Source organism: Herbihabitans rhizosphaerae (assembly GCF_004216555.1).
GTDB lineage: Bacteria > Actinomycetota > Actinomycetes > Mycobacteriales > Pseudonocardiaceae > Herbihabitans > Herbihabitans rhizosphaerae.
Genome location: NZ_SGWQ01000001.1, coordinates 277563 through 502257, shown reverse-complemented (window position 1 = coordinate 502257; position 224695 = coordinate 277563). Strand labels below are relative to the sequence as shown.

The 224695-nt window shown below is 69.6% G+C and carries 238 protein-coding genes and 1 pseudogene (2 of these 239 only partly in view); 141 read left to right on the top strand and 98 right to left on the bottom strand.

Annotated elements, in window-relative coordinates; translation table 11 throughout:
• On the bottom strand, positions 1 to 524 hold the 5' portion of the coding sequence (locus EV193_RS33055) for a hypothetical protein (protein ID WP_165401185.1). 352 nt of this gene lie to the left of the window's left edge; only the first 524 of its 876 coding nucleotides appear in the window; it begins with the start codon at positions 522 to 524; its stop codon lies off the left edge, out of view.
• Positions 525 to 763: 239 nt separating this feature from the next.
• Here EV193_RS33055 and EV193_RS02630 point away from each other — a divergent pair, with 239 nt between their 5' ends.
• The 4 genes from EV193_RS02630 (at position 764) to EV193_RS02615 (ending at position 5545) form a co-directional block, all read left to right on the top strand.
• A complete protein-coding gene (locus EV193_RS02630; protein WP_130342310.1) occupies positions 764 to 1957 on the top strand; it encodes a S8 family peptidase in 1194 nt (397 codons plus the stop codon).
• Positions 1958 to 2046: 89 nt separating this feature from the next.
• Positions 2047 to 2625: an RNA polymerase sigma factor gene (locus EV193_RS02625; RefSeq protein WP_130342309.1), complete on the top strand. Its 579-nt coding sequence runs from the start codon at positions 2047 to 2049 to the stop codon at positions 2623 to 2625.
• Entirely contained in the window at positions 2622 to 3065 is a 444-nt protein-coding gene (locus EV193_RS02620; protein WP_130342308.1) for a hypothetical protein, read from the top strand. The genes EV193_RS02625 and EV193_RS02620 overlap by 4 nt, the downstream gene beginning before the upstream one ends.
• Positions 3062 to 5545, top strand: coding sequence for a CHAT domain-containing protein (locus EV193_RS02615; RefSeq protein ID WP_130342307.1), 2484 nt, complete (start codon positions 3062 to 3064; stop codon positions 5543 to 5545). The genes EV193_RS02620 and EV193_RS02615 overlap by 4 nt, the downstream gene beginning before the upstream one ends.
• Before the next feature lie 205 nt (positions 5546 to 5750).
• Here EV193_RS02615 and EV193_RS02610 read toward each other — a convergent pair whose 3' ends face one another.
• Positions 5751 to 6923, bottom strand: coding sequence for a pyridoxal phosphate-dependent aminotransferase (locus EV193_RS02610; RefSeq protein WP_130342306.1), 1173 nt, complete (start codon positions 6921 to 6923; stop codon positions 5751 to 5753).
• Positions 6924 to 6952: 29 nt separating this feature from the next.
• On the opposite strand from EV193_RS02610, the gene EV193_RS02605 reads away from it, so the two are divergent.
• Positions 6953 to 8245, top strand: a complete 1293-nt coding sequence (locus EV193_RS02605; protein ID WP_423202126.1) for a DUF445 domain-containing protein — start codon at positions 6953 to 6955, stop codon at positions 8243 to 8245.
• Here the strand turns inward: EV193_RS02605 and EV193_RS02600 are convergent.
• On the bottom strand, positions 8238 to 8720 hold the full coding sequence (locus EV193_RS02600) for a CGNR zinc finger domain-containing protein (RefSeq protein WP_242613098.1): 483 nt from the start codon (positions 8718 to 8720) through the stop codon (positions 8238 to 8240). The genes EV193_RS02605 and EV193_RS02600 overlap by 8 nt on opposite strands.
• A gap of 86 nt (positions 8721 to 8806) precedes the next feature.
• On the opposite strand from EV193_RS02600, the gene EV193_RS02595 reads away from it, so the two are divergent.
• The 4 genes from EV193_RS02595 to EV193_RS02580 all read left to right on the top strand — a co-directional run bounded on the left by EV193_RS02595 (position 8807) and on the right by EV193_RS02580 (position 12801).
• The gene (locus EV193_RS02595) at positions 8807 to 9178 is read left to right on the top strand and encodes a VOC family protein (protein WP_130342304.1); all 372 of its coding nucleotides are present in this window, start codon (positions 8807 to 8809) and stop codon (positions 9176 to 9178) included.
• A gap of 79 nt (positions 9179 to 9257) precedes the next feature.
• A complete protein-coding gene (locus EV193_RS02590; RefSeq protein WP_130342303.1) occupies positions 9258 to 9782 on the top strand; it encodes a PadR family transcriptional regulator in 525 nt (174 codons plus the stop codon).
• Positions 9779 to 10474: an ABC transporter ATP-binding protein gene (locus tag EV193_RS02585; protein WP_207222458.1), complete on the top strand. Its 696-nt coding sequence runs from the start codon at positions 9779 to 9781 to the stop codon at positions 10472 to 10474. The genes EV193_RS02590 and EV193_RS02585 overlap by 4 nt, the downstream gene beginning before the upstream one ends.
• Positions 10471 to 12801: an FtsX-like permease family protein gene (locus tag EV193_RS02580; protein ID WP_130342302.1), complete on the top strand. Its 2331-nt coding sequence runs from the start codon at positions 10471 to 10473 to the stop codon at positions 12799 to 12801. Before EV193_RS02585 ends, EV193_RS02580 begins: the two co-directional genes overlap by 4 nt.
• 104 nt (positions 12802 to 12905) lie before the next feature.
• On the opposite strand, the gene EV193_RS02575 is transcribed toward EV193_RS02580, so the two are convergent.
• The gene (locus EV193_RS02575) at positions 12906 to 13694 is read right to left on the bottom strand and encodes an HAD-IIA family hydrolase (protein WP_130342301.1); all 789 of its coding nucleotides are present in this window, start codon (positions 13692 to 13694) and stop codon (positions 12906 to 12908) included.
• Positions 13695 to 13752: 58 nt separating this feature from the next.
• On the opposite strand from EV193_RS02575, the gene EV193_RS02570 reads away from it, so the two are divergent.
• Both EV193_RS02570 and EV193_RS02565 read left to right on the top strand, forming a co-directional pair.
• Positions 13753 to 14127, top strand: a complete 375-nt coding sequence (locus EV193_RS02570; RefSeq protein ID WP_130342300.1) for a TFIIB-type zinc ribbon-containing protein — start codon at positions 13753 to 13755, stop codon at positions 14125 to 14127.
• Between the two features lie 164 nt (positions 14128 to 14291).
• Entirely contained in the window at positions 14292 to 14936 is a 645-nt protein-coding gene (locus EV193_RS02565) for an AAA family ATPase (protein ID WP_423202125.1), read from the top strand.
• Positions 14937 to 15036: 100 nt separating this feature from the next.
• Here EV193_RS02565 and tgmC read toward each other — a convergent pair whose 3' ends face one another.
• Entirely contained in the window at positions 15037 to 16206 is a 1170-nt protein-coding gene (gene tgmC / locus EV193_RS02560; RefSeq protein ID WP_130342299.1) for an ATP-grasp peptide maturase system methyltransferase, read from the bottom strand.
• Between the two features lie 111 nt (positions 16207 to 16317).
• On the opposite strand from tgmC, the gene EV193_RS02555 reads away from it, so the two are divergent.
• From EV193_RS02555 to EV193_RS02540, 4 genes are all read left to right on the top strand, one after another.
• Entirely contained in the window at positions 16318 to 16767 is a 450-nt protein-coding gene (locus EV193_RS02555; RefSeq protein ID WP_130342298.1) for a helix-turn-helix domain-containing protein, read from the top strand.
• A 6-nt stretch (positions 16768 to 16773) separates the two neighbouring features.
• Positions 16774 to 17415, top strand: a complete 642-nt coding sequence (locus EV193_RS02550; RefSeq protein ID WP_130342297.1) for a hypothetical protein — start codon at positions 16774 to 16776, stop codon at positions 17413 to 17415.
• A 113-nt stretch (positions 17416 to 17528) separates the two neighbouring features.
• Positions 17529 to 17822, top strand: a complete 294-nt coding sequence (locus EV193_RS02545; RefSeq protein ID WP_130342296.1) for a DUF2516 family protein — start codon at positions 17529 to 17531, stop codon at positions 17820 to 17822.
• Positions 17816 to 18367 carry a YbaK/EbsC family protein gene (locus EV193_RS02540; protein WP_130342295.1) on the top strand — a complete coding sequence of 184 codons (552 nt, stop codon included), beginning with the start codon at positions 17816 to 17818 and terminating at the stop codon, positions 18365 to 18367. The genes EV193_RS02545 and EV193_RS02540 overlap by 7 nt, the downstream gene beginning before the upstream one ends.
• 287 nt (positions 18368 to 18654) lie before the next feature.
• Here EV193_RS02540 and EV193_RS02535 read toward each other — a convergent pair whose 3' ends face one another.
• From EV193_RS02535 to EV193_RS02520, 4 genes are all read right to left on the bottom strand, one after another.
• Positions 18655 to 19653 (bottom strand): twin-arginine translocation signal domain-containing protein, encoded by a 999-nt coding sequence (locus EV193_RS02535; RefSeq protein WP_130342294.1) that lies wholly within the window; start codon positions 19651 to 19653, stop codon positions 18655 to 18657.
• A gap of 48 nt (positions 19654 to 19701) precedes the next feature.
• A complete protein-coding gene (locus tag EV193_RS02530; protein WP_130342293.1) occupies positions 19702 to 20757 on the bottom strand; it encodes a LuxR C-terminal-related transcriptional regulator in 1056 nt (351 codons plus the stop codon).
• Between the two features lie 111 nt (positions 20758 to 20868).
• Entirely contained in the window at positions 20869 to 21828 is a 960-nt protein-coding gene (locus EV193_RS02525; protein WP_130342292.1) for an ATP-binding protein, read from the bottom strand.
• Between the two features lie 79 nt (positions 21829 to 21907).
• Positions 21908 to 23065 carry an LOG family protein gene (locus EV193_RS02520; RefSeq protein ID WP_130342864.1) on the bottom strand — a complete coding sequence of 386 codons (1158 nt, stop codon included), beginning with the start codon at positions 23063 to 23065 and terminating at the stop codon, positions 21908 to 21910.
• 133 nt (positions 23066 to 23198) lie between these two features.
• On the opposite strand from EV193_RS02520, the gene EV193_RS02515 reads away from it, so the two are divergent.
• The 3 genes from EV193_RS02515 (at position 23199) to EV193_RS02505 (ending at position 26460) form a co-directional block, all read left to right on the top strand.
• Positions 23199 to 24479, top strand: coding sequence for an SGNH/GDSL hydrolase family protein (locus EV193_RS02515; protein ID WP_130342291.1), 1281 nt, complete (start codon positions 23199 to 23201; stop codon positions 24477 to 24479).
• Between the two features lie 70 nt (positions 24480 to 24549).
• A complete protein-coding gene (locus EV193_RS02510) occupies positions 24550 to 25800 on the top strand; it encodes an SGNH/GDSL hydrolase family protein (protein ID WP_130342290.1) in 1251 nt (416 codons plus the stop codon).
• A 27-nt stretch (positions 25801 to 25827) separates the two neighbouring features.
• Positions 25828 to 26460 carry a LysE family translocator gene (locus tag EV193_RS02505; protein ID WP_130342289.1) on the top strand — a complete coding sequence of 211 codons (633 nt, stop codon included), beginning with the start codon at positions 25828 to 25830 and terminating at the stop codon, positions 26458 to 26460.
• Here EV193_RS02505 and purU read toward each other — a convergent pair.
• Positions 26457 to 27332, bottom strand: a complete 876-nt coding sequence (gene purU / locus EV193_RS02500) for a formyltetrahydrofolate deformylase (RefSeq protein WP_130342288.1) — start codon at positions 27330 to 27332, stop codon at positions 26457 to 26459. The genes EV193_RS02505 and purU overlap by 4 nt on opposite strands.
• Before the next feature lie 136 nt (positions 27333 to 27468).
• Here purU and EV193_RS02495 point away from each other — a divergent pair, with 136 nt between their 5' ends.
• Positions 27469 to 28977: an amidase gene (locus EV193_RS02495; protein WP_423202124.1), complete on the top strand. Its 1509-nt coding sequence runs from the start codon at positions 27469 to 27471 to the stop codon at positions 28975 to 28977.
• 4 nt (positions 28978 to 28981) lie between these two features.
• On the opposite strand, the gene EV193_RS02490 is transcribed toward EV193_RS02495, so the two are convergent.
• From EV193_RS02490 to EV193_RS02480, 3 genes are read right to left on the bottom strand one after another with little or no spacing between them, the layout of a single operon-like run.
• Positions 28982 to 29728 carry a maleylpyruvate isomerase N-terminal domain-containing protein gene (locus EV193_RS02490; RefSeq protein ID WP_242613096.1) on the bottom strand — a complete coding sequence of 249 codons (747 nt, stop codon included), beginning with the start codon at positions 29726 to 29728 and terminating at the stop codon, positions 28982 to 28984.
• Between the two features lie 9 nt (positions 29729 to 29737).
• Positions 29738 to 30559: a class I SAM-dependent methyltransferase gene (locus tag EV193_RS02485; RefSeq protein ID WP_130342286.1), complete on the bottom strand. Its 822-nt coding sequence runs from the start codon at positions 30557 to 30559 to the stop codon at positions 29738 to 29740.
• Complete coding sequence (locus tag EV193_RS02480; RefSeq protein ID WP_130342285.1) at positions 30535 to 31038, bottom strand: DUF2505 domain-containing protein; 504 nt, start codon at positions 31036 to 31038, stop codon at positions 30535 to 30537. The genes EV193_RS02485 and EV193_RS02480 overlap by 25 nt, the downstream gene beginning before the upstream one ends.
• A 25-nt stretch (positions 31039 to 31063) precedes the next feature.
• Here EV193_RS02480 and EV193_RS02475 point away from each other — a divergent pair, with 25 nt between their 5' ends.
• Both EV193_RS02475 and EV193_RS02470 read left to right on the top strand, forming a co-directional pair.
• Entirely contained in the window at positions 31064 to 32152 is a 1089-nt protein-coding gene (locus EV193_RS02475; protein ID WP_242613095.1) for a UDP-N-acetylmuramate dehydrogenase, read from the top strand.
• Between the two features lie 10 nt (positions 32153 to 32162).
• Entirely contained in the window at positions 32163 to 32816 is a 654-nt protein-coding gene (locus EV193_RS02470; protein ID WP_130342283.1) for a maleylpyruvate isomerase N-terminal domain-containing protein, read from the top strand.
• On the opposite strand, the gene EV193_RS02465 is transcribed toward EV193_RS02470, so the two are convergent.
• Together EV193_RS02465 and EV193_RS02460 are read right to left on the bottom strand one after the other, a co-directional pair.
• Complete coding sequence (locus EV193_RS02465) at positions 32813 to 32983, bottom strand: DUF397 domain-containing protein (RefSeq protein WP_130342282.1); 171 nt, start codon at positions 32981 to 32983, stop codon at positions 32813 to 32815. The genes EV193_RS02470 and EV193_RS02465 overlap by 4 nt on opposite strands.
• Positions 32980 to 33822: a helix-turn-helix domain-containing protein gene (locus EV193_RS02460; RefSeq protein WP_165401184.1), complete on the bottom strand. Its 843-nt coding sequence runs from the start codon at positions 33820 to 33822 to the stop codon at positions 32980 to 32982. The genes EV193_RS02465 and EV193_RS02460 overlap by 4 nt, the downstream gene beginning before the upstream one ends.
• Positions 33823 to 33960: 138 nt before the next feature.
• Between EV193_RS02460 and EV193_RS02455 the strand changes: the two genes are divergently transcribed.
• The 10 genes from EV193_RS02455 (at position 33961) to EV193_RS02410 (ending at position 41118) form a co-directional block, all read left to right on the top strand.
• Entirely contained in the window at positions 33961 to 34254 is a 294-nt protein-coding gene (locus tag EV193_RS02455; protein ID WP_130342280.1) for a hypothetical protein, read from the top strand.
• Complete coding sequence (locus EV193_RS02450; RefSeq protein ID WP_130342279.1) at positions 34251 to 34463, top strand: hypothetical protein; 213 nt, start codon at positions 34251 to 34253, stop codon at positions 34461 to 34463. Before EV193_RS02455 ends, EV193_RS02450 begins: the two co-directional genes overlap by 4 nt.
• Before the next feature lie 141 nt (positions 34464 to 34604).
• Positions 34605 to 35114: a hypothetical protein gene (locus tag EV193_RS02445; RefSeq protein WP_130342278.1), complete on the top strand. Its 510-nt coding sequence runs from the start codon at positions 34605 to 34607 to the stop codon at positions 35112 to 35114.
• Positions 35107 to 35727, top strand: coding sequence for a DUF3558 family protein (locus EV193_RS02440; protein ID WP_130342277.1), 621 nt, complete (start codon positions 35107 to 35109; stop codon positions 35725 to 35727). The genes EV193_RS02445 and EV193_RS02440 overlap by 8 nt, the downstream gene beginning before the upstream one ends.
• An 88-nt stretch (positions 35728 to 35815) precedes the next feature.
• Positions 35816 to 36997 carry a hypothetical protein gene (locus EV193_RS02435; protein WP_130342276.1) on the top strand — a complete coding sequence of 394 codons (1182 nt, stop codon included), beginning with the start codon at positions 35816 to 35818 and terminating at the stop codon, positions 36995 to 36997.
• A gap of 22 nt (positions 36998 to 37019) precedes the next feature.
• On the top strand, positions 37020 to 37802 hold the full coding sequence (locus EV193_RS02430) for an ESX secretion-associated protein EspG (protein ID WP_130342275.1): 783 nt from the start codon (positions 37020 to 37022) through the stop codon (positions 37800 to 37802).
• A complete protein-coding gene (locus EV193_RS02425) occupies positions 37799 to 38311 on the top strand; it encodes a YbaB/EbfC family nucleoid-associated protein (protein ID WP_130342274.1) in 513 nt (170 codons plus the stop codon). Before EV193_RS02430 ends, EV193_RS02425 begins: the two co-directional genes overlap by 4 nt.
• 8 nt (positions 38312 to 38319) lie before the next feature.
• Entirely contained in the window at positions 38320 to 39123 is an 804-nt protein-coding gene (locus EV193_RS02420; RefSeq protein WP_130342273.1) for a WXG100 family type VII secretion target, read from the top strand.
• A 143-nt stretch (positions 39124 to 39266) separates the two neighbouring features.
• On the top strand, positions 39267 to 40385 hold the full coding sequence (locus tag EV193_RS02415; RefSeq protein ID WP_130342272.1) for a protein kinase family protein: 1119 nt from the start codon (positions 39267 to 39269) through the stop codon (positions 40383 to 40385).
• A gap of 526 nt (positions 40386 to 40911) precedes the next feature.
• Positions 40912 to 41118 (top strand): hypothetical protein, encoded by a 207-nt coding sequence (locus EV193_RS02410; RefSeq protein ID WP_130342271.1) that lies wholly within the window; start codon positions 40912 to 40914, stop codon positions 41116 to 41118.
• A gap of 216 nt (positions 41119 to 41334) precedes the next feature.
• Here EV193_RS02410 and EV193_RS02405 read toward each other — a convergent pair whose 3' ends face one another.
• From EV193_RS02405 to EV193_RS02390, 4 genes are read right to left on the bottom strand one after another with little or no spacing between them, the layout of a single operon-like run.
• Positions 41335 to 42102: a heme ABC transporter ATP-binding protein gene (locus EV193_RS02405; RefSeq protein ID WP_130342270.1), complete on the bottom strand. Its 768-nt coding sequence runs from the start codon at positions 42100 to 42102 to the stop codon at positions 41335 to 41337.
• The gene (locus EV193_RS02400) at positions 42099 to 43154 is read right to left on the bottom strand and encodes a FecCD family ABC transporter permease (RefSeq protein ID WP_130342269.1); all 1056 of its coding nucleotides are present in this window, start codon (positions 43152 to 43154) and stop codon (positions 42099 to 42101) included. Before EV193_RS02400 ends, EV193_RS02405 begins: the two co-directional genes overlap by 4 nt.
• On the bottom strand, positions 43141 to 44160 hold the full coding sequence (locus EV193_RS02395) for a heme/hemin ABC transporter substrate-binding protein (RefSeq protein WP_130342268.1): 1020 nt from the start codon (positions 44158 to 44160) through the stop codon (positions 43141 to 43143). The genes EV193_RS02400 and EV193_RS02395 overlap by 14 nt, the downstream gene beginning before the upstream one ends.
• Positions 44154 to 44804, bottom strand: a complete 651-nt coding sequence (locus tag EV193_RS02390) for a biliverdin-producing heme oxygenase (protein ID WP_242613094.1) — start codon at positions 44802 to 44804, stop codon at positions 44154 to 44156. Before EV193_RS02390 ends, EV193_RS02395 begins: the two co-directional genes overlap by 7 nt.
• A gap of 67 nt (positions 44805 to 44871) precedes the next feature.
• Between EV193_RS02390 and EV193_RS02385 the strand changes: the two genes are divergently transcribed.
• Both EV193_RS02385 and EV193_RS02380 read left to right on the top strand, forming a co-directional pair.
• The gene (locus tag EV193_RS02385) at positions 44872 to 45573 is read left to right on the top strand and encodes a hypothetical protein (RefSeq protein WP_130342267.1); all 702 of its coding nucleotides are present in this window, start codon (positions 44872 to 44874) and stop codon (positions 45571 to 45573) included.
• Positions 45574 to 45613: 40 nt separating this feature from the next.
• A complete protein-coding gene (locus EV193_RS02380) occupies positions 45614 to 47440 on the top strand; it encodes an HtaA domain-containing protein (RefSeq protein ID WP_130342266.1) in 1827 nt (608 codons plus the stop codon).
• Positions 47441 to 47535: 95 nt separating this feature from the next.
• On the opposite strand, the gene EV193_RS02375 is transcribed toward EV193_RS02380, so the two are convergent.
• On the bottom strand, positions 47536 to 48273 hold the full coding sequence (locus tag EV193_RS02375) for an SDR family NAD(P)-dependent oxidoreductase (RefSeq protein ID WP_130342265.1): 738 nt from the start codon (positions 48271 to 48273) through the stop codon (positions 47536 to 47538).
• A gap of 131 nt (positions 48274 to 48404) precedes the next feature.
• Between EV193_RS02375 and EV193_RS02370 the strand changes: the two genes are divergently transcribed.
• The 10 genes from EV193_RS02370 to EV193_RS02330 all read left to right on the top strand — a co-directional run bounded on the left by EV193_RS02370 (position 48405) and on the right by EV193_RS02330 (position 57196).
• On the top strand, positions 48405 to 49607 hold the full coding sequence (locus EV193_RS02370; protein ID WP_242613093.1) for a L,D-transpeptidase: 1203 nt from the start codon (positions 48405 to 48407) through the stop codon (positions 49605 to 49607).
• Positions 49580 to 50437, top strand: a complete 858-nt coding sequence (locus tag EV193_RS02365) for an alpha/beta fold hydrolase (RefSeq protein ID WP_242613092.1) — start codon at positions 49580 to 49582, stop codon at positions 50435 to 50437. The genes EV193_RS02370 and EV193_RS02365 overlap by 28 nt, the downstream gene beginning before the upstream one ends.
• A 9-nt stretch (positions 50438 to 50446) precedes the next feature.
• Positions 50447 to 51739 (top strand): D-inositol-3-phosphate glycosyltransferase, encoded by a 1293-nt coding sequence (mshA, locus tag EV193_RS02360; protein WP_130342263.1) that lies wholly within the window; start codon positions 50447 to 50449, stop codon positions 51737 to 51739.
• Complete coding sequence (locus tag EV193_RS02355) at positions 51736 to 52224, top strand: type III secretion system chaperone family protein (protein WP_130342262.1); 489 nt, start codon at positions 51736 to 51738, stop codon at positions 52222 to 52224. Before mshA ends, EV193_RS02355 begins: the two co-directional genes overlap by 4 nt.
• A 382-nt stretch (positions 52225 to 52606) precedes the next feature.
• Positions 52607 to 53353, top strand: a complete 747-nt coding sequence (locus EV193_RS02350; protein WP_130342261.1) for a phosphoglyceromutase — start codon at positions 52607 to 52609, stop codon at positions 53351 to 53353.
• A gap of 141 nt (positions 53354 to 53494) precedes the next feature.
• Positions 53495 to 54043 (top strand): DUF6879 family protein, encoded by a 549-nt coding sequence (locus EV193_RS02345; RefSeq protein ID WP_130342260.1) that lies wholly within the window; start codon positions 53495 to 53497, stop codon positions 54041 to 54043.
• The gene (locus tag EV193_RS02340; protein WP_130342259.1) at positions 54040 to 54876 is read left to right on the top strand and encodes a helix-turn-helix domain-containing protein; all 837 of its coding nucleotides are present in this window, start codon (positions 54040 to 54042) and stop codon (positions 54874 to 54876) included. The genes EV193_RS02345 and EV193_RS02340 overlap by 4 nt, the downstream gene beginning before the upstream one ends.
• 90 nt (positions 54877 to 54966) lie before the next feature.
• The gene (locus tag EV193_RS33050; RefSeq protein ID WP_165401183.1) at positions 54967 to 55122 is read left to right on the top strand and encodes a hypothetical protein; all 156 of its coding nucleotides are present in this window, start codon (positions 54967 to 54969) and stop codon (positions 55120 to 55122) included.
• Positions 55123 to 55256: 134 nt separating this feature from the next.
• Entirely contained in the window at positions 55257 to 56510 is a 1254-nt protein-coding gene (locus EV193_RS02335; RefSeq protein WP_242613091.1) for a sensor histidine kinase, read from the top strand.
• Positions 56507 to 57196, top strand: a complete 690-nt coding sequence (locus tag EV193_RS02330) for a response regulator transcription factor (protein WP_130342258.1) — start codon at positions 56507 to 56509, stop codon at positions 57194 to 57196. The genes EV193_RS02335 and EV193_RS02330 overlap by 4 nt, the downstream gene beginning before the upstream one ends.
• Positions 57197 to 57424: 228 nt before the next feature.
• Here the strand turns inward: EV193_RS02330 and EV193_RS02325 are convergent, their stop codons facing one another.
• Complete coding sequence (locus EV193_RS02325; protein WP_130342257.1) at positions 57425 to 60406, bottom strand: AfsR/SARP family transcriptional regulator; 2982 nt, start codon at positions 60404 to 60406, stop codon at positions 57425 to 57427.
• A gap of 60 nt (positions 60407 to 60466) precedes the next feature.
• Here EV193_RS02325 and EV193_RS02320 point away from each other — a divergent pair, with 60 nt between their 5' ends.
• The 10 genes from EV193_RS02320 (at position 60467) to EV193_RS02275 (ending at position 69709) form a co-directional block, all read left to right on the top strand.
• Positions 60467 to 61429 carry a Ppx/GppA family phosphatase gene (locus tag EV193_RS02320; protein ID WP_130342256.1) on the top strand — a complete coding sequence of 321 codons (963 nt, stop codon included), beginning with the start codon at positions 60467 to 60469 and terminating at the stop codon, positions 61427 to 61429.
• 66 nt (positions 61430 to 61495) lie between these two features.
• Complete coding sequence (locus EV193_RS02315) at positions 61496 to 62896, top strand: hypothetical protein (RefSeq protein ID WP_130342255.1); 1401 nt, start codon at positions 61496 to 61498, stop codon at positions 62894 to 62896.
• Positions 62896 to 63699 (top strand): sugar phosphate isomerase/epimerase family protein, encoded by an 804-nt coding sequence (locus EV193_RS02310; protein ID WP_130342859.1) that lies wholly within the window; start codon positions 62896 to 62898, stop codon positions 63697 to 63699. The genes EV193_RS02315 and EV193_RS02310 overlap by 1 nt, the downstream gene beginning before the upstream one ends.
• A gap of 40 nt (positions 63700 to 63739) precedes the next feature.
• On the top strand, positions 63740 to 64666 hold the full coding sequence (locus EV193_RS02305; RefSeq protein ID WP_130342254.1) for a proline dehydrogenase family protein: 927 nt from the start codon (positions 63740 to 63742) through the stop codon (positions 64664 to 64666).
• On the top strand, positions 64663 to 65487 hold the full coding sequence (locus EV193_RS02300; protein ID WP_130342253.1) for a thioesterase family protein: 825 nt from the start codon (positions 64663 to 64665) through the stop codon (positions 65485 to 65487). Before EV193_RS02305 ends, EV193_RS02300 begins: the two co-directional genes overlap by 4 nt.
• Positions 65488 to 65659: 172 nt before the next feature.
• Entirely contained in the window at positions 65660 to 66469 is an 810-nt protein-coding gene (gene proC, locus EV193_RS02295; RefSeq protein WP_130342252.1) for a pyrroline-5-carboxylate reductase, read from the top strand.
• A 489-nt stretch (positions 66470 to 66958) separates the two neighbouring features.
• Entirely contained in the window at positions 66959 to 67186 is a 228-nt protein-coding gene (locus EV193_RS02290; RefSeq protein WP_130342858.1) for a helix-turn-helix domain-containing protein, read from the top strand.
• Between the two features lie 130 nt (positions 67187 to 67316).
• Positions 67317 to 67418 (top strand): 30S ribosomal protein bS22, encoded by a 102-nt coding sequence (locus EV193_RS02285; RefSeq protein WP_010241351.1) that lies wholly within the window; start codon positions 67317 to 67319, stop codon positions 67416 to 67418.
• Positions 67419 to 67645: 227 nt separating this feature from the next.
• A complete protein-coding gene (locus EV193_RS02280; protein WP_130342251.1) occupies positions 67646 to 68680 on the top strand; it encodes an NAD-dependent epimerase/dehydratase family protein in 1035 nt (344 codons plus the stop codon).
• Between the two features lie 48 nt (positions 68681 to 68728).
• Entirely contained in the window at positions 68729 to 69709 is a 981-nt protein-coding gene (locus EV193_RS02275) for a lysophospholipid acyltransferase family protein (protein ID WP_130342857.1), read from the top strand.
• 34 nt (positions 69710 to 69743) lie between these two features.
• On the opposite strand, the gene EV193_RS02270 is transcribed toward EV193_RS02275, so the two are convergent.
• Positions 69744 to 71114 (bottom strand): MFS transporter, encoded by a 1371-nt coding sequence (locus tag EV193_RS02270; protein ID WP_242613090.1) that lies wholly within the window; start codon positions 71112 to 71114, stop codon positions 69744 to 69746.
• A gap of 51 nt (positions 71115 to 71165) precedes the next feature.
• Between EV193_RS02270 and EV193_RS02265 the strand changes: the two genes are divergently transcribed.
• A complete protein-coding gene (locus tag EV193_RS02265) occupies positions 71166 to 71765 on the top strand; it encodes a TetR/AcrR family transcriptional regulator (RefSeq protein ID WP_130342249.1) in 600 nt (199 codons plus the stop codon).
• Positions 71766 to 71771: 6 nt separating this feature from the next.
• Here the strand turns inward: EV193_RS02265 and EV193_RS02260 are convergent, their stop codons facing one another.
• Positions 71772 to 72338 (bottom strand): TetR/AcrR family transcriptional regulator, encoded by a 567-nt coding sequence (locus EV193_RS02260; protein ID WP_130342248.1) that lies wholly within the window; start codon positions 72336 to 72338, stop codon positions 71772 to 71774.
• A gap of 94 nt (positions 72339 to 72432) precedes the next feature.
• Here EV193_RS02260 and EV193_RS02255 point away from each other — a divergent pair, with 94 nt between their 5' ends.
• Positions 72433 to 72843, top strand: coding sequence for a hypothetical protein (locus tag EV193_RS02255; RefSeq protein ID WP_130342247.1), 411 nt, complete (start codon positions 72433 to 72435; stop codon positions 72841 to 72843).
• A gap of 122 nt (positions 72844 to 72965) precedes the next feature.
• On the opposite strand, the gene EV193_RS02250 is transcribed toward EV193_RS02255, so the two are convergent.
• The 3 genes from EV193_RS02250 to EV193_RS02240 all read right to left on the bottom strand — a co-directional run bounded on the left by EV193_RS02250 (position 72966) and on the right by EV193_RS02240 (position 75976).
• A complete protein-coding gene (locus EV193_RS02250; RefSeq protein ID WP_130342856.1) occupies positions 72966 to 73916 on the bottom strand; it encodes an HAD family hydrolase in 951 nt (316 codons plus the stop codon).
• A gap of 75 nt (positions 73917 to 73991) precedes the next feature.
• Positions 73992 to 75164, bottom strand: a complete 1173-nt coding sequence (locus EV193_RS02245) for a DUF5667 domain-containing protein (protein WP_130342246.1) — start codon at positions 75162 to 75164, stop codon at positions 73992 to 73994.
• Between the two features lie 176 nt (positions 75165 to 75340).
• Complete coding sequence (locus EV193_RS02240) at positions 75341 to 75976, bottom strand: sigma-70 family RNA polymerase sigma factor (protein WP_130342245.1); 636 nt, start codon at positions 75974 to 75976, stop codon at positions 75341 to 75343.
• Positions 75977 to 76288: 312 nt separating this feature from the next.
• Here EV193_RS02240 and EV193_RS02235 point away from each other — a divergent pair, with 312 nt between their 5' ends.
• Positions 76289 to 77785, top strand: a complete 1497-nt coding sequence (locus tag EV193_RS02235; protein WP_130342244.1) for an AMP-binding protein — start codon at positions 76289 to 76291, stop codon at positions 77783 to 77785.
• Positions 77782 to 78033: a glutaredoxin family protein gene (locus EV193_RS02230; protein ID WP_130342243.1), complete on the top strand. Its 252-nt coding sequence runs from the start codon at positions 77782 to 77784 to the stop codon at positions 78031 to 78033. The genes EV193_RS02235 and EV193_RS02230 overlap by 4 nt, the downstream gene beginning before the upstream one ends.
• 172 nt (positions 78034 to 78205) lie before the next feature.
• Here the strand turns inward: EV193_RS02230 and EV193_RS02225 are convergent, their stop codons facing one another.
• The gene (locus EV193_RS02225) at positions 78206 to 78655 is read right to left on the bottom strand and encodes a hypothetical protein (protein WP_130342242.1); all 450 of its coding nucleotides are present in this window, start codon (positions 78653 to 78655) and stop codon (positions 78206 to 78208) included.
• A 139-nt stretch (positions 78656 to 78794) separates the two neighbouring features.
• Positions 78795 to 78962, bottom strand: coding sequence for a hypothetical protein (locus EV193_RS33045; RefSeq protein ID WP_165401182.1), 168 nt, complete (start codon positions 78960 to 78962; stop codon positions 78795 to 78797).
• A gap of 146 nt (positions 78963 to 79108) precedes the next feature.
• Between EV193_RS33045 and EV193_RS02220 the strand changes: the two genes are divergently transcribed.
• The 8 genes from EV193_RS02220 (at position 79109) to EV193_RS02185 (ending at position 87364) form a co-directional block, all read left to right on the top strand.
• Positions 79109 to 80587 carry a molybdopterin-dependent oxidoreductase gene (locus tag EV193_RS02220; protein WP_130342855.1) on the top strand — a complete coding sequence of 493 codons (1479 nt, stop codon included), beginning with the start codon at positions 79109 to 79111 and terminating at the stop codon, positions 80585 to 80587.
• Between the two features lie 410 nt (positions 80588 to 80997).
• The gene (locus EV193_RS02215; RefSeq protein WP_130342241.1) at positions 80998 to 81819 is read left to right on the top strand and encodes a redox-sensing transcriptional repressor Rex; all 822 of its coding nucleotides are present in this window, start codon (positions 80998 to 81000) and stop codon (positions 81817 to 81819) included.
• Complete coding sequence (locus EV193_RS02210; RefSeq protein ID WP_130342240.1) at positions 81816 to 83156, top strand: glutamyl-tRNA reductase; 1341 nt, start codon at positions 81816 to 81818, stop codon at positions 83154 to 83156. Before EV193_RS02215 ends, EV193_RS02210 begins: the two co-directional genes overlap by 4 nt.
• Positions 83157 to 83164: 8 nt before the next feature.
• Positions 83165 to 84088, top strand: coding sequence for a hydroxymethylbilane synthase (hemC, locus tag EV193_RS02205; RefSeq protein WP_423202123.1), 924 nt, complete (start codon positions 83165 to 83167; stop codon positions 84086 to 84088).
• A gap of 21 nt (positions 84089 to 84109) precedes the next feature.
• A complete protein-coding gene (locus tag EV193_RS02200; RefSeq protein ID WP_130342238.1) occupies positions 84110 to 85642 on the top strand; it encodes a bifunctional uroporphyrinogen-III C-methyltransferase/uroporphyrinogen-III synthase in 1533 nt (510 codons plus the stop codon).
• Positions 85643 to 85652: 10 nt separating this feature from the next.
• Positions 85653 to 86621 (top strand): porphobilinogen synthase, encoded by a 969-nt coding sequence (hemB, locus tag EV193_RS02195; protein ID WP_130342237.1) that lies wholly within the window; start codon positions 85653 to 85655, stop codon positions 86619 to 86621.
• A gap of 78 nt (positions 86622 to 86699) precedes the next feature.
• Entirely contained in the window at positions 86700 to 86900 is a 201-nt protein-coding gene (locus tag EV193_RS02190) for a type II toxin-antitoxin system VapB family antitoxin (protein WP_130342236.1), read from the top strand.
• Positions 86897 to 87364, top strand: coding sequence for a PIN domain-containing protein (locus tag EV193_RS02185; RefSeq protein ID WP_130342235.1), 468 nt, complete (start codon positions 86897 to 86899; stop codon positions 87362 to 87364). The genes EV193_RS02190 and EV193_RS02185 overlap by 4 nt, the downstream gene beginning before the upstream one ends.
• On the opposite strand, the gene EV193_RS02180 is transcribed toward EV193_RS02185, so the two are convergent.
• From EV193_RS02180 to EV193_RS02155, 7 genes and pseudogenes are all read right to left on the bottom strand, one after another.
• A complete protein-coding gene (locus EV193_RS02180) occupies positions 87315 to 87626 on the bottom strand; it encodes a hypothetical protein (protein ID WP_130342234.1) in 312 nt (103 codons plus the stop codon). The two genes, EV193_RS02185 and EV193_RS02180, sit on opposite strands and share 50 nt — an antisense overlap.
• Positions 87584 to 88012 carry an alpha/beta hydrolase family protein gene (locus EV193_RS33925; protein ID WP_242613167.1) on the bottom strand — a complete coding sequence of 143 codons (429 nt, stop codon included), beginning with the start codon at positions 88010 to 88012 and terminating at the stop codon, positions 87584 to 87586. The genes EV193_RS02180 and EV193_RS33925 overlap by 43 nt, the downstream gene beginning before the upstream one ends.
• Before the next feature lie 55 nt (positions 88013 to 88067).
• Positions 88068 to 88178: pseudogene (locus EV193_RS34680) on the bottom strand (helix-turn-helix domain-containing protein); the annotation flags it as partial.
• 54 nt (positions 88179 to 88232) lie between these two features.
• Positions 88233 to 89006 (bottom strand): ESX secretion-associated protein EspG, encoded by a 774-nt coding sequence (locus tag EV193_RS02170; protein WP_130342232.1) that lies wholly within the window; start codon positions 89004 to 89006, stop codon positions 88233 to 88235.
• 2 nt (positions 89007 to 89008) lie between these two features.
• The gene (locus EV193_RS02165) at positions 89009 to 90229 is read right to left on the bottom strand and encodes a PPE domain-containing protein (RefSeq protein ID WP_130342231.1); all 1221 of its coding nucleotides are present in this window, start codon (positions 90227 to 90229) and stop codon (positions 89009 to 89011) included.
• A gap of 9 nt (positions 90230 to 90238) precedes the next feature.
• Positions 90239 to 90898: a DUF3558 domain-containing protein gene (locus EV193_RS02160; RefSeq protein WP_165401181.1), complete on the bottom strand. Its 660-nt coding sequence runs from the start codon at positions 90896 to 90898 to the stop codon at positions 90239 to 90241.
• The gene (locus tag EV193_RS02155; protein WP_130342229.1) at positions 90891 to 91340 is read right to left on the bottom strand and encodes a PE domain-containing protein; all 450 of its coding nucleotides are present in this window, start codon (positions 91338 to 91340) and stop codon (positions 90891 to 90893) included. Before EV193_RS02155 ends, EV193_RS02160 begins: the two co-directional genes overlap by 8 nt.
• 198 nt (positions 91341 to 91538) lie before the next feature.
• Between EV193_RS02155 and EV193_RS02150 the strand changes: the two genes are divergently transcribed.
• The 8 genes from EV193_RS02150 to EV193_RS02115 are packed head-to-tail and all read left to right on the top strand — an operon-like array spanning position 91539 to position 96398.
• Complete coding sequence (locus tag EV193_RS02150; RefSeq protein WP_130342228.1) at positions 91539 to 92126, top strand: hypothetical protein; 588 nt, start codon at positions 91539 to 91541, stop codon at positions 92124 to 92126.
• Positions 92123 to 92572 carry a hypothetical protein gene (locus EV193_RS02145; RefSeq protein WP_130342227.1) on the top strand — a complete coding sequence of 150 codons (450 nt, stop codon included), beginning with the start codon at positions 92123 to 92125 and terminating at the stop codon, positions 92570 to 92572. Before EV193_RS02150 ends, EV193_RS02145 begins: the two co-directional genes overlap by 4 nt.
• Before the next feature lie 14 nt (positions 92573 to 92586).
• Positions 92587 to 93108, top strand: a complete 522-nt coding sequence (locus tag EV193_RS02140; protein WP_130342226.1) for a hypothetical protein — start codon at positions 92587 to 92589, stop codon at positions 93106 to 93108.
• Positions 93109 to 93121: 13 nt separating this feature from the next.
• Positions 93122 to 93460, top strand: coding sequence for a hypothetical protein (locus EV193_RS02135; protein WP_130342225.1), 339 nt, complete (start codon positions 93122 to 93124; stop codon positions 93458 to 93460).
• A 29-nt stretch (positions 93461 to 93489) separates the two neighbouring features.
• The gene (gene hemL, locus EV193_RS02130) at positions 93490 to 94812 is read left to right on the top strand and encodes a glutamate-1-semialdehyde 2,1-aminomutase (RefSeq protein WP_130342224.1); all 1323 of its coding nucleotides are present in this window, start codon (positions 93490 to 93492) and stop codon (positions 94810 to 94812) included.
• A complete protein-coding gene (locus EV193_RS02125) occupies positions 94809 to 95435 on the top strand; it encodes a histidine phosphatase family protein (protein WP_130342223.1) in 627 nt (208 codons plus the stop codon). The genes hemL and EV193_RS02125 overlap by 4 nt, the downstream gene beginning before the upstream one ends.
• Positions 95432 to 96007: a TlpA disulfide reductase family protein gene (locus tag EV193_RS02120; protein WP_130342222.1), complete on the top strand. Its 576-nt coding sequence runs from the start codon at positions 95432 to 95434 to the stop codon at positions 96005 to 96007. Before EV193_RS02125 ends, EV193_RS02120 begins: the two co-directional genes overlap by 4 nt.
• 10 nt (positions 96008 to 96017) lie before the next feature.
• The gene (locus EV193_RS02115) at positions 96018 to 96398 is read left to right on the top strand and encodes a VOC family protein (RefSeq protein WP_130342221.1); all 381 of its coding nucleotides are present in this window, start codon (positions 96018 to 96020) and stop codon (positions 96396 to 96398) included.
• A 2-nt stretch (positions 96399 to 96400) separates the two neighbouring features.
• On the opposite strand, the gene EV193_RS02110 is transcribed toward EV193_RS02115, so the two are convergent.
• From EV193_RS02110 to EV193_RS02100, 3 genes are read right to left on the bottom strand one after another with little or no spacing between them, the layout of a single operon-like run.
• A complete protein-coding gene (locus tag EV193_RS02110; RefSeq protein WP_130342220.1) occupies positions 96401 to 97096 on the bottom strand; it encodes a hypothetical protein in 696 nt (231 codons plus the stop codon).
• Positions 97083 to 98666 (bottom strand): substrate-binding and vWA domain-containing protein, encoded by a 1584-nt coding sequence (locus tag EV193_RS02105; RefSeq protein WP_242613089.1) that lies wholly within the window; start codon positions 98664 to 98666, stop codon positions 97083 to 97085. Before EV193_RS02105 ends, EV193_RS02110 begins: the two co-directional genes overlap by 14 nt.
• Before the next feature lie 5 nt (positions 98667 to 98671).
• Positions 98672 to 99862 (bottom strand): hypothetical protein, encoded by a 1191-nt coding sequence (locus EV193_RS02100; RefSeq protein WP_130342218.1) that lies wholly within the window; start codon positions 99860 to 99862, stop codon positions 98672 to 98674.
• A 157-nt stretch (positions 99863 to 100019) separates the two neighbouring features.
• Between EV193_RS02100 and EV193_RS02095 the strand changes: the two genes are divergently transcribed.
• The 4 genes from EV193_RS02095 to EV193_RS02080 all read left to right on the top strand — a co-directional run bounded on the left by EV193_RS02095 (position 100020) and on the right by EV193_RS02080 (position 104871).
• Positions 100020 to 100790: a cytochrome c biogenesis CcdA family protein gene (locus EV193_RS02095; RefSeq protein WP_130342217.1), complete on the top strand. Its 771-nt coding sequence runs from the start codon at positions 100020 to 100022 to the stop codon at positions 100788 to 100790.
• Entirely contained in the window at positions 100787 to 102403 is a 1617-nt protein-coding gene (resB, locus tag EV193_RS02090; protein WP_130342216.1) for a cytochrome c biogenesis protein ResB, read from the top strand. Before EV193_RS02095 ends, resB begins: the two co-directional genes overlap by 4 nt.
• A complete protein-coding gene (gene ccsB / locus EV193_RS02085) occupies positions 102403 to 103371 on the top strand; it encodes a c-type cytochrome biogenesis protein CcsB (protein ID WP_242613088.1) in 969 nt (322 codons plus the stop codon). The genes resB and ccsB overlap by 1 nt, the downstream gene beginning before the upstream one ends.
• A gap of 156 nt (positions 103372 to 103527) precedes the next feature.
• A complete protein-coding gene (locus EV193_RS02080; RefSeq protein WP_423202122.1) occupies positions 103528 to 104871 on the top strand; it encodes a MinD/ParA family ATP-binding protein in 1344 nt (447 codons plus the stop codon).
• A gap of 7 nt (positions 104872 to 104878) precedes the next feature.
• On the opposite strand, the gene bla is transcribed toward EV193_RS02080, so the two are convergent.
• The 3 genes from bla to EV193_RS02065 all read right to left on the bottom strand — a co-directional run bounded on the left by bla (position 104879) and on the right by EV193_RS02065 (position 106272).
• Positions 104879 to 105793 carry a class A beta-lactamase gene (bla, locus tag EV193_RS02075; protein WP_130342215.1) on the bottom strand — a complete coding sequence of 305 codons (915 nt, stop codon included), beginning with the start codon at positions 105791 to 105793 and terminating at the stop codon, positions 104879 to 104881.
• A 3-nt stretch (positions 105794 to 105796) separates the two neighbouring features.
• Positions 105797 to 105985 carry a hypothetical protein gene (locus EV193_RS02070; protein ID WP_130342214.1) on the bottom strand — a complete coding sequence of 63 codons (189 nt, stop codon included), beginning with the start codon at positions 105983 to 105985 and terminating at the stop codon, positions 105797 to 105799.
• An 80-nt stretch (positions 105986 to 106065) separates the two neighbouring features.
• Entirely contained in the window at positions 106066 to 106272 is a 207-nt protein-coding gene (locus EV193_RS02065; RefSeq protein ID WP_130342213.1) for a BldC family transcriptional regulator, read from the bottom strand.
• Between the two features lie 188 nt (positions 106273 to 106460).
• Between EV193_RS02065 and EV193_RS02060 the strand changes: the two genes are divergently transcribed.
• Genes EV193_RS02060 through EV193_RS02050 form a run of 3 tightly spaced genes read left to right on the top strand, consistent with a single transcriptional unit; the run spans position 106461 to position 108750 of the window.
• Positions 106461 to 106922, top strand: coding sequence for an Lrp/AsnC family transcriptional regulator (locus EV193_RS02060; protein ID WP_130342212.1), 462 nt, complete (start codon positions 106461 to 106463; stop codon positions 106920 to 106922).
• Positions 106919 to 107212, top strand: a complete 294-nt coding sequence (locus EV193_RS02055) for a DUF4229 domain-containing protein (protein ID WP_242613087.1) — start codon at positions 106919 to 106921, stop codon at positions 107210 to 107212. Before EV193_RS02060 ends, EV193_RS02055 begins: the two co-directional genes overlap by 4 nt.
• Positions 107209 to 108750 carry a phytoene desaturase family protein gene (locus tag EV193_RS02050; RefSeq protein ID WP_130342211.1) on the top strand — a complete coding sequence of 514 codons (1542 nt, stop codon included), beginning with the start codon at positions 107209 to 107211 and terminating at the stop codon, positions 108748 to 108750. The genes EV193_RS02055 and EV193_RS02050 overlap by 4 nt, the downstream gene beginning before the upstream one ends.
• Before the next feature lie 6 nt (positions 108751 to 108756).
• On the opposite strand, the gene EV193_RS02045 is transcribed toward EV193_RS02050, so the two are convergent.
• The 4 genes from EV193_RS02045 to EV193_RS02030 form a co-directional block, all read right to left on the bottom strand.
• Positions 108757 to 109251: a hypothetical protein gene (locus tag EV193_RS02045; protein ID WP_130342210.1), complete on the bottom strand. Its 495-nt coding sequence runs from the start codon at positions 109249 to 109251 to the stop codon at positions 108757 to 108759.
• Between the two features lie 42 nt (positions 109252 to 109293).
• Complete coding sequence (locus EV193_RS02040) at positions 109294 to 109545, bottom strand: mycoredoxin (protein WP_130342209.1); 252 nt, start codon at positions 109543 to 109545, stop codon at positions 109294 to 109296.
• Between the two features lie 35 nt (positions 109546 to 109580).
• On the bottom strand, positions 109581 to 111755 hold the full coding sequence (locus tag EV193_RS02035; RefSeq protein ID WP_165401180.1) for a helicase domain-containing protein: 2175 nt from the start codon (positions 111753 to 111755) through the stop codon (positions 109581 to 109583).
• Positions 111756 to 111891: 136 nt separating this feature from the next.
• On the bottom strand, positions 111892 to 112803 hold the full coding sequence (locus EV193_RS02030; protein WP_130342207.1) for an SDR family NAD(P)-dependent oxidoreductase: 912 nt from the start codon (positions 112801 to 112803) through the stop codon (positions 111892 to 111894).
• Positions 112804 to 112966: 163 nt separating this feature from the next.
• Between EV193_RS02030 and EV193_RS02025 the strand changes: the two genes are divergently transcribed.
• Positions 112967 to 114082 (top strand): sensor histidine kinase, encoded by a 1116-nt coding sequence (locus tag EV193_RS02025; RefSeq protein WP_165401179.1) that lies wholly within the window; start codon positions 112967 to 112969, stop codon positions 114080 to 114082.
• Positions 114079 to 114726 (top strand): response regulator, encoded by a 648-nt coding sequence (locus tag EV193_RS02020; RefSeq protein WP_130342205.1) that lies wholly within the window; start codon positions 114079 to 114081, stop codon positions 114724 to 114726. Before EV193_RS02025 ends, EV193_RS02020 begins: the two co-directional genes overlap by 4 nt.
• Before the next feature lie 189 nt (positions 114727 to 114915).
• Here EV193_RS02020 and EV193_RS02015 read toward each other — a convergent pair whose 3' ends face one another.
• The gene (locus EV193_RS02015; RefSeq protein WP_130342204.1) at positions 114916 to 116526 is read right to left on the bottom strand and encodes an alkaline phosphatase D family protein; all 1611 of its coding nucleotides are present in this window, start codon (positions 116524 to 116526) and stop codon (positions 114916 to 114918) included.
• A 98-nt stretch (positions 116527 to 116624) separates the two neighbouring features.
• On the opposite strand from EV193_RS02015, the gene cds1 reads away from it, so the two are divergent.
• Positions 116625 to 117740 carry an L-cysteine desulfhydrase Cds1 gene (cds1, locus tag EV193_RS02010; protein ID WP_130342203.1) on the top strand — a complete coding sequence of 372 codons (1116 nt, stop codon included), beginning with the start codon at positions 116625 to 116627 and terminating at the stop codon, positions 117738 to 117740.
• 66 nt (positions 117741 to 117806) lie between these two features.
• The gene (locus EV193_RS02005; RefSeq protein ID WP_130342202.1) at positions 117807 to 118106 is read left to right on the top strand and encodes a hypothetical protein; all 300 of its coding nucleotides are present in this window, start codon (positions 117807 to 117809) and stop codon (positions 118104 to 118106) included.
• On the opposite strand, the gene EV193_RS02000 is transcribed toward EV193_RS02005, so the two are convergent.
• From EV193_RS02000 to menE, 5 genes are all read right to left on the bottom strand, one after another.
• Complete coding sequence (locus EV193_RS02000; protein WP_130342201.1) at positions 118075 to 118950, bottom strand: 1,4-dihydroxy-2-naphthoate polyprenyltransferase; 876 nt, start codon at positions 118948 to 118950, stop codon at positions 118075 to 118077. The genes EV193_RS02005 and EV193_RS02000 overlap by 32 nt on opposite strands.
• 17 nt (positions 118951 to 118967) lie before the next feature.
• The gene (locus tag EV193_RS01995; RefSeq protein ID WP_130342200.1) at positions 118968 to 120146 is read right to left on the bottom strand and encodes an MFS transporter; all 1179 of its coding nucleotides are present in this window, start codon (positions 120144 to 120146) and stop codon (positions 118968 to 118970) included.
• Positions 120147 to 120167: 21 nt separating this feature from the next.
• Positions 120168 to 121361, bottom strand: coding sequence for an HNH endonuclease signature motif containing protein (locus EV193_RS01990; protein WP_130342199.1), 1194 nt, complete (start codon positions 121359 to 121361; stop codon positions 120168 to 120170).
• A 334-nt stretch (positions 121362 to 121695) separates the two neighbouring features.
• Positions 121696 to 122943 carry a hypothetical protein gene (locus EV193_RS01985; protein ID WP_130342198.1) on the bottom strand — a complete coding sequence of 416 codons (1248 nt, stop codon included), beginning with the start codon at positions 122941 to 122943 and terminating at the stop codon, positions 121696 to 121698.
• Positions 122944 to 123096: 153 nt separating this feature from the next.
• Positions 123097 to 124257: an o-succinylbenzoate--CoA ligase gene (gene menE, locus EV193_RS01980; RefSeq protein WP_130342197.1), complete on the bottom strand. Its 1161-nt coding sequence runs from the start codon at positions 124255 to 124257 to the stop codon at positions 123097 to 123099.
• Positions 124258 to 124530: 273 nt separating this feature from the next.
• On the opposite strand from menE, the gene EV193_RS01975 reads away from it, so the two are divergent.
• Entirely contained in the window at positions 124531 to 125412 is an 882-nt protein-coding gene (locus EV193_RS01975) for an arylamine N-acetyltransferase family protein (RefSeq protein WP_130342196.1), read from the top strand.
• Positions 125413 to 125437: 25 nt separating this feature from the next.
• Positions 125438 to 127009: a hypothetical protein gene (locus EV193_RS01970; RefSeq protein ID WP_130342195.1), complete on the top strand. Its 1572-nt coding sequence runs from the start codon at positions 125438 to 125440 to the stop codon at positions 127007 to 127009.
• 399 nt (positions 127010 to 127408) lie between these two features.
• Here EV193_RS01970 and EV193_RS01965 read toward each other — a convergent pair whose 3' ends face one another.
• A complete protein-coding gene (locus EV193_RS01965; RefSeq protein WP_130342194.1) occupies positions 127409 to 128320 on the bottom strand; it encodes a 1,4-dihydroxy-2-naphthoyl-CoA synthase in 912 nt (303 codons plus the stop codon).
• A 74-nt stretch (positions 128321 to 128394) separates the two neighbouring features.
• Here EV193_RS01965 and EV193_RS01960 point away from each other — a divergent pair, with 74 nt between their 5' ends.
• Complete coding sequence (locus tag EV193_RS01960; RefSeq protein ID WP_130342193.1) at positions 128395 to 129582, top strand: hypothetical protein; 1188 nt, start codon at positions 128395 to 128397, stop codon at positions 129580 to 129582.
• Positions 129579 to 131276 carry a 2-succinyl-5-enolpyruvyl-6-hydroxy-3-cyclohexene-1-carboxylic-acid synthase gene (gene menD, locus EV193_RS01955; protein WP_130342192.1) on the top strand — a complete coding sequence of 566 codons (1698 nt, stop codon included), beginning with the start codon at positions 129579 to 129581 and terminating at the stop codon, positions 131274 to 131276. Before EV193_RS01960 ends, menD begins: the two co-directional genes overlap by 4 nt.
• Here the strand turns inward: menD and EV193_RS01950 are convergent.
• A complete protein-coding gene (locus tag EV193_RS01950; protein WP_130342191.1) occupies positions 131273 to 131605 on the bottom strand; it encodes a hypothetical protein in 333 nt (110 codons plus the stop codon). The genes menD and EV193_RS01950 overlap by 4 nt on opposite strands.
• Positions 131606 to 131760: 155 nt before the next feature.
• On the opposite strand from EV193_RS01950, the gene EV193_RS01945 reads away from it, so the two are divergent.
• From EV193_RS01945 to EV193_RS01910, 8 genes are all read left to right on the top strand, one after another.
• Positions 131761 to 132240, top strand: coding sequence for a DUF3592 domain-containing protein (locus EV193_RS01945; RefSeq protein WP_242613086.1), 480 nt, complete (start codon positions 131761 to 131763; stop codon positions 132238 to 132240).
• 42 nt (positions 132241 to 132282) lie between these two features.
• A complete protein-coding gene (gene paaA / locus EV193_RS01940) occupies positions 132283 to 133221 on the top strand; it encodes a 1,2-phenylacetyl-CoA epoxidase subunit PaaA (RefSeq protein WP_242613085.1) in 939 nt (312 codons plus the stop codon).
• Positions 133218 to 133511, top strand: a complete 294-nt coding sequence (gene paaB / locus EV193_RS01935) for a 1,2-phenylacetyl-CoA epoxidase subunit PaaB (protein ID WP_130342189.1) — start codon at positions 133218 to 133220, stop codon at positions 133509 to 133511. Before paaA ends, paaB begins: the two co-directional genes overlap by 4 nt.
• On the top strand, positions 133508 to 134422 hold the full coding sequence (gene paaC / locus EV193_RS01930; RefSeq protein ID WP_130342188.1) for a 1,2-phenylacetyl-CoA epoxidase subunit PaaC: 915 nt from the start codon (positions 133508 to 133510) through the stop codon (positions 134420 to 134422). Before paaB ends, paaC begins: the two co-directional genes overlap by 4 nt.
• Positions 134416 to 134907 carry a 1,2-phenylacetyl-CoA epoxidase subunit PaaD gene (gene paaD / locus EV193_RS01925; protein ID WP_130342187.1) on the top strand — a complete coding sequence of 164 codons (492 nt, stop codon included), beginning with the start codon at positions 134416 to 134418 and terminating at the stop codon, positions 134905 to 134907. The genes paaC and paaD overlap by 7 nt, the downstream gene beginning before the upstream one ends.
• Positions 134907 to 135983, top strand: coding sequence for a 1,2-phenylacetyl-CoA epoxidase subunit PaaE (gene paaE / locus EV193_RS01920; protein ID WP_130342186.1), 1077 nt, complete (start codon positions 134907 to 134909; stop codon positions 135981 to 135983). Before paaD ends, paaE begins: the two co-directional genes overlap by 1 nt.
• Before the next feature lie 132 nt (positions 135984 to 136115).
• Complete coding sequence (locus EV193_RS01915) at positions 136116 to 136466, top strand: VOC family protein (protein WP_130342185.1); 351 nt, start codon at positions 136116 to 136118, stop codon at positions 136464 to 136466.
• Between the two features lie 70 nt (positions 136467 to 136536).
• The gene (locus EV193_RS01910) at positions 136537 to 137661 is read left to right on the top strand and encodes a hypothetical protein (protein WP_130342184.1); all 1125 of its coding nucleotides are present in this window, start codon (positions 136537 to 136539) and stop codon (positions 137659 to 137661) included.
• Positions 137662 to 137665: 4 nt separating this feature from the next.
• On the opposite strand, the gene EV193_RS01905 is transcribed toward EV193_RS01910, so the two are convergent.
• Complete coding sequence (locus tag EV193_RS01905) at positions 137666 to 138520, bottom strand: inositol monophosphatase family protein (protein ID WP_130342183.1); 855 nt, start codon at positions 138518 to 138520, stop codon at positions 137666 to 137668.
• A 198-nt stretch (positions 138521 to 138718) separates the two neighbouring features.
• Here EV193_RS01905 and EV193_RS01900 point away from each other — a divergent pair, with 198 nt between their 5' ends.
• Both EV193_RS01900 and EV193_RS01895 read left to right on the top strand, forming a co-directional pair.
• On the top strand, positions 138719 to 139840 hold the full coding sequence (locus EV193_RS01900; protein WP_207222456.1) for a glycosyltransferase family 4 protein: 1122 nt from the start codon (positions 138719 to 138721) through the stop codon (positions 139838 to 139840).
• 5 nt (positions 139841 to 139845) lie between these two features.
• On the top strand, positions 139846 to 140952 hold the full coding sequence (locus EV193_RS01895; RefSeq protein ID WP_130342850.1) for a glycosyltransferase: 1107 nt from the start codon (positions 139846 to 139848) through the stop codon (positions 140950 to 140952).
• Between the two features lie 107 nt (positions 140953 to 141059).
• Here EV193_RS01895 and EV193_RS01890 read toward each other — a convergent pair whose 3' ends face one another.
• Positions 141060 to 141524, bottom strand: a complete 465-nt coding sequence (locus EV193_RS01890) for an SRPBCC family protein (protein WP_130342181.1) — start codon at positions 141522 to 141524, stop codon at positions 141060 to 141062.
• Between the two features lie 22 nt (positions 141525 to 141546).
• Here EV193_RS01890 and EV193_RS01885 point away from each other — a divergent pair, with 22 nt between their 5' ends.
• Both EV193_RS01885 and EV193_RS01880 read left to right on the top strand, forming a co-directional pair.
• Positions 141547 to 142143 (top strand): TetR/AcrR family transcriptional regulator, encoded by a 597-nt coding sequence (locus EV193_RS01885; protein ID WP_130342180.1) that lies wholly within the window; start codon positions 141547 to 141549, stop codon positions 142141 to 142143.
• Between the two features lie 10 nt (positions 142144 to 142153).
• Complete coding sequence (locus tag EV193_RS01880) at positions 142154 to 142843, top strand: demethylmenaquinone methyltransferase (RefSeq protein WP_130342179.1); 690 nt, start codon at positions 142154 to 142156, stop codon at positions 142841 to 142843.
• A 7-nt stretch (positions 142844 to 142850) separates the two neighbouring features.
• Here EV193_RS01880 and EV193_RS01875 read toward each other — a convergent pair whose 3' ends face one another.
• The 4 genes from EV193_RS01875 to EV193_RS01860 all read right to left on the bottom strand — a co-directional run bounded on the left by EV193_RS01875 (position 142851) and on the right by EV193_RS01860 (position 145477).
• Positions 142851 to 143069, bottom strand: coding sequence for a ferredoxin (locus tag EV193_RS01875; RefSeq protein ID WP_130342178.1), 219 nt, complete (start codon positions 143067 to 143069; stop codon positions 142851 to 142853).
• A 4-nt stretch (positions 143070 to 143073) separates the two neighbouring features.
• A complete protein-coding gene (locus EV193_RS01870; protein WP_130342177.1) occupies positions 143074 to 144252 on the bottom strand; it encodes a cytochrome P450 in 1179 nt (392 codons plus the stop codon).
• A gap of 99 nt (positions 144253 to 144351) precedes the next feature.
• Complete coding sequence (locus EV193_RS01865; protein ID WP_130342176.1) at positions 144352 to 144915, bottom strand: TetR/AcrR family transcriptional regulator; 564 nt, start codon at positions 144913 to 144915, stop codon at positions 144352 to 144354.
• Between the two features lie 16 nt (positions 144916 to 144931).
• Positions 144932 to 145477, bottom strand: coding sequence for a DUF4328 domain-containing protein (locus EV193_RS01860; RefSeq protein WP_165401178.1), 546 nt, complete (start codon positions 145475 to 145477; stop codon positions 144932 to 144934).
• Between the two features lie 600 nt (positions 145478 to 146077).
• Between EV193_RS01860 and EV193_RS33915 the strand changes: the two genes are divergently transcribed.
• Positions 146078 to 146818, top strand: coding sequence for a CHAP domain-containing protein (locus tag EV193_RS33915; protein ID WP_130342174.1), 741 nt, complete (start codon positions 146078 to 146080; stop codon positions 146816 to 146818).
• A gap of 48 nt (positions 146819 to 146866) precedes the next feature.
• Here EV193_RS33915 and EV193_RS01850 read toward each other — a convergent pair whose 3' ends face one another.
• The 3 genes from EV193_RS01850 to EV193_RS01840 form a co-directional block, all read right to left on the bottom strand.
• Entirely contained in the window at positions 146867 to 148411 is a 1545-nt protein-coding gene (locus tag EV193_RS01850; RefSeq protein WP_130342173.1) for a hypothetical protein, read from the bottom strand.
• Positions 148404 to 150482, bottom strand: a complete 2079-nt coding sequence (locus EV193_RS01845; protein WP_130342172.1) for a hypothetical protein — start codon at positions 150480 to 150482, stop codon at positions 148404 to 148406. The genes EV193_RS01850 and EV193_RS01845 overlap by 8 nt, the downstream gene beginning before the upstream one ends.
• A 97-nt stretch (positions 150483 to 150579) precedes the next feature.
• A complete protein-coding gene (locus EV193_RS01840; protein WP_130342171.1) occupies positions 150580 to 151323 on the bottom strand; it encodes a DUF4328 domain-containing protein in 744 nt (247 codons plus the stop codon).
• A gap of 905 nt (positions 151324 to 152228) precedes the next feature.
• Between EV193_RS01840 and EV193_RS01835 the strand changes: the two genes are divergently transcribed.
• Entirely contained in the window at positions 152229 to 152831 is a 603-nt protein-coding gene (locus tag EV193_RS01835) for a hypothetical protein (RefSeq protein ID WP_130342170.1), read from the top strand.
• Between the two features lie 40 nt (positions 152832 to 152871).
• Here EV193_RS01835 and EV193_RS01830 read toward each other — a convergent pair whose 3' ends face one another.
• On the bottom strand, positions 152872 to 153315 hold the full coding sequence (locus tag EV193_RS01830; RefSeq protein WP_130342169.1) for a GNAT family N-acetyltransferase: 444 nt from the start codon (positions 153313 to 153315) through the stop codon (positions 152872 to 152874).
• A 141-nt stretch (positions 153316 to 153456) separates the two neighbouring features.
• Here EV193_RS01830 and EV193_RS01825 point away from each other — a divergent pair, with 141 nt between their 5' ends.
• Positions 153457 to 154752, top strand: coding sequence for a geranylgeranyl reductase family protein (locus EV193_RS01825; protein ID WP_130342168.1), 1296 nt, complete (start codon positions 153457 to 153459; stop codon positions 154750 to 154752).
• Here the strand turns inward: EV193_RS01825 and EV193_RS01820 are convergent.
• The 6 genes from EV193_RS01820 to EV193_RS01795 all read right to left on the bottom strand — a co-directional run bounded on the left by EV193_RS01820 (position 154718) and on the right by EV193_RS01795 (position 160327).
• Complete coding sequence (locus EV193_RS01820) at positions 154718 to 155731, bottom strand: LLM class flavin-dependent oxidoreductase (RefSeq protein ID WP_242613084.1); 1014 nt, start codon at positions 155729 to 155731, stop codon at positions 154718 to 154720. The two genes, EV193_RS01825 and EV193_RS01820, sit on opposite strands and share 35 nt — an antisense overlap.
• Entirely contained in the window at positions 155715 to 156890 is a 1176-nt protein-coding gene (locus tag EV193_RS01815; RefSeq protein WP_130342167.1) for an MAB_1171c family putative transporter, read from the bottom strand. Before EV193_RS01815 ends, EV193_RS01820 begins: the two co-directional genes overlap by 17 nt.
• A 3-nt stretch (positions 156891 to 156893) precedes the next feature.
• Positions 156894 to 157895 (bottom strand): ImmA/IrrE family metallo-endopeptidase, encoded by a 1002-nt coding sequence (locus EV193_RS01810; protein ID WP_130342166.1) that lies wholly within the window; start codon positions 157893 to 157895, stop codon positions 156894 to 156896.
• Positions 157888 to 158424, bottom strand: a complete 537-nt coding sequence (locus EV193_RS01805) for a helix-turn-helix domain-containing protein (protein ID WP_130342165.1) — start codon at positions 158422 to 158424, stop codon at positions 157888 to 157890. The genes EV193_RS01810 and EV193_RS01805 overlap by 8 nt, the downstream gene beginning before the upstream one ends.
• A gap of 292 nt (positions 158425 to 158716) precedes the next feature.
• Positions 158717 to 159871 (bottom strand): FAD-dependent oxidoreductase, encoded by a 1155-nt coding sequence (locus EV193_RS01800; protein ID WP_130342164.1) that lies wholly within the window; start codon positions 159869 to 159871, stop codon positions 158717 to 158719.
• Between the two features lie 18 nt (positions 159872 to 159889).
• Positions 159890 to 160327 carry a nitroreductase family deazaflavin-dependent oxidoreductase gene (locus EV193_RS01795; RefSeq protein ID WP_130342163.1) on the bottom strand — a complete coding sequence of 146 codons (438 nt, stop codon included), beginning with the start codon at positions 160325 to 160327 and terminating at the stop codon, positions 159890 to 159892.
• A 141-nt stretch (positions 160328 to 160468) separates the two neighbouring features.
• On the opposite strand from EV193_RS01795, the gene EV193_RS01790 reads away from it, so the two are divergent.
• Genes EV193_RS01790 through EV193_RS01780 form a run of 3 tightly spaced genes read left to right on the top strand, consistent with a single transcriptional unit; the run spans position 160469 to position 165845 of the window.
• The gene (locus tag EV193_RS01790; RefSeq protein ID WP_130342162.1) at positions 160469 to 163654 is read left to right on the top strand and encodes an NHL domain-containing protein; all 3186 of its coding nucleotides are present in this window, start codon (positions 160469 to 160471) and stop codon (positions 163652 to 163654) included.
• A 1-nt stretch (position 163655) separates the two neighbouring features.
• Positions 163656 to 164111: a GNAT family N-acetyltransferase gene (locus EV193_RS01785; protein ID WP_130342161.1), complete on the top strand. Its 456-nt coding sequence runs from the start codon at positions 163656 to 163658 to the stop codon at positions 164109 to 164111.
• 57 nt (positions 164112 to 164168) lie between these two features.
• Positions 164169 to 165845, top strand: a complete 1677-nt coding sequence (locus tag EV193_RS01780; RefSeq protein ID WP_130342160.1) for a glycoside hydrolase family 99-like domain-containing protein — start codon at positions 164169 to 164171, stop codon at positions 165843 to 165845.
• Positions 165846 to 166031: 186 nt separating this feature from the next.
• Here EV193_RS01780 and EV193_RS01775 read toward each other — a convergent pair whose 3' ends face one another.
• The 9 genes from EV193_RS01775 to EV193_RS01740 all read right to left on the bottom strand — a co-directional run bounded on the left by EV193_RS01775 (position 166032) and on the right by EV193_RS01740 (position 171881).
• On the bottom strand, positions 166032 to 166355 hold the full coding sequence (locus tag EV193_RS01775) for a hypothetical protein (protein WP_130342159.1): 324 nt from the start codon (positions 166353 to 166355) through the stop codon (positions 166032 to 166034).
• 3 nt (positions 166356 to 166358) lie between these two features.
• Positions 166359 to 166763, bottom strand: a complete 405-nt coding sequence (locus tag EV193_RS01770) for a hypothetical protein (RefSeq protein ID WP_165401177.1) — start codon at positions 166761 to 166763, stop codon at positions 166359 to 166361.
• Positions 166764 to 166765: 2 nt separating this feature from the next.
• A complete protein-coding gene (locus EV193_RS01765) occupies positions 166766 to 167848 on the bottom strand; it encodes a WXG100 family type VII secretion target (RefSeq protein ID WP_130342157.1) in 1083 nt (360 codons plus the stop codon).
• Between the two features lie 23 nt (positions 167849 to 167871).
• A complete protein-coding gene (locus EV193_RS01760) occupies positions 167872 to 168669 on the bottom strand; it encodes an ESX secretion-associated protein EspG (protein WP_165401176.1) in 798 nt (265 codons plus the stop codon).
• A gap of 36 nt (positions 168670 to 168705) precedes the next feature.
• Positions 168706 to 169989 carry a hypothetical protein gene (locus EV193_RS01755; RefSeq protein ID WP_130342155.1) on the bottom strand — a complete coding sequence of 428 codons (1284 nt, stop codon included), beginning with the start codon at positions 169987 to 169989 and terminating at the stop codon, positions 168706 to 168708.
• A complete protein-coding gene (locus tag EV193_RS34675) occupies positions 169990 to 170613 on the bottom strand; it encodes a DUF3558 family protein (protein ID WP_423202121.1) in 624 nt (207 codons plus the stop codon).
• Positions 170606 to 171064, bottom strand: coding sequence for a hypothetical protein (locus EV193_RS33040; RefSeq protein ID WP_165401174.1), 459 nt, complete (start codon positions 171062 to 171064; stop codon positions 170606 to 170608). The genes EV193_RS34675 and EV193_RS33040 overlap by 8 nt, the downstream gene beginning before the upstream one ends.
• A 172-nt stretch (positions 171065 to 171236) precedes the next feature.
• The gene (locus tag EV193_RS01745; RefSeq protein WP_130342153.1) at positions 171237 to 171503 is read right to left on the bottom strand and encodes a hypothetical protein; all 267 of its coding nucleotides are present in this window, start codon (positions 171501 to 171503) and stop codon (positions 171237 to 171239) included.
• A gap of 33 nt (positions 171504 to 171536) precedes the next feature.
• Positions 171537 to 171881: a hypothetical protein gene (locus EV193_RS01740; protein ID WP_130342152.1), complete on the bottom strand. Its 345-nt coding sequence runs from the start codon at positions 171879 to 171881 to the stop codon at positions 171537 to 171539.
• A gap of 336 nt (positions 171882 to 172217) precedes the next feature.
• On the opposite strand from EV193_RS01740, the gene EV193_RS01735 reads away from it, so the two are divergent.
• From EV193_RS01735 to nuoN, 17 genes are all read left to right on the top strand, one after another.
• The gene (locus EV193_RS01735; protein ID WP_165401173.1) at positions 172218 to 173030 is read left to right on the top strand and encodes a helix-turn-helix domain-containing protein; all 813 of its coding nucleotides are present in this window, start codon (positions 172218 to 172220) and stop codon (positions 173028 to 173030) included.
• Positions 173027 to 173227 carry a DUF397 domain-containing protein gene (locus tag EV193_RS01730; protein WP_130342150.1) on the top strand — a complete coding sequence of 67 codons (201 nt, stop codon included), beginning with the start codon at positions 173027 to 173029 and terminating at the stop codon, positions 173225 to 173227. Before EV193_RS01735 ends, EV193_RS01730 begins: the two co-directional genes overlap by 4 nt.
• A gap of 201 nt (positions 173228 to 173428) precedes the next feature.
• Positions 173429 to 173692 (top strand): nucleotidyltransferase domain-containing protein, encoded by a 264-nt coding sequence (locus EV193_RS01725; protein ID WP_130342149.1) that lies wholly within the window; start codon positions 173429 to 173431, stop codon positions 173690 to 173692.
• A 253-nt stretch (positions 173693 to 173945) separates the two neighbouring features.
• Positions 173946 to 174401 (top strand): NADH-quinone oxidoreductase subunit A, encoded by a 456-nt coding sequence (locus EV193_RS01720; protein ID WP_130342148.1) that lies wholly within the window; start codon positions 173946 to 173948, stop codon positions 174399 to 174401.
• Positions 174402 to 174408: 7 nt separating this feature from the next.
• Positions 174409 to 174957, top strand: coding sequence for a NuoB/complex I 20 kDa subunit family protein (locus tag EV193_RS01715; RefSeq protein WP_130342147.1), 549 nt, complete (start codon positions 174409 to 174411; stop codon positions 174955 to 174957).
• A 5-nt stretch (positions 174958 to 174962) separates the two neighbouring features.
• Positions 174963 to 175736: an NADH-quinone oxidoreductase subunit C gene (locus EV193_RS01710; RefSeq protein WP_130342146.1), complete on the top strand. Its 774-nt coding sequence runs from the start codon at positions 174963 to 174965 to the stop codon at positions 175734 to 175736.
• Positions 175733 to 177061: an NADH-quinone oxidoreductase subunit D gene (locus EV193_RS01705; RefSeq protein WP_130342145.1), complete on the top strand. Its 1329-nt coding sequence runs from the start codon at positions 175733 to 175735 to the stop codon at positions 177059 to 177061. The genes EV193_RS01710 and EV193_RS01705 overlap by 4 nt, the downstream gene beginning before the upstream one ends.
• Positions 177049 to 177795, top strand: coding sequence for an NADH-quinone oxidoreductase subunit NuoE (nuoE, locus tag EV193_RS01700; RefSeq protein WP_130342144.1), 747 nt, complete (start codon positions 177049 to 177051; stop codon positions 177793 to 177795). Before EV193_RS01705 ends, nuoE begins: the two co-directional genes overlap by 13 nt.
• The gene (gene nuoF, locus EV193_RS01695; RefSeq protein ID WP_130342143.1) at positions 177792 to 179093 is read left to right on the top strand and encodes an NADH-quinone oxidoreductase subunit NuoF; all 1302 of its coding nucleotides are present in this window, start codon (positions 177792 to 177794) and stop codon (positions 179091 to 179093) included. Before nuoE ends, nuoF begins: the two co-directional genes overlap by 4 nt.
• Positions 179090 to 181594: an NADH-quinone oxidoreductase subunit G gene (locus EV193_RS01690; protein ID WP_130342142.1), complete on the top strand. Its 2505-nt coding sequence runs from the start codon at positions 179090 to 179092 to the stop codon at positions 181592 to 181594. The genes nuoF and EV193_RS01690 overlap by 4 nt, the downstream gene beginning before the upstream one ends.
• Positions 181591 to 182910, top strand: coding sequence for an NADH-quinone oxidoreductase subunit NuoH (gene nuoH / locus EV193_RS01685; protein ID WP_130342141.1), 1320 nt, complete (start codon positions 181591 to 181593; stop codon positions 182908 to 182910). The genes EV193_RS01690 and nuoH overlap by 4 nt, the downstream gene beginning before the upstream one ends.
• A complete protein-coding gene (gene nuoI, locus EV193_RS01680) occupies positions 182910 to 183458 on the top strand; it encodes an NADH-quinone oxidoreductase subunit NuoI (protein ID WP_130342140.1) in 549 nt (182 codons plus the stop codon). The genes nuoH and nuoI overlap by 1 nt, the downstream gene beginning before the upstream one ends.
• 91 nt (positions 183459 to 183549) lie before the next feature.
• The gene (locus EV193_RS01675) at positions 183550 to 184422 is read left to right on the top strand and encodes an NADH-quinone oxidoreductase subunit J (protein WP_130342139.1); all 873 of its coding nucleotides are present in this window, start codon (positions 183550 to 183552) and stop codon (positions 184420 to 184422) included.
• Positions 184419 to 184718 (top strand): NADH-quinone oxidoreductase subunit NuoK, encoded by a 300-nt coding sequence (gene nuoK / locus EV193_RS01670; protein WP_130342138.1) that lies wholly within the window; start codon positions 184419 to 184421, stop codon positions 184716 to 184718. Before EV193_RS01675 ends, nuoK begins: the two co-directional genes overlap by 4 nt.
• Before the next feature lie 55 nt (positions 184719 to 184773).
• The gene (gene nuoL / locus EV193_RS01665; protein ID WP_130342848.1) at positions 184774 to 186702 is read left to right on the top strand and encodes an NADH-quinone oxidoreductase subunit L; all 1929 of its coding nucleotides are present in this window, start codon (positions 184774 to 184776) and stop codon (positions 186700 to 186702) included.
• Entirely contained in the window at positions 186699 to 188297 is a 1599-nt protein-coding gene (locus EV193_RS01660; protein WP_423202118.1) for an NADH-quinone oxidoreductase subunit M, read from the top strand. The genes nuoL and EV193_RS01660 overlap by 4 nt, the downstream gene beginning before the upstream one ends.
• Before the next feature lie 16 nt (positions 188298 to 188313).
• Entirely contained in the window at positions 188314 to 189903 is a 1590-nt protein-coding gene (gene nuoN, locus EV193_RS01655) for an NADH-quinone oxidoreductase subunit NuoN (RefSeq protein WP_130342137.1), read from the top strand.
• Here nuoN and EV193_RS01650 read toward each other — a convergent pair whose 3' ends face one another.
• A complete protein-coding gene (locus EV193_RS01650) occupies positions 189904 to 191634 on the bottom strand; it encodes a toll/interleukin-1 receptor domain-containing protein (protein ID WP_165401172.1) in 1731 nt (576 codons plus the stop codon).
• 55 nt (positions 191635 to 191689) lie between these two features.
• Here EV193_RS01650 and EV193_RS01645 point away from each other — a divergent pair, with 55 nt between their 5' ends.
• Complete coding sequence (locus tag EV193_RS01645; RefSeq protein ID WP_130342135.1) at positions 191690 to 192157, top strand: hypothetical protein; 468 nt, start codon at positions 191690 to 191692, stop codon at positions 192155 to 192157.
• Between the two features lie 598 nt (positions 192158 to 192755).
• Here the strand turns inward: EV193_RS01645 and EV193_RS01635 are convergent.
• The gene (locus EV193_RS01635) at positions 192756 to 193040 is read right to left on the bottom strand and encodes a cupin domain-containing protein (RefSeq protein WP_341273138.1); all 285 of its coding nucleotides are present in this window, start codon (positions 193038 to 193040) and stop codon (positions 192756 to 192758) included.
• A gap of 226 nt (positions 193041 to 193266) precedes the next feature.
• On the opposite strand from EV193_RS01635, the gene EV193_RS01630 reads away from it, so the two are divergent.
• The 3 genes from EV193_RS01630 to EV193_RS01620 all read left to right on the top strand — a co-directional run bounded on the left by EV193_RS01630 (position 193267) and on the right by EV193_RS01620 (position 196772).
• Positions 193267 to 195282 (top strand): thioredoxin domain-containing protein, encoded by a 2016-nt coding sequence (locus tag EV193_RS01630; RefSeq protein WP_130342133.1) that lies wholly within the window; start codon positions 193267 to 193269, stop codon positions 195280 to 195282.
• Between the two features lie 89 nt (positions 195283 to 195371).
• Positions 195372 to 195944, top strand: a complete 573-nt coding sequence (locus EV193_RS01625; RefSeq protein WP_130342132.1) for a hypothetical protein — start codon at positions 195372 to 195374, stop codon at positions 195942 to 195944.
• Positions 195945 to 196175: 231 nt separating this feature from the next.
• Positions 196176 to 196772, top strand: a complete 597-nt coding sequence (locus tag EV193_RS01620; protein WP_207222454.1) for a response regulator transcription factor — start codon at positions 196176 to 196178, stop codon at positions 196770 to 196772.
• A gap of 230 nt (positions 196773 to 197002) precedes the next feature.
• Here EV193_RS01620 and EV193_RS01615 read toward each other — a convergent pair whose 3' ends face one another.
• Positions 197003 to 197602, bottom strand: coding sequence for a TetR/AcrR family transcriptional regulator (locus tag EV193_RS01615; RefSeq protein WP_130342130.1), 600 nt, complete (start codon positions 197600 to 197602; stop codon positions 197003 to 197005).
• 149 nt (positions 197603 to 197751) lie between these two features.
• On the opposite strand from EV193_RS01615, the gene EV193_RS01610 reads away from it, so the two are divergent.
• From EV193_RS01610 to EV193_RS01575, 7 genes are all read left to right on the top strand, one after another.
• Positions 197752 to 198900: an MFS transporter gene (locus EV193_RS01610; protein ID WP_130342129.1), complete on the top strand. Its 1149-nt coding sequence runs from the start codon at positions 197752 to 197754 to the stop codon at positions 198898 to 198900.
• Between the two features lie 43 nt (positions 198901 to 198943).
• Positions 198944 to 200638: a vanadium-dependent haloperoxidase gene (locus tag EV193_RS01605; RefSeq protein ID WP_242613083.1), complete on the top strand. Its 1695-nt coding sequence runs from the start codon at positions 198944 to 198946 to the stop codon at positions 200636 to 200638.
• A gap of 329 nt (positions 200639 to 200967) precedes the next feature.
• Complete coding sequence (locus tag EV193_RS01595; RefSeq protein WP_207222453.1) at positions 200968 to 202311, top strand: class I adenylate-forming enzyme family protein; 1344 nt, start codon at positions 200968 to 200970, stop codon at positions 202309 to 202311.
• Complete coding sequence (locus EV193_RS01590; protein ID WP_207222452.1) at positions 202308 to 203048, top strand: SDR family NAD(P)-dependent oxidoreductase; 741 nt, start codon at positions 202308 to 202310, stop codon at positions 203046 to 203048. The genes EV193_RS01595 and EV193_RS01590 overlap by 4 nt, the downstream gene beginning before the upstream one ends.
• Positions 203042 to 203311, top strand: coding sequence for a phosphopantetheine-binding protein (locus EV193_RS01585; RefSeq protein ID WP_130342126.1), 270 nt, complete (start codon positions 203042 to 203044; stop codon positions 203309 to 203311). Before EV193_RS01590 ends, EV193_RS01585 begins: the two co-directional genes overlap by 7 nt.
• A complete protein-coding gene (locus EV193_RS01580; RefSeq protein WP_130342125.1) occupies positions 203308 to 204306 on the top strand; it encodes an AvrD family protein in 999 nt (332 codons plus the stop codon). Before EV193_RS01585 ends, EV193_RS01580 begins: the two co-directional genes overlap by 4 nt.
• Positions 204306 to 205013: an AAA family ATPase gene (locus EV193_RS01575; RefSeq protein ID WP_130342124.1), complete on the top strand. Its 708-nt coding sequence runs from the start codon at positions 204306 to 204308 to the stop codon at positions 205011 to 205013. Before EV193_RS01580 ends, EV193_RS01575 begins: the two co-directional genes overlap by 1 nt.
• On the opposite strand, the gene EV193_RS01570 is transcribed toward EV193_RS01575, so the two are convergent.
• The 4 genes from EV193_RS01570 to EV193_RS01555 form a co-directional block, all read right to left on the bottom strand.
• Positions 205003 to 205704, bottom strand: coding sequence for a helix-turn-helix domain-containing protein (locus EV193_RS01570; protein ID WP_130342123.1), 702 nt, complete (start codon positions 205702 to 205704; stop codon positions 205003 to 205005). The two genes, EV193_RS01575 and EV193_RS01570, sit on opposite strands and share 11 nt — an antisense overlap.
• A gap of 47 nt (positions 205705 to 205751) precedes the next feature.
• Positions 205752 to 206378, bottom strand: coding sequence for a PAQR family membrane homeostasis protein TrhA (gene trhA, locus EV193_RS01565; RefSeq protein ID WP_130342844.1), 627 nt, complete (start codon positions 206376 to 206378; stop codon positions 205752 to 205754).
• A gap of 107 nt (positions 206379 to 206485) precedes the next feature.
• Positions 206486 to 206923, bottom strand: a complete 438-nt coding sequence (locus tag EV193_RS01560) for a CoA-binding protein (protein ID WP_130342122.1) — start codon at positions 206921 to 206923, stop codon at positions 206486 to 206488.
• A 15-nt stretch (positions 206924 to 206938) separates the two neighbouring features.
• On the bottom strand, positions 206939 to 208876 hold the full coding sequence (locus tag EV193_RS01555; RefSeq protein ID WP_130342121.1) for a galactose oxidase family protein: 1938 nt from the start codon (positions 208874 to 208876) through the stop codon (positions 206939 to 206941).
• Positions 208877 to 208944: 68 nt separating this feature from the next.
• Here EV193_RS01555 and EV193_RS01550 point away from each other — a divergent pair, with 68 nt between their 5' ends.
• Positions 208945 to 209724 (top strand): isoprenyl transferase, encoded by a 780-nt coding sequence (locus tag EV193_RS01550; RefSeq protein ID WP_130342120.1) that lies wholly within the window; start codon positions 208945 to 208947, stop codon positions 209722 to 209724.
• Positions 209725 to 209802: 78 nt separating this feature from the next.
• Here EV193_RS01550 and EV193_RS01545 read toward each other — a convergent pair whose 3' ends face one another.
• Positions 209803 to 210042, bottom strand: coding sequence for a hypothetical protein (locus tag EV193_RS01545; RefSeq protein ID WP_207222451.1), 240 nt, complete (start codon positions 210040 to 210042; stop codon positions 209803 to 209805).
• 580 nt (positions 210043 to 210622) lie between these two features.
• Here EV193_RS01545 and EV193_RS01540 point away from each other — a divergent pair.
• Positions 210623 to 211909, top strand: coding sequence for an RNA 5'-3' helicase PhoH2 (locus tag EV193_RS01540; RefSeq protein ID WP_130342842.1), 1287 nt, complete (start codon positions 210623 to 210625; stop codon positions 211907 to 211909).
• 91 nt (positions 211910 to 212000) lie between these two features.
• Here the strand turns inward: EV193_RS01540 and EV193_RS01535 are convergent, their stop codons facing one another.
• Positions 212001 to 212723 carry a TetR/AcrR family transcriptional regulator gene (locus EV193_RS01535; RefSeq protein ID WP_242613082.1) on the bottom strand — a complete coding sequence of 241 codons (723 nt, stop codon included), beginning with the start codon at positions 212721 to 212723 and terminating at the stop codon, positions 212001 to 212003.
• A 73-nt stretch (positions 212724 to 212796) separates the two neighbouring features.
• On the opposite strand from EV193_RS01535, the gene EV193_RS01530 reads away from it, so the two are divergent.
• Both EV193_RS01530 and EV193_RS01525 read left to right on the top strand, forming a co-directional pair.
• Positions 212797 to 213747 (top strand): ATP-binding cassette domain-containing protein, encoded by a 951-nt coding sequence (locus tag EV193_RS01530; RefSeq protein ID WP_130342118.1) that lies wholly within the window; start codon positions 212797 to 212799, stop codon positions 213745 to 213747.
• Positions 213744 to 214541: an ABC transporter permease gene (locus tag EV193_RS01525; RefSeq protein ID WP_130342117.1), complete on the top strand. Its 798-nt coding sequence runs from the start codon at positions 213744 to 213746 to the stop codon at positions 214539 to 214541. The genes EV193_RS01530 and EV193_RS01525 overlap by 4 nt, the downstream gene beginning before the upstream one ends.
• Here EV193_RS01525 and EV193_RS01520 read toward each other — a convergent pair.
• Genes EV193_RS01520 through EV193_RS01505 form a run of 4 tightly spaced genes read right to left on the bottom strand, consistent with a single transcriptional unit; the run spans position 214538 to position 218570 of the window.
• On the bottom strand, positions 214538 to 215314 hold the full coding sequence (locus EV193_RS01520) for an ABC transporter permease (RefSeq protein WP_130342116.1): 777 nt from the start codon (positions 215312 to 215314) through the stop codon (positions 214538 to 214540). The two genes, EV193_RS01525 and EV193_RS01520, sit on opposite strands and share 4 nt — an antisense overlap.
• Positions 215311 to 216288 carry an ABC transporter ATP-binding protein gene (locus EV193_RS01515; RefSeq protein WP_130342115.1) on the bottom strand — a complete coding sequence of 326 codons (978 nt, stop codon included), beginning with the start codon at positions 216286 to 216288 and terminating at the stop codon, positions 215311 to 215313. Before EV193_RS01515 ends, EV193_RS01520 begins: the two co-directional genes overlap by 4 nt.
• Positions 216289 to 216346: 58 nt before the next feature.
• Positions 216347 to 217009 (bottom strand): maleylpyruvate isomerase family mycothiol-dependent enzyme, encoded by a 663-nt coding sequence (locus EV193_RS01510; RefSeq protein ID WP_130342114.1) that lies wholly within the window; start codon positions 217007 to 217009, stop codon positions 216347 to 216349.
• Between the two features lie 40 nt (positions 217010 to 217049).
• Positions 217050 to 218570, bottom strand: coding sequence for an ATP-dependent DNA ligase (locus tag EV193_RS01505; RefSeq protein ID WP_130342841.1), 1521 nt, complete (start codon positions 218568 to 218570; stop codon positions 217050 to 217052).
• Between the two features lie 122 nt (positions 218571 to 218692).
• Between EV193_RS01505 and EV193_RS01500 the strand changes: the two genes are divergently transcribed.
• Positions 218693 to 219190 carry a pyridoxamine 5'-phosphate oxidase family protein gene (locus EV193_RS01500; protein ID WP_130342840.1) on the top strand — a complete coding sequence of 166 codons (498 nt, stop codon included), beginning with the start codon at positions 218693 to 218695 and terminating at the stop codon, positions 219188 to 219190.
• On the opposite strand, the gene EV193_RS01495 is transcribed toward EV193_RS01500, so the two are convergent.
• Positions 219178 to 219654 (bottom strand): Lrp/AsnC family transcriptional regulator, encoded by a 477-nt coding sequence (locus tag EV193_RS01495; protein ID WP_130342839.1) that lies wholly within the window; start codon positions 219652 to 219654, stop codon positions 219178 to 219180. The two genes, EV193_RS01500 and EV193_RS01495, sit on opposite strands and share 13 nt — an antisense overlap.
• A gap of 104 nt (positions 219655 to 219758) precedes the next feature.
• Between EV193_RS01495 and EV193_RS01490 the strand changes: the two genes are divergently transcribed.
• Positions 219759 to 220175 carry a DUF2000 domain-containing protein gene (locus EV193_RS01490; RefSeq protein WP_130342113.1) on the top strand — a complete coding sequence of 139 codons (417 nt, stop codon included), beginning with the start codon at positions 219759 to 219761 and terminating at the stop codon, positions 220173 to 220175.
• An 11-nt stretch (positions 220176 to 220186) separates the two neighbouring features.
• On the opposite strand, the gene EV193_RS01485 is transcribed toward EV193_RS01490, so the two are convergent.
• The 5 genes from EV193_RS01485 to EV193_RS01465 all read right to left on the bottom strand — a co-directional run bounded on the left by EV193_RS01485 (position 220187) and on the right by EV193_RS01465 (position 223408).
• Positions 220187 to 221053: a helix-turn-helix domain-containing protein gene (locus EV193_RS01485; RefSeq protein WP_130342112.1), complete on the bottom strand. Its 867-nt coding sequence runs from the start codon at positions 221051 to 221053 to the stop codon at positions 220187 to 220189.
• A gap of 119 nt (positions 221054 to 221172) precedes the next feature.
• Positions 221173 to 221928 carry a tRNA(His) guanylyltransferase Thg1 family protein gene (locus EV193_RS01480; protein WP_130342111.1) on the bottom strand — a complete coding sequence of 252 codons (756 nt, stop codon included), beginning with the start codon at positions 221926 to 221928 and terminating at the stop codon, positions 221173 to 221175.
• Positions 221929 to 221938: 10 nt separating this feature from the next.
• The gene (locus EV193_RS01475; RefSeq protein WP_242613081.1) at positions 221939 to 222397 is read right to left on the bottom strand and encodes an ATP-binding protein; all 459 of its coding nucleotides are present in this window, start codon (positions 222395 to 222397) and stop codon (positions 221939 to 221941) included.
• Positions 222398 to 222407: 10 nt separating this feature from the next.
• A complete protein-coding gene (locus EV193_RS33910; protein WP_130342109.1) occupies positions 222408 to 223058 on the bottom strand; it encodes a class I SAM-dependent methyltransferase in 651 nt (216 codons plus the stop codon).
• Entirely contained in the window at positions 223058 to 223408 is a 351-nt protein-coding gene (locus EV193_RS01465) for a VOC family protein (RefSeq protein WP_130342108.1), read from the bottom strand. Before EV193_RS01465 ends, EV193_RS33910 begins: the two co-directional genes overlap by 1 nt.
• A 325-nt stretch (positions 223409 to 223733) precedes the next feature.
• On the opposite strand from EV193_RS01465, the gene EV193_RS01460 reads away from it, so the two are divergent.
• Positions 223734 to 224093: a hypothetical protein gene (locus EV193_RS01460; RefSeq protein WP_130342107.1), complete on the top strand. Its 360-nt coding sequence runs from the start codon at positions 223734 to 223736 to the stop codon at positions 224091 to 224093.
• Between the two features lie 3 nt (positions 224094 to 224096).
• Here EV193_RS01460 and EV193_RS01455 read toward each other — a convergent pair whose 3' ends face one another.
• On the bottom strand, positions 224097 to 224695 hold the 3' portion of the coding sequence (locus EV193_RS01455) for a radical SAM protein (RefSeq protein ID WP_130342106.1). Its footprint extends 325 nt past the window's final position; only the last 599 of its 924 coding nucleotides appear in the window; its start codon lies beyond the right edge, outside the window; the stop codon is at positions 224097 to 224099.

Below are 224695 nucleotides of genomic sequence, written 5' to 3'. Positions count from 1 at the left end.
GGCGCGGGAGCGGGTGCGGGTGCGGTCGGCGCGACCGTCTGGACCTGGCCCGCCGTTGTGCTGGCCGGGGCCGGAGTGGTGACCACCGGCTTGGGCCTTGGCTTGAGCAGACCGGGCTTGGTGAGGCCGGGCTTGGTGAGGCCGGGTTTGGTGATCAGCCCGGGCAGGCCGATTTGCCCGGGCGGCGGCTGCAGGATCGGCGCGGTCACCGGGCCGGTGTTGCCGGTGACCGTGTTCACGACGGCGTCTACGGTGTGCACCACCGTGCTGACCGTGTTGGTCACCGTGTTCAGCAGGCCACCGATCAGCCCGCCGCCGGAGTCGTCCTGCTCGGCGGTCGAGTGCTGCGAGTCGTCGGGGAGCGGGCGCGGTTTCACGTCGGCCGACGCGCCGCTCGCGAACAGCGCGCCGACCAGGCAGCCGAGCGCGGTAAAGCCGAGGGTCACCAGGACGCGGGCGAGTGCGCGCGACAGCGTGCGACCACCGGCGGGAGCCGGCTCGCCACCACCACTCGCAGTCGTCACCACAGTCTCCCAAAAGGCCGTTCGTGCGAAGCCCCGTCATCGCGGCCGATGCCCTATGTGTAGCACCGACCCGGCAGTTTGCACCCTAGCTCGCCACGATCGTCCCGGAAAGACGGAGTTTGCCCACCTTGGCGGGTGTCCAAGCGCGACGATGATCACCGAGCGTGCGGCTCACCGACACGGGTGACAGCCCGTGTTCTGCCGAGCGGGTGGGGCATTGCGCCGACACGGTGTCCTCTATGGACACCAAGCGCACTGGCGACGGTCGTGTCGCCCTCGCCGAATTGGCCGAACGGTGGATCTCCCGGGAGCCCGATCTGCTCCTGCACGATCAGGACGGGCCGCGCGAGTGTCTGGTGCGCGCGGGGCAGCTCGTCGTCGCGCACGACTCGGTCGAGCCGGCGGTGGACGGGCTGCGGCGGTGGGTGGACGCGGTGGAGCCGGCCGAGTCGTCGAAGCTGGCCAGGATCCGGCTGCGCGCGGGCGCGCGGGACCGGTGCGTGCAGCTCGCCGCCGATCTCGCGGACCGGGTGCCGGTCGCGGCCAACCACGTGCACCTCGCGTGTCCGGTGCTGTCCGGCGCGCCGGTGATGCACGGGTCGCCCGTGATGCACGGATCGCCCGCGACGAACGGCCAGGTGGGGCCGCTGGTGCCAGCCCCGCGCGAGGAGGTGTGGTCACCGCCGGTGACGGTGGCCGTGTTGGACACCGGGCTCGAGCCGCACCCGTGGTTCACCGGCCGGCCGTGGCTGTCGGAGTGGGGACTGCAGCCCGAGGTGCTGGACGCGGACGGGGACGCGGAGTTGGACCGGCAGGCCGGGCACGGCACGTTCGTCACCGGAGTGCTGGTGCGGCACGCGCCGGGTGTCACCGTGCGTCATCATCGGGTGCTGTCGTCGCTGGGGCTCGCCGACGATGTCGCGGTCGCCACCGCGTTGCGTTCGGTCCGGCAGCGCGCCGCCGGCAGGGGAGAGCACATCGATGTGGTGCTGCTCGGCGCCGGCTGCCGCACGGCCGACGACCGGTGCCCGCCGCTGCTGGCGCGGGAGGTCGGGCGGTTCACCGACGCGGTGGTCGTGGCGCCCGCCGGGAACTTCGGGGACACCCGACCGTTCTGGCCAGCGGCGCTGCCGCCGGTGGTCGCCGTGGGCGCGACCGACGCGAACGGCGTGCCGGCCGGCTTCTCCAATCGCGGATCGTGGGTGGACGCCGGTGCGGTCGGCGTGGACGTGGCGAGCAGCTTCGTGCGGCTGTCCCGCGAGCCCGGTGTCGCCCTCGGCACCGAGCCGCGCCAGTACGGCACCGCGACGTGGAGCGGCACCTCGTTCGCGGCACCCTGGATTGCCGCGAAGGTGGCGACGCTGCTCCATTCGGGACTCTCCGTCACCAGCGCCGTCGCGAACGCGTGCGGTGCGTACCCGTTCGAGGGATAGCGGGTACGGCGCGGAGCGCGAGTGCAGGTCAACCCGTCCGAGTGACACCGATTCAGCCCAAGACCCGCTCGTGAAGGAGGACCCTCGCCGTGTCCACCCATCTCTCCGTCGTCGAGTTGCTCGAGCTCGCCGGGAACGGCGATCGCGGCGCGTGGCGCGAACTGGTCGAGCGTCACCACCGACTGGTGTGGAAGGTCGCGCTGTCGCACCGGCTGAACGACGCGGACGCCGCCGACGTGTCACAGGCAACCTGGCTCATCCTCGCCGAGAAGCTCGGCACGATCCGCCGGCCCGACCGGCTGGCCGCCTGGCTCACCACGACCGCGCGCCGCGAGTCGCTGCGGGTGCTGGCGATGCGCCGCCGCGAGGTCCAGCCATCGTGGGACGACGTCGAGCCGGGTGAGAGCGACCCGACCGTGCCCGCTCCGGAGGATTCCGCCGTCCGCGGCGACCGGGACCGGCTGCTCTGGACGGCGTTCGCCACGCTGCCCGAACAGTGCCGCAAGGTCCTCGGGCTGCTGGCCTACGAGCCGGACCTGACGCTGGTCGAGATCGGCCGGGCGGTCGGTCTCAGCCCCGCCAGCATCACCAAGACGAGAACCCGTTGCCTCACGACGTTGCACCGTCGCGTGCTGTCGCTGGGCATCGGCAGGGAGGCGGCGGGATGACGTACTTCTCCGACGCGGACCGGGCGCTGCTCGCCGAACTCGGCGACCTGCTCGACCGCGGAGACCCGGTGCCCGAGCACGTGACCGCCGCCGCGGTGGCGGCAGGGGAGTTGATCGACGCCCACTGGGACTGGGAATGGCTCGATCGGCTGGCCGACGTGCGGCCGGTCAGGGCATCCGGCGCGCGGGCGCACAGCTTCACCGGGCGCGCCTCGATCGACGTCGAGGCCACCGGCATCGCGAAGGTGCGGTTGGCCGGGCTCGTGACGTCGGCGGAGCGGTTCTCCTCGGTAGAGGTCTGCTGGCCGGCCGGCTCGACGAGCGTGGCGGTCGACTCCTGCGGCCGGTTCGACGTGGCCGACCTTCCGAACGGGCCGGTTCGGCTACTGCTGCGCCGCCCCGGCCTGCCGGTCGCGACGACGGGTTGGTTCGTGCCGTGACCGCTCTGGCGGCGGAGAACTTCGCCACCGCCGCCGTTCGCGATCCCGTCGACACCGTGCGGGCCCTGGTCGTGCTGCTGCACGGTCGGGGGATCGATCGCCGTTCGCGTGCGCTGGCGTGGCACGCGGTCGCGCGCGCCAGAATCGAGTGCGGCCAACAGGATCTGGCCTACGCGGCGGCCCGGCGCGCGTTCCGTGCGGCCGAACGAGCCGGGCTCACCGAGCTGGCCGGTGAGGGGTTGCTGCTGCTCGCGTGGATCCAGCAGGACCGCGGCCACCGGGAGTCGAGCCGCCGGTATCTGTCGCTCGCCTGGCCTCGGGTCGGCGGTGGCTTGCTGGCCCGCGCGCGGTGCCTGCGCGGGTTGGACCTGTGCGTCGCCGGCGAGCACACCGACGCGGTTCGCGAGCTGTCCACCTCGATCATGGGACTCCGCCGTGCGGGTGACACCCATTGGTTGGCCAATGCGCTGAACGGCCGTGGAATCGCGCGGGCATGTCAGCGCCGGCTCGCCGCGGCCGATGCCGATTTCGCCGTCGCACGCGATCTGTTCGTCGTGATCGGTGAGGGTGAACGGGCGGCCACCTGCACGCACAACCGTGGCTGGGTGGCGGCACTCGGCGGCGACCTGCCGACCGCGCTGGCCCGCTACGACGAGGCGGTGCGGGCCGGCATGACCGGAGCGCGGCGACCCGAGACGCTGGTGGATCGCGCGCTGGCGCTGCTGAGTGCGGGCCTTGCCGACGATGCGGCCGTGGTGCTGGCCGACGCCGAGCGTCTGTTCGACGGTTCCGGTCGCGGCACGATGCTCGCGGAGGCGCTGCTCGCGCTCGGCCAGTGCGCGTCACGGGCCAGTGATCATCGCCGCGCGCTGGACGCGGTGCGGCGGGCTCGCGCGTTGTTCCGTCGTCAGCGCAGGGTGCCACTGGTCGCCGCGGCGACCGCGGTGGAATTGCGGGTTCTGTTGCGGGACAACGATTCTCTGCTGCCCGTCGCCGTCGCGGCCGCCCGGCGCTGCGATCGGTTGGGCCGACCGATGGAGGCGGCCGAACTGCGGCTGGCCGCCGCCGCGTCCGCCGGGCCTGCCGAAGCGCGAAGGCTGCTGCGTGCGGTCGAGCGCGAACGGCAGGCCGGCCCGGTGCGGCAGCGGGTGCTCGGCTGGCTCGCCAGAGCGCGACGAGCGGCACTGGACGGTGATCGGCGTGCGGTGTTCGCCGCGTGCCGGGCCGGACTTCGGGTGGTGGACGAGCACGTGGCCGCCATGGGTGCGGTGGAGTTGCAGGCGTCGGCGGCCGAGCTGGGTGGCGAACTCGCGGCGGTCGGGCTGGCCGCCGCGATGGACGGCGGCCGGCCGCGCACGGTGTTGCGCTGGATCGAGCGGTACCGGGGCGCGGTGTCGCGACGGCGGCCGGTGCGCCCACCCGCCGACCCGGCGCTGGCGGCGGAGTTGGTACGCCTGCGTGCCGAGTCCGACGGCCCACGTCTGTCCACAGTGGAGGGCCGGGTGCGCAGGCTGTCGCTCGCCTCGTCCGCGGCGGTGGTGGAGGCGATCGCGCTGCCGAGCCTCGACGAGGTGGCTGCCCGGCTCGGCTCGTCGGTGCTCGTGAGTCTGGCCGTCCACAATGGACGGTTGGTGGCGTGCACGGTGGCCGGTGGACGAGTCCGGCTGCACCGGCTGGGTGCGGTGGCCGAGATCGGTGCGCGGGTGGACGGCTTGCGATTCGCGCTCGGCGTGCACGCGCGGACCGGGCGGGAATCGGCTCGGGTGGCGGCGCGTGCGGCTGCCGACGAGCTGGACCGGGCGATTCTGTCGCCGCTCGACGACGTTCTCGGCGACCGGCCGCTGGTGATCGTGCCGGTCGGCGAGTTGCGCGCGCTGCCGTGGGCGGCGTTGCGGAGTTGTGCCGGGCGGCCGGTCACGGTGACACCGTCGGTGGCGAGTTGGCTCACCGCGCCGCGGGTGGACGCGACCGGTGGGCACTTGTGGATCGCCGGGCCCGGGTTGCCGCACGCCGCGGTGGAGGTGGCCGGCCTGCACCGGCGCTGGGGTGGAATCCTGTTGCGCGCCAACGAATCCAGGGTGGCCGATGTGCTCGCCGCGGTGGATGGCGCCGACGTGGTGCACGTGGCCGCGCACGGCCGCTTTCGCGAGGACGCGCCGATGTTCTCCTGCCTCGACCTCGCCGACGGCCCGCTGTACGGCTACGACCTCGACTCGCTGCCCCGTGCGCCGAAGCTGGTGGTGTTGTCCGCGTGCGAGGCCGGCCGGTCGGCGACCGGCGGCTTGATCGGGCTCGCCACGGTGCTGCTGCGGCGCGGCGCCGGCACGGTGATCGCCAGTACCCTTCCGGTGCCCGACGCCGAGGCGACTCCGCTCGTGACGGCTCTCCATGACGAACTCGGCCGAGGCGCCACCCCCGCCGAGGCTCTCGCCGCCGCCCAGACCCGCCACGGCCACCTCGGCTTCGCCTGCTTCACCTGAACCGCTTGCGCCCCAACGCTTTTCGCGGTATCTGGGGTGCCCACTGCACCCCCCGCCCACCCCACCTTCGGGGGGCGGTCCGGCGGCCAGTGTATCGGCGGGTGGGCGGATTGACGGGTAGCAAGATCGACATGTGGACAAGTCGAGGCTGTGGATAACTGACGCTGGTGGATAGTCGCGCCCGAGGAGGGGCGGGCTTGAACGGTTATGCCGCGCGGAGTTTGTGCAGGCGTTGGATCGCCTCGTCCAGAATCTCGTCGCGCTTGCAGAACGCGAACCGCACCACGTGCCGCCACTGATCGGGATTGTCGGTGAACACCTGGACCGGCACCGCCGCGACGCCGATCTTCTCCGGCAGCGCCCGGCACAGCTCCGCACCGTCGGCGAATCCCAGCGGGCGCACGTCCGCGCACACGAAGTACGTCCCGGACGACCGGTACACCCCGAAGCCCGCCTCCGACAGACCCGCGACGAGCCGATTCCTCTTGTCCTGCAACGAGTTTCGCAGCTCGTCGACCCACGCCCGCTCGTGCCGCAACGCGTGTGCCACCGCCGGCTGGAACGGCGCCCCGCCCACGAACGTGATGAACTGCTTCGCCGCGCGAACGGCAGCCACCAGCGGAGCCGGCCCGCACACCCAGCCGATCTTCCACCCGGTGCAGTTGAACATCTTGCCCGCGGACCCGATCGTCACCGTCCGCGACGCCATCCCGGGCAGCGACGCCAGCGGCACGTGCGCCACCCCGTCGAAGGTCAGGTGCTCGTACACCTCGTCGCTGATCGCCAGCAGATCGTGTTCCACACACAGCGCCGCCACCGCCTCCAACTCCGCGCGGGACAGCACCGTCCCGGTCGGGTTGTGCGGCGAGTTCAACAGGATCGCCCGCGTCGCCGGGGTGATCGCGGCGCGCAGCGCGTCCAGGTCCAGCGCGAACCGGCCCGAGTCGTCCGGCACCAGCGACACCGTGCGGCGCGTCGCCCCGGCCATCGCCACCGCCGCGGCGTAGGAGTCGTAGTACGGCTCGACCAGCACCACCTCGTCGCCCGCCTGCACCAGCGCCAGCAGCGACGCGGCGATCGCCTCGGTCGCGCCGACCGTGATCAATACCTCCGACGCCGGGTCGTACGCCGTGCCGTACCCGGCGCGCTGCTCCGCCACCGCCTCGCGCAACTCGAGCGTGCCCGGCCCCGGCGGGTACTGGTTCACCCCGCCGGCGATCGCCGCGCGCGCCGCCTCCAGCATCGACGGCGGGCCGTCGGTGTCCGGGAATCCCTGGCCGAGGTTGACCGATTCGGTGCGGACGGCCAGCGCGGTCATCTCCGCGAAGATCGTCGACGTGAAGGGCTGCAAGCGCGGAACGAGCGGGGGTACGGGCACAGCAGAGCATCCTCACGGACAATGGCGTCGTGGAGCAACTGACAGCGCGTGATCGTGGTGTGCCGCCAGCACCCGGCCCGAACGAGGAGGCCAAGCGCGTCGCCCTGGTGCGCATGAAGCTCGTCGCACTGGGCTTCCTGCTCGGCGCGACCGTGATCTTCGTGCTGACCACCATCTGGCAGTCCGCGGGCGCGCCGGGCTGGGTCGGCTACGTCAAGGCGGCCGCCGAGGCCGGCATGGTCGGCGCGCTGGCCGACTGGTTCGCGGTGACGGCCCTGTTCCGGCATCCGCTCGGGATCAAGATCCCGCACACCGCGATCATCCCGACCCGCAAGAGCCAGCTCGGCTCCAGCCTCGGCGAGTTCGTCGGGTCGAACTTCCTGTCCGAGCAGGTCGTGCGGGACAGGCTGCGCCGCGTCGGGATCGCCGGCCGGCTCGGCGAGTGGATCGCCAAGCCCGCCAACGCCGACCGGGTCACCGCCGAACTGTCGACCGTCGTGCGCGGCGCGATCACCGTGCTGCGCGACGAGGACGTGCAGGCGGTCATGGAGCAGGCCGTGGTGAGGCGGGTTGTCGGCGTGCCGTGGGGGCCGCCGCTGGGCAAGCTGCTCAGCTCGGTCCTGCAGGACGGGGCACACCGCCGGCTGGTGGACCTGTTGTGCGACCGGGCCTACGAGTGGGTCAAGGACAACCACCAGACCGTGCTCGGCGTGGTGTCCGACCGCGCGCCGACTTGGTCGCCGCGGTTCGTGGACGCGATGGTGGCCGACAAGGTCTACGGCGAGGTGCTGTCGTTCGCCTGGCTGGTCAAGACCGACGTCGAGCACCCGATGCGGCTGGCGATGGACAAGTTCCTGCTCGAGTTCGCGCACGACATGCAGACCGATCCCAAGACCATGGAGCGCGCCGAGCAGGTCAAACAGCAGGTGCTCGATCACCCGGACGTGCAGAACGTGATCGGCTCGGCGTGGACCACCGCCAAGCGGATGCTGCTCGACGCGGCCGAGGACCCGTCCAGCGAACTGCGCCGCCGGGTGCGCGACGGGCTGGTCGCGCTCGGCGGGCGGCTGGCCTCCGACGACTCGATGCGCGGCAAGGTGGACGACTGGCTGGAGAGTGCGGCCGCCTACATCGTGGTCAACTACCGCGACGAGATCACCACCTTGATCACCGACACGGTGGAGCGGTGGGACGCCGAGGAGACCTCGCGCAAGATCGAGCTCCAGGTCGGGCGGGACCTGCAGTTCATCCGCATCAACGGCACCGTGGTCGGCGCGCTGGCCGGGCTGGTGATCTACACGGTCGCCCAGCTGATCACCTAACGCGGGTGCGCTCGCGCCAGGTGCGGGCCTTCTCCCGGTTGCCGCACACCTGCATCGAGCACCAGGTGCGGGACCGGTTCCGCGAGCGGTCGAAGAACGCCCACCGGCAGTCGTGCGCCGGGCAGATCTTGATCCGGCTCCACTCGCCGAGCACCGCGAGCCGGTAGCCCGCGGCCAGCACGGCGGCCAGCACGTCCTCTCCGACCAGGCGGGGAGCGCCTTTGCTCAGGTCCATTCGGACCGCCATACCCGCCGCCACCGCGGTGGCGTGCTCGTCGCCGACGGCGTAGCGCAGCCCGTCGCGGAACGGGCGGGCGTCTCGCGCGGCGACCTCGTGGCCGAACCGGCGTTCGGCGAGCCAGGCCGCCCACCTCGACTCCTCGTCGAGCACATCGACTCCGGTCTCCGCGTCCACTGTGTTGATGAAGTCGAGCACGAGCTGCACGTCCTGTGCGTCGACCGCCGGATCGTTCACGACACCACTGTAGGCCCGTTGCCGGTTGCGAGCCTCTGTCGTAACTCGCATACTTGAATCGCTGGTTACTTCGTGAAGGAGATCACATGTCCACACCCACGGCGGCCATCCCTCGATTGGGGTCGATCGTGCTCGACTGTCCCGACACGCTCGCGCTCGCGCGCTTCTACGCGACGCTGCTCGACTGGCCGGAGCCGGAGGGCGACGAGCGGTGGGCGACCGTGCGCCCCGCGCAGGGCGGCACGCTGATCCAGTTCCAGCGCGTCGACGACTTCCGGGCGCCGACCTGGCCAGAGGGTGAGCGGCCGCAGATGCTGCACCTCGACCTGACCGTGGACGACATGGAGGCGAGTCACGAGCGGGCCTTGAAGCTCGGCGCGCGGCTGCTGGACGAGAAGCCCGAGCACTTCCGGGTGTACGCCGACCCGGCCGGCCATCCGTTCTGCCTCTGCGTCTGATGATGTGAAAACACCTGGTCAGATGACTATTCAAGGGGTGTATAGACCTCAGGTATAAACCATGTGTACAGTGCTCGGCATGTCAATCGGGCACGCATTGTTAGGGCTGTTGGAGAAGGAGCCACGTCACGGCTACGACCTCAAGCGGTCCTACGACGAGCGGTTCGGCAAAGACCGGCCGCTGCACTACGGGCAGGTGTACTCGACGCTGTCCCGGCTCCTGCGCAACGGGCTCATCGAAGAGCTCGGCGTGGAGTCGGGCGGCGGGCCCGACCGCAAGCGCTACACGATCACCGATGCCGGTGTCACCGACGTCGAGCAGTGGCTCGGCACGCCGGAGAAGCCGGATCTGTACCTGCAGAACACGCTCTACACCAAGGTGGTCCTCGCGCTGCTCTCCGGGCGGGACGCGGCCGACGTGCTGGACACCCAGCGCGCCGCGCACCTGCGCGCCATGCGCGAGCTGACCGAGCGCAAGCGCTCCGGCGATCTCGCCGACCAGCTCATCTGCGATCACGCACTCTTTCACCTCGAAGCCGATCTGCGGTGGCTTGAACTCACCGCCGCGCGGCTCGACGACCTCGCGGGAAAGGTTCGGCCATGACCACAGGCACGACCGGGGAACCCATCATGAGCGCACGCGCGGTGCGCAAGTCCTTCGGACCGACACAGGCCCTCGACGGCGCCGACCTCGACCTGCACCCAGGTCAGGTGGTCGCGGTCATGGGCCCGTCCGGCTCAGGGAAGTCGACCCTGCTGCACTGCATGGCCGGCATCATCCTGCCCGACGACGGCAGCGTCACCTATCAGGGGCGCGAGCTGTCCACAATGGACGATTCGGCGCGTAGTGCGTTGCGCCGCAACGAGTTCGGGTTCGTGTTCCAGTTCGGGCAGCTCGTTCCGGAGCTGACCTGTGTGGAGAACGTGGCGCTTCCGCTGCGGCTGGCCGGCATGGGCCGCAAGCCCGCCGAGGCGAAGGCGACCGACCAGCTCGCGCGCCTGGAGGTGGACGACGTGGCCGAGAAGCGGCCGGGTGACGTGTCCGGCGGGCAGGGCCAGCGTGTCGCTGTCGCCCGTTCGCTGGTGACCACGCCTAAGGTGATCTTCGCCGACGAGCCGACCGGTGCGCTGGACTCGCTCAACGGCGAGCGCGTGATGCGGCTGCTCGTCGACGCGGCGAAGGCGACCTCGGCCAGCGTCGTGCTGGTCACCCACGAGCCCAGGGTCGCTGCCTACTCCGACTACGAGGTCGTGGTGCGGGACGGCAAGACGCGCGCGGCGGTGGGTGCGGCATGAGCAAGCGCACCTCCCGGCGCACGTCACTGGGACAGTGGGGGCGCGACCTCGGCCTGGGGATCCGGCTGGCTGTCGGGGGCAGCCGGATCTCCGGGACGAGCATCGTGCGCCTGATCATGGGCACCGTCGGCATCGGGCTCGCCGTGGCGATCCTGTTCGGCGCGGCCTCGGTCGGCAACATGCTCTCCGCGCACGAGCAGCGCAACGCGGCCAACATCCCGAGCTGGCAGCCGCGACCGGGCGTGGATCCGTTGCTCATGTCCACGGCCAGCAGCACGATCGGCGACGAGCGGATCAGTGTCAGCTGGATACATCCGTCCGGCCCGAACGCGCCGCTGCCGCCCGGAGTCGAGCGGCTGCCCGGCAAGGGCGAGATGGTGGTGTCGCCCAGGCTCGCCGAGATGCGCGCCGCGGCCGACGGCGAGGCGCTGCGGCAACGCTTCCCGCAGCGGGAGATCGGGCAGATCGACAAGTATCAGATGACCGACGCCGGCGACCTGCTCGCCTATGTCGGCGTGGACGCCACCATCGGCGCGGAATCGAGCGCGATGCCGGTGTACGGCTTCGGCCGGCCCGAGATGTCCGGCAACGAGACCGCGATCCTGCTGACCCTGCTGTCCATCGTCGGCGGCATCGTGCTGCTGGTCCCGGTGTTGATCTTCGTGGCGACCAGCACCCGGATCGCCGGCGCGGAACGGGATCGAAGGCTGTCCGCGATGCGGCTGGTCGGCGCGGATGCGCGGCAGGTCCGGCGGATCACCGCCGGCGAGTCGCTGGTCTCCTCGGTCGCCGGGCTGGCGTTGGGTACGGGCCTGTTCCTCGTACTGCGGCCACTGCTGGACAACGTGCGGCTGTTCGACACGACGATCCTGGCAAGGGATCTGCAACCGTCGCCGCTGCTCGCGCTGATCACGGTCGTCGGTGTGCCGCTGCTGGCCATCGGCACCGCGCTGTTCGGTATGCGGCGGGTCGTCATCGAGCCGCTTTCCGTTGTGCGCAAGTCGAAACCGGTCAAGCGGCGGCTCGCCTGGCGGTTGGTCGTGGTCGGGCTCGGCGTGGCCAGCCTGCTGTCCGCGCCGGTGTTCGACGAGGGCGAGGAGATGTGGACCTTCGCGGTCGGCGTGGGCGCGACGCTCCTGCTGATCGGCGTCCCGGCGCTGCTGCCGTGGCTCGTCGAACGCGGCGCCGCACGGGTCAGCGGTGGCCGACCGTCGGTGCAGCTGGCCATCCGCAGGCTCCAGGTGGACAGCGGCACGCCGGCACGCGTCGTGGCCGGGGTGGCCGTGGTGCTCGCCGGCGGCATCGCACTGCAGACCGGGCTCGCCGCGGCGGAGGCCGACGACAAGTACCGCCCGGCGCGCGCCGCTCAGGAGACGATCAGCGGTCAGGTGACCGGAGCGGTGGCCGACCAGGTCGTCGCCGACGCTCGTGCGGTGCCCGGCGTGACCGACGTGCGGGCCGGCCGCTACCTGTCGGTGAAGGGTGCCGGCGAGAAGTCGGGTACCTCGGTCTACGTCATGGACTGCGCGGGGATCGCCCAGCGGTACCAGACCGACCAGTGCGTCGACGGTGACGCCTTCACGGTCGTGCCGCCGCCGGGGTCGCGCAACTACGGCCGCGACCTGCGGCCGGGCGAGCAGGTCAGGGTCGTGAAGTACGCCCGGGACAAGGAGGAGCAGATCGCCACCTGGACCTGGCCCCAGCCGAAGAGCACACTCGCGCAGCCGCCCGGCAGCCGGTCGGGCTACTTCGGGCCGGTCGCCACGCCGGGGGCGGTGCGCGGGATTCCGCTGTCCGAGGTGTCGGCGACGCTGGAGATCGCGCACGACAAGCGGCCAGGGGTGATCTCGGCGCTGCAGGCGGCGACGGCGAAATATGAGTGGCGCGCGTCGTTCTACGACCCGTCGTCCTACGTGAGCAAGGACGAGCGGATGTACACCACGCTGCGCAACGCGCTGCTCGCCGGCGCGGTGTTCACCCTGTCGCTCGCCGGGTTGAGCCTGCTCGTGCTCGCACTGGAACAGGTGCGGGAACGGCGTCGGGCGATCGCGGCGCTGTTCGCCTCCGGGGTGCCGCGCGGGGTGCTGTCCCGGTCGCTGGTGTGGCAGCTCGCCGTGCCGATGGCGCTCGGCGTGGTGGTCGCGATCGCCACCGGGATCGGATTGGCGTGGCTGTTCCTGAGGCTTGTGGACGAGCCGGTCGCTGTCGACTGGCCGGGGGTCGGTGTGCTCTCCGGGGCCGCGGTGATCCTCGTGCTGCTGAGCGCGCTGGCGGCGCTGCCCGCCCTGCGCTCGGCCACGAGGCTCGACGCGCTGCGCACCGAGTAGCTGACTGTCCACAGTGGACGTCCGTCGGGGGGCGTCCACTGTGGACGGTTGGCTTGTGCCGATCCGCTGTGGGCGCCCATCGGGGTGGCGCCCACAGCGGACGGTTATGCGTTGCCGAACGGATCGCTTGTGCGGCCGATGAGGTCGGCGATCGAGTCGATCACCACGGTCGGGCGGTACGGGTAGCGCTCGGCGGACTCCTTGGACGAGATCCCGGTGAGCACCAGGATCGTGCGCATGCCGGCCTCCAGGCCCGCGTGGATGTCGGTGTCCATCCGGTCGCCGATCATCAGCGTGGTCTCCGAGTGCGCGCCGAGTGCCCGCAGCGCCGAGCGCATCATCAGCGGGTTCGGCTTGCCGACGTAGTACGGCGAACGACCGGTGGCCCGCTCGATCAACGCGGCCACCGCGCCGGCTGCCGGCAGCGAACCCTCCAGGCTCGGGCCGGTGACGTCCGGGTTGGTGCAGATGAACTTGGCGCCACCCTCGATCAGGCGGATCGCCTTGGTGATCGTGGTGAAGCTGTACGTGCGGGTCTCGCCGAGCACCACGTAGTCCGGGTCGCGGTCGGTGAGCACGTAGCCGGCGTCGTGCAGCGCGGTGGTCAGCCCGGCCTCGCCGATCACGAACGCCGAGCCGCCCGGCCGCTGCGAGTCCAGGAACTTCGCGGTGGCCAGCGCCGAGGTCCAGATCGACTCCTCGGGCACGTCCAACCCGGTCCGGGTCAGGCGTGCGCGCAGGTCACGCCGAGTGTAGATCGAGTTGTTCGTGAGCACGAGGAACTTGATGCCGTTGTCGATCAACTCGGCGAGGAACCGGTCCGCGCCGGGGACCATGTGGTCCTCGTGCACCAGTACGCCGTCCATGTCGGTCAGGTAGCTCAACTCGCTCATCGGGGTCGAGCCTAACGGGTGCCGACATGCGTACGTGTTTCTCAGTAGGGTGGTCTGCGTGATCTGTCCGAAATGTCAAAACACCATGCAGACCGTGGATCGACTCGGCGTCCACATCGACCAGTGCACCGGGTGCCGGGGAATCTTCCTCGACCGGGGTGAGCTGGAGCAGATTTCCGCCGCCGAGCAGAACCACTACGGGCCGGCCGCCGCGCCGCCGCCGTACCAACCCGATGCCGGCCACCGCCCGCCGATGGGCGGTGTACCCCGAGGCGGTTATGCCGACTCGCCGGGCGGCTATCGCGGTGGTTACGGCGACTCGCCCAAGGGCTACCGCGGCGGCTACGCCGATTCGCCCAAGGGCTATGGCCATGGCGGCCACGGCGGCCACCGCAAGAAGCGCCGGTCCTTCCTGGAAGACCTGTTCGACTGAACGTCGAAGGTCTTGCTCACTCTGAATTGGTGGTCACCCAGGGCACGCCCAGGCGGCGATCTACGGCGTTGGCGTCCGCTCGAGTATGCCCAATACGAGTCGCGAACGCCGCCTTGTAGCTCATCCACCTGGGCGCGCCCGGGGGGTCGGTTTGCGGTGGTGGTGTGAACCTACAAATCTGCGCTCAGTGCGGCGTCTGGCTGAGCCGACCTGTTGTGTCCACTGTGGACGGTGGTTCGGCCGTGGTGTGCGACGACTGCGGGCACGCCCAGCCGTTCCTGCGGCTGCCGCTGTTCGCGCTGACCGGTCCGAGCGGCACGGGCAAGTCGACCGTGTGCCGGATGCTGCCCGAACTGCTCGGCGGTGACGTGGTCGTGCTGGAGCAGGACCTGCTGTGGGTCGGCGGGTTGCGCGAGGAGTACGACGAGCACGGCCCGTTCCGGCGCACCTGGCTGCGGATGGTCGCCACGTTGAACCAGAGCGGCCGACCGTCGGTCCTCTGCGGAACCGTGGCGCCACCGGAGCTGGAGCACCGTCCGGAACGGCCGCTGCTCGGCGAGATCCACTATCTCGCGCTGGTGTGCGACGACGACGTGCTGACCAAGCGGCTGCTGGCCCGGCCGGCGTGGCGGGAGTGGGACGAGCACCGGGTCGCCGAGATGCTCGAGTTCAATCACTGGGTACGCGACAACGCCGAGCACACGACCCCGCCGATGCGGTTGCTGGACACCACGTCCGGCACACCGCGGGACACCGCGCACCAGGTCGCCGACTGGGTGCGCGGCCACCTGAGCGGCAACACTCCGTAGCGCCCCCACGGGATTGAGCGGGCTCAATCCCGTGGGGTTGGGCCGGTCGAGCCGGCTGGATTCGTGAGGGTGGAGTCGGGTGCGCGTTCGATCACCTCGATCAGCGCAGCGGCCAGCGGTGACGGCTGTCCGCGTCGTCCAGCCATAACTCCTGGCGGTGCGGGCGCACGGTGATCCCGAACCGCGCGCGGCCGGGCTCGCCGAGCGCCAGCCACCGCGTGTAGGCCCGCTCGGCGATGTCCCACAGCCGGTGCGGTCCACCTTGGGACACGGTGTGCTCGTGGTGTCGGGTGACGTGTCGCGCCCACGAGCCGTCCGGGTGCACCAGCAGCGTGTCGCCGTCCCGCCGCACCGGCACCACGCGCGGCAGCGCCAGCCCGGCGAAGAACTCGAACCGGCTGGACGGGTCGATCACGGCGGACACCGGCAGGCCGGTGGCGCGTAACTCGCCGATCTCACCGGCCGTCCGGTCGGCCAGCCGTGCCGCGCCCGTCTGTCGGTGCGCGCGCAGCGGCATGAACCGGCCGTCGTCGGGGAGCACCCGGCCCTCGCCGTACTCGCCGGAGCCGACCGTGATCCGCACGAGTCCGGCGCCGATCGGGCGGTGCAGCGTGGTCACGATCAGCCCGCCGGACCGGGTCTGCGCGAGCCACGGCAGCGGCACGGTGGACACCGCGCAGGTGCACAACACCCGGTCGTACGGCGCGCCGTCGGGCAGTCCGAGCGTGCCGTCGGCCGTCTCGCACACCGGCTGGTACCCGCTCGCCGACAAGTGCTCGCGCGCGTCGGCCACCAGGTCGGCGTCGACGTCCACAGTGGACACTCGATCGTCGCCGAGCCGGTGGCACAGCAGGGCCGCGTTGTACCCGGTGCCGGTGCCCACCTCCAGCACCCGCTCGTCGCCGCGCAACTGCAGCGCGTGCAGCATCACCGCCATGATCGTCGGCATGCTGGACGAGCAGGTCGGCGTGCCCGCGACCGGTCCGTGCTCGCGCGCGTGGGCCCACCGGGTTGGATCGCCGTCCAACTGGGTAACCAGAACCTGGTCGGAGTAGACCTCCTGGAGCCATCCCTGGTCGGTCGCATCGACGGCCGCCCAGCGGTCATCGGGGCTCGGCAGGAAGTACCTCGGCACGAAGGGGTGTCGGGCGACCTCGCCGAACGCGGCCCGCCAGTGCGGGTCGGTCAGCAGGTTCCGCTCGGTGAGGGTACGGACGAGGTGGCCGCGCGGGCGCCGCGCCGCCCGTGCGACCTCGCCCTTTTTGTCCACATCACCACGGTAGCCCTCCGGTGACCGAGGACACGTGAGTAGTGCGAGCAGCGTGCTTGCAACTGCTAGCACTCACGCGTAGTGTCGAACTCGTCGCGAGGAGGTGGCCAGATGGCTGAGGACCAGGACGAGGGTCGGGCTATCGACAAGGTGACCGACCTCGGACGGGACATCGGCGAGTACATCAAGCAGCAACGGAGCAACGCGAAGATCTCGTTGCGCCAGCTGTCCAGGCTCGCCGGGGTTTCCAACCCGTACCTGAGCCAGATCGAGCGGGGTCTGCGCAAGCCGAGCGCGGAGATCCTGCAACAGATCGCGAAGGGCCTGCGCATATCGGCAGAGGCGCTGTACGTGCAGGCCGGGATCCTCGACCTCCCGGCGGGAGGGCCGGTGGTCGACGCGGTGCGCTCGGACGACGAGCTCACCGAGCGGCAGAAGCAGGTGCTGCTCGACATCTACGAGTCGTTCCGGCGGGAGAACTCGGCAAGCGGGAACCCGAAACCGTCAGCAGAGTCCACAGTGGACGGTCAACCGAAAAACGTGCCACACACCGAGGAGTGATCATCAATGGTCAAGACCGAAGAGGCGCGGGAGCAGGCCAGCAAGGCCGCCAACACCGCCATCGAGCAGATCCGTCAGCCGCTGCTGGCCGCGCTGGGCGCCGGAGACCTGGCCGCCAAGGCCGTCGCCGACTTCGTCAGCAAGGCCCGTGAGCAGGCCGAGGAGCGCTCCGGGTCCGTGAAGGGCGCGGTCGACGACCTGCCCAAGGACTTCAAGGAGCTGCGCGGCAAGCTGGACCCGGCCGAGCTGCGCAAGCTGGTCGACGAGTACACCGACGCCGCGCTCAAGCTGTACCGCAAGCTGACCGACCAGGGCGAGGAGGCGCTGGAGGACCTGCGCACCCAGCCGCAGGTCAAGAAGGCCATCGACCAGCTCGAGGACGCGATCAAGAACGTGCAGTCGCGGGTCGAGGGCGCCACGGGTGACGCCCGCGGCCTGGCCGACGACCTGCTGTCGAAGGTGACCCGCAAGACCCGCTCGGTCGGCGAGAAGACGGCCAACGCGGTCGAGGAGGCCGGCGACGAGCTGGCCAGCGAGGTCCGCAGCACCAGCCGCAAGGTGGCCAACAAGACCGCTCCGGCCCGCAAGCCGGCGGCCAAGACCACCACGGCCAACGCGCGCAAGACCACCACGACCACCAAGAAGTAGTCTCGGTCGTACCGGTCCCCGGCGCCCTCCCGATGGGTGCCGGGGACCGTCGTATGTCCGGTTTGTGGTGGGCCGCTGGTGACCATCACCCGAACGCACGTAATCTTGGGGTTGTGCCGGTTACCGCCGCGTGGATCGTGACGATCATCGATTGGGCCGCGACGCCCGTCGGTGTGTTCGCGTTCATCCACGCCCTGCTGCAGCGCCCGGACGCGTTCACCGCGATCAACAAGATGACGAAGCCGGCATGGCTCGGCATCACCGCCGGTGGCACCGCGGCGCTGCTGCTGTTCCGGTTCTACGACTTCGGCATGATGTTCTGGATCGCCGGGTTGGTCGCCGTGCTGGTGTACATCGTGGATGTGCGACCAGGGCTGATCGAGGTGCAGCGCGGGCAGAAGTGGTGAACTGGACGATCGCCGGGACGCTGTCGGTCTCGCCCGCGTCCGAGCGCTCCGAGCTGCTGGGTGAGCCGGTCGCCAAGGCACTCGCCGCGCTGCCGGCCGAGGATCGCGATCGCGTCGGTGTGGCGCCGATCGACCCGGAGCTGGCCGATACGGCGGAGTTCTGCCAGGCGTACGGCTCGCCGCTGACCGCGTCGGCGAACTGCGTGGTGGTGTCCGGCAAGCGCTCCGGTGAGGTGCGCTACGCGGCGTGCATGGTGCTGGCCACCACGCGGGCCGATGTCAACGGCGTGGTGCGCAAGCGGCTGGACGTGCGCAAGGCGTCGTTCGCGCCGATGGACATCGCGGTGGAGCTGACCGGCATGGCCTACGGCGGGATCACGCCGCTCGGCCTGCCGTCCGACTGGCCGATCTTGATCGACCCCGCCGTCGCCGACGCTCCCGAGCTGGTGATCGGCAGCGGAATCCGCGGCTCCAAGCTGCTGATCCCCGGCGACGTGCTCACCCGGCTCTCGGGTGCCGACGTCCTGGCTGATCTCGGCCGCTGAGTTTCGCGAGGCTCGACCGCCTCCCCGGCATTTCCCAGTAATGGGTGCCTTCCAGCGCATGGTGCCATGCCGTCGTCACCGGGGCTGGGTCGCGTCCCGTTCCCCTAAGGTGCGGCTGCTTGACACCGCGAGTCCCGCGCCCTGCACCGGCGAGTCCCGCGCCCTGCACCCGCGAGTCCCGCGCCCTGCACCCGCGAGTCCCGCGCTCTGCATCGGTGAGTCCCGCGCTCAGACACCGCAGGTGGCCGGCAGGTCGGTCAGCGTTGTGCGACAACGGTTCCCGACGGTCAGAACCCGACGCCGATGTAGTTGCCGAAGTCGACCGGCGGCGTCACGTCCACGTGCTCGCACCGCTTCTCCCGCGTCCATGGCCACTGCAGCGCGTAGAACACCTGCCGCCCGGTCTCGGTGATCGCGCGGGACAGCTGCTCGGCGGCGACCGGGTCGTCGTAGTGCATCTCGCCGATCGTCCAGCCCTGCGAGGTGTAGCCCATCTCGTTCATCAGCCGGTGCGTCTCGGTGAACTTGCCGTGCTCGTCGAGCTGATCGTTGAAGTAGAAGTGGAAGTCGAACAGGTGCGGCGGGTTGTCGCCGTACACCTCCGGGATGCGGCGCACCCGGTCCGGATCGGCGATCGTGGAGAAGCCGATCGTGTCGTCCTTGCCGAACTCGCGGGTGTAGTCGCCCCACAGCCGGCGCGCGTACTGGAGCAGAACCTCTTGTCCCACAGTGGGAATCGCCTCGTTGTACAGGTCCAGCCGGTAGTGCGCGCCGGCGCCGGCCACGATCGGCCGGATGTTGCGCACGACGTTCCAGTTCTCCAGGTACAGGTCCTCGTTCCAGGACGGCCACTCGTACGGCGTGTTGCCGCCGCTGGGGATGTAGGCGACCTGGATCTCCTCGAAGCCGGTCTCCTTGATCAGCCGCAGCAGGTCGGTCAGGTTCTGGCGCGCCTGCGCGGGCAAGTCGCCGCCGGTGGAGTCGATCAAGGTGCCGGACGGTGTGCCGCGCCGGTGGAACAGCGGGATGCGCAGCCGCCGCTGGCCCGCGTCGAACATCGTGCGCAGCTGCTGCGCGATCGTGTCCGGTGCGTTGTGGAAGCTCGCGACCACGCCGTACGGCTCGCGGTCGCACCCGTCGAGCTGATACCAGCCGTAGTTGGAGCCACCGCGCGCGACGGTGAGCTTGGCCGCTGTCGACTTGCTCGCCAGTGCCGGAATCGTTGTGGCCACGGCGGTTCCGGCTCCGACGGCCAGCGCGGACTTGAGCAGTGTTCGGCGTCGCATGTGTTTCCCCGACTGATCGACTTGTGGTCCGGTCCGGACCCTAGCGTTTCAGTCGGGCTCGGTGGGGTGGTGTTCGGCCATCCAGGTCACGACCTGTGTCCGGGAGTGCAGGCCGAGTTTGTTGAGAATGCGGTCGACGTGTGTCTCGGCGGTGCGCAGCGAGATGACCAGCTTGCTGGCGATCTCCCGGTTGCGCAGGCCCTTGGCGACCAGCTCGGCGATCTCGGTTTCCCGCGGCGTCAACGGGTTGGGGTCCGCTTCGCCAAGGGCCAGCGGCAGCCACCGGGCCCTCGGCATCGCTCGACCATCGGCGACCAGTGCCTGGGTCCGGGATGGCGACAGCGCCGCCTCGATGGCGTCGATGTAGCGGCGGCGGAGCACACCGAACTGGCCGGTGCGCACCGGATCCATGGCTACCCCGCCCCACAGCACGTCGGACACGCCGATCAACGTCGCGGCGCGGACGAAGTCCTGGTCGTGCAGCGCCGCGGCGATGAGCGCGCTCACGGCCACGGCTTCGCCGAAGCGATCCTCGACCTGCTGTTTGAGCCGCAACGCCGTTCTGGCGGGCTCGGTGGCGGCCCGAGCGTTGCCGTCCAGCGCTTCGATCATGGCCAGGAAGCACAGTCCGCTCGATCGCCAGAAGACCTCGCCGATGCTCTCGCTGGCGGCGATGGCTTCCCGCAGGAGCTTCCGGCCCGTCTCGTAGTCTCCGGCCATGCCGGTGGCCACGCCGTGCACGATCGCGGCGTAGTACGCCCCCGGCTGGTGAGAGATCTCGCGGAAGGAGGTCAGCGCCTGCGCGAACAGGTCACGCGCGCTCGCCTCGTCGCGGCTGAACTGGTCGGCCAAACCGCGGATCAGTGCGAAGTACGCGTCGAACAATGGCTGGGCCACCGTGGCCCGGAGCTCCTCGTGCGCGTCGAGTTGCCGGCGGACGAAGTCGATCTTGTCCTGGTACACCGCGCACAGGCCCTCGGCCACCACCGCGGACAGCCGCTCGGGAGCGTCGGGTGGCAGCTCGGCGAGTGCCCGTTCCGTCCAGAGCACGGCCTCGCTGAACCCGCCCCGGATACTCCAGTACACGTCGAGCCGGCTGACCATGTGCACGGCCTTCTCGGCCTCGCCCGCGGCGAAGCAGAATTCCAGCGCGACGCGGAGGTTGGCGTGCTCCCGGCGTGTCCGGGCCAGCAGGGTGATCTGGTCGGGGCCGATTCAGTTGGACAGGAAATCGAGGGTCAGCGCGTAGCACCAGTCCCGGTGCAGCCGGGCGACCCGGAGCCGGTCGCCGGAGTCGTCCAGCATGTCTTGGCCGTACTCGCGCAGCGCCTCCAGCATGCCGTACCGGGCCTCGTCGTCATGCTCCTCGCGGAACAGGATCGACTTGTCGATGAGACTGCCGATGACGTCCAGCACGTCGGACCGGTCGACCCCGTCCCCGCCGCAGACCTGCTCGGCGGCGGCCAGGTCGAACCCACCGGAGAACACCGACGCCCGCGTCCAGACCAACTGCTCCGGCTCGGAGCACAGCTCGTAACTCCAGTCGATCATGGTCCGCAGGGTTCGCTGGCGGCTCGGGAGGTTGCGGGTGCCGACCGTCAGCAGGGACAGCCGGCTGTCGAGCCGGTCGGCGATCTGGCTCAGCGACAACGCCCGCACCCGGACCGCGGCCAGCTCGATCGCCAGCGGCAGACCCTCCAGCTTGCGGCAGACCCGTGCCAGGTCTTGGCTGTTGTCGCTGGTGATCGTGAACGTCGGCAGTATGGCGTTCGCCCGGTCCACGAACAGCCGCACCGCGTCGTAACGAGTCAGGTCCTCGGGAAGGGTCACCTCCTCGCCGGGCACGTCGAACGGGGGCACGGGCAGCAACTGTTCGCCGGGGGTGGCCAGGGACTGCCGGCTGGTGGCCAGCACCACCACTCGCGGGCAGTGCTGCAGGACCTCGTTCAGGAAGGGCGTGACTCCCTCCAGCAGGTGCTCGCAGTTGTCGAGCACGAGCAGCAGTTCCCGGTCCCGCAGGTGATCGACCACGACCTGGGCGGGAGTGGGGGTCGACTGGTCGGTCAGGTCCAGCCGATAGGCCACCGCGCTGCCCAGCAGTCGCAGCGACGTCGCCAACTCCGTGGCGCGGCCGACATAGCTGGTGATCTCGGTCTGGTCGCGATCGGTGTCCACTGAACTTCCTGCCCGCCCCGTTACAGACGACAAGAGCCCACCGAGTGTATTAGCCACCGTCCACTATGGCCTGTCGTGATCAGGGGGCGGTGCGGGCGTAGTCCTCCAGGACGGCGACGGCTTCGTCGGCGTCGTCGGTCACGGTGATCCACTTCTCCACTTCGCGGCCGCGCGCGAGCTGCCGCACGAGGGTCGCCGCCGGCACCTCGTCGAGCCAGAACTCCTTGCCCAGGAACACCATCGGCGCCGCGGGCCCGACGCTGGAGTAGTGGTTCTGCGTGTAGTCCTGGAACACCTCCTGCACGGTGCCCGCACTGCCCGGCGTGTAGACGACCCCGCCGGTGGCCACGGTGAGCAGACCGTCCTCGCGCACCGAGTTCGCGAAGTACTTGGCGTGCAGCTCGCAGAACGGGTTCGGCGGCTCGTGCCCGTAGAACCAGGTCGGGATGCCGATCGTGTGCGGGTACCCGCCGTCGGACGGCAGCGGCACCCGCAGCCCCGCGGCCAGCCAGCGCCCGATCTCCTCGGTGTCCACAGTGGACCCGCCGCGGCCGAAGCGGGCGGCGCCGGCCAGTTCGGCGAGCACGTCGTCCACCGCTGGGCACCCGGGCGCGGCCAGGCGCACGCCGAGCGGCACCGCCTCCATCGCACCTGGCCCGCCACCGGTCAGCACGGTGAACCTCGCGTCGCTCGCGCCCAGCCGCCGGCCGAGCTCCACGGCGGCGCGGTACCCGTCGGAGTCGCGGGTGAGCGCGTGCCCGCCCATCACGGCGACCGGCGGACCGGCGCCGGCTCCGCGCACCTCGGCCAGCTTCTCGGTCAGCGCCTCGGTGATCGCGTGATCGTGCAGCCGCTCGGCCAGCGCGTACACCGGGTCCGGCTGGCGCCCCTGTTCCTTGCTGTGCACGTAGATCCGCGAGTCCGGAGTGTCCGAATAGGACAGTGGTACGGCCGGATCGAACCCCTCGAACAGCTCGCCGGGGCTGTACAGGCTGGTGCGGTAGATCCGGTACGGCAGCTCGGGGATCTCCGGGAACAGGAGTGCGCCGGCCGCCTCCGCCCGGCGGGTCACCACCGAGCTGAGCCGGCAGCCGAGCAGCACCGCGCGGTCCAGCGGGGTCCGCAGCAGCGCCTCGTCGTCCGGCCCGGTGAGGTCCAGACCGATGAGTACCGCGCCCCGCAGGTCACCACCGGCCGCCCGGTGTTCGCGAAGGCTTTCCAGGTCCCCGAACTCCATGCGCACGAGATCAGCGTAGTCATGGTCACATCGCCGCTGCCGCGTTCGTCAGGAGAATGTCAGGGGTGCGCCGTAATGTCGATGATCAGGGACAGGTCGGGCTGACCGTTGATACCGAAGAGATGGGATCCACATGCGTCACCTCCGTGTCGCGGCCGCGCTGGCCGCCGCTCTCGCGCTCACCAGTCCGGGCATCGCCGCCGCGGAGACGTCCTCCGCGCCGCCTTCCGTTGCCGCGCAACAGCAATCGCTGACGTGGGTGGGCTCGTGGGGCGCCCCCGTCCAGCACGCGACCACCGCGTTCGTGCCGGACTGGTCCGAAGTGGGCTTCGCCAATCACTCGGTGCGCCAGGTGGTGCGGCTGACCGAGGGCGGTGTGGCCGCCAGGATTCGGTTGTCCAATGCCTACGGCGCGACACCGCTGCGGGTCAGTGGTGCGACCGTGGCCAGGACCGCGTCCGGCGCGGACATCCGGCCAGGAACGGTGCGCCATCTCACCGTCGGTCACCAGCGCTCGTTCACCATCGCGCCGGGTGCGGAGGTCGCGACCGACGCGGTGCCGCTGCCGGTGGCTCCGCTGGAGTCGGTGACGGTCACGTTGTACTTCGCCGAGCCCACCGGACCCACGACGTACCACTGGTACGCCAACACGGACAGCTACCGGGCCACCGGCGATCACCGTGCTGACCCGGCCGGCACGGCGTTCACCGAGACCACTCAGGCGTGGTACTACCTGGCCGGCGTGGACGTGATCAAGGTGTTCCCGAGGCGCACCGGTGTCATCGCGTTCGGTGACTCGATCACCGACGGCTATGGCGCGACGCCGGGCGCGAACAACCGCTACCCGGACGAGTTGGCCGAGCGACTGCGTGCCGAGGGCCGGCCGCGAGCGGTGATCAACCAGGGCATTGGCGGCAACCGGGTGACCGCCGACTCGCCGATCTTCGGCGACAAGGGGACCGCTCGGTTCAAGCGTGACGTGCTCGATCAGCCCAACGTGGGCACGGTGATCGTTCTCGAGGGCATCAACGACATCGGGATGAGCGGACAGGCGTTCCCGCCCGGCACGCCGCCGCAGCCCGAGGTGTCCGTCGAGCAACTGATCGCCGGGCACCGCGAGCTGATCGCACAGGCGCGCGCGGCCGGCGTGCGGGTGATCGGCGCGACTCTGTTGCCCTACAAGGGAGCCGACTACTTCACCGCCGAGGGCGAGGCCAAGCGGGACGCGCTGAACCACTGGATCCGGACATCCGGCGAGTACGACGCGGTGGTCGACTTCGAGCGTGCGGTCGTCTCACCGACCGACCCCGATCTGATCAATCCGGCCTACCACATGGGTGACTATCTGCACCCCAACGACGCCGGCTACCGCGTGATGGCCGACGCCGTGGACCCCGCCGCCTTCGCCCGATAGGCGGTCATATCGGCGCCGGTGCGTTCGTCAGGGGAGTGAACGTTCACACCGGAGAGACGGGATCATCCACATGCGTCACCTTCGTGTCGCGGCCGCGCTGGCCGCCGCTCTCGCGCTCGCCAGTCCGGGCATCGCCGCCGCGGAGACACCCTCTGGGCCGCCTTCCGTTGGCGCACAACAGCAATCGCTGACCTGGGCGGGCGGTTGGGGCGCGTCCGTGCACCGGGCGAGCCGCACGTTCCAACCGAACTGGTCCGAACAGGGCTTCGCCGACCACACCGTGCGCCAGGTGGTGCGGCTGACCGACGGCGGGCCTGCCGCCAGGATCCGGCTGTCCAACGCCTACGGCGCCACGCCGCTGCGGGTCACCGGCGCGACCGTGGCCAGGACCGCCGGCGGGGCCGACGTCCGTCCTGGCACGGTGCGGCACCTCACCGTCGGCCACCACCGCTCGTTCACCATCGCGCCGGGTGCGGAGATCGCGACCGACGCGGTATTGCTGCCGGTCGCCGCGCTGGAGTCGGTGACGGTCACGCTGTACTTCGCGCAGCCCACCGGACCGTCGACGTTCCACTGGTACGCCAACACGGACAGCTACCGGGCCACCGGCGATCACCGCGGCGATCACAAGGGCACGGCGTTCACCGAGACCACCCAGGCCTGGTACTACCTGGCCGGTGTCGACGTGATCAAGGTGTTCCCGAGGCGCACCGGCGTGGCCGCGTTCGGCGATTCGATCACCGACGGCTACGGCGCGACGCCGGGCGCGTACAGCCGCTACCCCGATGAGCTGGCTGAGCGGCTGCGCGCCGTGGGCAGGCCGCGCGCGGTGATCAACCAGGGGATCGCCGGCAACCGGCTGACCGGCGACTCGCCGTTGTTCGGTGACAAGGGGATCTCGCGGTTCAAGCGTGACGTGATCGACCAGCCCAACGTCGGCACGGTGATCATTCTCGAAGGCATCAACGACATCGGGATGACCGGCGCCGACGTGTCGGCCGATGCACTGGTCGCCGGGCACCGCGAGTTGATCAGGCAGGCGCGCGCGGCCGGCGTGCGCGTGATCGGCGCGACCTTGTTGCCCTACAAGGGTTCCGGCTTCTTCACCGCCGGGGGCGAGGCCAAGCGGGACGCGCTGAACCACTGGATCCGGACATCCGGCGAATACGACGTGGTGGTCGACTTCGAGCGGGCGACCGCCTCGCCGACCGACCCCGACCAGATGAACCCGGCCTACCACATCGGCGACGGGCTGCACCCCAACGACGCCGGCTACCGCGTGATGGCAAACGCCGTGGACCCCGCCGCCTTCGCCAGGTAGCTTCGCCACCATCAGAAAGGGGCGGCGATGACCGGTGGCTTGTTGTGGGGATTCACGCTGGTGGCGGTGATCGGCGTGATGACGCCGGGCCTGGACACCATGATCGTGCTGCGGCACTCGGTGTCCGGTGCTCGGACCGGTCTCGCCGCCGTCGCCGGCATCAGCGTCGGCTGCCTGGTGTGGGGCACGGCGAGCGTCGTGGGCCTCACGGGATTGCTCACCGCGTCGGAAGTCGCGTTCAACGTGGTGCGTGTGCTCGGTGCCGCGTATCTGCTCTGGCTCGGCTCCACGATGTTGTGGAATTCCTTGCGCCGCAAGGGATCCGACGTCGATGATGTCGAGCCGGAGCCGCGCGAGCGGACCATCTGGTCGGCGTTGCGCGCGGGATTCCTCACCAACCTGCTGAACCCGAAGGTCGGCGTGTTCTACATGAGCCTGCTGCCGCAGTTCCTGCCGCCGGGCGGATCGTCGTTCGGCTGGGGCGCGCTGCTGGTCGCGATCCACGTGACGGCCGGCGCGGTGTGGCTGTCCTGCGTGGTGTGGGCCGCCGGCCGGATGCGGGTGGTGCTGGCCAGGCGGCGGGTGCGCCGTTGGTTGGACCGGGTGATGGCCACCGTGCTGATCTCGCTGGGCGTGAAGCTGGTCGCCGAAGCTGCCTAGAACACCACGGTCTTGTTGCCGTGCAACAGGATTCGGTTCTCCAGGTGCCACCGCAGGCCTCGGGCGAGCACGACCTTCTCGATGTCGCGGCCCTTGCGCACCATGTCCGCGATCGAGTCGCCGTGGTCCACCCTGATCACGTCCTGCTCGATGATCGGCCCGGCGTCCAGTTCCGCCGTCACGTAGTGGCAGGTCGCGCCGATCAGCTTCACCCCGCGCTGGTGCGCCTGGTGGTACGGCCGCGCGCCGACGAACGACGGCAGGAAGCTGTGGTGGATGTTGATCGCGCGATGTGTCCACGCCGCGCACAACTCGGCCGGCAGCACCTGCATGAACCGGGCGAGCACGATCGCCTGCGGGTCGTGCGTGTCGACGACCTGGCGAAGTTGGGCGAACGCGGCCGCCTTGCCGTCCGGATCACCGGCGGGGAACGGCACGTGGTGGAACGGAATCCCGTGCGCCCGGGTGATCTCCCCGAGGTCGGCGTGGTTGCCGATCACCGCGGACACCGTGACGTCCAACTCGCCGGACGCGACCCGGCCCAGCAGGTCGTACAGGCAGTGGCCCTCGCGCGACACCAGGATCACCACACGCTTGCGCTCGCCGGTGTCGGTGATGCGCCAGTCCGCCGCGCCGGCCAGCTGCCGCGCCACGGGGAGGAACCGCCTGCGCAACTCGTCGATGTCGTAGGGGAGCGAGTCCGCGCGCACTTCCTGGCGAGTGCAGAACCAATCGGTGTCCGGGTCGGTGTGGTAGGCCGCCTCGACGATCCAGCCGCCCTCCTCGGCGAGGAACGTGGAGATGCGCGCCACGATCCCGGTCCGGTCCGGGCAGGCGAAGGTGATCACATAGCGGCGGTCGTTCTGGGTCACGGCGGGTCAGTCTTCCACCGAGCCGTGATCACGGCTCGGGGAGCGGTTTCTTGACTCCGATCGGGTGCCGGGATTGACTGTGATCATGCGGCGGCTCTGCGTGATGCTTTCGGTTGTGCTGCTTGCGATCCTCGCGATGGCGAGCTCATCGGCACAGGCGGAATCCACGTCGGCGATCGGCTTCGACCTCGACCGCGCCACCATCCCCGAACTGCAACGGCGGATGGATCGGGGCACCCTCGGCTCCGTCACGCTGACCGCGGCCTACCTCGCCAGGATCGCGACCGTCGACCGTGCGGTGCGTGCCGTGTTGCGCACCGATCCGACCGCGCTGGACCAGGCGAAGGCCAGCGACCGGCGGCGGCAGGCCGGGATGTCGCGCGGTCCGCTCGACGGGATTCCGGTGCTGCTCAAGGACAATGTGGACACCGCGGGCCTGCCGACGACGGCGGGTTCGCGCGCGTTGCGGGGCACGCCGCCGGCTCGGGACGCGACGCTGGTGCGACGGCTGCGCGAGGCGGGAGCGGTGATCCTCGGCAAGGCCAACCTGTCCGAGTGGGCGAATTTCCGCTCAACCAAGCCGACTTCGGGCTGGTCCGCGATGGGCGGCCAGACCAACAACCCCTACGTACTGGACCGCAACCCGTGCGGCTCGTCCTCGGGTTCCGCGGCCGGTGTCGCCGCCGCGCTCGCCCAGGTCGCCATCGGCAGCGAGACCGACGGCTCGATCGTCTGCCCCGCGGGGATGACCGGAGTCGTCGGCCACAAGCCGAGCCTTGGCCTGATCAGCGGAGCCGGAGTGGTGCCGATCTCCGCCGAGCAGGACACCGCGGGCCCGATCGCGCGGAACGTGGTGGACGTGGCGTTGACGCTCTCGGTCCTGCAGGGCCGCGATCCCGCCGACCCGGCGACGTCGAGGTATCCCGCCGGCCAGCCGACCGACTACGCGGCGCTGCTGCGTCCGGACGGGCTACGCGGCGCGCGGATCGGGCTGTGGCGGCTGCCCGAACTCGGGCCGGACGTCGAGCGGCTGATGACCCGGACCGCGGCGGTGTTGCGCGCGCACGGTGCCGAGGTGGTCGACGTCGTACCGCCGTACCAGCAACGGATCCAGGAACTGGAGTTCCCCGCGCTGCTCACCGAGTTCCACCGCGACATCGACGCCTACCTGCGAACCCGCCAGGACGCGCCGCGCGACCTGGCCGCGTTGATCGAGTACAACCGCGGCGACCCGCTGGAGCGGACCTGCTTCCCCGGGCAGGAACTGTTCGAACAGGCTCTGGTCGCACCCGGCCCCGACGATCCCGGGTACCGTGCGCGCCGCGCGGAACTGACCGATCTGGCCCGACGGTCGATCGACGAGGTGCTCGCCGCGCACCGGCTCGACGCGATCGCCGCACCGACCAACCCGCCCGCGTGGAAGACGGATTGCGCCAAGGGCGACAACGACGTCATCCCGTCGTCGACCCCCGCCGCGGTCGCCGGGTACCCGGATGTCACCGTGCCGGCCGGTTTCGTGGGCCCGCTTCCGGTCGGCGTCTCGTTCATGGCCGGCCGGTGGGCGGATGCCCAGGTGCTCTCGCTCGCCGCGGCCTTCGAACGGGCGGCCAAGGCCCGCAAGCCCCCGCGCTACCTGCCGCACTGACGAGTCACGGCGCGGGGAACAGCTCCAGCAGCGACGTGTCGCCCTTGATCACCGCGGTGCTGGGCCGCCGCCAGACCGCCCGGTACACCGCGTCCGCCGTGCCGGCGATCGTCAGGTCGGCGTCCACACCGGAGTCCTCGACCGGTCCGATCTCCAGCGGGTGACCCTCGCGCAGCCGCGCCTCCCAGGTGCGCCCGCCGTCGGCCGCGTGCCACACGACCTTGCCGGACCTGGTGACCGGCTCGCGTTTCACGCCGACGATCATGCCGAGCAGCTCGTCCACGCCGTCCGCGGCGAACACCGGGTCGAACAGCAGCGTCGGCACGTCGGTCGGCGCGCCGCCGCCCTGCTTGGCGTGCTCGGCGTCGAGCCGGTGGATCGCCACCTCGTGCGCCTGCCGGCGCGCCCACCAGCCGGACGTCTGCGGCGCGCCCGGCACGAACACCGCCGCCGGCGCGTCCGGGCCGCGCTCGACCAGCTCGGCGACGAACGCGGCGCGCAGCTCGTCCCACCAGGTCAGCACGTCGTCCCAGGCCTCGGGCGGGGTCGGCGCCGGGTCCGGCTGCGTGCCCGGCTCGGTGCGCAGCGCGTTGTAGGTCCAACCGTGCACCCGGCCGACGTGCGCGATCAGCCGCTGGACCGTCCACTTCGGACACGTCGGGACTTGGGTATCCGGGCCGGCGGCGACGGCGGCCGCACGCAGCGCGTCACACTGCTCGCCGATCGCCCGCAGGTACTCCTCGAAGGTCACGTCGTCACACTAGTGAGCCGGCGCGACCACCGACCAGTCCACCGTGACCTCGCCGTGCCGCCACCGCCGGTGGTTGTCCCGGACCGGCACACCGGACTCGGCGAGCAGCCGCACCGCCTCGGCCCAGCGTGCCCGATTGCCGAACGGGACGAACGGCGCGGCCCGGTCCCAGCACTCGTCGAACGCATTGAGGAACGCGTGAACCCGTTCTCCGGCAACGTTTCTGTGGATGAGTGACTTCGGCAGCCGCTCGGCCAGATCCGACGGTCTGTCCACATCGGACGGACGGCAGGACAGCGTGAAGGTGAGTGGTCCGGCCGCCGACAGGGTGATCCAGCAGCAGCGCCGGCCGATCTCGTCGCAGGTGCCCTCGATCATCAGGCCACCGGGTGCGAGCGCGTCGAGCATGGTGGTCCAGGCGCGCTCGGCGGCGTCCTCGGGGTACTGGCGCAGCACGTTGAACGCGCGCAGCAGCACCGGCCGGGCGCCGGCCAGCTCGAACCCGCCGCGCCGGAAGGTCAGCCGGGGCGGGTCGGCCAACTCGCGGGCGGCGGCCACGCGTTCGGCGTCCAACTCGAGGCCGATCACCTCGACGTCGGCGCGCACGGCGGCGATCCGGCCGGCCAGCTCGATCGTGGTGATCGGGGAGGAGCCGTAGCCGAGGTCCACCACCAGCGGGTGCCCGGCGCGCGCCAGCACGCCGGAAACCATTGGTGTGCCGAGGATCCAGCGGTCCACGCGGCGCAGCCGGTTCGGGTTCGTGGTGCCGCGCGTCGGCAGGCCGAGCGCCCTGGCCCGGCCCGCGCTCAGCCGGACTGGGCGGCGAGCCACTTGGCGGTGAACTCCGCCTCGCGGGTGAGCAGCCGCTGCACCTGACTGGCGATCACCTGTTCGAGCTTGCCACCCACGAGCGGGATCCCGACCGTCACGTTCGCGTCGATGGCGAGCTCGCTGCCGTCGGCCACGTCCCGGACGCGCGCCGTGCCCTTGATCTCGCCCGGCGCGCCGGAGATCTTGGTGTGCAGCGACCCGGTGTAGCCGTCGCCCTGGGCGCGCCACTCCTCGAGGCGGTGCACCACCAGGTCGCCCTTCAGCAGCGTCCGTGCCGCCGACGGGAGGTTCTCCGCGTCCATGCCCTGCCGGAGCCGGTAGGAGACGCCATTCTCGGTCGCCGAGTAGTCGCTGAGCTGGGCATTCTTGCCGCCGAGCGCCTCGAGGCGGTCGGTCAGGAACGCCTCACTGGTGATCTTGGAATAGAGGTCATGCGCGGGTGTCGCGAAGCTCGCGCGGTGCTCGATACGGCCGGCCATGCACCGGAGGTTACCGTTAGCCATTGTGACGAGCCTCCCGATCGGCGCGGTGCCGCGGCTCGCGGTACCACTGGCCGACTACACGACGCTGCGCCTTGGCGGCCCGGCCGCGCGGTTCGTGTCGGCGACCGTGGCGACCGAGTTGGTGGACGCCGTGCGGGCAGCCGACCGGTCCGCGCAGCCGCTGCTCGTGCTCGGCGGCGGGTCGAACCTGGTGGTCGCGGACTCCGGATTCGCGGGCTCGGTGGTGCACATCGCGACCACCGGACGGCGGTTCGACAGCTGCGGCGGCGGCAAGGTGCAGTTGACCGTCGAGGCCGGTGAGGACTGGGACGCCGTCGTGCGGACGACGGTGGACAGCGAGCTGGGCGGGTTGGAGTGCCTGTCCGGCATCCCGGGGCTGGTCGGTGCGACACCGGTGCAGAACGTCGGCGCGTACGGCGTCGAGGTGTCGCAGATGCTGGTGTCGGTGGACCTGCTGGACCGGGCCAGCGGCGAGGTGCGCACGCTCGACACCGTCGACCTGGAGCTCGGGTACCGCACCAGCATGCTCAAGGGGACCGACTCGGCCGTGGTGCTGCGCGCCCGGTACGAGCTGACCGACGACGGGTTGTCCGCGCCGATCCGGTACGCCGAGCTGGCGCGCGCGCTCGGGGTGGAGATCGGCGACCGGGTGCCGGTGCGCGAGGCACGGTCGGCGGTGCTGAACCTGCGGCGGGGCAAGGGAATGGTGCTCGACACGGACGACAACGACACGTGGAGTGCCGGGTCGTTCTTCACCAACCCGGTGCTCGACGATGCTGGGCTGGAAGCGGCGCTGGAGCGGATCGCCGCGAAGATCGGCGACGACGTGCGGGTGCCGCGGTATCCGGCGGCGAACGGCCACAAGCTGTCGGCCGCGTGGCTGATCGAGCGCGCCGGTTTCGGCAAGGGTTACTCGGGGCCGGGCGGGCGGGTCGCCCTGTCCGGCAAGCACACCCTGGCGCTGACCAATCGAGGCGCCGCGACGACGGCCGATCTGGTCGCGCTCGCGCGCGAGGTGCGCGACGGCGTGCACGAGGAGTTCGGCGTGTGGCTGCATCCCGAGCCGGTGTTCGTGTCCTGCTCGCTCTAGCGTTGCCGGAGTGGATCACTTCGCACGCTCGTGGACCGCGTTGCGCGCCGCCGTCGACGAGCTGTCCGACGAGGACTGGGAACGGCCGTCGGGTTGTGCCGGCTGGCTCGTGCGGGACCTGGTGTGCCACCTGATCATCGACGCGCAGGACGTCCTGATCACGCTCGTCACGCCCACCGACGCGCCGCCGACTGTCGACTCGGTGTCGTACTGGAAGCTGGTCGAGCCGCCGGCCGGTGACGATCCGCTGGACGCGCTGATCCCACGATTGGCCGCCGCGTACGGCGAGCCGAGGTGGCTCAAGTTCCACTTCGACGATGTTGGTGCGGCTGCCGGCCGCGCCGCGTCGCTGGCGGATCGGGCCGTTCGGGTCAGCACCCAGGACATGGTGCTGACGGCCGGGGACTATTTGTCGGCGTACCTGATGGAGTGGACGCTGCACCATCTCGACCTGATCGCGCACCTGCCCTCGGCCGCCGACCCGTCCGCCGAGACGTTGGCGGCCGCGCGGGCGTCACTGGAGAAGATCGCCGGCACGCACTTTCCGGAGTCCTTCGCTGATAAAGAAGTACTCCTGATCGGCACCGGCCGCCGCGCACCGACCGCCGCCGAGACGGCCGCCCTGGGTGAACTGGCTGCAAGGCTGCCGTTCGTTCTCGGCTAACTGTTCTTCACATGCCGCACGAGTGCCGCGACGGCCGTCCTGTGCACGGAGAGCTGGATCTTGCGATGTTTACTGTCCCGAACACCGTCCAGCGTGCTCGGCAACTCGACGCAGTTGCCGTTTTCGCCGGTGAAGCTGCTTTTCTTCCAGTGGAGATCCGTATTCATTCCTGCTTCTCCAGCTCCTCTATCCTCTTCTTGATGAGGTCGACTGATTGGTCCGGATTCAATGCGACCTGATCCAAGTTGACGCAGGCCTCGCTGTAGATCTGAATGACGTCTGGGTCGTAAAGAAATGCTCCAGCTCTCAGGTGCTCCACGTGCACAATGGGAGGGGTCTTCGAGAACTCGTAGAACACGAAGGGGCCGTGGAGGCCGCGATGCCATCCAATGCCCTGGCGCACGACCCGCAAGCGGATGTTGTCGTGGTCGGTCAGGGCAAGCATCGCGCGTAGCTGGTCGGCCATGACCTCCTTGTCGCCAATGACATCTGTGATGGCTGCTTCACCGACCAGTGCGTCGAACCTCGTCGGATTCCGTCGAGTCAAAATGTCGCGTCGGCCAAGTCGAATGCGGACCTGCGTATCAGCTACGCCGGATTGGCCACCAATGATCACGCGTGCGTAGTCGCCGGTCTGCAGGAGTCCTGGGATGAGATGCGGCGACCATTCGGTGATCGTGGCCGCCGTCGACTCGCATTCGAGCACTCCGGCCAATTGTTGAGAGATCCCCAGCGCCCCTGCTGGTAGCCAGTTCGTGTCACCGGCGCGGCGGGCGATGTCCATGATTCGGTCGCATTCCTCGGCACTGACACCCAGATGTGCCAGCAGTGTTGCGACCTGTTCGGGTGACGGCACCCGTTTTCCATTGATCCAGAATGAGATCGTGGTGTGCGAGACGCCGCACTTCTTGGCCAGGTCCCTGATCCTGATTCCGGCCTGCTCGAACGCCTTGCGCAACTCGTGCGCGAGCGCCCGCGTGCGGGGCGTCTGCGTGGTTACCTCCACGAACCGAGGATACGACTCACGTTCAGACATGGCGGCACCGTCCATTCGAGTGAACTAGTTCTGGTTACAAACCAAAACCAATCTCACTAAACCTACCGTGGTCAAGTACACGAATGGGTGCTGTCAGGGAGGTCCACGATGAGTTCGCAGGTCATCAGTCACGCCGACGCCGTGGCCAGATATCCGGCCCTGGAAGCGTTGCCGACGGATGTCCACTGGCGCTGGGAGGTGCGGCCGTTGGGCGGTCGTTGGGGCGCTGAACTGTGGGGCAGCGTGACCATCGACCACGGCGCGGCCGGCGTTGGGATCTTCATCTACCGCGATTACGCGAAAGCCCTGCGCGTCGAGCAGTGCGATTTCCCCGAGCAGGTCACCGGAACGCTGGGCGCCGCCGTCGACGCCGCCGCGAAGTTCCTGTCCGGACACCGGTGAGCGCCTCGCCGTCCGGCCTGTGGGCGCTGGGGCTGATCGGCTCCAAGTGTCACCTTCGCCAGGGTGCCGCCGATCGCCTCGGCTGGGCGGTCTGCGGCGCACTCGTCGACGCCGCCGCGCCCGATCCGCGCAGCGCCGACGAAGATCACGTCTGCGGCCGCTGTCACGGGTGGGTGATCAGTCACTGCATCTTCTACCTGCGCGAATGACCACCACGATCACTGTTGGTGGCGGCAGTGGGCCATTCGTGTGAACTGAGTCCAAGCGGCCCCCGACGGCGGCAGCGGCCCTTGTAACGTCTCCCCCGACGAAATCCCACGTGGGGACGTGGTGATCAACGAGGGGGAAACATGGCCGCAGACTGGGAGACCTCGGACTTTCAGAAGCTCGGGTTGCCCGGCTCACCGGAGTGGAACGGCAAGCGGGCTGAGGCAGAGCACCGGATCGTCGAGGCCGCCGAGGCGCGCAAGCGGCAATTGGCCGAAGCCGCCGCCCGTGGCGAACCGCCGCCGCCCTACCCGGCGCCCGGCAAGGGCAAGCATGTCTTCGCCGACCTCAACCACCTCGACGCCGTCGTCAAAATGGGCGACCAAATCCTCGCCAGGTACGCATGGCAGGTGGAGACGCTTCGTAAGGCGGCCGTCCATGCGGTGGCGCCGGCGCCGGACTATTCGGGGAGCAAGATGCAGGCCAAGGAGCAGCGCGCTTATGCCGAGGCCGAACTCGCTCGCGTCGTCGCGGAGAGGGCGCGTGCGGAGCAGCTTCAGAACGAGTTGCGGGCGGCGTTGACACAGATGCGGCAGACCGAGGAAGCCAACCAGCGGAAGTTTCGCGGTAAGGGTGGTTCTCGCGATGCGTGACACCGTTCTCACGATGGTTGCGGGTGCCGCGCTGCTGGCTGTTGTTCTCGCGGGATGTTCGAGTGGCAGTGCTCAACCGCCGCCGACCTCGCCGGGCAGTTCGACGACAAGTGTCGCGGCGCCGACCACGACTCCGGTGCGAACCACACCGTCGCTGCCGAGTGCCGGTGCGCCGAAGGTGGAGCGGCCGTTGGATGCATCCGCGGCGGTTGCTGATCCGTGTGCGGCGGCGATCTCTCCGCGTCTGGTGCAGCAGTTGGGGCTGCCGACTCCAGGGAAGCGGGAAGGCAGGATCGTGGACTGCAGGTGGGCCTCCACCCAGGCGGGACGGACGGGGGTCGATTTTTTGGTGGACATGCGTGGGTTGACGGACATCTACCGGAAGCAGCAGGCGGGGCATTTTCGGCGGTGGGAGCCGACCACTGTGCTCGGGTATCCGGCTGTGTTCGCTGATCCCCTGCCGACGCCAGGGGATTGTGAATTGATTGTGGGGGTATCGGATTCACTAGCGTTTGCGTCTGTCGCGGTCAGCCATCCGGTGAAAGAGCAGGCGTGCGCTCATGTGGTTCGGGTCGCTGAAGCTGTGATCAAGACTTTGCAGGGGGTGGGGTGACATGCGTGAGGGTGGCAACCCCGGAATGACGGGGGATCAGATTTATCGGAATTTCAATGAGGATGCGTTCGGTCCGCAGGAATTGCAGATGTCGTCGGACGCGTTGAGGGAGTACGCGGACGCGGCTGCTGGGGACGCGGCTCTGGTGCGCCGGTGGGTGCGGGAGATCGACGCGGGGTGGCAGGGCGACGCGGCCTCTGCTGCCGGGTCGGCGATCGTTCCGCTGGCCGTGGAGCAGGATGCGGCGGCTGGGCGTGCCGGCGAGTCGCAGAACTTGGGGTACGGCCAGGTCACCGGGTTCGGCGACTCGAAGACCAGGGTGGTGCCGGTTCCGCCGCTGCCGGACAAGCCGGGTGATCCGAGTTCGTGGCCAGCGCCGGAGCAGAAGTCGTTCCGCGATGGCGTCGCCGCGCACAACGACGCCGCGCAGCAGAACAGGCTCGTCATGAGCGGCTACGAGCGAACCAGTGCGGCCAATGCGACGTTCCCGCCCACCGCGCCGCCGACTCCGCTGCCCGGCGGCGACGTGGGGATCACCACCGCGTCGAGCGGGCAAGGGATCGGCGACACCACGCCGGTTCCCGTGCGCGGTGGCGGATCGACGCGTTCTTCCCGGAGTGGCAGCGGTTCTTCGGTGGCGCCGCCACCAGCGATCACCGGCACCGGTCAGCCTCCGCCTGTTGGTGGTGCGCCGCAGCCGATTCCCGGTCCGCCGGTTACCCGGCCGGGCCCGGGTGGTCAGCCTGTGCCTCCCGACAGCCTCGATGGCCGCCAGCCTGACGGCCGGACCGGAATCTCGGACTGGCAGCCTCCCGAACGCACGCCGGGCGAGCTGGCAAACCGGCTCACCGGTGAGGACGGAACGCGGCGAGGCGGGGGTGGCCCGGGTACCGGCCTGTTGCCCGGTGGTCCTGGGATCGGCGGCACCTTTGGTGACAGTGAGCGCGGAGGTGGCGGCCGAGGCGGTGCGGGCGGAGTGCCCGGCGGCAGAGGCGGCATCGCGCCTGGACCGGGTGTCGGTGCCCATGCTCCCGAGCACGGTCCGGCTGGACGGGCCACCGGTGCGGGCGCGGCCGGGATGCGTGGCGGCGGTGCCGGCGCGATGGGTGGCATGCCCATGGGTGGCGCGGGCGCCCGAGGTGACGAGGACAAGGAGCACGAGCGGCCGTCGTTCCTGGTCGAGCCCGACCCAGATTCGATCTTCGACTCTGACGAGGTGACCGCGCCGGCCACGATCGGCGTGGACGAGGACGAGCCGCCGCAGCGGTGAACTGACGTCAACTGGGGGTTCAATGGTGTTGCCCGCCGCGGCGCGGGTCGACGCGCGGCTGCTGGCCGATATCGCGGAGCTGCACAACCTCGGCGAGTTGCACTTGACGCTCGCCGAAGTGGTGTGGCGCCCGAATGAGGCTCGCGCGGAACGGGAACGCGAGGTCCGGGACGAATGCGACAGGCTCGGGTGGCTGGACCGCCGAGGGCGTCTCGACGTCGAGGTGGAGACCACTCTTCGCGTGCTGTGCCGCGCCGCCACCGAGTTCTATGGCTGGGTGAGCCACCGGGACGACGATGCCGAGCTGATCACCGGCGTGGTCGCCGCGGCCATCGGACGGGAAGCCGTGCTGGCGATGCGGCAGCAGGACACGGTGTGGTTGAGCCAGATTCCGAACGCGAACGAGCTGGCCGAGACCCTCGTGTACCAGTTGCCCGACGTCCGGCCGGCTGATGTCTCGCCGCTGCGAGTGTCGACGAAGGAACTCGCCGCCACGTCGGCGTCAGGCCGTACGCGAGCGCCCGGTGGTGTGGCGATTCGGCGTGCCAGTCCCGAGGCGCGGCAGATCCGGCAGATCATGGATCTTCCCGTGCGGGGCAGCGGCGAACTGTACGCGGGCGTGCGCGATTCCCGGGATCGCTACCTGACGTCCGAGTACCCGCTGCGCTATGCGGACACGGATCGCGGTCGGTACCGCGCCAGGCACACGCCTGCCGACGGGGTGATCTATCTCGATGTCGGGCCGGGCACCGACGTCGACCTGATCAGGCAACTCCGCGAGCTGCACGAGATGCTGACGCGATGACGCCTGAGGAGTGGCTGGCCGGGTTCGAGTCGACCGTGGCCGACGTGCGGCGCAAGGCCGCGGAGTTCGAGCAGAACCTGGAGCAGGCCGGGGCGACCGAGGTGTCCAAGGACGGCTCGCTCCGGGTGACCGTGGCACCGAACGGCGCGCTGACCGGTCTCGAGATCGGTGACGCGGCGGCGCGCCGACCCGGTGGTGAATTGGCAGCGCAGATCATGGCGCTGGCGCGCAAGGCACAACGCTCGGCCGCTGTTCGTGTCGCCGAGGCGTTCGCACCACTGGCGGGCGAGGACTCCGAGGCACTGCGGATGGTCACCAGCTATGTGCCGCCGGAGGAACCCGAAGAACCGGAGGCACCGAGCGTCGGCCGCCGGATCGTGGTCGGCAGCGAAGAGCCGGTCGAGGAGAGCCCGCCCCGGCCGGCGCCGCGTCCGAAGCGCTCCCGACCGGCCGAGGACGACGAGGACTTCAGCGAGCGGGACACGTTCCTGCGGCGGAAGAAGCCATAGGAGGCGCGATGCTGGACTCGTACGCGGGCCTGATCTCCTCGCTCACCAGCGATGCCGAGTCCGAGGGTGAGCAGGTGCTCGACGTGTCGATCTCCGCCGCCGGAGCGGTGACCGACACCGTCGGCGCGGCAATCGACCCGGTCGGCGCGGTGTTGTCGGCGGGCGTGGGATGGCTGCTGGAGCACGTGAAGTTCCTGCGTGAACCGCTGGACGCGCTGCTGGGCAACCCGGACGAGATCAACGCCAACATCGACGCGCTGAAGACCGCGGCCGCCGAGATCCGCACGATCGCGGACGAGCATCGCCAGGACCTGACGACCGTGGCCGACTGGAGCGGTGACGCGGGCGAGGCGTACCACGGCACGATGAAGCGGATGGCCGAGGAGTTGGACGGCCTCGGGCTGACCGTCGACGGCACGGCGGCCGTGGTCGGGGTGTCCGGCACGCTGGTGACCGTTCTGCGCGGGATCGTCTTCGATCTGGTCTCCTCGGTGGTCGCCGAACTGATCAAGGGCGCGTTGATCGCCGCGGCGTCCGCGATGATCACCTTCGGTGGTTCGATCGCCGCGTTCGTCGGCTACGCCGTGACGAGGGCGGCCGCCACCGCCGCGAAGATCGCCGCCAAGATCGGCAAGCTGCTCGGCGGGCTGGCCAGGCAGGGCGGCCGGCTGGCGAAGCTGTCCGAGGCGATGGGCAAGCTGACCAAGGGCCTGGAGCGGTTCGCCGACGTCGGTGACATCGGAATGGCCGTGTACCAGGGCGCCAAGCCGTACGCCGCGCCCCAGCAGCCGGGCACCGGAGCCCAGCCGTGACCCCGCGTCGCAGGACGGATGCTGGCTCAACCTCCCGCCGCGACACCGGCGACAGCGGGCGGCCGCCCGACGCGGGGACTCCCCGTCCTGACGCGCGACCGCCAGGCGAAGGCACCGGTGTCACACCGGACAACATCGACGCCGTGGCTCGCCGAATGGCGGCGACGAGCGGAAAGGTCCAGGGCGTGTTGCGGTCGCTGGCGGGTGTCAGCGTCGGCCGGGAAAGCTACGGACTGGTCGGCTCCACCTTCGCCGACAGCGCCCAGACCCACCTGGACACCACTCGCGACAACCTCGACAAAGGCGCCACTGCCGTCGACGCCGCGCACGCCAAGACCGCCCAGGCCGCCAAGACCTACCGTGAGACCGAGCATCGGAACACAGAAAGATTTACCTCCACGAACCAACGCCTGGCCAAATCTGGCATTCGGGGTGAAGTGGTCTCTGATGTGGATCGTCGCGCAGACCAACCGAATGCAGAAACGAGAATTGGAGATCGTCTTAACGCGAATTCACCGAAGGTGTCTCGGCACATCCTGAGTGAAGTCGAGCAGTCTCTACATGAAAGGAGTAAGCAAGTTGTCCAGGTTCGCGAGCTTAAGCCTGGTGAGCATGTGAACGAAGCATTCGATGTCACGTTCAGTGACGGGTCTCATGGGGTCTACAAGCCCATTGCTGGTGCGGATGCAAGTATACGTGAGAGTATTCCTGCCGATGGGATGGCGGCGCGCGAGGTTGCCGTATCTCGGTTAGATGAGAAGCTCGGTTTTGGTCTCGTTCCTACAACCGCCTTTGCGGATGGGCATCGGGGCCTGGGCTCCGTGCAGCAGTGGCAGGATTCGACGGATGGGCGGCCGCCTGAAGATTATCCGCGCTACCAGCAGGAGCAGGTAGCAGTTCTAGACTACATAACCGCCAATACCGACAGACATCCGGGAAATAACCTCACTAGCCCCGAAGGAAACTTTGTGGCGATCGACCATGGATACTGTTTTCCGGAGACGGCGGCGGACAAGCTACGCTCCTCGTATGTTGCACACAACTTGAATGTCCCTCTTTCCGAGGAACTTCTCGCCAAGGTAAGGTCGATTGACCTTGGCGAGGTGGCCGATCTGCTTGCAGCAACCGGGCTTCGCGGTAGTGCGGCTTCTGACGGGATCGCTCGATTAGGTGAAATACAGGAGAGCGGTATGATCACTGGAGATGCATGGCCAGGTGTGATCACGGACGCCTACTGGCGTACTGTGAGAGGGGCAAAATGACGGGAGATGATGCGTCACCGACGTGTGTCGCGCTCTATACATGGGGTGCGGACCATGAGCCGCTGCGTGCTGCAGAGTTTCGATGGAATCGGAGCGGTGGGGTCGAACTGGTTGTGCATAATACTGAGCGGGGCGGTCGATTTGCGCGCGAACTCTATGACAACGGTGTCTCTGACGAACGTGCCAAGAGAATGGTTGTCCGTGATGAGGGAGCTCATTTTATGAGGGCGCTGCTGCGCCTGTCACATCTGAGCCGCTATCGATTTGTGGACGAAAGCGGATGATATAAGCTCTGTCAGTCTTGCTAACGTGTCGACGGCGAGTGTGACGGTGTATTTGATTGGTGCCGTAATGATGTCGATGTTATGGCATTATTGGCGGTCTGGTCTAGCTAGGCAAGATTAAATACTAAGTATGTGGCCGAGAAATTGAGGTGAGGGTGACCTTGGTACCGAATGGAGTGTCACGTCTTGTCTCTCTTTATGTATGAGTCGGCGATAAAAAGAAGCGTGTTGCGGAGTTCCGCTTGCGAGACGAAGAGGTGACGCTCACAGTGCTCGATTCTCGGCGTAAGGCGCTGGCGGAGGATATGTACGACAACGGCATTGTTCTTGAGCGGGAGGGGCGTGTTGTACCCCATTCGGCGGGGCCAGAATTCATGCGCGCCCTTTTGCGGCCGTGGAGCATGAGCTACTACGCATTTGTGGACGAGAGCGACACGCTTGCCGACTGAACCTCGCCTCGCGGGTAGCGGGTGTGTGACCCGCGCGTGCCCCTTTTACAATAATGGTATATCTGACGAGATTGCGGATGGTCACCCGTGAAGGCGGGATCAATTTCGTAAAATTCGCTGCTGAGCCTGGCGCATTTGAACCGCTATCGTTTAGTAGAAGAAAGCGGCTGACCTGACGACTTCTACCACGAATTCGGTCCACGGGAGCCGTTGAGGTCAGCGGACGGGGAGGACGAGGGGGGTGCCTGAGCGCGGGTGCGCCATGACCTCCACCTCGCGGTGGTAAACCTCCGTGAGCAACTCGCTGGTGAGCACCGTCGACGGTGGCCCGCACGCGCGCACCCGGCCGTCGGCTACCACGGCCACCTGGTCCGCGTAGGCGGCGGCCAGGTTCAGGTCGTGCAGCACGGCCAGCACGGCACAGCCGGTCGCCGCTCGATTCGCCGCCGCGGTGAGCACCAGGTCCTGGTGGCGCAGGTCGAGCGCGGCGGTCGGCTCGTCGAGCAGCAGGATCGGCGTCCGCTGGGCGAGCACTCGGGCGAGGGCCGCGCGTGCTCGTTCGCCGCCGGAGAGGGTGCTGAACGTGCGGCCGGCGAAGTCGGTCATCTCGGTGAGAGCCATCGCTTCGGCGACGGCTTGCTCGTCTTCGGCGGCGAGTGGCGTTCTGGCCCAAGGGGCGCGGCCCATTTCGATGACTTGCTCGACGGTGAAGGGAAAGGCCACTGCGGTGTGTTGGGGGAGTACTGATCGGCGTAGGGCCAGCTCTCGGGGGCGCCACTGGTCCACGGGGCGGCCGTCCACCGTCACAGTGCCGGCTGTTACTGGTAGATCGCCGGCGAAGGCGCCCACAAGTGTTGATTTGCCGGCGCCGTTCGGGCCGACGACGGCGAGGATTTCGCCGGCGGGCAGGGACAGCGAGACATCACGCAGGATGGGGCGGCCGCCGCGGGATACCGACACGTCCGAGAGTGATGCGAGCGTCATGCCCAGCCGCCCTGCCGGCTCCGCGTGCGCCGCAGCAGCCAGAAGAAGAACGGGCCGCCGACCAACGAGGTGAGCATGCCCAGCGGCAGGTCGGCGTTCTCCACGGCGGTGCGCGCCAAGAGATCCGCGCTCACCAGGACAAGTGCGCCGCCGAGGGCACTCGCGGCGACCAGCAGCCGGTGCGCCGGGCCGGCGATCATCCTGATCACGTGTGGCACGACGAGCCCGACGAATCCGATGATCCCCGCGAACGCCACGCCCGCGCCGACCAGCAGCGCCACGGCCACCACGACCACGATCCGCAGGCGTTCCACGTGCACGCCGAGGTGGCGCGCGGGCCCGTCGCCGAGTGCGAGCAGGTCGAGTTTGCCGGTGACCACGGCGGCGAGTGCGAGGCCGGCGACGGCCAGCGGCAGGGCCGCCACGACGGCTGTGCCGGTCGCGCCGTTGAGGCTGCCGAGTTGCCAGAAGATGATCTGCTCACGCGCCTGCGGGTCCGCGACGAAGGTCAGGAACGCGATCACCCCGAATCCGAACGCGTTGACCGCGATCCCGGTGAGCACCAGCGTCACGACCTCGGTCCGCCCGCCGGACCTGGCCAGCGCGTACACCAGCAGCGTGGTCACCAGCCCGCCGGCGAATCCGGCGACCGGCACGGTCACGCTGCCGAGCGCGCTCACCCCCGACACGATCACGCCGCACGCGCCGACGGCGGCCCCGGAGGACACGCCGATGATGGCCGGCTCGGCGAGCGGGTTGCCGAACACGCCCTGCAGCAGCGCACCGGCCACCGCCAGGCACGCGCCGACGATCACCGCCATCGCCACGCGCGGGAATCGCACCGCCCACAGCGCGTTGTCGCCCTGCGGGTGCGACGGCAGCGGACCGAGATCGATCCCGATGCCGTGCAGGAACGACCCGAGCACCTCCAGCGGCGGGATCGCGACCTGCCCGCTGCCTACGGCGACCACGATCATCACCAGCAGCGCGGCGGCCAGCCCGGCGAGCAGCAGCGGCGCGGCCACCCGCCGTCGTGCCTCAACGACCGCCATACAGCACCGTCGCCAGCGCGGTGATCGTCCGGCCGACGCGCGGCCCGAAGCTCAACAGGTCCGTGTCGTCGATGTCGACGATCCGCCGCGCCTGGCCGGCCGGGGTCTGCGCGACACCGGGCACGCGCAGCAGGCCGTCGATGCCGCCGACCGACGCCAGCCCGGCGCTCATCACCAGGATCACGTCCGGCGCCGCGTTGAGCAGACCCTCGCTGGTGATCGACACGAACGGCTTGCCGAGCTTGATGTCGGTGCCCACGTCCACCGCGCCGACCGCCTTGATCATCTCGTCCGCGCCGGACCCGGGCCCGGCCATCAGATACACGCCGGCCGAGCCGCGCACGTACAGAAAGGTCAGCCTCGGCGGGCGAGTGCCGGGCGTGGCGAGCGCACGGGCCGCGGCGATCTCGCCGTTCACCGACGCGATCAGTTTCTCGCCGACGTCCGGCACGCCGAGTGCGGCGGCGACCGAGCGAATGTGATCGGGCACCGCGGCGAGTGTCCGCCGCGGGTTGAAGTACACGACCGGGATTCCGGAGGCGCGCAACTGCTGCTGCACCTCGGGCGGCCCGATGCTGGTGTCGGTCAGCACGACCGTGGGGTTGAGGTCCAGGATCGCCTCGGCGTTCAGGTCATGGCCGCCGGAGGTGACCACCGGCACGTGCGCCGCGCTGGGAAACCCGGTTGCCGAGTCGCGCCCGACCAGGTGCCGGCCGAGGCCGAGGCTGAACACGATCTCGCCGAGCGTGCCGTAGAGGTCCACCGCGACGATCCGGTCCACGCTGGTGATCCGCACCTCGGCGCCGTCGTGCGAGCGCACGGTCACCGGCAACCGTGGCTGGACGCCGGTGGCGATCGGACGCACGTCCTCGTCGGCGATCCGCGCGGTCGCCGGTCCGGTCAACGTCAGCGCGGACGGCTGGCCCTGGTTGCCCGAGGCGCCGGCGCCGCCGCACCCGGCGAGTAGCACCAGCGCGATGAGGACACTGCCGAGACGAGTCAACATCCGGCACTGAGATCGTCGAACACGCCACGGTTGAGCCGGAACGCCTCGTTGGCCTCGCCGAGCAGGGTGGTCCGCTCACCGGCGGCCCACGGAGTCGAGTCGAGCAGCTCGCGGTAGCCGTCCTTGAACACCTTCGGCTTCGGGATCTCGTCGAACAGGTAGAACCGCACGCCGTCACGGGTGAGCCCGTAGATCGAGCGCAGCTTGGACCGGATGATCTGCCCGCCGGACAGGTCGCCGAGGTAGCGCGTGTAGTGGTGCGCGACGAACGCGCCGCGCGAGGTGAAGCAGACCTCGCGGAGGCGGTCGATGTACCGCTGGGTCGCGGGCAGTGTGACCAGGCCGTCGCGCCAGCGGGAGCCGGACAGCCACGACAGGTCGGCCTCCAGTGCGCCGCGGCGCAGCAGCGCGTCGGAGACGAACGGGCCGACGATCTCGTCGCCGCGCCACCGGTCGCCGGCTTCTTCGAGCACGGAGTAGAAGAGGTAGCTCTGCTCCAGCAGCGCGACGTAGGCGCGACGGTCGAGCTTGCCGTCGAGCAACTCGGCCACGAATCGGGACGACTCGGTGCGCTCGTGCTCCTCCCTGGTGGCCTCGCGCAGGACGACCGAGAAGCGGTCGGTTGCCAGATCGGCCGTTGTCACGCGCGACCTCCGAAGGTTAGGCTCGCCTTAGTTAACTGAGCCTAACCTAGCGATTGGCGAACCTCCAGTGCCAAGTAGACGAATCGTCGGCGTACTGGGCGCGGTGGCCGCCTCGATGCTCGTGCTGGCGCAGCCGGCGTGGGCCGCCCCGGGCATCACCGTCTCGCGATCGACCGGCCTGAACCCGGCCGGCGACAAGGTCACCGTCAGCGGCACCGGCTTCGACGTCACCAAGGGGATCTACGTCGCGGTGTGCGTCGACAAGGGGCCGGGCCAGGTGCCGAGCCCGTGCCTCGGCGGTGTCGACACGAGTGGCGCGGGCGGCGGCTCGGCGTGGATCTCGTCCAATCCGCCGCCCTACGGCGCGGGGCTCGCCAAGCCGTACGGGCCGGGCGGCAGCTTCTCGGTCACCCTGTCGGTGGCCTCCCGCGACCCGGTGACCGGCACGGACTGCACCAAGGTCGCCTGCGCGGTGGTGACCCGTACCGATCACACTCGCGCCGCGGACCGCTCCCAGGACGCCAGGGTGCGCCTCACCTTCGGTCAGCCCGCGCCGCCGCCACTCCCGACGACGGTGAGCACGCCGTCCGCCCCGCCCCCGCCGGTCACCACGACCGTGTCCAGCGTGGCCGTCCAGAACACCGCCTCGCCCGAGACCGAAAGCCGGCCCGACCGGACCGGCTGGTGGATCGGGGCGGGCGCGGCCGTCCTGCTCGCCGCCATCGCCGTGCTCGTGATCCGCGCACGCGGGAATCGCCGAACCGACTGATCGCCCCCCCACCCGATCACCCGAAGGAGCAGCAGCTCGCATGACAACTCGAAACGACCGGCGCAGACCGGTCGCCCGCGTCCTGGCCGCGGCACTCGTCGCCGCGGTGGGCACGCTGGGCCTGTTCACCGGCACGGCCACCGCCGAGCCGTCGCCCGTCACCGGCGGGCACCTGGACTGGGGCGTGAAGGAGTCCTTCCGCAAGTACATCACCGGCCCGATCGCGCACGGCACGATCACGACCAGCGACGGCGCCACGGCGAACGCCGACGGCACGTTCCGCTTTCCGTCCGCCAGCGGTGACGCCGACGCGGGTGCCGACACCGCGAAGCTCGCCTTTGCCGGGAAGATCGAGTTCTCCGGCCACGACACGCAGCTCTACATCACCATGACCGACATCCGGGTCACCCTTACCGGCAGCGGCGGCACGCTGGTCGCCGACGTGGTCAGCAAGTCGCGCTCCACCGGTGAGCTGGTGACCTACGACGACGTCGCGTTCGCCACGCTCGCCGACACCGACCTGATCGCCACGGACGGGACGATCACCGCGACGGATGTGGGCGCCACACTCACCGAGGCGGGCGTGCCCGCGTTCGCCGACTTCTACCCGGCGGGCACCGCGTTGGACCCGTTGACCTTCTCGGTCACCACCGCGCCCAAGCCGGTGTGGCAGCCGGTGGTGAAGGCGAGCAAGACGTCGGGCATCGACCCGGCCGGCGAGACGATCACGGTCACCGGCAGCGGGTTCGACCCGGCGGCCAACGTCGGCACCCGGCCGCCGCTGGCCGGCAAGCCGACCGGCGTCTACCTCGTGTTCGCGAAGATCACGCAGCCGTGGCGGCCGTCGGAGGGCGCGCCGTCGTCGTCGCGGACCGTGCTCGACCAGAAGTGGGTGCTGCCCGCCGCGTCACGGGCGATCGTCGATCCGGCCGGCACCAACCCGGACTACGTCGAGCTGAAACCGGACGGCACGTTCACCGGCACGCTCGACGTCGCCGCGGTGAGCCAGGGCGTCGACTGCAGGACCGACACCTGTGGCGTGATCACCTACGCGGCGGGTGGCGCGGTGAACGCCGCGCACGAGCTGTTCACCCCACTGGCATTCGCGACCACACCGACCACGCCGTCCAGCCCGAGTCAGCCGAGCGTGGCGCCCAGTCCCGGGCCGGCTCAGCCCGCGCCGCCGCCCGCCGGCGCGGTCACCTCGGCACGCCTGGAGTGGGGCGTGAAGGAGTCGTTCCGCAACTACATCAAGGGATCCATCGCGCACGGCTCGTGGACCTTGGACGGCGTCACCGGTGGCGGCCCGTTCGTGTGGACCAACCTCACGTCCGGCACCGACGACGAGGTCGTGTTCGGCGGCGGGGTGCGGTTCACCGGCCACAACGGGCTGCTGGACCTGACGATCTCCCAGCCGAGGATGCGGTTCGCCGGCTCGACCGCCGAACTGCTGCTCGACGTGCGCAGCAAGGGTCTGCAGAACCCGAACGAGTTCGTCGAGCTGAACGACGTCGTGTTCGCCACGCTGACCCTGGGCACGCCGACCGTCCAGAACGGGATCGCCACCTACTCGGCGATGCGTGCGGTGCTGACCCCGCAGGGCTCGTCCGGTTTCGCCGGCTTCTACCAGGCCGGCGCCGAGTTGGACCCGGTCACGGTCAGCATCGCCAAGGACGGCGCGTCCCTGCCGCCACCCGGCGCGGGCGGTTCCGGCAACACCGGCGACTACTCCGGCTCGTCGGCGAGCACGACCAAGCTCGCCAGCACCGGCGTGGACACGGGCCCGCTCACCGGGCTCGGCGCCGCGCTGATCGTGGGCGGCACCGGGCTGCTGGTGCTGTCGCGGCGCAGGCGCGTCACAGCGTGACTCGTTCGCCAAGCTAACGGGTCGAGCCCGCTGAACCCGTTCGCCAAGCTAACGGGTTCAGCGGGCTCGACCCGTCGAGAGGCGTTGCGGCCGGCTCACTCCCGGTGCGCGCGGGACGCCGACGCCTGCGCGCGCGGCTTCATGACGATCTGGTCCAGGTTCACATGCCACGGCCGGCCGACCGCGAAACCGATCACCTCGGCCACGTCCTCGGCGGTCAGCGGCGTCAGACCCTCGTACACCTTCGCCGCGCGATCGGCGTCGCCGCCGAAGCGGGTGACCGAGAAGTCCGTCTCCACCATTCCGGGCAGGATCTCGGTGAACCGCACCGGATCGCCGAGGTGCTCGCCGCGCAGCGTCCGGTGCAGCGCCGACTGGGCGTGCTTCGCGCTGGTGTAGCCCGCGCCGCCGTCGTAGATCTCGGTGGCGGCCACCGACGTCACCGTCACCACGTGCCCGTCGCCGGACGCGATCAGCCGAGGCAGCAGCGCCTTGGTCAGCCGCAGCGTGCCGAGCACGTTGGCCTCCCACATCCACCGCCAGTCGTCCTCGTCGGCGGCGTCCACCCGCTCCAGCCCGCGCGCGCCGCCCGCGTTGTTCACCAGCACCCGGCACTCGGGCACCCGTGTGACAAAAGCCTCCACCGACTCGGCGTCGGTCACGTCCAGCGATATCGGCGTACCGTCGATCTCGTCGGCCAGCGCGGTGAGGCGGTCCAGCCGCCGCGCTCCGAGCACTACGTGGAATCCGTCCTCGGCCAGCACGCGGGCGGTCGCGGCGCCGATCCCCGCGCTCGCCCCGGTCACCACGGCGGTCGGTCGTGTCGTGTTCACGGTCCGATGGTGCCGGTCGGTGTGACCGGGTCGCCTGGTCGGGGGTTATGACGAGTGTCACACTCGGAGTGTGGCCACCGACTGGGGGTTGGAGCGTCTTCACAGGTAGGGGCGATTTGCGGGAGGTTCATGTGAGGGGTACACGCGTGCAGGTGCGGTTCAGAGTTCTCGGGGCATTGATCGCACTGCTCGGAGTGTTCGTGCTCGCCGGGTGTACGGGTGACGGTGACGGTGGTGGGGGCGGCACCAGCGGCAGCGGGGACAAGACGCCGGACGCGCCGCCCAAGGCGAAGATCCTGGCCGAGCCTCTGCTGGACGCGAAGGAAGTTCCGGTCACCGCGCCGGTGAAGCTCACCGTCGTCGAGGGCACGCTCACCGAGGCGACGCTGGCCAACAGCGAGGGCAAGCCGGTCGCCGGTGCGATCGCGCCCGACAAGCTGAGCTGGACCAACACCGAGGTGCTCGGGTTCGGCAAGACCTACACCTACACCGCGAAGGCCACCGGCACCGACAACAAGACCGTCGAGCTGCGGGGCTCGTTCACCACGATGAACCCGGCCAAGCAGATCCGCGCCACGCTCAACCCGGGCGACAACGCCACGGTGGGCGTCGGCATGCCGGTCAGCGTCAAGTTCGACACCCCGGTCGCCAGCAAGGCCGCCAAGGCCGCCGTCGAGCGCGCGCTCCTGGTGCAGACCTCGGTGCCGGTCGAGGGCTCCTGGGGCTGGCTGCACGACCGGCAGGTCGACTGGCGGCCCAAGGACTACTGGCCGGCGAACACCAAGGTCACGGTGAACGCCAAGCTGTACGGCCTGGACTACGGCAACGGCGCCTACGGCCGGGCCGACGTGTCCACCAAGTTCACCATCGGCCGCAACCAGGTCGTGAAGCTGCACACGCCGTCGCACCAGATGGTCGTGCAGCGCGGCGGCGCCACCGTGGCGACCTACCCGGCGAGCTTCGGCAAGGACCACGACCCGAACCTGAACACGCCGAACGGCACCATGATCGTGATGGCGAAGGCGCCGACCGAGCGGTTCGACAACGCCCGCTACGGCTACGTCAATGTGTGGAAGAAGTGGGCTGTGCGGTTCTCCAACCACGGCGAGTTCATCCACGAGAACGAGGAGAACCGGGGCAACATCGGCAAGGTCAACACCTCGCACGGCTGCGCCAACCTGCTGGAGCCGGACGCCAAGGCGTACTTCGACAGCGCGATGGTCGGCGATCCGGTCGAGGTGACCGGCTCGCAGGCCACCATGCCGAGGAGTTCCGACGTCAACGACTGGCTGTTCCCCTGGCCGCAGTGGCAGTCGATGTCCGCTCTGCGGTGATCACCAGCGCGTACCTGGCCGGCGCCGGTGGAGTGCGTCTGGCCGTGCACTCCGCCGGTGACCCGGCCGCGCCGCCGATCGTGTTCGTGCACGGCTGGTGTGCCTCGGCGCGCGCCTGGCACCTCCAGATGCGGCCCGGTGAGCTGGACGGATTCCGGCGGATCGCCGTGGACCTGCGCGGACACGGCGGGTCGAGCGACCCCGGTGACGCGAACGGCGGCTACGGCGAGCCGGAGGTCTGGGCAGACGATCTCGCCGCGGTGCTCGCGCACGCCGGCGCGCCCGCGGTCGTGGTCGGCTGGTCCTACGGCGGCCTGGTGATCGCCGACTACCTCGCGCGGCACGGGTGCGCGGGCCTCGCCGGGATCGCGCTGGTCGGCGCGATCACAGAGATCGGGCGGGACCGTCCCGGCGGCGTGACCGGCCCGGCGATGCGAGAGCTGATCGGCCGGCTGCGCACACCCAACACTCGCGAACTGGTTGACGCGTTCCAGGCGTTCACCGCGTCCTCGTTCACCGGGCCGGTGCCCGAGGGACACGATCAGACGGCACTCGCCGACTTCCTGCGAGTGCGCCCCGGCGACCGGATGGTGATGTTCCGCCGCGACGCGGACCGGGCCGAGGCGCTCGCGTCGGTCACCGTTCCGTCCCTGGTCATGCACGGTATGGCGGACGCCGTGGTAGATCCCAGGTCCGGCGAGTACGCGCTCGGGAAGATTCCGGGTGCCGAAAAGCGTTGGTTCGATGCGGTTGGCCATTTGCCGTTCGTCGAACAAGTGGGGGCATTCGATGCCGAACTCGCTTCCTTCGCCGGACGGTGTGCGCGCTGAGGAAGGACCGTGACGGTGGACTCGCTTGTCCATTTGCACCGCCCCCGACGAGTGGCCGTGCTGTCCGTGCACACGTCTCCGCTGGAGCAGCCCGGCACCGGTGACGCCGGCGGCATGAACGTCTACATCACCCAGACGGCGCGCCGGATGGCCCAGCGCGGCACCGCCGTGGAGGTGTTCACCAGAGCCACCTCGTCCGATCTGCCGCCGGTCGCCGAACTCGCGCCCGGCGTGCTCGTGCGGCACGTGCACGCCGGCCCGTTCGAGGGGCTGGACCGGTCCGAGCTGCCGTCGCAGTTGTGCGCGTTCACCGCCGGTGTGCTGCGCGCCGAGGCCCGCCACGAGCCCGGCCACTACGACCTCGTGCACTCGCACTACTGGCTGTCCGGGCAGGTTGGCTGGCTGGCGCGGGAGCGCTGGGGCGTGCCGCTCGTGCACACCGCGCACACGCTCGCCAAGGTGAAGAACGCGGCGCTGGCCGAGGGTGACACCCCGGAGCCGCGGGTGCGGGAGATCGGCGAGCAGCAGGTGGTGGACGCGGCCGACCAGTTGATCGCGAACACCGGCGTCGAGGCGGTCCAGTTGGCCGGCCTGTACGGCGCCGAGCCGGACCGGGTGCGCACCGTGTCGCCCGGCGTGGACCTGGACGTGTTCACCCCTGGTGACACCGCCGCCGCGCGGGCGCTGCTGGACGTGCCGCGCGACGCCGTGGTGCTCGCGTTCGTCGGGCGGATCCAGCCGTTGAAGGCGCCGGACGTGCTGCTGCGCGCGGCCGCCCGGCTGATCGCCGACGGGGCGGTGCCGCGCGAGCGGCTCGTGGTCCTGGTCGCCGGCGGACCGTCCGGCACCGGGCTGGAGGAGCCGGCGTCGCTGCAGAAGCTGGCCGCCGATCTGGGTATCGCGGACGTGGTGCGGTTCGTCCCGCCGCAGGCCGGCGAGCGGCTGGTGGCCGTGTACCGGGCGGCCGACGTGGTCGCGGTGCCGAGTCACAACGAGTCGTTCGGGCTGGTCGCGCTGGAGGCGCAGGCGTGCGGCACACCGGTCGTGGCGGCGCGGGTGGGCGGCCTGCCGGTGGCGGTGGCCGACGGCGTGTCCGGGCTGCTCGTGGACGGGCACGAGCCGGGTCCGTGGGCCGACGCGCTGGCCTCGGCGGTGCGACCGGCCACGCGCGTGCGGCTGGCCGCCGGCGCGGTCGCGCACGCGGCCAGGTTCTCCTGGGAGCGCACCACCGACGCGTTGCTGGCCGGGTACGCGGGTGCCAGGCTGGCCTTTCACCGTGAGCTGGAGGAGGTCGCTTCGTGACGTCGGTCGAGGAGCTGGATCGCACCATCGCGTCCGCGTTGGACGAGCGGGAGCTGAGCTACCAGCGGCCCGAGCCCGGCCGGTTCTTCGTGACGCTCCCCGGTACCAAGAAGTTGCAGACGAACTGCTGGCTGCTGGTCGGCGAGCACGCACTCGTGGTGGAGGCGTTCGTGTGCCGGCGGCCGGACGAGGCGCACGAGGACGTGTACCGCTTTCTGTTGCGCCGCAACGCGAAGCTCTACGGCGTGCACTACACGATCGACTCGGTCGGCGACATCTATCTGGTCGGGCGGGTCGGTCTGCACGCGGTCACGGCCGACGAGCTGGACCGGCTGCTCGGGCAGGTGCTGGAGGCGGCCGACGGCGATTTCAACCCGCTGCTGGAGATCGGCTTCGCGAGTTCGATCCGGCGCGAGTGGGAGTGGCGCACGTCCCGAGGTGAGTCGCTGGCCAACCTGCAGGCGTTCAAGCACATGGTGGAGTGAGGTCCCCCCGCGGAGCGGCTCGGGCGAGGGGGAGTCGCGATTCCCGAGCCGCCCCGCGTGTGTCCCGCCGCTCTCGGAGTCCGGTCGGGGGGCTTCCGGCTCTCCAGGGCGGGGCGTGGCTCGGCAGGGGAGACGAGCCACGCTGCACTCCACCGGACCGGGGAGTGCGTGGGAGCCGGTCCGGCTGAGCGTTGCCAAATTGGCAGAACCGGACGGGGATCACAAGACGAATGGTTAACCCAATCGAGGTATATCGCTCTCTGTAGGTAACTATTTGGTCACGACATCGGCCGAACGGTCTACTCTGAGTCCGTCTCACGTTTGATCACGTGCTCGACCGGGTGGTTGGTGCTGGCCGGAGCGCGTTTGGCAGGCTGTCGGCATGGCAGTCGGAACCCTGGTGTTGCTCCGTCACGGCGAGAGCGTGTGGAACGCGCAGAACCTGTTCACCGGATGGGTGGACGTCGCGCTGTCCGAGAAGGGCGAACGCGAGGCCGTGCGTGGCGGCGAGCTGCTCGCCGACGCGGGCCTGCTGCCCGACATCCTGCACACCTCGCTGATGCGGCGGGCGATCTCCACCGCGAACCTCGCGCTGGACGCCGCCGACCGGCACTGGATCCCGGTCAAGCGCGACTGGCGGCTCAACGAGCGGCACTACGGCGCGCTGCAGGGCAAGAACAAGAAGCAGACGCTGGAGGAGTTCGGCGAGGAGCAGTTCATGCTCTGGCGCCGGTCCTACGACACGCCGCCGCCGAAGATCGAACCGGGCACCGAGTTCAGCCAGGACGCCGACCCGCGCTACGCCGATCTGGGTGCGGACGCGCCGCTCACCGAGTGCCTCAAGGACGTGGTGGCACGGCTGCTGCCGTACTGGGACTCGGCGATCGTGCCGGACCTGCGCACCGGGCAGACCGTCCTCGTGGCCGCGCACGGGAACTCGCTGCGCGCGCTGGTGAAGCACCTGGACGGGGTGTCCGACGAGGACATCGCCGGGCTCAACATCCCGACCGGCATTCCGCTGCGCTACGACCTCGACGAGGAGCTTCGCCCGCTCAACCCCGGCGGCACCTACCTCGACCCCGATGCCGCCGCGACGGCCGCCGCCGCCGTGGCCAACCAGGGCCGCTGACCCGGAAGCAATCCCGAGCAACTTCCTCCCTGCCGCGCCCGGCCGCCGATACGCTCTGAGCGACGGCTGATCGACACAGGGTGAGGAGAAGTTCATCGTGAGGTTGGATCGCGGCACATTCGTCTTGGTGGAGCAAGTCTGATGGGGCGCACTCTGACGGACGGCGAAGTCAACGATCTGTTCGAGAGCTACCGGTACACCGCCCGCCGGCTTGAGCCGCGTGACACCTACAACACGAAGCCGGAGGACGAGTCGCGACGGCAGCTCTACGCCGCCGGTCAACTGACCGACTTCTCGTATCTCGATCCCTGGGTGGACAAGGTGAGCGGCTGGCGTTCGCGGGGGAAACGGATACAGCGCGTCCGCGTTGTGACCGAACCGCTTTCGCTCGACGCCAGGTATCTCCTGGGTCTGGCCAAAGTCAATGTGCGGGCGGGCGACGAGATTCGTTATCTCCCACGTCGCCGGGCCGAGGAACTCGACCTCGACTTGCCGGACCAGGATTATTGGATCTTCGACGCGACTACTGCCGCGATCATCCATTTCGACGACGATGATTGGTTCACCGCGTGGGAACTCGTTGATGACCCAGCGGAGATCGTGTCGAAGCTGCACCATTTCGATGCCGCGTGGCACTACTCGGTGTCGCGTGACGAGTTCGCCGCCATGCACGGCGTCGTGGATGAGTGAGCAGCTTCCAGAAAGCCCGTGAACTCCTGGCGCAGCGCCTGCGGGTGCTGCGCCAGGACGCCGGGCTGACCGGACGCGAACTGGCGGGAACTACCGGCTGGCCGTCCAGCAAGATCTCCAAGATCGAGGGCGGCCGCCAGACCCCGGCCGACGACGACCTCCGCGCCTGGGCGCGGGCGTGTGGCGTGCCGGAGGCGGTCGACGACCTGATCGCGGCCGCACGCAACCTGGACGGCCACTACGTCGAGAATCGCCGCAAGTACCGCGCGGGCATGGCGGGGCCGCAGCGGCGCCTTGCCGAGCAGGAGTCCACCCTCACGACGATCCGGGGATTCGAGGACACGGTGATTCCCGGTCTGCTGCAGACACCCGAATACGCGCGCTACATGTTCGCGACGGGCCGTGGTCATGGCGGCGGGCGCGACGACCTCGATCAGGCGGTCGCCGCTCGAATGGCGAGGCAGCATGTTCTGTACGACCCGACCGTGCGGGTGCACATGGTGGCTACCGAAGCGGTCCTGCGGTACCGGTTCTGCCCGCCCGGCGTCATGGCTGGGCAGCTCGACCGGCTGGTCGGCGCGGTCAGCTCCGGAGTGATCCGGTTCGGCGTCATCCCGTTCGTCCGCCCTGGGCTTGATCCACCCATGCACGGGTTCTGGAGCAAGGACGACGACGAGGTGCACGTCGAGACGATGTCGGCGGCGCTGACGTTGTCGGAGCCGTCGGAGATCAGCACCTACCTGGATCTGTTCTCGCACTACGCGAAGGCCGCCGTGTACGGCGCGGAGGCGCGGGCGATCATCGAACGTGCGGCGGAGGACACGTTCGGGTGATTCCCGCTCCCTGTGCGTGAGGCGTAACCTTGAGTCACTGGGGGCGCCGCTGGGGAGCGGTGGAAAGTCACGGGGGAATGGGGAATCGTCATGCGCAAGTACTCGAAATCCACGGTCGTCGCCGTGTGGGTCGCGGCGATCGTCACGGCCGGCCTTTCCGGCGCGGTGGAAAAGCAGGCGGAACCGCCCGCCACGGAGGCGCCCGCGATCGATCAGGCGCCGGCGGTCAACGCTCAACGCACGTAGGCGCACGGGATGGACACGTTCGAGTGAACACAGGTTGACGGAGCGGCGAATTACCGCCGTCATCGCTGTCAGCAGCGTCACGGATCGGCATTCGGACTGGTGGTAATCGCCTGTGAGGCGCTTACGATGCGGCCGTGAGCACTACGGCGATCCTCGCGACGGTCGCGGTCGCGGCGTTGCTGGGCGTGCTCGTCGGGTTCCTCATCGGACGCGCACGGCGCGCGGCGATCGACCGCCGCCCCGCCGGCCCCACCGTCGCCGCCCTGGTTCAGCGGCTCGTCCACTCCTCGCACAGCGGCGTCGTGGTGCTCAACCACTTCGGCGACGTCGTGCTGCACAACCCGCGCGCCGCGGCACTCGGCGTGGTGCGCAACAACCGGGTGGACGAGCGCGCCAGCAAGGCGGCCGAGGCCGTCCGGGAGACCGGCGACGCGATGGAGATCGACCTGTCTCCGCTCGGCTCGCGCGGCGGGCGGCAGCCGGAGGCGGTGCTCGGCGAGGTCAGATCGCTCGGCGACGGGTTCACCGTGGTGGACGCGGCCGACCAGTCCGACGCGGTGCGCCTCGAGGCGACCCGGCGCGACTTCGTGGCCAACGTCAGCCACGAGCTCAAGACCCCGGTCGGCGCGATGGCGCTGCTCGCCGAAGCGGTGCTGGACGCGGCGGACGACCCGGAAGAGGTCCGCCGGTTCACCAACAAGATCCTGCACGAGTCCACCCGCCTCGGGACGCTGGTCACCGAGCTGATCGCGCTGTCGCGGCTGCAGGGCGCCGAGCGGCTGCCGGACATGAACACCGTCGAGGTGGACGCGGTCGTGCGCGAGGCGCTCGGGCGGGCCCGGCTGGCCGCCGAGTCCACCGGCATCGAGATCGCCAGCGACACGGCCAGCGGGCTGCTCGTCGAGGGTGACCGCACGCTGCTGGTCACCGCGCTGAGCAACCTGCTGGAGAACGCGGTCGCCTACTCCTCGCCGGGCAGTCCGGTGTCGATCAGCCGCCGGCTCGCCGAGGGCTTCGTGGAGATCGCGGTGACCGACCGGGGAATCGGCATCGCCGAGGACGAGCAGCAGCGCGTCTTCGAGCGGTTCTACCGGGTGGACAAGGCGCGCTCGCGGGCCACCGGCGGCACCGGGCTCGGGCTGGCCATCGTCAAGCACGTCGCGGCCAACCACGGCGGCGAGGTGCGGCTGTGGAGCAAGCCGGGTACCGGGTCGACGTTCACGCTGCGCATCCCGGCGCACCGGCGCAAGGATGGCGAACAGTCCACTCAGGACACCAATGGCGCGGCGGTTCCGTTGCCGCGCACCAAGAGTCGGGGCGTCCCGGTCGCCAGTGCGACGTCGGACAGGACCGATGACGGCGGTGCCGATCACGAAGGAGTGTCATGACCCGCGTGTTGATCGTCGAGGACGAGGAGTCGTTCGCCGACCCGCTCGCGTTCCTGCTCCGGAAGGAGGGGTTCACCGCCGCGGTGGCCGCCACCGGCCAGCAGGCGCTCGAGGAGTTCGACCGCAACGGCGCGGACATCGTGCTGCTCGACCTGATGCTGCCCGGCATGAGCGGCACCGACGTGTGCAAGGCGCTGCGGCAGCGCTCCGCCGTGCCGGTGATCATGGTGACCGCACGGGACAGCGAGATCGACAAGGTCGTCGGGCTGGAGCTCGGCGCGGACGACTACGTGACCAAGCCGTACTCGGCGCGCGAGCTGATCGCGCGGGTGCGGGCGGTGCTGCGGCGCGGCGGCGAGGCCGGCGCGGACGGCGAACTGCTGCCGCAGGTGCTGGCCGCCGGCCCGGTGCGGATGGACGTCGAACGGCACGTGGTGACCGTGGACGGGCTGGAGATCTCCTTGCCGCTCAAGGAGTTCGACCTGTTGGAGTACCTGCTGCGCAACGTCGGCCGGGTGCTCACCCGCGGGCAGTTGATCGACCGCGTGTGGGGTGCCGATTACGTCGGTGACACCAAGACGCTGGACGTGCACGTGAAGCGGCTGCGCTCCAAGATCGAGCCCGATCCCGGCTCGCCGCGCCACCTGGTCACCGTCCGCGGCCTCGGCTACAAGTTCGAGTCCTGACGTTCCGCGAGTCCCGCGCTCAGACACCCCGAGTCCCGCGTTCAGGCAGCACGAACGCGGGACTCGCCGGTGCACGGTGCGGAACTCGCGGGTGCACAGCGCGGAACTCGCCGGTGCACGGCGCGGGACTCGCCGGTGCACGGCGCGGGACTCGCCGGTGCACGGCGCGGGACTCGCGGGTGCACAGCGCGGGACTCGCCGGTGCAGGGCGCGGGACTCGCGGGTTGGCTAGGCGGTGTCACGAGTGGAGTGGGTGCCCGGGCGGGTGAGGAACGGCGGCACGCGCAGGCATGACTCGTCCAGGTCGAGGTCGGCCAGGATCGCCCGGTACTCGTCGCGGCACTCAGCGGCGGCCATCGTGCGGCCCGTCATGATGTGCAGGCACTCCAGCCGGGCCAGCATCGCCGCCACGTCGATCACCGAGCCCATCCGGTCCCACGCCTCCAGCGCGCCGTAGGCCGCCTCCGTGGCGTCCCGCCACCGGCGCTGCACCGCCGCGAGATCAGCCCTGGCGCGCAGTACCTCGGCGGTTCCGTCCCGGTTGCCGAGCCGGCAGTGCGTACGCGCCGCCCTGGTGAGCCGCTCGGCCGCACGCTCCAGCCGGCCGGCCCGGATGTCCACGTCCGCGAGCGCCAGCTCCACGTAGGCGACACCGACGTCGTTGCCCACCTCGGTATTTGCCCGAAGCGCCGCGCCGAGCACCGCCTCCGCCTCGGCCGGCCGTCCGCGGTCGATCAGCGCGAGCCCCAGGCTGTGCCGCACGCCGGGGTGCGCGGCAGCGTAGCCGTCGGCCTCCTCCAGCAGCGGGATCGCCCGCTCCGGACGGCCGGCCCGGCGATGCGTGTTCGCCAGCCCGCGCAGCGCGTCGGCGACCAGGCCGCCCGCGTCGTCGTGCCCGCGCCCGGTCGCCACCGCCCGGTCCAACAACTCGCGCGCCCGCGCGAACCGCCCGACCGCGCGCGCCGCCCGGCCCGCGTGGGTGAGCGCCCGCACCAGCAGCCGCCAGTCGTCCTGCCGGTTCGCCGCGGCCAGCTCCTCCTCGGCGATCGCGCCGATCTCGGTGATCCGGTCGGTGCGCACGTACGCCTCGTACAGCTCGCCGAGCAGCAGCGCCAGCAACTCGTGCTCGCCGGTCCCGCGCAGGTGGCCGAGCACCCGCCGCAACACCCGCACCCAGTCGTCGTCGTGCGCGCGCAGCGCCAGGAACGCCGACATCCGCAGCGCCAGCCGACCGCCGGTGACCGGCTCGCCGGCGACGCAGGCCTGCCCGACCGTCGCGGCCAGCCCCACCCGCTCGGCCTCGAACCAGTCCAGCGGCCGGGTCCGCACGAGCTTGTCGGCCCCGCGCGGCGGCACCGCGTCCGACGCCGTGTCGGGCGGGCCGCCGGGCACCAGCCGGTCCGCCACGGTCGCCAGGCTCAGCCAGCCGGTGCACAGCCGGGACAGCGCCGCGGCCCGCTCGCCCGCCGGCTCCTCGGCCAGCGCGCGCTCCACGGCGTACTCGCGGACCAGATCGTGCATCCGGAACCGGGGCTGCCCGACGGAGTCCGGCCCGAGCGGCTCCACCAGGTGCACGTCGACCAGCGCGTCCAGGGCCACCCGCCCGCGCCGGCCGTCCAGCAGCGTGTCGGCCACCCACGCCGGCCAGTCCGGCGCGGCGACCATGCCCAGCCGCCGGAACACCGCACGCGCCTCGCCGTCCAGCGCGCGGTAGCTCAGCGAGATCGTGGCGCGCACGTCCAGGTCGCCGACGGCCAGCTCGTCGAGCCGCCCGTGTTCCTCCGACAGCGACTCCAGCAGCCCGTCGACCGTCCACCGGGGGTGCACCGCCAGCCGGGCCGCCGCGATCGACACCGCCAGCGGCAGCCGCCCGCACAGCCCCAGGATCCGCTCCACCGCGGCCGGCTCGAGTTCGGCGCCCACCACGGCGGCGAACAGCGACCGCGCCTCGTCCGGCGCGAGTACCGGAATCGTCCAGCGCGCCGCCCCCATCAGGGCGGCCAGCCGGCGCCGGGAAGTCACCAGCGCGGCCGACGCGCCGCCGGCCGGCAGCAGCGGTCGCACCTGCTCCTCGCTCGCCGCGTCGTCCAGCACCACCAGGCAACGGCTGTCGGCGAGCTGGCTGCGGTACAGCGCGATCCGCTCGTCGCGGTCCTCCGGCACGGCGGCACCCGCCACCCCGAGCGCGCGCAGGAACCGGCCGGCCACCACGTACGGGTCGCACGGCTGCTCGTGGCTGCCGCGCAGGTCGGCGTAGAGCTGCCCGCGCGGGAACCGGTCGGCCAGCGCGTCCGCGACCGCCACCGCGAGCGTCGTCTTGCCGACCCCGCCCTGGCCGACCAGCGCAGCCACCGGCGGCGTGCCGGGGGCCTGCAGCGCGGTGGTGATCTCGTCAAGGAGCGTGTCCCGGCCGGTCATGGTGGCGGTCACGGGTGGGAGCTGGCGCGGGATCGGCGGCGGGGCCTTGCGTGCCGGCAGCCCCTCGCCATGCAGGATCCGCAGCGCCAGCTCGCGCAACTGCCGGCCCGGCTCGACGCCGAGATCTTCCTTGTACCGGCGATGGGTGCGCTGGTAGATCGCCAGCGCGTCGGCCCGCCGCCCGGCACCGACCAGGGCGAGCAGCCGCCGCTCGTGCAGCCGGTCGCGGTACGGGTGGTCCACGACCAGCGCGTCCGCCTCGCGCACCGCCTCGTGATAGCGGCCGAGCGCGAGCTGTGCGTCCAGCCGCGCCTCGGCGACGGCCAGCTTCTCCTCCTGCAGCGCCTGCCGCGCGGTCACCGCCAGCCCGTCCGGCAGATCGGCCAGCGCCGGACCCCGCCACAGCGCCAGCGCCTCGGCGAACGCCGCCGTCGCGCGCAGGTGCTCACCCGCGTCGGCCGCCCGCCGCCCGAGCGCGCCCAGCCGGCGAAACTCGTGCAGGTCCAGCCCGTGCTCGCCGAGGTCCAGCCGATAGCCGAGCGGACGGGTGCTGATCAGGTCGCCGCCCGCGCCGCGCAGCCGCCTGCGCACGCCGCTGATCAGGTTGTGCAACTGCGCCTTGGCCGAGGCCGGCGGCTCGTCCCACAGCTCGTCGATCAGGCCGCCGGCCGCGACCGTCCGACCCGCGTTGAGCAGCAGGGTGGCCAGCACGAACCGTTCGCGGGCGCTGCCCGTCGACAGCTCCCGCCCCTGGTGCCGCAGCTCGACCGGCCCGAGCACGCCGAAGTCCACGCCACTAAGACGCCCCCTCGGCGCGATCCGTTGCGGTCGATCCCAGGTACGGTCGAGCGTGTGCGACTTGGGGTGCTAGACGTCGGTTCGAACACCGTGCACCTGCTCGTGGTGGACGCCCATCGCGGCGCCCACCCGATGCCGACCCGGTCGGAGAAGACCGTGCTGCGGCTGGCCGAGCGGATCACACCGGACGGACGGCTGTCCAAGATCGGTGCCGAAGAGCTGGTGGAGACGGTTAACGCGGCGAAGCGGTCGGCCGAGGCGCTCGGCTGCGAGGAGATGATGGCGTTCGCCACGTCCGCCGTGCGCGAGGCCAACAACGCCGGCGACGTGCTCGACTTCGTGGCCGACAAGACCGGCGTCGAGTTGCGCGTGCTGTCCGGCGAGGACGAGGCGCGGTTCACCTTCCTGGCCGCGCGCCGGTGGTACGGCTGGTCGGCGGGCCGGCTGCTGGTGCTGGACATCGGCGGCGGCTCGCTGGAGATCGCCACCGGTTTCGACGAGGACCCGACGCTGGCCGTGTCGCTGCCGCTGGGCGCCGGGCGGCTCACCCGCAAGCGCTTCTCCAGCGACCCGCCGCAGCGCAAGGACATCGAGGAGACCACCGAGTGGCTGGCCGACGAGCTGGCCCCGGTGGCGAAGAAGATCCACAAGTTGGGCGAGCCGGACCGCGCGGTGGCCACCTCCAAGACGTTCCGCTCGCTGGCCCGGCTGACCGGCGCGGCGCCGTCGTCGGCCGGATCGCGGGTGCGCCGGGCGCTCACCGACACCGGATTGCGGCAGTTGCTGGCGTTCGTGTCCCGCATGTCGGCGGCGGATCTGGCCGAGTTGGAGGGCGTCAGCCCGAGCCGTGCGCACCAGCTCTTGGCCGGTGCGCTGGTGGCCCAGGCCACGATGAAGGCGCTGTCGCTGACCGAGTTGGAGATCTGTCCGTGGGCCCTGCGCGAAGGTGTGATCCTGCGCCGTTTGGACCACACCGACGGAGCAGGCCAGACTGGTACAGCTCAGAATGGTGGTTGATGTCCGGACCCGCCGTGTTCTGGTGGACACTGGACGGGTTAACCGGTGCAGGGCACGGTGGAGTTGATGAGTCGAGAGAGCGGATCGGAGCGCACCCAGCGCACCGTTGCGGAGTTGCTGGCTCAGCACGGTGGCGACTCGGCGCGTACCCCCCGTCGCCGACGCCGCCGTGCCGAGGAGGCCGGTGACACCGCGCCGCAGGCGATCATCGAGCGCATCCAGAGCGGTGACGAGCACCCGCACGCCGCCGAGCCGCGCGAGCCGGAGCCGGAGCCCGAGACAACCCGATCCGTCGATCCACCACCGCGCGCCGCCGAACCACCCCGGGTGGTCGAGCCGCCGAAGCGCCGCGAACCGCCGAGGGCCGCCCCGCCGCCTCCGCCACCGGCCGCGACGGCTCCCGCGATGGAGCCGGTCGAGCCGCCCCCGACGCGCCGAGAGCGCCGCGAACCGCCGAAGCGCACGCCGCGCAACTCGCTGGCCGGCCGTCTCGGCGGGGACCCGCCGCCGGTCGAGGAGCCGTCCACCCAGCAGTTGCCGAGGGTGCCGGCCGAGGAGCCGAGGCGGCGCAAGCCCGACGCGGAGCCGCCCGCCGGTCTGCGCGGTCGCCCCGGCCGCGGCCCCACGCTGCCGCGCCGGGTGCCCGGCACCGCGCGCCGCCCGCTCGAACCGGTCGCCGACGAGCCGGAGCCGACCACCCCGCAGCCGCCGCCACGCCCGCCGGACCGGGCACCCGACGCGCTCGGTGGTCCGGGCAAGCGCGAGCCGTTCATCGGTACCGCCGCGCCGACCAGCGACATGCCGAACTGGTTCGGCGGGATGGGTGAGGAACCCGCGGACAGCGAGGCGCCCACTCAGCACGGCCCGCCGCCGACTCGTCCAGGCGTGCCGCCCGTACAGCGCAAGTCCGCCGCCGCGGCTGCGTTCGTCAGCCGGCCGAATCCCACCGCCGGCGGCTTCGGCTCCGAACCGCCGCCCGCGCCACCCGAGCCCGCCGAGGAGACCTACGCCGACGGGTATGCCGAGGACTACACCCGCGACGACCGGTACGGCGAGGACTACCGCGACGACCAGTACTCGGAGGACTACCAGGCCCTCCCCGAGGAGTTCGCCGCCACCGACGAGGAATCGGGCTACACCGCCTACGAGCCCGAACTCGACGACGACTACGACGAGGACGCCGACGAGCAGCGGGAGACCTCGTCTCCTGGCCGCGAGTGGGCGGGTGTGGCGATGCAGGTCGGCGTCGGCCTGGTCGTCGGCGCGGCCGTCTGGCTCGGCTTCAGCTGGCTGTGGGGCGCGCTGCCGGCCGCCGCGCTCGTCGTCGCCCTGGTGGTCACCGTGGGGCTGGTCTGGGTGGTGCGGAAGATCCGCAGGGCCGACGACCTGCAGACCACGGTGCTCGCCGTCCTGGTCGGGCTGGTGGTGACGGTGTCTCCGGCCGCGTTGTTGCTACTGCACCACTGATGGTTGCGGGCATCCCGATCGGACTGTCCACCGCGTCGGTGTGGCCGCAGACCGCGTCCAGCGGGTTCAGCCTGGCCGCCGAGCTCGGCTACGACGGCGTCGAGGTGATGGTCTGGGCCGACCCGCTCAGCCAGAACGTCGGCGCGCTGCGCAGGCAGTCCCGCCGGCACAACGTGCCGATCATGGCGATCCACGCGCCCTGCCTGCTGATCACTCAGCGGATCTGGTCGCCGGACCCGGAGGTGCGGCTGCGCAAGTCGGTCGAGGCCGCGCAGGAGCTGGACGCGCGCACGGTCGTGGTGCACCCGCCGTTTCGCTGGCAGCGCCGCTACGCCGACTCGTTCGCCGACCTGGTGGCCGAGCTGGAGGAGCACTCCGGGGTGGCGGTCGCGGTGGAGAACATGTTCCCGGTGCAGCGGCTGGGCCAGACCGTCTCGGCGTTCCGCCCGTCGATCGACCCGACCGATGTGGGCCACGCCAATTACACCCTGGACCTGTCGCACACCGCCGCCGCCCGCGCCGACGCGCTGGAGCTGGCCAAGCGCATGGGCGAGGGCCTGCGGCACCTGCACCTGGCCGACGGCACCGGCCTGCCGCGCGACGAGCACTTGGTGCCGGGACGCGGCGACCAGCCGTGCGCCGAGGTGTGCGAGGCGCTGGTGCGTGACGGGTTCACCGGTCAGGTCGTGCTCGAGATCAACACGAGGCGTGCTCGAACATCGGCTGAGCGGGTTCGCGATCTCGCCGAGGCGCTGCTGTTCGCGAGGCTGCACCTCGATCAGGAAGGACATGTGGGCCGGTAGCGGGTGTTCACGCGGAAACCGCTGGTCGTACAGTCTGCGCGTGAACCCGTTGCGCTCTCTGATCCTCGCCGCCGCTGGGAACGACGCCATCCGCAAGCTCGTCGCCACCACCCCGATCAGCCGGGACGTGGTGCGGCGGTTCGTCGCGGGGGAGACCACGGCCGAGGCGATCACGGTGACCAGGACGCTGGTCGACTCCGGCCTCACCGTCACCCTCGACTACCTCGGCGAGGACACCACCGACGCCGAGCTCGCCGAGCAGACCGTGCAGGCATACCTGAAACTGCTCGACCGGCTGCACGCCGAGAACCTCGCCGAACGCGCCGAGGTGAGCGTGAAGCTGTCCGCCGTCGGGCAGCTGCTGGACGAGACGCTGGCGCTGAACAACGCCTCGCGGATCTGTGCGGCCGCCGAACAGGCCGGCACGACGGTCACCCTCGACATGGAGGACCACACCACCACCGATTCGACCCTGCGCATCCTGGACGAGCTGCGCAGGACCTGGCCGTGGACCGGCGCGGTGCTGCAGTCCTACCTGCACCGCACCCTGGACGACTGCGCGCGGCTGGCCGGGTCCGGATCGCGGGTGCGGCTGTGCAAGGGCGCCTACGCCGAGCCGGAGCAGGTGGCGTTCGCCGACAAGCACGAGATCGACGTCGGTTACGTGCGCTGCGCCAACGCGCTGCTCGCCGGTGACGGCTATCCGATGTTCGCCACGCATGATCCACGTCTCGTGGAGATCCTTTCGGAGCGGGCGAAGTGGCACGATCGTAAGCCGGGCAGCTTCGAGTTCCAGATGCTGTACGGGATCAGGCCGGACGAACAGCTGCGGCTCGCTGGGGAGGGACACACGGTGCGGGTGTACGTCCCCTATGGCGAGCAGTGGTACGGCTATCTGATGCGCCGGCTCGCCGAGCGCCCGGCCAACATGGCCTTCTTCCTCCGCGCGCTGGCAAGCCGTTCGTGAGTGCCGCACGGGAGACCGCGCCACCCTTCGGCGCCGCGCTCGCCGTCCGCGCGTTGGGGGACGGCACCTACACCGTGGAGTTACCCGGGGAGTGGACGGTCGGCGGCAAGCCGCACGGCGGGTTCCTGTCCGCGCTGCTGGCCAAGGCCGCGGTGGACGTGCGGCCCGGCGACGGCCCCCGGCCGCTGGAGCCGCTGGCGGTGAGCGCGCAGTTCCTGCGTCCGCCGGGGATCGGGCCGGCGCTGCTGCGCACCGAGGTCCGCAAGACCGGCCGGCGGGTCACCGTGGTCTCGGTGCACCTGGAGCAGCGCGGGCGCACGTGCGTGGAGGCGATGGTCACCACCGGGCACCTGCCGCGCGACCGGGCCGCCTGGACGGACCTGCCCAACCAGCCGCCAGAGCCGCCGGGCAACGCGGTGGAGCTGGCCACGCTGCCGTCGGCGAACGTGGTGCGCATCGCCACGGCGTGCGACGTGCGGCTGGACCCGCACGGCGCCGGGTTCCTGCACGGTCAGATCGGCGATCCGCTGCGGCTGCGGCTGTGGGTTCGTCCGCACGGCGAGCAGCCCGAGCCGCTGTTCGCGCTGGTCGCGGGGGACATCGCGATGCCGGTGACGTTCAACCTCGGCCGGCTGGGCTGGTCGCCGACCGTGCAGATGACCTCGCTGGTGCGCTCTCGCCCGTCGCCGGGGTGGCTGCGGGTGCAGGTGGACTGCCGGGCGGTGCACGGCATGTGGTTCGACGCGGACGCCACGGTCGTCGACTCCACCGGTCGGCTGGTCTGCCAGGCGCGCCAGCTCGCCCTCTCCACGGTGACCTGACGTACTTTAGCGGGCTTAAGTACGCACGCATGAGCCGTCCGCTGTGTCAACTACGGCATCCACAGGCCACTGAGCTGGTCAACTGAGAGTTGACGCCCGTGAAAGCGGCGATTTCCCGGGGACTTTAGCCCGCTAAAGTACGCAACCGGGCCGCCATGGCAGGCTTGGCCGCATGAGCACGATCGCGGTTCTCGGCGCCGGCAAGATCGGCGAGGCGTTGCTGTCCGGCCTGTTGCACGGCGGGCGCGCGCCGACTGACCTGCTGTTCACCGAGCGGCACCCGGAGCGGTCCGTCGAGCTGACCAAGCGCTACGGCGTGCGCGCGGTGGACGTCCCGACCGCGGCGAAGCAGGCCGACGTGCTGGTGGTCGCGGTCAAGCCGCAGGACATCGAGCCGCTGCTGGACGAACTGGCCCCGGCGATCACCAACGACACGCTCGTGGTGTCGCTGTGCGCGGGCCTGCCCACGGCGCTGTACGACCGGCGGCTGCCGGACGGCGTGCCGGTCGTGCGGGTCATGCCGAACACGCCGATGGTGGTCGGGGAGGCGATGAGCGCGATCTCCGCCGGCCGGCACGCCACGCCTGCGCACCTGTCCACGGTCGAGGAGCTGCTGTCCGTCGTGGGCCAGGTGGTCCGGGTGCCGGAGTCGCAGCAGGACGCGGTGACGGCGCTGTCCGGCTCCGGGCCGGCGTACTTCTTCTACCTGGTCGAGGCGATGATCGACGCCGGCATCCTGCTCGGCCTGCCGCGCGCGGTCGCGGAGAAGCTGATCATCCAGTCGGCGGTCGGCGCGGCGGCGATGCTCGCCGAGACCGGCGAGCACCCGGTGACCCTGCGCGAGGCGGTCACCTCGCCGGCCGGCACCACGATCATGGCGATCAGGGAGCTGGAGCGGCACGGCGTGCGGGCTGCGCTGCTGGCTGCGATCGAGGCGGCCCGGGATCGCTCCGAGGAGCTGGGCAAAGCCCACGAGGAGTAACGAGAAGTAACGGGCAGCGCCCACCTACCTGCGGCCCACCTACCCCTCGGCCCACCTACCCACCTACCGACTTCACGCAGCCGGGTGTGTTGACCGCACCGAGCGCAAACCACGCTGAGGTCGCCCTCATTGTCGAGGGCGGTCGCCCCTACGACGCCGGAGGGACAGCGGGCGAGGAACGAGCCCGCTGTCGTGGAGGTGGCGTGGCTGGACCACCAATCAACTCAGCCACCCACCTCGCGGCCCCCAACCACCCAAGCAAAACAACCACAGGCCGTCGGCGAAGCCGACTCGGCGACCTTGCCCTCGATAAAAAGGCCCGCATCCTAACGCCCTGTTAGCCCGATTCCGTGGATTTCGGCCCTGGATGCGGCTGTGGTGTCGCACGAGTCACTCCAGTCCCGCTACGCTCGGGAGTAGCACGTGCGTGTCGGTACCGCCCGGTGGGGAAGCCTGGCGGCGCGACATGTGCCGAAGGGCGCGTGGGAGATGCAGGCGAAGAAGAGCGAGACGAACAGCCCGACCACGGCGACGGTCGGCCAGGTGCAGTTCATGACCGTGGCCGAGGTGGCGAAGCTGATGCGGGTGTCCAAGATGACGGTGTACCGGCTGGTGCACTCCGGAGAGCTGCCGGCGGTGCGGGTCGGCAAGTCGTTCCGGGTGCCGGAGAAGGCCGCGCACGAGTACCTGCGCAACGCGTACTTCGACGCTGGCTGACCCCACTAGCTCGGGTGTCATCCGCCGTCAAGTACCCTGACAAGTCGTTCGTGCTCGTGTCGCGCCGCAGACCTTCGCGCGCGGCGCCACGCGAAAGCCGCATGATCATTACGAGTAGCTAGGGACACGCATGGGCTCGGTCATCAAGAAGCGTCGCAAGCGCATGTCGAAGAAGAAGCACCGCAAGCTTCTTCGCAAGACCAGGGTTCAGCGTCGCAAATTGGGCAAGTAAGCCCTCGCTCACGCTTCGCACACGCCCGCATCGATCGTCGATGCGGGCGTGTCGCTGTCTCGGTGTCCAGCATGTGAATGCAGGGTCCTATGTCCCGCCGCCAATCGGGTGATTGTCCAAACAACCCGTGTGACCTGCGTTAATACAATGTTTCTCCCCCTGTTCTTGGACGCCGGGACCGGTAGCCTTGGGCTCCTCAGCGCCAACCCCCACGCAGGATGTGTCGTATGACGCCCTCAGTCGTTCTGGTGACCGGTGTCGGTGGATACCTGGGCGGCAACCTCGCCGCCCGGCTCGCCCGAGATCCGAACGTCGAACGCGTGCTCGGCGTGGACACCGCGCCGCCGCCGAAGGACCTGCTGCGCCGGATGGGGCGCGCCGAGTTCGTGCGGGCCGACATCCGCAACCCGCTGATCGCCAAGGTGATCAGCTCGGCCAAGGTGGACACGGTGGTGCACGCGTCGACCACCGCGCACCCGGCCGGCCCGGCGCGCCGCACGTTGCTCAAAGAGATGAACGTGATCGGCACGATGCAGTTGCTGGCCGCGTGCCAGCGCTCGCCGCAGGTGCGCAAGCTCGTGGTCAAGTCCACGGCGGCGGTGTACGGCTCCAGCGCGCGGGCGCCCGCGGTGTTCACCGAGGACGGCGATCTGCGGCAGGAGAACGGGCACGGGTACGCGCGGGACGCGGTGGAGATCGAGGGCTACGTGCGCGGCTTCGCGCGGCGGCGGCCCGACGTGACCGTGTCCACGCTGCGCCTGACCAACCTCATCGGCCCGCACGTGGACACGGTGCTGACCAGGTATTTCGCGCTTCCGGCCGCGCCGACGGTGCTCGGCTACGACGCGCGGATCCAACTGCTGCACTCCGAGGACGCGCTGGCGATCATGGAGCGCGCGACGGTCGAGGACCTGCCGGGGGTGTTCAACGCCGGCGGTGACGGCGTGATCACCGTGTCGCAGGCGCTTCGGCGGGCGGGACGGCTTCCGGTGCCGTTCCCGAAGATGGCGATCCCCGCGGCGGCGGGGCTTTTCCGGGGAGCCAGGCTGGTCGATTTCTCACCCGACCAGATGCGGTTCCTCAATTACGGGCGGGTGGTGGACACCACGCGGCTGAAGACGAGTTTCGGCTTCACGCCGCGCTGGACGACCCGCTCGGCATTCGACGACTACGTGGCGGGGCGGGGCCTGCGACCGGTGGTCGACGGCGCGTGGCTGGCCGGTGTCGAGCGCAGGGTGCTCGATTCCGGGGCGCGCGGCTGAGAAACGGTGGTGCGGACGATTTCGACTTGGTGGCGGTAAAGCATGGCAATGCAAGAGGCACAGGTAATCCCGCTGCGTGCGGCGCGCCGACCGATCCCGGCCCAGGTGCGCCCGGACGAACACATCGCGGAGCCGACCCCGCTCCGCCCCGACGTTCCACCGTCCCAAGTGGACGGTCTGTCCCAGAGGCTGGCCGGCGCGGTCGGGTTCCTGCGCCGCCGGATCGCCGGCGACTACACGGTCGACGAGTTCGGTTTCGACCAGGACCTGACCGACGCGGTGCTCTATCCCGCACTGCGGCTGATGTACGAGCGGTGGTTCCGCGTCGAGGTGTCGGGTGTCGAGCACCTGCCGGCCGACGGTGCCGCGCTGGTGGTGTCCAACCACTCCGGCACGGTGCCGATCGACGCGCTGATGACCGCGATCGCGGTGCACGACAACCACCCCACGCAGCGACACCTGCGGATGCTCGGCGCGGATCTGGTGTTCCAGCTCCCGCTGATCGGCGAGCTGGCGCGCAAGAGCGGGCAGACCCTGGCGTGCAACCCGGACGCCGAGCGGCTGCTGTCCTCCGGCGAGCTGGTCGGCGTGTGGCCGGAGGGCTTCAAGGGCATCGGCAAGCCGTTCCGGGACCGGTACAAGCTGCAGCGCTTCGGGCGTGGCGGGTTCGTGTCGGCGGCGCTGCGCACCGGCGCGCCGATCGTGCCGTGCTCGGTGGTCGGCGCGGAGGAGATCTACCCGAAGCTCGCGGATCTCAAGCCGCTCGCGCGGTTGCTCGGGCTGCCGTACTTCCCGGTGACGCCACTGTTCCCGCTGCTCGGCCCGCTCGGCGCGATCCCGCTGCCGTCCAAGTGGCACATCGAGTTCGGCGAGCCGATCTCCACCGAGGGCCTCGCGCCGCTGGCGGAGGAGGACCCGATGCTGGTGTTCAACCTGACCGACCAGGTGCGGGAGAACATCCAGCAGTCGCTCTACCGCCTACTCGCCAAGCGCGGCAGCTCGTTCCGCCTCCCCGGAATTTCCCAGTAATGGGTGCCTTCCAGCGCATGGCGCGATGACGTCGTTACCGTGGCCGGGTTGCATCTCGTTCCCCTAAGGTGCGGCTGCTTGGCACGTCAGCTCTGGTGTGCACTGTGGACGGAAGTGCGGTGGCGACGACGGCCGTGCCGGCGAGTAGGGCCGCCATGATCAGGAACGCGGTGGTGTAGCTCGTCCCGCAGACGGCGATGAGGCCGGCGAGCCCCAGTGCGCCGCCGACCTGCTTGGTCGTGTTCATCAGGCCGGACGCGGCACCGGCGTCGGCGCGATCGACGCCGGCCGTGGCGGTCGCCGTGATCGGAGCGTTCAGCAGCCCGAGGCCGACGGCGAGCACGAGGACCGGCCCGAGGACGCCGGAGGCGTAGCCGTCCTGCGGCGTGACGGCCGACTGCCAGACGAATCCCGCGCACCCGGCAACGGCACCGGCGATGATCAACAGTCGGGAGTCGGCGCGCCGCATCAGCCACGGCGTGACCCGGGCGCCGACCACGGCGGACACGGCGGCGAGCGGGAGGAAGCCGAGTCCGGCCCGCAGCGGCCCGTAGTGCAGCACCTCCTGCAGGTAGAGCGTGAGGAAGTACCACATCGGGTTGAGGCACGCGCCGGTCAGGAACATCACGACGTTGCCGAGTGACACCGTGCGCGACCGCAGCAGCCGGGACGGGATCAGCGGTGCCCGCGCGAACCGGTTCTCGTAGACCGCGAACGCGGCGAGTGCGCCCACGCCCGCGATCAGGAGTGGTGTCGCCCACCCGTGCGTCCCGATCGTGGACACACCGTAGGTCGTCGCGGCCAGTCCGGCCGTCGCGAGCGCGGCGCCCGGCAGGTCCAGGTGCCGCCGGCGTTCGGTGCGCTCGTCGTCGGGCAGTACACGGGTGGCGGCGATCAGGCCGGCGATGCCGAGCGGCACGTTGACCAGCAGGATCCAGCGCCAGCTGAGGTAGTCGGTGAGCAGGCCGCCGACCACGCTGCCGGACGCGCCGGCCACCATCGCGACCGCCGCCCAGACGGCCAGCATCCTGGTGCGGCGCGGCCCTTCCTGGTGCGTCGCCGTGAGCAGGGTGAGTGTGGCCGGCGCGAGGGCGGCCGCGCCGAGTCCCTGTGCCGCGCGGGCCACGACGAGCACGGTGTCCGTGCCGGCCAGCCCGCCGGCGAGGCTGGCCGCGGTGAACAGCGCGAGCCCGGTGCGGAAGACCCGCTTGCGCCCGAACAGATCCGCGGCGCGCCCGCCGGCCAGCAGGAATCCGGCGAAGGTCAGCACGTAGGCGTTGACCACCCAGTGCAGCCCGCCGTCGGTGAAGCCGAGCGAGGCGCGCATCGACGGCAGCGCGACGTTCACCGCCGACACGTCGAGCACCACCATGAACTGCGCGGCGCAGGCGATGAACAGCAGCACGACGTTATGATACATCCATATCAGATACGCTTGTATCACGAAGGAGGTCAGGTGCCCAAGACGGTGGATCACGAGCAGCGCCGGGCGCTGATCGCCGACGCGCTGGTCCGGCTCGCCGCCCGGGAGGGGCTGCACGCGGTGACGATGCGCGCGGTGGCCGACGAGGCCGGAGTCTCGCTGCGGCTCGTGCAGTACTACTTCCACAGCAAGGCGGAGCTGCTGCGGGGAGCGCTCGCGCACCTGGAGCGGCAGAGCGTGCTGCGCTGGGAGGCGCGCCTGGCCCGGCTGCCCGGCCCGGTGTCCGCGCGGGCCTTCGTCGAGGCGTTCCTGGCCGAGGCGCTGCCGTCCGACGAGGCGAGCCGGGCGTTCCACCTGGTCGGAGCGTCCTACGCGGTACTCGCCATGACCGAACCCGATCTCGTGGCCGGGCTCTCCGGGATCACCGGCCTGGAGAAGCGGCTCGCCGGCGTGCTACGCCAGGCACGGACCGACGGCGAACTGGCCGTGGGGCTCGACCCGACGATCGAAGCCGCGCGGCTCGTGGCCCTCTGCCACGGCATCGGCACCACCGTCCTCATCGGACAGCGCGGCATCCGGCCAGCGCGCAAGATTCTGCGCCACCACGTCGACCAGTTGTTCGGAACGCGGTAGGTGCGGTCAGCTCCGCGGTGTGGGCTCCCGGGCCGGGAGGCCGCGCAGGAGTACGTCCAGGAACAGGTCGAATCGCGGCGCTTCTGGCCCGAGGTCATGGCCGGCCTGTTGGGCGCCGAGCCATTGCACGACTCCCAGGCCGAAGGCGAGCCAGCTCTGCTGAGCCATCTGTGGCGAGGCGCCGGTCAGGGTGAAGGCGTGGACGACCTTGTCGTGCAGGCGTGCGAAGGAGGCCGGGTTGTGCCGGTGCGGCGCGGCGACGTGCGCGGCATAACCGGGCACGGCGAGGAACTCGTCGTGCATTTTCCAAGCCAGGTCGGCCAGCCACTCGCGCCAGGTCTCCGGTGTCGGCTCCGTGGTGGGCAGGATCCGCTCGACCATGACCTCGCTGATCAGGTCGAACAACCCGTCACGGTCGGCGACCCATCGATAGAGCGCCGAGTGTGAGACGCCCAGTCGGGCGGCGAGATCGCGCATCGTCACGGTGCGCAGGTCGGACTCGAGCGCCGCGGCCACGATCGCGTCACGGCTCAGCTTGGCCGGCCGGCCCAACGGGCGAGCACTCCTTGGCATAGCACCGAATCCTAGGTGAGCCAGACTTAGTGACCAATGGTCATAAATAGGTTAGGCTCCCCTAAAGATGTCCGAGGACCTCAAGGAGGAACCAGTGCGCGAAGCCACCCCGACACCGCGGGAGCCGTTGGTGCGCATCGCCGCCGCCGACCTCACACCCACGGAGGCCGCCCGCGTCGTCAACGACGTGCTCACCGAGGCGAGCGGCCGTCACGCACGATTCGCCGCCGTGATCCAGATGCCCTCCACCGCCGACCAGCCGGCCGAACGGCGCAGAGTGATCGGTGGTGTCGGGGAGCGGATACGGATGCTCAAGCAGCTCCGCCCCCGGCTGAAGGAGACCTGTCGCGGCCTGGCGTTTGTGGTCTCCGCCGAGGCGAAGTCCGCGAATTCCAAGGCGATCAAAGCCGGGCCCACGATGTGGGGTTGCCCGACCTTCGCCACCGACGACGTGGCCGTCGCGACCGCGTGGGCCGAGGCCCGGCTCGCCGGCGGTGACGCCTGATGTGGGTCATCGCCACACTCGCGGCGGCCGTGACCGTCCTCGTCCGCAAGCTCCGTCGTCGCGAACGCGGGGACGGGCGCTCTCCGGACTGTCCACAGTAGACTGTCTACAGTGGACAGTACTCACGCTTCGCGTTTGCGGAAGGCGATGCCGGCGGCGACGGCTCCGGCGACCGCACCCGCGCCGAGCACCGACGGCACGCCGATCTTGGCGGCCTTGCGCCCGGTGCGGAAGTCGCGGATCTCCCAGTCGCGCTTGCGGGCCACCTCGCGCAGTCCACCGTCCGGGTTCACCGCCACCGCGGTGCCCACCACCGACAGCATCGGCACGTCGTTGACCGAGTCCGAGTACGCCGTGCACCGCCGCAGGTCCAGGCCCTCGCGCACGGCCAGCGCGCGCACCGCGTGCGCCTTCGCCCTGCCGTGCAGCATGTCGCCGACCAGCCGCCCGGTGTAGGAGCCGTCCTCGCTCTCCAGCACGGTGCCCAGCGCGCCGGTCAGCCCGAGCCGGCGCGCGATGATCGAGGCGAGCTCCACCGGCGTCGCGGTGACCAGCCACACCCGCTGCCCGGCGTCCAGGTGCATCTGCGCGAGCGCCCGCGTGCCGGCCCAGATCTTGTCGGCCATCAGCTCGTCGTAGATCTCCTCGCCGAGCGTGACCAGCTTGTCCACACTGTGCCCGGCCACGAACGACAGGCCCTGCTCGCGGCTGTTCTTGATGCCGTCCTTGGTCTCCTTGCCGCCGACCCGGAAGATGATCTGCTGCAGGGCGAACTTGGCCAGATCGGCGTTGGAGAAGAACTTCCTGGCCGCCAGCCCGCGGGCCAGGTGGAAGATCGACGCGCCCATCATCATCGTGTTGTCGACGTCGAAGAACGCGGCCGCGGTCAGGTCGGTGGGTGGCGGCGGGCGCGGCTCGTCGTGCTCGCCCGACAGCTCGTCCTCGGCCGCCGTCTCCAGCGCGACCGCGGCCTCGGCCGACGCCTCACCCGCGAGCGCGGCGAGGCGTTCGAGCTCGCGGCCCTTTCCACTGCCACGTCGTCGCGACACCGCGGCGCCTCCCGGTGCATGCATCGTCATCCCGCCTCCACCACAGTAGCGAGCATCTCCGACGCGCCGCGCACGGAACACGTCGAAACCACAGTGTCGCTAGCCGATCGTGATGGCGGGCAAGCCGGGAAGCGGTGGAGGCACGGTCAACTGGGGCAGAGGGAGGGGCACGTTAAGGGTCGGCGGCCGGCCGGGCGCCGTCGGCCCAGGCCCCGGCACCGGCCAGGGCTGGGGCAGGCCGGGGGCCGGGGTCATCGCGCCCGGCGGCGGTACGGGCACCGGCGGGAGCGGCCGCGTCGGTACCGGACCGCCCGGTGGCAGCGGCACGCCGGGCACGCCGGACGGGGTGTGCTGGCCGGTGGTCCCCGACGGGCGCTGGCGACCGGCCGGCGGGTTCACCGTGGTCGCGCTGGCCCGGGTGTGGCAGACGCCGGACGCGGGCAGCGCCCCGACGTCGTCGGCTGCGCCGGAGGTGATCTCGTAGCAGTGCGACCGGCCGAGCAGGGTGTCCGCGCGCTCGGTGATCCGGCCGAGCAGCGTCGACGTGCCGCCGAGCCGGTCCCGCGCGGCTCGCGGCAGCTTCGCGTCGACCGCGCCGAGTCGGTTGCTTTGCTGTACCGACCAGGTCCGCAGCGCCTCGAGTAGTCGCGGGTCGCTGCGCGTGCCGAGATCGACCAGCTGCCGCGCGCCGGCGCCGGCGTCGGTGTCCAGGTCGGTCAGCGCGGTCAGGTACCCGCCGACCGGGGCGTCCGCGGCGGCCGGGTACCGCTGGGTGAGCGTCTCGATCTCGGTCACCCGCGCCGCGGCGAACTCGAGGTGCTTGAGCGCCTTGGGCTCGTCGCCGAAGGTCAGCCCGAGTGACGCGGCCTCGGCCGTGCGCTTGATCCCGTACAGCGCGTCGCCGGGCAGCGCGTCCCGGCTGAGCAGCAGGCTCATGCCGGTCAGCGAGAACAGCAGGGCCAGTGCCGCGACCGCGGCGATCGCGAACCGGCCGCGCACGCTGGAGGACGGACGGGTCGCGTCCGCGCGGCGGCGGCGCGAGTGGGTGGGCGTGTGCTGACCCAGCCCCGCGACGATGCGGGACCGCATCCGCCCGCGCTCGCCCTCGTCCGGCCCGGTCGCCGAGGAGAGCGTGCCGAGCAGGTCGGCGATCGAGCGTTCGGTGATGGTGAATTCCTCGCGCGGAGACGGAACCGGGGAACGGGAATGCCCGGCGCGAGCCGATGGCTCGTGCTGCTCGTGTGGCCCTGAGGGCGTCGGTCCCCTGTCCACCGTCCCTGCTCCGCTTGCGCCCTACCTCGCCGGTGCGGTGGCGAGGTCCAGACGTCCAGTGGGATCCGCTGGGATCTCCACCTGGTGAAACGAGCGGCCGGGGGCCCGGTTACGCGTGACCGTGTCGCGTTCGCCCTGTTCGCCCAGGGCTTGTCACATCCATGAGCGTCGTCCGCTCATCGCAACTCGATCGGCAACAGCTGTGCCAGCCGCCGAACGGCCCGGTGTTGCAGGGCTTTCACCGCGCCGTCGTTGCGGTGCATGATCGCCGCGGTCTCGGCGACCGACAGGCCCTGCAGGAACCGCAGCACGATGCACTCGCGCTGGTCGTCACCGAGTTGCTCGACGCAACTCAGCAGCGCCTCGCGGGTCACGCCGGCCATCACCTGCTGCTCCGGCCCGGCGTCGTGCCGTTCGGAGTCGTCCACCTCGGCGGTGGCCACCTCCAGCCGGAACCGGCTGGACTTGACGTGGTCGAGCACCAGGTTGCGGGCGATCGTGACGAACCAGGCGCCCACGTCGCGGCCCTGGTAGGTGACCGTGGTGATGCGGCGCAGCGCGCGCAGGAAGGTCTCGCTGGTGACGTCCTCGGCCAGCTCGCGGTCGCCGACGCGGAACAGCACGTACCGGAACACGACGTCGACGTACCGGTCGTACAGCTCCCCGAAAGCGGCGGTGTCACCCGATTGGGCGGCTCTGACCAGGTCCCAGACGTCCCCGACGACGGTGCGGTCGGCGCGCTCGTCGGTCTCCGGTCCGGCTGTGACCGGATCGGGTGACGTCGGCGCATGTGGCGGGGCGTGTCGGTTCATCGGGCAGCCGGACCTCCGGCGGTACCCGAACCCGGGTCGATCGCGTGGCTCATCGCGCCGGACCAGGGCAGGCCGGCACGACACCAGCACGACGGCGAATGCATGTCACTCTCCGTCCTCCGGGTAACCGCACCAATCACCCGGATCGGTACGCAGCATAAACGTAGTTACTGCAAAGTAGGTAGTCGCCGTGGTCAATGCACATGAGACGTCGACGTCACGTCACCGTGACGGGGGACCTTAGGGGTGACGCGTGACACACTGCCACGAGATCATGATGGGGGCCATTCGTGCACACGGAATGTGAGAGACATGCAGAACATCGCCGACCTGGTGACCGCGGCGGCTCAGCGCTCCGGCGGGCACCTCGCTCTGGTGGACGCGACCGCCGGCACGTCGTGCACCTGGGCTGAGCTGGACGCGGCCGTCGACGCCCAGGCGCGGGCGCTCATCGAGGCGGGGGTGCGCCCCGGTGACCGCGTGGTGGTGCGGCTGCCGACGTCCACCCGATTCGCCGTCGGGCTGTTCGGCGCGCTGCGGGCCGGCGCGGTCGCCGTGCCGGCCAACCCGGACACCCCGGGGCCGGAGATCGCGCACGTGCTGGCCGACAGCGGGGTGGTGGCGCTGGTCGGCGAGCCGGTCGACGGCGTGACCGTGGTGCCGCCGGCCGAACCGGGAGTCGCGGGCGAGCCGGTGACACCGACCGGCGGCGGCGAGGACCTCGCCGTGCTCGCGTACACCTCCGGCACGTCCGGCGCCCCGCGCGGCGTGATGCTGTCGCACCGCGCGCTGCTGTCCAACGTGGACCAGTGCGCGGCGCTGCGCCCGCCGCCGGTCACGCATACCGACCGGGTGCTGCTGGTGATCCCGATGTACCACTCCTACGGCCTCGGGCCCGGCCTGCTGCAGACCGCCGCGGCCGCGGCCACCGCCGTGCTGCTGGAGCGGTTCGAGCTCGAGCGGGTGCTCGCCGTGTGCGCCGAGCAGCGGATCACCACGATCGTCGGCGTGCCGGCCATGTACGCGGCACTCGCGGCGGTCGATCCGGAGCGGCTGGCCGAGTCCCTGGCCAGCGCCCGGCTGCTCACCTCGGGTGCGGCGCCGCTGCCCGAGCCGGTGTGGACCGCGATCCGCGCGGCGACCGGCCTCGGCGTGCACGAGGGGTACGGGCTGACCGAGACCGGCCCGGTGCTCACCTCCTCGCTGGCGTCCGGTTTCCCCAAGCCGGGGTCGGTCGGCGGCCCGCTGCCCGGCGTTGAGCTGCGCCTGGTGGACAACGACGGGTCGGACATCGCCGAGCCGACCGACGATGAGGACGACTTCGGGGCCGACTACGGGCGCGGTGGCACCGGCCGGGTGTCCGCGCGCGGGGCGAACCTGTTCCGCGGGTACTGGCCGGACGGCGCGCACGGGCCGGACGCCGATGGCTGGTTCACCACCGGCGACGTCGGCTACCTGGACGACGACGGCGATCTACACCTGGTGGACCGGGCCAACGATCTGATCATCGTCAACGGCTTCAACGTGTACCCGCACGAGGTGGAGCGGGCGCTGGTCGAGTTGGACGGCGTTGCGGAGGCGGCCGCCGTCGGGGTGCCGGACGAGCGCACCGGCGAGCGGGTGAAGGCCGTCGTGGTCACCCGTCCGGGGGTGTCACTGGCCGAGAGTGTGGTGATCGAGCACTGCGCGGCCCGGCTGGCCCGGTTCAAGGTGCCCGCGGTGGTGGAGTTCGCCGACGCGCTGCCGCACACGGTCACCGGCAAGGTGCAACGGGTGCGGCTGCGCGGCGTGGATACCGTGGACTCGTGAACGCGAGGGTGACGGTGCTCGGCCGCGCGGACTGCCACGCGTGCGAGGCGGCGGAGGCCGACGTGCGGCGCATCTGCGGCGAGCTAGGCGTCTCGTGGGCGACCGTGGACGTGGACGGCGATCCGGAGCTGCGCGGCGAGTACGGCGACCGCGTGCCGGTGATCCTGATCGATGGCGTGGAGCACGGCTACTGGTCTGTCGAGGAGGATCGCCTACGCGCCGCCCTCGCCGGCAGCGGGCGTACTTGACCACCCGTGAGTGTGATCGCGCCGGCACATCTGCGACGAGCGCTCACGTTTTGACAACCCTCTGACCTGGGCGTTCACCTCTGGTGTCGGACTTTAGCGGGCTAAAGTACGCGAAACATGAACGGATCGATCGCTAAGTTTCGGACACCCGCGGCGTTGTGAAGCGGTGGGGCTAGCAGCCGCGCAGGATCTTGTTGGCGGCCTGTTCGATCTTGGCCTGCTGCTCGGGTGTCGGGCGGAACGTGGCGAGCTGCTCCGGCGTGAGGCCCTTGGCCAGGTCCTTGAGGAGCGCGGCGTACTCGCGGCCGTGCCCGGCGCACGCGGCGAGCTGGCCCTGGGCCCGCTCCAGCTCGGCGATCTTGCTCTGCGCGGCGGTGAGTTTCTCGGACGCGGCGGTCTGGTCCGCCTCGGTCATGGCCAGCTCGCGTTCGGTGGCCGCGAGCTTGCCGGCCGTGGCGTCGTCCCCGCTGTTCAGCCACAGTGTGGCGAAGGTGCCGGCGGCGATCGCGAACACCACGGCGGCCACCGCCAGCAGCCGCGCCCGTCTCTTGGCCGCCTTGGACGGCGGTGCGGTGGTGAACTCCGGCGGCAGCGGGCGCACCTTCTCGTCGACCTCGGTCATGATCCTTCTCCTCCGCGATCGGGCACCCAGTGCGGCCGCGAATGTAGCGAGAAGGTCACGGTGTGGCCGATGACGCATCACACATTCGGCCTAACATGCGCCCTCTCGGACGAACAGACTCAGCCGAACGTGTGAACGTTCACAGAAGAATCGTGATCACGGCGGCCAGCAGCAGCACCAGAACCGCGGCCACCGCGATCGCTCGCCCAGACGGCCGGCGCCGGACGGGTGTGGTGGTGAACGCCTCGGGCAGCGGACGTCGCATGTCGGACGGACGCGGCGGCAGCGCCGCTGATTGCTCGGTCACGTGCACTTGGTCGTCACCGGCTACGAATTCCTTACCGATCCGCCGCGCTACTGCCGATCTGCCCGAATTCGGCGTCGAATGGGACCGTGGACAACGAACAGGCCAAGCTCCCGCGCGGCATCGCGGTGTGGATCGGCGTGCTGGCGATGGGGGCCGCCGTCGCGGTCGGCCATCTGGTGGCGGGCATCGTCGAGCCGAACGCGTCACCCGTGGTCGCGGTCGGCAACGCGACGATCGAGGTGGCGCCGCCGTGGCTGGAGCGGTTCGCCGTGGACACCTTCGGCAAGTCGGACAAGCTGGTGCTCGCCATCGGCACCGGCATCGTGCTGCTGGCCGTCGCGGTGATCGCCGGCCTGCTGTCCCGGCGCGAGCCGTGGCCCGGCATGGTGTTCGCGCTGCTGCTCGGCGGCCTGGCCATGATCGCCGTGCTGACCAGGCCGGACCTCGGCCTGCTGGCGTTCATCGCGCCGCTGGCGAGCCTGGCCGCCGGAGTGCTCGGTTTCCGCTGGCTGCACGGCGCCGCGCTGCGCGGCACGGCCACACCGGCCGCCGACGGGCTGTCCCGCCGGAGGTTCCTGCGCACCAGCGGGGGCGTGGCGGCCGCCGTCGGGGCTGCCGGTGCCGGCGGCTGGCTGCTCGCCGACCGGGTGGACTCGGAGGGCTCGCGGGCCGCCGTCGGGTCGCTCACGCCGAGCGCGCCACCGCCGCCGACCCCGGCCGGCGTGGACTTCGCCGGCCGCGGCACCCCGACGTTCATCACGTCGAACAAGGACTTCTACCGGATCGACACGGCGTACTCGGTGCCCAGGCTGCTCGCCGAGGAGTGGCAACTGCGCATCCACGGCATGGTGGACCGCGAGCGCACGTACACCTTCGACGACATCCGCCGCCGCGTGCTCGTCGAGCGGCCGATCACCATGGCCTGCGTGTCCAACGAGGTGGGCGGCCCGTACATCTCCACGGCCAGGTTCCTCGGCGTGCCGATCCGTGAGTTGCTCAATGAGACCGGCGTCCGACCTGGGGCCGACCAGGTTCTGTCCACCAGTTCCGACGGGTTCACCGCCGGCAGCCCGACCGAGGCGCTGCTCGACCCGAGGCGCGACGCGCTGCTCGCGATCGGCATGAACGGCGAGCCGCTGCCGATCGAGCACGGCTTCCCGGCGCGCATCGTGGTGCCGGGCCTGTACGGCTACGTATCGGCCACCAAGTGGGTGGTGGACATCGAGCTGACCACGTTCGCGGCCAAGCAGGGCTACTGGATCCCGCGCGGGTGGTCGGTGCGCGCGCCGGTGAAGACGCAGTCGCGGATCGACGCGCCCCGCGACGGCGCGAGCGTGCCGGCCGGCGAGGTGACCGTCGCCGGCATCGCCTGGGCGCCCACGATCGGCATCGCCAAAGTGGAGGTGCGGCTGGACGGCGGCGCGTGGCAGCCCGCCGAACTGGCCGCCGAGGTGAACGACCAGACCTGGCGCATGTGGCTGGCCCGCGTCCCGGTGCCGCGCGGCGGCCACAAGGTCGAGGTGCGGGCCACCGACCGGTCCGGCTACACCCAGACCGAAACACGCACCGAAGTCGCACCGGACGGCGCGACAGGCTGGCACGCCATCAATTTCAGCGCCAGATGAGTGCGCCTGATCAGTGACTTTCCCCACTTCGCGCAGCCGTCCAGCTTGGCCGCACCGAGCGCAAACCACGCTGAGGTCGCAATCTTTGGCGAGGGCGGTCGCCCTTACGACGCCGGAGGGACAGCGGGCGAGGAACGAGCCCGCTGTCGTGGAGGTGGCGTGGCTGGACCACCCAATCAACTCAGCCACCCACCTCGCGGCCCGCAACCACCCACTCAAAAAGACCACAGGCCGTCGGCGAAGCCGACTCGGCGACCCTGCCCTCGATAGAAGACGCAGCGACCTTGCCCGAGCTGTCTACCTCAGACTTTGTGCCTGCGTTCACAAGCGGCTACCGTAGGTCCGCCCCAGGACGATCCCGAAGGTCGATCGCCGGGTATCGCAGATCCGTGTCCGTGAGGAGATCGAGCGTGGCGTCGCAGCGTGGCCAGCGCGACGGGTCCCGTCGTCCGGGAGCCCGGCCCAAGCCGCCGACCGAGGACGCGGCGGAGGTCACCACGCCGATGCCGGCCGTGACGGCGGAGGTCCCGGTGGCGCGGGCGCGGTCGATCCCCGAGGCCGCGGTCGCCAGGCTCGCCGTCTACCTGCGCGTGCTGTCCGGAATGTCCGAGCAGGGCGTGGCCAGCGTCTCCAGCGAGGAACTGTCCGCGGCGGCCGGCGTGAACTCCGCGAAGCTGCGCAAGGACCTGTCCTACATCGGCTCGTACGGCACCCGCGGCGTCGGCTACGAGGTGGCCGTCCTGATCGACCAGATCGAGCGGATCCTGGGCCTGACCCGCAAGCACAGCGTCGCGGTCGTCGGAATCGGTAACCTCGGACATGCGCTCGCCAACTACGGCGGCTTCCCAGGCAGAGGATTTCCGGTGACCGCGCTGTTCGATGTCGACGCCGATCTCATCGGCGTGCCCGTCGGTGGCCTCCCGGTGGACCACATCGAGGACATTCCCCGCGTGTGCGCCGAGCGGGAGATCTCCATCGGTGTGATCGCCACCCCGCCGCCGGCCGCGCAGGCCGTGTGCGACCGGCTGGTGTCCGCCGGCGTGCAGTGCATCCTGAACTTCGCTCCGGTCGTGCTGCAGGTGCCCGACCACGTCGAGGTTCGCAAGGTCGACCTCGCCGTCGAGCTGCAGATCCTCTCCTTCCATGTGGCGCGGCGGGCCGACGGGCGCGACGCCGAGGAGACCAACGGCACGGTGCTGCCCTCGGTCGACGGGGTGGTGATCGGCAGATGAGCGTGCTCGCGGTCGGGCTCTCACACCGCACGGCGGACCTGCGCGTGCTGGAGCGCGCCACGGTGCCGGCCGAGGACACCGCGAAGATCCTCACCGAGCTGCAGCAGTGCGCCAACGTGGCCGAGGCGCTCGTGGTCTCGACGTGCAACCGGGTCGACGTGTACGCGGTGGTCACCGCGTTCCACGGTGGCCTCGCCGACGTGGTGAACGTGCTGGCCCGCTACTCCGGGCTGGATGCCGGCACGCTGTATGAGCACCTGTACGTGCACTACGCGGCCGCCGCGGTGGAGCACCTGTTCACCGTCGCCGCCGGGCTGGACTCGATGGTGGTCGGGGAGTCGCAGATCCTCGGCCAGGTGCGCACCTCCTACGGCATCGCCCGGGAGACCGGCACGGTGGGTCGCACGCTGCACGAGCTGACCCAGCAGGCGCTGCGGGTCGGCAAGCGGGCGCACGCGGAGACCGCGCTGGACCAGGCCGGCCGCTCGGTGGTGTCCGAGGCGCTGGCCGACGCGGAGGCGCTGCTCGGCGGGCTGGCCGGCCGGCGCGCGCTGGTCGTCGGTGCCGGCTCGATGGGTGGGCTGGCCGCCGCGGCGCTGCGCCGGGCGGAGATCGGCGACGTGGTGATCGCCAACCGCACCCGCGAGCGGGGTTCACGGCTGGCCGATTCCCTTGCCGAGAACGGTATTCCGGCTCGCGCGGTCGGGCTGGACGACCTCGGCACGCACCTCGCGGACGCCGATGTGCTGGTGTCCTGCACGGGCGCGGTCGGCACGGTGGTGACCGCCGACGCGGTGGCCGCGCGCACGAGTGGCCGTCCGCTCGCGGTGTGCGACCTCGGCCTGCCGCGCGACGTCGACCCGGCCGTCGCCGCACTGCCCGGCGTGACCGTGATCGACCTGGAGACGTTGCGGCGCAGGCTGGAGAGCTCGCCGCAGGGGCTGGACACCACGCGTGCCGGCGAGATCGTCGCCGAGGAGGTGCGCGCGTACCTTGCCGGTCAGCGGTCGGCCGAGGTGACCCCGACGGTGACCGCGCTGCGCCGCCAGGCCGCCGACGTGGTGAAGGCCGAGCTGCTGCGGCTGGACACGAAGCTGCCCGACCTGGACCCGTCGGTGCGCGAGGAACTGGGCCGCACGGTGCACCGGGTGGTCGACAAGCTGCTGCACACCCCGACCGTGCGGGTGAAGGAGCTGGCCGCCGGGCCGGCCGGCGAGAGTTACGCCGACGCGCTGCGGGAGCTGTTCGGGCTGGACCCGGAGCTGCCCCGCGCGGTCGCCTCGCCCGACCATGGCGTCCACAATGGACAGTCCACTTTGGACGGTGAGGTGCGGTGAACCGCCGGATGAAGATCGGCACGAGGGGCAGCAAGCTGGCCCTCGCACAGACCCAGACGATCGCGGACGCGCTGATCGCGGCCGGCGCCGACGTGGAGATCGTCACGATCAAAACCCCTGGCGACCTGTCGATGAAGCCGATCGCCGAGATCGGCATCGGAGTGTTCACCTCCGCACTGCGCGACGCGCTCGCGGGCGGCGAGATCGACGTCGCGGTGCACTCGTACAAGGACCTGCCGACCGCGCCGGACGAGCGGTTGGCGATGGCCGGCGTGCCGGTCCGGGAGGATCCGCGCGACGTCCTGATCGCCCGTGACGGGCTCACGCTGGGGGAGCTGCCGCAGGGGGCGAAGGTGGGCACCGGCTCGCCTCGCCGGGCGGCCCAACTCGAGGCGCTGGGGTTCGGGTTGGACATCGTCCCCATTCGCGGCAACGTCGACACCCGCATTCGCAAGGTGCGCGACGGTGAGCTCGACGCGGTGGTGCTCGCTCGTGCCGGCCTGGCCCGGCTGGGCAGGCTGGACGAGATCACTGAGACGATCGACCCGATCCAGATGCTCCCGTGTCCCGCGCAGGGGGCGCTGGCCGTGGAGTGCCGGGCGGGCGACGTCGACGTGGAGCACCTGCTTCAGTCCACTGTGGACGACACTGCCACGAGGGCGGTGATCGCGGCCGAGCGCGCCATGTTGCGCACGCTGGAGGCCGGCTGCGAGGCGCCCGTCGGGGCATTGGCCGATGTGGTGGAGGACCTCAACGACGACGGCGCGGTCGTACTGCGTCTGTCGTTGCGGGGGTGCGCCGCCGCGGACACGGGAGAGATCCTGCGTGCGTCGGCCACCGGAGACCTGACCGAAGGTGAGCAGCTCGGCCGCGCGGTGGCCGCCGAACTGCTCGAGCTCGGGGCCGGGGTGCTGTCCGGCCCCGAGGCTTAGTTGACAAGGAAGTGGCCTGAGATGACCACCCGTGCACGAAAGACCCAGGGGCGCGTCGCGTTCGTGGGCTCCGGTCCCGGTGATGCCGGACTGTTGACTGTCCGCGCGAAGGAGGTGTTGCGGCGCGCCGAGCTCGTGGTGACCGATCCGGATGTGCCAGCCGGCGTGCTGGCCTATGCCGATGATGGCGCCGAGGTTCGGCCGGCCGTCGGTGAGCCAGGCGAGGTCGCCAAGGATCTGACCGGCGAGGCGAAGTCCGGGCGCGCCGTGGTGCGTCTGGTCTCCGGCGACCCGCTGACCCAGACCGCGGTCGTCGCGGAGGTGCAGGCATTGTCCCGCACCAGCGTGGCGTTCGACGTGGTGCCCGGCGTGTCGGCCGGCGTCGCGGTTCCGGCGTACGCCGGTGTCGCGCTCGGCTCCACGCACGTCGAGGTGGACGTGCGCGGCGAGACCGACTGGGCGGGCCTGGCCGGCTCGCCCGGCCCGATCGTGCTGCACGCGAGCGCGAGCCACCTCGCCGAGGCGGCCTCCTCGCTCGTGGAGCACGGCCTGGCGCCGCAGACCCCGGTCGCGGTGACCGCCGACGGCACCGGCTCCGGCCAGCGCACCATCGACACCACGCTGGCCTCGCTCGCCCAGGACGCCGGCGAACTGCCCGGCTCGCTGGTCGTGACGATCGGCGCCGCGGTGTCCGCGCGGTCGAAGCTGTCCTGGTGGGAGTCGCGCGCGCTGTACGGCTGGAAGGTGCTCGTGCCGCGCACGAAGGACCAGGCCGGCGAGATGAGCGAGCGGCTGCGGTCGCACGGCGCGATCCCGTCCGAGGTGCCGACGATCTCCGTCGAGCCGCCGCGCTCGCCCGCGCAGATGGAGCGCGCGGTCAAGGGTCTGGTCGACGGCCGCTACCAGTGGGTCGTGTTCACCTCGACCAACGCGGTGCGCGCGGTGTGGGAGAAGTTCTCCGAGTTCGGCTTGGACGCGCGGGCGTTCTCCGGCGTGAAGATTGCCTGCGTCGGTGAGGCCACCGCGGCGAAGGTGCGCTCGTTCGGCATCATCCCCGAGCTGGTGCCCTCCGGTGAGCAGTCCTCCGAGGGTCTGCTGGCCGACTTCCCGCCGTACGACGACATCCTGGACCCGGTGGACCGGGTGCTGCTGCCGCGCGCCGACATCGCCACCGAGACGCTGGCCGCCGGGCTGCGCGACCGCGGCTGGGAGATCGACGACGTGACCGCGTACCGCACGGTGCGCGCCGCGCCGCCGCCCGCCGACACCCGCGAGATGATCAAGACCGGCGGGTTCGACGCGGTGTGCTTCACCTCGTCGTCCACGGTGCGCAATCTCGTTGGTATCGCGGGAAAGCCGCACGCGCGCACGCTGGTCGCGTGCATCGGTCCGAAGACGGCGGAGACCGCGCGCGAGTTCGGGCTGCGGGTGGACGTGCAGCCGGAGAACCCGCAGGCCGCCCTGCTGGTCGACGCGCTCGCCGAGCACGCCGCCCGGCTGCGCGCCGAGGGTGCGTTGCCGCCGCCGCGCAAGACCAAGAGGGCCCGTCGCTAGGGAGGCCATCGTGTTCCCGACCCACCGCCCGCGCCGGCTGCGCCGCACGGAGGCGTTGCGCCGCATGGTGTCCGAGACGACCGTGCGACCTGAGCAGCTGATCCTGCCGATGTTCGTCAAGGAGGGCGCCGGCGAACCGGTGCCGGTGGCGAGCATGCCCGGGGTGCTGCAGCACTCGCGGGACAGCCTGCGCAAGGCCGCGGTGGACGCGGTGCGCGCGGGCGTCGGCGGGATCGCGCTCTTCGGCGTGCCGGTGACCAAGGACGCGATCGGTTCCGGTGGCACCGATCCGAACGGCGTGCTGAACGTGGCGCTGCGCGATCTGCGGCACGAGGTGGGCGATGCCGCGGTGCTCGTGTCGGACCTGTGTCTGGACGAGTTCACCGACCACGGGCACTGCGGAGTCCTTGACGCGCAAGGGAACGTGGACAACGACGCCACGCTCACCCGGTACGCGGAGATGGCCGTCGCGCAGGCCGAGGCGGGTGCGCACATGGTCGGTCCGAGCGGCATGATGGACGGCCAGGTCGGCGTGGTCCGCGAGGCGCTGGACACGGCGGGGCACACCGACATCGGGATCCTGGCGTACTCGGTCAAGTTCGCCTCGGCGTTCTACGGCCCGTTCCGGGACGCGGTCGAGTCATCGCTGACCGGCGATCGCAAGACCTACCAGCAGGACCCCGCGAACGTGCGCGAAGCACTGCGTGAGTTGCAGTTGGATCTTGACGAGGGCGCCGACATCGTGATGGTCAAGCCCGCACTGTCCTATTTGGACGTGATCCGCGCGGTGTCCGAGCAGAGCGACGTTCCCGTTGCGGCGTACCAGGTTTCGGGCGAGTACGCGATGATCGAGGCCGCCGCGGCGAACGGCTGGCTGGATCGCCGGCGCACGATCCTGGAGACGCTCACCTCGATCCGCCGCGCCGGCGCGGACATGATCCTCACCTACTGGGCAGCCGAAGCCGCCGACTGGCTGTAATACGGCTGTGCATCACTTGCCTCGCCAACTGATGCACGATCCTGGTAACCTGTGATGCATATGCGCTGGAGGTGAGTGATGTCGCGAACAACGGTCAACCTCGATGACGAGCTGTTGAGTGACGCCCGGCGGGTGCTCGGCACCGAGGGCGTCACCGAGACCATCAACGCGGCGATGTCCGAGGTGGTCAGGCGCGCCGCGCTGGCCGAGTTCTCGGTGAACGAGTTCGACATCACCGTCTCCGATCTCGCCGACTCGCGCGGCGACCGCGCCTCGTGACCGGTCGCCAGAGGGCGTCGCATCGCGAGATCGCGAACCTGCCGCTCGATGAGGCGCATCTGGCGGACACCAGCGCGTGGAGCAAGGCGAGGAACTCACCTGAGATCGCGCCGCAGTTCGACGACTCGACTCGACGCGGGATGGTTGCGACCTGCGATCTGGTCGCGCTCGAACTCTTGCGAGGCGCGCAGAACAGCGAACGCTTCGCGAAGCAGTCGCGTCTGCTCGGTGTCCTGCGCCAGTGCGAGATCGGCGCCGCCGAACTTCAGCGGGCGCGGCAAGTCCAAGCCGAACTGGCCGCTGCTGGTCACCAGCGCGGTGTCAAGCCCGCGGACCTGTTGATCGCGGCGGCGGCGGAGGCGGCCGGCCTTCCGGTGCTGCATTACGACCACGACTTCGATCTGATCGCGGGGGTCACCGGGCAGCACGCGCGGTGGCTCGCACGGCCCGGCTCGCTGCCCTGATCGTCCACTGTGGACGGTCAGCTGTCGCGGCGAGGTTGCCCTCCTGGTAGAACAGCCGCAGCGTCAGCTCGGTGATCGCGCCGTCGACCACGTGGGCGATGTAGTGCCCGTGCACCGCCCAGATGTCGCCGCCGTCCGCGCCGGCGATGTGGTGGTATCCGCGCACGTGCGTGTCCAGCCGCGTGCCGTCGCCGTTCTCGGTCTCCAGCACCGGCCCGGTCATGTGCCGCGTCGCGGTGAACCCGGCAGCAGGCCCTGCCACTGTTCGACCAGATCATCGGCCGCGATCTCCGCGGGCTCGCCGCCCCACAGGTCGGTGTAAGTCCAGTCACAGGGTCTCCTCGAAGTGCTTGGTGCGGCGTCCACGGCGAGCGCCACGTGATCGGGTCGGTCGTAGAAGTCGGTCTGCCCGCCCTCGGCCCAGACGAGCTGCTTCGGCCCCGCGAGTCCATTGTGGACAGTGTGCGCGTTGTCCGGCAGCACGCAGTCGTCCGAGTGCACGAACAGCGTCGGGGTGGACACCCGGCCGGCCGCCGACAGTCCGTCGAAGGTCAGCCAGTACAGCCAGCTCAGCTCCGCCATCTCGTTGCGCCACAGGGGAACGGCACCACGCGACGGGTCTGCGTAGTAGTCCAGCTCGAAGTACATTCCGGCTGTTCCGGTCGAACAGGCGGCCGCCGATGTGCCGCTCCAGCGAGCGGATCGCGTGGCTGACCCGGGGCTGCGACAGGTACATGCGCTCGGCTGCCCGGCCGAAGTGCAGTTCCTCGGCGACGGCGAGAAAGATCTCCAACTCTCTCAGCTCAGCCGACATCCCCTCCGTTCCAGCCCGCCGGTTCCGACATTGCCGGCGGCGGTATGAACGGCGTCAGCGACTTTCGTCGATCAGCTCGCGGACGCAGGCGGCGAGTCGTTGGTTGTCGGCGGGGGCGAGGGTGCTCCATTGGCGGCCGTCGTCGTTGGTGGTGGTGAGGAAGACGTAGCGGCCGTTGTCGGTGTCGTGGAAGTTGACCTGCCGGTCGGCGCGCACCACTCGGCCGTCCCGGTGGCGGTGTTGCACGCCGATCTGTCCCCGGCTGTGCGCGTCTTCGAACATGCGCACCAGCAACTGTGCGTCGACGAGCTTGACGCCGGCTTTCTTCAGTGCCGCAACGACTTCGTGCGGCTGCCGCCCGGCTTTGTCGGCTCGTTTGAGCGCCTCGGTCGGGACGGTGACCGAGTGGCCGGGCCCTGCGGGTAGATCTCCGGTGAGCCAGATGGCGGTGCCGACCAGACTGGTGTCACGTGCCGGGACGAGGTGGACCTGGTCGTGCTCGACCACGGCCATCAGCCCGCGGCGGCCGGTGGCCACGGCGAGTGCGCGGATCTCGTGGTCGGTTCGCACCCAGATGTCCAGCGACAGCTCGGCGGTGGCGAGCAGGGCCAGGTCGTCCGCCAGATCGGGGGTGACCTGCTCACCCTTCGCAAGACCGCGCCGGCTCAGCGACTCCCAGGCTTGCGCCTCCAGTTCGCGGCGCTCGGCATGAGTCCGTCCCGGGCTCGGAAAGCCGATCACCACGTGCCGTGGTGGCAGGTTTTCTGATTCCCAGGCGACGTCGAATTCCAGCGCGGACAGCACCGCACTGGCTTGTGGTTGGTGCACGGCTATTCGTCGTCCTCACCGATCGTCGCCGGGGCGACGAGGGTGTCGTCTTCGAACATTTCCGGGTCGCCGAACCCGTACTTGTCCTTGTGCTCCAGATCGTCGTCCTCACCAGGCGCCCCAGCACCGGCGCCGGCCATCGCCGCCGGGGACATCAACCCACCCGCACGCGGCGCCTGCCTGGGCGCGACCCGCTCGGCATTGCGTGCCGCACGAGCTTCCTCGGCGTCCGGCGCACCCAATGGCACAGCACCCGGCTTCGGCACACCAGGCGCGCCACCGGGGCCTCGGCTACCGGGGCGGGCACGACGCTCCTCGTCATCAACCACCCCACCACCCAGCCCACTCGCGGCCAACGCGGCAGCCTGCGCCGCATCAATGCCCATACCGGGCCGTATCGGCAACCCACCACCCGGCACGTTCGAGATCGGCCCACCACCAGGAACCGGACCCGGCCCCACGATCGGCCCAGGACCCGGCGTCCCCGGCGGACCCGCCACCGGCGGCGTACCCGGATTGTTGATCGTGGGGATGTGCGACGCCCCGCCACCGGTCGGAAGACCCGTCGTCGACCCAAGGCCGGACACGCCGGTCGGCGTGCCGCTCCCAGTCGGCGTCCAACCGGACACCGATGTCGAGCCGGTTCCACCCACGACAGCGCCGGAATCGAGGTTGAGCGGAGGCGGTTCGGGCAACGGCCGAAAGCCGTCCAGTTGTGTCTGGCTGTCGCGCCCGTAGCCTTCCAGCGACTGGATGGCCTGCTGCCGCTTCGCCTCCTCGGCGTTCGCCTGTTGGGTGTAGTCGTCCCACGGGGCGATCGTTTGCTGCTCCGGCTGCCGCCACTGAGTGGACTGCGCCAGATCGTTGGGGTCGGGTGAGCCGTTGAACGCGCGGTCGTAGCTCTCGCCGGCGCCAGTGGTGGCCCTGGCCGTGCCGGTGGTGCCGTGCCCCGCGCTGCCGCCGTAGTCCGCCTGCTGTGCGCCGACGGCCTGGCTGCCCTCGGAGGCCTGCCCGGTCCACGTCACGCCGAGTTCGCGCATCTTGTCGCGAATCGTCTTGTCGGCTCGTGACAGATGCCCGGTCAGCCCCTCCAACTGAGACACCGCGTCGTGAAAGCTTTGCGATCCTGGCCCCGTGCTGAGCCGAGTCACCTCGGTGACCAACTCCTCGGTCGACATAGCGGCGTACCGCGCTTGGTCAAGCCGTGCTTGCTGGTTCGTCATGAATCCCCCTCAAGGACGAATAGCCTGCAATGTCTTCAACGTCGCATGCGCCAGCTGCGTCGCGAACTGGCACAACTGGGCCTGCTTGTAGTAGCCAGTCACCGCATCCACCCGATTTTCCAATTGCTGACCAGGTGCGATGTCGATCGAAACGTCGCACGACGTGTCCTCGACACCCATCAGTTTGTATTCGGCAGCACCGTATCCGCCAATATTCACAAGCCGCGCGTCAGTGTTCGCGCCACCCGGTGTTAAAAAGGGTTCAATTCCGCTGCGGGTCGTGAGGCTGACGTAGTAGGTGAACCTTGGCTGTGCTCCCGCATTGAGGAGACATGACTCCGCTTTGAGCTTCTCACTATATGGGGCGCGCCAAGGTGCAGCGGCCCTCAATTCCCGCTGCTGGTCGGATGTGACCAGGGCACAGGGATCGACGCCGACGATGGGGATGGCACGCGGGCGTGGCGGGATCTCCACTGACGGTGCTCGGCTTGGGGTGATTCGTGTCCGAGAACCGGACGTCGGCTGCGGGATCGTAGTTTCCTCGGTCGCCGTTGTTCCACTGGCTGGGGGTCCTGGCGTGGCATTTCCGGTGCTGCCCGAATCGCAGCCGACAGTCAGCAGTACGGCACTCAGGGCGACGACAGCTGCCCATCCGCGTCGGCTAGACATCGAGGTTCTCCGAATTGCGGAAGTAGTCCTGTATCTTCTGTTCTGAATACCCGTATTGCCTTGCGGTCGTATAGAGTTTATTACACAAGCCGATGAGGTTATCCGCGTATTTTGCGACCTGGTTTGTGACGGAGTCCGGATTTCTCGTGAGCCGTTTGTTCCACTCGGCTGCCATAGCCTTGCTGATGTCGTCCTCACCGGGGGGCACGACATTTATCAGCCTTGCTGCTTGCAACGCCGCCTGCCTGAGCAACATAGCCTCGTTGTAGATGATCTTGCCGGCCCGGAGGATGTTGTCCGGGCTGACGCGGACGTTCTCGGCGGTAGGTACCGGTGGCGCCGCCAGGACGGCGTGCATCTGGCCCATGTAGCCGCTGATGTCGCCGACCGGTGTCGCGTTGAACGCGCGGGAGTCGGCTCCGCGCTCGCCTTCTTCGGCCACGTCTGATCCCCCTTGTCGATCCCGGCTCACGTACGGAGAGTGATGAGCCGTGTCTCCTCCCGGACGAGGCTAGCAAAACGGCGGCTGAGGCAAGAGGAGTTGGCGGGGACCACACGATCGGAGTAGGCGTGGTGCTCATCGAGGCACTAGTGAAGGGTGGTGTCGGCCGCCCTGACGTGCCGGTCTAACGTTTCTCAGGTGACGACTTCAGGCAATTCGGACGCCGCCGACTCGAACGAGAGCGGTTCGAACGGCGACGAGCGACCGGAGCGGGTCCGCAAGCAGCGGCCGGCCCTGCCCAAGTTCCCTGGCCTGCCGTCCGCCGACGACCGCAAGGCCAGCGACCGGACAGCCGACGCACCCCGGCTCGTGATGGTGTCCTTCTGGTTGTGGTTCGTGGCGGGCGCGGCCGGCGTGCTGTGCGGCATCCTGCTGCTCGCCGCCAAGAGTCAGCTGATCGACGAGCTGATCAAGGCGAACAAGAACGCCAGCCTCACGCCGGACCAGATCGAGTCGGGCACCACCACGCTGGTCTGGATGATCTTCCTCGGCACGATCGTGTTCGCCGCGCTGTTCGCCCTGTTCGCGTACAAGGCGCGCCAGGGTGTGCGGTCCTCCCGCACGATCCTGACCGTGCTCGCGGTGATCACCGTGCTGTTCTTCTACCTGTTGTTCCGCCACCCGGTCGGCCTGCTGTCCGCGCTGCTCGCGCTGATCGCCACCGTGTTGATGTACACGCCGCAGGCCACCGAGTTCTACAAGGGCGACGACTCGCGCAAGCGATGACCGAACCGGACGACAGCGGGCCCGTTCTCTACGCCGAGGACGGGTCGAGTTGGTGGCCGGTCCTGTGGGGCCCGGTGTTCGCCGCCGCGTGCATGGCGATCGAGGCGGCGACCGGCGCGACGTACTGGCTGCCGTGGACGCTGGTGGGCCTCGCGCTCGCCGGGATGGCGGCGGTCTGGGTGCGCGCGCGCCGCATGGTCTGCCGGGTGCGGCTCACCCCGACGACGTTCACGCAGGGACGGGAAAACCTCGCGGTGGCACAGATTCGCGCCGTGACCGACGTCGGGACGCCGGTCGGCGCGCGGGTGCTCGGCGGGGGATGGGCGGTGCCGAAGAAGTTCGACGACGTGCCGCTGAAGCTGGACGACGACTCCGTTGTCGTGGCGTGGGCGCGGGACGGTAAGGCCCTGCGTGACGCCATCGGCACACTGGTCGAACCACGGTAGAGAGGGAGTCCACAGTGGACATCGAGCCGGCTCCACCGCCGTCGGACCGCGAGCTGCCGAAGCAGCCGGAGCGGCCGAAGGCGATCGACACGGCGTTCCTGCTCGCACTGGGCGGCGTGGCGATCAGCATCGTGTCGACGCTGTTGACCATGGTGATCCGGGACAAGTGGGCCAACGACTACGCGCGGCAGTTCCTGGATGGCAGCGGGAAGGCGTTCACCGACGCGGACGTCGCGAACCTGGTCAGCACGATCAAGCCGGTCGCCGCGGTAGCCGTGTTCGTGGGAGCCGGGATAGCGGCGCTGTTCGTGTACAAGATGCGCGCCGGGCGGAACTGGGCGCGCATCGTGCTCACCGTGTTCGCGATCTTCGGCGCGATGGGACTGTTCAGTGTCCTCGTCGAGGCCGGGGCGCCGCTGGACATGATGTGGGACGTCGCGCAGGTCGCGTTCTCGGTGGCCGCCGTGGTGTACATGTTCAAGCCCGAGTCCACGGAGTACTTCAACCAGACGAAGCGGGCGCGGCAGCGCTCGTGAGAGGGTGTAGAGCGTGAGCGCGCAGTCACTGGAGGAAGCCGAGGCCGCCTGGGCGGAGTCCGCCACGCCATCGGAGCGCGGCGGATTGAACCGGCCGTGGCGCGCGATCGTGGCCGGCGTCGAGCTGCTGCTCGCCGTGGCCGCCGTGTTCGCCGCGTTCTGGGCGTGGCCGCGCGGGATCGAGGCGATCACCATGGAGCTGGACGGCGGCGTGCGGCTCGATTCCACGCTCACCCACGGCTACTGGCAGGCCGCCGCGATCGGGTTCGGCCTGATCGCCGCGATCCTCGTGCTGGACGCCCTCCGGCAGCTCGTCCTCGCCATCCGCACCCGAGGCCGCCACCGCGGCTGATCCGTTCGGGCGCCTGCAAGACTGGGGCCGTGACGGATGGAGATGCACAGCAGGCGGCCCGGTCGGCGGAACTGTTCGAACGTGCGCGAGCGGTCACCCCGGGTGGCGTGAACTCGCCGGTGCGCGCGTTCCAGGCGGTCGGCGGGACGCCCCGGTTCATGGTGCGCGGCGAGGGCCCCAGGCTGACCGACGCCGACGGCACCGAGTACGTCGATCTGGTCGGCTCGTGGGGGCCGATGATCCTCGGGCACGCGCACCCGGCGGTGGTGGACGCGGTGCGCGCGGCGGCGATCAGCGGCCTGTCGTTCGGCACGCCCACCGAGGGCGAGATCGCGCTGGCCGAGGAGATCATCGGGCGGGTGGCGCCGGTGTCCCAGGTGCGCCTGGTCAACTCCGGCACCGAGGCCACGATGAGCGCGATCCGCCTGGCGCGTGGATTCACCGGCCGCAGCGTGATCGTGAAGTTCGCCGGCTGCTACCACGGGCACGTCGACGCGCTGCTCGCCGACGCCGGCTCGGGCGTGGCCACGCTCGGGCTGCCGACCTCGCCGGGTGTCACCGGCGCGCAGGCGCACGACACGATCGTGCTGCCGTACAACGACGTGGACGCGCTCAAGGCCGCGTTCGCCGAGCACGGCGAGCGGATCGCCGCGGTGATCACCGAGGCGGCGGCCGGCAACATGGGCGCGGTCGCGCCGGTCGACGGGTTCAACGCCACGCTGCGTGACACCTGCCACGAGCACGGCGCGCTGCTCATCATGGACGAGGTGATGACCGGTTTCCGCACGTCAGCGGCCGGATGGTTCGGGCTGGACGCCGTCGCGGGCGACCTGTACACGTTCGGCAAGGTGATGTCCGGCGGGCTGCCGGCCGCCGCGTTCGGGGGGCGGGCCGACGTGATGGCCGCCCTGGCTCCGGCCGGGCCGGTGTACCAGGCCGGCACGCTGTCCGGGAATCCGGTCGCGGTCGCGGCCGGGCTCGCCTCGCTGCGCAACGCCGGCCCCGAGGTGTACCGCGCGCTGGACGCCAACGCCGCCCGGCTGGGCACGTTGATCACCGAGGCGCTGACCACCGAGAGCGTGCCGCACCGGGTGCAGTTCGCCGGCAACCTGGTGAGCGTGTTCTTCAGCGAGTCGCCGGTGATCGACTACGCCGGCGCGAAGGCGGCCGACACCTGGCGCTTCCCGCCGTTCTTCCACGCGCTGCTGGAGCGCGGGGTGTATCCGCCGCCGAGCGCGTTCGAGGTGTGGTTCGTCAACGCGGCCATGACCGACGCCGAGTTCGAGGTGATCGCCGACGCGCTGCCGCACGCCGCGCGGGCGGCCGCCTCCGCGAAGGAGAGTGCCCGATGAGGACGGTCGTCCACCTGCTGCGGCACGGCGAGGTGTACAACCCGGACGGAATCCTGTACGGCCGCCTGCCCGGCTTCAAGCTGTCCGAGCTGGGCTCGCGGCAGGCCCTCACGGTGGCGGAATCGTTGCGGCACAACGACATCGCGCACGTCGTCGCGTCCCCGATGCAGCGCGCGCAGGAGACCGCGACACCGATCGCCGACTCGCACCGGATCGATCTGGCCACCGACGACCGGCTGATCGAGGCGGACAACGTGTTCGAGGGCCAGCGGGTCTCGGTGGGCGACGGCGCGCTGCGGCAGCCGCGCAACTGGCCGAAGCTGCGCAACCCGTTCCGTCCGTCGTGGGGCGAGCCGTACCTGGAGGTCGCGCACCGGATGCTGGCCGCCGTGTACCGCGCGCGGGCGGCGGCCGAGGGGCACGAGGCGGTGTGCGTGTCGCACCAGCTTCCGATCTGGACCGTGCGCCGGTTCCTCGAGGGCAAGCGGCTCTGGCACGACCCGCGCCGGCGCGAGTGTTCGCTGGCCTCGTTGACCAGCTTCGAGTTCGACGACGAGCAACTGGTCGGGGTGCGGTACTCCGAGCCGGCCGGCGCGTCCAGCCCGAAGGTCACCGGCGCATGATCCGACGAGTGATCGCCGCGACCGCCGCCTGCCTCGCGCTGGCCGGCTGCTCGGTCGGCACCGACGAGGTACCGACCGGCGACTTCAGCTTCGTCGCGCCGGACGGCAAGGTCGAGCTGACCTACGAGGGCGCCGAGCGCAAGACGATCGGGCAGGTGTCCGGCGAGAGCCTGATGGAGGAGGGCAAGCAGATCGGCCTGTCCGACTTCACCGGCAAGGTGGTCGTGCTCAACCTGTGGGGCGCGTGGTGCCCGCCGTGCCGCAACGAGGCGCCCGAGCTGCAGAAGGTGCAGGACCAGACCGGCCCGTCCGGCGTGCAGGTGCTGGGCATCGACCTGCGGGACAACATCCGCAGCGCGCCGCAGGATTTCGTCCGTGACCGGAAGCTGACCTTCCCGTCGATCTACGACACGCCGGGCCGGTCGCTGCTCGGCCTCAAGGGCTACCCGCGTTCGGTGGTGCCGTCCACGATCGTGCTGGACCGGCAGCACCGGGTGGCCGCGATCTATCTGCGGGAGATTCTCGCGGCCGACATTCTGCCGCTCGTGCGGCGTCTCGCTGCCGAGCGTTGAGAGGAGCACTATGGAACGGATCACTGGTATCGGCGGATTGTTCTTCCGGGCGCGCGACCCGGAGGCGCTGACCGCCTGGTACGAGGACAACCTCGGCGTGCGGCCGCCGCCGGCCAGCTACGACGAGCGTTCCTGGGACCAGGAGGCCGGACCGACGGTGTTCTCCGCGTTCCCGGCCGACTCCGAGCATTTCCGGCGGCCGGAGCAGCAGTGGGCGGTCAACTTCCGGGTGCGTGATCTCGACGCCATGGTCGCGCAGCTCCGTGGGGCCGGTATCGAGGTCGAGGTGCACGAGGAGACCTACCCGAACGGCCGGTTCGCCGACCTGGCCGACCCCGAGGGCAACCCGGTGCAACTGTGGGAGCCGGCCGGGGCCGACCGCGTGGAGTAGCGCTAGCGGAAGATCGCCATCACCCACATCTTGAGTTCGCGGTCCTCCGCGTTCCACTCCTCGATCTTGCCGAGGCAGCGGGCGCGCAGCTCGCCCTCCGGGAGCTGACCGCGCACCCAGTCGGCGTTGAGCTTGATCCGCACGTGCCCCTGGCCGTCGTGCCCGTACGGCGCGCGGAACCGGACGAACGTATCGGGCGACTCGACCTTGGTGAACGTGCCGACGACCGACACGAACATCCTGCTGTCGCTGAGCTTTGTCGTGCCGGACTCGCCGTGCCGGTCGTGTGGCTCGACCCGGTTGCCGCGCAGGTCCGCGTAGATGATCAGGTCCGCGTCCCGGAGCTGCTTGATCACCTCGCTCGCGGCGTTGATCGCCCGCACGTTCTCCGAGTACGCCATGCGGGTCGACCGTTCCCGCGTGCGGCCGAGGTTGCCCTGGCCGGGACCGGCCTTGGCGGACAGCGCGTTCTGCGAGTTCTCCGCGAAGTACGTCTCCACCTCGCGGGACAACGCGTTGCCCCCGAACTGGTACAGGTCCAGCACCAGATCCTCGTCCAGGTAGAACGGGATGTCGCCGTCCACCTCCAGGTTCGGGCGCGCGGAACCGCGCCCGCGGACCAGCAGCACCACGGCCACCGCCACCAGCGCGGCGCCGGCCAGCGTCAGTACCCACCACCACGGGTTATCGACAGCCACGGATCTCCTTGAATGCCTGGGAAAGGGAGGTCGCGTTCGCGTCCACCATGCGGCCGCCGGTCGCCTCCGCCGCGCGCCGCAGTTCGGCCGCGTTGGCCTCGCCGAACCGGACGGCGTAGGTCCGCACGGCCTTCGCCGCCGGGGGGAGCGCGTCGTGCCGGCGCAGGAATTCCGACAGGGCCGGGCCGGTGTTGCTCTCGCCGTCGGTCATCAGCACCACGGTGACCGGAACGTCGGGGTGCTCGCGGGTCAGTTCGGCCGCCTTGGCGTAGGCCCGGTCCAGCGCCGCCCAGACGCCGGTGGACGGGTCGAAGCCGTCGACCGCGATGTGGTCGCGGATCGCGTCCAGGTCCTGCTGGCCGGAGATCGTGAAGTCGCGCTCGTCGAGCACCTGGCCGCCGAACCGGAGGACCGTGAACCGCTCGCCCTTGTAGAAGCGGACGAACTTTCCGACGGTCGACGGATCGCCACCGGTCAGCCCAGCGAACGTGGATCTCAGCGCGGCGATTCGCGAGCCGGCCATCGATCCGGAGAAATCGAGCGCGAAGACGACGTGCGCGGGTTTCTGCGATTGTGGCCGGCCGTACTCGGCGAGCACCTTGTCGATGACTTCCTGCTGGCCGGGAAAATACAGCGTGTTCGTGGACAGCTCGCGGAATCGGGGATCACGGGGAATCCGGGTGTCCAGCGGCCGGCGTTTGGTTCGCTCCATGATTTCCTGCTGCGCCCGGTCGGTGGTGAGCCAGGCGATCACCTTGTCGTACGCCTCACGCTTGGCCGGGTCGAGCAGCAGCATCGGGTAGTCGAAAAGCACGAGCCCGTCGCGCGGATAGAGGATCTCCAGCGGTTCGCGCAGTTTGCCGCTCGCGTTCATCGACAGCAGGACCGACTCGTAGTTGATCAGCGCGTCCGCGCTGTCCTGCTTCGCGGTGAACTCCTCCGCGAGCTGGGCCGACGTGTCCGCGTTGAGCGTCCTCCCGGTGAACAGCCCGCGCAGCCGGTCGCACGTGACGTCTTCGGGACGCAGCGCCCTGCCGGTATCCGCGGCGGCCGTGGCCACACCGATCAACGCGGAGAGCCCGCTTCCGGCGTGACGTGGATCGGCCATGCCGAAGCGGGTCATGCCCATCGCGGCGCGATCGGCGAGATCCGCCCAGGACAGGTGCCGATCGGCCGTCGACGAGCGAAGCGCCTCCGCCGTTCGGGGTTTCACGCCGATCGCCAGTGGGGTGACCATGAACCTGTTGCTGATCGGCCGTGGTCCGGTGTAACCGGAGCGGATGAGCTTGAGGTCGAAATAGCGATCGGTGGACAGCCAGGCGATGTCGTGCTGGTAGTTCCCTGGCGTGAGGGAGTTCGTGGCGTCGATTGTGCCGCGGTGTTCGATGACCAGTTCGACGCCTGTTTCTTTGCGCATTTGGTCCAGCAGTGGTCGCATGTCGGCCAGTTCGGAGCTCGCGATCACGCGCAGCGTCGTGCCGGTCGGTCGCTGGTCGTCGGACTGGCCGCTCGTGCACGCGGCGGTCGCCAGGAGCGCTACGCACAGGAGCGCGCCGGGGGCCTTCGTCAACGTCCTCATCGTGGACACTCACCGATCCTGGTGATCAGGCGTTCGTAGAGATCGAAGTGCGGCAGCGAGCTCTTGGTGTGGTCGTTGCCGTCGGACGGTGACTCGATTCCGTGCTGTTCCAGTACCTTTGTGAGTGTCGGGCTGGCCGCACTATGGTGCGGTTCGAGTACCCGAAACCCCTTTTCGGCCGCTCGTCTCCGGAGCTCGTCGTTCGTTTCCAGCAGTTCCGCGACACGCTTTCCCGGGTCGGTGAGCGTGATGATTGTCGGCTCGGTCTCGAAGTGGCCGGCAGGGTAGAGCAGGACCCGGTCGGTGTCCGGCTTGCCGCGAGGTTGGCTCAGCTGATAGGCGAGGAACTGGTGTTCGTAGAACGCCACGATCGGATATGACTGCTTGCCCTCCGCGTTCCGGTAGAGCTGGAGTGGCTCGTCTGGCGTGAAGCCTTGGTCGAGGTACCTCGGCCGCAATTGTGCGGCGAACCTGTCGACTTCCTCTTGAGTGGTCAGGGTCCGGTAGCCGTTCATGGCGTACGCGACCAGCGCATGGTAATTGCCCGCCCCGTTCGACTTGCACACGTTCGTGGAATGCGCGAGAACCACGTTTCGGTTGGGTCGTCCGAAGTCGCCGATTCCCAAGTCGTTCCAGGTCGTACCCCGCTCGGTCAACTCGGTGAACTTCTTCAGGTCGATGGTGTAATAGAGGGAATCAGGAGATCCTTGGCCGTCGCGAAGCCAGGCGACACCTGCCCTGCGCAGGGCTTCCGCGTACGCTCGATAGGTCCCGAGCACGAGTGGGGTCGCGAATGGCGGGTTTCGGCCCGCGCTCGTGTTCAGTCTCTTCTCGATCATTTGCGTCGCCGGCCGTCCGGATGGAAACACGAAGTCGAACTCCTGGAGATCGTTCAGGGCCATTTCGCGTGATCCGCTTCTGGTCACCCGAAGGTCGATCCCGTGGTGGCGCAGGATTTCGAGCACCTTCGGATCCGTGAAGTAGTCGGCTTTGGAGGCCATCTTCGCCTTGACCACGGTCAGGGGTGTCGCAGCCTGCCGTGGCGGTCGGATGATCAACGTGCCGCCGACGATGAGCACCAGCCCGATGACGCCGAGCACCGCGGCCACCCTCCTCGGCGACCGTGGAGTCAGCGCGTGCGGGAGCGCCGGGCGCGGCTTGATCTCTAAGTGCGGCTCGTCGGCCACGAGTACCTCCCCAGGCAGGTCAACCCGTCGAGTATTGATAGCGGAGTGAACACGTTCGTGAACGGCGGGTAACGATTGTGACCTTACCGTAATAGTCGATCCGCCGCGGCGCGGTCCCGGAGGACGGCGGTTTCACCCAGGTCCTTACCCTCGTTGCGTGGATCCGACCGAGCTCGCTACCTCCGGCCCGCTGTTGCTGGCCAGCGGAGTGGCGCTGCTCGCGGGCACGATCTCGTTCGCGTCGCCGTGCGTGGTGCCGCTCGTCCCCGGATATCTGGCCTACCTCGCGGCCCTGGTCGGTGCGGAGGTGCCGGCGGTCGAGGCGGACGAGCAGCGCAAGAAGGGGCGCAATCGCGTGGTGCTCGCCACGCTGCTGTTCGTGCTCGGGTTCACCGTGGTCTTCGCGGCCAGCGTGGGCAGCATCGTGTGGCTTTTCGACGCGATGACGGTGAACCAGGATCTCCTGCAACGCATCGGCGGCGTGCTGACCATCGCCATGGGACTGGTGTTCCTCGGCATGGTTCCCTTGCTGCAGAAGGACATCCGGCTGCACCGCACACCGCGCGCCGGCCTCGCGGGCGCGCCGGTGCTCGGTGCCGTGTTCGGCCTCGGCTGGACGCCGTGCATCGGGCCCACGCTCAGCGGAGTCCTCGCCGTGGCCAACAGCACCGGCGGCTCCGCGGCGCGCGGCTACTGGCTGGTGCTCCTCTACTGCCTCGGCCTCGGCCTGCCGTTCCTGCTGATCGCCGCCGGCACCAGGTGGGCCGTGCGGGCCACCGGGTGGTTGCGGCGCAACGGAAGGACGGTGCAGTACGTTGGTGGCGGGATGCTGCTGGTGGTCGGTGTACTGCTGGTGACAGGACTGTGGGGCGACCTGGTGGCGTGGCTGCGCAACGCCGTGGTGTCGGACGTGAGGTTGCCCCTATGACTGTGGACGCGCCGGAGGCGCCGGCGAGCGCGCCACTGCCGCGCCGCTCCCGTCCGCGCCGGGTGCTGGACTTCCTGCGCAACACCTGGCGCGGGCTCACCTCAATGCGCACCGCCCTGGTGCTGCTGTTCCTACTGGCGCTGGCGGCGTTGCCGGGCGCGCTGCTGCCGCAGTGGTCGCTCAACGCGCAGCGGGTCACCGACTACATCGTCGCGCACGGCTGGTGGGGCCGGCTGCTGAACCAGCTGCAGTTCTTCGAGGTGTACGGCAGCGTCTGGTTCGCCGCGATCTACCTGCTGCTGTTCGTGTCGCTGGTCGGCTGCCTCACGCCGCGCACGTTCGAGTACGCGAAGGCGTTGCGCGCCAAGCCGGTGCTCACCCCGCGCAACCTCGGCCGGCTCCCGCTGAACCGCGAGTCCACTGTGGACACTCCGGTGGACGAGGTGATCGCGAGCGCCCGCACCCGGCTGCGCGGTTGGCGGACGGTGGAGCGCGAGGAGGACGACGGCTCGCGCACGATCAGCGCCGAGAAGGGCTACCTGCGCGAGGCCGGCAACCTGGCGTTCCACTTCGCCATGCTGGGGCTGATCGTGGCGCTGGCGGTCGGCAAGCTGTTCAACTACGAGGGCCAGGTGATCGTCCTGGCCAACGGCTCGCAGTTCTGCAACTCCGGGGTGGTCGGGTACGACTCGTTCGAGCCGGGGCTGACCGTGGACGGCACCGATCTGACGCCGTTCTGCTTGCAGGTCAACGGTTTTCAGGTGACATACCTGCCGAGCGGGCAGCCGGAGCACTTCCGCGTGGACATGAGGTACCAGTCCGAGGGTGATCTGACCGCCGGCACCTGGCGCGACTACCCGCTGGAGAGCAACTCGCCGCTGCGCACCGCCGGCGACCGGGTCTACCTGATGGGCAACGGGTACGCGCCGCGGTTCACCGTGCGGTACCCGGACGGGACCGAGCGCGTGGGGTTGATCCAGTGGCGGCCGGTCGACCCGTCGACGTTCCTGTCCGAGGGGGCGGTCAAGTTCGACCCGCCCGGCGTGACCGATCCGGTGCAGCGGCGGACCAAGCAGCTCGCGGTCACCGGGCTGTTCGCGCCGACCGCCGGGTTCGACGGCAAGGTGCTCACCTCGCGGTTCCCCGACCTGCTCGACCCGGCGGTCGCGGTGGACGTGTTGCGCGGTGACCTCGGCAACGACTCCGGCCGCGGCCAGTCGATCTTCAGCGTGGACCAGTCCATGGTGGACAGCGGGCGGTTGAAGAAGATCGCACGGGAGAACCTGCGGCTCGGCCAGCACCTCACGCTCGACGACGGCACCAGGATCACCTTCGACGGGGTCGAGCGGTTCGTGTCGCTCAAGGTCGCGCACGACCCGGCGCAGGACTGGGTGCTGGTGTTCGCCGTCGCGCTGGTGCTCGGGCTCGGCGTCTCGCTGACCATCAAGCGGCGCCGGTTCTGGGTGCGTGCGACCCGAATCACTCGGGACCAAGGTCCCGACCGTACGCTCATCCAGGTCGGTGGTCTGGCCAGGACCGACCAGGCCGGCTACGGCGAGGAGTTCGGCAGGCTCGCCGACGACGTGCTTCGCACGAGCGGGAGGGACACCTAGTGGTCGACGAGACGTTGGCGACCTATGGCGACTGGAGCCACGGCGCCGCCACTTTCCTCTATCTGATGGCCATGGCGCTGCACCTGGTCGAGTACGCGTTCGGCCGGCGCAGCACGCTGGCCGTGGCGGAGCCGGCACGTGAGCTGGCCACGGTCGGCGGCGGATCGTCCGGCACGACGATCACGCCCGGCGTGGTGCCGACCGAACAGGGACCGGGGCGGGTCGAGCGGCTCGGCCGCATGGGTGTCGCGGTCACCGTGCTCGGCGCGGTCATGCACGTCGCCTCGCTGGTGCTGCGCGGGGTCGCCGCCGGGCGTGCGCCCTGGGGCAACATGTACGAGTACGGCTCGCTGGTGTGCCTGGTCGCGGTGGTCACCTACCTCGTGCTGCTGTACAAGTTCGGCGCGCGCAAGCTGGGCGTGTTCATCCTCGTTCCGGTGACGTTCCTGATGTTCATCGGCGGCACGCTGCTGTACGCGCAGGCCGCGCCGCTGCAGCCGTCGCTGCGGTCCTACTGGCTCGTGGTGCACGTGCTGGCGGCCGCGGTGGCCAGCGGCGTGTTCATGGTGCCGGGTGTGGCGAGCGTGCTGTACCTGATCAAGGCGCGCAACGAGAAGCGCCCGGACAAGATGGTGAAGCTGGCCGGCAAGCTGCCGTCCAAGGACCTGCTCGACCGGGTGGCGTATCGCACCACGGTGCTCGCCTTCCCGGTGTTCACCTTCGGGGTGATCTGCGGCGGCATCTGGGCCGAGGCGGCGTGGGGCCGGTTCTGGGACTGGGACCCGAAGGAGACCGTGGCACTGGTCTGCTGGGTGATCTACGCGGCCTACCTGCACGCGCGGGCGACGGCCGGCTGGCGCGGCACCCCGGCGGCGGTGATCAACGTGGTCGGATTCGCCGGCACGGTGTTCAACCTCTTCTTCGTGAACCTGGTGACCTCCGGCCTGCACTCCTACGCCGGCGTCTGATTCGCGCGTTCGTGGACGGTGTGGTGGCCCCGGGCGCGCCGGGTGCGTGGCGTTGACGGACAATGCGGGGGACAGCCGTTCGACCACCTCGCGATCAGCGACTACGGTCGCACGGGTGGTGCGGTGTGACCCCGTTCGTCGAGGAGGATCCCAGCGGTGACTGGACGCTACGAGGATTCGGCGGGGCGGCACGTCGCGTGGGGTGAGCCGCCGCGCGAGGGTGAGCACACCGAGCCCGACTACGGCCCGCCGCCCGCCCACCTCGACGACGAATCGCCGACCGACTCGCGGCTGCACCCCGCGACCCCGCCTGGCGGGAACCCTCCGGTGCAGCAGCCCAACCCGGGCACGGTCTCCGGGCCGCACACGGTGTCACCCACCAGCTCACCCGTCCCACCCACGACCTCGGCCCCGCACGCCGTGCCGCCGAGCACGTCCGGCCCGCACCCGGCACCCGGCACGACGTCCGGCCCGCACCACGTGGGCGGCGGCCAGTCCGGCCCGTACTCCTACCAGCAGCAGCCGTCCTTCCCGCCCGGCGAGCACGGCGGCCAGCAGTCCGGCGTGCCGATTCACGACCTGTCCTCCGCGCGGCTGATCAAGCCGGCCAAGCGCAGCCCGCAGACCGGCTGGCGCAAGGCCGTGTACGTGGCCAGCGGGCACCTGATCAACCCGGGCGAGAGCCCGATGGACCGCAGGCGTCGCGAGCTGATCGCGCGAGTGAACCAGCCGCTGCGCGGGTGCTACAAGATCGCGATGCTGAGCCTCAAGGGCGGTGTCGGCAAGACCACCACCACGACCACGCTCGGCTCCACGTTCGCCTCCCTGCGCGGCGACCGGGTGATCGCCGTGGACGCCAACCCCGACCGCGGCACGCTGTCCCAGAAGATCCCGCTGGAGACCACCGCGACCGTGCGGCACCTGCTGCGCGACGCGAACCGGATCACCCGCTACTCCGACGTGCGCGCGTACACCTCGCAGGGCCCCTCAAGGCTGGAAGTCCTTGCCAGTGAACAGGATCCGGCTGTCTCCGAGGCGTTCAGCGAGGACGACTACCGGCGCACGGTGGCACTGCTGGAGCACTTCTACAACATCGTGCTCACCGACTGTGGCACCGGCCTGATGCACTCCGCGATGAAGGGCGTGCTCGGTATCGCCGACTCGCTGGTGATCGTGTCGTCCGGCTCGGTGGACGGCGCGCGCAGCGCCTCGGCCACCCTGGACTGGCTCGACGCGCACGGCTACGGGCAGCTCGTCCAGCGGTCCGTCGCGGTGATCAACTCGGTGCGGCCGAACTCCGGCTCGGTCGACCAGAACAAGCTGGCCCAGCACTTCGGCGCGCGCTGCCGCGCGGTGGTCCGCCTCCCGTTCGACCCGCACCTGGAGGAGGGCGCGGAGATCGAGCTGGACCGGCTCAACCGGGAGACCCGGCTCGCGCTGCTGGAGCTCGCGTCGACCGTGGCCGACGACTTCCCCAGCGACACCACGCGGATCAGGTGAGCCCGGATCAGGTAAGCGAGGCCACCGCGTAGCGGGCCGCCTCGGCGATCAGCGCCTGGTCGTAGGTGGCGTCCCGTGCCGGTTTGCTGGACATGATCGCGATCAGCAGCGGCGGCGTGTTCGGCGGCCACACCAGGGCGATGTCGTTCACCGTGCCGTAGTCGCCGGTGCCGGTCTTGTCCGCGACGACCCACCCCTGCGGCACGCCGGCCCGGATGCGTTGCGCGCCAGTGGTGTTGCGCTCCATCAGGTCGCGCAGGAAGGCGCGCTTGTCCGGCGGGAGCGTGTCGCCCAGCACGAGCCTCTGGTACGACGTGCCCAGCGCGCGCGGCGTGGAGGTGTCCCGAGGGTCGCCCGGTGTGGCCTCGGTCAGCGCCGGCTCGATCCGGTCCATCCGGGTGACCGTGTCGCCGATGCTCCGCAGGAACTCGGTCAGCCGCGCCGGTCCGCCGAGCTCGCGGAACAGCAGGTTGCCCGCGGTGCCGTCGCTGTAGCGCACCGCCGCGTCGCACACCTGGCGGATCGTCATGCCGGTGCTCACGTGCTGGCGGGTGATCTGCGAGCTCTTCATCAGGTCGGCCGGGGTGTACCTGACCACGGTCTCCAGGTGCGACATCGGGTCGCGGTGCAGCACCGCGGCCGTGGCCAGCGCCTTGAACGTGGAGCAGAACGCGAACCGCTCGTCGGCCCGGTGCGCGACGGTGTTGCCGGTACCGGTGGCCACCGCGAACACGCCGACGCGCGCGCCGAACCGCTGTTCCAGCTCGGCGAGGCGATCGTGCCGCTCGATCGGCGGGCGCGGGGTGGCGCCCTGAGGCGGTGCGGACGAAGGAGAAGGCACGGGCGTGTCGCCGCCGGTGCAGCCGGCCAGTGGAACGAGTGCGGCCGCGCCGAGGAAGGCGCGGCGGGTGAGGCGGTTCACGTACTAGGCCGGCGGGTCCTCGTCGGGCCGTTTGCGCTTCTCGTCGTCGAGCCTGCGCAGGAAGTCGGGGTCGTCGTCCGGCGCGACAGTCCGGCGCGGAGCGCTCACGCCGGTCTCGGACCGCATACCGAACGCTCGCCACAGCAGGACGGCGACTGTGAGTGCGCCGACCACGGCGAGCAGATACAACATCGAGGCCTCCTCCGGAACGTGCTTCCCACGAGGTTAGCTCGTTTCGCCGCCGGAGGGGGCGAGGGTCCCTTATGAACTCTTTACTCGGTGGCCGGTTCCGCTTCGGTCGTCAGCTCCGCGAGGAGAGCCTTCACCTCTGACTCGCGGAAACGCCGGTGGCCACCGGGGGTTCGGATGGAACCGATCCGCCCCGCGGTCGCCCACCTGGTGACGGTCTTCGGGTCGACGCGGAACAACGCCGCCACCTCACCCGGAGTCAGTAGCTGCTCTCCCACAGTTCCCGACACGACCCCTCCCTCCTGTGACCGACGCGGCCCCCGAGAGTCGCGCCTTACAGACAATCGTGCCATCCAGCCCATCGAGTACTCGAACGGTTGTCTGATAGCAAAGAGGAGGTAAAGGACAAATCGCCACAGCGGTGACACAGTCGGGGCACCGGGGGCACGGCCGACCCGAGCGGCCTACGCTGCTCTCCGTGGACGCAGTCGACCGCAAGATCATCGCAGCGCTCCGGGTCAACGGGCGGGCCAGTTATGCCGAGCTTGGACGGCAGATCGGGCTGTCCGCGTCGGCCGTGCACGAGCGGGTGGGCAAGCTCGAGGCGAACTCCGTGATCACCGGCTACCACGCCGTCGTCGACCCGTACGCGATCGGCCTGGGCGTGACCGCGTTGGTGGGCATCCACCCGGCCGAGACGGCCGACGAGGACAAGGTCGCCGACAGCCTCGGCAAGCTGCCCGAGGTGGAGTCCTGCTACGCGGTCGCGGGCGAAGAGGCGTTCGTCGTGAAGGTGCGAGTGTCCACAGTGGACGAGCTGGAGCGCACGCTCGGCCGGCTGCGCCGCATCGACGGCGTGTCCCGCACCCGCACCACGGTCGTGCTGTCCACGCGGTTCGAGGGCCGGCCGAACACGTCCTACGCCGCGGAGCAGGAGTGACGGCCGTGGACACACCGGACGCGCACCTCGGCCGCGATCTCACGCTGTACACGATCGCGCGGCTCGCGCTGGTTGCCGTGCTGACCGTGCTCCTGGTGCTGTTGCAGGTCCCGTTCCTGGTCGCGCTGGCCATCGCGCTGGTGCTCGGATTTCCCTTGGGGCTGTTGATTTTCCGCGGTCTCAACGCGCGGGTGACCGAAGGGCTGGCCGCCCGTGGCGCCGAGCGGCGGGCCGAGCGTGAACGGCTGCGCGCCGAGCTGCGCGGCGAGCAACCGCCGGACGAGCCGTGACCGACCGGTACGACGTGGTCGTGGTCGGCGGCGGGCACAACGCGCTCGTCGCGGCCGCCTATCTGGCCAGGGCCGGACGGTCGGTGCTCGTGCTGGAGCGGCTCGACCACGCCGGCGGCGCCGCGGTGAGTGCTGCGCCGTTCGCCGGTGTGCGTGCCCGCCTGTCGCGCTACTCCTACCTGGTGAGCCTGCTGCCGGACGCGATCGTGCACGACCTCGGCCTGCGGGTGAAGCTGCGCTCGCGTGCCGTGGCGTCGTACACGCCGACGCTGCGCGACGGCGATCCGGCCGGCCTGCTGGTCGAGCGCGACCCGGGTGCGGCGACCGAGGAGAGCTTCCGCGCGATCACCGGATCGACGGCGGAATTCCAGGCGTGGCAACGGTTCTACGGTGATCTGGAGACCGTGGCCGGGATCGTCGCGCCGACGCTGCTGGAGCCGTTGGCGTCCGAGGAGGACTTCCGGTCGCGGGTGGTGGCGGCCACCGGCGAGCGGGTCTGGGAGGGCCTGTTCGAGCGTCCGATCGGCGAGTGGATCGAGGAGACGTTCACCGACGACCTGGTGCGCGGTGTGGCGGCCACCGACGGGCTGATCGGCACCTGGTCGTCGGTGCGCTCGCCGAGCCTGTTCGCGAACCGGTGCTTTCTGTACCACGTGATCGGCAACGGCACGGGGGAGTGGCGGGTGCCGGTCGGCGGCATAGGTGCGGTGACGGCCGAGTTGACCCGCGCCGCGATCGAGGCGGGTGCGCGGATCGTCACCGACGCGACGGTGTTCGGCGTCGAGGCGGACGGGCGCACCGGCGAGGTGCGCTACCGGTACGGGGACGTCGAGCACACGGCCGGCGCGCGCTGGGTGCTGTCCGGGGTTGCGCCGTGGACGCTGAAGACGTTGCGCGGCCTGCCGACGAGCCCGCCGCCGGTGGGCAGCCAGATGAAGATCAACATGCTGCTGACGCGGCTGCCCAGGCTGCGCACCGGGGTCGATCCCCGGCTCGCGTTCGCCGGCACGATGCACCTCGACGAGTCCTATGTGGACCTGGAGAACGCTTACCAGGCAAGCGTTTCCGGCCAGGTCCTCGAGTTCCCGCCCGGCGAGGTGTACTGCCACACGCTCACTGATCCGTCCATTGTGGACGGTGAGCTGCACACGATGACGCTGTTCGGGTTGCACGCGCCGGCGACGCTGTTCGGCGGGGACAACGCGCGGATGCGCGACGAGCTGGTGCGCCGGCACCTGGCCGGGCTGAACCGCCACCTGGCCGACCCGATCGAGGAGTGCCTCGCCCGCGACGCGCACGGCCGGCCGTGCCTGGAGGCGCGCACGCCGCTGGACCTGGCCGACGAGCTGAACATGCCCGGCGGGCACATCTTCCACGGCGATCTGGCCTGGCCGTACCGCGAGGACGGCGACACCTGGGGCGTGTCCACCGACATCGCGAACCTGCTCGTCTGCGGAGCCGGCGCCCGTCGCGCCGGCGGAGTCAGCGGAATCGGCGGCCACAACGCCGCGATGGCCGTCCTGGCCGCCGATCGCTGACCTGGTTCAGTGGGTCAGGGGGCCGACTCGGAGGACGGCTGTTCCGTCCTCGTCGACGCTGTACAGGCTGATCTCGAAGCTCATGGGCGCCCCGAACCCCGCGAACGAACCGGATTCGGGGCCGAGGGTGAGCGTCGCGGGCCTGCCATCCGGGTAGCGCAGTCGGAAGTCGACTCCGGCCGCGCTGATCTTGACGATCGTGAACGTTGGCCGGCCGGCCCCGACCTTGATCGTCGCGTTGCGTTTCACCCGGACCTCGCACACGGCGTCCTCGCACGCTTTCAGGTTGCTGCCGTCCAGTGGAAACGGCGGAAACACATACGGTGTGCGTGACGTCGTCGACGTGGTCGTGGGCGTGGCGGTGCTCGGGAGGGTCGTGGCCGGGAAGGCGCTTGTGAGACTGCTGGTCGTTGTCGCGGGGGCCGCGGCGCGGACGTCCGGTGCACAGCCCGCGATGGCGAGCGCGACGACGACCAGGACCAGAACACGGAGCCGAACCATGGACGGCAACGTAGGGCCGGCGTCCCGGGACCTGTCCCGGGCTCAGGCGGCCAGGGTCTTCTTGACCTGGTCGATCGACGGGTTGGTGAGCGCCGCGCCGTTCGGGAAGTGCAGCGTCGGCACGGTCTGGTTGCCGCCGTTGACGCTCATCACGAACTGCGCCGCCTCCGGGTTCTGCTCGATGTCCACGATGGTGAACTCGATGCCGTCCCGCTCCATCAGCGTCTTCAACCGGCGGCAGTACCCGCACCAGGTCGTCGAGTACATGGTGAGCGTGGTGGGCGTGTCGGCCATCGTGTGCTCCAGGAGATCGAAGTGGTTCCGGAGGTTCAACGTCCGGCGGCCGCGAGACATTCCGGCAGCGGCTCGCTGTGCACGATCGTCAACCGCTGGGTCGCCCTGGTCAGCGCCACGTACAATTGTGCCGCGCCGTCGATCAGGATCCGGTGCGGCTCGACCACGATCACCGAGTCGAACTCCAGGCCCTTGGTCTCGTACGGACTGATCGAGCCCTCGATCCCGAGGTCGGCCGGCGCGATCACGGCGGTCGTGCCGGACGTGTACTCCGCGCGCGCCTTGGCGACGGTCTCGGCCAGCTCGGGCACCGGGACGTGCCAGGTGGACGGCCGGGTGCCGCTGGACCTGATCGACGTCGGCGGGGTCAGGCCGGGCCCGATCTCGGCGAGCACGCCGGCGGCCACGTCCATGATCTCGGCCGGCGTGCGGTAGTTCACGGTCAGCTGCCGGAAGGTCCACCGCTGGGCGACATACCGGGACAACACCGGCTCCCAGGCGCGTGAGCCGGCGGGCGACTCCCGCTGCGCGAGGTCGCCGACGATCGTGAACGACTTGCTCGGGCACCGGCGCATCAGCAGCCGCCAGTCCATCTCGGACAGTTCCTGCGCCTCGTCCACCACGATGTGCCCGTAGGTCCAGTCGCGATCGGCCGCGGCGCGCTCGGCCAGGACGCGACCGTCGCCCGAGCCGTGCCGATCGGCCAGCCGTTCCGCGTCCACCACGTCGGTGACCCGCAGCTGCTCGTAGTCCGGATCGCCCTGGTCGCCCAGGATCTCCATCAGTTCGGCGGCGTACTTGGCCTGCCTGCGCCGCTCGTGCTCGGCGGCGCGCTGGGCGCGGGCGGTGGCCGGGCCCTCGCCGAGCAGGTCGACCGCCTCGTCGAGCAGCGGCACGTCGGAGACCGTCCACGCGTCGCCGAGCCGGCGGTGCACGGCCTGCCAGTCGGCGTCCGGCCGGCCGTGGAAGGCCGCGCGCAGGCGCGTCTCGTCGCTCAGCAGATCGTGCAGGAACTCGGTCGGGGTCAGGTGCGGCCAGAGCTGGTCGACCGCCTTGGCCAGCGACTGGCTCTGCTTCAACTCGTGCAGCACGTCCTCGGCGAGATCGGCCCACAGCGGTCCGCCGCGGTCCTCCGGTTCGTCCAGCCAGCCCTCGCCGATATCCGCCACCGCACGCTCGACCAGCACCTCCACCACGTGCTTGCGGAACGCCGGCCGCGCGTCGTTGTGCGGCAGGCCGGTCGACCGCGCTCGCTCGCGCGCCGTCGAGACCAGCTCGTCGTCCAGCGGGACGGTCACGTCGTCCAACTCGATCGGGATCGGCTCGCCGGGCAGCTCCTGCCGGTCGGCCACGGCGGCGGCGAGCACGGCGAGCACGTCCAGCGATCCCTTGATCCGCTTGGCGTCCGCGTCGTCCTGCCTGGTCGTCCGCAGTCCGGGGAACAGCTCGCCGGGCGTCGCGAACACCACGTCGGTCTCGCCGAGCGACGGGAGCACGGCGCCGATCCAGCGCAGGAACGAGGCGTTCGGCCCGACGATCAGCACGCCGCTGCGCGACATCCGCTCCCGCTGGGTGTACAGCAGGTAGGCGACCCGGTGCAGGGCCACCGCGGTCTTGCCGGTGCCCGGCCCGCCGTCGAGCACCACCACGCCGTGGTGCGGCAGCCGGATGATCTCGTCCTGGTCGGCCTGGATGGTGGACACGATGTCGGCCATGGCCTCGGCGCGCGGCGCGTTGACCGCGTTCAGCAGCGCGGTGGACGCCTCGCTGTCGCCGCTGATGGAATCGCCGCCAAGCGGTTCGTCGGAAAGGTCGAGCACGTCCCGCCCTCGGGTGAGGAAATGGCGCCGGAACGCCACGCCCTCGGATCGCGCCGCGGTCGCGGTGTAGAACGCGCGGGACGCCGGCGCGCGCCAGTCGGTGAGCAGCGGCCGGTAGTCGTCCTCCTCGTCGAACAGCCCGATCCGGCCGATGTAGACGCGCTCGCCGTCGCTCATGGCCAGCCGCCCGAAGCACAGCCCACCGTCCGCCGCGTGCAGGCGGTTCTGCTTGGTGCGCAAGGTGTTGACCGCGACGTCGCGCTGGAACAACGCCTCGGTGTTGCCGCCCGTCTCGGCCTTCATAGCCGTCGTCAGCTCGGCGGCGGTGGACTCGCGCTCGGCGTCCAGCCGCTGGTAGAGCGCCTCCACATAGTCGCGTTCTGCCCGCAATTCCCGCTGCTTTGACAATTCGACCTCACCCGTGCTAACATGAATTAATATCCGCCAGGCAACGTCGTTGTTTGGCGGACTTTTCATTATTGCGCGAATGTCAAGCGACGGGCGTCACATTCCACCGGCGTGCCTGTCAGGGCGGCGGAAATCCGGGCGGAAACACCATCGGGCTGCCGGCGAGCGAGCCGCCGTCCACGACCACCGACGAGCCGGTCATGAACGGGAAACCGTCGGCCAGCGCGAGAATCGACGTCGCGATCTCCTCCGGCTCGGCCATCCGGTGCAGCCCGTGCACGTTCAGCGGTCCCCACGCCTTCTTGAACAGCTCCCACTGGTCGTCCGGGAGGCCGGGCGGTCGCACCAGCGGGGTGTCGGTCGTGCCGGGCAGGATCGCGTTCACCCTGATGCCCTTCGTGCCGTAGTCGAGTGCCGCCGACCGCACGATGCCCTGGATCGCGCGCTTGCTCGCTACGTACGCCGCGTTGCCCGGCCTTGCCCGCTCGGCGCCGGCCGACGAGGTGCAGATGATCACGCCACGTCCGGCGCGCAGCATGTGCGGCACCTCGTACTTGATCGACAGGAACACGCCGCGCGCGTTGGTCGACTGGATATTGTCCCAGTCGGCGACCGCCATCTCGTGCACCGGCTTGCCGCGCATCTCCACTCCGGCGTTGTTGAACGCGATGTCCAGCCCGCCGTACCTGGCCACGCCGCTGTCCACGAAAGATCGCACCTGCTCGGGAATCCGCACGTCGGCCTGGATATAGGTGGCCTCGCCGCCCGCGCGCCGGATCTCCGCCTCCACCTTCGCGCCGAGGTGCGCCCGCCGCCCACAGAACACCACCTTGGCACCCTCACCGGCGAACGCCTTCGCGGTGGCCTCGCCGATGCCGGACGTGGCACCGGTGATCAACACCACCTTGCCGGCGAACCGGCCTCGGGTGGCCCGTGTGGCTCCCGCGGTACCCGCCGTCACCGCCAGCCCCGCCGTGCCGGCCGCGGCCGCGCCGAGCAGTGCGCGCCTGCTGGTCGTCCTCTCGCTCATGTCGCCTCCCTGTAGGCGCGCCGATCGCGCCGTCGCCGACACCGTCCCGCGCGGCACCCGGTCGCGGCATCGGCGGCGAGGGCGGATCGACCGGCCGCACGGAGGAGCCGCCTCCTGCCGAAGGAGGAGGCCGCCCGCCGGTCGGCTCCCGTACTGTCGGGTCGTGACAGCACGCTGGCCGTGGTCCCCGCCGCGCCTGCTCGCGGTACCGGTGTGCGCCGCGTACCTGTTGGTGCACAACGGATCCACCGTGTCCACAGTGGACATCGCGGTGATGCTGACGGCCACCGTGCTGATCCAGGCCGGGGCCGCGCTGCCGTTCACCGTCGCCTGCGGCCAGGCCGGCCTGCTCGCGGTGGCCGAGCACGCCGGCACCGGCAGCGCGCTCGGCATGAAGTGGGTCGCCGGCCTCGCGCTGTTCGAGATCGCCGTCCGCCGCTGGGGCGCGCCCACCGCGGTCGCCGCGATCGCGCTGGCGGCCGCGTACCTGAGCCGGTTCGTCGACCCGACCGTGCCGCAGGACGTCACCGCCGGCCTGTTCAACATCACCGTGATGGTCGGCGTGCCCGTGCTGACCGGCGGCTACATCAGATCCGTGCGGCACGCCTCCGCCGAGGCCGACCGGCGAAGGGCACTGGAGATCGACTCGGTGAAGGCGGCCGAGCGCACCGCGATCGCGCGCGAGCTGCACGACGTGGTCGCCCACCACCTCGCCTCGATCACGCTCCGGGTCGGCGTGGCCCGGCACGTGCTGCACGACGCGGATCCGCGGGTGCGCGAGGTGATGGACGACGTGCACGCCAACGCCGGCCGCGCGCTCACCGACCTGCGCCAGCTCGTGTCCGCGCTGCGCGAGCCCGAGTCCGGCGGGCACCTGTTCGTCGAGCCGGAGGAACTGCCGGCGGTGATCGAGGAGGTGGTGCAGCGCAGCCGACGGGCGGGGCTGACGGTGGAGGCGACGATCGCGCCGACGGTGACCGACCTGGACGCGATGCGCGGGCTGACCGTGCTGCGGCTTGTGCAGGAGGGCCTCACCAACGCGGCGAAGCACGCCGGCCCGTCGGCGACCGTCCGGGTGATCGTGGGCGGCGGCGACGACGGCACCACGGTCGAGATCACCGACCGGCGCGACGGCGGGCCACCACTGTCCACTGTGGACGGACCGGGTCTGGGGATCGCCGGCATGCACGAGCGGGTGGCGCTGGTCGGCGGGAGCCTCGACGCCGGCCCGACCGTGGACGGCTGGCGGCTCGCCGCGATCATTCCGGGGCGATCGTGATCAGGCTCCTGCTCGTGGACGACCAGCACGTGGTGCGGGCCGGCCTGCGCATGCTGTGCGAGTCCGCCGACGACATCGAGGTGGTCGGCGAGGCACGCAACGGCGGCGAGGCGGTGCGCCTGGTGGCGACGGCCGCGCCGGACGTCGTGCTGATGGACCTGCGAATGCCCGGCACCGACGGGGTCACCGCGACCGCCACGATCATGGCGAGCCGCCCGTCGACCAGGGTCGTCGTGCTCACCACGTTCGACGACGACGAGCACCTCTACCCGGCGCTGTCCGCCGGAGCGTGCGGATTCCTCGCCAAGGACGTCGAGCCGGCCGAGTTGCTCGACGCGATCCGCAAGGCGGCGGCCGGCGACACCCCGTTCAGCGGGCCGGTACTGCGCCGGCTCGTCGGCGCCGCCGTGCGCGCCAGCGCGCAGGACACCGTGCGGTCACCCGAGTTGGAGATCACCGAACGCGAGTGCGAGGTGCTCGCGCTGATCGGCGCCGGGCTGTCCAACGCGGACATCGCCGAGCGCTTGCTGATCGGCGTGACGACGGTGAAGACGCACGTCGCGAACCTCATGGCGAAGACCGACAGCGCGAACCGGGTGCGGCTGGCCGTCGTCGCCGTGCAACACGGGCTCGTGGACGGTTAGGTGTGGCTGCTGAGCCGAACTTGACAAGCGCACAAACCCCTCTCCGCGTACTTTAGCCCGCTAAAGTCCGTCGGCCACGGAGAAAGCCCAGGTCACACAAGATCAGCAGGGGGTGGTGAATGTGAAGGTGATGCACATACGGCCCCACGCGGCGGTGGGGTCACCCTCACAGGCTCGTTCAACGCACTTTCAGCCGATCGGGGAGTACACCCGCTCGACGCGTTGGGTGCCGTCCTGCACGCGGTAGGAGCGCGCGTGCCGCAGCGTGCTGTCCGGCTTTGTCTTGTCCGCCAGGAAGAACCAGTCCACCTGTGCGGCCGACGGGGTCACCTCGAGCACGCACGCGCCGTGCGAGTCGAACTCCAGCCACTTCACGTGCCGGTTCAGCGCGGTGAGCCCGCCCTCGACGGCCAGCGTGAGCGTGCGCGGCGGCACCTTGAGGATCTCGTCCATGTTGTCCGAGGTGACCGAGGTCGCCACGAACTCGACGGCCACCGACTTGCTCAGCGGGTAGGTGCCCGCGTCGATCGGCACGTCGCACGCCCACGAGCTGTGAATGTCCCCGGTGAGGAACACCGTGTTGCGAACCTTGTTGTCCGCCAAGGCTTTCAGCATCCTGCGCCGGTCGGCCGCGTACCCGTCCCACTGGTCCGGGTTGACCGGGATGCCCTCGCTGGGCAGGCCGAGCAGCTTCGCCAGCGCGCCGGCCAGCTCGGGCGACAGCGGCGGCAGCGCCACCGGCGTGGCCATCACCGACGTGCCGACCAGCTTCCACCGCGCGCCGGAGGACACGATCCCGTCGATCAGCCAGTCGAGCTGCTCGCGGCCGGCGATCGTGCGGTTCGGGTCGTCGATGGCGCCGCCGTCGGTGTTGCTCACCTGCAACGAGCGGTACTGGCGCAGGTCGAGCATGGACAGCTCGGCGAGGTCGCCGAAGCGCAGCCGCCGGTAGATCTTGTCGCCGTCGTTGCGCACCGGCATCCACTCGAAGTACGCCTGCAGCGCGTTCGCTTTCCTTACGGCCCAAGGACCTTCGGGATCGGTGTGGTTCTGCGCGCCGCCCGCCCACGCGTCATTGGCGAACTCATGATCATCCCAGGTGACGATCCACGGGCACAGCGCGTGCAGCCGCGACAGGTGCGGGTCGGTCTTGTACTGCGCGTGCCGCCGCCGGTAGTCGGCGAGCGTGATGATCTCGTGCGCCGGGTCGTGCGGGCGGACGTCCTGCCCGTCCGGGTACTGCTTGCTGCCGTACTCGTAGAGGTAGTCGCCGGCGTGGATCACCGCGTCCAGGTCCCCGCGCTCGGCGAGGTAGCGGTACGCGGCGAAATGCCCGGCCTGCCAGTTGGAGCAGGACACCAGGCCGAACCGCAGCCGCGCGGTCGCGGTCGGGGCGGTCCTGGTCAGCCCGACGGGGGAGACCGCGCCGTCGAGGGTGAACCGGTAGGCGTACGCGGTGCCGGCGGTGAGGCCGCCGACGTCCACCTTCACCGTGTGGTCGCGTTCGGGGCCGGTGCGGATCAGACCGGAGGCCACGACGGTGCCGAACGTCGCGTCCGTGGCCACCTCCCAGCGAACGTCCACAGTGGACCCGACGCCGGAACCCGGTGTGGCGTCGGCACTCGGTGTCACGCGAGTCCAGAGCAACACGCCGTCCGGCAGCGGATCACCCGACGCCACTCCGTGCTGGAACACCTCGGCGGACCGGGGCGACGCGAACGCCACCGCCCCCACGGTCGCCACGCCCGCGACCGCCGCCGCGCCGCCTAATACCGTGCGTCGCCTGATCTTCTCGCTCATGGCCAGGTTGTCTACCACACCCAGGTGGCCTCAGGAGAAACGAAAGTCGGCGACTACGGGCCGTCGGTCGGCAAGGTGTCTCAGTAGGGTTGTCAGACATGACCTCTGTGGACCGATGTTGTGACACGACGAGGGACTGGGTCTGCGAAGCGGTGCGGATCATCGACGCCGACGCCAATCGCAGCGCCGACACCCACCTGATCCCGTTTCCACTGCCGGCGAGCTGGAACATCCAGCTGTACCTGAAGGACGAGTCGACCCACCCGACCGGCTCGCTCAAGCACCGGCTCGCCCGGTCGTTGTTCCTCTACGCCCTGTGCAACGGGTGGGTCACCGAGGGCACGCCGGTGATCGAGGCGTCGTCGGGGTCCACCGCCGTGTCCGAGGCCTACTTCGCGCGTCTGTTGGGGCTGCCGTTCATCGCGGTCATGCCGCGCACCACCAGTCAGGAGAAGGTGGAGCTGATCGAGCGGCAGGGCGGGCGCTGCCACTTCGTGGACGAGCCGAGCGCGATCTACGACGAGTCGCGCCGCCTTGCCGCCGAGCTGGGCGGGCACTTCATGGACCAGTTCACGCACGCCGAGCGGGCGACGGACTGGCGCGGAAACAACAACATCGCCGAGTCGATCTTCGAGCAGATGGCGCTGGAGCCGCACCCCGAGCCGGACTGGATCGTCGTCGGTGCGGGCACCGGCGGCACCAGCGCGACGATCGGCCGCTTCATCCGCTACCGCCAGTTGCGCACTCGGCTTGCCGTGGTGGACCCGGAGAACTCGGTGTTCTTCGACGCGTGGAGCAACGTCACGCCGGGGCTGACCGGGTGCAAGGGTTCGCGGATCGAGGGCATCGGCCGGCCGCGGGTGGAGCCGTCGTTCGTCGGCGACGTGATCGACCGGATGGTGCGCGTGCCGGACGCGGCGTCGATCGCGGTGATCCGCCGGGTGGAGCGGATGCTCGGGCGCCGGGTCGGCGGGTCGACCGGCACCAACCTGTGGGGCGTGTTCCAACTGGTCGCCGAGATGGTCGCGGCCGGGCGCTCCGGCAGCGTGGTGACGCTGCTGTGTGACGGCGGCGAGCGGTACGGGCATACCTACTTCGACGACGACTGGGTCGCCGCGCAAGGGCTGGACCTCACGCCGCACGAGGCGGTGCTCGAGGAGTTCCTGGCCAGCGGCGTGTGGCCGAGCCCGGCGGAACCGGCGGCGGCGACCTAGGGTCCTGCCCCGGACGAAGGGAGAAAACGCCGTTCGGGGGACGGATCAAGGGGGCCGGTCGCGTGGGTGGCGTACACCTGGCAGGGCGGCCACCTGCAGTTGGACAAGAAGCGCCGGGCGAACGGCACCTGCACGGTGACGCCGGCGTCCGGTGAGCGGCGGACGGTCGACGAGTGGCAGCGGGCCGGCCGGTACAGCGGGCTGGTCGAACTGGATCCGTGGTTCTCCGGTTCCGCGCGGGTGCAGTGCACCATGGACGTCACCGTGCGCACCGGGTTCTGGGCGACGCTCAAGCGCCTGGTCAGCGGTCCGCTGATCTACGTGATCGTCGTGATCAGCCGACGGCGGCGAACGCCCCCGCGGTGAGCAGCGCCCAGACCAGCATCGCCATCGAGGTGTCGCGCAGCACCGGGATCAGCGCCATGCCCGACGCGCCACGGGTGACCCGGCGCGCCGACGGGACCACGAGCACGGCGGTGAGCAACCCGAGCAGGGTCCACGGCGTGGCGAACGCGGACGCGATGGACACCGCGAAGGGTACGGAAACCAGTGCCAGGTAAAGGATTCTGGTGCGCCCGTCGCCCAGCCGCACGGCCAGCGTGCGCTTGCCGGAGACGGCGTCGGTGGGCACGTCGCGCAGGTTGTTGGACACCAGCACGGCGGCCGAGAACGAGCCCATCGCGACCGCGCCCGCCGCGCCGAGCCAGCTGATCTGTCCACTTTGGACGTACAGCGTGCCGAGCACGGCCACGAGCCCGAAGAACAGGAAGACGGCCGCTTCACCGAAACCGGAGTACCCGTAGGGCTTCGCGCCGCCGGTGTAGTACCAGGCGCCGGCGATGCTGACCGCGCCGACGGCGATCAGCCACCAGTGTCCGGTGACCGCGACCAGCACCAGCCCGGCCACTGCTGCGACGGCGAAGCAGGCGAACGCGGCGGCGCGCACCGAGGTCGGGCTGGCCACGCCGGAGCCGACCAGCCGCAGCGGGCCGACTCGTTCGGCGTCGGTGCCGCGCACGCCGTCGGAGTAGTCGTTGGCGTAGTTCACGCCGACCTGCAGCGCCAGCGCCACGAGCAGCGCGAGTAAGGATTGCCACCAGGAGAACGCGGACAGCGCGGCCGCCGCTCCCGCGCCGAGCAGCACCGGTGCCACGGAGTTGGGCAGCGTGCGGGGCCGGGCGCCCTCGATCCACTGTGCGGTCGTTGCCATGTCGGACATCTTGCCGCTCAGGCCGGTGTGGTGGTCCGTTGGCGCAGCTTGATCGTGAGCAGCGCCACCGACGGCGCGCCGAGTGCGGCCACCACCGCGAGCATCACGAAGGCCAGCGAGGGGGAGCCGATCAGCCCGCCGGTGACCGCCGCGACCGCGAAGCCGCCCACATTTCCGGCCATCCACACCAGACCGGCCGCTGTGTTCGCCTCCTTGGTCAGCCTGCGTTCCACGATCTCCAGCACCACCGGAAGCGCGGTGAGCAGTGCCGCGCCGGTCACCGCCATGGTGATCACACCGGTCATCGTGCCCGGCGCGATCGCCATCACCAGGCAGCTCACCGTGGCCGCGGCCACCGCGACGAGGAAGAAGCGCACCTGAACGCCACGCCTGGCCACCACCGGCGCGATCACACACGAGCCGATCGCGCCCGCGACCACAAATGCCAGCAGGATCACGCTGGCCGCACCCGCCGAGACACCAGCGGGTTCGACCAGCGCCTGCAGCCAGGTCATCAGCGCGATCGAGACGCCGAACCCGAGCGCCACCAGTGCGAGCAGTGGGGGTACGAAGGCGTGCCGGACCGCGTCGACCACCCCCGACAGCCCGGCAGTGGCTTCCTCGCGCGCGTACCCACCGGGCCTGCGGAGCGCGACGAGCAGTGCCACACAGGACACCAGGGAGATGATCGTGCCGATCCAGATCAGCGTGCGTAGGTCAGCAGAGGTGGACAGGACCGCGCCGAGCCCGAACGCGATCACCATGCCGCCGTAGTTGCTCGCCGACCCCAGCGCGATCCCGAGTGGACGGTCGCGTTCGGACAGGTAGTTGACGGCCAGACCAGTGATCGCGTTGAGTACCAACGGTTGCGCGACGGCGATGACGATCTGTCCACAGAGGACCCAGGTGTAGTCGTCACCGATCAGCCGAAGGACGGAACCGATCGCGGTAAGCAGCGCGCCGGCGGCCAGCCCGCCACGGAACCACCGGTCCAGCACGATCCCCGCCGGGATCGCGAGCACCACGTACAGCAGTGGGAATGCCTGCGCGGACCAGCCGATGTCGTCGGTGGAGACGCGGTAGTGCTCTGCCGCGACCGTGGTCACCGGCGCCAGCATCACCCAGGCGACCTGGGTCGCGGCGACCACGGCCATGAACGCCGCGACCGCCGGCCACCTGCTCGCTGGCTGATTCATGTGCGGAAGCATGAACCGGATTCACGTTCCCGTCAACATGTCGACGTGGTGCATGGTGTTGCGGACGGCCTTCCGCTGCGGATCAACCCACACGGGCGGAATGTAGTACGGAAACCCGTCGCGCATGACGATTTCCCAGTCCTGCTCGTGAATGATCGTGTGGTGGAACCGGCACAGCAAGGTCATGAGTTCTACTGAAGTTATTCCATCCTCGATCCACGGGATGATGTGATGCGCGTCCGTCCACTCCGGCGGCCGGTCGCACCCAGGAAATGAGCAGCCCTTATCCCTGGCGATGAGTGCGGCCCGAATGTGTTGTGTGACGAGTCGTTGTTCACGCCCCACGTCGAGCGGTTGACCCTCGCTGTTCAACACGATGGGTGTGATGTCCGCGTCGCACGCGATCTGCCGAATCGTCTGCGGGGTGATCATCGCACTGAAGTCACCTCGGCCGAGGCCGATCTGGTCGCGAAGTTGTTCGTAAGAAATTGTGATCGCCAGGTGTGGCCGCCGCCCGCCGTCCTGCGGCAGCGTGTCGGAGTTCAGCATCCGATGCGCCAACTCGATGAGTGCCTCAGCCCACCTGCGAGCGGCGGAGCGGTCGTCGTCTTTGCCTGCGGGTTTCGCCAACGGTGACAGCGCTGCTTTCAACACTTCGGCGCACTCGGGTGAGAGCCGTCCGCGCAGCATGATCATCCCGTCGATGTCTTCGATCATGGAGAATTCCATGCGCTTGCGGGCGGCTTGCTCGTCGAGGACGACCTGTTCGGGCTGGAGGTGGGCGCGGGTTCGGGTGGCGAGCTTGCTGAGTTTGACGGGGTCGAAGTGTTCGGCTTCGTCCACGAGGAGTTGTTCGACTTCGGCATGGTGCTCGGCGGGAAGTGTGTCGATGGTGGTGCGCACGACCTGGACGTGGTCTCGGCTGATCACTCCAGCGGCGAGCGCCTGCGCTGCGACGGGGAGCTGTGCTTCGATGGGTTGCCCGGTGAGTGTGGTGGAGCCGAACAGGGCGTTGGCGTCGGCTACCCGCCGTCGTGCGTCGGCGAGTGTGATCCGCACCGTGTCCCGCAGGAGCGATGCCGTGGAGTAGGCGCCCATTTCTTTCGCGATGCCTTGCTGATGGATTTCGTGGATGAGTTGAAGTCGTTCGTATTCGAGTTGTCGAATGTGGGTTTCGCGAGCCCGTAGCTCGTCGATTAGTTGTTGTCCCCTCATACTTGTATTCTACCCAATTCGACCGACCACTATGGGGTGAATCAATAGGAGCAAGGTGGCGGCGCGGTACGGGCAAAAGGCAGGCGGAGCCTGCCCGTAGCGCCTGCGGTTAGGGCCGATCGAGGCTCGCAAGTCCAGGGCGAGCGAAGCGAGTCGCGTAGCGACGCCGTAGGCGCCCTTGACTTGTGAGTATCGGCCCGCACAATTCCGCGCCGCCACACCCCAGGTAGCACCCCGACGACGATGCACAGCGCGGGACTCACCAGTGCAGAACGCGGAACTCGCGGGTGCACAGCGCGGAACTCACCAGTGCACAGCGCGGAACTCGCGAACCTCAGCAGTCCCGAACCCCCGAAGCACCCGCCACATAAGCCTTCGCAAGAAACTTGTCAGCCGCCACCCGATACCAGATATCCGAGCTCCCCTGCGAACCATCCACCGGATCCCCCTTCACCTGACACTCGACCCGCACCTGCGCCGCGTGCGCCGCCAACCCCGCGACGGAGTCGCCCAGCCGAGGCCCGGAGCGCACATTCACCGGCCCACCATTCGTCTTGACCGTCCCCGCCGGGTCAGACCCAGTCCACGAGTACGACACCGTCACCCACGAGTTGTCCTTCAACCCCACGCCGTCCCAGAAAGTCCCGTCAGCCAGATCGATCCCCGCCGGATTAGCCACCTTCCGCCCGAACTGATCCTTACCCCCGTTGTACCCGTCGTTGTACGCCGCCTGAGCCTCAGGCTTCCCCTGCGCCAAGTCCTTCCACATCTCCCGCTGGTCCGACGGATTCCAGTAGTCGTCCTTCGTGTTCCAAGGCCCGACATCCCACACCGGCGCCCACTCGCACCGCTTGGTGTCCCCGCAGACCCGCACGCTGTACTCCCCGCTGCCTTTACCCGACAGCCCGCGCCGCGACGGCAGCGCCACGAAGTGATCCCGCTCGACGATCACATGCCCGTTGGCAGTCGTGCCGCCGACCAACCCCTCACGCGTGGCGAACACCTTGTAGGTCAGCCCGCCGCCTTCCAGCACGACCTGCGCGGACGGCCGGGCGCTCGTCGTGGACGAGCTCAGCTCGACCCGGCGCACCTCGGGACCAGCCGCACCGTCGGCGGCGGAGAGCATCAGTCGCGCTTGGACAGTCGAGGTGGGACGGTCGAGCACCGCGGGCTGACCGGGCCGCACCTCGGTCCACTCGGACCACGAGCCGTCCTTGCGGAGGCCGCGCACGTCGACCGCCACCTCGGCACCCTGGCCGACCGTGCCGTCCATGATCGCCGAGACCGTGTTCGACTCGGCCGGCAGCGTGCGCGGCGCGAACACGGCGAAACCGGTGCGCAGGTTGGAATACGCGCTCGCGGCACGGGCCTGCTGATCGCCAAGCCGCAGCATCCCGCCGTCGGTGACCACGTTGCTGCTCGCGGGGTCCACTGTGGACAAGTCGGCGTTCCAGGTGGACGGATTGTCGGCCGGTTTGGCGTTCGCCGGCGCGGCGACCGCGAAGCCCAGTCCGACGCACAGTGCCGTGGCGGCACCGGCGGCGAAGAGTCGGTGCCGACGCGTTCTCAGTGCGATCCTCATGGCGCATTCCTCCCTATGCGATAACCCGGGTGAGCCAAGCCCCGCGATGGTGATCTGTCAACCAAACGCCGGCCAACGGCGCGGGAATCCGACCGATCGTGTGCGAACGCATGGGAAAACAGACTTTCGTCGTGACCCGTACGTCGTACGGGTTCAGCCCATCCGGCGTCGGACCGCCGCCCGATCGACCTTGCCGGGCCCGGTCAGCGGGAGTTCGTCGAGGAATCGGATCAGCTTCGGCACCGCCGCGTCGCCGAGTGCCGCGCGCACTCCGTCGCGCAGCGCGTCGATCTTCGGCGGTGCGTCCCGGTCGGCCGGCACGACCGCCGCGGTGACCCGTTGCCCCCACTCGGGATCCTCCAGCCCGACGACACACGCCTCGGCGACTCCGGGCAGGTCGGTCAGCACCCGCTCGACCAACACCGGCGCGACCTTCACCCCACCCGTGTTGATCACGTCGTCGGCCCGGCCGAGCACCTCCAGCCAGTCGCCGCGCAGCCGCCCGATGTCCGTCGTGCGCAGCCAACCGTCCACGAAGGACATCGCGGTCTCCTTGGGGGACAGGCGATACCCGGACGCCAGCATCGGCCCGGCGATCTCGATTACGCCGGTGTCACCGTCCCGATCGGACAGTCTGATGTGGACACCGTCGAGCGAAACGTGGTCGTACACGCAGCCGCCGGCCGTCTCGGTCATGCCGTACGTCGCGCGCACGGCCACTCCGGCATCGCCCGCCCGGGCCATCAGCGCCGGCGTGATCGACGCGCCGCCGAGCAGCACCGCGTCGAACGAGCGCAGTGCGGCGAGACCCGCCCCACCCTCGTCCAGCAGTCGGGTGAGCTGGGTGGGCACCAGCGCGGTGTAGCGCGGCCCGTCGTGGGCCAGCACGTCCGACGCCGCCTCCACGAACGCGCGGGAGCGGAACCCGCCGGCCAGGTGCGCGATCCCCGGTGTCACTCCGGCGACGATCGAGCGCACCAGCACCTGCACACCGGCGATGTGGTTGGCGGGCAAGGAAAGCAGCCACGCGCCGGGCCCGCCGAGCCGCGCGTGCGTCGCGTCCGCGGAGGCGCGCAGGGCCGCCGCGGACAGCAGCACGCCCTTGGGCACCCCGGTCGAGCCGGACGTCGCCACGATCACCGCCGTGCCGGGCTCGGCGGGCTCGTCGGGTGCCAGACGCGCGCGGAGCGCGGGCAGCCTGGGATCGTCCGTCGCCAGCGGGAGCACGGCCTCGCCGCCGTCCAGCGCGGCCCGCAGCCTTCGGTGCAACTCCTGCGCCGAGGTGGCACGCCCGTCGACCAGAACTTCCCGCATGGCGTCCATCCTGCCGTGCGGGAAGCGCTGGTGTTCGGTTACTTCGGTTACTTCCGCAGACCGGCGATCTGCTGGTTGGCCCAGTCACCCATGACACCGTTGAGCCGGCCGTGCGCGTTGTAGGACGCACAGTCGGTTCGCAGCCACGAGAACGCGCTCTACAGTTCGCCGGTCACACCCGCGGTCCTGGTGCTGTCGCTGCTGCCAGGAACGAAGCGATGGGTGGAACGGAAGCCGGCGGGTCTTGTCGGTGATCCGCGCTAGCCTGCGGTCGTGGACGACAATGTGCGGGCGCGGTACCTGCGACGTTTGGGATTCAGCGAAGCACCGGAACCAGACCTGGAAGCGCTGACCGCGCTGCATCGCGCGCAGGTCGAGAAGATCCCGTACGAGACGCTGTGGATCAAGATGGGGGAGCCGCGCACGACCGATCCGCGCGCCGCCGTCGACACGATCACCGGACCGGGCGGGCGCGGCGGGTACTGCTACCATCTCAATGGCGCCTTCTCCGAGCTGGTTGGCTCGCTCGGATTCGACGTGCGCCGGCACATCGCTGGCGTGCAGGGCAAGCCCGAGGACCGGCCGCACCTGGACCGCAACCACCTCGGGCTGACCGTGCACGGCCTGCCCACCGACGACTGCCCGGACGGCGCGTGGTTGGTCGACCTCGGCCTCGGTGACGGCTTCTACGATCCGATTCCCCTGGTGTACGACGAATATCGGCAGGGCCCGTTCACCTACCGGCTGCGCGAGTCCGAAGTGGACGGTGGAGGCTGGCGGTTCGACCACGCCGCCGGCATGTCGTTCGTCGGGTTCGACACCGCGCCAGCCGCCGCCGTGCCGGGCGACTTCACCGAGAAGCACCGGTGGCTGTCCACCTCGCCCGACTCGGGTTTCGCCGGCCCGGTCGTGGTGTCCGTCCGTACTGCCGACGCCGTGGTCACCATGCGCGGCTGCCGGTTCCAGCGTTTCGACGCCGACGGTCTAACCGAGACGCTGGTGTCCGCGGAGCAGGACTGGTTCGGCGCGCTGGCCGATGTATTCGGCGTCACGCTCGACGACGTCGACCCTGCTGACCGCGTCAAACTCTGGACCGAGGTACGTAGTAAACACGAAGAGTGGCTACGTAATTCCACTGCGACACAACAAGAATGACGCCGAGGGCGCTACTCTCCCGCGCGTGACTCTCGATCCCTCCCGCGCCGAGACCGCCGAGGTGAAGCGCCCCGCCCCGGTCGACCGGCCGCGCACGCCGACCCGGGACAGGGACGGCGGAGTGCGCTACTCCGCGCTGCTCGCCGGGCTGCTCCTCGCCGGTGGCGTGGCGCTGCTGCTGCTCGGGTGGCGCGACGCCAGCAAGTTCGGCTACCTGTGGGGCCTCGCGATCGGCGCGCTCGGCGTGCTGATGCTGGTGTTCATCGCGCTGCCACGGCTGATGGGTTTCCTCCGCGTCCTCATCGCGATCGTGCTGGCCGGCGCCGCCGTCGCGGCCGGCGTGTGGCTGCCGAACCGCGCGCTGGCCAAGGAGTTCGACGGCGAGGGCGTGCGCTGGTCCGCGCAGTCGATGCGCTCCGGCGGTCAGGACGCCTACTCCGATCACGAGTTCGTGCAGCGCGTGCTCGGCCGGACCGCCGTGCTCGCCAACCGCACCTCGGCCAGGGTGATCTCGCTGACCGACGGCCGCGAGTTCGGCAAGATCGCGGCCGACCGGGACGACACCTACTCGATCGCCGGCGAGCGCCTGCTGGTGATCCGCCGCAGGATCGCGATGCTGTACGACGATCACGGGAAACCGTTGTGGCCCAACGGGATTCCGGCCGAACGGGGAGTCGCCTCGGCGTCCGGCGTGACCGTGCTCGAATCCGACTGCCAGGGGGCGACGTGCACGGCGACCGCCGTGTCCGACGACGGGACCGTGCGGTGGCGCCGGCCGGTGGACTCGACCGCCGCCGCGTACAAGCGCTTCCCCAATGTGACCACGCTTCCCGCGGACAACATCAACCTCGCCTCCGGCCCGCCGGTGCTGCCGACCCACGCCGCACTGCCGGTGCCGGGCCAGCCGGCCGAGTGGGACTTCGTCGACCTGGTGACCGGCAACCCCGTGCACCACGCGCGCGGCGAGTACGCCGGCTCGATCGACAAGGCGCTGATCACCGTCACCAAGCAGCCGTCCGACTGCGCCACCCAGATCCACACCGACGAGGGCGGTGACAAGAACCTCCTGGTCAAGTGCACGTTCGCCAAGCCATGGGCGCGCGGATCGCAGCTCGTGTTCCAGGACGGGGTGGACGCGGTCGCCATGCGCCTCGGCGAGCGCGGTGCGATCGGCGAGCAGGTCCGGCTGCGCGACGTGGCGCTGGCCCAGGGCGATCGCCGTCAGCACGAGATGAGCGAGGACGGACTGGCCTCCCGCGACGGCGGCCTGGTCATCGGGTATCCGGAGCTGAGCTACCGGGGCGGGTGGAAGTTCGTGGCCGAGTCGGATCGGGTGAGCCTGGACGTGGGCAACCGGACCGTCGCGGTGCAGGCCAACCTGCGGCGCACCAACCCGTTCGACCCGGTGTCGGGGTATGTGCCGGACGTCGAGTTCGCCGAGACCGACGTGCGGATCACCGTGCTCGACCAGCTCACCGGCGCGGTCACCGGTTCGGTGCGCGCGCACGAGGTCGGGTCGATCGAACCGGTGCGGCCGGGCACCGCGCTCGTGGTGGCCGACGGCAAGATCATGCTCGTCGGCCGGCACATCTCGTAGGGTGCCACTCCCTGAGGAACGGTAGGGAAAGGCCCCGGGCGATTGGGGGCCTTGCCGGATGGTTCGGCGACCGTTGTTCCGATGGCACGCGTCGAACTCGAACGCCGTGGGATCACGTTTCCCGTCGCACATTCCGCCGGAGTGCGGATCGGTGCGTTGGGTGTCGTGGTCGCATTTCTGGGAATGGTCGGCCTGCACATCGCGGGCAGTGGCCAGATCGACCCGATGACGACGACGATGCATGCCCGCCTCTCCGCGATTTCCCAGCAATGGGTGCCTTTTCGGGTAAGCGGCGGCTACGTCGTCACCGTGGCTGAATTGCGTCTCGTTCCCCTTAGGTGCGGCTGCTTGGGGCGTTATATGCGGCGCTCGCGTTCGTGTGCGTCCCGGTACTCGCGGTCAGTAGTAGTACGGGAACGGCGACCAGTCCGGGGAGCGCTTCTCGAGGAACGCGTCCCGGCCTTCGACGGCCTCGTCGGTCATGTACGCCAGCCGCGTGCTCTCGCCGGCGAACAGCTGCTGGCCGACCAGCCCGTCGTCGATCATGTTGAACGCGTACTTGAGCATTCGCTGGGCGGTCGGTGACTTGCCGTTGATCTCCGCCGCCCACTCCAGGGCCGTGGCCTCCAGGGACGCGTGCGGCACCACCGCGTTCACCGCGCCCATCCGGTGCATGTCCTCGGCCGAGTAGTCCCGCCCGAGGAAGAAGATCTCGCGGGCGAACTTCTGGCCGACCTGCCGCGCCAGGTACGCCGACCCGAAGCCGCCGTCGAAGGACCCGACGTCCGCATCGGTCTGCTTGAACCGCGCGTGCTCGGCGCTGGCCAGGGTCAGGTCGCAGGTCACGTGCAGCGAGTGCCCGCCGCCGGCCGCCCACCCGGGCACCACCGCGATCACCACCTTCGGCATGAACCGGATCAGCCGTTGGCACTCCAGGATGTGCAGCCGGCCGGCGCGCGCCGGGTCGACCGTCTCGGCCGTCTCGCCGGAGGCGTACTGGTAGCCGGAGCGGCCACGGATCCGCTGGTCGCCGCCCGAGCAGAAGGCCCACCCGCCGTCACGCGGGGACGGGCCGTTGCCGGTGAGCAGCACGGACCCGACGTCCGGGCTCATCCGCGCGTGGTCCAGCGCGCGGTACAGCTCGTCGACCGTGTGCGGGCGGAACGCGTTGCGCACGTCGGGCCGGTCGAACGAGATCCGCACGGTGCCCTGCTCGCGGGCGCGGTGGTAGGTGATGTCGGTGAACTCGAAGCCCTCGATCTCCTGCCAGACGCTCGGATCGAACAGCTCGGAAACGGTAGGTTCTGCCACGTCGCACAGGCTATCCGGGGCTACCTGTGGATAGTGCCAAGCGGCCCTCAGTGCTCCCGTGTCAAGCTGATCCCGTGGACCCGGAAAGCGCACTCGACACGATCATTCGTCGAGACAGGAAGGTCGGCACGCACGTCACGGCGACGTGGGTGAGCATCGTCCAGCACAACCCCGAGCACGAGCCGCTTCAGCTCGAACTGCAGCTCTCGTTGTGGGGTGTGCTGCCGAGGCACGTCAGGGACGGCGTGGACATGCCCGACTGGCGGCTGGTCGTCGACGGCCTGGCCGAGTTCTTCGACCTCGTCGGCCGGCCGAGGTACGCCGCGCTCTGCCGTGCCGACACCACCCGGGAGATCCTGGAGGCGGCGCACGACGAGGAGAAGTGCACCGAGCTGTACGCGCGGGCCATGGAGCGCTCACACCTGATGATGCCGGCCGAGATGCAGATCGAATGGTGGTCCGACCCCGGGCCAGCGGAGCGCGTCACCAGGTTCTACGTCACCAAGGCCATCGAGGAGGCCGTCGCGGACCAGCTGTTCGACGAGGACGACCCCCTCTTCGACATGCGGCTGGCCAAGCACGCTTCCGGCGTGTTCGACACCCACGGCACGCCGGACGGAATCCCCCTGCTGGAGCACGTGATCCGCGAGCGGATGACCGCGTGGGCGCGCGCGGTGCCCAGCCCGTTGCTGCGCGAACTGCTGACCAGGATCAGTCCAGACATCGCCAGGTCGTTCGCCATGCCGGAGGAGGCCGCACGCACGGCGCTGAGCACGATGCTCTGGGTGCTCGACGTGTGCGTCCAGCGCGGCACCCTGCCCGACCATCCCGCCACCGTGCTCGCTCGGCGCTGCGGGTTCTTCGACGAGACCGGCGAGCAGCCGAGGTTGTCCCCGTCCGGTGATGCGGTGCACGACGACCCGCGCAGGCTGTACACCGGGCTCTGCATGCACTTGCTCGACGGAGTCGACCCCGCCGTGGCGCACACGATGATCGTCGTGTTCGCCGCGCTGCTGCTGGAGCACGAGGTGTACTACGACGATCTGATCCACAAGGTCGAGGTGGTTCTCGACGAACTGGGTGAGCGGTCGGAGCTGGATCGCGCGATGGAGGCCGTGTTCCACGACCTCGACGTGCTCCAGAGCCTGCGTCTGCGCGAGGGCGTCGACGGCGACGACAGATACGCCTTGACCGAGTTCGGTCACGCCGTGGCGCGAGCGGGTATCCGCAGGCATGTGCTCTGCGGCGAGGTCCTCGGGTGAACCCGTCCAGCGCGCAGGCCGCCGTCGTCGTCGATGAGTTGGTGCGCAACGACATTCGGCACGTCGTGGTGTGCCCGGGGTCGCGCAACGCGCCGCTGAGCATGGCCCTGCACGAGGCCGCCGCACAGGGCCGGCTCACGCTGCACGTGCGGGTGGACGAGCGGTCTGCGGCGTTCTTCGCGCTCGGGCTCGCCAAGGGCGGCGGCCGGCCGGCGGCGATCGCGTGCACGTCCGGAACGGCGGTGGCGAACATGCACCCGGCCGTGCTGGAGGCGTACCACTCCGGCGTCGGCCTGCTGCTGCTCACCGCCGACCGGCCGCCGGAGTTGGCCGGGACCGGCGCGAACCAGACGATCGACCAGCGCGGGATCTTCGGGCCGGCGGCGGTGGTCGTGGACTTCCCGGTCGCCGAACGGCGGGTCGGCCAGAACCCGGTGTGGCGCGGGCTGGTCTGCCGCGCGGTGGCACAGGCCGAGCCGGGGCGGCCGGCACAGCTGAACCTGCCGTTTCGCGAGCCGCTGGTGCCCACACTCGGCGGTGACTGGCCGGGGGACTGGCCGGAGGAGTTGGACGGGCGGCCGGGCGGGGTGCGCTGGACGACGTCCGCCGCGGCGCGAACAGTTGCCGGCAGTCGGGTCGATTTCCCTTTGCCGGCAAGGACTTTGATGGTGGTCGGCAGCGGGCGGCCGGACCGGATCACGGCGGCGGCCGAGGTCGCCGCGCGAGCCGGCTGGCCGGTGGTGGCCGAGCCGACCGGGATGGCGGCGGCCATGGCCGGCGGTGCCGACGTGCTGCGCTGCGGTGCGCTGCTGCTGGCCACGGGCGAGCTGGGGGAGGCCCTGCGGCCGGACGCGCTGGTGGTGGTCGGCCGGCCGACCCTGTCCCGCGGCGTGCGCGGGATGATGGGCGCGGCGCCGGTGTACGGCATCGGTGACCATCCACAGTGGACGGACCCGCAGTTCGTGGCGTCCCACGTGCGCGGCTGGCTGGACCTGGACGATCTGTCCCATGTGGACGGTCACGACGAGGAGTGGCTGGCCGGCTGGCGTCAGGCGGATTCCGGCGCGGCGATGGTCGTGGACAAGCTGCTCGGCGAGGAGGGCTGGCCCACCGGCGTTCGGGTGGCCCGCGACCTGGTCGAGGCGCTGCCGTCGGAGGCGACGCTGTTCCTCGGCTCGTCCAACCCGGTCCGCGACGTGGATCTGGTCGCCGCGCCGCGCGGGGACGTCGCGGTGCACGCGAACCGGGGCGTCGCCGGGATCGACGGCAACGTGTCGGTGGCGGCCGGGATCGCGCTGGCCTCCGGGCGGCCCGGCTACGCGCTCGTCGGCGACCTGACGTTTCTGCACGACGTCAACAGCATGCTGATCGGGCCGGCCGAGCAGCGCCCGAACCTCACGGTGGTGGTGCTCAACGACGACGGCGGCGGGATCTTCTCGCTGCTGGAGCAGGGCGCGGCCGAGCACCGGGCGTCGTTCGAGCGGGTGTTCGGCACGCCGACCGGGGTCGACCTTGGCGCGGTGTGTGGTGGGTACGGGGTGCCGCACGTGCTGGTGACCGACCCGCGTGAGCTGTGCGCGGCGGTCGCGCCGGCTGACGGGCTGCGGGTGGTGGAGGTGCGCGCGAACCGGGACCGCCTGCGAGATCTGCACTCCCGGTTGCGCGCCGCCGTGGTGGAGGCCGTGCTCCGCTAGCTCTCGTTCTTGTCGGTGAGCAGGTCCTTGATCTCCGCCATCCCGACCGCCATCAGCTTGAAGTTCTGCTCGACGGTGGCGAAGTTTCGGTCGGCCTGCGCGAAGCCGCCGTCGACCCTGCTCGTGAGTCGATCGAGCCGCTGCCCGTGCTCCATCTGGGTTTCGCGCAGGGCGTTGAGCAACGCGGTGTGCGCTTGAAGCCGGGCACGCATGTCGAACACCTCGCGGTCAGCTCCCATCGCGAGCAGTCGGGCTGCCGTGGCATCCCTGCGCGCCTTCGGCATCTCCGCCTCCAGCTTGGCGAGGCGGCTGTCGAGATCGTCGGTCATGGTGTGTGTCCCCTTCAGTGTTCCGTGGATTCCCCGATGCCGTCCACCCTGGCGGGCACTCGTCGGTAGGGCAAATCGGTTATCCACAGGTTGTCCACAGGCATCGGTTGTGGGTCTGACGTGCTGAATCCCCCGACAGCGGTACCCTCCAGCGCGTGAAGGCGGAGCAGGATCAACAGCCACAAAAAGCTGTCACCTGGCGGGGTGAACGGCTGCGGCGAGTCGGCGCGATCGTGCTGCTCGCCGTCGGTGTGCTCGTCACGCTGTGTTGCGTACTCGTGGCGTTCGGCGCGTGGCAGAACGACCGGGCGATCACCGCGCACACCGGTCACGCCAACGCCGAGGTGGTGTCCGCGAGCTTCGGCCGCGCGCTGGTCCGGTTCGACACCCCGGACGGCGCGGTGCAGGCGCCGCCGCTCGGCGTGCTCTACCCGCAGGGCCTGGAGACCGGGCAGGTGGTCGCCGTCGAGTACGACGAGCGCGACCCCGAGCTGGTGCGCGTGGCCGGCCGCAACGTGTCGCTCGCGCTCCTGCCGCTGGCCGGTGTGGCGGCGGTGACCTGGCTGATCGTCGCGCCGCTGCTGTGGTGGTCGCACCGCTCCGGCGTGCGGATCAGGCGCAAGGCAGTCGTATAACACCTCTCCGCAGAATCGTCCGCGACGTGTAACATCGAGGTCGTGGACGAGGAGCTGCAGCGCGAGTTCGACCGGGTGGTCGCGGCCGAGCAACGCATCGAGCCGCGCGACTGGATGCCCGAGGGCTACCGCAGGACGCTGATCCGCCAGATCGCCCAGCACGCGCACTCCGAGATCATCGGAATGCAGCCGGAGGGCAACTGGATCACGCGCGCGCCTTCGTTGCGGCGCAAGGCGATCCTGCTCGCCAAGGTGCAGGACGAGGCCGGCCACGGGCTGTACCTGTACGCGGCCACCGAGACGCTGGGCGCCGACCGCGAGGACCTCACCCAGAAGCTGATCAACGGCCGGCAGAAGTACTCGTCGATCTTCAACTACCCGACGCTGAGCTTCGCCGACGTCGGTGTGATCGGCTGGCTGGTTGACGGCGCGGCGATCTGTAACCAGGTGCCGCTGTGCCGCACGTCCTACGGGCCGTACGCGCGCGCCATGATCCGCGTCTGCAAGGAGGAGTCGTTCCATCAGCGGCAGGGCTACGAGCTGCTGATGACGATGATGCGCGGCACCGAGGCGCAGCGCCGGCAGGTGCAGGACGCGGTGGACCGCTGGTGGTGGCCGTCGCTGATGATGTTCGGCCCGCCGGACGACGCGTCGTCCAACACCGAGCAGTCGATGGCGTGGCGGATCAAGCGGCACACCAACGACGAGCTGCGGCAGAAGTTCGTGGACATGTCGGTGCCGCAGGCGGACAAGCTCGGCGTGACGCTGCCCGATCCGGAGCTGCGCTGGAACGCCGAGCGCGGGCACCACGACTTCGGCACGCCGGACTGGGACGAGTTCTGGCGCGTGGTCAAGGGTGACGGCCCGTGCAACGCGCAGCGTGTCGCACACCGGCGCAAGTCGCACGACGACGGCGCCTGGGTACGCGAGGCGGCGACCGCGCACGCCGCCAAGCGGGCAGCGAAGGAGAGTGCCGCATGAGTGAGCCGCGATCGAGTTGGCCGCTGTACGAGGTGTTCGTGCGTGGCAAGCGCGGGCTGAACCACGTGCACGTCGGTTCGTTGCACGCGCCGGACGACGAGATGGCCCTGCGCAACGCGCGCGACCTGTACACCCGTCGCAACGAGGGCGTGTCGATCTGGGTGGTGCCGGCGGCGGCGATCACGGCGTCCTCGCCGGACGAGAAGGACCCGTTCTTCGCGCCGAGCGGCGACAAGGTGTACCGGCACCCCACGTTCTACGCGATTCCCGAGGACGTGCCGCACCTATGAGCTTCGATAACGCGTACGAGGCGATCATGGAGGGCTCGGACGAGACGCACTGGGCGTTCGGCACCGGGTTCACCGACGCGCTGTCCGGGGTGGACAGAGCGGTTCCGTCCGATGTGGACTCGGGCGACCTCGCCACGTACTGCCTGATGCTCGGCGACGACGCTTTGGTGCTCTCCCAACGGCTTTCCGAATGGTGCTCGCGCGCACCGGAGCTGGAGGAGGACGTCGCGCTGGCCAACATCGCGCTCGACCTGCTCGGCCAGGCACGCATGCTGCTGACCCGCGCCGGCGAGATCGAGGGCGCCGGGCGGGACGAGGACGCGCTGGCCTACCTCCGCGAGGAACACGAGTTCCGCAACGTTCAACTGTCCGAGGTGGACTGCGGGCCGGGGCCGGGCGGCGACTTCGCCACCACGATCGCCCGGCTGCTGGTGTTCTCCTCCTGGCGGCTCGCGCTGTCCCAGCGCCTGGTCTCCTCGCGCGATCCGGTGCTCGCCGCGGTGGCCGCCAAGGCGGTGAAAGAGCTTGCCTACCAACGGGATCACGCCGCGCAGTGGACCATCCGGCTGGGCGACGGCACGGAGTACTCCCGGGAGCGGATGATCGCCGGGCTCGATCGCGTGTGGCCGTTCACCGACGAACTGTTCACCGCGCACCCGGTGGAGACGCGGCTCGCGGCGGTCGGTGTGGCTGTCGATCCGGCCACCCTTCGGTCCGAAGTGGACGGTGTGCTGGACACCGTGCTCGGTGCGGCCAGCCTCGACCGGCCGACCGTTGGCTCACTGTCCACTGTGGTCGGTCGAGATGGGGCCGGTCGCGGTGGTCGGGACGGCGTGCACACCGAGGCGTTCGGGTACCTGATCGCCGAGATGCAGCACATCGCGCGCTCGATGCCGGGTGCGACATGGTGACGCCGCGGGCCGTGGCGGAGTCGGTGTGCGACCCGGAGCTGCCGGTGCTCACACTGGCCGATCTCGGCGTGCTCCGCGATGTCGCGGTGCACGGCGAGCGGGTGGTCGTGACGGTCACACCGACCTACTCCGGCTGCCCGGCGATGGACGAGATCCGCGCCGATCTCGTTGCGGCGCTTGACGAAGCGGGTTACCACCGCGCCGAGGTGCGCACCGTGCTGAGCCCGGCGTGGACCACGGACTGGATCACCGACGACGGCCGGCGCAAGCTCGCCGAGTACGGCATCGCGCCGCCGGCCCGCCGTGGTCTGGTGCGCCAGGGGCCGGTGCCGCTGAACCTGACGCCGCCGTCGCGGCTGGTCCGCTGCCCGCGCTGTGACAGCCCGAACACCACCGAGTTGTCCCACTTCTCGTCCACTGCCTGCAAATCCCTGCACCGGTGCGCGGACTGCGCCGAGCCGTTCGAGCACTTCAAGGACCTGTGATGACCGCGACGCGCACGAAGCGGCCGACCTTCCACCCGCTCACGGTGTCCACTGTGGACAGACTGTGTGCGGACGCGGTGGCGATCACGTTCGCCGTGCCGGACGAGTTCGCCGAGGACTACACGTTCCGCGCCGGCCAGTACCTGACGCTGCGCCAGCAGGTCGACGGACGCGAGGAGCGCCGGTCGTACTCGATCTGCGCGCCGGTCGGCGCGGCGCCCAGGATCGGTGTGCGCCGGGTGGACGGCGGGCTGTTCTCCGAGCGGCTGGTCGACTCGCTGCGGCCGGGGGACACGCTGGAAGTGTTGCCCCCGTTGGGAAACTTCACTCCGGAGCTGTCCGCGGCGGGCCACCACGCGTTCGTCGCGGCCGGCTCCGGCATCACCCCGGTTCTGTCCATTGTGGACACCGTGCTGGCGGACGGGGAGAGCCGCGCCACCCTGCTGTACGGCAACAGGCGCAGCGACACGGTGATGTTCGCCGAGGACCTCGCCGACCTGAAGGACCGCCACCCGGACCGGTTGCAGCTGGTGCACGTGCTGTCCCGGGAACCGCGCGACGTCGAGCTGTTCTCCGGGCGGCTGGACGCGGAGCGGCTGCGCGCGTTGTTCGACATCGTGGTGCCCGCCTCCGACATCGACCAGTGGTGGTTGTGCGGGCCGTACGGTCTGGTGCAGGACGCGGAGAAGGTGCTCGCCGAGCGCGGGGTGCCGACCGAGCGGGTGCATCACGAGCTGTTCTATGTCGACGAGCCGCCACCGGCGCCCAAGCGCGCCGACGAGTCCACTGTGGACGGTGCGACGGCGGAGGTGACCGTGCTGCTGGACGGTCGCGAGACCACCCTCGCGCTGCCGGCCGACACGCCGATTCTTGATGCGGCACAACGGGTTCGCGCCGATCTGCCGTTCGCCTGCAAGGGCGGCGTGTGTGGCACCTGCCGGGCGAAGGTGACCTCCGGCAAGGTGGAGATGCGCCGCAACTACGCGCTGGAGCAGCACGAGCTGGACGCCGGATTCGTACTCACCTGCCAGGGCCTGCCCGTCACCGACGCCGTCACGGTGGACTACGACGCCTGACCGGGTCGGCGGTCCCTGAACAGCGCAAAGCCCGGCAACCCACCGTCCGGAAGGTGAACCGGGCTCACTTCGTGGAGCTACTGCCTCACGCAGCGTCAACTATACCGGCGAAATTGTCGCGCGCTGCAACACGTGCTGCTGGATCAGATCGTGATCGACTGCGTCGACCCGAGGTCGCTGGTGCGGTTCTGGGCCGGGCTGCTCGGCGGTGAGCCGGTCGACCGGGCGTTCGGCTGGTCGCACGTCGAGCCGCCCGATTTTCCCCGGCTCGCGTTTCAGCCGGTGCCGCAAGAGAAGACGGGGAAGAATCGTCTGCATCTGGACGTTCGCGTGGACGGCATCGCCACGGCGGTCGTGCGTGCCGTCGAACTCGGCGCGAGGCGGGTCGGCGTGCTGATCACCGATGAGCAAGGATCGTTCCAGGTGATGCGCGACCCGGCCGGCAACGAGTTCTGCTTCGTGCGGCCCGCTTCGGCGGCGTGAAACTGTCGGCGAGGTCGTCGGCACACCTGGTAATTTCTGTCCGTCCAGCCCTTTCGAGTACGGGAACGCCGTGAACCGATTGAAGAACCGGCTCGGCCTGCTGGCTGTGCTTTCCGCGGCGGCTCTCATGGCCGGCTGCGCGACCACCGTCTCCGGTACCGCGTCGCCCGCCGGCGAGCCCGCCGCCAGTGGGCAGAAGGCGCCACCGGCCGCCGAACCGACGGACACCCCGCCGTCCACGCCGGTCAACGCGGATGAACTGATGCGCAAGATCCGCGACGCGTCGGTCTGCGACATCCACGACGTCGAGGCGCTGGCCAAGTTCGGCGCCCAGCGGGAGGCCGAAGGCGCCCGCCGGGTATTCAACGAATGCTGGGCGCGCGCGAAGAATCCCAACGAGCCGTTCTCCTACCTGTTCGACCTGAAGGTCGGCGTGGAATTCGGGCAGAAGGAACGCACCGAGAACGCGCCGGAGCCGGCGGACGGCCGCACGTTGCACAACTACAGGTACAACAAGGAGAAGCAGGACGAGTGCATGTACTACGCGCCGTACCCCGGCGCGGATTTCGCCGTCTCGCTGCGGGCGCGGAAGGTGCCGGCCAAGGGTGCGCCGGACCAGGTGTGGCCGGAACGCTGTCAGGAGGCCAAGTCCTACCTGTTGCGGATCATGCCCAAGGCGGAGGCGTTCACCCCGCGATCCAAGCCGTCCACGATCCCGGTTGTCGGCAAGGACCCGTGCGCCCGCAAGGACGTGCTGCTCGGGCAGTACCCGGACTACCAGTCCGGGGTGAGCTACGTGTCGCCGTACCAGTGCCGAATCAGGTTGTTCCGCCCCGGCAATCCCGTGGCGCTGAACGTGAGCGTGTACTGGAAGATCGACGCCGTGCCCCGGCTGGAGAAGACCGATCAGGGTGTGGGCACCTGGGAGGCCGCGGCGACCAGGGTCGGCAGGTTCAACGCCGTCAAGATGGTCTCGGCCGGGCGTGGGCCGGGTGGCGTGCAGACCGGCGGGAGCTGCGGGTACGCGTTGATCGTGGAGCCGGCTCCGCCGGAGGACCAGAACGGCGCGGTGCTCGCGAAGGTCGACCTCAACGACGACTTCCGGGCCGCCTCGTTCCCACCAGGCGCGAACGTTCCGCCGCCGTCGTGCGAGCCGCTGACCCGGTTCGCCGAGGCCGTCGCCGGCCAGCTCTGACCCCTCAGAGTGTTTGGGTGGCAGCGATTCCCGCGCGGGAGCGCTGCCACCAGTCGAGCACCTCGTCGGCCGTACCCGGTGCGGCGACCAGCAGCCCGTCCACCGGCAGCAGCGCGCCCTCGCCGTGCTTGTCCAGCACCAGCGCGCCGGCCTCGATCGCCAGCGCGACCGATCCGGCGACGTCCCACTCGTGGTAGCTGTGCAGGACGGCGGCCACCGCGTGCCCCAGCGCCACCTGCGCGATCGCCAGCGCGGCCGAGCCGAGCACCCGGACCCCGGCGTGCGACGCGGCCGCCCGCTCGATGAAGTCGCCCATCCCCGGCCACGGCCCCTTGCGGCTCAGCTCCGTGCACACGATCGCGCCGGCCGTCGTGGCCGTGTCGGTCAAGGTGATCCGCTGGCCGTTCGCCCGCGCGCCGCGGCCACGCGCCGCCGCGTAGATCTGGCCCCGGTACGGGTCGGCCACCACGCCGACCACCGGCCCGGCGGCGTCCACCAGCGCGAGGCTGTAGGCGCACCACGGCACCCCGGCCACGTAGTTCGCGGTCCCGTCCACCGGGTCGACCACCCAGCGGTACTCCGCCTCGGCCGCCCCGACGTCGGCGCCGAACTCCTCGCCGACCACGGGCATTCCGGGGAACTCGGCGGTGAGCACGCGCCTGGTGTGCCGCTCGAGGATGCGATCGGTGTCGGTCACCCAGTCGAACGGCGAGTCCTTCTGGTCTGGGCGGGCGCCACGGCCCGCGGTCGCGGTGATTACGTCCGTGGCGTCGTTGGCGAGCCTTCCGGCCACCTCGAGCGCCCGGGACAGCAGGCCCGGCTCAACGGGTTTGACCGGGCGAGAGGACAGGACCGTCATGCCGCCCTAGCGTGACCGCGCCTGGTGTCTGCGATGCGTCCGGCAGATGACGGCCGAACTATCGCCAGGTCAAACTCTCGCTCCGGCACCTGGTGTCTCGAACACGGGGCACTAGCACCCGAGGTGTTCCCGCCGCGTTCCCCGTGCTGTCACGTGCAGGTCGACTCACTGGACGGATCTGGTTGCGACAGTCGATCCGTGCGAGTCGCCATTGTCACCGAGAGCTTCCTGCCGCAGGTGAACGGCGTGTCGAACTCCGTTCTCCGAGTCGTCGAGCATCTGCGCACCCGCGGCCACCAGGCGCTGATCGTCGCGCCCGGCGCGGGGTGCAACCACTACCTGCACGCGCCGGTCGTCCGCGTGCCGGCGGTCGACCTGCCCGTGATCACCTCGCTGCCGATCGGGGTGCCGTCACCGAAGGTCGCCACCGCCATCGCCGAGTTCGCGCCGGACGTGGTGCACCTGGCATCGCCGTTCGTGCTCGGCGCGTGCGGCATGCGCGCGGCGAGAAAGCTGGACCTGCCGACCATCGCGGTGTACCAGACCGACGTCGCCGGGTTCGCCGCGTCCTACGGGCTCTCGCGGGGCGCCCGGACCGCGTGGCGCTGGATCAAGCGGCTGCACTCGAGTGCGGACCGCACGCTGGCGCCGTCCACGGCCGCCGTGCGGGAACTGCTCGCGCACGGCATCCCGAGGGTGCAGCGCTGGGGCCGTGGCGTCGACCTCCAGCTGTTCGCGCCGACGCGAGTGGACCACGAACTGCGCGCGCGGCTGGCTCCGAACGGCGAGCTGCTGGTCGGCTACGTCGGCCGGCTGGCACCTGAGAAGCAGGTGCAGCGGCTGGCCGCGCTGAACGCGCTGCCCGGTGTGCGGGTGGTCGTGGTCGGCGAGGGGCCGGACGAGCGGGCGCTGCGCAAGGCCATGCCCGACGCGGCGTTCCTGGGCTTTCGCACCGGCGAGGCGCTGGCCGAGGCCTACGCCAGTCTGGACGTGTTCGTGCACACCGGCCCGCACGAGACGTTCTGCCAGGCCGTGCAGGAGGCGATGGCCTCCGGTGTGCCGGTGATCGCGCCGAACGCCGGCGGGCCGCGCGACCTTGTCCACAGTGGACGGACGGGTTACCTGATCGGGCCGGACGACACGAAGTTCCGCGCCGAGCTGGTGTCCACTGTGGAGCGTCTCGGGGATCCGTCGCTGCGCGAGGAGATGGGTGCGGCCGCCCGCCGCGCCGTGCTCGGCCGCAGCTGGCCGGCCGTGTGCGGAGAACTCGTCGACCACTACGCGGAGGTGGCCGGCCTCCGTGCCGCCAGGGCGGCGTGACCGTGCTGCACGTGGTGCAACTGGCCAACTTCTACGGGCCGCGCTCCGGCGGACTGCGCACCGCGTTGCACCACCTCGGCGCGGGCTATGTGGCACACGGCCATCGCGTCACGCTGGTGGTGCCCGGCACCCGCAGCTCGGACACCACGATGCCGAGCGGGGCACGCCGAATCACCCTGCCGGCGCCGCGCATCCCCGGAACGGGTGGCTACCGGGCGGTCGACCCGTGGCGAGTGCGCACCCTGCTGACGCGGCTGCGGCCGGACCGGATCGAGGTGTCCGACCGGCTCACCCTGCGCGGAATGGGCACTTGGGCGAGTCGCAACGGCGTGCCCAGCGTGGTGATCTCGCACGAGCGGCTGGACCGGTTGCTCGAGCAGTTCCTGTTGCCGCCGTCGGTCGCGACCCGCGTGGCCGACGCGATGAACGCGCGGATGGCGGCCAGCTACGACACGGTCGTGTGCACGACGTCGTTCGCCGGCGCGGAGTTCGACCGGATCGGCGCGGCGAACGTGCGCCGGGTGCCACTCGGGGTCGACCTGCGCACGTTCGCGCCGACCAACGCCGACGCCTCGCTGCGCGGGGAGTTGGCCAGGGGAGCCGACGCGCTGTTGGTCCACTGTGGACGGTTATCTCCGGAGAAGCACGTCGAGCGGAGTGTGGACACGCTCGCGGAGATGCACACCTCGGGACACAAGGTGCGGCTGGTGATCGCCGGTGACGGGCCGCGCCGGCCGGCGCTGGAGCGGCGCGCCGCCGGGCTGCCGGTGACGTTCCTCGGGTTCGTGCCGTCCCGGCTGGACGTCGCGCGGCTGCTGGCCACCTCCGACGTGTCGCTGGCACCCGGTCCGCACGAGACGTTCGGGCTCGCCGCGTTGGAGGCGCTCGCGTCCGGTACACCCGTTGTGGTGTCGGCGTCCTCGGCGCTGCGCGAGATCGTGCGCCCGGACTGCGGCGCGGCGGTGGCCGACCACGCGCCCGCGTTCGCCGGCGCGGTGCACACCCTGCTGTCCGCACCCGAGCCGACCCGCCGCGCCGCCGCACGGGCCCGCGCCGAGGACTTCGACTGGCCGCGCGCCGTCGGCGGAATGCTCAGCGCCCTGCGTCTCTAGAGCCCCTGTTCACCAACCTCGCATGTCCGAAACTTAGCGATCACGCCGTTCATGTTTTGCGTACTTTAGCCCGCTAAAGTACGACAGGGGCATCGTGAACGCGCAGGTCAGCGCGGGGTCGGTGACTCTAGGTGAGCCTTGGCGCGGGCGATCTCGTCGCGCACCTCGGCCGGCAGGCGTCGGCGGAGCACCGGTTCCATCATCCAGCGGATCCAGGCGGGGAAGGTGAACCGCAGCGTGCGGGTCACCTCGGTGCCGCCGTCGACCGGCGCGCACGCGAAGCTGGCCTCGAACTTCGCGATGGTGTGCTGAAACCTGTTGCGCGGCAACGGAGACAGCGATATGTCGACGCGCTCGCCCGGGGTCAGCCGGAGCCGCTGCACGACCTTCGGCTGCGGGATTCCGGCCACCTTGGGCCGGCACTCGAACTCGACCACGTCGCCATCCCGGCGCGTCCAGGTGACCGGGTTGATCTTCTTGTCCACCTCGGCGTACCGCTCGATGTCCATCACGAAGGCCAACAGCTCGTCCGGCGTGCAGCCGATGGTCTCCCGCACCTGTACCTCGATCATGGTGAGAGAGTACTCTCTCACCATGTCTCCGTCGAGTGCCCGCGACCGGTTCGTCAGCGAGGCGTCGCGCCTGTTCTCCACGAAGGGTTACCGCGCCACCTCGGTCGCCGACATCCAGGTCGCCTGCGGGCTGACCCCCGGATCGGGCGCGCTGTACAAGCACTTCCCGTCCAAGCGGGCGCTGCTGGAGGCGGTGATCGACACCCACATCGAGACCATGCGCGCGGGTGCGCGGTCCTATGTGGACGAGGTGCCGGCCGATCTCGAGGGCGCGCTGCGGCTGGGCGTGCGCGCGGTGTGGGGCGGCATGGAGCGGGACCGCGAGGTGATCCGGGTGATGCTGCGCGACCTGGACGACGCGCCGGACGTGCTGGCCAAGATCTGGGGCGAGGTCAGGCAGAGCGTGTACGGCGCGTTCACCGCGTGGCTGGTCGCCGCGGCCGAGCAGGGCCTGGTCCGGGTCGCCGATCCGGAGGCGACGGCGGCCGTGCTGCTGGCCTCGCTGACCTACCACCCGATTCTGTCCGCGCTGATCGGCCACACACCGGGGGACCTCGACGCGGACCGGTTCGCCGACGCGTGGGTGGCGCATGCGCTGGCCACACTCGCACCGTCGTAAGCTGCGAACCATGTCCCGTGCTGGCCTGGACAAAGATCCACACGACGTAGCCGAGATGTTCGACGGTGTGGCCAAGGGCTACGACCGCACGAACTCCGCGATGACGCTCGGCTTCGACCGGCGCTGGCGGGAGATGACCCGGCGGGTGCTCGACGGCAAGCCGGGGGAGACGGTGCTCGATCTCGCGGCCGGCACCGCTGTGTCCACAGTGGAGTACGGGCGCGGCGGCGCGTGGTGTGTCGCCGCGGACTTCTCGCTCGGCATGCTGCGTAGCGGCGCGCACCGCGACGTGCCGAAGGTGGCCGCGGACGCGTTCCACCTGCCGTTCGCGACCGGGTCGTTCGACGCGGTGACCGTCACCTTCGGGCTGCGCAACATGAACGACACCGTGGCCGCGCTGCGCGAGATGCGGCGGGTGACCAGGCCCGGCGGGCGCCTGGTGATCTGCGAGGTGTCCCAGCCGAGGCTGCGGCCGATCCGGTGGCTCTACCACCACACCGTGCTGCGCGTGCTGCCGCTGATCACGCGACCGTTCTCGTCGAACTCGGCGGCGTATGAGTACCTGTCGGAGTCGATGCGCACCTGGCACGCGCAGCGCGATCTGGCCGAGCTGATCGCCAAGGCCGGCTGGGGCGAGGTCGAGTGGCTGGACCTGACCTTCGGCGTCGTCGCTCTCCACCGCGCGGTCAACCCGGGGTGAACACGGGCTAGGGGCGCGGGCCGATCTCGTTGTCGTCCTCGTCGAGCACGGTGATCGCCAGGGCCGGGCAGGAGTCGGCGACGTCCAGCAGGTCGTCGTCCGGCTGCGGGTGGGGCTCCACCGGCTCGGCGGTCGAGCCCTCGAGGGCGAAAGCGTCCGGGCGGGTGCCGGCGCACAATCCTGAGGCCATGCACCGGTCCGGGCTGACCGACACCGTCCACGTCATGCGCTCACCATGCCACAGGCATCCGACGCGGCCCGCGCACCACCATGTGCGACTTCCACTCGATGTCGCCGGCGACGTGCAGGCCCGGCAGTTCGGCGAGCAGCCCGCGCAGCGCCTCCTGCAGTTCCACGCGAGCCAGCGGGGCGCCCAGACAGTGGTGCGCGCCGTGCCCGAAACCCATGTGCGAGTTGGACTCCCGGTGAAACGACATCTCGTCCGGGGCGGCGAACTTGCGCTCGTCCCGGTTGGCCGAGCCGATCGAGACCAGCACCGGCTCGCCCGCGCGCACCAGCACACCGCCGACCTCGACGTCCTCGGTGGCGTACCGGGCGAACCCCGAGCCCGAGCCCAGTGGCACGTATCGCAGCAGTTCCTCGACCGCGGCCGGAATCCGGTCGGGGTTCGCACGCAGTTCGGCCATCCGGTCCGGGTGGTTCGTCAGGAGGTACACGAAGTTGGGGATCTGTGTCGCGGTGGTCTCGTGCCCGGCGACCAGAATGCCGGCGCACAGGTCGATCATCTCCTTTTCGGAGAGCTTGTCGTCCACGTCGCGCGCCTGGATCAGCGCGGTCATGAAGTCCTGCTCCGGCCGCGCCCTGCGCTGGGCGATCAGCCCGGCCATGTACTCGCGCAGCTCCCGCTGGTTGCGCACGAACTCCTCGGCGGACAGCGAACTCGTGGACAGCGCCGCGTCGCTCCACACCCGGAACCGCGACTGGTCCTCGGTGGGCACGCCGAGCAGTTCGCAGATCACCCGCACCGGCAGCGGCAGCGCGAACGAGTCCACCAGGTCCACCGGTGGGCCCGCGTCCCGCATCGCCGTGATCAACTCGGCGGTGACCTCGCGGACCCTCGGCCGCAGTTGCTCGACCCGGCGCACGGTGAACGCCTTCGCCGCGAGGACGCGCAGCCGGGTGTGGTCCGGCGGGTCCATGGCGAGGATGCCGCCCCGCTGGCGGCCGGCCCGGGAGCGCGGCTCGTCCCGCTCGGCCGCCGCCGCGCGGCTGAACCGCCGGTCGCCCAGCACCAGCCGGACGTCGTCGTAGCGGGTGGCCAGCCACGCCGGCTCGCCGTACGGCAGACGCACCTTGATCATGCCGTCGCCGTCGCGGGCCTTCGTGTACTCCTCGTCGAGGTCCAGACCGTCGGAGCTGTTGAACGGGTAGTCGTGCGGCGTGCTCATCGCGCTCCCCGAAAGCTAAGTAAGCAACTGCTCACAAAGCTACGCACGCGCTCTGCGCATCGTCAACGATTCGTCGCGGACGGTAACTCGTTCGGACTATCAGTCGGCGCGCTCCAGCAGCGCACGGATCGCGGTCAGCATCAACTCGCGGGCGTGCTCGGGATCGGCGGCGGCGATCTCGCCGGTCGGGGACGTGGCCCGGCTGAGCACCACGCCGAGGATCCAGGCCAGCACGAGCTGGCCGCGCAGCCGGGCGTCCGGCTCGCCGGACATCGCGGACAGCGCGTCGACGAACGGCTCGGACACCTCGCGGCGCAGCGTGTCGGCCGCGACGCCGGGGCCGGTCAGGGCGAGCATCAGCAGCGCCTCGTGACCGCGTTCCCGGTCCTCGGCGAACAGCCGGGTGAGCAGTTCGCCGAGTAGCCGCTCGCTGCCGACGTCGGCCAGCAGCGCCGCACCGGGTGCGGACAGCACGGCGCCGAGCAGTTCCTCCTTGGACCCGAAGTAGCGGAACAGCAGCGCCTGGTTGACCCCGGCCGCGGCGGCGATGTCGCGCACCGTCGTGCGGTCGAAACCCTTGTCGGCGAACAGTTTCCGCGCCGCGTCGAGCAGCGCCCGCCTGGTCGCCGCCGAGTCCCTGCGGCGCGCGCCACCGTCGGTCATTGGCGGATCGTAACCGTTACCGGCGAGGGAGCGCGGCTTCCTGCCACGCGGTGATCCGCTTGATGATCATCATGGCCAGAACCGCGGCGGCGGCCGTGCAGGCCAGTCCGATCGTGCTCCAGACCGCGATCGAGTGCAGGGTGTCCACGGTGATCGTTTCGTCGGGGACCTGGCCGAGCAGCCATGCGGCCCAACACAGGTTGACCACCGAGCAGACGCAGGCTCCGATCACCAAGCTCCGGGTACGGCGGCGGTGGATGTCCCGCGCTCGCAGCAGCCAGGCGACGAACACCACCGCGGCCACGACGATCGTGCCGAACGAGATCCACCCCGTGATGGCGTTCAGTCGGTCCGCACTGTCCACATCGGACAGTGTGACCGTGCCGGCGAGGTGGAACCGCACGGCCTGATAGGCGTTCCAGTCGCCGAATACGGAAGCCCCGGCAGCCGCGGTGGCGACACCGAGCAGGACGGTCGCCGCGTCCCCGAGGCCGCCGAGCGGCTTGAGGTCGGGCAGCGCCCGGTCGGTCAGGGCGGAGTGAGCGGGAACCGGCTTGATCATCGAAGGCGTCCTCCCGGTGGGTGCGCGCGACGCGTCGCACCGGATGGGAATGTCGCCCCGGCGGCGGGAAACGTTTCCGGCATTCGGCGTAACCCGGCCGCCGGTGCGTCTCGGAATGATTACGAACTCTGGTGTTCGCCATAAACCGTCACCAGGCCCGCCGCTACCGTGCGGAGCCGCAAGGACACAACCAGGTGAGAGGCAGAGGCCCCATGAGTGGTTGGAACAGGAAGCGATACTGACGTGTCGGAATGTCGTCATTAGCGGTGGCCGTCGCGGTCACGGTCGTCGGTCCAGCGACGGGCGCGACGGCCGCGCAGGCCAACCGGAACCCCTCGAACAGCGCGCCGGCCAAGGCCAAGGTCAACAAGGCCAAGCGGCCCGAGGCCAAGCAGACGAAGCCGTCCGGGCCGCAGCAGCAGCGTTCCGCGCAGGCGGCCTCACCGGCCGCCAAGCCGAAGCAGCCGCAGCGCAAGGACAAGCCGCCGGACCGCGACGCGCACAAGTCCTCCCCGGCCAAGCGCACCCCGGCCAAGCAGACCAACGACCGCACGCGGGACAACGACAAGCGTGATCAGCGCGCACCGGCCACGGTGACGCCTGCTCCGGGAGCCGCTCCGGCACCGGCACCCGGCGCCACCCCGCAGGCCATCGCGACCGGAATCGTCGGCGGCCTGGACAACATCCTCAGGGCGGCCGACCAGCGGCGGCTGCCGCACAAGGCCGTTCCCGCTCCGCCGCGGCAGCAGATCAGCCCGGGTCTCACCATCGTCCCGACGCCGAAGCCCAAGCCGAAGCCGAAGCCCAAGATCAGGAAAGCTGGACAACCCGGCGATCGTCGACAAGGCCGAGGAAGAGCTGCGCAAGTGGCAGGAGGGCGGCCGGGAACAGGGCAGCTGGACCTACCAGCAATGGTTCGACCCGGCCAACCCGGACAACTGGGTCGACTGGTGCGCCCAGTGGGTCTCCTGGATCTTCGCGCAGGCCGGGCAGCCGCTGCCGGACATGCAGACCTACGGCGGCGACACGAAGAACACCGGATTCCAGCACGTGCCGGCCGCCAAGGCGTGGGCGAAGGCACACGGTTGGTACCACGAAGGAACCACCGGCATCCAGACCGGCGACGTCGTCACCATCGACTGGGAGGGCGACGGCGAGTCCAACCACACCGGAATCGTGACGAAGGTGCACCCTGACGGCTCGTTCGAGACGATCGAGGGCAACACGAGTCCCACCCCGCCGGGGGACATGACCCGGCAGACCTACCAGGCCGGCGACCCGAACATCGAGGGCTACCTGCGCCGCGAGCCGCACGCCGGCGCAAGTGTCGGACGCCGTTGACGTGACGCCTTCCCGGCCCGCCGCCACCCGGTGGCCGGCTGGGAGGGATCACGCCGCGTTCGTGCGGCCGAGCCACCGTTCCCGCCACACCACCCGCAGCTTGATCGTCCGCAGCGCGATCCGCTGCCGCACCAACTGCGAGATCACCTCCCGCTGCGTCCACGGGCACAGCGTCGACAGCTCCTCGCCGACCTTGTCGTCCTTCACGCCGTCCAGCAGCACCGCGATCTTCGCGTTCCCGTGCACCCGCCCGGACGGCGACACCCACGACCGGTAGTAGTCGACCCGCGCGTGCGCCACCTTGCCGGAGCTGAGCAGTTGGGTGAGCACGAGTTGGGCGACGTCCAGCCGTCCCTTGTCCCCGCCCGGCGGCAGCGGCAGGTCCCAGGAGATCCACACCGCGCGGTCGCGCCGCTTGGCCGACTCCTCGATCCGCACGGTCAGCGGCCCGGTCGCGAGCACGCGGTAGTCGGTCGCCGGCGAGTCGCCGATCACGCTGCGGCCGCGCACCTCCTGCCGCCGGGTCAGCCCGCAGTCACTGGCTACCTTGCCGAGACCCTCGACGATCGGCCGGCACGACCCGGCAGCCACTTGTTCGGCACGCCGCGCCGGTGCCACGGGCACCACGATGTTGATGAACGCGGTCTCCTGCAGCACCGCCTCGGAGATCGCCAGGATGCCGATGTTGCGGGTCACCAGGTCGCTCGCGATCGCCGCCGACGAGCCGACGCGGGCCGGCCCGACGAACGTGAGTAGTTGCACCGAGGACGGGATTTCGCTTGTGGCCCAAGGGAAAAGCGCGGCACGCCGCAGTCGGTAGGTCTGCGCGTGCGGGTGCGTGACGGTCCACCACTCGCCGCGCACCCGGCCGAACCGCCGGTCGGCCACCTGCAGCCCGAGGCCGTGCTCGGCGGCCACCGCCGCCACCCCGCGCAGCAGTTCGAGCCGCGCGTCCGGCCGCGCCTCGTCCAGGCCGACGAGCATCCGCAGCGCCATGCCGTTGGTCAACCTCGGGTTCTCGCCGGACCCGTCCTGGCGCACCGACGGCGGCGCGTCCTTGAACGGCGCGGCCGGCGACTGCAGGAACAGGATCGGCGTGCCCTCGCCGGCCAGTGCCGCCGAGGTCACCTGGTGGTAGATCGTCGAGATCATCAGCGAGTCGGCGAAGGTCGGCTTCCATCGCTTGTGCGACAACGTGATCAGCAACTCCACGCTTTGGGCCGAGTCGTAGAGGAACCCCGGGTTGGTCACCACCGCGCCGCCGTACACCTCGCGGGTGATGCCCCGGTCGTTGATCACCGGCGTCATCGGCGGCACCCACTTGGCGTCCACCGTGCCCTCCGGCTTGCTCGGCACGTCCGGCGCCCAGGTGTGCACCCGGAAGCCGATGCCGGCCAGGTTGACCACCAGCGTCTCGGTCGCCGGCTTGTCCCGCGCGGTCGGCGGCGAGATCCCGGTGAGCTGCGACTGGGGCGCGGTCGTCGTCCGCGCGCCGAAGTGCACCACGTTGAACAGCACCGCGGGGCTGCCCGCGCTGGCCGCCCGCGCGGCGACGCCGGCCAGCGCGGGGTGCGAGCGTGCGCCGTCAGGCATGGTCAGCTCCGACCGTCGAGTACGCCACCGCGCACTCGCCCCGCCGCCCCGGCCGCCCGCGAACCTCGGCGATCAGCCAGCGCGGGCTCACCGTGTTCATCGGCACCTTCGCCCGCCGTTTGATCGCCTTGGCCAGCCAGTCGCCGGCGACGAGCAGGCTCAGGAACAGCAGCAGGCTGATCGCCGCCACGAACGGCACCTGCAGGTTGCCCGCCTGCACCGAGGCGACTGCCAGCGCCAGCGCGCCGGCAACCATCACCGAGGAATACGCCACCACTCGTGGCAGCATGTTGATCTGCCCGAGCACGGACTTGGTCGGCCCGATGTCCAGGCGCACCAACAACAAGCTCGGCGCCAGCAGCAGCACGGCGACCACCGCGTCGGCCGACGACAGGGTCTCGCCCTCGCCTCGGTCGGCTCCGGACCCCGCCGCGCTGCCGAGCCAGCCCAGCAGCGGGACGCGGTCGAACAGGTGCGGTTCGAGCACCACGCCGAACCCGATCACCAACGCGAGCAGCGCGAGCAGCAACTTGGCCACGTTGGAGCCGACCGACGGGCCGGGCGTGAGCGCGATGTACACGGTCGCCTCCACCGGCTCGACCGACCGCGACTCGGTGCCGAACGGCCGGCGCTGCCAGTGCGCGTGGCCGACGTTGTCGCGCGGGTCGTTGTCCACGCACACGTCACTGTCCACATCGGACTCATCGAGCAGATCGGCGAGCCGGTTCAGCTCGTCGGGCGGCAGGACATCCGAGGTCTGCTCGGCGTCCTCGGGATCGTGCGCCAGCTTGCGGAAGTGATCGGTCTCGTACAGCTCGGCGAATCGCGCGAGCGCGCTGACCACCCGGGGAGTCGGCTCCAGCCCGGTGCCACCTTCGGCCGGTTCGAGGAACCGGGGGCGGCGGCCGGAGAACTTCGCGTAGCAGCGATCCAGGTAGTCGGTGAACGAGCGAAGATCGCGATGCCGGCGCCGGCCCAGCTCGGCCAGCCGGGACGCGATGCCGTGCAACTCCAGTTCGAGCAGCTTGGGGGACACCGCGCGCAGGTCGTCGTAGCGCCGGGCCACCGCGCGCATGTCGGCGGCGAGCGTGGCCACCGCGTGCTGATCCACGTTGCTGCTCAACAGGTATCGGCGTACGTGGATCTCCGGCGGCACCTCGAGCGTGACGTGGTACGAGCTGACCGCGCGCGGGATCACGGTGCGGTACTGGACGGTGAACTCGTGCTGGAACGCCCGCTGGCCGGGGATTCCCTCGCGCCCGCCGAGCCGCCGCGACCGCGCCGGCATCACGGGTGCCTTGTAGGTCAGGAACACCTGGGGCGTCGCGGTCGGCACCTCCACCACGAGCAGGTGGTCCGACGCCGCGACGTCCAGCAGCCGCAGGAACGGACTGTCCGCGGTGAACAGTTGGCGGACCGCGTGCTCGGCGTTGCTCTGGATGCTCCACGAGTCGGTGGCGCGGCGGTGCCGGGAGCGGTCCGGCGGCGGCTCCGGCGTCCGGTCGACGCCGTGGCTGACCATGGTCGCGATCATCGCCTCGATCAACCAGCGCGACCGGTTCAGGTCACCGCCGATCGCGTGCAGCAGCTCGTCCTCGTCGTCCACCCTCGGGTCGGAGTCGAGGTACATGCGGAACGCCTTGGCCAGGCCGTGACTGAGCGCCTTCGCGGTCTGCACCTGAGTCATCCTCGGCATGACCTCGCCGACCGAGTTGTGCACGACCACCGGCGCCATGTGCTTGCGCGAGTGCCGGGCGACCGGCAGCCAGATCGCCGGCGGCGCACCGCTCGCGGTCGGGTCGGACCGCAGCGCCTCCATCTGGTCGGGCGTGAGCGCGCCGAGGTTCAGGTCCACGCTGACCGATCGCGTCATGTGCGTGGCGTCGGCCAGGGTGAGCGTGTCGGTCAGGCGCTCGATGTGCTCCAGCCGCAGCGCGACGGCGAGCAGGTTGAGGCCGAGCGCCTCCAGGTAGTTGTCGTGTGGGGGCGGCGATGTGGGGATCGGCGTGCGGTGCATGGCGGCGAGAAGCCGGGATAAGTGCTCCTCGCCCTGGAGACCAGTGGGCTGCATGATCCTCTTGTCGCGCTGTGACGTGGTGGCCGCTGTGTGTATCCAGATTTAACGGAGATCATCGAGTCGCACAACCGCCTTTGGTCACCACCGAAGTTCAAGCGCCACTCGGGGAGACGAACATCTCCTGCCGAGAGCTGACGCGACGGATGATCAGCGTGAGGCAGACGGCTGCCCCGGCGAGACCGACGGCGCCCATGGTGTATGTCACGGCCTCCGTGCGCGAGACATCGAGCGCTTGTGCCGGCATGGTGATGACGTCTTCCCGTGTGCCGTACAGGTAGAAGAAAGGCAGCCACCATCCGACGATCCACATGATCCACCACGGAACGACCAGACCGCCGGCTTCGGGGTGTCGCGGTGTGGCAGCTCCTACCCGCGACGAGTCGCTGGCGCGGCAGATGTCGGTCATCACGACGGCTGGGAACCACAGGTTGACCACAGGGCAGAACCATCCTCCCGTGACCCACCCCTTCGACAACCGGTGTCGCATCGGGGAAATCGACTCGGCGTTGGCTCGCGCACGGTTCAGCCACAACAGCAGTAGCAAAGCCGCCACGAGTGCCGCGATGATCATGCCGCCGCGTAGGGCCGAGCTCAGTCGCTCGGTGTCGGAGAGTCGAGCTAGTTGAGACGTGGTCGCCGTCCCGGTGCCGCCGACGATCTCGGCCACGATCGAGTGGACGCTCCACATTGCGAGGCACACCGCCGCGACCAAGGCGGCGACCAGACCGATCAGGATGGTGGCCGCGAGGCCGTAACCGGCGAGTGGCCGTACGACGCCAGGGCTTCGGGACTGCTCAGCGGCACTCGGCGGTGGCATCGGCTCGTTGTCAGACATGGGTTCCCCTCAGTTTACGTCGCGCGACAGTGTGGGTCACGCAACGCGGGAGGGGTCCTGGTGAACGCTTGGACGGCAAGGGATATCCCCACTGACAATGTTGAGCGTCACATGTGAGACGCATATCGGCCGCTTGGCGCCCGGTGTTACAGGATTCAGTTTAATCTTATGTCCATACGCCTGTGCTTAGCGGCTGTTATTGCCATCGTTACCCTTGTTTCCGTTCCGATCTCAGCAAGTGCGACAACCGACCAGCCTGCACCGGTCGACAAACCTCGTGTAACGAGTAAGAAGGTCAAGAAAGTCAAAGACCTCGGAAGCCTCCGCATTAGGCCAACGAACAAGGTGTACGGTCAGCAGGATGATCCGCCCGGAGGTGGCTGCTTTTCGCATATTGAAATTGGTGTCGATGCCTGGTACTACGACCATGTCCTGGAGCATGTCGACGCGCCGCACGCTGGGTACGTACTGTGTGACGTGACGGCTGCAGGTCAAACAATGCGATGGCTTCACGCTAACGCTGCCGCCTTCCTCAATGGAAATCAGCGACAGCCGGATGCGCCCTCGGTGCAGTGCCACCACGAGCAGCCGTCAGACCCGGTGTGTCTCTACATCAATTCATCAGCGCATGTTCAGTGCTTTTCCTTTAGCGAACGATGCGACGGCTTCTACAACGCCGCAGTTCAAACTGACCTGCTTCTTCCAGAAGGGTGGGAGTGGGAAGAGTGGTCGCCTGAGTGTCGGAGGTTAGGCCCTCCCGAGTTGACCTGCGTCACTGCTACGGATGGCATCCAAGTTCTCCCGTTCGACTAGCATATCCGCGACGCGCTGTTGAGGGTCGGGCCACTCGCTGAGTTAGGCTGTGAACGGCTTGACTCTCAACAGCCGCCTGAGAGAAGGAATGAATGGCATTCTTTGACCAGGTTGAACCTGATGATCTTGGCGGGGAGCGTGTGCCTGCGGTGAGCGCGATCCCGCCCAGAACTGTTACTCTCGCGCGGCGAATTCCTTGTTCGGCAGTTCTTGTGAAGAGTTCCAAGCTGTGTGTGGCGATAACGGACCTGCAGTGCTGGCCGCAGCATCTTAGTATCGAGTTGACCATCCTTACTGTCGGAGAGTCGCGCGATCAGGCAGAGTTCATGCTGTTTTCAGGATTCGCCGCGCGCCCGCTCGACACGCGACGCCCGCGCTTCGCCGCCATCTTCGCCGACGGTCGATACGCGACAAACCTTCGACCGGCCGCATCGCCGATATCCTACCCAGGAGGGATATCTGAGGACTTCCCTGTGTTGACGCCATTCGGGGCCGGAGGTGGCGGAGGAGGAGGCGCTCCCGAACAGATCTCTTGGCGCCACGTCCAAACAGTCGACCTGTGGCCGCTTCCTCCTCCTGGGGCGTTGAAATTCGTTCTTGATTGGCCGGATCGACAAATTGGTGAAGTCGAGCATGAGCTTGACGGCCAGAAAATCCGGGACGCGGCTGCAGAAGCTATCCAAATCTGGCCATGACAGGTGCGGTTGGGATGGTGCCGGCGAGCGGTACTCCGGTTCAGTCGACGTACAGGCGGTATCCCTGGGCGACGGCCCGGAAACCGTTCGACTCGTAGAAGGCGTGCGCGACTTCGCGGCTGGCGCGGGACAGCAACTGGATCTTGTAGCAGCCCGCGGACCGGGCCAGGGCGACCGCGGCGGTCAGTAGCGCCGTGCCGATCCCCGAACCGCGCGAGGTCGCGGTGACCACCACGTTCTCGACCAACATCAACGGGCGCGCGTTCCGGGTGAGGTTCGGCAGCACCGCGCAGTCGACGGTGCCAACCACCGCATCGCCCGACTCGGCGACCAGGATCGTGCGGCCGGCCTGCGTGGCGATCTGTCGCCATACCGCGAGCGCGGAATCCGGCGACGGTGCCGGGTCGCCGGGGTGCAGTTCGGCGTACAGGGCGAGCAGCGCGGGCAGGTCGGACTCGGTCGCGGGTCGGGTCCTGATCGTCACGCGTCGACTCTATGGCCACGTGGCCGGCCGGCGGCTGTCGCAGCGGTCACAGCCGCGCGGGCTCTCAGCGGGCACCGCTTAGACTCGATGGCCGGAACGTGAACGCTTTCACAAGCTCGAGCGAGTTCGCAGGGGAGCCACATGACCACGTCGACCGGTCGCCGCAAGCACGACGAGGACGCCGACGTCATCGTGGTCGGGGCAGGCCCGGCCGGCTCGACCGCGGCGACCTATCTCGCCCGCGCCGGCCTTGACGTGCTGCTGCTGGAGAAGAGCGTGTTCCCGCGCGAGAAGGTATGCGGCGACGGGCTCACCCCGCGCGGCGTGAAGCAGCTGATCGACCTCGGCGTGGACACCCGCGAGGAGGCCGGCTGGCTGCACAACCGCGGCCTGCGGGTGATCGGCGGCGGCATCACCCTCGAACTGGACTGGCCGGACCTCGCGAGCTTCCCGCCGTACGGCGTCGTCCGCCCGCGCCAGGACTTCGACGAGCTGCTGGCCCGCACGGCGCAGCGCGCGGGCGCCCGGATGCACGAGCAGACCACGGTCATCGGCGCGGTCACCGACGAGCGCACGGGCAGAGTCGTTGGCGTGCAAGGGAAAACGGGCCCAGACCGCACGCCGGTGACCTACCGCGCGCCGCTGGTGCTCGCCTGCGACGGCGTGTCCGCGCGGCTGGCCCTGTCGGTCGGCATCGACAAGCAGGAGTCGCGCCCGATGGGTGTGGCCGTGCGCCGGTACTACGACAGCCCGCGCAGCAAGGACGACTACCTCGAGTCGCACCTGGAACTGTGGGATCGGTCCGGGCCCGAGCCGTCGCTGCTGCCCGGCTACGGGTGGATCTTCGGCATGGGCGACGGCACCGTGAACGTGGGCCTCGGCATCCTGTCCACCTCGAAAGCCTTTGGCAGCACGGACTATCGGGCGCTCATGCGGTCCTGGCTGGACGGCACGCCGGAGGAGTGGGGCTTCCGCGAGCACAACGCGGTGGGCAAGATCGGCGGCGCCGCGCTGCCGATGGGGTTCAACCGCACGCCGCACTACTCGCCGGGCCTGCTGCTGGTCGGCGATGCCGGCGGCATGGTCAACCCGTTCAACGGCGAGGGCATCGGGTACGCGATGGAGTCCGCGCGGCTGGCCGCGGAGTGCGTCGTGCAGGCGCTGGCCCGCCCGGAGGGCCCGGCGCGCGAGCGTGCGCTGGAGGGCTACCAGGTGGCGCTGCGCGAGGCGCTCGGCAGCTATTTCCGGCTGGGCAACGTGTTCAGCAAGCTGATCGGCAAGCCGCTGATCATGCGCGCGGCGACCAAGTACGGCCTGCCGCACGCGCGGCTGATGAAGCTCGTGCTGAAACTCCTCGCCGGCCTGTACGACCCGCGCGACGGCGACGCCTACGACAAGATGATCACGACGGCGACCAGGCTCGCGCCGAGCGCCTGAGCTGTTCGGCGACGCTCGCGATCAGTTCGTAGGAGCGGCGCCGGTCGGCGTGCTCGTACACCGGCGTGGTGATCATCAGCTCCTCGGTGCCGGTGTCGTCCAGCACGGACTGGAGCTGCTTGGTGATCGTCTCCGGCGAGCCGACCAGCACGCTGCCCGACCGCTCGGCGATCTCGGCGCGGTCGTCGTCGGTGTACGGATAGTCCGCCGCGTCCTGCGGGCTGGGCAGCTGGATGCGGTTGCCGCGCACCCGGCTGAGCACTTTCAGCCGGGTGGATCCGGCCAGCCACTCGGCGCGCTCGTCGGTGTCCGCCGCGATCACCGACACGCTGACCAGCATCCGCGACGCCGGCGCGAGGGAGCGGTAGGTGCCGGTGGCCGCCACGGCGGCGGCCGGCGCGAGGTGCCGGGCGAACGCGTACGGCAGGCCGCGCTCACCGGCGAGCCGGGCACTGGCCTCCGAGGAGCCGAGCAGCCAGATCGGCGGTGCGTTGCCGACGGCGGGGATCGCCTTGATCGTCGCGTTCTCGGCCGGGTCGAGGTACCCGCACAGCTCGTCGAGCTGGCGGAGGAAGCCTTCGGTCGTGCGATCCCGCTCACCGAGCGCGGTGTCCACAGTGGACAGTGCGCCACCCGGCGCGCGGCCGAGTCCGAGGTCGATCCGGCCGGGGTGCAGCGCCTCCAGCGTGCCGAACTGCTCGGCGATCACGATCGGCGGATGGTTGGGCAGCAGCACCCCGCCCGCGCCGACGCGCAGGTGCCGCGTCGCGTTCGCGAGATGGTCGATGAGCACCGCCGGGGCGGAGCTGGCCACGCCGCGCATGCCGTGGTGCTCGGGCACCCAGTACCGGTGAAAGCCCAGCTCGTCGGCCAGTTTCGCGAGGTCGACCGTGTTGTGCAGGGCCTGCCGGGCGGTGGATCCGGCCACGATCGGCGAGGTGTCCAGCACCGAGACGCGCACCTCAGCTCGTCGAGACACGCGCGCCGTCCTCGATCACGCCCCGCTTGGCCAGGTGCTCGCCGACGGCGATCATCCAGCGTGCCCGGCGCCGCCAGGTCGGCAGATCCGGCTCCAGGCGCGGGTAGGGCGGTTCGGCCGGCGCGTCGTCGTCGCCGGCCCACCGCGCGTCCCGCCGGGCGGCGCGCCGCTCCAGTCCGACGGCGATCACGCCGGCCGCGACCGCGGGATCACGCATGTCGCCGGTCGGCTCGTCGCAGTCCCGTGCCAGCTCGGACAATCCGTCGGCGATCTCGACCGTGACCTTCTCGAATTCGTCGTCGGTGCCCGCTTCGAGTGCCACGTAGGGGAATTCCGTGGTCAATGTCCGCCACAGTGGAGCCATTTTCCTGGCATACCGGTTGCGCTGTCTTCGGTCGTACGCCGCGCGTATCTTCGCGAACAACGCGGCCAGCGGGATCAGCGCGAGACCGAGTGCCAGAATGAACTGGCCGCTCAACTGTCCGATGGAATACAGGTTCGTGAACAGGTCGGGATCGAATTTGGGATCCCATTGTCGGATGATCTGACGCGACAGGGATATCCCGTTCACGCCCAGCGCCATTCCGGCGGTGCCCACCGCGGCCAGCCAGAAGGCCGCGCGCGCCCAGCGGTGGTGCAGTTGCCGGCGTATCGCGACCGCCCGCCAGATCCCGACGAACCACACCGTCAACGAGTAGCCGCTCTCGCTCACGTACCACAGCGTCCGTTGCCACATCTGGTATTCCTCGGCCAGATGCGGGCGCTGCCACAGCTCCGGCATCGTGGCGCGGATCGTGATCATGACGGTCACCGCGATCACCAGAATGCCGAACTCGATCAGCGCCTTGCGCTTGCGCTTCTTCTCCGGAATCCGCGTGTTGGCCAGCAGGAAGTACGCCGACCAGCAGTAGGCCATCGTCATCCAGCAGGTATTGATGATGTGCCCGAACGCCGGCCCGAAGAAATCCTTCACCGGATCAAGGAACGGCGTGTTGATGCCGAATGTCGCGGCGAACGCGAGACAGAACAATCCGAGTGCCAGCACACGCAGCGGCAGATCCCGCGGCCGGCGGGCAAGCTGGGTGAACTCCCACAGCATCACCGCGACGATGACCGCGCCCTTGGCCCACCGAATGGTCAACTCGAGGTCGCTTTTCATGTATTAGTCCAGCGCGAATCCGAAGGCGGCGGCGATGCTGTGGTCGGCGGGACTCGCCTCGCGCGAGAGCTGGTTGGGACGGGGGCGTTCGCGCGCGAGGCGGGACAGCGTCCGCGCGCCGACCTCGGCCTCCCACTCGCGCCAGTCGTCGTAGGCGTCGGCCGTGTCCTCGCCGGCGGGCAGCCCGCAGGTCATGGTGTCGCCGATGTCGAGGTGGCCGCGCACTAGGTGGATCACCTCGTGGTAGATCACGACCGCCTGCTGCGGCGCCGGGGCGTCCCGCTCGACCAGGATGTGGTCCGCGTCCGGCAGCGGCGCGAGGTGCCCGACGCCGGTGGTCGCCGCGAGGTCGATCGCGCGCACCTCGATCGGCCTGTCCCGGCGCTCGCCGAGCCGCTGGCACAGCTCCCGCGGAGTGAACGGTGTGCGCAGGCCGAGATCGTGGACCAGCGCGCGGCAGAGCGCGTGCAACTGGTCCGCTGTCATCCGTGCTGCGGTCATCGCCGTCCCACTGTCGCGGTCGGACCCCCCGAAGTGGTCACCCTGCCCTTGGGAAGGCCGCGGTTCGGTGCGCTCGGTGGAGCGTAGCGCGGCAGGCACAGGGCGCAACGCCCGGCGCAGTTGCTCGCGGCGCTCGACGGCGGGGACGGGCATCCGGCAGATGCTGTACGGCTGGGCTCCGCAGCCGGTCAGGGCGCGGGTGAGCAGGTCGTCCCGGGCCGCGTCGACCAGGGCGAGGTCGTTTCCGAAGAATTCCGGTCCGACGCCGAAGAAGGCCGCGATCGCCGCGAGCTGATCGTCGCGGGCCTGCGCGCCGGTGCGGATACGCTCGACCGTCGCCTGGCCGGCACGCTCGTCGTCGCCGAGCGCCTCGGCCAGCGCCCTGCCCACCTCGGCCGTCGTGAAGGACCGCCAGGTGCGGTCGTCGACGGGCTGCGCGACGACGTCGAACAGCCAGTTCAGCCGCGCCGCGATGGAGTCGCCCCGGTGCGCGCGATCAGGCATCGGGCTTGTCGGCCCGCTCGTCCTCGGAGGTCAAGGCCCGAGCCAGCGCGCGCATCATCGACGCCTGCTCCCGCGCCGCGCGGGCGTCGCCGGCGGCGTTGCGGTGGGCCGTCTTGGTGACCCCGGAGTCGCGCAGGGCCTGCTGCAACTCGTGTACGGCGGCACGGAGATCGTCCTGCGCCCGCTGCTGCGCGGCGAGCGTGGACCGCAGCCGCCGCTCCGCCTCGGCGAGGTCGCGCTCCACCTCCTCGGCCACCGCGGGGTCGGTGAAGTACCCGACCGGCACCTCGAAGAAATCCGCGATCGCACGCAGGGTGCGCAGGGTCGGGTTGGCCTTGACGCCCCGGCGAAGCTCGCTGAGATGTGACTCGGACAACTCCCAGCCCGCGGCCTTGCACGCCGTCACCACATCGCGGTTGGTGTGCGGCCGGTCGGGCCGCTCGGCCGGCCTTCGCACCTCGAACAGGCGGTTCAGCTGCTCGGACAGGCTTTTCAACGGCGGAGACCCGCCAGGTTCAGCGTGTGCCATCTCGCCTCCCCAGTCTTGTGGCACCGGCCGCGTCGGTGATGGCTGTGATCACCGCCAGCCACCTTAGCGTCCTCTCAACGTCGTCTCACCGCAACCTTGACACACCTCAGCGTAGCTCGGGCTTGACTAGAGCCGCTAGAATTTCGCTCTAGCGGCAGAGTTAGGTGCGCTCGAGGGTGTGCGTTCCGCGTTGGCGGCCCGTTGAAGGTCAGGTCGGACGCCTTTGATCTGCCCGGGGAAACGGGAATGTGTCCCGGCGACGGAGGGAGACGTCGGGACACATCCCCGCGATCTATCCGACCGGCGTGTCCCAGTCGATCTGGTCGGCGATGTCCCGTTCCGTCTCCGCGGCCACGTCGCGCTCGTCCACCGAGCCGGGTGCCGGACCCGGCCGCTGATTCGTCGGTGTGGCGGACAGCCGGGCACTGTTGGCGATGTTGGTCTCCACTCTCGGCCGGCGCAGCCGCTCGTAGCCGGCCAGCGCGCTCGCCCGGTCCAGGTCGCGCAGCGCCTTGCCGAGCACCACCGCGTCCTCGATGGCCATCGACGCGCCCTGCCCGGAGGCCGGCGACGCGGCGTGCGCGGCGTCTCCGATGATCAACATGCGGGCGGAGGACCAGCGCGGGACCGACGGCAGATCGTGCGCGTTGGTCGCCATCAGCCGCGCCCCGGTCGCCGCCACGATGTCCGCGGCCGGCGTGTCGTCCTGGTGCAGCAAGGAGATCAGCCGATCGCGCCACTGGTCCGGCCCGCCGGCGAAGAGGTGCTCGTCGGTCAGCTCGTCGTCGGTGACCCGCGCGAACCAGAACGTCTCGCCGGCGGGGGACACGGCGTACCCGAACGCGGCGCCACCCCTGATCATGTCGATCCGGCCGGGCGCGTGCGGCGGATCGGCGTCGAGCGTGTAGCCGTAGAACACCTGCTGGCCGGCGTAGCGCCGGGCCGGCACCTCGGGGTCGATCAGCGGCCGCACCACCGAGTTCAGCCCGTCCGCGCCGATCAGCAGATCACCGCGCGCGGTGTCGCCGCCGGCGAAGTGCGCGACCACGCCGTCGGGCTCCTCGGTGGCGCCGGCCAGCCGTTTGCCCTGCACGATCGGCACCCCGCGCCGGCGCACCTCCTCGCGCAGCACCGCGCCCAGTTCGGCGCGCCGCAGGCAGCGGTAGCGGTGCCGCTCACTACCCAGCGGCATCTCGGCGAGCGTCGTCCCGTCCGGCCCGACCAGACGCAGCGAGTCCAGCGGAAACCCAACGGCGGCAACGGTTTCCGCCGCGTCGAGCTGTTCGAGTGCGCGCATCCCGTTGTCCCCGAGGATCAGGAACGCGCCGATGTCCTCGCCGCTGTCCGGGTGTGCCTCGTACACCGTCGCGGCGATGCCCGCCTTGTGCAGCGCCAGCGCCGCCGAGGTGCCCGCGATGCCGCCGCCGATGATCACCACATGGTCCACACCATGCAGCTTATGAGCTTATGACTCGGGCTCCAGTACGAAGACCGGGATCTCGCGGCTGGTCTTCTTCGTGTAGTCGACGTAGTGCGGCCACACCTCGATCGCGCGCTCCCACCACGCGGCGCGCTCGTCGCCGGTGACCTCGCGGGCGACGAAGACGCCCTTCTCCGTGCCGTCCTGCAGCTGAACGCGCGGGTTGGCCTTGAGGTTGTGGTACCACGCCGGGTGCGATGGATCGCCGCCCTTGGACGCCACCATCGCGTAGCTGCCGTCGTGCTCCACGCGTATCACCGGGTGCTTGCGCAGCTTGCCGCTCTTCGCGCCGACGGACGTCACCACGACCACGGGCTTGCCCTCGACCGTGGTGCCCTTCGTGCCACCGGAGCCCTCGTACGTCTCGACCTGTTTGCGCACCCACTCCCAGGTACCGGGTGCGTATTCACCAGTCAACGTCATGCCCGGCACAACGATCACCAGCTTGCCGACTATTCCTGACGCACCGCGATCAAATGCTGATCGAATGTCGCGTGCCGGTGGAACGGCGACCGGCGGCGTCCCCGTCCGTATCGCGAATCGCTCGGACGACCAGGGGGACCAATGCCACGAACCGCCGCTCGACTACTCGGGGCGATCACTGCCGGAGCACTCGCCGTCCCGCTCGTGATCACCTCGCCGGCCGCCGCGCAGGCGACGCCGGTGATCACCCGGACGGTCACCGTGGCCGGCACCGGTGAGGACGGCTACTCCGGCGACGGCCAGCGTGCCACCGAGGCGCGGATCAACGGGAAGGGTGCGATCACCGTCGGTCCGGACGGCACGCTGTACCTGGTCGACGAGGACGTCCGCCGGATCCGCGCGGTCAACGCGCAAGGCGTGATCGACACCGTGCCGGGCTCCCGTGCGCTCCGGTCGCCGGCCAACGACAGCCCCACGGTGAACGGCATGAAGTTCAGCCCGAGTGACGGGCCGATGGCGGTCACCGCGGCCAAGGACGGCACGCTGTACGTCGCCGGTACGAGGACCGTCCGACGGCTCGGGCGGGACGGCGTCTCCACCGCGCTGGCCGCGTTCCGCGAGGTGACTGACGCGATACCGAACGGCATCGCGGTCGACGACGCCGGCAACACCTACGTCAACGGCGACAACCTGATCTTCAAGATCGACCCGGCCGGCAAGCTCACCAGGATCGGTGGTGGCGGCCGGCTCGAGGGGCAGGACGCGAACGGGAAACCGGCGACCGAGGCGCGACTGAGCCCGAACATGGCCGTGGACTCCCGCGGCACGGTGTACGTCGTCTCCTCCAGGGAGACCTACAAACGTGATCAGGCGGCCAGCCTGTACAAGATCGACTCTGCCGGCATCCTGCACACCGTCGCCGGAGGCGGGCAGGCCGGGTTCTCCGGAGACGGTGGCCCGGCCGTCAAGGCGCGGGTGTCCGCGGAACTGGGGGCCGTGGCGGTCGACGCGAAGGACAACGTCTATCTGCTCGACCGCGGCAACGGGGTGGTGCGCGTGATCGGCGCCGACGGCGTGATCGGCACCATCGCGCCGGCTCTGCCGAATGCCTCCGCCGTGACGCACCTCGCGGCCGGTCCGAACGGAGAGATCTACCTCCGCGAGGGGGCACGCGTGCGGAAACTGGTGCGCGAGAACCTGCCGACGGCACCGGCCAGGCAGGCCACCTACCCCGCCCGGTTCCCGCAGGACGCGCCCGGCACCGTGCACACGATCGCCGGCTCCGGACAGGAGGAACGCACCAATCTCCAACCCCGGCAACCCGATCAGGGACTGCGGATCGCGGTCTCGCCGGACGGCGCGCGGTACTACGTCGACACGGGCGCGCATCGTGTCATGAAGGTGGCGCCGGACGGGACCAGTTCGGTGTTCGCCGGGGCCGGGGAGCCGGGCTTTCGCGGTGACGGCGGCGACGCGGCGCGGGCTCAGCTGAGCTCACCGCGTGGGCTCGCCGTCGGGCCGGACGGCAGCGTGTACATCGCCGACACCGGCAACAAGCGGCTGCGCAAGGTCGACCCGACCGGCGTGATCAGCACGGTCGCCGGCAACGGTGGGGCCGGCGGCAAGGGCGGCTATTTCGGCGAGAAGATCACCGTGCGGGGCGACGGCGGACCGGCGATCGCGGCGACCGTGACTCCGCGCGATGTCGCTGTCGGCCCGGACGGCTCGCTGTACATCGCGGAGGCTGAGAACTCGCGGGTCAGCAAGGTGGATCCGAACGGGATGATCAGCTCGTTCGCGGGTGCGGGTGAGCGGTGGATGAACGAAGCCGACGGGCATCGGGCGGCCGAGTCGGACTTCTACGCGCCGCGCGCCGTGGCGGTCGGCCGCGACGGATCGGTGTACGTCCTCGACGGCGACAGCAGGGGCAACTGGCCGGCCGTGCGGATGGTCGACCCGCGAGGAATCGTGCGCACCGTCGCCGGCAACAGCTACCACGACGAGAAGGAGGCCGGCTTCGGCGGTGACGGCGGCCCGGCGGTGAAGGCCGAGTTGAACAACCCGCACGACATCGCCGTCGGGCCGGACGGCACGCTTTACATCGGCGACACCTACAACGCCCGCGTGCGCGCCGTGAACCCCGCGGGTGTGATCACGACCGTGGCCGGCACCGGGCAGCGGGCGGACTCCGGCGACGGCGGCCCGGCCGCGGCGTCCGGGTTGCGCGAGCCGCAGGCGGTCGATGTCGACGCCAAGGGCGTGCTCCACGTGATCACGTTGCCGGGTGACCGGATCCGCGCGATCGATCACGGCACGATCACCACGACGGCCACCCTCCTCAGGAGGGCCGCCCCGGGTTGGGGCTTCACCGGAAGGCCCGCGACCGAAGCCGGCCTGACTCCGACCAGCGTCGCCGTCGATCACGACGGGCGCCTGCTGATCGGTGACCAGACGACCGGGATCTACACGACGGAGACGAACGGCACCCTTGTCTCTGCGCACGAGCCGACGGTCGGTGCGTCCGACATCGCGGTGGCTCCGGACGGCGCGCGGTATCTGGCATCCACGACCGGCGGGGTCACCCGGGTCGATCCGGGTGGCGGACAGCCATACCTGGTCGCCGGGGGCGGGCCGGGCAATAAGGGCGAGCCCGAGTTGGTCGAGCCCGGGAAACCGGCGACGCTCGCCAGCTTCGGCAGAATCGCCGACCTGGCCGTGAGCCCCAACGGGCGGCTTTACGTCGCCGGCGCGAAGGGCGTCTACCGGCTCGAGCACGACGGCACGCTCGCCACCGTTCACACCGGTCTTGTGCGTGGCATCGCCGTCGACGCCGAGGAGCGGTTCTACCTCGCTGACAGTGCCCGGGTCTACCGGGTGGACGCCGCGGGAGTTCAGACCGCGGTGGCCGGATCGGGCGAGCAGCGGGACGAGGATGAGGACAACGGGGACGGCGGCGACGCGACCGACGCCTGGCTGGACAGCCCTGCCGACGTGGCCGTCGACAGCGCCGGGAACGTCTACATCGCAACCGACGAGGGAATCCGGCGGGTGGACGCGGACGGCACGATCATCACGGTCGCGAACATTCCGCCGTCCGGCAGCTACCCGAGCACGTCCGGCGAACTCACCCTCGACCGGCACGGCGACCTCTACTACATCGACGCGCAGCGCAACCAGGTGAAGGTGGTTGTCCAGCCCGGCAGGATCGCGACGCCGTTCGACTGGGCTCCGGTCATCTGGATCGCCGGCGGTGCGCTGGCGCTGGCTATCGTTGGGTTGGTCGGCCTGCGGTGGTGGCGCAGGCGTCCGAAGCCGGAGGAGGCATGACGTGCGGGTGGTCCTCGATGACCTGTCGGGTGCGGGGATCGTCGCGCTGCTGACCGATCACGTCGCGGAGCTGCGCGCGACCTCGCCGCCGGGCAGCAGTCACGCGCTGGACGTCGACGGGCTGCGCGAGCCGGGTGTCACGTTCTGGTCGGTGCTCGACGGCGAGACGATCGCGGGCTGCGGCGCGGTCAAGGAGCTGGACGCGACGCACGGTGAGATCAAGTCGATGCGCACCGCGCCGACGCACCGTCAGCGCGGGGTGGGGTCACTGGTCCTGCGGCACATCGTCGCCGAGGCGCGGGCCAGGGGGTACACCCGGCTGAGCCTGGAAACCGGGTCGGCCGACTTCTACGCGCCGGCGCGCGGACTGTACGAGCGCCACGGTTTCACCTACTGCGAGCCGTTCGACGACTACGTGCTCGATCCGCACAGCGTGTTCATGACCAGGGCGCTGTAGCCGGTTCGCGTGTTCGCCTGCGGTCGCCGGTCGGACATCGCTACTGTCCGGCACGGCGTGGCTGATCGCGGACAGGAGATGGAACGGGTGGGTTTCCCAGCAGGTACGCGCGCGCGTCGAGCCGCGCTGATCGCCGTGGCGTTGGTCGGAACGAGCGCGCTGACGGGCGGGTTGATCGCCGCGGCGGGGCAGGACGAGCCGCAGGCGCCGGAAAGGCAGGCGGTGCAACGCAATGAGCCGCTGCCGTTGGTCGAGCTGGTGTCGGCCGGTGGTGTCGGGCGGCTCTACACGGTGGACCTTGCCGAGGCGCGCAAGGCGGTGCAGAACGGGATGAAGCGGGCCGCCGGGCAGGTCGGGTACCTGCCGAGCGCGCCGTTCGAGGGCTCGGCGCCGATGTACCGGCTCAAGCCGTCGGCCACCGCGTCGGGGTGGCTGTTCACCGCGTCGACCGCCGAGCGGGACACGCTGCTCGGCAAGGGCTGGGTGGACGAGGGCGTCGCCGCGCACCTCTACCCGCAGGCCGGCCCCGGTCTGGTGCCGTTGCTGCGGTTCTCCAACGGCAAGGAGTGGCGGCTCGCGTTGGAGTCACGCAAGGACGAACTGGTGAACGCCGGCTACAAGGTCGACGGCCGGCTGGGATTCACGCATTCGACCTGGTTCCGCGCCGGCGCGGTCTATTTCGGCATGTTCAACATCAACGGTCACCAGCGCATCATTCAGCGCACCAAAGAGGTGTACGGCCGCGAGGGCGACTGGTGGGGCGGTGTGCGCGATTTCAAGAATGGCACGCACTACGCCAAGGACAACTGGCCGAACGAGGACTTCTCCTATCTCGAGCCGTCGATGGGCTATTACGACGACTCGAACCCGGCCACCCTGGAGAAGCACATCGATCAGGCCACCTCGGCCGGGCTGAGCTTCTTCAACTTCTACTGGTACTGGGATTCGAAGAACGGGCGGCCGTCGGTCACCGGCGCGTCGCTGGACGCGTTCTTCAAGGCGCGCAACACCAACAACATCGACTTCACCATCGGCCTGTGCGCGCATCCGTTCGACGGCCTGAAGATCCCCACGAGCCAGTTCGACGCGGTCGCGGACACGCTGACCGGGTACCTGGCCAAGGAGAACACCTTGCGCACCAACGACGGGCGCAAGATCCTCAACATCTGCGACGCGCGCGGGCTCGGCGACGGGAAGCCGGAGCAGATCAAGCGGTTCGCCGACACCGTGCGCGCCAAGGCGAAGGCGGCGTTCGGCGAGAGCATTTACGTGATGATCAACCAGGCCGGGTTCGACCCGAAGCAGGTGCCGGCCGCCGGTGGCAACGCCGCGTACTGCACGACCGACGGGCCGGGCGTCGAGGGCCGCTCGTACCAGAAGTACCTGGACAAGCAGCGCGATTTCTTCGCCGCCGCGCCGGGTGCGTATTCGCGCTGTGTGATGTCGGACTTCGATGAGCGTCCGCGCTATCCGATCGAGAACGCGGACGTGAAGGCGATCCGGTGGATGCCGGACGCGAGTTTCGACAATTTCCGCAAGGCGGTGCGAAACGTGCGCGCGGACGCCACGAATTCGACGCGCCCGCCGGAGGTGGACAATCTCGTCTACGTCTACGCGTGGAACGAATGGCACGAGGGCGGTGTGGTCGAGCCCAGCAAGCGCGACGGCTGCCGATTCCTGGACGTTCTCCGCGAGGAGCTTCGCCTGACGAAGGGCGCCGGCTGCACGTCTTAACGGGTTCGTTCGACTATCCGGGTGGCCGGGTTGGTTTCCGATCGAGAGGGACGTCACCGGTTGCGCTGCCATACGTTGGCTGGGGCTGAAATTGTCATCTACCAATACTGTGGAGTCGTTAGCGGAGGCCAGTGATTCCGGTCAAACTGACGGGTGTGAGGCGGGTATTGCTGGAACGATCAAGCCTCAGTCGATCTTGGAGAGGGGTACCGCGAGGAGGGCAAGGCCGCCGACGGTGGCCAGGAGGAGGGTCAGCAGCCAGACGAATGCTTGGAAGTAGTCGATGACGGTGCGGACTCTGTAGTTGGCGTAAATCGCGATGGGTGCGCACAGCCACGTCAGGAGCCACGTCAGGCTGCCGTACTTCCACAGGCCGACTATCGTGTAAATGACTGTGAGTGCGGGCAGGACGAATCCCGCCCAGTACTCGTGGCGAAGCGTGGTGCTGCGATGGAAGAAGACCTCGTCGTAGTCTCTGGGCCGCATTCGTTCGAGAAACCGGGCGAGCATTGGTTACCTCTTCGGCTTTCGTCGCCAGGTTTCGCGGAGGGAGAGATCCTCCTCGTCTTCGTCTGTCTCCTGACGGCGCGCACGCCACGGCGTTCCCGCGGTCGGGGTCTGCACCTCATCGCGAGCGAGCCCGTCCAGGTGCTCGCGGGCGCGCTCGGCCTCTGCTTCCCGCTGTTCGGTGGACAACGACTCGTACCAGGACGCGACCTCACGTCCATGAGCAGCGAAGGCTTCGTCGTACAGGTGGCGGCCGATGATCTCGGTGGGTGTGAGCCGCCCTGCCAGGAGTTCGCGGGACATCTCCGCGAGTTGGGGCTGACCAGTCTGCTCCGCCAACCGACTCAGCAGCTCACGTCGGTGACGCGCGAGACCCGGGGTGTCTTCTGCTTCGAAACTGGGATCGCTCATGGTCAACACACCGTCGCTGGATGTTTGTACGCGCCCGCCGGGAACGGATGCGGAGCGAAACTCCCTGTGGTTCCGATGATCGCCAACACGTTGCCGTAGAACGTTCTGAGGATGCGTTGCACGCGGCTGAGATGCGAGCCGACCTGATTCCACATGTCGACAACTTCCTTGCATTGAAGCGCAGATATCGCCATGAGTGCGGCGGGACCGACGACGGTGCTTCCAAGGATTCGTGCTGCCGCCCATTCGATGACGATCCAGAACACCTTGTCGAAGATCTTCAAGATCAGACTCTTGGCCGCCTCGGCGAACTGCCACACGCCCTCAGCCGCCGTGGTGTATGCGTCACGCAGCTTTTCCATACCTGACTTGTGCTCGCGAATTGTCTTGCCGAGGCCGTCAAAGTAGGTCGAGGCGTTGTCGGCGGCCTGTCCCTGCCAGGAGTACCGCAGCCTGCTCGTTGCCCCGTCGAGGTTCGTCGCGACATCGTCGTAGAACTTCGCGAGCTTGTCGAACGCGTTGGCGCACCGTGCGAAGGCTTGCCAATCGCCGGTCACAAGGTTCGCCAGTTCCTGGGCCGGATTCGTGCCCAGCAGCATGTTCAGCACTTCCATCGTCCAATACCCAGGACTGAAGAAGCTGCTGACCGCGTTGATCGCCTGCTGCGGAATCGGATCCTTGAGAGCGCCCGGCGCTTCCGGCGGAGACAACCGCCCGCTCGGATCGCGAACCTCCCTGATCGTGCGATCACCCACCGATACCGGCGGCCGCGGCAACGACGGGCCAGGGTATGTCCGATCCAGGCGCTCGGCCTCCCGACGATCCGTGCCCCGGTAGTACTCAGCCGTCCGACCAAGCTCGATAGCGCTCGCTCGAGCTAGTCCGCCCATCTTCGAGACCGAGGTCATCACCTGCTTCTTGACCTCATCGGTCGATGACCAGATCTCGTTCAACAGGCCCTTCTCACCCCCCGGAACATCGCAGTTGAACGACACATACTGCGCCGCCTTCAACGTGTGCTCGTACTGCCGCTCCACGAGCTGCTCGAACGCCCCAATCTCGGCCGGCTCGACCGTGAATCCCACGTCGTCTCCTTCTCGTGTGACGGCTACCGGGTCAGGCTGCGCTGAACCGCACGCAGTTGGTTGATCAGGTCGGCATCACTGCCGGGCGCGACTTCGACGTAGGTGTCGTCGGGTGTGTCGGTGATGGTGGCTCGGTAGCGGCCGCGGTCGGTGTCGGTGTAGCGGATCGGGCGATCGCTGCGGCGGTAGATTCCGTGCCCGTCTCGAACGCCGCCGTACAGCTCGCCGCCGCCAAAGCTGGGTAGCGCCATGATCTGCCTGATGTGGCGGGCATCCGGCGCAGCGCGGCGCAGCGCGACGCCGCCCTGGTTTCGGGTGCGGCCGTCGGAGCGCACGGCGGCGATGTCGCGTTGCGGCGCGCGCAGTGGCTGACCTGAGCCGGGGCGGACCGGCGGGAGTTGGGCGACCAGCCGTTCGGGGAGTTTGTTGGCGTTGCTGATCTGGGACAACCACACCGTGTTGCCCCGGCGGATCGCGAGCACTGCTTCCCGCGCGATCGCCGCCACGACGACCCCGGTGACCGCCTCACCGCCCTCGTCGAGCGGGTGGCGGACCCAGCCGAAGTACTCCACGCTGCCGGCGCACAGCACCCGCAGGGCCGCCTCAATCTCGATCTCCAGTTGACCCCGCCGGTCGTACCAGCCGAGACGGGTGCATTCCTCACGAACCCGGCTGGCTAACGTTTCCCGATACGAGTGCGGATACCAGACCGCCTGATCGGGGCCGTCACGCAGCACCAGATGCAGCTCGCCGAGCCCCTCCGCCTCAACGATCGCATTCAACAGATCAGCGTTGATCTCCGCGCGTGCGGGCAGAACCACATGTCCCCCTGTCATGCATGATGCTGCTACCAATCCTTACTGGTCATCGTCGTCCACCCCGATCGTCGGTGGTGCGGTCGCCACATCGGTGCCGAAGATCTCGTGCGGATCGGGCTCGACCACGAAGGACGCCCGCTCATGCTCGGTGTCCTCGTCCCGGCGTCCACCGCCAGCGCCCATCGGCATGCCACCCATCGGCGACCCACCGCCGGGACCACGACCGGCCACACCGCCGCCGCGTGTCGTCGGTCCGTGCTCACCGTGCGGGCCGGCGCCGACTCCGGGACCAGCGCCGTGCGGCACGCCACCACGCCCACCTGTCCCGCCGCCTACTCCGCCACGGCTGCCGGTGCGCTCACCATCGCCGCCAACACCACCGGAACCCGGTGTGCCCACTGTGCCGGGGACACCGAACAATCCAGGTCCGCCGCCACGGCGTGCGGCGTCTTCGCCACCAGGCGGCAAGCCACCGGTGACAGGTATGCCTGGGCGCTGTGTCGGATCGGTCGGTATCGGTGTCTGCTGCGACGGCGCGGTGCCGCCACCTGGTCCACCGGTCACCGGTGGGGCGCCGGCAACCGGGCCACCCGGCGGGGCCGTGGATGGTGGTGTCACGGTCGGGACTCCGCCGCCGACCGGTGTCGGTAGGTGCACCGGACTGCCGTCTGTCGGCACGCCCGATGTCCCTGAGGTGCCCGATGTGATCGGGTGGCCGCCCACCCGGGCGCCGTCGCTGTTCACGCTGCCGACTCCCGGGCCGGCCGACATGGTTGTCACACCGAGGTCGCCGCTCGGTGCCAGCATCGTCCCGAACTCGCCCTCACCTGGGAATTTCATATTGGATCGGGCGAGCAGGGAGTAGTTCTCCATTGCACGTTTGTTCGTTTGAGATGCGGCGTCGTGCGCCTGCATTCCATCCAGGAACGACTTCTTGTCCGGGTCGGCCAACGCCGCGAAATCTCCCGGCTTGTCCGGCAACGGCGGCACCGGCACCACCTGCGCCTTGGCCCCGTCGAACGCGCCCGCCTGGTCGCTGCCCAGGCGACGCGACTTTCCGGTACCGAGCCCGCTGGCCTGGTACTCCGTCGCCAGCGGCATCGTGCCCGCAACGGCGGCTTCGCCGGCATCCCCCTGATACGCCGTCCGCAACTCTGTCGTCAGCGCCAGAATCACACGTTCTTCCTCGGTGCCATCATTGGCGATCTTCTCAAGCGCCTTGGACGCCTGTCGCAACCACGACGGCCCCGTGCCCTCATGAAAATTCCGGTAAATCGCATCACCGGTCATACCGGCCATCTGGCCACGCGAGTCCTCAGCCATTCACCTGCCCCCTTTCAACGTCGAGATGAGCCCCTCAGCCACCCGAACAGCAGACGCGTCGCACTTGCCCGGCCCCCTGACGCCAAGCAGACTAATCAGGGCTGGGAGAGTGTCCGAAAGACCAATCGTGAGATTGCACGCCCCGTCCGAATCGCTGTGCGTGCCTCCATCTTTAAATACCCCGGGATACCCCCCAACGAAGGTCTCGTCCCAACGCCCGGGGAACTCTCCCGCCTGCCGACCCCGGTAGTAGTCGGACAATCCATTCGCATTGACCTTCATAAACGTCAAACGGAGAGACGCGCCTCCCCACTCGCAGTTGGGACCGCCAATACCATCCAAATCCGGTTTTCCCGCTGGGGCCATATCCAGTGTTTGTATCGTTTGCGGCGAGAGTGCTGCGCACGGATCAGCTAGCAGCCGAGTCGCATCCAGCGGTACAGCCACCTTCGGAGCACCGTGCGTCGGCAGTGCCGGCTTCGTCGATGTAGGGGGCGGTGCTGTGCTAACTGCCGTCGTGGGTGTCGGCGCCGACGACTGGGTCGCCTGACCGTCGCCCGAGCACCCGGCGAGCAACACACTGGCCGCAACCGCAGCGCCTGCGATCACACGGCGATCAGGCATCCCGAGGCCCGGCTCGGCGCATCTTCTCGGCATTGGCGCGCTCGACCTCGGCAAGCTGTGTGCGCGCGGCCCGGAGCTGGTTGAAGCGATGCTCGGCGAAGCGGTGCATGCCTCGTGCATGCTCCTTACCCCGCAGTGCGGCCTTTTTAAACTCCTCCGCGTGAGCCCGACTGTCCTCGTCGGCCGCCGGAGGCCTGATCATGTCGTGCGCAACCTGAAAATTCTGGACACGCCCCTTGAGCGCCTGCACAACGAGGTCTGCCTTGCCGATGACGTGGTCGAGGTGGGCGAGGTCTGCGAAGACGTGCTTGCCCAGGCCGGGTGAGGAGTACACCGGCGGCGGGGCTTGGCCGTTCATGTAAGCCTGGTACCCCAGGTACGCTTGCCGCACCTCTTGCTCCGCCTGCTTGCGGCGGGCCTCCCACTGCGGATTGTCCCAACTGTTGATCAAGGTTTCCGAGCCCCCGTCTCCTTCACGACTGCCCCAGTTACATCAGGGCGCGGCCGAGCGAAGCATCGCGTGGCCGCGCCGTTGGCGATGGTACTGGTGACGCAGGAGGTTCTGACGGCTACTCGACCAAGGTCACTCGTTCAGAGTATTCGACCGAGCCCCTGAGTGAGAGTTATGGGAGTTCGCGGAAGTGGTGGCGGCAGTGGGCGATCAGCCAGTCGTGGCAACGGTGGCACACGTCGGGTTCAGCGGTGGTGATCGGGTCGGGGACATTGGCGATCAGCAAGGTGTCGCACACCGAGTCGCCCAGGTTCTGGCCGTGGTCGTTGTCGATGATCGGGGTGCCGTCTGGCCAGGTCTGGCGGAGGTGGCGGGTCCGGTGATCGATCACCGCATGCCCCCACAAACCGGACACACTGCCGGACGGTGCCGCGCTCACGACAGTTGCCCCTCGCGGTTACCGCCCGAGCGATCACACATGGCGGATCCGGCTGTCACGCGGAAAGTCCTCACTGCCGGACTCTGGATTGACGACGGGTGCCAGGAGCTCTGCTACCCACGTGACCACGGCGGCGAGCTGCCCGGTCACTTCCTCGGGCATGCCGCGCTGGTCGAGGCGGAGCGCTTTGGCGTGACTGGGGTAAATGAAGATGCCCACGACCACCGCACCGCCCGCCAGCACGGCGCTGCCCCAGAGGTCCGCGCCGTAGGGATGGGCGAGAGGGCGGAGCTCCCAGGCCCATCGAAACTCAGCAGGTAGACGCGCCAGCTCGGCGTAGCGCGCGACAGCGTCGGCGTGGCTAATCAACGTGCTCATCGGGTTCAACCTCCGCACGCCCAGTCGCGCCGCTTCTCGTGTGAGTCCCGGGCGATTCGTTTCTGTGGCTGAGGTCCCGCGCGGATACCCGGAGGCAGCACGTCCGCGCGGGACCCGGTTCCGGCAGCCGTTGACTTCTGCCGAGTTCCACCAACTGCAGTGGAACTGCTGTGTAACTTACACGCGGATGGCCCGATCGCAACCAGATGGTCGATCTGTCACTCTCGCGGCGTAGCGACGGAGGGGGTGGACCAGCAGACTGGCTCGGTCACGAGACGACTGGGAGGCAACATGCCAGCGGTTACTCCGACCATGGGCCGGCGACGCCTGGGTGGCGTGCTGAAGGCGCTCCGTGAAGCAGCGGGCCTGACCAATGGTCAAGCAAGCCGCGCTTCTGGAGTGTCGACGGCGAAGCTGTCGCGCCTGGAGACGGGCCGCAACGTCGTCTACGCCGAGGATGTGCAAGCGCTCCTGGACGCCTACGACGCGACTTCGAACGTCCGAGACAAGGTGCTCAAGCTCGCAGCATTGGCCGAGCAGCACGGCTGGTGGGAAGAGTTCGACGACATCCTCCCCGCGGACTTCGACCTGTACCTGAGCATCGAAGAGGCCGCCGCGTCGCTGCTGGTGTTCGGCACGTCCGTGGTGCACGGCCTGTTGCAGATCGAGGACTACGCCCGTGCGTGGATTCGCGCTGAGGACCCTGGAATGCCCAACGCTGAACGGGAACGCCTGCTCGGTCTGCGCATCGCCCGTCAACGGGCATTGCACCGCAAGCCCGAGCCACTGTTGCTGTGGACGGTGTTCGACGAGGCCGTTCTCCGCCGCAAGGTCGGCGGCCCTGCGGTGATGCGCGCCCAGGTCGAGCATCTGTTGGCCATGAGCGAGCTGCCCAACGTGACCATCCAGGTCCTGCCGTTCGACGCCGGCGCACACGCCGGCAGCAGCGGCTCCTTCACGCTGGTCGAGTTCGCCGAACCGACCGATCCCGAGACCGGCTACGTCGACTGCGCCGCTGGTAACGTCTACCCGGAGAAGCCGGCACAGGTTCGGACGCTGAAAACGAGGTTCCACCACCTGACCAGCTCCGGTCTCACGCCAGGCGAATCCTTGTCCTTCATGCACAAGATCGCAAAGGAGCTGGCGTGAAACCCGTTGACCGCGCCTCGACTCTGCCCCTCACCTGGCGCAAAAGCAGCTACAGCAACCAGGGCTCGGAATGCGTCGAACTGGCAACCACTCCGCAGTGGACGGCCTTCCGCGACTCCAAGAATCCGCACGGCGGCACCATTGTGATCGCGGCTGATCAGTGGGCCTCATTTCGACTTGCAGTGACGGCGAACTAGCTGCGACAGCTGGCCGAGGACGGCAAGGGGGCCGGCTACTTCTCCCGCGCAATCACGCGGGGGCCGTTCCAGAACCCGCCCTGCAGCTACGCGGCGTCTGGTGTCGAAGGCCGCCTTGCAAGCTGTCGTGTGGTCCGGGTGCTGTATCGATATCATCGTCGCGTGACACTTGAGGAGCCGTAGCGCGCACACAGGCCGGCGATCGCCGGCCTGTGTGCGCGCTACGGCGTCGTGGAGCTGTCGGTGTTCGGCTCGACGGCGCGCGGTGACGCCGTCGACGACAGCGATGTGGACCTGCTCTACGTTCGCGGCCCACACGCCGCGCAGGGCCTTGCCTTTCTGCAGATTCAGAGGGACCTCGAGGCGTTGATCGGTCACAGAATCGATCTTGTCTCGAAGAAGGATCTGCACTGGGTAATCAAGAATGACGTGCTCGCCGACGCCGAGGTGCTCTATGTCGCGTGAGCGGTACCCCGCTGTCGCGGCGGCGTTGGACGACAAGGGACCGCACTGATCGACTGGGGGCGGGGTGCGGGCGCGCCGGATTGAGCGGCGCCCTACACTTACCAGCCGTGTCTTGTGAAGCCGTTCACAACTTGCGTACGCGAGCTTGTGAAGACTTTCACAAGCTCGTGCAACCTGCGGGTTAGGACAGCCTAACCACTTTGTGGCGAACTGTCACCCCATAGGGTGCCGGCGGAAAGCGGAAGGGACGGCAATGGTGTCGACACTCTGGTCAAACGCTGTCGCGCTCGCGCAACAGCCCCCGTCACCGGTACAGCCGATACAGCCGCCGAGCGGTCCGTCCGAACTCGGCTCCTACCTGCCGATCGTGATCCTGTTCGTGCTCGCCGCGGCGTTCGCGATCTTCTCCGTCCTGCTCGGCCCCATGGTCGGCCCGCAGCGGAAAAACCGCGCGAAGACCGAGGCCTACGAGTGCGGCATCGAACCGTCGCCGCAGCCGGTGATCGGCGGTGGCCGCGTCCCGGTGGCGTACTACCTCACCGCGATGCTGTTCATCCTGTTCGACATCGAAATGGTGTTCCTCTACCCGTTCGCGGTCTCCGCGGACGCTCTGGGCCTGTTCGGCCTGGTGGAGATCTTCCTGTTCATCGCGACGGTCGGCTTCGCCTACGCCTACGTGTGGCGGCGCGGCGGACTCGACTGGAACTGAGGCGATCATGGGAATCGAAGAGAAACTCCCCAACGGGATCATGTTGGCCAGCTTGGAGAAGCTGGTGAACTGGGGCCGGCGCAATTCGCTGTGGCCCGCGACGTTCGGCCTCGCTTGTTGCGCCATCGAGATGATGACCACCGGCGGCCCGCGCTACGACATCGCCCGCTTCGGCATGGAGGCGTTCCGGGCCAGCCCCCGGCAGGCCGACCTGATGATCGTCGCCGGCCGGGTCACCAACAAGATGGCCCCGGTCCTGCGCCAGATCTACGACCAGATGCCCGAGCCCAAGTGGGTGCTCGCGATGGGCGTGTGCGCCTCCTCCGGTGGCATGTTCAACAACTACGCGGTGGTGCAGGGCGTCGACCACGTCGTCCCGGTCGACATCTACCTGCCCGGCTGCCCGCCGCGCCCGGAGATGCTCCTGGACGCGATCCTCAAGCTGCACGCCAAGATCGCCGACGAGCCGATCAACGCCCGCCGGGCTCAGTTGCTCGCCGAGAGCGGACACCGCACCGAGCTGATCGCGTCGTCGATCAAGTACGCGAAGAAGTGAATCCCTTGGCAGACAACGAAAGCAAGCCACAGACCGGCGGCGAGAACTCGTCCGCCGAGCGGGCCGAGACCGGCGTCGAGCCGCGCACCGAGGACGCCCGACCAGCACAGCCCGATCCCCGTATCACCGCGGGCAAGGCGCGCAGCGGCATGTTCGGCGTCTCCGGCACCGGGGACACCTCCGGCTTCGGCGGCCTCAAGCTCCCCGCGCACGTGCCGGCCCCGGCCGAGCGCCCGTACGGCGGCTGGTTCGACGAGTTCGCCGACGAGATGCGCGACGCGATGGTCGAGCGGGAGATCCCGGCCGACGCGATCCAGCAGGTCACCATCGACCGCGACGAGATCACCTTCTACGTCAAGCGCGAGCACCTGGTGGGCCTGGCCCGCATGCTGCGCGACGACGCCGGCCTGCGCTTCGAGCTGTGCAGCTCGGTGTCCGGTGTGGACTACGGCGAGGACGTGCCGCAGCGGCTGCACTCGGTCTACCACTTCACCTCGATGACCTACCGGCGGCGCATCCGGCTCGAGGTGGCGCTGGACATCGAGGACCCGCACGTGCCGTCGCTGGTCGAGGTCTACCCGACCGCCGACTGGCAGGAGCGCGAGGCCTACGACATGTTCGGCATCGTCTACGACGGCCACCCCGCGCTCACCCGGATCCTGATGCCGGACGACTGGGACGGCCACCCGCAGCGCAAGGACTACCCGCTCGGCGGCATCCCCGTCGAGTACAAGGGCGCCGAGATTCCTCCGCCTGATCAGAGGAGGTCGTACTCGTGACTACGGAAGCGGACCCGTACGCCGCGGAAGAACGGAAGACCACCGAGGGCCGCGTCTACACGGTCACCGGTGGCGACTGGGACGACGTGCTCGAGGACGCGATCTCCGACGAGCGGATCGTGATCAACCTCGGCCCGCAGCACCCGTCCACGCACGGCGTGCTCCGGCTCGTGCTGGAGCTGGAGGGCGAGACGGTCACGCAGGCCCGCTCGGTGATCGGCTACCTGCACACCGGCATCGAGAAGAACTGCGAGTACCGCACCTGGACCCAGGGCGTCACGTTCGTGACGCGGATGGACTACCTGGCGCCGCTGCACAACGAGGCCGCCTACTGCCTGGCCACCGAGAAGCTGCTGGGCGTCACCGACCAGATTCCGCGCCGCGCCACGATCATCCGCGTGATGCTGATGGAGCTGAACCGGATCAGCTCGCACCTGGTGGCGCTGGCCACCGGCGGCATGGAGTTGGGCGCGCTCACCGCGATGACCGCGGGCTTCCGCGAGCGCGAGGAGGTGCTGCACCTGCTGGAGGACCTGACCGGGCTGCGCATGAACCACGCGTTCATCCGCCCCGGCGGTGTGGCGCAGGACCTGCCGGAGGACTACGACCAGAAGGTGCGCGACTTCCTCAAGGTGATGCGCTCCCGGCTGCCCGACTACGACAAGCTGCTCACCGGCCAGCCGATCTGGAAGAACCGGCTGATCGGCGTCGGCTACCTGCCGGTGGACGCGTGCCTGGCACTCGGCATCACCGGCCCGGTGCTGCGCTCGGCCGGTCTCGGCTGGGACCTGCGCAAGCAGGAGCCGTACTGCGGCTACGAGGAGTACGACTTCGAGGTTCCGACCTCGACCGCGGCCGACGCGTACGCGCGCTACCTGCTGCGGGTGGAGGAGATGCACCAGTCGCTGCGGATCATCGAGCAGACGCTGGACAAGCTGGAGCCGGGCCCGGTGATGATCGAGGACCAGAAGATCGCCTGGCCGGCGAAGCTGTCCATCGGATCGGACGGCATGGGCAACTCGCTGGAGCACGTCCGCAAGATCATGGGCCAGTCGATGGAGTCGCTGATCCACCACTTCAAGCTGGTGACCGAGGGCTTCCACGTGCCGCCGGGCCAGGTGTACGTGCCGGTGGAGTCGCCGCGCGGCGAGCTCGGCTACCACCTGGTGTCCGACGGTGGCACCCGCCCGATGCGCGTGCACGTGCGCGAGCCCAGTTTCGTGAACCTGCAAGGGATGCCGGCGATGTCCGAGGGCGGCATGGTCGCCGACGTGATCGCCGCGGTGGCCTCACTCGATCCCGTCATGGGAGGTTGCGACCGGTGACCGACGTGTTCGACACCCAGACGCACGAGCGGGCCGAGGCGATCATCGCCCGCTACCCGCAGGCCCGTTCCGCGCTGCTGCCGATGCTGCACCTGGTCCAGTCGGTGCAGGGCTTCGTGTCGCAGGCGGGCATCGCGTTCTGCGCGCAGAAGCTGGACCTGTCCACCGCCGAGGTGAGCGCGGTGGCCACGTTCTACACGATGTACAAGCGCAAGCCGTGCGGCGAGCACCTGGTCAGCGTGTGCACCAACACGCTGTGCGCGGCACTCGGCGGGGACGCGATCTACACGCGGCTCAAGGAGCACCTGGGCAGCGATACCCCTGACGGCAAGCCGCTCGGGCACGAGGAAACCGTTGGCACGCCTGGGGAATCCGGCTCGGTGACGCTGGAGCACGCGGAGTGCCTCGCGGCCTGCGACCTCGGTCCGGTGCTGCAGGTGAACTACGAGTACTACGACAACCTCACCGAGGACAAGGCCGTCGAGCTGGTGGACGCGCTGCGTGCCGGCGACAAGCCGGCCCCGACACGCGGCGCCCCGCTGCGTGACTTCAAGACCGCCGAGCTGGAGCTGGCCGGGTTCTTCCCCGAGGACGAGGAGACCTACCGGTCCACTGTGGACGCTCCGACGGCCGCCGAGGAGACCGTGCGCGGCGCGAGGATGGCCGCCGACAACGGGTGGACCGCACCCGCCATGCCGGCGAAGGTCGCGATGCCGGAGGTGCAGAAGAAATGACCGAACCGCGTAAGCCGGCGCCGGTCACCCCGGTGCTCACCAAGACCTGGCTGTCGCCGAGGTCCTGGACGTTGGACACCTACACCAAGCTCGAGGGATACACCGCGCTTCCCAAGGCGCTCAAGGCATCCCCGGAACAGCTTGTGCAGTTGGTCAAGGACTCCGGGCTGCGCGGACGCGGCGGCGCCGGCTTCCCGGCCGGCGTGAAGTGGTCGTTCATGCCGCCCAACGAGGACAAGCCGCACTACCTGGTGATCAACGCCGACGAGGGCGAGCCGGGCACGTGCAAGGACATCCCGCTGATGATGGCCGACCCGCACTCGCTGATCGAGGGCTGCGTCATCGCGTCCTACGCCATGCGGGCGCACCACTGCTTCATCTACGTGCGCGGCGAGGCGCTGCACTGCATCCGCCGCCTCAACGCCGCGGTCCGCGAGGCCTACCAGGCCGGCTACCTCGGCAAGAACATCCTGGACTCCGGATTCGATCTCGACATCGTGGTGCACCCGGGTGCGGGCGCGTACATCTGCGGCGAGGAGACGGCACTGCTCGACTCGCTGGAGGGCCGCCGCGGCCAGCCGCGCCTGAAGCCGCCTTTCCCCGCCGCCGCAGGGCTTTACGCCGCGCCGACCACGGTGAACAACGTGGAGACGATCGCGTCCGTGCCGTTCATCGTGAACGGCGGCTCGGACTGGTTCCGCGAGATGGGCACGGAGAAGTCGCCCGGCCCGAAGATCTACTCGATCTCCGGACACGTGGAGAAGCCCGGCCAGTACGAGGCGCCGCTGGGCACCACCCTGCGCGACCTGCTGGAGCTGGCCGGCGGCATGAAGGACGGCATCCCGCTGAAGTTCTGGACTCCCGGCGGGTCGTCCACGCCGATGTTCACCGCCGAGCACCTGGACGTGCCGCTGGACTTCGAGGGCGCGGCCGAGGCCGGCTCGATGCTCGGCACCACCGCCGTACAGGTCTTCAACGAGACGGTGTCCGTGCCCTGGGCCGTGATGAAGTGGACGCAGTTCTACAAGCACGAGTCCTGCGGCAAGTGCACCCCGTGCCGCGAGGGCACCTACTGGCTGACCCAGATCCTGGAGCGCATGGTCGCCGGCAACGGCACCGAGGCCGACATCGACACGCTGCTGGACGTGTGCGACAACGTGCTCGGCCGCTCGTTCTGCGCGCTCGGCGACGGTGCGGTCAGCCCGATCACCTCTGGCATCCAGTACTTCAGGGACGAGTTCCTCGCCTTGTGCGACAAGCAGAAGGCCGCCCCAGCGTTGGCAGGAGCGCAGGCATGACAGCGGTACAGGAGCCGAAGAAGCTGGAGGTGCCCGAGGGGCACGTCACGCTGGTGATCGACGACGTCGAGGTCGTCGCGCCGAAGGGCGAGCTGATCATCCGCACGGCCGAGCGGCTGGGCATCGTGATCCCGCGCTTCTGCGACCACCCGCTGCTGGACCCGGCGGGCGCGTGCCGCCAGTGCCTGGTCGAGGTGGAGATGGGCGGCCGGCCGATGCCGAAGCCGCAGGCGTCCTGCACGATGACGGTCGCCGACGGCATGGTCGTGCGCACCCAGCGGACGTCGAAGGTCGCCGACAAGGCGCAGCAGGGCGTGATGGAGCTGCTGCTGATCAACCACCCGCTGGACTGCCCGATCTGCGACAAGGGCGGCGAGTGCCCGCTGCAGAACCAGGCGCTCGCGCACGGCCGCGCGGACTCCCGGTTCGTGGACGTCAAGCGCACCTTCCCCAAACCGATCAACGTGTCCACGCAGGTGCTGCTGGACCGCGAGCGGTGCGTGCTGTGCCAGCGCTGCACCCGGTTCTCCGCGCAGATCGCCGGCGACCCGTTCATCGAGCTGCTGGAGCGCGGCGCCGACCAGCAGGTGGGCACGGAGGCGACCTCCGAGATCACAGCGCTCAACAAGACCAGTGAGGGCAAGGAGTTCGCCAGCTACTTCTCCGGCAACACGATCCAGATCTGCCCGGTCGGCGCGCTCACCAGCGCCCAGTACCGCTTTCGCTCCCGTCCGTTCGACCTGGTGTCCACGCCGAGCGTGTGCGAGCACTGCTCCTCCGGCTGCGCGGAGCGCACCGACTGGCGGCGCGGCAAGGTGCAGCGCAAGCTCGCCGGCAACGACCCCGAGGTCAACGAGGAGTGGATCTGCGACAAGGGCCGGTTCGCGTTCCGGTACGCCACCGCGGCCGACCGGATCACCCGCCCGCTGGTGCGCGACAAGGCCACCGGTGAGCTGGTCGAGTCGTCCTGGACCGAGGCGCTGCGGATGGCGGCCGACGGGCTGGCCACGGCGCGCGACGCGAAGGGCGCCGGCGTGCTCACCGGCGGCCGGCTGACCGTCGAGGACGCCTACGCCTACGCCAAGTTCGCGCGGATCGCCTTGCGCACCAACGACATCGACTTCCGCGCGCGGGCGCACTCGGACGAGGAGCTGTCCTTCCTGGCGTCCTCGGTGGTCGGCACGACACCGGAGAACGGCGTCACCTTCACCGCGATCGAGAACGCGCCCGCCGTACTCACCGTGGCCTTCGAGCCGGAGGAGGAAGCGCCGATCGTGTTCCTGCGGCTGCGCAAGGCCGCCCGCAAGAACAACACCGCGGTGTTCCACATCGGACAGTGGACGACCACCAGCGTGACCAAGACCTCCGCGTCGCTGCTGGCCTGCCAGCCGGGCGGCGAGGCGGCCGCGATCGAGGGCCTGGCCACACACGCGCCGGACGTCGTCGAGGCACTGCGCAAGAACGGCGCGGTGATCGTCTTCGGCGAGCGGGCAGCACAGGTGCCGGGCCTGTTCTCCGCGCTGACCAAGCTGTCCGCGGAGACCGGCGCCAAGCTCGCCTGGATCCCGCGCCGCGCCGGCGAGCGCGGTGCGCTGGAGGCCGGCGCGCTGCCGACGCTGCTGCCCGGCGGCCACCCGGTCACCGACGCGGCCGCCCGCGCGGAGATCGAGCGCGCGTGGGGCGTGGACGAGGGAACGCTGCCCGCCGAGCCCGGCCGCGACACCTCCGCGATCCTCGCCGCCGCGTCCAACGGCAAGCTGTCCGGCCTGGTGGTCGGCGGCGTCGACCCGAACGACCTGCCCGACCCGGCACTGGCCCGCGAGGCGCTGGAAACCTTGTCCGGCAACGGTTTCATCGTCTCCCTCGAACTGCGCCGGTCCGCCGTGCACGACTACGCGCACGTGGTCCTGCCGATCGCGCCGTCGGTGGAGAAGGCCGGCAGCTACCTCAACTGGGAGGGCCGCCGCCGCGAGTTCGGTACCACGCTGGAGGGCACCGGCGCGCTGCCGGACGGCCGGGTGCTGGACACGCTGGCCGTGGAGATGGACGTCGACCTGTTCACCCAGACCCCGGCATCCGCGGCCGGCGACTTCGCCAGGCTGCCCAGCGTGAATGATTCCAGCGCGAACGGCTCGCGGCCGAGCATGCTGGAGGTGCCGGCGGCACAGGTGCCCAGCTCGCTCGGCGGGCCGTCGGCGCTGCTGGCCACCTGGCGGCAGTTGCTGGACAACGGCTCCATGCAGGACGACGAGCCTGCCCTTGCCGGCACCGCACGCCCTGTCGTGGCACGGGTTTCCGAGTCCACGGCGCGGGCGCTGGGCCTGAACGGCACGGCGACCGTGTCCACCGCCCGCGGTTCGATCACGCTGCCGGTCGTGCACGCCGACCTGCCCGACGGCGTGGTCTGGCTGCCGGCCGACTCCGGTGACTCGACCGTGCGCGCCACCCTCGGCGCCGGCCACGGCGATATCGTCACCCTCGCCCGTGGGGAGGCGTCATGACCCGCGCGGAACTGCTCGCGGACGACCCGCTCTGGCTGATCCTGATCAAGGCGGTCGTGCTGCTGCTGATCGGGCCGCTGATGACCATGTTCATGGTCATCTTCGAGCGCAAGGTCGTCGCGTGGATGCAGCACCGGCCGGGCCCGAACCGGGTCGGCCCGTGGGGTCTGCTGCAGAGCATCGCCGACGCGATCAAGCTCCCGTTCAAGGAGCAGATCATCCCGACGACGGCGGACCGGAAGGTGTACTTCCTGGCTCCGATCGTCTCGGTGATCCCGTCGTTCCTGGCGTTCTCGGTGATCCCGTTCGGCCCGCAGGTGTCGATCTTCGGTGAGCAGACCGTGCTGCAGCTGGTCGACCTGCCGGTCGGCGCGCTGGTGATCCTGGCCTGCTCGTCGCTGGGCGTGTACGGCATCGTGCTCGCCGGCTGGGCGTCCGGCTCGGCGTACCCGCTGCTCGGCGGCCTGCGCTCGGCGGCGCAGGTGATCTCCTACGAGATCGCGATGGGCCTGTCGATCGTCGGCGTGATCCTCTACTCGCACTCGCTGTCCACCGGCGACATCGTCGACGCGCAACGGGACGGCTGGTACTTCTACCTGCTGATCCCGAGCTTCGTGATCTACCTGATCTCCATGGTCGGCGAGACCAACCGCGCGCCGTTCGACCTGCCGGAGGCGGAGTCGGAGCTGGTCGGCGGGTTCCACACCGAGTACAGCTCGATGAAGTTCGCCATGTTCTTCCTCGCGGAGTACACGAACATGGTGATCGTCTCGATGTTCGCGACGACGCTGTTCCTCGGCGGGTACATGGCGCCCTGGCCGATCTCGCTGATCGGCGACAACTACCTCAACACCGGCTGGTGGCCGGTGCTGTGGTTCATGGGCAAGACGATGCTGCTGCTGTTCGTGTTCGTCTGGCTGCGCGGCACCCTGCCCAGGATGCGCTACGACCAGTTCATGCGGCTCGGGTGGAAGGTCCTGGTGCCGGTCAGCCTGGTCTGGATCGTGGTGATCGCCGGCATCCGCGCGTTCCGCAACGAGCCGAACATCTCCACCTCGCAGATCCTGGTCTTCGGCGGTGTGGCGCTGCTGGTGCTGATCGCGGTCGCGATGCTGATCCCGGACAAGCGCGCCCGCGCCGAGGACGAGTACCTGGTGCCGGTCACCGGCGGCGGGCATCCGGTGCCGCCGCTGGATCTCGAGGTGCCCAAGCCGCCGAAACGGCGCTCGCTCAGTGAGGCGAAGGTGGCCAGAAAGCCGGCCGCCGTCCCCGCTGGACAGTCCACTTCGGACACTCCAGATAAGGAGTCCGAGTAATGGGAATGTTCGATCCCCTCAAGGGATTCGGCGTCACCTTCTCGACGATGTTCAAGAAGGTGGTGACCGAGGAGTACCCGGAGATCGGTGCGCCCGCCGCGGCCAGGTACCACGGCCGGCACCAGCTCAACCGGCACCCGGACGGCCTGGAGAAGTGCGTCGGGTGCGAGCTGTGCGCCTGGGCCTGCCCGGCCGACGCGATCTTCGTCGAGGGCGGCGACAACACCGAGGACGAGCGCTACTCGCCCGGTGAGCGCTACGGCATGGACTATCAGATCAACTACCTGCGGTGCATCGGCTGCGGCCTGTGCATCGAGGCCTGCCCGACCCGCTCGTTGACCATGACCAACGAGTACGAGATCGCCGACGACAACCGGCAGGACCTGATCTACACCAAGGAGGACCTGCTCGCCCCGCTGCTGCCCGGCATGGAGCAGCCGCCGCACCCGATGCGGCTCGGCGAGAGCGAGCAGGACTACTACGTGGACGGCCCCGAGCTGGCCAAGCGCCCTGGTGTGCCGGATCCCGTGGGGGAGGAGGTCAAATGACCACTGTCACCAGGTTTGTAGGTCTTCAAGACCAGCAAACCCCCCCGTTTGTGGCTCTTGAAGACCATCAAACCGAGTGGGGGGTTCGCCGATGAGTGCAGTGCTCGCCGCTGCCGCCGCCGAGGTCTCCACCGGAGAGGCGATCGCGTTCTGGGTGCTCGGCCCGGTCGCGCTCGCCGGTGCGCTGGGAATGATCTTCGCGCGCAACGCCGTGCACTCCGCGCTGTGGCTGGTGCTGACGATGCTCAGCCTCGGCGTGATGTACATGGTGCAGCAGGCGCCGTTCCTCGGCTTCGTGCAGATCATCGTCTACACCGGCGCGGTGATGATGCTGTTCCTGTTCGTGCTGATGCTGGTCGGCCGGGACTCGTCGGACTCGGTGGTCGAAGTCCTTCGAGGGCAACGACTCTGGGCGACCGTGCTCGGCATCGGCATCGCCGGCCTGATCGTCGGCGCGGTGTCCCGCTCGCTGACCGACGTGCCGGTGGAGAACCTGCAGCAGCAGAACGCCGGCGGCGCCAACGTGAACAACCTCGGCAAGTCGATCTTCACCGAGTACCTGTTCCCGTTCGAGCTGACCTCCGCGCTGCTGATCACCGCCGCGATGGGCGCGATGGTGCTCGGCTACCTGAACCGGCACGAGAAGGGCATGAAGCGCACGCAGAAGGAACTCGTCGAGGCGCGGTTCCGCGGCGAGTACGAGCGCCCGTCGCCGCTGCCCGGTCCCGGTGTGTTCGCCACGGCCAACTCGGTGGCCACCCCGGCGCTGCTGCCGGACGGCTCGGTCGCGCCGGAGTCGCTGTCCCGGCTGATCGACTCCACCGCGAGCGAGACGTTCTCCGACGAGATCAAGTCGGTCGCGGGTACCGAACCTGGGCCGGACGCACACGCACTCACACCGTCCACAAAGGACACGTCCACAACGGACACCAAGAACACTGAGGACACGGAGGAGACGCGGTGACCCCGACGTACTACCTGCTGCTGTCCGCGCTGCTGTTCTCCATCGGCGCGGTCGGCGTCCTGGTGCGCCGCAACGCGATCGTCGTGTTCATGTGCATCGAGCTGATGCTGAACGCGGTGAACCTGACCCTGGTCACGTTCTCCCGGATCAACGGGAAGCTCGACGGCCAGGTGATGGCGTTCTTCGTGATGGTGGTCGCCGCGGCCGAGGTCGTGGTCGGGCTGGCGATCATCATGTCGATCTTCCGTACCCGCCGGTCGGCAAGCGTCGACGACTCCAACCTGCTGAAGTACTGAGGGAGAACTGGTGCACACAACAGCTCTCGCTTCACAAGTGCAGGAGGCGAGCGGGGTGGCCGGCGCGGCGTGGCTGGTGGTCGCGTTCCCGCTGCTCGGCGCGCTGATCCTGCTGGTCGGCGGCAAGCGCACCAACGCGTGGGGCCACCTGCTCGGCTGCGCGACCATCGCCGCGTCGTTCGTGTACGGCCTGATCCTGTTCTTCTCCACGACCGGCCAGGAGGAGGCGGCGCGCACCTCCGAGGTGAGCCTGTTCTCCTGGATCCCGGTCGATCAGCTCCAGGTCGACTTCGGCCTGCGGATCGACCCGCTGTCGATCACGTTCCTGCTGCTGATCACCGGCGTGGGTTTCCTGATCCACGTCTACTCGATCGGCTACATGGCCCACGAGCCGGGCGAGAACGACCGCAGGCGGTTCTTCGGGTACTTCAACCTGTTCGTCGCCGCGATGCTGATTCTGGTGCTGGGCAACGGGTTCGTGACCCTGTACCTCGGCTGGGAGGGCGTCGGTCTGGCGTCGTACCTGCTGATCGGGTGGTACACCGATCGCCCGTCCGCGGCCACCGCGGCGAAGAAGGCGTTCCTGATGAACCGGGTCGGCGACGTCGGCCTGGCCATCGCGATCTTCATCATGTTCAAGGTCGTCGGCAGCACCCAGTACACGGCGGTGTTCGACGGCGTGGCGAACGGCGCCTTCTCCTCCGGCGAGCTGGTCGCCCTGACCCTGCTGCTGCTCCTGGGCGCGTGCGGCAAGTCCGGCCAGTTCCCGCTGCAGGCGTGGTTGCCCGACGCGATGGAGGGCCCGACCCCGGTCTCCGCCCTGATCCACGCCGCGACCATGGTGACCGCGGGCGTGTACCTGATCGCCCGCTCGAACCCGATCTACACGGCGAGCCCGGACGGCCGCCTGGTCGTGGTGATCATCGGTGCGGTGACATTGGTGATCGGGTGCGTCATCGGCTGCGCGTACGACGACATCAAGAAGGTGCTCGCGTACTCGACGGTCAGCCAGATCGGCTACATGATCCTCGCGGTCGGCCTCGGGCCGTTCGGCTACGCGCTGGGCATCATGCACCTGCTCACGCACGGGTTCTTCAAGGCGGGGCTGTTCCTCGGCGCCGGGTCGGTCATGCACGCCATGAACGACGAGGTCGACATGCGCAAGTACGGCGGGCTGGCGCGGATCATGCCGGTCACGTTTGTCACGTTCGGCCTCGGATACCTTGCGCTGATTGGTGTTCCGCCGTTCTCCGGCTTCTTCTCCAAGGACGCGATCATCGAGGCGGCGCTCGGCCAGGACGAGACCTGGCGCGCCTGGGTGTTCGGCGGCGCGGCGCTGCTCGGCGCCGCTCTCACCGCGTTCTACATGACCCGCCTGGTGCTGATGACGTTCTTCGGCGAGAAGCGCTGGAAGGACATCAAGTCCTCGGACGGGCGCGAGTTCCACCCGCACGAGTCGCCGTCGGTGATGACGATCCCGATGATCGTCCTGGCGGTCGGCTCGGTCGGCGCCGGCGCGTTCTTCGCGATCGGCGACACGTTCACCGAGTGGCTCGCACCCACGGTCGGCGTGCTGGAAGAGTCGCACCACCACGTGATCCCGCACGCCGTGGTGCCCTGGCTGACCGTCGGGCTGTCGCTCCTCGGCGTGCTGCTGGCGTGGCTCTTCGTCGGCCGCAAACGGGTGCCGCTGTCGAAGCCGGAGCCGGTGCCGTTCCCGGTGCGTGCCGCGCGGGCCGACCTGTACGGCAACCACTTCAACGAGCTGCTGATCGCGCGGCCCGGCACCTGGCTCACCCGAGCGCTGGTCTACATCGACAACAAGTGGGTGGACGGACTGGTGAACGGCACGGCCGCGTTGCTCGGCGGTAGCTCTGGACGACTGCGACGGGCGCAGACCGGATTCGTGCGGTCCTACGCGCTGTCCATGCTCGGCGGCTCGATCCTGTTGATCGCGGCCCTGTTGGCGGTGAGGTTCGCATGAACACAGCCCCGGTCGTTCCCGCGGTGACCACGTCGCCGTCGGCGTCGTTCCTGCTGTGGCTGCTGCTGTTGGTGCCGCTGCTCGGCGGCATCGCGGTGGCGTTCCTGCGCGACGCCAAGACGGCCAAGCTCGCCGCACTCGGCATCGCGCTGCTCGAGTTCGTGCTGGTGATCCCGACCTGGATCGCCTACGACCCGGCCGGCTCGCGTATCCAGCTGTCCTCGTCGATGGACTGGATCCCGAACTTCGGCGTGCACCTGGCGCTCGGCGTTGACGGCATCTCGCTGGTCATGATCGCGCTGATCGGGCTGCTGATGCCGATCGTGATCGGCAGCTCGTGGGCGGACAAGCTGCCCGAGGGCCGCTCGGTCGGCGGGTTCTACGCGCTGCTGCTGGTCATGCAGGCCGGCATGATCGGCGTGTTCGCCGCGACCGACGTGTTCCTGTTCTACGTGTTCTTCGAGGCCGTGCTGGTCCCGATGTACTTCCTGATCGGACGCTTCGGCGGCCCGCGCCGGCAGTACGCGGCGGTCAAGTTCTTCCTGTACTCGCTGCTCGGCGGGCTGATCATGCTCGGCTCGGTGATCGGGCTGTACGTGGTCTCCGGCGACAAGCTCGGCAGCGGCACGCTGGACTGGGCCACGCTGACCACGGTCATCTCGCAGGAGTCGCAGGCCACGCAGACGTGGCTGTTCCTCGGCTTTTTCGTGGCGTTCGCGATCAAGGCGCCGCTGGTGCCGCTGCACACCTGGCTGCCGGACGCGGCCGCGGAGGCGCCGGTCGGCGTCGGCGTGCTGCTGGTCGGCATCCTGGACAAGATCGGCACCTACGGGTTCCTGCGCTACTGCCTGCCGATGTTCCCGGCGGCCAGCAAAGACTTGGCGCCACTCGTGCTGGTGCTCGGTGTGGCCGGTCTGCTCTACGGCGCGCTGCTGGCCACCGGGCAGAACGACATGAAGCGGTTCGTCGCCTACACCTCGATCGCGCACTTCGGCTTCATCGCGGTCGGGATCTTCGCGTTCAGCTCGCAGTCGGTGTCCGGCGCGGTGCTCTACATGTTCAACCACGGCCTCTCCACCGGCATGCTGTTCCTGGTCGTGGGCATGGTGATCGCGCGCGGCGGCTCCACGCTGATCTCCGACTACGGCGGTATGGCGAAGCTGACGCCACTGCTCGGCGGGCTGTTCCTCGTCGCCGGTTTGGCTGGTTTGTCGTTGCCAGGCACCAATTCCTTCGTATCGGAGTTCCTGGTGCTGATCGGCGCCTACCCGAGTCGGCCGGTGTTCGCGATCCTCGCCACGATCGGCATGATCCTGGCCGCGCTGTACGTGCTCTGGGCCTACCAGCGGATCATGCACGGGCCGGTGCGCGGCGACGCGCTGCTCGGCGCGCTCAAGGGTCCCGGTGCGGTGGCGGCACCGGAAACCGCCACCCGCCAAGGGATCAAGGACCTGGACGCGCGTGAGATCGCGGTGCTCACCCCGCTGGTGGTGCTGATCATCGTGCTCGGCTTCTACCCGGCTCCGATCCTGGACGTGATCGGGCCGTCGGTGGAGGCCACCCTGCACTCCGTCATCCCGTTGGGAGGCAACTGAGGTGACTGGAGCATCAATGCTCGCAACGGTTCTCACCGCTCAGCCCGTACCGCCCGCTGACAAGCTCAGCGCTCCGGCCATCGACTACGGCGCGATCATGCCGGTGCTGATCGTGCTGGGCGCGGCCTGCGTCGGCGTGCTCGTCGAGGCGTTCCTGCCCAAGCACCAGCGCTGGCCCGTCCAGGTCGTGCTGTCGCTGGCGACGCTCGCCGGTGCGGGCATCGCCATGGCGGTGTACCTCGGTGACGAGTCCACACCGAAGAACGGCGTGATCACACTGGCCGGCACGCTCGCCGTGGACCGGCCGGCGCTGTTCCTCTGGGGCACGCTGCTGGTGCTGACGCTCGGCGCGCTGCTGCTGATCGCGGACCGCTCGGTGGAGCCGGGTGGCGCGTTCGTGGCCGAGGCGGCGATCCGTCCCGGCACGATCCAGGACCGCGCACAGGTCGCCGGTACGGGTATGCAGACCGAGGTGTTCCCGCTGACGCTGTTCGCGCTCGGCGGCATGATGGTCTTCACCTCGGCGAACGACCTGCTGACCATGTTCATCGCGCTCGAGGTGCTGTCGCTGCCGCTGTACCTGATGTGCGGGCTGGCCCGGCGGCGGCGGTTGCTGTCGCAGGAGGCGGCGGTCAAGTACTTCCTGCTCGGCGCGTTCGCCTCGGCGTTCTTCCTGTACGGGCTGGCTCTGCTGTACGGGTACGCCGGCTCGGTCAAGCTGGCCGACATCTCCAACGCGGCGGCCGGCACCGACCGCTCCGACGCGCTGCTGTTCGGCGGGCTCGGGCTGCTCGTGGTCGGCCTGCTGTTCAAGGCGTCGGTCGGCCCGTTCCACACCTGGACGCCGGACGTCTACCAGGGCGCGCCCACGCCGATCACCGCGTTCATGGCCGCGTGCACCAAGGTGGCCGCGTTCGGCGGGATGCTGCGCGTGCTCCAGGTCGGCTTCGAGTCGACGTCGTGGGAGTGGCGCGGGGTGCTGTGGGGCGTGGCGATCGTGTCGATGGTGATCGGCGCGGTGCTCGGTCTCACGCAGACCGACGTGAAGCGCATGATCGCCTACTCGTCCATCGCGCACGCCGGATTCCTCCTGATCGGCTCGATCGCGCTGACCGACCAGGGCCTGTCCGGGACGCTGTTCTACCTGCTCACCTACGGCTTCACCACGCTGGCCGCGTTCGGCGTGATCTCGTTGGTGCGTAACGCCGACGGCGAGGCGACGCACCTGTCGCAGTGGGCGGGGCTGGCCAAGCGCTCCCCGGTGACCGCGGCGGTGTTCACCTTCATCCTGCTCGCGCTCGCCGGGATTCCGCTGACCTCCGGGTTCGTCGGCAAGTTCGTGATCTTCTCCGCCGCGCTGCAGGACGGGATGGCGCCGCTGGTCGTGATCGCGCTGATCGCGAGCGCGGTGGCCGCGTTCTTCTACCTGCGGGTGATCGTGCTGATGTACTTCAGTGAGCCGGCGGCCGACGGACCGTCGGTGACCGTGCCGGGCGCGTTCACCACGGCGTCGATCACCCTGGGCGTGATCGCGACTCTGGTACTCGGTGTCCTGCCGGCGTTCGCGCTGGACTGGGCCGGCTCCGGCACCTTCGCCTTCCAGTGATCAGCTGAGCCCGTGCGGTGATCCAGTGATCACCGCCAGCTCGGCGAGCACGCCGGTCAGCGGCTCGCGCAGGTCTCGGAGGCTGGCGCGGAGGTCGGCGTGATGCGCCCACGCGCGTTCGTGCGATCGTGGATCGACGTGCTGAGGGCGGGTCGCGTGGTGTCCGTCGAGCAGTGGATGCCAGCGGGACAACACCGGTCGCAGGTGGGTGTGGATCCGTAGCGCCAGTTCGGGCACGGATCCTTCCCCAGCCGGCGGTTCGGCGTCGCGCATGAGCGCCCGGGCGCGCAGGAACAGCGTGTGCAGGGCGGCCACGGTGTCGGCGAGCGGAACGTCCTGTTCGGACAGTCGTGCGGTGGCGAGGCGTCGGGCAAGCTCGACCTGGAGTCGCCACGCCGTCTTGCGCTCCTCGACCGCTCGTCTGTCCGATGTAGATGGTCGAGGGTCGGCGAGGACCGTGCGCAACGTGGTCGCCCGGACGGCCGCCGCGCGGCTCGGATCCGGGTCGATCGCACCGAGCAGCAGCGCGACCAGCGGATGTGCGGCGATTCTGGTCGCGTCCACGGTGCGTACCAGTGATCGCCGATGCAACCGCGTTACCGTGGTGTCGGCGCTCAACACGCCAGTGGCCAGTGCGGCCGGTGCCACCGCGGCCAGTGCGCGCAGCACGTCCCAGTCTCGGGAGTCGTTGCGCGCCAACGATTCCCGCAGCAGTACGGTCGTCGTCGGCAGCGCCTCGGCCGGAGTGCGCAGCAGGGTGTGATGCGAGGTCTCGACATCACCGGCGAGTTCACGCAGGGCCAGCGGGTGGCCGCCCACCGCCTCCACGATGTCGGTGGAACTCGCACCGAGGAGTTCCATCCCGTCCTCCGTGGACAGTCCGTCCAATGCGAGTCGTGAGCCCATCCCGAGGTCGGTCCGCTCCCGGCTGATCACCACGACCCGTGCGTGCCCGGCCAACTCGGCGAGCGCGCCAGCCGGTGGCGCCGCGCCCTCGATGATCACCAGCCGCTCACCCGAGCCCTCGGGCACCGTGAAGTCGTTGTGCCGCAACAGGATCCCGCCGGGGAACAGCGACGCGAACCGGCGCGCGTACTCGGCGGCCAGCGCCGTCTTGCCGATGCCGGCCAGCCCGTGCAGCAACACCACCGGCGCGCCCGAGCCCGGCGCGGTCATCGCCGCGACCTCCGGATGCAGCAGCGCGTGCAGCCGCCACAGCTCGGTGAACCGCCCGACGAACGTCGCCGCGCCGCTGGCCGTCGGGACCGCGCCGAGCGGGCCGTCCAGCTCGGCGACTTCGGCGGCGATCCTCGCGCACAGGGCGGTGAGGCTGTCCGGGCTGCGTGGCGCGCGGGCGTGCCGGGTGTCGCGCAGTTCGACCGGCTGCACGTGGTCGGCGCCGGCCTCGGGGTTGACCACGAAGATGCGCCGCGCCGGCCCGTCGAGTCGAAGCGCCGCAAGGAAAGCGGCGGTCAGTTCGGCCTGACAGGCGTTGCTCGACGGGTAGTCGGCCGAGTAGTAGACGACCATCGCGGTGGACTCCGCCAGCTCGCCGAGCACGGCGGGGGAGATCGGCTGGAACGGCCGGATGCCGTTGGAGTCCCAGAACACCCGCAGCCCGGCGCGCTCCAATCCGCGCGCGAGCGCCACCGCCGGCGCCGCGTCCGTGCGTCGGTAGCTCAGAAAGACGTCCCACCTCGCCACGGCCACCACCCCCTCGTAGTCGATCAACCATCCACCGTAGCCAACAGGCGCGACGGAACCTGATATCCCTACGATTGACACCGTGGCAACCACTGGTCAGATCGCCCCGCCCCCTCGCAACGGCGAGCGGGAGGCCGCGTGGCAGTTGCACGTCGAGCTGGCGACGCGGATCACCGTCGTCGCGCTGCCCGACGACTCCGGAACCCTGATCGAGGCACTGCGCAGTGTCGACGCGGTCTCCCTACGGCTGGCCGAGATCGCAGGCGACTACTTGGTGCCAGGGCCGACCGGCGAGCCGGATGACGTGTTGTCCATCATCGCCGAGGTGGGCGACACGCTCGACGGATTCACGCTGACCTGGGCGGGTCCGCTGCGCGCGTGGCACGCCGTCCGAGCCGGCCAAGACATGGCGGGCCACGAACGCGCGTGGCCCGACGCGGTGCGCATGCGCTCGGATCTGGCCGCCGTCCAGTCGCGCCTCACCGTGCTGGCGAACCGGCTCGCCGACATCGGCGATTTCGCCTCACTGGTACGGGGGGAGCACGCATGAGCAGGCGTCGCGGGAGGAGGCGCGGACGGCCACAGCAGATCGCCGTCAAGCTGAAGCTGCCGTTCCTCGGCGAGATCAGCGGCACCTGGGAGCCGGACCAGGCCGAGGTCAAGGCGGCCTGGGAACTCTACGTCGAGCTGGTCACCCGCGTCACCGTGGTGGAGCTGCGCCCGAACGAAGGGCTCGTTCGGGAGGCGCTGACCAGTTTCTACTCGATGTTCGAGATCACCAGGACGATCCTGCGCAAGTACGGCCCAGCTTTGGCACGACCGCACGATCCGGGGCAGGTCGTGTTCGGCGAGGTCGCCGTGCGGGTGCTCGACGGTGCGCTTCGGCCGCTGCTCAGCAGGTGGCATCCGGCGCTGATGACCTGGGAGAGCAAGCGCCCAGAGGGCACGGACCCGGCGACCCACGAGCGGAACTGGGAGCGCCACGACGAACTGCGCGAGGAACTGGCGAAGACCCGCGTCGTGCTGTCCGGCATGGCTGACATGTTGGCCGCCGTCGCGAACATCGCGCCCCTGCATCCGCAGGTCCCCGACGCGACGCCACCCCAGGAAACAGCGGGGGGGGGGGCGCCGCTAGCCGGTGACCCGCGTCAGCTCGCCTCGAGCCGGTACAACTCGGGCAGGGAGACCTTGATCGGCTCCTGCGTGGTCCGCGCGATCACGACCACGACCGGCTCGTTCGGATCCGGGTTCTCCTCGCGGTGCGGCACGTTCGGCGGGACGAGGAAGAAGTCGCCGGGCCCACCGGGAAGCCGCACCTCCTTCGTGCCGTCGTGGTAGACGAACACCGGGTGTCCGCTGACCACGAAGACCCCGGCCTCCGAGTCGCCGTGGTGGTGGTTGTCGGTGGCGCTGCCGGGCGGGTTCTCGACCATGCCCATCCAGAGCTTCCTTGAGCCGACCGTGCCGCCGCTGATCGCGGTGTTGCCGTCCAGCTCGCCGGCCCTGACGTGGTGAACGCGGTTGGTCATCGGGATTCCCTCCTCGGTCTTCGGTGCGCCCAGGTTGCGGCCGGCACGCCGAGATCGACAACTTTCCTTGCCGTATCGGCAAAGTCGCACCCGACCGACGTCAGAGTCGAGCGGCTGGGACGCTGGAGGTATGACCAACCGCCTGGCTGACGCGACGAGCCCGTATCTCCTGCAGCACGCGGACAACCCGGTGGACTGGTGGCCGTGGGGCGAGGAGGCGTTCGCCGAGGCGCGGCGACGTGATGTGCCCGTTCTGCTGTCGGTCGGCTACGCGGCCTGCCACTGGTGCCACGTGATGGCGCACGAGTCGTTCGAGGACCCGGCCACCGCCGAGGTGATGAACGCGCGGTTCGTGAACATCAAGGTGGACCGCGAGGAGCGCCCGGACGTCGACGCCGTCTACATGACCGCGACGCAGGCGATGACCGGCCACGGCGGCTGGCCGATGACCTGCTTCCTCACCGCCGACGGCGAGCCTTTCCACTGTGGCACCTACTATCCGCCCGCGGCGCGCCCCGGCATGCCGTCGTTCCGCCAGTTGATGGACGCGGTGCACGACGCGTGGACCAGCCGCCGGTCTGAGCTGGACGAGGCGGCCGCCGCGATCGTCGGCCACCTGCGCGAGCAGACCAAGCCGCTGCAGGAGTCCACTGTGGACAACGAGGTGCTGGACGGCGTGGTGGACTCGCTGCTCGGCGAGTACGATCGCGGCAACGGCGGATTCGGTGCTGCGCCGAAGTTCCCGCCGTCGATGGTGCTGGAGTTCCTGCTGCGCCACCACGAGCGCACCGGCTCGATCTCCGCACTGTCCATGGTGGACGGTTCGGCCGAGGCGATGGCCCGCGGCGGAATCTACGACCAGCTCGGCGGCGGGTTCGCCCGGTACTCGGTGGACGCCTCCTGGGTGGTGCCGCACTTCGAGAAGATGTTGTACGACAACGGATTGCTGCTGCGCGTGTACACACATCTGTGGCGGCTCAACGGTTCGGCGCTGGCGCGCTCGGTGGCCGAGGGCACCGCGGAGTTCCTGCTCCGCGATCTGTCCACTGTGGACGGCGGGTTCGCGGCGTCACTGGACGCGGACACCGACGGCGTGGAGGGGCTCACCTACGCGTGGACGCCGGCGCAGCTGGTCGAGGTGCTCGGCGCGGACGACGGCGCCTGGGCGGCCGAGGTGTTCGGAGTGACCGAGGAAGGCACCTTCGAGCACGGCTCCTCCACACTGCGGCTGCTCGCCACGCCGGAGGACGAGACGCGCTACGCGCGGGTGCGCGAGCGGCTGTTCGGCGCCCGCCGCGCCCGCCCGCAGCCGGCCCGCGACGACAAGGTGGTGGCGGCCTGGAACGGGCTGGCGATCGCCGCGCTGGCCGAGGCCGGCGTCGCGTTCGACCGTCCACAGTGGACCATCGCGGCCGCGCGCGCCGCGGCGGCGGTACTGGACACCCAGCTCGTGGACGGCCGGCTGCGGCGCACCTCCAAGGACGGCGTCGTCGGCGACGCGGCCAGTGTGCTCGAGGACTACGGGTGCCTCGCCGAGGGCCTGCTCGTGCTGCACCAGGCGACCGGCTCGCCGCGCTGGCTCGCCGCCGCCCTCGGGCTGCTGGACACCGCGCTGGAGTCCTTCGCCGACCCGGAGGTGCCCGGCGCGTTCCACGACACGGCGGCGGACGCCGAGGCGCTGGTGTGGCGGCCGTCCGATCCGGGGGACAACGCCAGCCCGTCCGGCGCGTCGGCGGTGGCGAGCGCGCTGCTGCTGGGCGCGGTGCTGGCCGGGCCGGACGCCGCGAGCCGGTACCGCGAGGCGGCCGAGCTGGCCGTCGCGCGGGCGGGGCAGCTGATCTCCCGCGCGCCCCGGTTCGCCGGGCACTGGCTCAGCGTCGCCGAGGCGCTGACGCTCGGCCCGGTGCAGGTGGCCGTGGTCGGGGACGCCGGTGACGCGCGCACGGCCGAGCTGCGCGCGTCGGCGGTGGCGGGGGCGCACGGCGGCGCGGTCGTGCTCGCCGGGGAGCCGGACGCGGACGGTGTGCCGTTGCTGGCCGGCCGGCCGCTGCTGGACGATGGCCCGGCGGCGTACGTGTGCCGGGGTTACGTGTGCGACCGCCCGGTCGGGACGGCCGGCGAACTGGCGGAGGCGCTGCGCCGCTGACCTGTCCACCGCCAGCGAACACTCGTGCCAGTCACCGAGAATCGGCGTAGCTTCGGTATCGATGTAATCGTGTAATCGAGGAGATGGCGATGCGACGAGGATGGCACGGGCACGGACGAGGCCGGGGCAAGGGCGGATGGCAGCAGGCCGATCTGCCGTCGGCGGACGACGCGGCGGCGTGGTTCGAGGGCCGGCTGCCGGACGAGTGGTTCACCGGCGCGCCGGTCGTGATGGTCGACCGGGAGGAGATCATCCTGGTCGGCGAGCTGCCGGAACTGTCCGGCGAGTTCGACGACGAGGCCGCGCGGTCGGCCGCCGAGTCCGGGCGGATCAGCCGCTGGCGCGAGCAGACGCGGGACGAGCGGATCGAGATCGCGCGCCAGGCCGAGCACCGCTACCAGCGCAAGGTCGCGTGGGGCGCGAAACTCGGCTCGACCGAGGAGCTGTTCACCACGATCTCCGTACCGGTGATGACGCGGCTGCGTCAGCCCGAGCGGCTGGTGCTGGACACGCTGGTGGACGCCGGTGTCGCGCGTTCTCGTTCCGAGGCGCTGGCCTGGGCGGTGCGGCTGGTCGGCGAGCACGCCGAGTCCTGGCTGGACGAACTGCGTGACGCGATGTCCACGGTCGACGACCTGCGCAGCCGAGGCCCGGAGTTGTAACGGCACGCCGAGAAACGGAATTACCGACGTTTTCGGGTATTCTCACGCGCCATCCAACGGTAGAGTTGGAGATCCGAGGCCGACGCGGACGCGACAGAGGTGCGTGGGGGACACCGGCTTGCGCGCCGTGCTCGGCCTCGGCTCTGGGGAACTGGGCTTTGGGGGAAGACCATGACTTGCAGTGGCAGGCGCGCGGCCATCAGATCGAGCACTCTTCCGATCACCGTCGCGATGCGCAACGACCTGTTGCGCGGCGGTCTGGAGAAGATGCTCGACGCGCTGGGGATGACCGAGGTCGCCTCTCGGCGTGACCTGCGCGGCGGGCTCGACACGGCGCGCGGCCGGAGTGTCCTGATCGCCAGATTGGCCGAGGTCGACGGCGCGACCGTCGCCGATCTCCGCGCGGCCGTGCGCGCCGGGATGAGAGTCCTGCTGCTGGTCGCCGACGGTGATCTCGAACTGGTCGAACCGGGCTGGGTGCTCGACGGTGTCGGCTATCTCGGGGTCGACGACCTGGACGAACGAGCCCTGCACAACGCGCTGTGCGGTACGGACGGCGCGTCGTCGCTGCCCTCGGGGCTGGCCCGGTGGCTGCCGGCGATCCTGCGGCAGCGCGCGACCGCGGCGAGCGCCGCGCCGCGCCTGACACCGCGCGAGCGTCAGGTGCTGGCGCTGCTCGTGGAAGGCCTGAGCAACAAGCAGATCGCCCGGCGGCTGCGCATCTCCGAGCACGGCGCGAAACGCCTGGTCGCGAACATCCTGGCCAAGCTCGACTGCCCCAACCGCACGCTCGCCGTCGCACGGGCCGTGCGTGACGGAGTCGTCTGAAAGCGCGCTGAGCGACCCGTGAAGGTGGCCCCATCACCGCGCGCCGCCCTACGTGCACCACCTTCACGTTCTCGGTCACCTGTTGATCACGGCTGACCTGGGCTTTCTCGGTGACTGACGTACTTTAGCGGGCTAAAGTACGCGAACGGGCACCGGCGCGGTTGTCAAGCTTCGGGTGGCACGGCGTTGGTCGGCAGAGCCCTGGCGCGGGACAGCGGCTTCTCGGTGGCTTACCGGGGTGGGTCGTGGGCGAGCCGGCGGGCCGCGATGACCACGGCGGCGCGCTGTTTGGCGCGGTCGGCCGGATCGTCGCCGGTCTGTCCGGTCAGCATCTGCACGACCTGCGGCACGGCGAACCACCACGCCGCGAGCGCGATCAGCATGAAGGCGAGATCGGCGGGGTCCAGCTCGTCGGTGATCCCGCCGGCGCGCTGGGCCGCCTTGATGGCGTCCACCTTGGCCGTGTAGTACGGCGTGCGCTTCTCCTGGAGCGGGATCTTGCCCGCGTAGGACAGTCCCTCCCAGTGCAGCAGCCGGGCCAGGTGCGGGTGGCTGGAGTGGTAGTCGAACACCCGGCCGGCGAACTCGCCGACGTCCATGTCTTCGGCCGAGGGGAGTTGAACGGCCTCGGCGATCCGGACCAGTTCGTCGTTGAGGATCGCGGCGTAGAGCTGCTCCTTGTCGCCGAAGTAGTGGTAGAGCCGCTCCTTGTTCACCGAGGCCCGGCGGGCGATGCGCTCCACCGTCGTGCCGTTGAGACCGTTGGCGGCGAACTCCTCGGTCGCCGCTTCCTTGAGCCTCCTGCGCGTCTGTTCGGTGTCCCAGGCCACCCGGTCAGTCTAACTCCAACGTGATCGTTGACGTTCCGAATCGCCCCGGCTAAAGTGCAACCCCAACGTTGTGGTTGGGGGACTCAATGGCACTGGCAATCGCGCCTGCGCAGATCACACCTGCCTTGCGGCGCACAACACTGATCTTGTTGACGGTCGCGGTGGGCACCGTCGTGGCGAATCTGTACTACGCGGTGCCGCTGGAGCACGCGCTCGCGGAGGCGTTTCACGTGTCGGACCGGGCCATCGGGCTCGCCGTCTCGCTGATCCAGATCGGCTACGCGATCGGCCTGGCCACCCTGGTGCCGCTCGGCGACCTGCTGGAGCGGCGCGGCCTGCTGATGCCGATGCTGATCTGCAACGTCGCCGGCATGGTCACGATGGCGGTGGCATCGGGGTACGCGGTGTTCGTCGTGGCGGCCGCGATCGTCGGGGTGACCTCCGTCGCGGTCCAGGTACTGGTGCCGTTCGCCGCGGAGCTGGCGCCGCCGGACCAGCGTGGCCGGGTGGTGAGCACGGTCATGAGCGGCCTGCTGGTGGGCGTGCTGATCTCCAGGACGGTGTCCGGGCTGATCGCCGACGCGGCCGACTGGCGTGCCGTGTTCGCCTTCGGCGCGCTGATCACCGCGGTGGTCGCGCTGCTGCTGCACCGGAGGCTGCCGGTGCTCGCGCCGCGCGCCACGATGCGGTACCGGGAGCTGCTCGGATCGGTGGTCACGATCGTGCGCGAGGAGCCCCAGCTGCGGCTGCGGATGCTCTACGGCGGCTTGTGTTTCGCCGCGTTCAACGCGTTCTGGACCGGCTCGACGTTCCTGCTCGGCGGGCCGGACTACGGCTGGAGCACCAGCGCGATCGGGTTGTTCGCGCTGGTCGGCGTAGTTGGCGCGCTGTCCGCCCGATTCGCCGGCCGGCTGGCGGACAAGAGGAAGGTGCACCGGGGTACCGGGATCTTCCTGATCGCCACGGCCCTCTCGTTCGGGCTGATCGCGCTGGGCGAGTACTCGCTGGCCGCACTGGTCGTCGGGGTGGCCGTGATGGACATGGGGTGCCAGGGGGTGCACATCAGCAACCAGAGCGTCATCTACGCGCTGCGGCCGGAGGCGAGAAGCCGGATCAACACCGCGTACATGACGTTCTATTTCGTCGCGGGCGCACTGGGCAGCGGACTTTCCTCGCTGATCTATCCCGAATTCGGGTGGGTGGGTGTCAGCGTGTTCGCATTCGCGGTTCCCGCCGCCGGCGTCATCGTGTGGGGTGCGCGTGCGATCTCGGCGAGGCGGGGGGCTTCGCCGGTGTGACGATTCCACATGGGTCGTCAATTCAACATATCTGGGGGATGAAATGGAATTCGCTACGGCTGAACGGGGTGTCATCGACGCTCCGATATTAGGGGAGCACGCGAACGGCGACGCACCGAGGAATCGGCCGCGACATGGTGTCGGCGACGACGGTGTGGCGCGGTGGTGGCCCGCCGCACCGGCCAGGTGGATCGGCCCGACGCAGCCGGCGCCGGACCCCGCGCAGCGGGTGCGGCACGGCAGAGCGGTGCGCTCGCAGGCCGCCGAACTGGGCTATCCGACCTACCTGCCCGAGCACCCGGACAACGGCGAGGAGAGCGACTACCCGTTCCTGGCCGTCTACTCGAAAGGCTTGCCGCACAACGAGTTGGGCGAGGTCGAGCCGGCCGCGTACCGGATGCTGAGGCACGCGCTGCGCACCGGACATCCGGCCGACTTCGACCGGATCCCGCAGGGCATCGGCAACGCGCGCAAGCAACTCGGGCCGCAGGGCGGGCTGGCCTTGGACCTACTCGGGCCGGACCCACAGGCGCTGGTGGTGCCGCCCGCGCCGCGGGTGGACTCCGGGCTGGTCGCGGCCGAGATGGCGGAGCTGTACTGGATGGCCCTGCTGCGCGACGTGCCGTTCACCGAGTTCGAGGAGTCGCCGCTGGCCGCCGTGGCGGCGGCCGACCTCACCAGATACGCGGCCTATCGTGGGCCGCGCGAGAACGGCATCGTCACGCCGCGCACCCTGTTCCGGGGCGACACGCGTGGCGATCGGACGGGCCCGTTCATCTCGCAATTCCTGCTGCAGACCGTTCCGTACGGAACATACCGGATTCCACAATTGTCCGACACCGTTCAGCCCGGTGTCGACTACGCCACCGAATTCGGCGAATGGCTTGCCGTGCAGCGCGGCATGGTGGCGCAGACGCCGCGCGACTTCGTGAATACGCGGTACATCCAGACGCCGAGGGACATGGGGCACTACACACATTTCGACGTGCTCTACCAGCCGTACCTGTACGCGTGCCTCGTCCTGCTCGGCATGCCCGGCTACCCGGCCGCGTTGCAGGATCACGGCAACCCGTACCTGCACTCGCCGAACCAGGTCGGCTTTCCCACCTTCGGCACCCCGCACCTGGTCACCATGCTCGCGGAGGTCGCCAACCGGGCGATCAAGCACACCGAGTACCAGCAGTTCTTCGTGCACCGCAGGCTGCGGCCGGAGGCGCTCGGCGGGCGCATCGAGGTGCACCTCGCGCACGACCGGGGGCGCTACGACGGGATCCTGCACCCGGCGATGCTGGACTCCGAGGTCCTCGACCGCGTGCGCGGCACGTTCGGATCCTGCCTGCTGCCGCAGGGTTTCCCCGAGGGGTCGCCGATGAGCCCGTCGTACCAGAGCGGGCACTCCACGGTGGCCGGCGCGTGCGTCACCGTGCTGAAGGCGTGGTTCAACGAGGCGGCGCCGCTGCCCGATCCCGTGGTGCCGAGCCCCGATGGCAAAACGCTCGTTCCGTATCAGGGGTTCGGCTCGGACGGCCTCACCGTCGGCGGCGAGCTGAACAAGCTGGCGTCCAACGTCGGCGCCGGCCGGGCGATGCCCGGCGTGCACTACCGCTCGGACAACACCGAGGCGTTCCGGCTCGGCGAGGAGATCGCCATCCGGATGCTGCGCGAGAAGAAGTCGACCTACCGGGAGAGCTGTGCGTTCAGCCTCACCCGATTCGACGGAACCGCGATCACTGTCTGACGGGAGTGTCCACGAATCGCCACGCTGAGGTCGGTCCACAAGGTCGAGGGCTTTGCCCGAGATAAGGAGCACTGATGCGCCGGCGAACGCTCGGCAGCCAGGGCATGGAGGTCTCCGCAATCGGCCTCGGGTGCATGGGAATGGCCGATGATGGAAGTACTCGACGGTTGAGCTGCGAATTTCGAGCACGGTCGAAAGGTGGGGTAGCTGAACGGGTACCCCATCCTGGTATTGCCTGCCAGTGCTCGAGGCTTTAAGTTCTTCTCGGATGTGGCAGCGGAGGCTGCCCATGTGGGGGAATACTCTTGGGGGAGAGTTAAATGCATTCAGTGAGTCATGCGTTTCTGCGCGGGCTGAGTAGTTTCGGCAATTCCGATGCCGTCGTGTTCGACGGGAAAACGTACGGATACGCCGAACTGCTGGACGGGCTCGACGATTGGCGCGATTATCTCGACCGGCACGACGTCCGGCCGGGGCAGGTCGTCGCGCTGGACGGGCGATCGTCACCGCACACCTGTGCCGGGCTGCTCGCGCTGGTCGACCGGCGGGCGATCGCGGTGCCGCTCAACTCGCCCGCGGCGGCCAAACGCGCCGAGTTCCTCGACATCGCCGAGGTCGAGGTGGTGATCACGGTGGACGACACCGGTGATCGGCACTGCGAACACCGGCACGTGCTGGCCGGCCACGAGCTGTACCGCGGGCTCAGGGACGAGGCCCGGCCCGGCCTCGTACTGTTCAGCTCCGGCACCACGGGCCGCAGCAAGGCGTCCGTTCTCGACTTCGACAAGCTGCTCGCCAAATACGGTGACCAGAAGCGCGGCAAGCGCATTCTTTCGTTTCTCAACCTCGACCACATCGGCGGGATCAACACCCTGTTCCACACCCTGAGCCAGGGTGGGACCGTGGTGACGGTGGCCGAACGGACACCGGATCAAGTATTCGCCACGATCGCGGCGCATCGGGTCGGTGTGCTCCCGACGACGCCGACATTTCTCAATATGGTGCTCATCTCGGGAGCGCTCGGACGCCATTCGACGGAATCATTGCGGCTCATCACCTATGGCACGGAGCCGATGCCGGAACTGACGCTGCGAAAGCTGACCGCAGCACTACCGAATGTCCGGTTCAAGCAGACCTACGGGCTCTCCGAGTTGGGGATCCTGCCCACCAGGTCCAGGAGCGACGGCGAGCTGTGGTTCGCGCTCGGCGACGACGGCTTCCGGCACAAGATCGTGGACAACGTGCTGTGGATCAAGTCGGACATGGCGATGCTCGGCTACCTGAACGCGCCGGCGCCATTCGACGACGAGGGATTCTTCAACACCCAGGACGTGGTCGAGACCGACGGCGACTACATCAGGGTGCTCGGCCGGCGGTCGGAGATCATCAACGTCGGCGGCGAGAAGGTGTACCCGGCCGAGGTGGAGAACCTGCTGCTGGAGATCCCGAACGTGGTCGAGGCGACGGTGTCCGGGCATCCGAGCCCGGTGACCGGAATGGTCGTGAAGGCCACCGTCCGGCTGGCCGAGCACGAGGCGGAATCGTCGCTGCGGGAACGGATCCGCGCGTTCAGCGCCGGCAGGCTGGAACCGTTCAAGGTCCCGGCGTTGATCGAGGTGACGACCCGGGCGCAGCACTCCGACCGGTTCAAGAAGGTCCGGAGCACGGTGTGACGGCGCCGGCCGACACTCCCGTGGCGATCGTCAGCGGGGGGAGCAGAGGGCTGGGCAGCGTGCTGGTCGAGCGGCTGCTGAAGCGGGGGTGGCGGGTCGCCACGTTCAGTCGTTCGGCGGGGGAGTTCGTCGAGCGGACCGAGGCCGCCGCCGGCGAGTCGTTCTGGTGGCAGGCGGCGGACCTCGGGCAGCCGGACACGCTGCGCGGGTTCGTGGCCGACGTGCTCGGCCGGTTCGGGCGGGTCGACCTGCTGGTGAACAACGCGGGTGTGCTGCACCAGGAGTTGTTCGTGACCACACCGCCCGCCGCGATCGAACGGCTGATCACGGCGAACCTGGTCGCGCCGGTCACGCTGGCGCACGCCTGTGCCCGCGCGATGTGCCGGCAGCGGGGCGGCGTGATCGTGAACGTGTCGTCGATCAACGCGATCCGCGGCTTCCGCGGTGTCGCCGTCTACTCGGCGGCGAAGGCGGGGCTGGACGGTTTCGGCCGCAGTCTCGCCCGCGAGCTCGGCCCGCTCAACATTCGGGTCAACTCGGTCGTGCCGGGGTTCTTCGATACCGAGATGACCGCCGAAGTGACCGAGGAGAACAGGAAGAGAATTCAGCGCAGGACGCCACTGGGAAGGCTGGCCGGCATCGACGAGATGGCGGACGCCGCGATGTTCCTGTGTTCTGAAGAGGCCTCGTTCATCACGGGGCAGACAATTGTTGTCGATGGGGGAATAACATGCTGACGCAAACCGACGTACGGTCCACCGTACTGTCCGAGATCAACACCATTCTGCTGGACGTGCTCGACGAGAGCACCGAATTCTCCGGCGGGGACGAGTTGTACGAACTGGGGATCAACTCGTTGGCGCTCGCCCGCCTGCTCATTCAACTGGAGGCGGCCACCGGCGTCGACCCGTTCGCTTCCGAGGAGGTCGCCGTTTCGGATATACGGTCCGTCGACGACCTTGTCGCGGCGTACGAGTCGGCGCGCGGGGGGTCGGCATGACGACCGTCGAGGCGACGCGATTGCGTCTTAATTCGGTTGACGACTATCTCGGGCCGGCGGAGACCCGATTCTTCGGAAACGGCTACCGCCGTGCCGAATACGACGTCGGTGACATCGCCGTCGACGGCGCGGGGGTTCGGTCGACGGTCGGTGTCCGATATCCGGTGGACTGGTCGCGCAAGGCGGCCGGCGACCTGCGGCCGCACCTAAGCACGGTCGACATGCTCGTACTCGGCGTCCAACTGTGCGAGGTGCACCTGGCCGCGGCGGGCCTGGACGCCGACGCGCGGCGGCGAGCCTGGCTCAGGAAGATCACGCTGCGCGCGGGCACCCGGCCGCAGGAGGAACTCGACGGCCTGCACGGCGCGGCCACCCTGCGCGAGCGGCACACTGCCCGCGACGAGGCCGTTTCCGTGTACGACTGCGCGATCGGCACGATGCGGGCACGCTGCGAGATCGTCCACCCGCGAGTGGACGAGGGTGCCGCGGGCACGTTCCGGTCGATCGAGGAGGCCGTCGGTGAGGCCGGCGGGCGGTTCTACGGCGACGGGTTCCGCCGGCGGTCGCACCGGATCTCCGACGTCGTCGTGGACCTGGACGGCCGGCGGTCCTCGGCGCGGCTGCGGATCGCACAGGACGGGCGAGTGTCCGACGGTATCGACGGCGCGTATCAGCCGTCCGTTTCGCTGATCGACTGCTTCGTCGGCAATCTTCAACTGGCGCAGGTGATGATGTACGAAATGGACGCCGTCAAGCGCAGCGACAGCAACACGCTGTGGATGCTCAAAACCGTTCTGGAATCCAGTGGTCCTCGGCGACCGTGGTCTGGGGAAATCGCCACGGAAGCGGCCATCACGCGGAAGCAGTTGCTCCCGTTGCGCGGCGGAGTGTGGCGCTCGGTCGATATCGAGGCGAAGTGCGGCGGCGTCGAACTGCGGTCGTCGTTCGCGCACGAACTGCCGGATTACGCCTACGACGTGACAGGAGATCGGTGATGAAGTTGGCTGTTTCCGGTACCTATTCGTCCGGCAAGACGCGAACGGTGATGGCACTGTCGCACTACACCGGAATTCCGCGCACCCTGGCCAAGGCGATTCGGGAGATCCTACCGAGCGCCGTGCCGGGAAAGAAGCTCGCGGAGGTCACGCCGGCCGAATTCCTGCAGTTGATGCTGCGTCGCCACACGGGCAGGGCGGTACAGGAGGGATTGCTCGGCGACCATTTCCTGTCCGACGGCTCGTCGCTGCAGGAATGGCTGTACGGCGCGGCACGTGTCCGGCACGGCATGAACCCGAACGCGACCGCGCACCGCGACCAGGTGCCGGTGGCCGAGGACGAGATGGCCTTCTTCGCGAAGGTGGTCGACCAGTTCGGGTTCGCGTTCAAGCAGCACGTGAAGGGCACCTACGACGCGTTCGTGCACCTCCGCCACGAGCTGCCGATCACCGACGACGGGCACCGCCCGATGAACGAGCGGTTCCGGGAGATCATCGACGACATGCTGCTGGTCACCCTCGCGGAGCTGGACATCCCGGTGCACGTCGTGAGCGGTGGCTTCGCCGAGCGGATCACCGCGATCGTCGAGCGGTTCGACCTGCCGACCGTGATGCCGCTGCCCGACGCGATCGCGCTCGCCGACGACGACTACGCGGCGCTCGACCTGCGCCTGGAGACCGAGCGGGCGGTGGTCGCTACCGGCTGACGGATCGAGCGAGAGTGCCGCTGGTGAGCCGGGCCGCCCGGAGCACCAGCGGCTCCAGCTTGTGCACCGGGGTGTGCCCGTGCACGACGATGCCGATCGCGCCGATGGCCGTGCCGGAGCGATCGCGGACCGGAGCGCCGGCCACCGACAAGCCGAGGTCACCGAAGTACTGGCCAGTGGTCACCACGCCGTCGCGGGCCCGCACGGCCCACACCAGGCGGCGCCATTCGGTTGTGGTGTACCCGTCCGGCGGATCGGTGTCCGGCGCGAACGCGGCGCGCACCAGGTCCGGCTCCATCCCGGCCGGCACGATCGTCCCGGGGGACGGAAAGCCGCCCGGGAACCGTTCACCGTGCAGCGTGTTCACCACGATCGTGCGCGAGTCGGAGAAGGCGACCAGCCCGACGGTGCAGTCGGATCTCGTGGCGGCCAGCCCCCGTGCCGCAGCCCGCGCGGCCGCGCTCAGCCGGCCGGCCGGGGTCCAGGTCGCGCCGAGCCGGAACAGCGTGTGGCCGATCCGGTAGTGCTCGCCGGCCCGCTCGACCGCCCCGAGGGCGACGAGCTGGTCGAGCATCCGGTGTGTCGTGGTCTTCGGCAGCCCGCAGTACTTGGCCAACTCCGACGGCCTCAGTTCGCGCCCGTCCAACGCCTCGAGCAGGGCGAACGCCCCGTCCAACACTCCGCGCGTCATGATCCCCCCCCGGACCAATAACTGGTGGGAGACAACTGTACGGCGGCTCAGGGATACATGGCGAGCCAGATCGCGATGTAGTGGCAGATCGCGGCGAGCACGGTCGCCGCGTGGAAGAACTCGTGGTGGCCGAACACGCGCGGCCACGGGTCGGGCCAGCGGGTGGCGTAGAAGACCGCGCCGAGCGTGTAGAACCCGCCGCCGACCAGCAGCAGCACCAGCGCCGCGACTCCGGCGTGGTGGGCCAGGTCGGGCAGTACGAACACGGCGACCCAGCCGAGCGCGATGTAGATCGGCGTGCCGATCCACCTCGGCGCGTGCGGCCACAGCAACTTCAGCGCCACGCCGGCCACCGCGCCGCCCCACACCACGCCGAGCACCACGTACCCCGTCGACTCCGGCATGGCCAGCAGGCAGAACGGCGTGTACGTGCCGGCGATGAACAGGAAGATCATCGAGTGGTCGAGGCGCTTCATCCAGGCGCGCACGGTCAGGCTGGCCCACCATCGCCGGTGGTACAGCGCGCTCACGCCGAACAGGCCCAGCACCGTCGCGCCGTACACCGAGGTGGCCAGTGCCGCCTTGCCCGACACCGTGGCGGCGGCGAGCGAGATCAGCGTGGCACCGGTGGCGATCGAGACGAAGAAGGACCAGAAGTGGATCTTCCCGCGCATGCGGGGCTTGATGTGCGGACCAGGCGGCCGCTCGAGGGTCGCTGCTGTCACGCCTTTGAGGCTACGGCACCGTAGGTTCTCGCGTCATCCACTAGTAGGGGGAGTCACTAGCTCCAGCCGACGACTTCGCGGTGCTCGACCAGCAGGCAGCGGTCCATCACCACGTCCAGCCCGCCGTCCGAGGCGATCCGCGCCGCCTCGTCGTTGATCACGCCCATCTGCAGCCACAGCGCGCCGGCACCGATCGCGACCGCCTGCTCGGCCAGCGCAACGGCGTGCTCGGGCCGCCGGAACACGTCCACGATGTCCACCGGCTTCTCGAGCGCGTCCAGTGACGGGTACGCGCGCAGCCCCTGCCAGGTCTCGATCTTCGGGTTGACCGGCAGGATCGTCATGCCCGCGCCGCGCAGATAGCTCGCCACCCGGTGGCTCGGCCGCGTCGGATCGTCGCTCAGCCCGACGACCGCGATCGTGCGCGACTCGCGCGCCAGCCGTTCGATGACCTCGATGTCCTGCCAGCGCGGATCGACCTCGGTGCGATGCATGGTCCCAGTGTGCGCCTACCGCACGAACACGGGCGCGGAGACGCTCGGCGTTCCCTGCTCGTCCAACGCGAACAGCATGTAGTACCCGGGTGGCACGATGCCGGGGTCGCCGGGCACCGCGACGCGCTGGTTGTCCGACACTCCGGCCACCGCGAGCGGCACCCTGCGCTGGTCGTTGTCCACCGTGTGGGTCGCACCGCCCGCGCGCACCAGCGCGAGTCCGGCGATCGGCCGGTCGGCTCGGACGGTGATCTCATCGCCTGGCGCCACCGTCCCCGGCGCCTCGGTGATCACCGGCCTCGGCTTCGGCCGGCCCTCGGCGTCGAGCAGGTTCGGCGGGGTGAAGATCTGGCCGTCCGGGTGGTTGGTGGCGCACTGCCCGCACAGGCCGCCGCCGCCGGAGAACACCCTGCCGTCCGGCAGCAGCACCGCGACGCTGTGGTACGCCCGGGGCACCGCGGCGGGCGCCAGCGTGGTGAACGCGCCGGTCGCCGGGTCCCACATCTCCGGTTCGAGCACGGCCGTCCGGTCGGCGAACAGCTCCGCGTACCGCATTCCGCCGAACGTGATCACCTTGCCGTCCGGGAGCACGACGCTGTTGATGAACGTCCTGGGCACGTTCAGGCCGCCGGTCCGGTGCACCACGGGAGCCGGACCGCCGATGTCCATCACGTACGCGTCCGTCGTGGCGTCGGCGTTCTCGTACGCGGTGGCGCCGCCGACGGTGAGGATCTTGTCGATGTCGTACATCACCGCGTTGCCGTTGACCGCGTCGATCCCGCCGCGAATGCCCGCCAGCGTGACCGACCCCTCGCCGGCGGTGCTGACCCAGTTGAGCTGTGTGCTCGGCCCGGCGTGGAACACCCGGCCGCGCGAGGCGGCGAACAGCCAGGCGTGGTTGTCCTGCCGGTAGACGCCGCCGGGGTCGCGGGTGAGGAACGGGTCCGGTGACACCCCGGGGAGCATGCGCCACGTGTTCTCCGCGCGCGAGAGGACCTCGCCGCTCTTGCCGCCGAGGCCACCGTGCCACGAGCCGCCGACCAGGAACGTGTCCCCGTTGGACAGCGTGACCTGCCCGTGATAGCCGCGTGGCACGTTCATCGCCGGGCCGACCGACCAGCGATCGGACCCCGGGTCGTAGACGCTGGTCTTGTTGGCGTCGGAGCCGCCGGTCACCACCACCCGGCCATCGGGGTCGCGGGACACGCCGGGGCAGAACATCTCGTGGCCGGTGTCGTCGATCTGCTTGCGCCCGACCACGCGCGTGATCGGGTCCAGGACGGCCGTCTGGGTGGCCTTGCTGTCCAGCGCCGAGTAGTCGGATCCGACGGCCGACCAGGTGAGCAGCTTGCCGTTGGGCAGGACGGCGGCGGCCGCCGGGACGATCGGGAACCCGATGACGGGGTCCCACGCTCCCGGTGCTCTGACGGCTTTCCCGGCCTTGTCGGTGGACGCCGGCGGTGAGCCGAGGACGTCGATCTGGGCCGCGCCGACCGGCTCGGCGGGGCGGGCCGTCGACAGCGCGGTGAGCCGGACCATCCTGGCGTGCGCCGTCGCGAACTGGAGGGTCTTGGTCTCGGTGTCGTCCGCGAGCGTGCCGGTGGCGACCGGTGCGCTCCACGTCCTGCCGTCGGGGCTCAGCCGGATCTCGTACCGTTCGATCGCGTTCCCGCGCGGCGTGTACCGCAGCCCCGACACCGGGTGGACGCGGCGCATGTCGACGGTGATCGACCGGCCGGCGTCCTCGCTCACCACCCATCCGGCGCGCGGCAGCGGACGGGCGAACGGTTCCATCGCGGCCGCCGGGACGACGTCGTGGTGGTGCGCGTCGGCCGGCGACGCGGCACCGGTGCCGGCCTCCTGCCAGCTGTTCACCAGGTAGGGCATGGCGATCACGCCGATGCCGAGGACCAGTGCGAGACGGCGGGTGGCGGCGGGCTGTCTGCGTTGCATGGCTACCTCGTGACTGAGTCGACCCGCACGATTACGGGGTTACGGAGGACGGCGTACCGTGCGCAGATGTGAGTCTTCGGGTCCGCGTCAGGGAACTGGTCTATCGCTTCTACGAGCGACAGTTGATCGGGCAGTTGGCCGACCTCGACCGGCCGAGGCATGTCGGCGTGGTGCTGGACGGCAACCGCAGGTGGGCCCGGGAAGCGGGGTTCACCGACGTCAACGACGGTCATCGGGTGGGCGCGCAGCGCATCGCGGACCTGCTCGGCTGGTGCCAGGAGGCGAAGGTCCAGGTCGTCACGCTGTGGTTGCTGTCGACGGACAACGTCAACCGGCCGGAGTCGGAGCTGGGGCCGCTGCTGGAGATCATCGGCGGTGTCGTGGACGAGCTGGCCGAGCCGGAGAATCCGTGGCGGCTGCGCATCATCGGGGCGCTGGACGTGCTACCCACGGAGACCGCCGCACGGCTGTCGGCCGCGGCGTTGCGCACGGACGGCCGAACCGGGATGGAAGTCAACGTCGCCGTTGGTTACGGGGGGCGACGGGAGATCGCGGACGCGGTCCGTAAGATCCTCCAGCAGCAGGCCGAGGCGGGGACCTCGATCGAGGAACTGGCCGAGGCGTTCGACGTGGACCACATCGCGGAACATCTCTACACCTCCGGCCAGCCGGATCCGGACCTCGTCATTCGAACCTCCGGTGAACAGCGATTGTCCGGGTTCCTGCTATGGCAGTCGGCGCACTCGGAATTCTGGTTCACCGAGGCGTACTGGCCCGATTTTCGGCGTACCGACTTCTTGCGCGCGCTTCGCGATTACGCGGTACGCCACCGACGTTTCGGTTCTTAAATACAAAGTGCGCGCCAACGGCGGGGATGCATCGCGAAGATTCGCGTGCACCCCCGCCACCAGCGAGTCTGGCTGCGCTCAGCCCTCGTTGCCGTTGCAGGCGGTGTAGGACGTGACAGTGCCCAGGTTCAGGGTGATCGGGCCGTTCCAGTACCACGGCGCGACGCACAGGTTGTTCAGCACGTCGCCGCCGACGTTGATCAGACCGATCTGGTGCGGGGGCTTCGGGTGGTCGGTCTTGCCGGCGGCGAGCGCCGGCGAGCCGACAGCGATGGTCCCTGCTGCGATAGCGGCGACAACGGCAGCCTTCTTCAGCATGTGAATTACGCTCCTTTGTTGAAAGGCAATTGCCGAGCGGCCGATTTGGCGTGGCGCGCTCATTGGAAAAACTTACGCGTACCGGGCCGGATACGCACCGTTAGTAAGCCGATCGTGGGACATTTCCCGGGAAAGATCACTCGGTTCAGTGGTGCGGTTTTGCGCGACCCGTAGGTAACCCCTAGGGTCCCGCCGCTCGCGGGCGGCCGGTGGGGGCGGCGTGTGTCCGAAGAGTGACGAATCGGGAAATCACCTGTGTGGCTGCCTGTGAAGGTGAGCCGATTCCGGGTAGCTTCCGAAGTAGACGGGTCGTGGACGATGCGGCTCGTTCCGGGAGGCCCTGGTCGTGGCGGATGTTGCGAGGGGGCCGGCACCCGGCCCTCGTGGGAGGCGATGCCCCCACCGGTGACCCCGGTGGTGGCGTGCCGTACCAGCCAGGGTGGGTGCCCGGCCCACCGAGGAGCGGACGTGGTGCCGCGTTCGCGAGGGAGTTGCCGTGACCGCTTCACGTAGGCGCACCACCAGCCGTTCCTCCGGCTCTTCGGCCACCTCGTCCCCGTCCAAGCAATGTCGCACCTACGTGCTCGACACGTCGGTGCTGCTCTCCGACCCGTGGGCGGTCACCCGCTTCGCGGAGCACTCCGTCGTGCTCCCACTGGTCGTCATCAGTGAACTGGAGGGGAAACGGCATCACCCCGAACTCGGCTGGTTCGCCAGGGAGACCCTGCGCATGCTGGACGACCTTCGGCTGCGGCACGGCCGGCTCGACAAGCCGGTGCCGATCGGCGACGCCGGCGGCACTCTGCACGTCGAGCTGAACCACTCCGATCCGTCGGTGCTCCCGCCCGGGTTCCGCACCGACTCCAACGACGCGCGGATCCTCGCCTGCGCGCTCAACCTCGGCGCCGAGAAACACGACGTCACCCTCGTCACCAAGGACATCCCGCTGCGGGTGAAGGCGGGCGCGGTCGGCCTCGACGCGGACGAGTACCGCGCCCAGGAGGTCACCCCGTCCGGCTGGACCGGCATGGCCGACGTGCAGGTGTCCCAGGACGCCGTGGACGCGCTGTTCGCGGACGGCACGGTCGACCTGATCGAGCACGACGTGGAGGACGTCGGCGAGCTGCCCTGCAACACCGGTCTGCGGCTGATGGCCGGCACGTCCAGCGCACTCGGCCGGGTGACCGCCGACAAGCAGGTGCGGCTGGTGCGCGGCGACCGGGAGGCGTTCGGCCTGCACGGGCGGTCCGCCGAGCAGCGGATCGCGCTGGACCTGCTGCTGGACAACGAGGTCGGCATCGTGTCACTCGGTGGGCGGGCCGGCACCGGCAAGTCGGCGCTGGCACTGTGCGCCGGCCTCGAGGCGGTCATGGAACGCCGGCTGCATCGCAAGGTCGTGGTGTTCCGGCCGGTGTACGCGGTCGGCGGCCAGGATCTCGGGTACCTGCCCGGCTCGGAGAACGAGAAGATGCAGCCCTGGGCGCAGGCGGTGTTCGACACGCTCGGCGGCCTGGTCAGCCAGTCGGTGATCGACGAGGTGCACGACCGCGGCATGCTCGAAGTGCTCCCGCTGACCCACATCCGGGGACGCTCGCTGCACGAGTCGTTCGTGATCGTGGACGAGGCGCAGTCGTTGGAGCGCAACGTGCTGCTGACCGTGCTGTCCCGGTTGGGCACCGGCTCGCGGGTGGTGCTCACCCACGACGTCGCGCAGCGGGACAACCTGCGCGTCGGCCGGCACGACGGCGTCGCGGCGGTGATCGAGAAGTTGAAGGGTCACCCGCTGTTCGCGCACGTGACGCTCACCCGCTCGGAACGCTCACCGATCGCCGCCCTGGTCACCGAGATGCTGGAGGACCACAGCTGACCGTGCACCGGGGTTTGGTGGTCTTCAAGACCACCAAACCCCGGTCCGGAGCGCCTTCAACGACGGCAAACCCCCGGTGATGGGTGCGCCGCTAGCGCCTCGTGCCGCGTGGCAGCGTGGCGGCGATCCCGTTCAGCACGCGGTCGAGGGCGCGGTCGAACACCTCGCCCTCGACTTCGTGCGGGATCCGCGCGTCGTGCACGATCCGCGTGAAGTAGGGGAACTCGCCGCTGTTGATCACGGCCTCGACGTAGGGCCCCTGCTGGGCCTGCCACTGCTCGCGCGTCAGGCCGCTGCGCGCCAGTGCCCGCGCCTCGGCGATCTCGTTCTGCGCGAAGCCGATGGCGAGGATCTGCACGGTGAACGCGACTTCCATCATGCCGTCGATGTCCAGCCCCAGACCGTCCACAGTGGACATCAGCCACTCCAGCCCGCGCATCATGTTGGGGCCGGGGACCTGGACTTCGGCGGACACCACCGGGAACCACGGGTGCGCGTGCACGATCCGCCGCACGCCGCGCGCGTATTCGCGCAGGGCCTCTCGCCAGTCGGCCGGCGGCTCGCCGAGGGTGTCGGGCAGCACGACGTCGGCCATCAGCATGTGCAACTCGTCCTTGTTGCGCACGTAGCGGTACAGCGACATCGCGCCGGCGCCGATCTCGGCGGCGACCCGCCGCATGGTGACCGCCTCCAGGCCGTCGGCGTCGGCGATGCGCACCGCGGCGGCGGCGATCTGGTCGCGGCTGTACGCGGGTGCCTTGCCGCGCGCGGGCCGTTCGGGCCGCGCCCAGATGATCACGTCGTTGTCCGGCATGGCCGACATCCTAGTTGCGTACGTCGTACCCACTGGCGTAGCTTGTGCGTACAACGTACCCACAGGAGGGGAAATGGTGGACTCGATCGTCGTCGCCGAGGGGCTGCACAAGCGCTTCGGCACGACGGAAGCCTTGCGGAGCTTGGACTTGCGGGTGACCGAGGGGACCGTGTGCGGCGTGCTCGGGCCGAACGGCGCCGGCAAGACGACCGCCGTTCGGGTGCTCTGCACGCTGCTCGTGCCGGACCAGGGCAGCGCCAGCATCGCGGGGCGGGACGTGGTGCGCGACGCGGACGGCGTGCGGAAGCTGATCGGGCTGGCCGGCCAGCACGCGGCCGTTGACGAGAAGCTGACCGGGCGGGAGAACCTGGTCATGTTCGGCCGGCTGTACCACCTCGGCGAACGGCGCGCCCAGGCGCGGGCCGACGAGTTGCTCGAACGGTTCGACCTGACCGATGCCGCCGGACGATTGGTGCGCGGCTACTCCGGCGGGATGCGGCGGCGGCTGGATCTGATCGCGAGCCTGATCACCGCGCCGCCGGTGCTGTTCCTGGACGAGCCCACCACCGGCCTGGATCCCCGCAGCCGCAACGAGATCTGGAGCAGCGTGCGCGAGCTGGTCGCCGGCGGCACCACGGTCGTGCTCACCACGCAGTACCTGGACGAGGCGGACCGGCTGGCCGACGACATCGCCGTGGTCGACCACGGCAGGGTGATCGCCTCCGATTCGCCGGAGCGGCTCAAGGCGGTGATCGGCTCCCGGCTGGACGTGGTCGTGTCCACTGTGGACGACACGCCGGCGGCGGCCGCCGCACTGGCCCGGCTGACCGGCAACGAGCCCACCGTCGACGGAACGACGGTGAGCGCCGCGGTGCACGAGCGCGCGGTGTCGTTGTTGACGGCGGTACGCGAGATGGACGCGGCCGGTGTCGCCGCGGTGGACGTGGCGCTGCGCGAACCCAGCCTGGACGAGGTCTTCCTTGCACTGACCGGAAAGCCGGCCGAGGAGGAGGTCGCGGCATGAACGCGATGGGCTGGGCGCTCGCCGACGGCTGGACCGTGATGCGACGCAACCTGACGCACCTGCGGCACTCGCCGGGGGAAATGGTGGGTGTGCTGATCTCGCCGGTGATCATGATCGTGATCTTCGGGTACATCTTCGGCAGCGCGATTCCCGTGCCAGGCGGCGGAAACTACCGCGAGTTCCTGATGCCGGGATTGTTCGCGATGGGTGCCACGGCCGCCGTGATGGTCACGATCGCCAGGGTCGCGGCGGACAACGGCAAGGGCGTGATGGACCGCTACCGGTCGATGCCGATGGCACGGTCGGCCGTCCCGTTCGGACACACCGGAGCCGACCTCGTGGTGGGCGCGGTCGGCATGGCGATCATGGCGATCGCGGGGCTGATCGTCGGCTGGCGTGTCCACAATGGACTGTGGTCCACCCTGGCCGGCTTCGGTGTGCTGCTGCTGTTCACCTACGCGTTCAACTGGCTCGGCGTGTTGCTGGGACTGTTGGTGCGCAACGAGGAGACGGCCGATCGGCTGACGCCGCTGTTCTTTCCGGTCACGATGCTGTCGAACACGTTCGTGCCGACCGAGGGCATGCCGTCCTGGCTGCGGACGATCGCCGAGTGGAACCCGGTGTCCGCGCTCGTCGCCGCGTGCCGCCAGTTGTTCGGCAACCCGGGTGCGCCGGTGTCGGACGTGTGGCCGCTGACGCACCCGGTCGCCGCGACGATCCTGTGGTCGCTCCTGCTGCTGGCCGTCGTCGTGCCGCTCGCGACGCACCGGTACCGGATCGCCGGACGTCGTTAGTTCAGTGCCCGGCGGATGAAGCCACGAATTCCGAGTGCGCCGAACAAACCGCAGGACGCCACGATCACCAGCAGGCTCACCCAGATCGGGATGTGCGGAACATGTGGCACCAGTTCCGCGCGCATGGCCTCACTCACGTAGGTGAGCGGATTCAGCGCGCACACCACCTGGAACCACCGCAAATGGTCCAACTGCGCCCACGGGAACTGCGTGGAACCGGTGAACATCAGCGGCATCAGAATGACCGCGAACAGGATGTTGATCCGCTGCGGCGGCACCGACGTGCCGATCACCATGCCGATGGCGGCACCCACCAGCGAACCGAGTACGACGATTCCGGTGATCGGCAGCCAGGTCGACGCAGGCCAGGAAACACCGTCCAGGATCAGGAATCCGACCGGCACCATCACCAGCGCGGCCACGATTCCGCGCAGCGCGCCGAACAGCATCTTCTCCACCGCGACCAGTGGCACCGAGATCGGCGCGAGCAGCCGGTCCTCGATTTCCCTCGTCCAGGAGAATTCCATGATCAGTGGCATCGTGGTGTTCTGCAGCGCGCCGAGGAATCCGTTCAGCGCGACGATTCCGGGCAGCAGGATCTCGGCGTAGTTCCCGCCGACATAACCGATACTGGTGAGCACCTTGCCGAAGATGAACAGCGTGAAGAACGGCTGCACGATCACCTGTGCGAGGAACGGAAGCATTTCGCGCCCGGTCACGAAGACGTCGCGCCAGAGCACGGCGCCGAAGGTGCGCAAGGAGACCGAGTTCACCGCAGTTCCCTTCCGGTCAGGTGGATGAACACGTCTTCCAGGCTCGGCGTGCCGATCGACAGGTCGGTCACGTCGCAGCTCAAACCACTGAGAACCTTGAGTACCAACGGAAGTGCGACGGCCGGCTCGGACTCGGTGTAGAGCCGGAACTGGCCGGAGTCCGAAGTGGACGGTCCGTCGGCAACCTCCTCGACCCGCTCCACACCGTCCACAGTGGACAGAGCGTCGGCGACAGCCTCGGGCTGCACGCCGGCGAGGCTGACCGTCACGCCGACCGTCGTGCTGCCGGGCAGGCTCCTGGTGAGCGCGGCCGGGGTGTCGAGTGCGAGCAGCTTGCCGTGGTCGACGATGCCGACCCGGTCGCACAGCTTGGCCGCCTCGTCCATGTCGTGCGTGGTGAGCACGACGGTCACGCCGTCCGCGCGCAGGTCGGTGATCCGGTCGTGCACGAACAGCCGGGCCTGCGGGTCGAGCCCGGTGGACGGCTCGTCCAGGAACAGCACCTTCGGCCTGTGCATCAGCGCCCTGGCGATCATGACGCGCTGTGCCTGGCCGCCGGAGACGATATCGATCTTGTCCTTGGCCCGGTCGGCAAGGCCCATCCGCTCCAGGATCTCGTCGGCGAGCCGGTTGCGCTCGGCCCGGCCGACGCCGTGGTACTGCGCGTGGAACACCAGGTTCTGCCGGATGTTCAGCGAGCGGTCGAGGTTGTTGCGCTGCGGCACGACGGCGAACAGCTCGTGCGCCTTCGTCGGGTTCTTGACGACGTCCACGCCCTCGACGGTCGCGGAGCCGGAATCGGGGATCACGAGCGTGGTCAGCACGCCAACGGTGGTGGTCTTGCCAGCGCCGTTCGGGCCGAGCAGTCCGAAGACCTCGCCGGAGCGGACCTCGAAGCTGAGGCCGTCCACGGCCGGCTTCGGGTTCTTCTTGTACCGTTTGACCAAGTCAGTGACGGCGACTGCGGGTGTCACGGTCCGACACTAACCACGCCCGCAAATCGGATTCCGGTGACAAACGGTCCTTTGTGGACTATTCGGCCAGGTCGTCGGCGCGCTTGCCGAACAGCGGCAGCACGTCCAGCCACTGCTCCGGATCGACGTCCCAGTTCAGTTCGGAGAGCTGCTTGCGGCTGCGCCGGCCGCCGATCGCGCGCAGCATCTCGAACGACGAAACCGTCAGTGTGCCAACGGGTTCGCCGTCGCCGACGACCCGCTCGCCGTGCCCCAGAATGATCTTCAACGCGGGCAGTTCGGCCGTCTTGATCTTCTTGTCCAGCTCCTGCAGCGGGCGGGTGAGCGCCGCGCGCACCGCCGTGCCGTCCCGCGCGCCCGACCGGTTCAGCGCGCCGCGGATGTCGTGCTCGTGCTGGACGATCTCGCTGATCAGCACCGGCCCCATCGGGCTGTCGAACAACGCGCCGGCCCGCGCGCGGTTGTTGTTCCACTCCGTGAGCGAGTCCTCGATGCTCTGCTCGCGGCGGTCGCGTACCTGCCGCTCGCCCCACTCACCGGTCTCCACACCGTCGAACCGCCGCGCCGCGAAGTCGGCGAGCCCGCCGGCCAGATGGGCGATGACGTCCCGCACGGTCCACCCCGGGCAGGCCGGCACGTCGGCGTCGATGTCGGCCCAATCGTGCGTCACGAGTTCGGTGATTCTTCGCCGAGCCGCGTCGTAGACATCCGAATTGCTCATTCGTACGAACTTACTCGCGGAGCGTCGAGTAAGCCGAGCCTCACCTGCCCGGAAGCAACGCCTGGACGGCGGTGATCGTGTCCGCCTCGGCCGGCGTCTTGTCCGGGCGGTAGCGCACCACCCGCGCGAACCGCAGCGCCACGCCACCCGGGTACCGCGTGCTGACCTGCGCACCGTCCAGCGCGATCTCCACGACCAGCTCCGGCCGCAGGTACACGGCCCAGTCGTCGCGCCGGGCCTCGTGCCGCGGGAACTCGTCGGTCTGCCAGCGCAGCAGCTCGTCGGTGAGCCCCTTGAACGTCTTGCCGACCATGATCGGCTCGCCGCCGTCCGGGTCGCGCGCGCCGAGGTGCAGGTTGGACAGGAATCCGGTGCGCCGGCCGTGCCCCCACTCCGCGCCGAGCACGACGAGGTCCAGCGTGTGCACGGGTTTGACCTTCTGCCACGCCTTGCCGCGCCGCCCGGCCGCGTACGGGCTGTCCAGCGACTTGACCACCACACCTTCGTGTCCGGCGTCCAGCGCGGCGCTCAGCAACTCGTCGGTCTCCTCGACGGTGGGCCGCACGGCACCCGGGATCACGTGCTCGCCGACCGTGCGGGTCAGCGCCTCGTTCCGCTCGCGCAGCGGCGCGTCGATCAGGTCGGTGCCGTCCAGGTACAGGCAGTCGAAGAAGTACGGGCGCAGCAGCAGCGCGCGCACCTGCTCGTCGGCCGTGCTGCCGAAGCGGCTCATGGTCTCCTGGAACGGGCGCGGGCGGCCGTCGTCGTTGAGCGCCAGTGTCTCGCCGTCGAGCACCACCGACGCGCAGGGTAAATCGCGCACGAGCTGGACCAGTTCGGGCACGCTGTCGGTGATCTCGCGCAACGTGCGGGTGTAGATGTGTACCTCGTCGCCGTCCTTGTGTACCTGGATGCGCGCGCCGTCCAGCTTGTACTCGACGATGCGGGACGGCAGGTCGCCGAGCGCGCCGGCGAGCGACTTGGCCGGCGAGGCGAGCATCGGGCGCACCGGGCGGCCCAGTGTGAGGCGGAACGCGGCGAGCGCCTCCGCGCCCTCGGTCAGCGCGGCCTCGGCGGTCTCCGGGAGCCGGCCGGACAGCATGAACGCGCGCCGCACCGTGTCGCCGGGCAGTTCGGCGGCGGAGGCGATCGCGTCCAGCATGACGCCTTCCAGCGCGCCCTGCCGCAGCTCGCCGGTGAGCAGCCGGAGCAGAAATCGTTGCTCCGCAACGGTTGCCGTGTCGTGCAGCTTGGTGAGAATGTCGGCACGCTGCTGCGCGGAACCCTTGCCGCTGGTGCGCGCCAGCGCGTCCAGTGCACTGTCCACATCGGACACCGTCAGCGACGGTTGGTCGGCCGGGGTGCGGTCGAGCGCGACGAGCGTGCGCCAGCCGGTGCCGGTGCGGCCCTGTCGGGGCGCACCGGCGAGGAACGCGACGACCGGCTGGATCTCGCCCGGCTCGGCCCGGCGCAGCAACTCGACCAGCGCGGTGACCTTGGCCAACCTCGACCGCGTCGCGGCGACCGAGGCCGACGTGGCGACGACATCGGCGAACAGCACCTCATCATGGTGCCTGGTCACACCGACAGTCGCATGTATCAAGTCCGATTATGAATCAGCGAGAATGCTGGCATTAGACGCATGCGCACTGGCCGGGGGAGGGTGATCGCATGACGAAGACAATGACGCAGGACGAGATCAACGAGGTGCTGAACCGTCCGCTGAGCCAGGAAATGCTGGCCCGTGACATCACCCGCCTGGCATACGTCGCCAAGGACGGCACACCCCGGTCGATCCCGATCGGGTTCCACTGGAACGGGTCGACGATCGTGTTGTGCACGCCGACGAACGCCCCGAAGCTGCACGCCCTGCGCCAGAACCCGACGGTCGCCCTGACCATCGACACCGAGGTGCACCCGCCCAAGATCCTGCTCATCCGTGGACAGGTCGAGTTGGACACCGTGGACGGCATCCCGGACGAGTACATGGAGATGAGCGGCACCTACACGATGACACCCGAGCAGCGGGCCGAATGGGAGGTCGGGGTCCGCGCGCTCTACGAGAGCATGGTGCGCGTCGTCGTGACCCCGACGTGGGCGAAGATGATCGACTTCGAGACGACCCTGCCGAGCCCGGTCGAGGAGCTGATGCGCAAGCAGGCCGAACGTCAGCGCGCCTGAGCGCTGTCGTCCGGCAGCGGTACGACCACGGAACGCTGGACGTGACTGAAGATCACCGAGGTCCGCACGTGCACGATCTCCCGCCGTTGGGTGAGGCGATCCAGGATGAACGCGCTGAGCTGATCGTTGTCGGCCACCGCGACGTGCAGCAGGAAGTCGTCGCTGCCGGACATGACGAAGTACGACAGCACTTCCGGCAGGTCCGCCACGAACGCCTGGAACGAGTCGATCACCGTGCGGTCCGGCGGGCGGAGCTGCACGGCCACCAGCGCCTGAGTGCCTCGGCCGATCTTCCGCAGGTCGATATCGGCGCGCTGGCCGCGCAGGATGCCGCGCTTGGTCAGCCTGCGAATGCGCTCCAGGCAGGTGGACTGTGCCACGTGCAGACGGGCAGCCAGTTCCTTGTTCGTCAGCCGCGCGTCCTCCTGCAAGAGGGTCAGCAACGCCGTGTCGAGTTCGTCCAGCTCCATCATCGCCCACCCGTGCGAAATTCGAGATTATCGACTGATCGCCGAACTTATCACGGCAACTGCCAGGAGAACCCGCAACGGCTGCTAACTTGCGCGCCATGACCCAGCCAGAGTTCAAGTGCGCGATCGTGGTCAGCGACGAGCTGCCGACGGGGCTCGCGGTCAACGCGGCGAGCGTGCTCTCGTTGACCATGGGACACCGCGTCGACGGGCTCGTCGGCGTGGATGTGAAGGATGCCGACGGTGTGGTTCACCCCGGCGTCGTCTACACGCCGCTGCCGATTCTCGTGGCGCCGCGCGAGCAGATCGGCACCATCGTGGAGATCGCGGCCGCGCAGGACGGGATGTTCTTCGTCAGCTTCAATTCACTGGCTCAGAGCTGCAAGACCTACGAGGAATACATCGACAAGATGGCCGCCACCCCGACCGCCGATCTCGCCAGTGTGGGCGTCGGCTTGTACGGCCCGCGCAAGCAGGTCAACAAGCTCGTCGGCTCCCGGCCGTTGCTCCGCTGAGGAAACTGCTCCTATGAGTCCTCTCGCGGTCGATCGAACTCATTTGCCAGATTGGCAAGCCACGACCGCGATTCTCCCTGGTCCAGGGCGATCGACTCAACCTGGCGCAGTGCGTCACGGTGGCCTGCGACCGCGCGTTTGCGGTCGATGAACAGGGTCGTGGTGAGGGTGTCCACCGACACCACCGACCGAGGCAGGTCGTAGTCCATCAGCGTGAACGGTCCGACGGTGTTGGCATGCACTCCCACTGACTCCGGTATCACCCTGATCGAAATATGTGGACGCGACGACATGAACACCAGATGCAGGAGTTGATCGTTCATGGTGTGTGCGTCACCGACCATCATGCGCAATGGGTTTTCGTGGATGAAGAACCTGAACGCTGGTGGCCGGTGACGGCGAAGCAGGACCTGCCTGTCCTTGCGAACGCGCACGAGCGTCTCGATGCGCTCCTCCTTAGCGATTCCGCATTCGGTGATCAACGCCCGGATGTAGTCCTCGGTTTGCAGCAAACCGGGCAGCACCAGCAACTGCAGCGAGTGGATCTCTCGCGCCGATGTTTCGAGAGTGATCTGTCCTCGTAGTTCGTCGGACAGGAGCTGTGGGTGCAACTGTGCCCAGAGTCCTTCGGTTTCGTGGAAGAACTCGAGCACGTCGTCGATGTCGGCTCCGGGTGTGCGGCACACCCCCAGGTACTTGGTGGCGTCCAACTCCGATACCCCTCGGGTGCCGCGCTCCATGTGCGAAACCTTCGATCGTGACCAGCTCAGCCGGTGGGCCACCTCTCGCGCCTCGATTCCGGCCCGCTCGCGCCAGCGGCGAAGTTCCGCGCCCAGCACCTTGCTGCGCGCCGTGCTCTCATGGCTGTTTACGATCATGACGCCTCCCGCCAGTTGTCCTGGGGACGACGGTATTGCTTGCGGCGCAACGAATGGAGCACATGCGTGCTGCGATCACCCCATCGAAGCAACGGTTGCCACGGGGGCAACTGGCCGGGCTACCGCCCAGAGGTGATCAGTTTCAGGACCAGTTCGCGGTAGGCCTCCTTCATCGGCAGGTCACGCTCCACGCGCAACCGCCGCCGCTGCGCCGACACGTCGACGCCGCGAATCGGGTCGTGCCCGACGCGCTCGTAGGTCTCCCACCAGAACCCGATTCCGCGCCGCTGCCACGCCGGCACGTCGTTGAAGTTGACGCCGTGCCGGTGCAGCAGCTCGTTCTTGTCCGCCGTGCTGGTGCGCTCCAGATCGCCGGTGGCTTCCGCGGCACTGCGCCCGTTGTCCCGCAAGGTCCAGTAGCACCAGCCGTTCAGCGCACATCGCGCCGCGTCCGCCTGCCGCCAGGACAGATAGTCCACGACGTCGATTTCCGTTGTGCCGAGCCAAATCCGGCTGTCGAAGTGCGCCGGCTCGCCGACGCCGTTGGTGAACGTGGACGACGCGATGCCGGCCGACACCGACACCAGTTTCTCCACGCTGCGCCCGAACATGTCGAACACGGGGTCGAACACCACGGAGATCTCGTCGCTCTCGGTGTAGGCGTACTTGCCGCCCAACTCGGAGATCAGCGCCTCCGCCGTGGCCACCATGATCTTGGAGAACTCGGCGTCGAACGGCTTGGTGAAGCGCTGTCCGGTGAATCGCGAGAACGACCGGCCGTCGACGCGGATCACCGTCCAGGAACCCGGCGGAACCGTCAGCCCGTGGAACCACTCGCGACGGCGCTGCCGCGCCTCGAACTCGTCGCCGTCCATGCCTGTTCGTTCACTCCTGGTCGAGGGGTCGCACCGTGAACCCGCCGTCGCCGTCCCACCGCACGATGTGCAGCCGATCGAAACCGTCTCTCGATGTGGGTTGCCGCAGCCGCTTGAGCGTTGCACGGATGCCGACGTCCGGCACGCGTGTTTTCCCTTCCCGCAAGGCATTTCGCCCGAAGGTGGCAATCAAGTCCGGCGGAAACCAGTACCCGGTGACAGTCGCGCCACACTCACGCGCGACATCGATGATCGGTTGCCACTCCTCGGGTGACGGGTTCGTGTTGTCCACGGCGACATCCCGTCCGGCCGTCAACGCCTCGGCGATCAGGCGCAGTTGGCGGCGCTGCGGCCGGCGCGCGTTGGGAAAGTTGTCCTTGCTGACGTGCACGTGGGTCTGGGCGAGCTCCGCGCGGTAGAACGTGCTCTTGCCCGACGCCTGCAGCCCGATCAGAACCGCGACCTCCACGCGTCGAACACTAGCGCCGCCGCCAGATCGCCTCCCACTGCAGCCATTGCCCGCCGTTCTGGGGCGCCGCGTCGATCCGCAACGGCAGCACGGGTTCGAACTCGTCGGCGAACAGCTCGTCCAACTCGGCGCGTTCGAAGTAGTGCACCAGCATTCCCCGCTTCTCGCCGCCGGTGTACCGCACGGTGAACGCCTCGCCGTGCCGCTCCACCACCTCGTGCGCCGATCCGACATCGGTGCCGATCGCGTGCACCCGCAGGCAGAACAGGCCGCCGGGGGCGGTGCGGCGTTGGGCCGCGCGCAGGTGTGCGTGCGTGGTCTCGCGGTCGCCGTGCTGGAACACCTGGATGCCGATCACCAGCGGGTAGGTCTCGCCGGCCGGCAGCGCGTCGAGATCGCCGTGCACGAGCCGGTCGCGCAGGTGCGGAGCGCGGGCGGCGAGCTGGCGCAACGCGGTCGCGGAGATGTCCAGGCCGATCAGGTCGAGCCGCCGCGTGATCAACGGGACCAGGTTGCGGCCGTTGCCGCAGCCGATGTACACGCCGCTGGTCGCGCCGGCCTTCCGCGCGGCGGCGACGATGTCCTCGGTGAACGGGACCGGTGGATTGCCGACGTAGCGGCCCACTTCGTAGAGCGCGTCCCACGCCTGCTCGACGTCCATCAACGATGGCTGACGACGTTCACCACGAGCCCGTTCGGGTCGCGCACGAAGAACCGGCGCACGCCCCACGGCTCGTCGGTCAGCGGATGCACGATCTCCAGGCCGCGCCGCGCCGCCTCGGCGTGCACCGCGTCCACGTCGTCCACGCCGACGGACATGTCCGGGTGCACGGGCGCGCTGGCGTCCTTGCTGATCACACTCACCTGAGCGGTGGGGTTCGCCGGCGAGACATACGTGACGATCCAGTCCATGTCCATCGCCAGCTCGAAGCCCAGAACTCCTTGGTAGAACTCGTGATTCTCGGCGAACTTGTCGGACTCGATGTTCGGCACCACACGGTCGACGCTCATGCCTCCACGCTAGCCCGAACAGTGTGCTTCACCTGTCATGGCAGCTCCCCACAGGGCGGCGCTTGCTTCCGACGCCGGCCTGTCGCCTGATCGGGCAGGTTTCCGCTCGGGCGTGTCCTCCACAGGCCACCTCATGTCATCCACAGGGGCCAACTGGTCACATGTCATCTGACGCTAGGGTTCATCCACACCGCGAGCGCCCCGAAAATGCGACTTGTCCACATCAAACGGCGTGTTGTCCACATGGCGATCCACATGACTGGCAAGCTAGGTTGCGTCGCGTTGCTTGAGAGAGCTTTTCAGCTACCGCACCGCGGAGGAAAAAATGACTGATGTCCATCACCAACCGAGCGACATGAGTCTCCGTGAAGCGTCGGAATGGGCGGGTCACCAGGCAAAGCGGCTGGCTGCTAATTTTGGCTTGGACATGGCGGGCGACCGAGATCTGTTCGCCCTCGCGCAAACAGCCAAGCTTGGCGAAGAAGTGGGCGAACTTCATGCCGAGGTGCTGGGAGCCCTCAAGTACTGTCGTGCTGACAAAGCCGCCCAATTCACCAGTGACAGTCTCGCCGGAGAGTTGGCCGACGTGATGGTGTGCACGTTGCTGTTGGCTCAAATCCTCGAGGTCGATCTGCCTGCCGCCGTCACCGGCAAAATCGGCTTCCTGCGCGAGCGTCAGTTCTAGGAGCTAGTCCACCACCATCATGGTTCGCTCCAGGTATTTGTTCATGTGGTTCGCCTTGTAGGGAAAGCTGTTCCAGAGGTCGCCGGCCGTACTGTCGTACAGGTTGCCGAACGGCTCCAAGCAGTCCGGTTCCGACCACACCGGTGAGGCGATCGCCCTGCCATCGGGCTCGATCAGGATGGCGTGACCGGGGCCGATCTTCATCCAGTCGGCGATGGTGATGCGCGGCGTCCATCCGTTGCGCCGCTTCTCCTGTTGCAGGTAGTCGTACAGATGGTCAAGCTCTTCGCCCGTGGTGAAGTCCTCGAACAGGTTCTTGCTCATTCCCTTGGGGATGGTGGTCAGAATCTTGACCTTCTTGGCACCAAAAATGTCACCGGTATGGGCGATGTAGTTGATGACATTCTTGTTACCACTCATGTACACGCAGATGACCGACAGCGGGATGTCTTCTTCGGCGATTCGGGAGAGTCCGCGGATCACCTTGTCGTACTGACCGCGAATCTCGTTGTGTTGGCGCCGAGGGCCATCGACGGTGATGTCGATGTAATGAACGAGATCCTTCAACCGTGCAGCGGCGTCACGAGTGATGAAGCTGGCGT

Excerpts from the sequence above, each read along its gene's own strand:
- EV193_RS02430 (WP_130342275.1), top strand. The coding sequence starts at position 37,020 with ATGGTGTTGCCCGCCGCGGCGCGGGTCGACGCGCGGCTGCTGGCCGAT.
- EV193_RS01555 (WP_130342121.1), bottom strand. The coding sequence starts at position 208,876 with ATGCAACGCAGACAGCCCGCCGCCACCCGCCGTCTCGCACTGGTCCTC.
- EV193_RS01870 (WP_130342177.1), bottom strand. The coding sequence starts at position 144,252 with ATGAGCACGCCGCACGACTACCCGTTCAACAGCTCCGACGGTCTGGAC.
- EV193_RS02425 (WP_130342274.1), top strand. The coding sequence starts at position 37,799 with ATGACGCCTGAGGAGTGGCTGGCCGGGTTCGAGTCGACCGTGGCCGAC.
- EV193_RS02420 (WP_130342273.1), top strand. The coding sequence starts at position 38,320 with ATGCTGGACTCGTACGCGGGCCTGATCTCCTCGCTCACCAGCGATGCC.
- EV193_RS01625 (WP_130342132.1), top strand. The coding sequence starts at position 195,372 with ATGCGACGAGGATGGCACGGGCACGGACGAGGCCGGGGCAAGGGCGGA.
- EV193_RS33910 (WP_130342109.1), bottom strand. The coding sequence starts at position 223,058 with ATGGACGTCGAGCAGGCGTGGGACGCGCTCTACGAAGTGGGCCGCTAC.
- EV193_RS02115 (WP_130342221.1), top strand. The coding sequence starts at position 96,018 with ATGGAACGGATCACTGGTATCGGCGGATTGTTCTTCCGGGCGCGCGAC.
- EV193_RS01675 (WP_130342139.1), top strand. The coding sequence starts at position 183,550 with ATGAGTGCAGTGCTCGCCGCTGCCGCCGCCGAGGTCTCCACCGGAGAG.
- EV193_RS02590 (WP_130342303.1), top strand. The coding sequence starts at position 9,258 with ATGTCAATCGGGCACGCATTGTTAGGGCTGTTGGAGAAGGAGCCACGT.
- EV193_RS01835 (WP_130342170.1), top strand. The coding sequence starts at position 152,229 with ATGGCATTCTTTGACCAGGTTGAACCTGATGATCTTGGCGGGGAGCGT.
- EV193_RS01875 (WP_130342178.1), bottom strand. The coding sequence starts at position 143,069 with ATGACGTGGACGGTGTCGGTCAGCCCGGACCGGTGCATGGCCTCAGGA.
- EV193_RS01535 (WP_242613082.1), bottom strand. The coding sequence starts at position 212,723 with ATGCCGGACAACGACGTGATCATCTGGGCGCGGCCCGAACGGCCCGCG.
- EV193_RS02190 (WP_130342236.1), top strand. The coding sequence starts at position 86,700 with ATGTCGCGAACAACGGTCAACCTCGATGACGAGCTGTTGAGTGACGCC.
- EV193_RS01770 (WP_165401177.1), bottom strand. The coding sequence starts at position 166,763 with ATGAGCGATCCCAGTTTCGAAGCAGAAGACACCCCGGGTCTCGCGCGT.
- EV193_RS02480 (WP_130342285.1), bottom strand. The coding sequence starts at position 31,038 with ATGGCCGGCCGTATCGAGCACCGCGCGAGCTTCGCGACACCCGCGCAT.
- EV193_RS33050 (WP_165401183.1), top strand. The coding sequence starts at position 54,967 with ATGCGCAAGTACTCGAAATCCACGGTCGTCGCCGTGTGGGTCGCGGCG.
- EV193_RS02530 (WP_130342293.1), bottom strand. The coding sequence starts at position 20,757 with ATGGTCAGCCGGCTCGACGTGTACTGGAGTATCCGGGGCGGGTTCAGC.
- EV193_RS02275 (WP_130342857.1), top strand. The coding sequence starts at position 68,729 with ATGCAAGAGGCACAGGTAATCCCGCTGCGTGCGGCGCGCCGACCGATC.
- EV193_RS01880 (WP_130342179.1), top strand. The coding sequence starts at position 142,154 with ATGTCCCGTGCTGGCCTGGACAAAGATCCACACGACGTAGCCGAGATG.
- EV193_RS02495 (WP_423202124.1), top strand. The coding sequence starts at position 27,469 with ATGGCGAGCTCATCGGCACAGGCGGAATCCACGTCGGCGATCGGCTTC.
- EV193_RS01585 (WP_130342126.1), top strand. The coding sequence starts at position 203,042 with ATGCTGACGCAAACCGACGTACGGTCCACCGTACTGTCCGAGATCAAC.
- EV193_RS02235 (WP_130342244.1), top strand. The coding sequence starts at position 76,289 with ATGCAGAACATCGCCGACCTGGTGACCGCGGCGGCTCAGCGCTCCGGC.
- EV193_RS01620 (WP_207222454.1), top strand. The coding sequence starts at position 196,176 with ATGCGCAACGACCTGTTGCGCGGCGGTCTGGAGAAGATGCTCGACGCG.
- EV193_RS02160 (WP_165401181.1), bottom strand. The coding sequence starts at position 90,898 with ATGTCTAGCCGACGCGGATGGGCAGCTGTCGTCGCCCTGAGTGCCGTA.
- EV193_RS01775 (WP_130342159.1), bottom strand. The coding sequence starts at position 166,355 with ATGCTCGCCCGGTTTCTCGAACGAATGCGGCCCAGAGACTACGACGAG.
- nuoF (WP_130342143.1), top strand. The coding sequence starts at position 177,792 with ATGACCGAACCGCGTAAGCCGGCGCCGGTCACCCCGGTGCTCACCAAG.
- EV193_RS02550 (WP_130342297.1), top strand. The coding sequence starts at position 16,774 with ATGGTCAAGACCGAAGAGGCGCGGGAGCAGGCCAGCAAGGCCGCCAAC.
- EV193_RS02015 (WP_130342204.1), bottom strand. The coding sequence starts at position 116,526 with ATGAGCGAGAAGATCAGGCGACGCACGGTATTAGGCGGCGCGGCGGCG.
- EV193_RS02225 (WP_130342242.1), bottom strand. The coding sequence starts at position 78,655 with ATGACCGAGGTCGACGAGAAGGTGCGCCCGCTGCCGCCGGAGTTCACC.
- EV193_RS01605 (WP_242613083.1), top strand. The coding sequence starts at position 198,944 with ATGGAATTCGCTACGGCTGAACGGGGTGTCATCGACGCTCCGATATTA.
- nuoN (WP_130342137.1), top strand. The coding sequence starts at position 188,314 with ATGCTCGCAACGGTTCTCACCGCTCAGCCCGTACCGCCCGCTGACAAG.
- EV193_RS01690 (WP_130342142.1), top strand. The coding sequence starts at position 179,090 with ATGACAGCGGTACAGGAGCCGAAGAAGCTGGAGGTGCCCGAGGGGCAC.
- EV193_RS01890 (WP_130342181.1), bottom strand. The coding sequence starts at position 141,524 with ATGATCGAGGTACAGGTGCGGGAGACCATCGGCTGCACGCCGGACGAG.
- EV193_RS02315 (WP_130342255.1), top strand. The coding sequence starts at position 61,496 with ATGAGTCGAGAGAGCGGATCGGAGCGCACCCAGCGCACCGTTGCGGAG.
- EV193_RS02405 (WP_130342270.1), bottom strand. The coding sequence starts at position 42,102 with ATGACGCTCGCATCACTCTCGGACGTGTCGGTATCCCGCGGCGGCCGC.
- EV193_RS02070 (WP_130342214.1), bottom strand. The coding sequence starts at position 105,985 with ATGTTGTATCTGCTCGCCGTGGTCGGCGCACTCACAGTCGCCGTCCTG.
- EV193_RS01905 (WP_130342183.1), bottom strand. The coding sequence starts at position 138,520 with ATGACGGTCCTGTCCTCTCGCCCGGTCAAACCCGTTGAGCCGGGCCTG.
- EV193_RS01490 (WP_130342113.1), top strand. The coding sequence starts at position 219,759 with ATGACCCAGCCAGAGTTCAAGTGCGCGATCGTGGTCAGCGACGAGCTG.
- EV193_RS01860 (WP_165401178.1), bottom strand. The coding sequence starts at position 145,477 with ATGATCAAGCCGGTTCCCGCTCACTCCGCCCTGACCGACCGGGCGCTG.
- EV193_RS02445 (WP_130342278.1), top strand. The coding sequence starts at position 34,605 with ATGGCCGCAGACTGGGAGACCTCGGACTTTCAGAAGCTCGGGTTGCCC.
- EV193_RS01480 (WP_130342111.1), bottom strand. The coding sequence starts at position 221,928 with ATGGACGGCGACGAGTTCGAGGCGCGGCAGCGCCGTCGCGAGTGGTTC.
- EV193_RS33925 (WP_242613167.1), bottom strand. The coding sequence starts at position 88,012 with ATGTACTTCGAGCTGGACTACTACGCAGACCCGTCGCGTGGTGCCGTT.
- EV193_RS02555 (WP_130342298.1), top strand. The coding sequence starts at position 16,318 with ATGGCTGAGGACCAGGACGAGGGTCGGGCTATCGACAAGGTGACCGAC.
- EV193_RS02310 (WP_130342859.1), top strand. The coding sequence starts at position 62,896 with ATGGTTGCGGGCATCCCGATCGGACTGTCCACCGCGTCGGTGTGGCCG.
- EV193_RS01825 (WP_130342168.1), top strand. The coding sequence starts at position 153,457 with ATGACCACGTCGACCGGTCGCCGCAAGCACGACGAGGACGCCGACGTC.
- EV193_RS01560 (WP_130342122.1), bottom strand. The coding sequence starts at position 206,923 with ATGCATCGCACCGAGGTCGATCCGCGCTGGCAGGACATCGAGGTCATC.
- EV193_RS02165 (WP_130342231.1), bottom strand. The coding sequence starts at position 90,229 with ATGACGAACCAGCAAGCACGGCTTGACCAAGCGCGGTACGCCGCTATG.
- EV193_RS02630 (WP_130342310.1), top strand. The coding sequence starts at position 764 with ATGGACACCAAGCGCACTGGCGACGGTCGTGTCGCCCTCGCCGAATTG.
- EV193_RS02400 (WP_130342269.1), bottom strand. The coding sequence starts at position 43,154 with ATGGCGGTCGTTGAGGCACGACGGCGGGTGGCCGCGCCGCTGCTGCTC.
- proC (WP_130342252.1), top strand. The coding sequence starts at position 65,660 with ATGAGCACGATCGCGGTTCTCGGCGCCGGCAAGATCGGCGAGGCGTTG.
- EV193_RS02220 (WP_130342855.1), top strand. The coding sequence starts at position 79,109 with ATGGGGGCCGCCGTCGCGGTCGGCCATCTGGTGGCGGGCATCGTCGAG.
- EV193_RS01740 (WP_130342152.1), bottom strand. The coding sequence starts at position 171,881 with ATGAGCACGTTGATTAGCCACGCCGACGCTGTCGCGCGCTACGCCGAG.
- EV193_RS02455 (WP_130342280.1), top strand. The coding sequence starts at position 33,961 with ATGAGTTCGCAGGTCATCAGTCACGCCGACGCCGTGGCCAGATATCCG.
- EV193_RS01635 (WP_341273138.1), bottom strand. The coding sequence starts at position 193,040 with ATGGTCGAGAACCCGCCCGGCAGCGCCACCGACAACCACCACCACGGC.
- EV193_RS01580 (WP_130342125.1), top strand. The coding sequence starts at position 203,308 with ATGACGACCGTCGAGGCGACGCGATTGCGTCTTAATTCGGTTGACGAC.
- EV193_RS01720 (WP_130342148.1), top strand. The coding sequence starts at position 173,946 with ATGGTGTCGACACTCTGGTCAAACGCTGTCGCGCTCGCGCAACAGCCC.
- EV193_RS01885 (WP_130342180.1), top strand. The coding sequence starts at position 141,547 with ATGTCTCCGTCGAGTGCCCGCGACCGGTTCGTCAGCGAGGCGTCGCGC.
- paaD (WP_130342187.1), top strand. The coding sequence starts at position 134,416 with ATGGTGACGCCGCGGGCCGTGGCGGAGTCGGTGTGCGACCCGGAGCTG.
- nuoI (WP_130342140.1), top strand. The coding sequence starts at position 182,910 with ATGGGAATGTTCGATCCCCTCAAGGGATTCGGCGTCACCTTCTCGACG.
- EV193_RS01790 (WP_130342162.1), top strand. The coding sequence starts at position 160,469 with ATGCCACGAACCGCCGCTCGACTACTCGGGGCGATCACTGCCGGAGCA.
- EV193_RS02505 (WP_130342289.1), top strand. The coding sequence starts at position 25,828 with ATGACCGGTGGCTTGTTGTGGGGATTCACGCTGGTGGCGGTGATCGGC.
- EV193_RS02510 (WP_130342290.1), top strand. The coding sequence starts at position 24,550 with ATGCGTCACCTTCGTGTCGCGGCCGCGCTGGCCGCCGCTCTCGCGCTC.
- paaE (WP_130342186.1), top strand. The coding sequence starts at position 134,907 with ATGACCGCGACGCGCACGAAGCGGCCGACCTTCCACCCGCTCACGGTG.
- EV193_RS01485 (WP_130342112.1), bottom strand. The coding sequence starts at position 221,053 with ATGATCGTAAACAGCCATGAGAGCACGGCGCGCAGCAAGGTGCTGGGC.
- EV193_RS02465 (WP_130342282.1), bottom strand. The coding sequence starts at position 32,983 with ATGAATACGGATCTCCACTGGAAGAAAAGCAGCTTCACCGGCGAAAAC.
- cds1 (WP_130342203.1), top strand. The coding sequence starts at position 116,625 with ATGACCTCTGTGGACCGATGTTGTGACACGACGAGGGACTGGGTCTGC.
- EV193_RS01500 (WP_130342840.1), top strand. The coding sequence starts at position 218,693 with ATGACGCAGGACGAGATCAACGAGGTGCTGAACCGTCCGCTGAGCCAG.
- EV193_RS02350 (WP_130342261.1), top strand. The coding sequence starts at position 52,607 with ATGGCAGTCGGAACCCTGGTGTTGCTCCGTCACGGCGAGAGCGTGTGG.
- EV193_RS02380 (WP_130342266.1), top strand. The coding sequence starts at position 45,614 with ATGACAACTCGAAACGACCGGCGCAGACCGGTCGCCCGCGTCCTGGCC.
- EV193_RS02395 (WP_130342268.1), bottom strand. The coding sequence starts at position 44,160 with ATGTTGACTCGTCTCGGCAGTGTCCTCATCGCGCTGGTGCTACTCGCC.
- EV193_RS02285 (WP_010241351.1), top strand. The coding sequence starts at position 67,317 with ATGGGCTCGGTCATCAAGAAGCGTCGCAAGCGCATGTCGAAGAAGAAG.
- EV193_RS01950 (WP_130342191.1), bottom strand. The coding sequence starts at position 131,605 with ATGACCGACGATCTCGACAGCCGCCTCGCCAAGCTGGAGGCGGAGATG.
- paaC (WP_130342188.1), top strand. The coding sequence starts at position 133,508 with ATGAGCTTCGATAACGCGTACGAGGCGATCATGGAGGGCTCGGACGAG.
- EV193_RS02585 (WP_207222458.1), top strand. The coding sequence starts at position 9,779 with ATGACCACAGGCACGACCGGGGAACCCATCATGAGCGCACGCGCGGTG.
- EV193_RS01460 (WP_130342107.1), top strand. The coding sequence starts at position 223,734 with ATGACTGATGTCCATCACCAACCGAGCGACATGAGTCTCCGTGAAGCG.
- EV193_RS02280 (WP_130342251.1), top strand. The coding sequence starts at position 67,646 with ATGACGCCCTCAGTCGTTCTGGTGACCGGTGTCGGTGGATACCTGGGC.
- EV193_RS02040 (WP_130342209.1), bottom strand. The coding sequence starts at position 109,545 with ATGGCCGACACGCCCACCACGCTCACCATGTACTCGACGACCTGGTGC.
- EV193_RS01985 (WP_130342198.1), bottom strand. The coding sequence starts at position 122,943 with ATGAGGATCGCACTGAGAACGCGTCGGCACCGACTCTTCGCCGCCGGT.
- EV193_RS02345 (WP_130342260.1), top strand. The coding sequence starts at position 53,495 with ATGGGGCGCACTCTGACGGACGGCGAAGTCAACGATCTGTTCGAGAGC.
- EV193_RS01845 (WP_130342172.1), bottom strand. The coding sequence starts at position 150,482 with ATGCAGCCCACTGGTCTCCAGGGCGAGGAGCACTTATCCCGGCTTCTC.
- EV193_RS02120 (WP_130342222.1), top strand. The coding sequence starts at position 95,432 with ATGATCCGACGAGTGATCGCCGCGACCGCCGCCTGCCTCGCGCTGGCC.
- EV193_RS01805 (WP_130342165.1), bottom strand. The coding sequence starts at position 158,424 with ATGGCACACGCTGAACCTGGCGGGTCTCCGCCGTTGAAAAGCCTGTCC.
- EV193_RS02210 (WP_130342240.1), top strand. The coding sequence starts at position 81,816 with ATGAGCGTGCTCGCGGTCGGGCTCTCACACCGCACGGCGGACCTGCGC.
- EV193_RS01510 (WP_130342114.1), bottom strand. The coding sequence starts at position 217,009 with ATGAGCAATTCGGATGTCTACGACGCGGCTCGGCGAAGAATCACCGAA.
- EV193_RS34675 (WP_423202121.1), bottom strand. The coding sequence starts at position 170,613 with ATGCCTGATCGCCGTGTGATCGCAGGCGCTGCGGTTGCGGCCAGTGTG.
- EV193_RS02045 (WP_130342210.1), bottom strand. The coding sequence starts at position 109,251 with ATGGTTCGGCTCCGTGTTCTGGTCCTGGTCGTCGTCGCGCTCGCCATC.
- EV193_RS01865 (WP_130342176.1), bottom strand. The coding sequence starts at position 144,915 with ATGACCGACGGTGGCGCGCGCCGCAGGGACTCGGCGGCGACCAGGCGG.
- EV193_RS02515 (WP_130342291.1), top strand. The coding sequence starts at position 23,199 with ATGCGTCACCTCCGTGTCGCGGCCGCGCTGGCCGCCGCTCTCGCGCTC.
- EV193_RS01660 (WP_423202118.1), top strand. The coding sequence starts at position 186,699 with ATGAACACAGCCCCGGTCGTTCCCGCGGTGACCACGTCGCCGTCGGCG.
- EV193_RS01840 (WP_130342171.1), bottom strand. The coding sequence starts at position 151,323 with ATGTCTGACAACGAGCCGATGCCACCGCCGAGTGCCGCTGAGCAGTCC.
- EV193_RS02330 (WP_130342258.1), top strand. The coding sequence starts at position 56,507 with ATGACCCGCGTGTTGATCGTCGAGGACGAGGAGTCGTTCGCCGACCCG.
- EV193_RS02030 (WP_130342207.1), bottom strand. The coding sequence starts at position 112,803 with ATGAGCGAGAGGACGACCAGCAGGCGCGCACTGCTCGGCGCGGCCGCG.
- EV193_RS02535 (WP_130342294.1), bottom strand. The coding sequence starts at position 19,653 with ATGCGACGCCGAACACTGCTCAAGTCCGCGCTGGCCGTCGGAGCCGGA.
- resB (WP_130342216.1), top strand. The coding sequence starts at position 100,787 with ATGACTGTGGACGCGCCGGAGGCGCCGGCGAGCGCGCCACTGCCGCGC.
- EV193_RS01630 (WP_130342133.1), top strand. The coding sequence starts at position 193,267 with ATGACCAACCGCCTGGCTGACGCGACGAGCCCGTATCTCCTGCAGCAC.
- EV193_RS02595 (WP_130342304.1), top strand. The coding sequence starts at position 8,807 with ATGTCCACACCCACGGCGGCCATCCCTCGATTGGGGTCGATCGTGCTC.
- EV193_RS02250 (WP_130342856.1), bottom strand. The coding sequence starts at position 73,916 with ATGCATGCACCGGGAGGCGCCGCGGTGTCGCGACGACGTGGCAGTGGA.
- trhA (WP_130342844.1), bottom strand. The coding sequence starts at position 206,378 with ATGCGCGGGAAGATCCACTTCTGGTCCTTCTTCGTCTCGATCGCCACC.
- EV193_RS01990 (WP_130342199.1), bottom strand. The coding sequence starts at position 121,361 with ATGAGGGGACAACAACTAATCGACGAGCTACGGGCTCGCGAAACCCAC.
- EV193_RS01995 (WP_130342200.1), bottom strand. The coding sequence starts at position 120,146 with ATGAATCAGCCAGCGAGCAGGTGGCCGGCGGTCGCGGCGTTCATGGCC.
- hemC (WP_423202123.1), top strand. The coding sequence starts at position 83,165 with ATGAAGATCGGCACGAGGGGCAGCAAGCTGGCCCTCGCACAGACCCAG.
- EV193_RS01575 (WP_130342124.1), top strand. The coding sequence starts at position 204,306 with ATGAAGTTGGCTGTTTCCGGTACCTATTCGTCCGGCAAGACGCGAACG.
- EV193_RS02125 (WP_130342223.1), top strand. The coding sequence starts at position 94,809 with ATGAGGACGGTCGTCCACCTGCTGCGGCACGGCGAGGTGTACAACCCG.
- menE (WP_130342197.1), bottom strand. The coding sequence starts at position 124,257 with ATGCGGGAAGTTCTGGTCGACGGGCGTGCCACCTCGGCGCAGGAGTTG.
- nuoH (WP_130342141.1), top strand. The coding sequence starts at position 181,591 with ATGACCCGCGCGGAACTGCTCGCGGACGACCCGCTCTGGCTGATCCTG.
- EV193_RS01465 (WP_130342108.1), bottom strand. The coding sequence starts at position 223,408 with ATGAGCGTCGACCGTGTGGTGCCGAACATCGAGTCCGACAAGTTCGCC.
- EV193_RS01795 (WP_130342163.1), bottom strand. The coding sequence starts at position 160,327 with ATGACGTTGACTGGTGAATACGCACCCGGTACCTGGGAGTGGGTGCGC.
- EV193_RS02520 (WP_130342864.1), bottom strand. The coding sequence starts at position 23,065 with ATGGAGTTCGGGGACCTGGAAAGCCTTCGCGAACACCGGGCGGCCGGT.
- EV193_RS01755 (WP_130342155.1), bottom strand. The coding sequence starts at position 169,989 with ATGGCTGAGGACTCGCGTGGCCAGATGGCCGGTATGACCGGTGATGCG.
- EV193_RS01530 (WP_130342118.1), top strand. The coding sequence starts at position 212,797 with ATGGTGGACTCGATCGTCGTCGCCGAGGGGCTGCACAAGCGCTTCGGC.
- EV193_RS01570 (WP_130342123.1), bottom strand. The coding sequence starts at position 205,704 with ATGACGCGCGGAGTGTTGGACGGGGCGTTCGCCCTGCTCGAGGCGTTG.
- EV193_RS02145 (WP_130342227.1), top strand. The coding sequence starts at position 92,123 with ATGACCGAACCGGACGACAGCGGGCCCGTTCTCTACGCCGAGGACGGG.
- EV193_RS02000 (WP_130342201.1), bottom strand. The coding sequence starts at position 118,950 with ATGGCAACGACCGCACAGTGGATCGAGGGCGCCCGGCCCCGCACGCTG.
- paaB (WP_130342189.1), top strand. The coding sequence starts at position 133,218 with ATGAGTGAGCCGCGATCGAGTTGGCCGCTGTACGAGGTGTTCGTGCGT.
- EV193_RS02575 (WP_130342301.1), bottom strand. The coding sequence starts at position 13,694 with ATGAGCGAGTTGAGCTACCTGACCGACATGGACGGCGTACTGGTGCAC.
- EV193_RS01525 (WP_130342117.1), top strand. The coding sequence starts at position 213,744 with ATGAACGCGATGGGCTGGGCGCTCGCCGACGGCTGGACCGTGATGCGA.
- EV193_RS02200 (WP_130342238.1), top strand. The coding sequence starts at position 84,110 with ATGACCACCCGTGCACGAAAGACCCAGGGGCGCGTCGCGTTCGTGGGC.
- EV193_RS01850 (WP_130342173.1), bottom strand. The coding sequence starts at position 148,411 with ATGCCTGACGGCGCACGCTCGCACCCCGCGCTGGCCGGCGTCGCCGCG.
- EV193_RS01810 (WP_130342166.1), bottom strand. The coding sequence starts at position 157,895 with ATGCCTGATCGCGCGCACCGGGGCGACTCCATCGCGGCGCGGCTGAAC.
- EV193_RS02240 (WP_130342245.1), bottom strand. The coding sequence starts at position 75,976 with ATGAACCGACACGCCCCGCCACATGCGCCGACGTCACCCGATCCGGTC.
- EV193_RS02290 (WP_130342858.1), top strand. The coding sequence starts at position 66,959 with ATGCAGGCGAAGAAGAGCGAGACGAACAGCCCGACCACGGCGACGGTC.
- EV193_RS02620 (WP_130342308.1), top strand. The coding sequence starts at position 2,622 with ATGACGTACTTCTCCGACGCGGACCGGGCGCTGCTCGCCGAACTCGGC.
- EV193_RS02260 (WP_130342248.1), bottom strand. The coding sequence starts at position 72,338 with ATGCCAAGGAGTGCTCGCCCGTTGGGCCGGCCGGCCAAGCTGAGCCGT.
- EV193_RS02435 (WP_130342276.1), top strand. The coding sequence starts at position 35,816 with ATGTCGTCGGACGCGTTGAGGGAGTACGCGGACGCGGCTGCTGGGGAC.
- EV193_RS02580 (WP_130342302.1), top strand. The coding sequence starts at position 10,471 with ATGAGCAAGCGCACCTCCCGGCGCACGTCACTGGGACAGTGGGGGCGC.
- EV193_RS01715 (WP_130342147.1), top strand. The coding sequence starts at position 174,409 with ATGGGAATCGAAGAGAAACTCCCCAACGGGATCATGTTGGCCAGCTTG.
- EV193_RS01815 (WP_130342167.1), bottom strand. The coding sequence starts at position 156,890 with ATGAAAAGCGACCTCGAGTTGACCATTCGGTGGGCCAAGGGCGCGGTC.
- EV193_RS01545 (WP_207222451.1), bottom strand. The coding sequence starts at position 210,042 with ATGCTGAAGAAGGCTGCCGTTGTCGCCGCTATCGCAGCAGGGACCATC.
- EV193_RS02440 (WP_130342277.1), top strand. The coding sequence starts at position 35,107 with ATGCGTGACACCGTTCTCACGATGGTTGCGGGTGCCGCGCTGCTGGCT.